At 60.6% G+C, this 226,856-nt stretch carries 203 protein-coding genes and 7 pseudogenes (2 of these 210 cut by a window edge); 95 read left to right on the forward strand and 115 right to left on the reverse strand.

Going from position 1 to position 226,856, the window contains the following annotated elements:
* Positions 1 to 3,730: the 3' portion of an alpha-2-macroglobulin family protein gene (locus tag ACIGEK_RS18315; protein ID WP_397494688.1), read on the forward strand. 1,193 nt of this gene lie to the left of the window's left edge; 3,730 of the gene's 4,923 nt are visible here — the last part of the coding sequence; the start codon falls outside the window, past its left edge; the stop codon is at positions 3,728 to 3,730.
* A gap of 248 nt (positions 3,731 to 3,978) precedes the next feature.
* Here the strand turns inward: ACIGEK_RS18315 and ACIGEK_RS18320 are convergent, their stop codons facing one another.
* Entirely contained in the window at positions 3,979 to 4,272 is a 294-nt protein-coding gene (locus tag ACIGEK_RS18320; protein WP_397494689.1) for a hypothetical protein, read from the reverse strand.
* Positions 4,273 to 4,426: 154 nt separating this feature from the next.
* Complete coding sequence (locus ACIGEK_RS18325) at positions 4,427 to 5,914, reverse strand: M4 family metallopeptidase (RefSeq protein WP_397494690.1); 1,488 nt, start codon at positions 5,912 to 5,914, stop codon at positions 4,427 to 4,429.
* A gap of 396 nt (positions 5,915 to 6,310) precedes the next feature.
* Between ACIGEK_RS18325 and pbpC the strand changes: the two genes are divergently transcribed.
* The 4 genes and pseudogenes from pbpC to ACIGEK_RS18345 all read left to right on the forward strand — a co-directional run bounded on the left by pbpC (position 6,311) and on the right by ACIGEK_RS18345 (position 11,820).
* Positions 6,311 to 8,635: a peptidoglycan glycosyltransferase PbpC gene (gene pbpC / locus ACIGEK_RS18330; protein WP_397494691.1), complete on the forward strand. Its 2,325-nt coding sequence runs from the start codon at positions 6,311 to 6,313 to the stop codon at positions 8,633 to 8,635.
* Between the two features lie 93 nt (positions 8,636 to 8,728).
* Positions 8,729 to 9,757 carry a substrate-binding domain-containing protein gene (locus ACIGEK_RS18335; protein ID WP_397494692.1) on the forward strand — a complete coding sequence of 343 codons (1,029 nt, stop codon included), beginning with the start codon at positions 8,729 to 8,731 and terminating at the stop codon, positions 9,755 to 9,757.
* 176 nt (positions 9,758 to 9,933) lie between these two features.
* Positions 9,934 to 10,950 (forward strand): annotated as a pseudogene (locus ACIGEK_RS18340) (cache domain-containing protein); the annotation flags it as partial.
* A gap of 141 nt (positions 10,951 to 11,091) precedes the next feature.
* Positions 11,092 to 11,820, forward strand: coding sequence for a methyl-accepting chemotaxis protein (locus ACIGEK_RS18345; RefSeq protein ID WP_397494894.1), 729 nt, complete (start codon positions 11,092 to 11,094; stop codon positions 11,818 to 11,820).
* A 33-nt stretch (positions 11,821 to 11,853) separates the two neighbouring features.
* Here the strand turns inward: ACIGEK_RS18345 and ACIGEK_RS18350 are convergent, their stop codons facing one another.
* From ACIGEK_RS18350 to ACIGEK_RS18370, 5 genes are all read right to left on the reverse strand, one after another.
* On the reverse strand, positions 11,854 to 12,975 hold the full coding sequence (locus ACIGEK_RS18350) for a GGDEF domain-containing protein (RefSeq protein WP_397494693.1): 1,122 nt from the start codon (positions 12,973 to 12,975) through the stop codon (positions 11,854 to 11,856).
* Positions 12,976 to 13,124: 149 nt separating this feature from the next.
* Positions 13,125 to 13,976 (reverse strand): universal stress protein, encoded by an 852-nt coding sequence (locus ACIGEK_RS18355; RefSeq protein ID WP_397494694.1) that lies wholly within the window; start codon positions 13,974 to 13,976, stop codon positions 13,125 to 13,127.
* 154 nt (positions 13,977 to 14,130) lie between these two features.
* A complete protein-coding gene (locus ACIGEK_RS18360) occupies positions 14,131 to 15,618 on the reverse strand; it encodes a SulP family inorganic anion transporter (RefSeq protein ID WP_397494695.1) in 1,488 nt (495 codons plus the stop codon).
* A gap of 173 nt (positions 15,619 to 15,791) precedes the next feature.
* Positions 15,792 to 16,241, reverse strand: a complete 450-nt coding sequence (locus tag ACIGEK_RS18365; RefSeq protein WP_397494696.1) for a DMT family transporter — start codon at positions 16,239 to 16,241, stop codon at positions 15,792 to 15,794.
* 156 nt (positions 16,242 to 16,397) lie between these two features.
* Entirely contained in the window at positions 16,398 to 17,270 is an 873-nt protein-coding gene (locus tag ACIGEK_RS18370) for an MBL fold metallo-hydrolase (protein ID WP_397494697.1), read from the reverse strand.
* Positions 17,271 to 17,369: 99 nt separating this feature from the next.
* Here ACIGEK_RS18370 and ACIGEK_RS18375 point away from each other — a divergent pair.
* Positions 17,370 to 18,268, forward strand: a pseudogene (locus ACIGEK_RS18375) (LysR family transcriptional regulator).
* A 6-nt stretch (positions 18,269 to 18,274) separates the two neighbouring features.
* Here ACIGEK_RS18375 and ACIGEK_RS18380 read toward each other — a convergent pair.
* From ACIGEK_RS18380 to ACIGEK_RS18405, 6 genes are all read right to left on the reverse strand, one after another.
* Positions 18,275 to 18,763: a GNAT family N-acetyltransferase gene (locus ACIGEK_RS18380; protein ID WP_397494698.1), complete on the reverse strand. Its 489-nt coding sequence runs from the start codon at positions 18,761 to 18,763 to the stop codon at positions 18,275 to 18,277.
* Positions 18,764 to 18,805: 42 nt separating this feature from the next.
* Positions 18,806 to 19,369, reverse strand: a complete 564-nt coding sequence (locus ACIGEK_RS18385) for a DUF4136 domain-containing protein (protein ID WP_397494699.1) — start codon at positions 19,367 to 19,369, stop codon at positions 18,806 to 18,808.
* Between the two features lie 23 nt (positions 19,370 to 19,392).
* Complete coding sequence (locus tag ACIGEK_RS18390; RefSeq protein ID WP_397494700.1) at positions 19,393 to 19,986, reverse strand: DUF4136 domain-containing protein; 594 nt, start codon at positions 19,984 to 19,986, stop codon at positions 19,393 to 19,395.
* A 29-nt stretch (positions 19,987 to 20,015) separates the two neighbouring features.
* A complete protein-coding gene (locus tag ACIGEK_RS18395; RefSeq protein ID WP_397494701.1) occupies positions 20,016 to 20,765 on the reverse strand; it encodes a methyltransferase in 750 nt (249 codons plus the stop codon).
* Positions 20,762 to 21,076 (reverse strand): nucleotide pyrophosphohydrolase, encoded by a 315-nt coding sequence (locus ACIGEK_RS18400; RefSeq protein WP_397494702.1) that lies wholly within the window; start codon positions 21,074 to 21,076, stop codon positions 20,762 to 20,764. Before ACIGEK_RS18400 ends, ACIGEK_RS18395 begins: the two co-directional genes overlap by 4 nt.
* A gap of 105 nt (positions 21,077 to 21,181) precedes the next feature.
* Positions 21,182 to 22,036, reverse strand: a complete 855-nt coding sequence (locus ACIGEK_RS18405) for a MaoC/PaaZ C-terminal domain-containing protein (RefSeq protein ID WP_397494703.1) — start codon at positions 22,034 to 22,036, stop codon at positions 21,182 to 21,184.
* A gap of 172 nt (positions 22,037 to 22,208) precedes the next feature.
* Here ACIGEK_RS18405 and ACIGEK_RS18410 point away from each other — a divergent pair, with 172 nt between their 5' ends.
* Positions 22,209 to 23,201, forward strand: coding sequence for an AraC family transcriptional regulator (locus tag ACIGEK_RS18410; protein ID WP_397494704.1), 993 nt, complete (start codon positions 22,209 to 22,211; stop codon positions 23,199 to 23,201).
* Positions 23,202 to 23,207: 6 nt separating this feature from the next.
* Here ACIGEK_RS18410 and ACIGEK_RS18415 read toward each other — a convergent pair whose 3' ends face one another.
* The 4 genes from ACIGEK_RS18415 to ACIGEK_RS18430 form a co-directional block, all read right to left on the reverse strand.
* Entirely contained in the window at positions 23,208 to 23,978 is a 771-nt protein-coding gene (locus ACIGEK_RS18415) for a sulfite exporter TauE/SafE family protein (protein ID WP_397494705.1), read from the reverse strand.
* Between the two features lie 82 nt (positions 23,979 to 24,060).
* Positions 24,061 to 24,708, reverse strand: coding sequence for an SAM-dependent methyltransferase (locus ACIGEK_RS18420; RefSeq protein ID WP_397494706.1), 648 nt, complete (start codon positions 24,706 to 24,708; stop codon positions 24,061 to 24,063).
* A gap of 33 nt (positions 24,709 to 24,741) precedes the next feature.
* Positions 24,742 to 26,829: an LTA synthase family protein gene (locus ACIGEK_RS18425; protein WP_397494707.1), complete on the reverse strand. Its 2,088-nt coding sequence runs from the start codon at positions 26,827 to 26,829 to the stop codon at positions 24,742 to 24,744.
* Positions 26,829 to 27,758: a hypothetical protein gene (locus ACIGEK_RS18430; RefSeq protein ID WP_397494708.1), complete on the reverse strand. Its 930-nt coding sequence runs from the start codon at positions 27,756 to 27,758 to the stop codon at positions 26,829 to 26,831. The genes ACIGEK_RS18425 and ACIGEK_RS18430 overlap by 1 nt, the downstream gene beginning before the upstream one ends.
* Before the next feature lie 246 nt (positions 27,759 to 28,004).
* On the opposite strand from ACIGEK_RS18430, the gene ACIGEK_RS18435 reads away from it, so the two are divergent.
* Positions 28,005 to 29,678 (forward strand): phosphoethanolamine transferase, encoded by a 1,674-nt coding sequence (locus tag ACIGEK_RS18435; RefSeq protein ID WP_397494709.1) that lies wholly within the window; start codon positions 28,005 to 28,007, stop codon positions 29,676 to 29,678.
* A 265-nt stretch (positions 29,679 to 29,943) separates the two neighbouring features.
* On the opposite strand, the gene ppa is transcribed toward ACIGEK_RS18435, so the two are convergent.
* Together ppa and ACIGEK_RS18445 are read right to left on the reverse strand one after the other, a co-directional pair.
* Complete coding sequence (ppa, locus tag ACIGEK_RS18440; RefSeq protein WP_298184234.1) at positions 29,944 to 30,471, reverse strand: inorganic diphosphatase; 528 nt, start codon at positions 30,469 to 30,471, stop codon at positions 29,944 to 29,946.
* Between the two features lie 78 nt (positions 30,472 to 30,549).
* Positions 30,550 to 31,392 carry a zinc-dependent peptidase gene (locus ACIGEK_RS18445; RefSeq protein WP_397494710.1) on the reverse strand — a complete coding sequence of 281 codons (843 nt, stop codon included), beginning with the start codon at positions 31,390 to 31,392 and terminating at the stop codon, positions 30,550 to 30,552.
* A 111-nt stretch (positions 31,393 to 31,503) separates the two neighbouring features.
* On the opposite strand from ACIGEK_RS18445, the gene ACIGEK_RS18450 reads away from it, so the two are divergent.
* On the forward strand, positions 31,504 to 33,102 hold the full coding sequence (locus tag ACIGEK_RS18450; RefSeq protein ID WP_397494711.1) for a protein kinase: 1,599 nt from the start codon (positions 31,504 to 31,506) through the stop codon (positions 33,100 to 33,102).
* 48 nt (positions 33,103 to 33,150) lie between these two features.
* Here the strand turns inward: ACIGEK_RS18450 and ACIGEK_RS18455 are convergent, their stop codons facing one another.
* The 5 genes from ACIGEK_RS18455 to ACIGEK_RS18475 all read right to left on the reverse strand — a co-directional run bounded on the left by ACIGEK_RS18455 (position 33,151) and on the right by ACIGEK_RS18475 (position 39,153).
* The gene (locus ACIGEK_RS18455) at positions 33,151 to 33,618 is read right to left on the reverse strand and encodes a GNAT family N-acetyltransferase (RefSeq protein ID WP_397494712.1); all 468 of its coding nucleotides are present in this window, start codon (positions 33,616 to 33,618) and stop codon (positions 33,151 to 33,153) included.
* Positions 33,619 to 33,747: 129 nt separating this feature from the next.
* Positions 33,748 to 34,566 (reverse strand): ethanolamine ammonia-lyase subunit EutC, encoded by an 819-nt coding sequence (gene eutC, locus ACIGEK_RS18460; protein ID WP_397494713.1) that lies wholly within the window; start codon positions 34,564 to 34,566, stop codon positions 33,748 to 33,750.
* 14 nt (positions 34,567 to 34,580) lie between these two features.
* Positions 34,581 to 35,975, reverse strand: a complete 1,395-nt coding sequence (locus ACIGEK_RS18465) for an ethanolamine ammonia-lyase subunit EutB (protein WP_397494714.1) — start codon at positions 35,973 to 35,975, stop codon at positions 34,581 to 34,583.
* A 126-nt stretch (positions 35,976 to 36,101) separates the two neighbouring features.
* A complete protein-coding gene (gene eat, locus ACIGEK_RS18470) occupies positions 36,102 to 37,472 on the reverse strand; it encodes an ethanolamine permease (protein WP_397494715.1) in 1,371 nt (456 codons plus the stop codon).
* 160 nt (positions 37,473 to 37,632) lie between these two features.
* Positions 37,633 to 39,153 (reverse strand): aldehyde dehydrogenase family protein, encoded by a 1,521-nt coding sequence (locus tag ACIGEK_RS18475; RefSeq protein ID WP_397494716.1) that lies wholly within the window; start codon positions 39,151 to 39,153, stop codon positions 37,633 to 37,635.
* A gap of 302 nt (positions 39,154 to 39,455) precedes the next feature.
* Here ACIGEK_RS18475 and ACIGEK_RS18480 point away from each other — a divergent pair, with 302 nt between their 5' ends.
* Entirely contained in the window at positions 39,456 to 41,354 is a 1,899-nt protein-coding gene (locus ACIGEK_RS18480) for a sigma-54-dependent Fis family transcriptional regulator (protein ID WP_397494717.1), read from the forward strand.
* Between the two features lie 83 nt (positions 41,355 to 41,437).
* Here ACIGEK_RS18480 and ACIGEK_RS18485 read toward each other — a convergent pair whose 3' ends face one another.
* From ACIGEK_RS18485 to ACIGEK_RS18500, 4 genes are all read right to left on the reverse strand, one after another.
* Complete coding sequence (locus ACIGEK_RS18485) at positions 41,438 to 42,958, reverse strand: aldehyde dehydrogenase family protein (RefSeq protein WP_397494718.1); 1,521 nt, start codon at positions 42,956 to 42,958, stop codon at positions 41,438 to 41,440.
* 60 nt (positions 42,959 to 43,018) lie between these two features.
* Complete coding sequence (gene phnX, locus ACIGEK_RS18490) at positions 43,019 to 43,846, reverse strand: phosphonoacetaldehyde hydrolase (RefSeq protein WP_397494719.1); 828 nt, start codon at positions 43,844 to 43,846, stop codon at positions 43,019 to 43,021.
* Positions 43,847 to 43,878: 32 nt separating this feature from the next.
* Positions 43,879 to 45,228, reverse strand: a complete 1,350-nt coding sequence (locus ACIGEK_RS18495) for an MFS transporter (RefSeq protein ID WP_397494720.1) — start codon at positions 45,226 to 45,228, stop codon at positions 43,879 to 43,881.
* 219 nt (positions 45,229 to 45,447) lie between these two features.
* Positions 45,448 to 46,617, reverse strand: a complete 1,170-nt coding sequence (locus tag ACIGEK_RS18500; protein ID WP_397494721.1) for a 2-aminoethylphosphonate--pyruvate transaminase — start codon at positions 46,615 to 46,617, stop codon at positions 45,448 to 45,450.
* Positions 46,618 to 46,746: 129 nt separating this feature from the next.
* Between ACIGEK_RS18500 and ACIGEK_RS18505 the strand changes: the two genes are divergently transcribed.
* The 4 genes and pseudogenes from ACIGEK_RS18505 to ACIGEK_RS18520 all read left to right on the forward strand — a co-directional run bounded on the left by ACIGEK_RS18505 (position 46,747) and on the right by ACIGEK_RS18520 (position 50,088).
* Positions 46,747 to 47,622: a LysR substrate-binding domain-containing protein gene (locus tag ACIGEK_RS18505; RefSeq protein WP_397494722.1), complete on the forward strand. Its 876-nt coding sequence runs from the start codon at positions 46,747 to 46,749 to the stop codon at positions 47,620 to 47,622.
* 101 nt (positions 47,623 to 47,723) lie between these two features.
* Positions 47,724 to 49,067 (forward strand): annotated as a pseudogene (gene mpl, locus ACIGEK_RS18510) (UDP-N-acetylmuramate:L-alanyl-gamma-D-glutamyl-meso-diaminopimelate ligase); the annotation flags it as partial.
* A gap of 96 nt (positions 49,068 to 49,163) precedes the next feature.
* Positions 49,164 to 49,796, forward strand: coding sequence for a flavin prenyltransferase UbiX (gene ubiX, locus ACIGEK_RS18515; protein WP_397494723.1), 633 nt, complete (start codon positions 49,164 to 49,166; stop codon positions 49,794 to 49,796).
* Positions 49,789 to 50,088 (forward strand): YceK/YidQ family lipoprotein, encoded by a 300-nt coding sequence (locus ACIGEK_RS18520; RefSeq protein ID WP_397494724.1) that lies wholly within the window; start codon positions 49,789 to 49,791, stop codon positions 50,086 to 50,088. Before ubiX ends, ACIGEK_RS18520 begins: the two co-directional genes overlap by 8 nt.
* Before the next feature lie 6 nt (positions 50,089 to 50,094).
* Here ACIGEK_RS18520 and ACIGEK_RS18525 read toward each other — a convergent pair whose 3' ends face one another.
* The 7 genes from ACIGEK_RS18525 to ACIGEK_RS18555 all read right to left on the reverse strand — a co-directional run bounded on the left by ACIGEK_RS18525 (position 50,095) and on the right by ACIGEK_RS18555 (position 56,785).
* Positions 50,095 to 50,661, reverse strand: coding sequence for an EAL domain-containing protein (locus tag ACIGEK_RS18525; protein WP_397494725.1), 567 nt, complete (start codon positions 50,659 to 50,661; stop codon positions 50,095 to 50,097).
* Positions 50,573 to 52,666 carry a diguanylate cyclase domain-containing protein gene (locus ACIGEK_RS18530; RefSeq protein ID WP_397494726.1) on the reverse strand — a complete coding sequence of 698 codons (2,094 nt, stop codon included), beginning with the start codon at positions 52,664 to 52,666 and terminating at the stop codon, positions 50,573 to 50,575. The genes ACIGEK_RS18525 and ACIGEK_RS18530 overlap by 89 nt, the downstream gene beginning before the upstream one ends.
* A 95-nt stretch (positions 52,667 to 52,761) precedes the next feature.
* Complete coding sequence (locus ACIGEK_RS18535) at positions 52,762 to 53,373, reverse strand: class I SAM-dependent methyltransferase (protein ID WP_397494727.1); 612 nt, start codon at positions 53,371 to 53,373, stop codon at positions 52,762 to 52,764.
* A 15-nt stretch (positions 53,374 to 53,388) separates the two neighbouring features.
* Positions 53,389 to 53,739: a DUF5629 family protein gene (locus tag ACIGEK_RS18540; RefSeq protein ID WP_397494728.1), complete on the reverse strand. Its 351-nt coding sequence runs from the start codon at positions 53,737 to 53,739 to the stop codon at positions 53,389 to 53,391.
* A 19-nt stretch (positions 53,740 to 53,758) separates the two neighbouring features.
* Complete coding sequence (locus ACIGEK_RS18545; RefSeq protein WP_397494729.1) at positions 53,759 to 54,400, reverse strand: oxidoreductase; 642 nt, start codon at positions 54,398 to 54,400, stop codon at positions 53,759 to 53,761.
* Positions 54,401 to 54,461: 61 nt separating this feature from the next.
* Positions 54,462 to 56,189, reverse strand: coding sequence for a C13 family peptidase (locus ACIGEK_RS18550; protein WP_397494730.1), 1,728 nt, complete (start codon positions 56,187 to 56,189; stop codon positions 54,462 to 54,464).
* A 140-nt stretch (positions 56,190 to 56,329) separates the two neighbouring features.
* Positions 56,330 to 56,785 carry a MaoC family dehydratase gene (locus tag ACIGEK_RS18555; protein ID WP_397494731.1) on the reverse strand — a complete coding sequence of 152 codons (456 nt, stop codon included), beginning with the start codon at positions 56,783 to 56,785 and terminating at the stop codon, positions 56,330 to 56,332.
* Positions 56,786 to 57,002: 217 nt separating this feature from the next.
* Between ACIGEK_RS18555 and ACIGEK_RS18560 the strand changes: the two genes are divergently transcribed.
* From ACIGEK_RS18560 to ACIGEK_RS18570, 3 genes are read left to right on the forward strand one after another with little or no spacing between them, the layout of a single operon-like run.
* Positions 57,003 to 57,362: a CidA/LrgA family protein gene (locus tag ACIGEK_RS18560; protein WP_397494732.1), complete on the forward strand. Its 360-nt coding sequence runs from the start codon at positions 57,003 to 57,005 to the stop codon at positions 57,360 to 57,362.
* A gap of 2 nt (positions 57,363 to 57,364) precedes the next feature.
* Complete coding sequence (locus tag ACIGEK_RS18565; protein ID WP_397494895.1) at positions 57,365 to 58,075, forward strand: LrgB family protein; 711 nt, start codon at positions 57,365 to 57,367, stop codon at positions 58,073 to 58,075.
* Between the two features lie 10 nt (positions 58,076 to 58,085).
* Positions 58,086 to 58,673: an LON peptidase substrate-binding domain-containing protein gene (locus ACIGEK_RS18570; RefSeq protein WP_397494733.1), complete on the forward strand. Its 588-nt coding sequence runs from the start codon at positions 58,086 to 58,088 to the stop codon at positions 58,671 to 58,673.
* On the opposite strand, the gene ACIGEK_RS18575 is transcribed toward ACIGEK_RS18570, so the two are convergent.
* Together ACIGEK_RS18575 and ACIGEK_RS18580 are read right to left on the reverse strand one after the other, a co-directional pair.
* The gene (locus tag ACIGEK_RS18575) at positions 58,667 to 59,983 is read right to left on the reverse strand and encodes a bifunctional DedA family/phosphatase PAP2 family protein (RefSeq protein WP_397494734.1); all 1,317 of its coding nucleotides are present in this window, start codon (positions 59,981 to 59,983) and stop codon (positions 58,667 to 58,669) included. The two genes, ACIGEK_RS18570 and ACIGEK_RS18575, sit on opposite strands and share 7 nt — an antisense overlap.
* A complete protein-coding gene (locus ACIGEK_RS18580; protein WP_397494735.1) occupies positions 59,980 to 60,696 on the reverse strand; it encodes a DNA-3-methyladenine glycosylase in 717 nt (238 codons plus the stop codon). Before ACIGEK_RS18580 ends, ACIGEK_RS18575 begins: the two co-directional genes overlap by 4 nt.
* A 108-nt stretch (positions 60,697 to 60,804) precedes the next feature.
* Between ACIGEK_RS18580 and ACIGEK_RS18585 the strand changes: the two genes are divergently transcribed.
* A complete protein-coding gene (locus ACIGEK_RS18585) occupies positions 60,805 to 61,659 on the forward strand; it encodes a class I SAM-dependent methyltransferase (RefSeq protein WP_397494736.1) in 855 nt (284 codons plus the stop codon).
* 103 nt (positions 61,660 to 61,762) lie between these two features.
* Here ACIGEK_RS18585 and ACIGEK_RS18590 read toward each other — a convergent pair whose 3' ends face one another.
* Positions 61,763 to 62,992: an alpha/beta fold hydrolase gene (locus ACIGEK_RS18590; protein WP_397494737.1), complete on the reverse strand. Its 1,230-nt coding sequence runs from the start codon at positions 62,990 to 62,992 to the stop codon at positions 61,763 to 61,765.
* Between the two features lie 329 nt (positions 62,993 to 63,321).
* On the opposite strand from ACIGEK_RS18590, the gene ACIGEK_RS18595 reads away from it, so the two are divergent.
* From ACIGEK_RS18595 to lipB, 11 genes are all read left to right on the forward strand, one after another.
* Positions 63,322 to 64,587 carry a glutamate-5-semialdehyde dehydrogenase gene (locus ACIGEK_RS18595; protein WP_397494738.1) on the forward strand — a complete coding sequence of 422 codons (1,266 nt, stop codon included), beginning with the start codon at positions 63,322 to 63,324 and terminating at the stop codon, positions 64,585 to 64,587.
* Positions 64,588 to 64,600: 13 nt separating this feature from the next.
* Entirely contained in the window at positions 64,601 to 65,260 is a 660-nt protein-coding gene (gene nadD / locus ACIGEK_RS18600; RefSeq protein ID WP_397494739.1) for a nicotinate-nucleotide adenylyltransferase, read from the forward strand.
* 40 nt (positions 65,261 to 65,300) lie between these two features.
* Positions 65,301 to 65,672 carry a ribosome silencing factor gene (gene rsfS / locus ACIGEK_RS18605; RefSeq protein WP_397494896.1) on the forward strand — a complete coding sequence of 124 codons (372 nt, stop codon included), beginning with the start codon at positions 65,301 to 65,303 and terminating at the stop codon, positions 65,670 to 65,672.
* Positions 65,673 to 65,684: 12 nt separating this feature from the next.
* On the forward strand, positions 65,685 to 66,152 hold the full coding sequence (gene rlmH, locus ACIGEK_RS18610; RefSeq protein WP_397494740.1) for a 23S rRNA (pseudouridine(1915)-N(3))-methyltransferase RlmH: 468 nt from the start codon (positions 65,685 to 65,687) through the stop codon (positions 66,150 to 66,152).
* A 13-nt stretch (positions 66,153 to 66,165) separates the two neighbouring features.
* The gene (mrdA, locus tag ACIGEK_RS18615; protein ID WP_397494741.1) at positions 66,166 to 68,055 is read left to right on the forward strand and encodes a penicillin-binding protein 2; all 1,890 of its coding nucleotides are present in this window, start codon (positions 66,166 to 66,168) and stop codon (positions 68,053 to 68,055) included.
* A gap of 38 nt (positions 68,056 to 68,093) precedes the next feature.
* Entirely contained in the window at positions 68,094 to 69,197 is a 1,104-nt protein-coding gene (rodA, locus tag ACIGEK_RS18620; RefSeq protein ID WP_397494897.1) for a rod shape-determining protein RodA, read from the forward strand.
* A gap of 17 nt (positions 69,198 to 69,214) precedes the next feature.
* On the forward strand, positions 69,215 to 70,225 hold the full coding sequence (mltB, locus tag ACIGEK_RS18625) for a lytic murein transglycosylase B (RefSeq protein ID WP_397494898.1): 1,011 nt from the start codon (positions 69,215 to 69,217) through the stop codon (positions 70,223 to 70,225).
* On the forward strand, positions 70,225 to 71,229 hold the full coding sequence (locus tag ACIGEK_RS18630) for a septal ring lytic transglycosylase RlpA family protein (protein WP_397494742.1): 1,005 nt from the start codon (positions 70,225 to 70,227) through the stop codon (positions 71,227 to 71,229). The genes mltB and ACIGEK_RS18630 overlap by 1 nt, the downstream gene beginning before the upstream one ends.
* 122 nt (positions 71,230 to 71,351) lie before the next feature.
* Positions 71,352 to 72,527: a D-alanyl-D-alanine carboxypeptidase family protein gene (locus tag ACIGEK_RS18635; protein ID WP_397494743.1), complete on the forward strand. Its 1,176-nt coding sequence runs from the start codon at positions 71,352 to 71,354 to the stop codon at positions 72,525 to 72,527.
* A gap of 73 nt (positions 72,528 to 72,600) precedes the next feature.
* Positions 72,601 to 72,876, forward strand: a complete 276-nt coding sequence (locus ACIGEK_RS18640) for a DUF493 domain-containing protein (RefSeq protein ID WP_397494744.1) — start codon at positions 72,601 to 72,603, stop codon at positions 72,874 to 72,876.
* On the forward strand, positions 72,876 to 73,529 hold the full coding sequence (gene lipB, locus ACIGEK_RS18645) for a lipoyl(octanoyl) transferase LipB (RefSeq protein ID WP_397494745.1): 654 nt from the start codon (positions 72,876 to 72,878) through the stop codon (positions 73,527 to 73,529). Before ACIGEK_RS18640 ends, lipB begins: the two co-directional genes overlap by 1 nt.
* A 64-nt stretch (positions 73,530 to 73,593) precedes the next feature.
* Here the strand turns inward: lipB and lipA are convergent, their stop codons facing one another.
* The 6 genes from lipA to leuS form a co-directional block, all read right to left on the reverse strand.
* Positions 73,594 to 74,646, reverse strand: a complete 1,053-nt coding sequence (gene lipA, locus ACIGEK_RS18650) for a lipoyl synthase (RefSeq protein ID WP_397494746.1) — start codon at positions 74,644 to 74,646, stop codon at positions 73,594 to 73,596.
* A gap of 158 nt (positions 74,647 to 74,804) precedes the next feature.
* Positions 74,805 to 76,088, reverse strand: a complete 1,284-nt coding sequence (locus ACIGEK_RS18655; protein ID WP_397494747.1) for a lytic murein transglycosylase — start codon at positions 76,086 to 76,088, stop codon at positions 74,805 to 74,807.
* A 72-nt stretch (positions 76,089 to 76,160) separates the two neighbouring features.
* Complete coding sequence (gene arfA, locus ACIGEK_RS18660) at positions 76,161 to 76,319, reverse strand: alternative ribosome rescue factor ArfA (RefSeq protein WP_397494748.1); 159 nt, start codon at positions 76,317 to 76,319, stop codon at positions 76,161 to 76,163.
* A gap of 225 nt (positions 76,320 to 76,544) precedes the next feature.
* Positions 76,545 to 77,579, reverse strand: coding sequence for a DNA polymerase III subunit delta (holA, locus tag ACIGEK_RS18665; protein ID WP_397494749.1), 1,035 nt, complete (start codon positions 77,577 to 77,579; stop codon positions 76,545 to 76,547).
* Positions 77,580 to 77,618: 39 nt separating this feature from the next.
* Entirely contained in the window at positions 77,619 to 78,230 is a 612-nt protein-coding gene (gene lptE, locus ACIGEK_RS18670; RefSeq protein ID WP_397494750.1) for an LPS assembly lipoprotein LptE, read from the reverse strand.
* 71 nt (positions 78,231 to 78,301) lie between these two features.
* Positions 78,302 to 80,914, reverse strand: a complete 2,613-nt coding sequence (gene leuS, locus ACIGEK_RS18675; protein WP_397494751.1) for a leucine--tRNA ligase — start codon at positions 80,912 to 80,914, stop codon at positions 78,302 to 78,304.
* A gap of 207 nt (positions 80,915 to 81,121) precedes the next feature.
* On the opposite strand from leuS, the gene ACIGEK_RS18680 reads away from it, so the two are divergent.
* Both ACIGEK_RS18680 and ACIGEK_RS18685 read left to right on the forward strand, forming a co-directional pair.
* On the forward strand, positions 81,122 to 81,565 hold the full coding sequence (locus tag ACIGEK_RS18680) for a hypothetical protein (RefSeq protein WP_397494752.1): 444 nt from the start codon (positions 81,122 to 81,124) through the stop codon (positions 81,563 to 81,565).
* A 27-nt stretch (positions 81,566 to 81,592) separates the two neighbouring features.
* Positions 81,593 to 82,369, forward strand: a pseudogene (locus tag ACIGEK_RS18685) (YdcF family protein).
* Positions 82,370 to 82,396: 27 nt separating this feature from the next.
* Here the strand turns inward: ACIGEK_RS18685 and ACIGEK_RS18690 are convergent.
* From ACIGEK_RS18690 to ACIGEK_RS18720, 7 genes are all read right to left on the reverse strand, one after another.
* Positions 82,397 to 83,368 (reverse strand): peptide ABC transporter ATP-binding protein, encoded by a 972-nt coding sequence (locus ACIGEK_RS18690; RefSeq protein WP_397494753.1) that lies wholly within the window; start codon positions 83,366 to 83,368, stop codon positions 82,397 to 82,399.
* Positions 83,368 to 84,342, reverse strand: a complete 975-nt coding sequence (locus ACIGEK_RS18695; RefSeq protein WP_397494754.1) for an ABC transporter ATP-binding protein — start codon at positions 84,340 to 84,342, stop codon at positions 83,368 to 83,370. Before ACIGEK_RS18695 ends, ACIGEK_RS18690 begins: the two co-directional genes overlap by 1 nt.
* 10 nt (positions 84,343 to 84,352) lie before the next feature.
* The gene (locus ACIGEK_RS18700; protein WP_397494755.1) at positions 84,353 to 85,255 is read right to left on the reverse strand and encodes an ABC transporter permease subunit; all 903 of its coding nucleotides are present in this window, start codon (positions 85,253 to 85,255) and stop codon (positions 84,353 to 84,355) included.
* A 10-nt stretch (positions 85,256 to 85,265) separates the two neighbouring features.
* Positions 85,266 to 86,276 (reverse strand): ABC transporter permease subunit, encoded by a 1,011-nt coding sequence (locus ACIGEK_RS18705; RefSeq protein ID WP_397494756.1) that lies wholly within the window; start codon positions 86,274 to 86,276, stop codon positions 85,266 to 85,268.
* A 130-nt stretch (positions 86,277 to 86,406) separates the two neighbouring features.
* Complete coding sequence (locus ACIGEK_RS18710) at positions 86,407 to 87,999, reverse strand: ABC transporter substrate-binding protein (protein ID WP_397494757.1); 1,593 nt, start codon at positions 87,997 to 87,999, stop codon at positions 86,407 to 86,409.
* Between the two features lie 212 nt (positions 88,000 to 88,211).
* A complete protein-coding gene (locus ACIGEK_RS18715; RefSeq protein ID WP_397494899.1) occupies positions 88,212 to 89,783 on the reverse strand; it encodes an ABC transporter substrate-binding protein in 1,572 nt (523 codons plus the stop codon).
* A 268-nt stretch (positions 89,784 to 90,051) separates the two neighbouring features.
* Complete coding sequence (locus ACIGEK_RS18720; protein ID WP_397494758.1) at positions 90,052 to 90,615, reverse strand: cupin domain-containing protein; 564 nt, start codon at positions 90,613 to 90,615, stop codon at positions 90,052 to 90,054.
* A gap of 168 nt (positions 90,616 to 90,783) precedes the next feature.
* On the opposite strand from ACIGEK_RS18720, the gene ACIGEK_RS18725 reads away from it, so the two are divergent.
* Complete coding sequence (locus ACIGEK_RS18725; RefSeq protein ID WP_397494759.1) at positions 90,784 to 92,010, forward strand: M24 family metallopeptidase; 1,227 nt, start codon at positions 90,784 to 90,786, stop codon at positions 92,008 to 92,010.
* Positions 92,011 to 92,069: 59 nt separating this feature from the next.
* On the opposite strand, the gene ACIGEK_RS18730 is transcribed toward ACIGEK_RS18725, so the two are convergent.
* The gene (locus ACIGEK_RS18730; RefSeq protein WP_397494760.1) at positions 92,070 to 93,668 is read right to left on the reverse strand and encodes an ABC transporter substrate-binding protein; all 1,599 of its coding nucleotides are present in this window, start codon (positions 93,666 to 93,668) and stop codon (positions 92,070 to 92,072) included.
* A 223-nt stretch (positions 93,669 to 93,891) separates the two neighbouring features.
* Entirely contained in the window at positions 93,892 to 94,602 is a 711-nt protein-coding gene (locus tag ACIGEK_RS18735; RefSeq protein WP_397494761.1) for an SIMPL domain-containing protein, read from the reverse strand.
* 215 nt (positions 94,603 to 94,817) lie between these two features.
* On the opposite strand from ACIGEK_RS18735, the gene ACIGEK_RS18740 reads away from it, so the two are divergent.
* From ACIGEK_RS18740 to ACIGEK_RS18750, 3 genes are all read left to right on the forward strand, one after another.
* A complete protein-coding gene (locus ACIGEK_RS18740; RefSeq protein ID WP_397494762.1) occupies positions 94,818 to 96,071 on the forward strand; it encodes an ATP-binding protein in 1,254 nt (417 codons plus the stop codon).
* A gap of 12 nt (positions 96,072 to 96,083) precedes the next feature.
* Complete coding sequence (locus tag ACIGEK_RS18745; RefSeq protein ID WP_090243369.1) at positions 96,084 to 96,644, forward strand: response regulator transcription factor; 561 nt, start codon at positions 96,084 to 96,086, stop codon at positions 96,642 to 96,644.
* Positions 96,645 to 96,810: 166 nt separating this feature from the next.
* Complete coding sequence (locus tag ACIGEK_RS18750; protein WP_397494763.1) at positions 96,811 to 97,752, forward strand: AEC family transporter; 942 nt, start codon at positions 96,811 to 96,813, stop codon at positions 97,750 to 97,752.
* 54 nt (positions 97,753 to 97,806) lie between these two features.
* Here ACIGEK_RS18750 and ACIGEK_RS18755 read toward each other — a convergent pair whose 3' ends face one another.
* The 6 genes from ACIGEK_RS18755 to gatC form a co-directional block, all read right to left on the reverse strand.
* Positions 97,807 to 98,184 (reverse strand): carboxymuconolactone decarboxylase family protein, encoded by a 378-nt coding sequence (locus ACIGEK_RS18755; protein WP_397494764.1) that lies wholly within the window; start codon positions 98,182 to 98,184, stop codon positions 97,807 to 97,809.
* 3 nt (positions 98,185 to 98,187) lie between these two features.
* The gene (locus tag ACIGEK_RS18760) at positions 98,188 to 99,285 is read right to left on the reverse strand and encodes a calcium/sodium antiporter (RefSeq protein ID WP_397494765.1); all 1,098 of its coding nucleotides are present in this window, start codon (positions 99,283 to 99,285) and stop codon (positions 98,188 to 98,190) included.
* Between the two features lie 100 nt (positions 99,286 to 99,385).
* Entirely contained in the window at positions 99,386 to 99,757 is a 372-nt protein-coding gene (locus ACIGEK_RS18765; protein WP_397494766.1) for a septal ring lytic transglycosylase RlpA family protein, read from the reverse strand.
* Positions 99,758 to 99,828: 71 nt separating this feature from the next.
* On the reverse strand, positions 99,829 to 101,295 hold the full coding sequence (gene gatB, locus ACIGEK_RS18770) for an Asp-tRNA(Asn)/Glu-tRNA(Gln) amidotransferase subunit GatB (RefSeq protein WP_397494900.1): 1,467 nt from the start codon (positions 101,293 to 101,295) through the stop codon (positions 99,829 to 99,831).
* Between the two features lie 106 nt (positions 101,296 to 101,401).
* The gene (gene gatA / locus ACIGEK_RS18775; RefSeq protein ID WP_397494767.1) at positions 101,402 to 102,853 is read right to left on the reverse strand and encodes an Asp-tRNA(Asn)/Glu-tRNA(Gln) amidotransferase subunit GatA; all 1,452 of its coding nucleotides are present in this window, start codon (positions 102,851 to 102,853) and stop codon (positions 101,402 to 101,404) included.
* 15 nt (positions 102,854 to 102,868) lie between these two features.
* Complete coding sequence (gene gatC, locus ACIGEK_RS18780; protein ID WP_397494768.1) at positions 102,869 to 103,156, reverse strand: Asp-tRNA(Asn)/Glu-tRNA(Gln) amidotransferase subunit GatC; 288 nt, start codon at positions 103,154 to 103,156, stop codon at positions 102,869 to 102,871.
* A gap of 266 nt (positions 103,157 to 103,422) precedes the next feature.
* Between gatC and mreB the strand changes: the two genes are divergently transcribed.
* The 8 genes from mreB to tldD all read left to right on the forward strand — a co-directional run bounded on the left by mreB (position 103,423) and on the right by tldD (position 114,438).
* The gene (gene mreB / locus ACIGEK_RS18785) at positions 103,423 to 104,460 is read left to right on the forward strand and encodes a rod shape-determining protein MreB (protein WP_090255536.1); all 1,038 of its coding nucleotides are present in this window, start codon (positions 103,423 to 103,425) and stop codon (positions 104,458 to 104,460) included.
* Positions 104,461 to 104,584: 124 nt separating this feature from the next.
* The gene (gene mreC, locus ACIGEK_RS18790) at positions 104,585 to 105,508 is read left to right on the forward strand and encodes a rod shape-determining protein MreC (RefSeq protein ID WP_397494769.1); all 924 of its coding nucleotides are present in this window, start codon (positions 104,585 to 104,587) and stop codon (positions 105,506 to 105,508) included.
* On the forward strand, positions 105,508 to 105,993 hold the full coding sequence (mreD, locus tag ACIGEK_RS18795) for a rod shape-determining protein MreD (protein ID WP_397494770.1): 486 nt from the start codon (positions 105,508 to 105,510) through the stop codon (positions 105,991 to 105,993). The genes mreC and mreD overlap by 1 nt, the downstream gene beginning before the upstream one ends.
* Positions 105,994 to 106,038: 45 nt before the next feature.
* Positions 106,039 to 106,659: a Maf family protein gene (locus ACIGEK_RS18800; RefSeq protein ID WP_397494771.1), complete on the forward strand. Its 621-nt coding sequence runs from the start codon at positions 106,039 to 106,041 to the stop codon at positions 106,657 to 106,659.
* 62 nt (positions 106,660 to 106,721) lie between these two features.
* Positions 106,722 to 108,179, forward strand: coding sequence for a ribonuclease G (rng, locus tag ACIGEK_RS18805; RefSeq protein WP_397494772.1), 1,458 nt, complete (start codon positions 106,722 to 106,724; stop codon positions 108,177 to 108,179).
* 31 nt (positions 108,180 to 108,210) lie between these two features.
* Positions 108,211 to 112,044 carry a YhdP family protein gene (locus ACIGEK_RS18810; protein ID WP_397494773.1) on the forward strand — a complete coding sequence of 1,278 codons (3,834 nt, stop codon included), beginning with the start codon at positions 108,211 to 108,213 and terminating at the stop codon, positions 112,042 to 112,044.
* A gap of 85 nt (positions 112,045 to 112,129) precedes the next feature.
* Positions 112,130 to 112,978 (forward strand): carbon-nitrogen hydrolase family protein, encoded by an 849-nt coding sequence (locus ACIGEK_RS18815; RefSeq protein WP_397494774.1) that lies wholly within the window; start codon positions 112,130 to 112,132, stop codon positions 112,976 to 112,978.
* 2 nt (positions 112,979 to 112,980) lie between these two features.
* The gene (tldD, locus tag ACIGEK_RS18820; protein ID WP_397494775.1) at positions 112,981 to 114,438 is read left to right on the forward strand and encodes a metalloprotease TldD; all 1,458 of its coding nucleotides are present in this window, start codon (positions 112,981 to 112,983) and stop codon (positions 114,436 to 114,438) included.
* A gap of 48 nt (positions 114,439 to 114,486) precedes the next feature.
* Here tldD and yjgA read toward each other — a convergent pair whose 3' ends face one another.
* Positions 114,487 to 115,005, reverse strand: a complete 519-nt coding sequence (yjgA, locus tag ACIGEK_RS18825) for a ribosome biogenesis factor YjgA (RefSeq protein ID WP_397494776.1) — start codon at positions 115,003 to 115,005, stop codon at positions 114,487 to 114,489.
* Positions 115,006 to 115,108: 103 nt separating this feature from the next.
* On the opposite strand from yjgA, the gene pmbA reads away from it, so the two are divergent.
* A complete protein-coding gene (pmbA, locus tag ACIGEK_RS18830; protein ID WP_397494777.1) occupies positions 115,109 to 116,455 on the forward strand; it encodes a metalloprotease PmbA in 1,347 nt (448 codons plus the stop codon).
* 62 nt (positions 116,456 to 116,517) lie between these two features.
* Here pmbA and ACIGEK_RS18835 read toward each other — a convergent pair whose 3' ends face one another.
* The 10 genes from ACIGEK_RS18835 to ACIGEK_RS18880 all read right to left on the reverse strand — a co-directional run bounded on the left by ACIGEK_RS18835 (position 116,518) and on the right by ACIGEK_RS18880 (position 123,653).
* A complete protein-coding gene (locus ACIGEK_RS18835; protein ID WP_397494778.1) occupies positions 116,518 to 116,790 on the reverse strand; it encodes an HPr family phosphocarrier protein in 273 nt (90 codons plus the stop codon).
* Positions 116,791 to 116,802: 12 nt separating this feature from the next.
* Complete coding sequence (gene rapZ, locus ACIGEK_RS18840) at positions 116,803 to 117,660, reverse strand: RNase adapter RapZ (RefSeq protein ID WP_397494779.1); 858 nt, start codon at positions 117,658 to 117,660, stop codon at positions 116,803 to 116,805.
* A 2-nt stretch (positions 117,661 to 117,662) separates the two neighbouring features.
* Positions 117,663 to 118,136 carry a PTS IIA-like nitrogen regulatory protein PtsN gene (gene ptsN, locus ACIGEK_RS18845; RefSeq protein WP_160016093.1) on the reverse strand — a complete coding sequence of 158 codons (474 nt, stop codon included), beginning with the start codon at positions 118,134 to 118,136 and terminating at the stop codon, positions 117,663 to 117,665.
* Between the two features lie 15 nt (positions 118,137 to 118,151).
* Positions 118,152 to 118,460 (reverse strand): ribosome hibernation-promoting factor, HPF/YfiA family, encoded by a 309-nt coding sequence (gene hpf / locus ACIGEK_RS18850; RefSeq protein ID WP_090255510.1) that lies wholly within the window; start codon positions 118,458 to 118,460, stop codon positions 118,152 to 118,154.
* Between the two features lie 192 nt (positions 118,461 to 118,652).
* The gene (locus tag ACIGEK_RS18855; protein WP_397494780.1) at positions 118,653 to 120,167 is read right to left on the reverse strand and encodes an RNA polymerase factor sigma-54; all 1,515 of its coding nucleotides are present in this window, start codon (positions 120,165 to 120,167) and stop codon (positions 118,653 to 118,655) included.
* Positions 120,168 to 120,305: 138 nt separating this feature from the next.
* On the reverse strand, positions 120,306 to 121,031 hold the full coding sequence (lptB, locus tag ACIGEK_RS18860; protein WP_090255506.1) for an LPS export ABC transporter ATP-binding protein: 726 nt from the start codon (positions 121,029 to 121,031) through the stop codon (positions 120,306 to 120,308).
* Positions 121,032 to 121,033: 2 nt separating this feature from the next.
* A complete protein-coding gene (gene lptA, locus ACIGEK_RS18865; RefSeq protein ID WP_397494781.1) occupies positions 121,034 to 121,576 on the reverse strand; it encodes a lipopolysaccharide transport periplasmic protein LptA in 543 nt (180 codons plus the stop codon).
* Positions 121,563 to 122,132, reverse strand: a complete 570-nt coding sequence (gene lptC / locus ACIGEK_RS18870) for an LPS export ABC transporter periplasmic protein LptC (RefSeq protein ID WP_397494782.1) — start codon at positions 122,130 to 122,132, stop codon at positions 121,563 to 121,565. Before lptC ends, lptA begins: the two co-directional genes overlap by 14 nt.
* A 7-nt stretch (positions 122,133 to 122,139) precedes the next feature.
* Positions 122,140 to 122,679 carry a KdsC family phosphatase gene (locus ACIGEK_RS18875; RefSeq protein ID WP_397494783.1) on the reverse strand — a complete coding sequence of 180 codons (540 nt, stop codon included), beginning with the start codon at positions 122,677 to 122,679 and terminating at the stop codon, positions 122,140 to 122,142.
* On the reverse strand, positions 122,679 to 123,653 hold the full coding sequence (locus ACIGEK_RS18880; RefSeq protein ID WP_397494784.1) for a KpsF/GutQ family sugar-phosphate isomerase: 975 nt from the start codon (positions 123,651 to 123,653) through the stop codon (positions 122,679 to 122,681). Before ACIGEK_RS18880 ends, ACIGEK_RS18875 begins: the two co-directional genes overlap by 1 nt.
* Positions 123,654 to 123,901: 248 nt before the next feature.
* On the opposite strand from ACIGEK_RS18880, the gene ACIGEK_RS18885 reads away from it, so the two are divergent.
* From ACIGEK_RS18885 to hisC, 10 genes are all read left to right on the forward strand, one after another.
* Entirely contained in the window at positions 123,902 to 124,711 is an 810-nt protein-coding gene (locus ACIGEK_RS18885; protein WP_397494785.1) for an ATP-binding cassette domain-containing protein, read from the forward strand.
* Positions 124,711 to 125,508 carry a lipid asymmetry maintenance ABC transporter permease subunit MlaE gene (mlaE, locus tag ACIGEK_RS18890; RefSeq protein ID WP_160016087.1) on the forward strand — a complete coding sequence of 266 codons (798 nt, stop codon included), beginning with the start codon at positions 124,711 to 124,713 and terminating at the stop codon, positions 125,506 to 125,508. Before ACIGEK_RS18885 ends, mlaE begins: the two co-directional genes overlap by 1 nt.
* Positions 125,508 to 125,978, forward strand: a complete 471-nt coding sequence (mlaD, locus tag ACIGEK_RS18895; RefSeq protein ID WP_397494786.1) for an outer membrane lipid asymmetry maintenance protein MlaD — start codon at positions 125,508 to 125,510, stop codon at positions 125,976 to 125,978. The genes mlaE and mlaD overlap by 1 nt, the downstream gene beginning before the upstream one ends.
* Before the next feature lie 14 nt (positions 125,979 to 125,992).
* A complete protein-coding gene (locus tag ACIGEK_RS18900; RefSeq protein WP_397494787.1) occupies positions 125,993 to 126,625 on the forward strand; it encodes a phospholipid-binding protein MlaC in 633 nt (210 codons plus the stop codon).
* Complete coding sequence (locus ACIGEK_RS18905; protein ID WP_397494788.1) at positions 126,622 to 126,930, forward strand: lipid asymmetry maintenance protein MlaB; 309 nt, start codon at positions 126,622 to 126,624, stop codon at positions 126,928 to 126,930. Before ACIGEK_RS18900 ends, ACIGEK_RS18905 begins: the two co-directional genes overlap by 4 nt.
* 121 nt (positions 126,931 to 127,051) lie before the next feature.
* On the forward strand, positions 127,052 to 127,291 hold the full coding sequence (locus ACIGEK_RS18910) for a BolA family protein (protein ID WP_397494789.1): 240 nt from the start codon (positions 127,052 to 127,054) through the stop codon (positions 127,289 to 127,291).
* A 12-nt stretch (positions 127,292 to 127,303) separates the two neighbouring features.
* A complete protein-coding gene (gene murA, locus ACIGEK_RS18915; RefSeq protein ID WP_397494790.1) occupies positions 127,304 to 128,569 on the forward strand; it encodes a UDP-N-acetylglucosamine 1-carboxyvinyltransferase in 1,266 nt (421 codons plus the stop codon).
* A 4-nt stretch (positions 128,570 to 128,573) separates the two neighbouring features.
* Positions 128,574 to 129,209 carry an ATP phosphoribosyltransferase gene (gene hisG, locus ACIGEK_RS18920; protein ID WP_397494791.1) on the forward strand — a complete coding sequence of 212 codons (636 nt, stop codon included), beginning with the start codon at positions 128,574 to 128,576 and terminating at the stop codon, positions 129,207 to 129,209.
* A 121-nt stretch (positions 129,210 to 129,330) separates the two neighbouring features.
* Positions 129,331 to 130,641 carry a histidinol dehydrogenase gene (hisD, locus tag ACIGEK_RS18925; RefSeq protein WP_397494792.1) on the forward strand — a complete coding sequence of 437 codons (1,311 nt, stop codon included), beginning with the start codon at positions 129,331 to 129,333 and terminating at the stop codon, positions 130,639 to 130,641.
* Between the two features lie 60 nt (positions 130,642 to 130,701).
* Positions 130,702 to 131,754, forward strand: coding sequence for a histidinol-phosphate transaminase (hisC, locus tag ACIGEK_RS18930; RefSeq protein WP_397494793.1), 1,053 nt, complete (start codon positions 130,702 to 130,704; stop codon positions 131,752 to 131,754).
* Positions 131,755 to 131,818: 64 nt separating this feature from the next.
* Here the strand turns inward: hisC and ACIGEK_RS18935 are convergent, their stop codons facing one another.
* The 3 genes from ACIGEK_RS18935 to algW form a co-directional block, all read right to left on the reverse strand.
* Positions 131,819 to 132,547 (reverse strand): DUF4198 domain-containing protein, encoded by a 729-nt coding sequence (locus ACIGEK_RS18935; protein ID WP_397494794.1) that lies wholly within the window; start codon positions 132,545 to 132,547, stop codon positions 131,819 to 131,821.
* A gap of 23 nt (positions 132,548 to 132,570) precedes the next feature.
* Positions 132,571 to 134,655, reverse strand: a complete 2,085-nt coding sequence (locus tag ACIGEK_RS18940) for a TonB-dependent siderophore receptor (RefSeq protein ID WP_397494795.1) — start codon at positions 134,653 to 134,655, stop codon at positions 132,571 to 132,573.
* A gap of 96 nt (positions 134,656 to 134,751) precedes the next feature.
* Complete coding sequence (algW, locus tag ACIGEK_RS18945) at positions 134,752 to 135,894, reverse strand: Do family serine endopeptidase AlgW (RefSeq protein WP_397494796.1); 1,143 nt, start codon at positions 135,892 to 135,894, stop codon at positions 134,752 to 134,754.
* Positions 135,895 to 136,004: 110 nt separating this feature from the next.
* Here algW and ACIGEK_RS18950 point away from each other — a divergent pair, with 110 nt between their 5' ends.
* The 3 genes from ACIGEK_RS18950 to cysN all read left to right on the forward strand — a co-directional run bounded on the left by ACIGEK_RS18950 (position 136,005) and on the right by cysN (position 139,725).
* Positions 136,005 to 136,763 carry a Nif3-like dinuclear metal center hexameric protein gene (locus tag ACIGEK_RS18950; RefSeq protein ID WP_397494797.1) on the forward strand — a complete coding sequence of 253 codons (759 nt, stop codon included), beginning with the start codon at positions 136,005 to 136,007 and terminating at the stop codon, positions 136,761 to 136,763.
* Positions 136,764 to 136,904: 141 nt separating this feature from the next.
* Positions 136,905 to 137,822, forward strand: a complete 918-nt coding sequence (gene cysD, locus ACIGEK_RS18955; protein WP_397494798.1) for a sulfate adenylyltransferase subunit CysD — start codon at positions 136,905 to 136,907, stop codon at positions 137,820 to 137,822.
* Position 137,823: 1 nt separating this feature from the next.
* Positions 137,824 to 139,725, forward strand: a complete 1,902-nt coding sequence (gene cysN, locus ACIGEK_RS18960; RefSeq protein WP_397494799.1) for a sulfate adenylyltransferase subunit CysN — start codon at positions 137,824 to 137,826, stop codon at positions 139,723 to 139,725.
* 301 nt (positions 139,726 to 140,026) lie between these two features.
* Here the strand turns inward: cysN and ACIGEK_RS18965 are convergent, their stop codons facing one another.
* Positions 140,027 to 140,464: a YhcB family protein gene (locus ACIGEK_RS18965; protein WP_397494800.1), complete on the reverse strand. Its 438-nt coding sequence runs from the start codon at positions 140,462 to 140,464 to the stop codon at positions 140,027 to 140,029.
* A gap of 152 nt (positions 140,465 to 140,616) precedes the next feature.
* Here ACIGEK_RS18965 and ACIGEK_RS18970 point away from each other — a divergent pair, with 152 nt between their 5' ends.
* From ACIGEK_RS18970 to ACIGEK_RS18985, 4 genes are all read left to right on the forward strand, one after another.
* Positions 140,617 to 141,246, forward strand: coding sequence for an alpha/beta hydrolase (locus ACIGEK_RS18970; protein WP_397494801.1), 630 nt, complete (start codon positions 140,617 to 140,619; stop codon positions 141,244 to 141,246).
* Between the two features lie 28 nt (positions 141,247 to 141,274).
* On the forward strand, positions 141,275 to 142,621 hold the full coding sequence (locus ACIGEK_RS18975) for a tryptophan--tRNA ligase (protein ID WP_397494802.1): 1,347 nt from the start codon (positions 141,275 to 141,277) through the stop codon (positions 142,619 to 142,621).
* 116 nt (positions 142,622 to 142,737) lie between these two features.
* Positions 142,738 to 143,832, forward strand: coding sequence for a cell division protein ZapE (gene zapE, locus ACIGEK_RS18980; protein WP_397494803.1), 1,095 nt, complete (start codon positions 142,738 to 142,740; stop codon positions 143,830 to 143,832).
* A gap of 279 nt (positions 143,833 to 144,111) precedes the next feature.
* Entirely contained in the window at positions 144,112 to 145,452 is a 1,341-nt protein-coding gene (locus ACIGEK_RS18985; protein WP_397494804.1) for a DEAD/DEAH box helicase, read from the forward strand.
* A gap of 2 nt (positions 145,453 to 145,454) precedes the next feature.
* On the opposite strand, the gene ACIGEK_RS18990 is transcribed toward ACIGEK_RS18985, so the two are convergent.
* The 3 genes from ACIGEK_RS18990 to ACIGEK_RS19000 all read right to left on the reverse strand — a co-directional run bounded on the left by ACIGEK_RS18990 (position 145,455) and on the right by ACIGEK_RS19000 (position 148,268).
* Positions 145,455 to 145,928: a PAS domain-containing protein gene (locus ACIGEK_RS18990; RefSeq protein WP_397494805.1), complete on the reverse strand. Its 474-nt coding sequence runs from the start codon at positions 145,926 to 145,928 to the stop codon at positions 145,455 to 145,457.
* Between the two features lie 11 nt (positions 145,929 to 145,939).
* A complete protein-coding gene (locus tag ACIGEK_RS18995) occupies positions 145,940 to 146,941 on the reverse strand; it encodes a response regulator (protein WP_397494806.1) in 1,002 nt (333 codons plus the stop codon).
* An 85-nt stretch (positions 146,942 to 147,026) separates the two neighbouring features.
* A complete protein-coding gene (locus ACIGEK_RS19000; RefSeq protein WP_397494807.1) occupies positions 147,027 to 148,268 on the reverse strand; it encodes a TIGR03862 family flavoprotein in 1,242 nt (413 codons plus the stop codon).
* Between the two features lie 112 nt (positions 148,269 to 148,380).
* Here ACIGEK_RS19000 and ACIGEK_RS19005 point away from each other — a divergent pair, with 112 nt between their 5' ends.
* A complete protein-coding gene (locus ACIGEK_RS19005) occupies positions 148,381 to 149,514 on the forward strand; it encodes an aminotransferase class V-fold PLP-dependent enzyme (RefSeq protein WP_397494808.1) in 1,134 nt (377 codons plus the stop codon).
* A 112-nt stretch (positions 149,515 to 149,626) separates the two neighbouring features.
* Here ACIGEK_RS19005 and ACIGEK_RS19010 read toward each other — a convergent pair whose 3' ends face one another.
* Genes ACIGEK_RS19010 through ACIGEK_RS19020 form a run of 3 tightly spaced genes read right to left on the reverse strand, consistent with a single transcriptional unit; the run spans position 149,627 to position 152,603 of the window.
* On the reverse strand, positions 149,627 to 150,451 hold the full coding sequence (locus ACIGEK_RS19010; protein ID WP_397494809.1) for a class I SAM-dependent methyltransferase: 825 nt from the start codon (positions 150,449 to 150,451) through the stop codon (positions 149,627 to 149,629).
* Between the two features lie 13 nt (positions 150,452 to 150,464).
* Positions 150,465 to 151,625, reverse strand: a complete 1,161-nt coding sequence (gene ampC / locus ACIGEK_RS19015; protein WP_397494810.1) for a class C beta-lactamase — start codon at positions 151,623 to 151,625, stop codon at positions 150,465 to 150,467.
* Positions 151,626 to 151,682: 57 nt separating this feature from the next.
* Positions 151,683 to 152,603, reverse strand: coding sequence for a histone deacetylase (locus ACIGEK_RS19020; RefSeq protein WP_397494811.1), 921 nt, complete (start codon positions 152,601 to 152,603; stop codon positions 151,683 to 151,685).
* 184 nt (positions 152,604 to 152,787) lie between these two features.
* Here ACIGEK_RS19020 and tesB point away from each other — a divergent pair, with 184 nt between their 5' ends.
* Both tesB and ACIGEK_RS19030 read left to right on the forward strand, forming a co-directional pair.
* Positions 152,788 to 153,657, forward strand: coding sequence for an acyl-CoA thioesterase II (gene tesB, locus ACIGEK_RS19025; protein ID WP_397494812.1), 870 nt, complete (start codon positions 152,788 to 152,790; stop codon positions 153,655 to 153,657).
* Positions 153,654 to 154,241, forward strand: coding sequence for an HAD family hydrolase (locus tag ACIGEK_RS19030; RefSeq protein WP_397494813.1), 588 nt, complete (start codon positions 153,654 to 153,656; stop codon positions 154,239 to 154,241). The genes tesB and ACIGEK_RS19030 overlap by 4 nt, the downstream gene beginning before the upstream one ends.
* Positions 154,242 to 154,337: 96 nt before the next feature.
* Here ACIGEK_RS19030 and cueR read toward each other — a convergent pair whose 3' ends face one another.
* Positions 154,338 to 154,736: a Cu(I)-responsive transcriptional regulator gene (gene cueR, locus ACIGEK_RS19035; protein WP_397494814.1), complete on the reverse strand. Its 399-nt coding sequence runs from the start codon at positions 154,734 to 154,736 to the stop codon at positions 154,338 to 154,340.
* Between the two features lie 21 nt (positions 154,737 to 154,757).
* Positions 154,758 to 157,145: a heavy metal translocating P-type ATPase gene (locus tag ACIGEK_RS19040; RefSeq protein ID WP_397494815.1), complete on the reverse strand. Its 2,388-nt coding sequence runs from the start codon at positions 157,143 to 157,145 to the stop codon at positions 154,758 to 154,760.
* A 299-nt stretch (positions 157,146 to 157,444) separates the two neighbouring features.
* Here ACIGEK_RS19040 and ACIGEK_RS19045 point away from each other — a divergent pair, with 299 nt between their 5' ends.
* Positions 157,445 to 157,657 carry a heavy-metal-associated domain-containing protein gene (locus ACIGEK_RS19045; RefSeq protein WP_397494816.1) on the forward strand — a complete coding sequence of 71 codons (213 nt, stop codon included), beginning with the start codon at positions 157,445 to 157,447 and terminating at the stop codon, positions 157,655 to 157,657.
* Here ACIGEK_RS19045 and ACIGEK_RS19050 read toward each other — a convergent pair.
* Positions 157,644 to 158,288, reverse strand: coding sequence for a TetR family transcriptional regulator (locus ACIGEK_RS19050; protein WP_397494817.1), 645 nt, complete (start codon positions 158,286 to 158,288; stop codon positions 157,644 to 157,646). The genes ACIGEK_RS19045 and ACIGEK_RS19050 overlap by 14 nt on opposite strands.
* A 138-nt stretch (positions 158,289 to 158,426) precedes the next feature.
* Here ACIGEK_RS19050 and ACIGEK_RS19055 point away from each other — a divergent pair, with 138 nt between their 5' ends.
* From ACIGEK_RS19055 to ACIGEK_RS19065, 3 genes are all read left to right on the forward strand, one after another.
* Positions 158,427 to 159,566 (forward strand): efflux RND transporter periplasmic adaptor subunit, encoded by a 1,140-nt coding sequence (locus tag ACIGEK_RS19055; RefSeq protein ID WP_397494818.1) that lies wholly within the window; start codon positions 158,427 to 158,429, stop codon positions 159,564 to 159,566.
* Between the two features lie 12 nt (positions 159,567 to 159,578).
* A complete protein-coding gene (locus tag ACIGEK_RS19060) occupies positions 159,579 to 162,707 on the forward strand; it encodes an efflux RND transporter permease subunit (RefSeq protein ID WP_397494819.1) in 3,129 nt (1,042 codons plus the stop codon).
* Positions 162,708 to 162,850: 143 nt separating this feature from the next.
* On the forward strand, positions 162,851 to 164,035 hold the full coding sequence (locus ACIGEK_RS19065) for a multidrug effflux MFS transporter (RefSeq protein ID WP_397494820.1): 1,185 nt from the start codon (positions 162,851 to 162,853) through the stop codon (positions 164,033 to 164,035).
* A 3-nt stretch (positions 164,036 to 164,038) separates the two neighbouring features.
* Here ACIGEK_RS19065 and ACIGEK_RS19070 read toward each other — a convergent pair whose 3' ends face one another.
* The 4 genes from ACIGEK_RS19070 to ACIGEK_RS19085 all read right to left on the reverse strand — a co-directional run bounded on the left by ACIGEK_RS19070 (position 164,039) and on the right by ACIGEK_RS19085 (position 167,649).
* On the reverse strand, positions 164,039 to 164,218 hold the full coding sequence (locus ACIGEK_RS19070) for a hypothetical protein (RefSeq protein ID WP_397494821.1): 180 nt from the start codon (positions 164,216 to 164,218) through the stop codon (positions 164,039 to 164,041).
* A 69-nt stretch (positions 164,219 to 164,287) separates the two neighbouring features.
* On the reverse strand, positions 164,288 to 166,171 hold the full coding sequence (locus tag ACIGEK_RS19075) for a PAS domain S-box protein (RefSeq protein ID WP_397494822.1): 1,884 nt from the start codon (positions 166,169 to 166,171) through the stop codon (positions 164,288 to 164,290).
* 157 nt (positions 166,172 to 166,328) lie between these two features.
* Complete coding sequence (locus ACIGEK_RS19080) at positions 166,329 to 167,345, reverse strand: zinc-binding alcohol dehydrogenase family protein (protein WP_397494823.1); 1,017 nt, start codon at positions 167,343 to 167,345, stop codon at positions 166,329 to 166,331.
* A 10-nt stretch (positions 167,346 to 167,355) separates the two neighbouring features.
* Complete coding sequence (locus tag ACIGEK_RS19085) at positions 167,356 to 167,649, reverse strand: putative quinol monooxygenase (RefSeq protein ID WP_397494824.1); 294 nt, start codon at positions 167,647 to 167,649, stop codon at positions 167,356 to 167,358.
* Positions 167,650 to 167,752: 103 nt separating this feature from the next.
* Between ACIGEK_RS19085 and ACIGEK_RS19090 the strand changes: the two genes are divergently transcribed.
* From ACIGEK_RS19090 to ACIGEK_RS19125, 8 genes are all read left to right on the forward strand, one after another.
* Positions 167,753 to 168,670: a LysR family transcriptional regulator gene (locus ACIGEK_RS19090; RefSeq protein WP_397494825.1), complete on the forward strand. Its 918-nt coding sequence runs from the start codon at positions 167,753 to 167,755 to the stop codon at positions 168,668 to 168,670.
* Positions 168,671 to 168,752: 82 nt separating this feature from the next.
* Entirely contained in the window at positions 168,753 to 169,139 is a 387-nt protein-coding gene (locus ACIGEK_RS19095) for a DUF2946 domain-containing protein (protein WP_397494826.1), read from the forward strand.
* An 87-nt stretch (positions 169,140 to 169,226) separates the two neighbouring features.
* Positions 169,227 to 170,600 carry a PepSY-associated TM helix domain-containing protein gene (locus ACIGEK_RS19100; RefSeq protein WP_397494827.1) on the forward strand — a complete coding sequence of 458 codons (1,374 nt, stop codon included), beginning with the start codon at positions 169,227 to 169,229 and terminating at the stop codon, positions 170,598 to 170,600.
* Between the two features lie 93 nt (positions 170,601 to 170,693).
* Positions 170,694 to 171,158 carry a copper chaperone PCu(A)C gene (locus ACIGEK_RS19105; protein WP_397494828.1) on the forward strand — a complete coding sequence of 155 codons (465 nt, stop codon included), beginning with the start codon at positions 170,694 to 170,696 and terminating at the stop codon, positions 171,156 to 171,158.
* Between the two features lie 118 nt (positions 171,159 to 171,276).
* Positions 171,277 to 171,648, forward strand: coding sequence for a DUF2946 domain-containing protein (locus ACIGEK_RS19110; RefSeq protein ID WP_397494829.1), 372 nt, complete (start codon positions 171,277 to 171,279; stop codon positions 171,646 to 171,648).
* Between the two features lie 81 nt (positions 171,649 to 171,729).
* A complete protein-coding gene (locus ACIGEK_RS19115; RefSeq protein ID WP_397494830.1) occupies positions 171,730 to 173,823 on the forward strand; it encodes a TonB-dependent copper receptor in 2,094 nt (697 codons plus the stop codon).
* 134 nt (positions 173,824 to 173,957) lie between these two features.
* Positions 173,958 to 174,224: a PepSY domain-containing protein gene (locus ACIGEK_RS19120; protein ID WP_397494831.1), complete on the forward strand. Its 267-nt coding sequence runs from the start codon at positions 173,958 to 173,960 to the stop codon at positions 174,222 to 174,224.
* Positions 174,224 to 174,757, forward strand: a complete 534-nt coding sequence (locus ACIGEK_RS19125) for a cytochrome b/b6 domain-containing protein (protein WP_397494832.1) — start codon at positions 174,224 to 174,226, stop codon at positions 174,755 to 174,757. The genes ACIGEK_RS19120 and ACIGEK_RS19125 overlap by 1 nt, the downstream gene beginning before the upstream one ends.
* A 75-nt stretch (positions 174,758 to 174,832) precedes the next feature.
* Here the strand turns inward: ACIGEK_RS19125 and ACIGEK_RS19130 are convergent, their stop codons facing one another.
* The 10 genes from ACIGEK_RS19130 to ACIGEK_RS19175 all read right to left on the reverse strand — a co-directional run bounded on the left by ACIGEK_RS19130 (position 174,833) and on the right by ACIGEK_RS19175 (position 185,304).
* Positions 174,833 to 175,780 (reverse strand): adenosine deaminase, encoded by a 948-nt coding sequence (locus tag ACIGEK_RS19130; RefSeq protein WP_397494833.1) that lies wholly within the window; start codon positions 175,778 to 175,780, stop codon positions 174,833 to 174,835.
* A gap of 162 nt (positions 175,781 to 175,942) precedes the next feature.
* Entirely contained in the window at positions 175,943 to 176,908 is a 966-nt protein-coding gene (locus ACIGEK_RS19135; RefSeq protein ID WP_397494834.1) for a 2-oxoglutarate and iron-dependent oxygenase domain-containing protein, read from the reverse strand.
* A gap of 191 nt (positions 176,909 to 177,099) precedes the next feature.
* Positions 177,100 to 178,182, reverse strand: coding sequence for a BMP family ABC transporter substrate-binding protein (locus tag ACIGEK_RS19140; RefSeq protein WP_397494835.1), 1,083 nt, complete (start codon positions 178,180 to 178,182; stop codon positions 177,100 to 177,102).
* A gap of 178 nt (positions 178,183 to 178,360) precedes the next feature.
* Positions 178,361 to 179,287 carry an ABC transporter permease gene (locus ACIGEK_RS19145; protein ID WP_397494836.1) on the reverse strand — a complete coding sequence of 309 codons (927 nt, stop codon included), beginning with the start codon at positions 179,285 to 179,287 and terminating at the stop codon, positions 178,361 to 178,363.
* 77 nt (positions 179,288 to 179,364) lie between these two features.
* A complete protein-coding gene (locus ACIGEK_RS19150) occupies positions 179,365 to 180,462 on the reverse strand; it encodes an ABC transporter permease (protein WP_397494837.1) in 1,098 nt (365 codons plus the stop codon).
* A gap of 11 nt (positions 180,463 to 180,473) precedes the next feature.
* Entirely contained in the window at positions 180,474 to 182,054 is a 1,581-nt protein-coding gene (locus tag ACIGEK_RS19155) for an ABC transporter ATP-binding protein (protein ID WP_397494901.1), read from the reverse strand.
* Positions 182,055 to 182,325: 271 nt separating this feature from the next.
* A complete protein-coding gene (locus ACIGEK_RS19160; RefSeq protein WP_397494838.1) occupies positions 182,326 to 182,784 on the reverse strand; it encodes an REP-associated tyrosine transposase in 459 nt (152 codons plus the stop codon).
* Positions 182,785 to 182,962: 178 nt separating this feature from the next.
* A complete protein-coding gene (locus tag ACIGEK_RS19165; RefSeq protein ID WP_397494839.1) occupies positions 182,963 to 183,547 on the reverse strand; it encodes an IMPACT family protein in 585 nt (194 codons plus the stop codon).
* Complete coding sequence (locus ACIGEK_RS19170; protein ID WP_397494840.1) at positions 183,547 to 184,218, reverse strand: TetR/AcrR family transcriptional regulator; 672 nt, start codon at positions 184,216 to 184,218, stop codon at positions 183,547 to 183,549. The genes ACIGEK_RS19165 and ACIGEK_RS19170 overlap by 1 nt, the downstream gene beginning before the upstream one ends.
* 168 nt (positions 184,219 to 184,386) lie before the next feature.
* The gene (locus ACIGEK_RS19175) at positions 184,387 to 185,304 is read right to left on the reverse strand and encodes a LysR family transcriptional regulator (protein ID WP_397494841.1); all 918 of its coding nucleotides are present in this window, start codon (positions 185,302 to 185,304) and stop codon (positions 184,387 to 184,389) included.
* 137 nt (positions 185,305 to 185,441) lie between these two features.
* Between ACIGEK_RS19175 and ACIGEK_RS19180 the strand changes: the two genes are divergently transcribed.
* From ACIGEK_RS19180 to ACIGEK_RS19190, 3 genes are all read left to right on the forward strand, one after another.
* The gene (locus ACIGEK_RS19180) at positions 185,442 to 186,788 is read left to right on the forward strand and encodes an aspartate aminotransferase family protein (RefSeq protein ID WP_397494842.1); all 1,347 of its coding nucleotides are present in this window, start codon (positions 185,442 to 185,444) and stop codon (positions 186,786 to 186,788) included.
* Positions 186,789 to 186,944: 156 nt separating this feature from the next.
* Positions 186,945 to 188,441: a CoA-acylating methylmalonate-semialdehyde dehydrogenase gene (locus tag ACIGEK_RS19185; RefSeq protein WP_397494843.1), complete on the forward strand. Its 1,497-nt coding sequence runs from the start codon at positions 186,945 to 186,947 to the stop codon at positions 188,439 to 188,441.
* A gap of 440 nt (positions 188,442 to 188,881) precedes the next feature.
* Positions 188,882 to 189,664, forward strand: a complete 783-nt coding sequence (locus ACIGEK_RS19190) for a gamma-glutamyl-gamma-aminobutyrate hydrolase family protein (RefSeq protein ID WP_397494844.1) — start codon at positions 188,882 to 188,884, stop codon at positions 189,662 to 189,664.
* A 96-nt stretch (positions 189,665 to 189,760) separates the two neighbouring features.
* Here the strand turns inward: ACIGEK_RS19190 and ACIGEK_RS19195 are convergent, their stop codons facing one another.
* Both ACIGEK_RS19195 and ACIGEK_RS19200 read right to left on the reverse strand, forming a co-directional pair.
* Complete coding sequence (locus ACIGEK_RS19195; protein WP_397494902.1) at positions 189,761 to 190,843, reverse strand: type I restriction endonuclease; 1,083 nt, start codon at positions 190,841 to 190,843, stop codon at positions 189,761 to 189,763.
* 977 nt (positions 190,844 to 191,820) lie between these two features.
* Complete coding sequence (locus ACIGEK_RS19200) at positions 191,821 to 192,603, reverse strand: substrate-binding periplasmic protein (protein ID WP_397494845.1); 783 nt, start codon at positions 192,601 to 192,603, stop codon at positions 191,821 to 191,823.
* 595 nt (positions 192,604 to 193,198) lie between these two features.
* On the opposite strand from ACIGEK_RS19200, the gene ACIGEK_RS19205 reads away from it, so the two are divergent.
* From ACIGEK_RS19205 to ACIGEK_RS19225, 5 genes and pseudogenes are all read left to right on the forward strand, one after another.
* On the forward strand, positions 193,199 to 193,972 hold the full coding sequence (locus tag ACIGEK_RS19205) for a hypothetical protein (RefSeq protein WP_397494846.1): 774 nt from the start codon (positions 193,199 to 193,201) through the stop codon (positions 193,970 to 193,972).
* A 438-nt stretch (positions 193,973 to 194,410) separates the two neighbouring features.
* Positions 194,411 to 195,124 (forward strand): DUF4349 domain-containing protein, encoded by a 714-nt coding sequence (locus tag ACIGEK_RS19210; protein ID WP_397494847.1) that lies wholly within the window; start codon positions 194,411 to 194,413, stop codon positions 195,122 to 195,124.
* Positions 195,125 to 195,228: 104 nt separating this feature from the next.
* Positions 195,229 to 195,894, forward strand: coding sequence for a M35 family metallo-endopeptidase (locus ACIGEK_RS19215; RefSeq protein ID WP_397494848.1), 666 nt, complete (start codon positions 195,229 to 195,231; stop codon positions 195,892 to 195,894).
* A gap of 353 nt (positions 195,895 to 196,247) precedes the next feature.
* A pseudogene (locus ACIGEK_RS19220) lies at positions 196,248 to 197,354 on the forward strand (cache and HAMP domain-containing protein); the annotation flags it as partial.
* Positions 197,355 to 197,444: 90 nt separating this feature from the next.
* A complete protein-coding gene (locus ACIGEK_RS19225) occupies positions 197,445 to 198,215 on the forward strand; it encodes a methyl-accepting chemotaxis protein (protein ID WP_397494903.1) in 771 nt (256 codons plus the stop codon).
* Positions 198,216 to 198,276: 61 nt separating this feature from the next.
* On the opposite strand, the gene ACIGEK_RS19230 is transcribed toward ACIGEK_RS19225, so the two are convergent.
* Positions 198,277 to 198,627, reverse strand: coding sequence for a hypothetical protein (locus tag ACIGEK_RS19230; protein ID WP_397494849.1), 351 nt, complete (start codon positions 198,625 to 198,627; stop codon positions 198,277 to 198,279).
* 376 nt (positions 198,628 to 199,003) lie between these two features.
* On the opposite strand from ACIGEK_RS19230, the gene ACIGEK_RS19235 reads away from it, so the two are divergent.
* Both ACIGEK_RS19235 and ACIGEK_RS19240 read left to right on the forward strand, forming a co-directional pair.
* Positions 199,004 to 200,074 (forward strand): hypothetical protein, encoded by a 1,071-nt coding sequence (locus tag ACIGEK_RS19235; RefSeq protein ID WP_397494904.1) that lies wholly within the window; start codon positions 199,004 to 199,006, stop codon positions 200,072 to 200,074.
* A gap of 143 nt (positions 200,075 to 200,217) precedes the next feature.
* A pseudogene (locus ACIGEK_RS19240) lies at positions 200,218 to 200,675 on the forward strand (GNAT family N-acetyltransferase).
* 76 nt (positions 200,676 to 200,751) lie between these two features.
* On the opposite strand, the pseudogene ACIGEK_RS19245 reads toward ACIGEK_RS19240, so the two are convergent.
* From ACIGEK_RS19245 to ACIGEK_RS19255, 3 genes and pseudogenes are all read right to left on the reverse strand, one after another.
* A pseudogene (locus tag ACIGEK_RS19245) lies at positions 200,752 to 201,948 on the reverse strand (FimV family protein); the annotation flags it as partial.
* Positions 201,949 to 202,279: 331 nt separating this feature from the next.
* The gene (locus ACIGEK_RS19250; RefSeq protein WP_397494850.1) at positions 202,280 to 202,861 is read right to left on the reverse strand and encodes a DUF1415 domain-containing protein; all 582 of its coding nucleotides are present in this window, start codon (positions 202,859 to 202,861) and stop codon (positions 202,280 to 202,282) included.
* 79 nt (positions 202,862 to 202,940) lie between these two features.
* On the reverse strand, positions 202,941 to 203,666 hold the full coding sequence (locus ACIGEK_RS19255; protein ID WP_397494851.1) for an endonuclease: 726 nt from the start codon (positions 203,664 to 203,666) through the stop codon (positions 202,941 to 202,943).
* 335 nt (positions 203,667 to 204,001) lie between these two features.
* Between ACIGEK_RS19255 and ACIGEK_RS19260 the strand changes: the two genes are divergently transcribed.
* Positions 204,002 to 204,706, forward strand: coding sequence for a hypothetical protein (locus ACIGEK_RS19260; protein ID WP_397494905.1), 705 nt, complete (start codon positions 204,002 to 204,004; stop codon positions 204,704 to 204,706).
* 231 nt (positions 204,707 to 204,937) lie between these two features.
* Here the strand turns inward: ACIGEK_RS19260 and ACIGEK_RS19265 are convergent, their stop codons facing one another.
* The 11 genes from ACIGEK_RS19265 to ACIGEK_RS19315 form a co-directional block, all read right to left on the reverse strand.
* Positions 204,938 to 205,132 (reverse strand): hypothetical protein, encoded by a 195-nt coding sequence (locus ACIGEK_RS19265; protein ID WP_397494852.1) that lies wholly within the window; start codon positions 205,130 to 205,132, stop codon positions 204,938 to 204,940.
* Positions 205,133 to 205,161: 29 nt separating this feature from the next.
* Positions 205,162 to 205,884, reverse strand: a complete 723-nt coding sequence (locus ACIGEK_RS19270; RefSeq protein WP_397494853.1) for a substrate-binding periplasmic protein — start codon at positions 205,882 to 205,884, stop codon at positions 205,162 to 205,164.
* Positions 205,885 to 206,049: 165 nt separating this feature from the next.
* Positions 206,050 to 206,391, reverse strand: coding sequence for a zinc ribbon domain-containing protein YjdM (locus tag ACIGEK_RS19275; RefSeq protein WP_397494854.1), 342 nt, complete (start codon positions 206,389 to 206,391; stop codon positions 206,050 to 206,052).
* 51 nt (positions 206,392 to 206,442) lie between these two features.
* Positions 206,443 to 206,937, reverse strand: coding sequence for an LEA type 2 family protein (locus tag ACIGEK_RS19280; RefSeq protein ID WP_397494855.1), 495 nt, complete (start codon positions 206,935 to 206,937; stop codon positions 206,443 to 206,445).
* A 151-nt stretch (positions 206,938 to 207,088) separates the two neighbouring features.
* Entirely contained in the window at positions 207,089 to 207,883 is a 795-nt protein-coding gene (locus tag ACIGEK_RS19285; RefSeq protein WP_397494856.1) for an outer membrane protein OmpK, read from the reverse strand.
* Between the two features lie 222 nt (positions 207,884 to 208,105).
* Positions 208,106 to 209,053: a MurR/RpiR family transcriptional regulator gene (locus tag ACIGEK_RS19290; RefSeq protein WP_397494857.1), complete on the reverse strand. Its 948-nt coding sequence runs from the start codon at positions 209,051 to 209,053 to the stop codon at positions 208,106 to 208,108.
* Between the two features lie 131 nt (positions 209,054 to 209,184).
* Entirely contained in the window at positions 209,185 to 209,952 is a 768-nt protein-coding gene (locus ACIGEK_RS19295; RefSeq protein ID WP_397494858.1) for an ABC transporter ATP-binding protein, read from the reverse strand.
* 20 nt (positions 209,953 to 209,972) lie between these two features.
* The gene (locus ACIGEK_RS19300; RefSeq protein ID WP_397494859.1) at positions 209,973 to 211,085 is read right to left on the reverse strand and encodes a succinylglutamate desuccinylase/aspartoacylase family protein; all 1,113 of its coding nucleotides are present in this window, start codon (positions 211,083 to 211,085) and stop codon (positions 209,973 to 209,975) included.
* Between the two features lie 9 nt (positions 211,086 to 211,094).
* Entirely contained in the window at positions 211,095 to 211,790 is a 696-nt protein-coding gene (locus ACIGEK_RS19305; protein WP_397494860.1) for an ABC transporter permease, read from the reverse strand.
* 15 nt (positions 211,791 to 211,805) lie between these two features.
* Positions 211,806 to 212,495, reverse strand: coding sequence for an ABC transporter permease (locus ACIGEK_RS19310; RefSeq protein WP_167147615.1), 690 nt, complete (start codon positions 212,493 to 212,495; stop codon positions 211,806 to 211,808).
* 90 nt (positions 212,496 to 212,585) lie between these two features.
* Positions 212,586 to 213,362: an ABC transporter substrate-binding protein gene (locus tag ACIGEK_RS19315; RefSeq protein ID WP_397494861.1), complete on the reverse strand. Its 777-nt coding sequence runs from the start codon at positions 213,360 to 213,362 to the stop codon at positions 212,586 to 212,588.
* Between the two features lie 509 nt (positions 213,363 to 213,871).
* Between ACIGEK_RS19315 and ACIGEK_RS19320 the strand changes: the two genes are divergently transcribed.
* The 5 genes from ACIGEK_RS19320 (at position 213,872) to ACIGEK_RS19340 (ending at position 219,695) form a co-directional block, all read left to right on the forward strand.
* Entirely contained in the window at positions 213,872 to 215,638 is a 1,767-nt protein-coding gene (locus ACIGEK_RS19320) for a cyanophycinase (RefSeq protein WP_397494862.1), read from the forward strand.
* Between the two features lie 72 nt (positions 215,639 to 215,710).
* Entirely contained in the window at positions 215,711 to 216,034 is a 324-nt protein-coding gene (locus ACIGEK_RS19325; RefSeq protein ID WP_397494863.1) for a hypothetical protein, read from the forward strand.
* 76 nt (positions 216,035 to 216,110) lie between these two features.
* Positions 216,111 to 217,391, forward strand: a complete 1,281-nt coding sequence (locus ACIGEK_RS19330) for an OprD family porin (protein WP_397494864.1) — start codon at positions 216,111 to 216,113, stop codon at positions 217,389 to 217,391.
* A gap of 169 nt (positions 217,392 to 217,560) precedes the next feature.
* On the forward strand, positions 217,561 to 218,325 hold the full coding sequence (locus ACIGEK_RS19335) for a transporter substrate-binding domain-containing protein (protein WP_397494865.1): 765 nt from the start codon (positions 217,561 to 217,563) through the stop codon (positions 218,323 to 218,325).
* 140 nt (positions 218,326 to 218,465) lie between these two features.
* Positions 218,466 to 219,695 carry a cyanophycinase gene (locus ACIGEK_RS19340; protein ID WP_397494866.1) on the forward strand — a complete coding sequence of 410 codons (1,230 nt, stop codon included), beginning with the start codon at positions 218,466 to 218,468 and terminating at the stop codon, positions 219,693 to 219,695.
* A 159-nt stretch (positions 219,696 to 219,854) separates the two neighbouring features.
* Here ACIGEK_RS19340 and ACIGEK_RS19345 read toward each other — a convergent pair whose 3' ends face one another.
* On the reverse strand, positions 219,855 to 220,142 hold the full coding sequence (locus tag ACIGEK_RS19345) for a hypothetical protein (RefSeq protein ID WP_397494867.1): 288 nt from the start codon (positions 220,140 to 220,142) through the stop codon (positions 219,855 to 219,857).
* 551 nt (positions 220,143 to 220,693) lie between these two features.
* On the opposite strand from ACIGEK_RS19345, the gene putA reads away from it, so the two are divergent.
* The 3 genes from putA to ACIGEK_RS19360 all read left to right on the forward strand — a co-directional run.
* Positions 220,694 to 224,635, forward strand: a complete 3,942-nt coding sequence (putA, locus tag ACIGEK_RS19350; RefSeq protein ID WP_397494868.1) for a trifunctional transcriptional regulator/proline dehydrogenase/L-glutamate gamma-semialdehyde dehydrogenase — start codon at positions 220,694 to 220,696, stop codon at positions 224,633 to 224,635.
* A gap of 533 nt (positions 224,636 to 225,168) precedes the next feature.
* On the forward strand, positions 225,169 to 226,686 hold the full coding sequence (gene atpD / locus ACIGEK_RS19355; protein WP_397494869.1) for a F0F1 ATP synthase subunit beta: 1,518 nt from the start codon (positions 225,169 to 225,171) through the stop codon (positions 226,684 to 226,686).
* A protein-coding gene (locus tag ACIGEK_RS19360; RefSeq protein ID WP_397494870.1) for a F0F1 ATP synthase subunit epsilon crosses the window boundary here: on the forward strand, positions 226,667 to 226,856 show its 5' portion. 215 nt of this gene lie beyond the right edge of the window; 190 of the gene's 405 nt are visible here — the first part of the coding sequence; the start codon lies at positions 226,667 to 226,669; its stop codon lies beyond the right edge, outside the window. The genes atpD and ACIGEK_RS19360 overlap by 20 nt, the downstream gene beginning before the upstream one ends.

The raw sequence follows: 226,856 nt of genomic DNA on the forward strand, positions 1-226,856 counted from the left end.
TGGCCTGCTGCGCGATGCCGATGGTCGCGCGGTAAAAGCCCAGCCGGTGAATGTTGAAGTGCGCCGCCCGGACGAACAGGTCAGCCGCAAGTTTGTTTGGCAGGCCGATGACGCTGGCCTGTATCAGTATCAGCTGCAACTGGCTGACGAAGCCCCTACTGGGCGCTGGCAGCTGCTGTTTGAGCTGGGTGATGGCAAGCCGCAATTGTATGAGTTCTCTGTGGAAGACTTCCTGCCAGAACGTATGGCACTGGAAATTAAAGGCAGCGAAGAACCCTATGCCCCAGCGGAAAACGCACAGTTCGAGGTCACCGGCCGCTATCTGTACGGCGCGCCGGCGGCGGGTAATCGCCTCAGCGGTCAGCTCTATGTGCGGCCGCTGCGTGAGGCGGTGGCCAGCCTGCCGGGCTACCAGTTCGGCTCGGTCACTGAAGAAGAACTGAGCGAGGACATCGAGCTAGATGAAACCAGCCTGGACGAGCAGGGCAAGGCCAGCCTGGATATCGAAAGCCGCTGGGCCGATGCCAAGTCGCCGCTGCGTTTGATTCTTCAGGCCAGCCTGCAGGAGTCTGGTGGTCGTGCAATTACCCGACGAGTGATTCAACCCGTATGGCCCGCCGAGCGTCTGCCCGGTGTGCGCGGGCTGTTTGATGGCGAGGAAGTGGATGCCGACAGCCTGGCTGAGTTCGAAGTGCTGGTGGCCGACACCGAGGGCAATAAGCTGGCCGCAGATCAGCTCAGCGTGCGTCTGATTCGTGAGCGCCGTGACTACTTCTGGAACTTCTCCGAGAGCGATGGCTGGAGCCACAACTACACCGAGAAATTCCTCACCCTCAACGAAGAAACCCTCAAAGTCGCGGCTGGCGGCACTGCCAAGATCAGCTTTCCGGTGGAGTGGGGCCCGTACCGCCTTGAAGTGATCGATGCGCAAACTGGCATGCTCAGCAGCCTGCGGTTTTGGGCGGGTTACCGCTGGCAGGACAACGCCGACGGCGGCGCCGTGCGACCGGATCAGGTCAAGCTGGCGCTGGATAAACCGGCTTACGCCGATGGCGAAACCGCCCAGGTAACCGTTACCCCACCGTCTGCGGGCAAGGGCTACCTGATGGTGGAGTCCAGCGAAGGACCGCTGTGGTGGCAAGAGATCGACGTACCTGCCGAGGGTAAGACTTTCGACATTCCGATTGCCAAGGATTGGGCGCGGCATGACCTGTATGTCAGCGCGCTGGTGATTCGCCCCGGCGAGCGCAAGAGCAACGCCACGCCAAAACGCGCGGTCGGCTTGCTGCATCTGCCGCTGGATCGCGCGCCGCGCAAACTTGCACTGAGCCTGACCAGCGCCGAGAAAATGCGCCCCAACCAGCCGCTCAAGGTCAAGGTACAGGCGCGTAATGCCGATGGCAGCATCCCGAAACAGGCGCAGGTGCTGGTGGCCGCGGTGGATGTCGGTATCCTCAATATCACCGAGTACGCCACGCCCGATCCATTCGCCAACTTCTTCGGCCGCAAGGCCTATGGCGCAGACCAGCTGGATATCTACGGGCAACTGATCGAAGCCGGGCAAGGCCGTGTGGCCAAGTTGGCCTTCGGTGGTGACGCCGCGCTGGCCGCTGGCGGCAAACGTCCGGATACCAGCGTGCTGATCGTCGCCCTGCAGAGTGAGCCGCTGAAACTGAATGAGCAGGGTGAAGGCGAAGTCAGCCTGAATATCCCCGATTTCAACGGCGAGCTGCGGCTGATGGCGCAAGCCTGGACTGATGACGCTTATGGTATGAGCGAAGGCAAAACGGTGGTCGCAGCCCCGCTGATCGCCGAGCTGTCGGCCCCGCGTTTCCTCGCCGGTGGTGATGAAACCACTCTGGCCCTGGACCTGAGCAACCTGTCTGGGCGCGAGCAGAAGCTGGATGTGCAACTGAGTGCCGAAGGCCAGCTACGTCTGGCGCAGAACCCAGGGGCAGCAATGGCGCCAATCACCCTGGCCGATGGCCAGCGCACCATCTTGCGCATCCCGGTGACCGCCCTTGGTGGTTATGGCCAGGGCCGCTTTACGGTCAAGGTGAATGGCTTGAGCCTGCCCGGTGAAGAGTTACCGCCGTTCAGCCGTGAGTGGACCCTGGGCATTCGCCCGGCCTACCCGGCGCAGCTGCAGCACTTCCGCGCGGTGCTAAAAGGTGACAGCTGGCTGCTGCCAGCCGATGCTCTGAGCCGTTTCGAAACTGCCGGCCTGGAAGCGCGCCTGGCGATTTCCAGCCGTCCGCCGCTCAACCTTGGCGAGCAGATTCGCGCGCTCAAGGCTTATCCATACGGCTGCCTGGAGCAGACCACCAGCGGCTTGTATCCGTCGTTGTACGCAGATGCCGCCACGCTGAAGCGCCTGGGCGTAAAAGCCGAACCAGACGAGCAGCGCAAACGCTCCATCGAGCTTGGCATCGAGCGCTTGCTGAGCATGCAGCGTTACAACGGCAGCTTCGGCCTGTGGGGCGCGGACAGCGATGAGGAATACTGGTTGACCGCGTATGTCAGTGACTTCCTCCTGCGTGCTCGCGAGCAAGGCTTCGGCGTACCCGAAGAGGCGTTGAAAAAGGCCAACGAGCGTCTGCTGCGCTATTTGCAGGAGCGCCAGCTGATCGAGGTCAACTACAGCGATAACGCCAACCACAGCCGCTTTGCCGTGCAGGCTTACGCCGGTTACGTGTTGGCGCGCAGCCAGCAGGCGCCGCTGGGTGCCTTGCGTAGCCTGTATGAGCGACGCAGTGATGCACTGTCCGGTTTACCGTTGGTGCACCTGGCCGTGGCCCTGCAGAAAATGGGTGATCAGCCACGCTCGGATGAGCTACTGACCGCAGGCCTGGCCCGTGGGCGCGAGAGCAATACCTGGTTGGCGGATTACGGTAGCCCGTTGCGTGATCAGGCGCTGATTCTGTCGCTGCTGGAAGAGCATGATCTGGCGAAAAATCGCCGTGAAGAGCGTCTGTTCAACCTCGCCGATGAAGTGGCCAGCCAGCAGTGGCTGTCGACTCAGGAGCGTAATTCGCTGTACCTGGCCGGGCGTAACCTGCTGAGCAAGCCAGAGCCTAACTGGAGCGCCGACCTGCAAAGCGGCAGCCTGGCCTTTGAACTGAGCAATGCCCAGCCGGGCCTCAAGCTTGATGGCAGTGATCTGGCTGCGCCGCTGAGCATCAGCAATTCCACCGACAAACCGGGCGATACGCCGCTGTATCAGCAACTGACCTTGTCCGGCTACCCAAGCCAGGCGCCTGCGGCGGGAGGTGAAAACCTCAGCATCTACCGCGAATACCTGGGTATGGATGGTCGCAAGCTTGACCTGAGTAACCTGCAAAGCGGCGAGCTGGTGCTGGTGCACCTGGCTGTGGCGGCCAAGCAGCGGGTGCCGGATGCTTTGGTGGTCGATCTGCTGCCCGCGGGCCTGGAGCTGGAAAACCAGAACCTGGCACAAAGCTCGGCCAGTCTGGACGATGCCAGCAGCTCGGTGAAGGAGTGGCGTGAGTCGATGCAGAACGCAGCGATCAAGCACCAGGAGTTCCGTGGTGATCGTTACGTCGCGGCGCTGGATGTAAACGGCTACGACACCACCCACCTGCTGTATCTGGCCCGCGCGGTTACGCCCGGCAGTTACCGCGTGCCGCCACCGCAAGTGGAGTCGATGTACCGCCCGAACTGGCAGGCGCTGGGCGAAAGTCCGGGGCGTTTGGTGGTCAAAGAGCGCTAGAACCTGTCTCGGATCTGCTGCGCGTCGGCGATACTGCGTTAAAAGCGGCCTCGGAATGCTCATTTACAACTCGTAAACTCCGCTTCCTCGGCCATTTTTGCCTTGTCTCGCTCTAGCTCGCGAGACCCGAAACAGGTGCTTCGAACGCACAAGGCCCGCCAAATTGGCGGGCCTTGTTGTTTAGCCAGTGTGCTTACAGCCTGTTTCAACGCCGCAGGGCCGACTCGCAGCAGATCGTAGACGGGTTCTTAGCTGATCAGACCACTGAGCAACCACAACCCCAGCACCAGCCAGATTACCCCGGTAATGAACGAACGGCGGATAAAGGCGTGTGCGGCGAGGTAGAGCAGCCAGAGGCCAGCTATCAGAACCACGATGCTGAGCAATGATGGCGTTACCCCCAAAGCCTTGGACATGCCTGTGATAAAGCTGCTGACCGCCCCACCGAGCATGCCGAAAAAGCCACTCAAGCCTTCGACGATAAAACGGATCACCGAGCCGACCGCCTCGCCCAGAGATTCAAAAAAACCTTCTACACCCATAGTTCTCGTTCCACTCGACTCTGCGTTGATTGCTGCTGCGCGCCAGTGTGCCAGTCATTTGGCTAAATGGCAGCGCTACAGACCATGACCCGTCAGCACCGGAAATAGAAAAGCCCCTGCCTCAGCGAGGCAGGGGCTTGTGGCGTAGCCCGTTTCAGTTAAGCAGGGTTGGACAGCTAACACCCACTGCGGCAAAGGCCGCAATGGCATCGGCAGAGCCATAGCTACGGTTTTGCGCCGACTGGATTACGCCGCAGGCACCGCGGTTGAAGTCGCTGGTTTCCGTCCAATAGAAACGGTTGGCATCGACGAACACTTCAAAAGCCTTGCGGGTATTCCAGCCGATTTTCTGGCTAAGCAAGTAGAACGCGCGGTTATACACCCCGCTTGAGTGGTGTACATCCATACCGTCGCGGTACTGCTCGGCGTGGTCAATGGAGCGGCCGTCACGGCTGGGCTGGTTCATATAGCGCAAAGCGCCGTCACCTTTGAAGATGTCGTAGCCGACCTTCCAGTCATTCTTGCCTTTCATAAAGTATTCGGCCGCTTCGCCAGCCATATCAGAGAATGCTTCATTGATGCCGCCGGACTGGTTGCTGTAGACCAATCCCGAGTGCAACTCGGTAAAGCCATGGCTGACTTCGTGGGCGGAGACGTCCAGTGATACCAGTGGGTAGAAGCGATTGCGACCATCGCCGAAGGTCATTGCCTGACCGTCCCAGAAGGCATTTTCATAGCCGTTGCCGTAATGCACCTTCATATACAGCTTGCGGTTGAGTAATGGGCGTAGGCCGCCGAACCAATTGCCATACATCTGGAACACCACATTACCGAAGTAGTGCGCATCGTTCAGCGGCGAGAAAGCACCGTTGATGCTCTTGAAATCGTTGAATGAGCAGGCGAACTGGAAGGGTGTCGTACTGGTGTTACTCAGGCTGTGGTTGAGGTTGACGGTAATGACATTACCGCTGTCCATCTGGCACTTTTTGTTGACCGACAGATACCCGTAGTCCGTTCCATACAGATAGCGGCCACTTTTCAGGTTCCCGCCTGGTCCAGTTGCCTGGGCGTGGTTGATGCCTTCCCATTGATCGAGTAGCTCGCCGCTGTTGGCTTCGATCATAAAGAACGGACGCGATGGTTTGCTCCCAGGGACAAAGAACGACACCACATACGCCAACTGTGCGCGCTGCTGCGCATCAAGCCGTACGACCAGTTCACTCTGTTCGTTCTCGCTCGGCAGGCCACTGGCTTTCAGGCTTTTGGCCATATCCAGAGCCTGTTTGGCACTCAATGTAGGCGTTGCATCGCGGACCAGGTCGCTGCTGATATTGCTGACCAGGCGGCCACTGCGTAGGGGTTGGCTACCATCGGTAAATTCGGTGATGGCTTCGCCCCATACCCGTATGCCTTTGTAGAACTGTTGATAGCGGACCACCTGGGCACCACCAGGCAGTTGCGCGCTCAAGGTTTCGTTCAGTTCGTCTGGTTGCAGGCCGAGGTCGTCATGGATGTCGCCGGCACCGGCGATGCCGGGGCGAGTCGGCAGAGTTGAGAGATCAATCAGTTCAGCCGCGAAGGTGCAGGCGGGGGAAACAAGTGCTGCGAGTAGCAGGGTTTTCGGGAAAATCTTCCTGTGCATTGACGTAGCTCCATTGGGTAAGCGGAGAGGGTGGCTCCGTGAGTAGCCCGTTGCCTGATGGCGATAACGGTTCTTCACTGTTGTCGGCGCGGCGGGTAGCCAAGCGTTAACAGCGAACCCAAGGTATAGGCGTCAAAAATACGAATATCAAAAAAATGACGCAAAAAGATAACAATGGGCGCAAACAGCTCTAGGGCGGTACTTTTGCTCATATGTTTTGGCGGATATGGCATGTTTGTCATGGTGTCGAGCACTTGCGCGCAAGGTTTCGAGTTGCCACCGGTGGCCAGAAATCTTGGGCGCCGCCGCGTATAGTGCGGCGCTTCAGGGATGTGTGTTGAGAGAGGCGCTATGCGTTCTGGGGCAGGTCGGTTTGTGGCAGCGCGTGCTGGTCTGGTGAGGTCTCTGCGCCGCCCCTGGCTGGCTATTCCACTGTGCCTATTGCTGATTCTGGTGGTGGCCGACCGGCTTTTTCCGCTGCCTTTACCGGGCGATGACCTGGCCCGTGTGGTGTTGGCCGAGGACGGTGCGCCGTTGTGGCGGTTTGCTGACCATGATGGTGTATGGCGTTATCCGGTCAGCCCCAGCGAGGTATCGCCCTATTACCTGGAAGCGCTGTTGACCTATGAGGACCGCTGGTTTTACCAGCACCCCGGGGTTAACCCGCTGGCCCTGGGGCGCGCGGCCTGGCAGAACCTCAGTGGTGGGCGGGTGTTGTCAGGCGGTAGCACGCTGTCGATGCAAGTGGCGCGGTTGCTCGATCCGCATGCGCGCAGTTACAGCGGTAAGCTCAAGCAGCTGTGGCGCACGCTGCAGTTGGAGTGGCATCTGTCCAAGGATGAAATCCTAACCCTGTACCTCAATCGCGCGCCCTTTGGTGGCACGCTGCAAGGTGTGGCGGCCGCCAGCTGGGCTTATCTGGGCAAGTCTCCGCGTCAACTGACTCGCGCCGAAGCGGCGTTGCTCGCGGTGTTGCCGCAGGCGCCCAGCCGCTTGCGCCCGGATCGCCACCCCGAACGGGCTCAGGCGGCGCGGGATAAGGTCTTGCAGCGGTTGGCCAGTTTTGGCGTGTGGCCGCAGTCGGCGATCAACGATGCGCTGGAGGAACCGGTGCTGCTGGCCCCGCGTCAGGAGCCACGTCTGGCTCCGCTACTGGCGCGGCGGCTGAATACGCGCAGCAGCCCGCCGCTGATTCGCACCACCCTCGACGCTGCATTGCAGCGCCGCCTGGAAGACTTGCTGCTGGGTTGGCGTGCGCGCCTGCCGGAGCGCACCTCGGCAGCCATTCTGGTGGTCGAGCAGCCGAGCATGGCGGTGCGCGCTTACCTGGGTTCGGTGGATATCGGCGATACCAAGCGCTTCGGTCATGTCGACATGATCAGCGCGGTGCGCTCACCGGGTTCTACGCTCAAGCCATTTCTCTATGGCATGGCGCTGGATGACGGGCTGATCCATTCCGAGTCGCTGCTGCAGGATGTACCGCGCCGTTACGGCGACTACCGCCCAGGCAACTTCGCAGCGGGCTTCAGTGGTGCGGTATCCGCCAGCGAAGCCCTCGCCACCTCACTCAATCTGCCCGCCGTGCAGCTGCTGGAAACCTACGGGCCGAAGCGCTTTGCCGGTGAGTTGCGCAGTGCGGGTGTACCTCTGCTGTTGCCGCCGTTGGCCGAGCCTAATCTGGCACTGATTCTCGGTGGTGCCGGTAGTCGGTTGGAGGATTTAGTCAGCGGTTACAGCTCCTTTGCCCGTGGCGGCAAGGCCGCGCGCCTGCGCTTTCAGCCACAGGATGCGCTGCATGAGCGGCGTTTGCTGTCGCCTGGCGCGGCGTGGATCGTGCGGCGCATTCTCAGTGGTCAAGCGCGGCCGGATCGCGACCCGCGCGCGCAGCTGGTACAAAGGCCCACTCTGGCCTGGAAAACCGGCACCAGTTACGGCTTTCGCGATGCCTGGGCGATTGGCGTGGCACCGCGCTATTTGATCGGCATCTGGATCGGCCGGCCGGACGGCACCCCGGTGCCGGGGCAGTTCGGCCTGGCCTCGGCTGCGCCATTGCTGCTGCAGGTGCATGATCTGCTGGTCAATCGTGACAGTCAGCGTGGGATTGCCTTACCGATTGACCCACAGCCCGCCAGCGTGGGCGTGGCCGCGATCTGTTGGCCGTTGGGCCAGCCGATGGATAACCGCAATCCAAACTGCCGCCGTCAGCGCTTTGCCTGGACCCTGGATGGCACCACGCCGCCGACCTTGCAAGCGCCGGATCAGCCACTGGGCCTGGGGTTGCAAGAAACCATCTGGGTCAACGCCGCTGGACTGCGCGTCGATGCCAGTTGCGCTGATGCCACGGCGCAGCGCCTGGCCTTGTGGCCCGCGCCTCTGGAACCCTGGTTGCCGCGGCGCGAACGCCGCAGTGCGCGCTTACCGGCGGTTGATCCACAGTGTCCGCCGCGGCACGTGTCGGTCGCCGCGCCGCTGTCGATTGTCGGCGTGCGCGAAGGTGACCGTTTGCGCCGCCCGACGGGCAGCGCAGAACCACTGCGGTTGCGTCTGTCGGCCCTGGGCGGTAGTGGTCGGCGCTGGTGGTTTGTCGATGGCCAGCCAATTGCCGAAACCAGCGCCGATGCGCTGTTCAATCACCCCTTCGCGCGCAATGGGCGATATCAGCTCAGCGTGCTGGATGAAAGCGGGCAGACCGCGCGGGTTGAGTTCAGCCTGTCGGACTAACGCGCGACGCAAGGCTGTTCTGGCCATGAGTGACTACGCTATTAGGTAAGGGGCGGCGCACTCTTGTGCCGACCAGTCGCGCAGGGATAGGCGATGTCGAAAAATTGCTACGCAAGCGTCTTCTGCCTGTGCGGGCTGCTGTTCAGCGCGCTGCTCTTGGCAAATGAGTGGCCCGGCCCGAAGCAGGCGCCGCCCGCACGCAGTGGCATGCAGGTGAGTTTTATTGCGGCGGATTTTCGCAACGGCGGGGTGGTTGGCGTGTACCGCAGCTTTGAGCGTGCGGCCAAGTTGCTGGGCTGGCGGGTGCATGCCGTGGATGGCCGTGGTGATCCGGCGGAGATCAAGCGTCTGGCCGCCGAAGTGTTTGAGCGCAAGCCGGATGGCTTGGTACTGGGTGGCTTCGGGCCGGAGTCGCTGGGCGAGTTGCATGAGCTATTTCAGGACCGTGGGATTGCCTTGGTCGGTTGGCATGCAGGGGATCGTCCGGGGCCAACGGACAAGCTGTTCAGCAATGTCACCAGTGATCCTCTGCAGGTGGCCGACCTGGCTACCGAGTACGCGATGCGTGACGGGCCGATCGGTGTGGTGATTTTTACCGACAGCCAGTTTGCCATCGCTACCGCCAAGACCGAGCGCATGGTGCAACGCCTGGAGGCGTGCACGCAGTGCAAGGTACTGAGCGTCGAAGACCTACCAATTGCCAGTGCCGGCAAGGGCATGGATGAGCGCGTGCGTTCGTTGCAGCGGCGATTCGGCGCAGAGTGGAGCCATACCCTGGCGATCAATGATGTGTACTTCGACCATATCAACGTGCCGCTCAATGCCCTCGGACGTAAGGACATTCGCAACATTTCTGCTGGCGATGGCTCAGCCAAGGCGCTGGGGCGTATCCATTCAGGGTTGTCCCAGCAGGTCGCCACGGTTGCCGAGCCACTGGGTATGCAGGGCTGGCAGCTGGTGGATGAGCTGAACCGAGCCTTTGCCGGCCAGTCGCCGAGCCTGTTTGTAACGCCGCCGTTGTTGATTACTCCGCAAGTGTTGCAGGAGTCGGACGACCTCACTATCGCGCTGGACTTCAGTCACGAAGATGCCTATCTGCGGCTATGGCGGCAGGTGAAGTGAGCGGTTGCCGCTGGCTGGTTAAAGCCGGCAGTCGGTGCTGCCGATAGCGTTATACGTCGCAGAACAATTGAGTTTGTATACAAAATTGTATTCAATCTGTGTTTGCAAATAATAACTAGAAGGTAACCTCCATGGGCTTGTGGAAACGCAGCATCCAGTGGCAGCTGATTCTCAGCATGGGCGCCGCCCTGCTCGCCAGCATTCTGATCGTGGTGGGCGTCTACTCGGCGGTGGTCAATCGTCTGACCGAGCGCTTTCTGGTCGAAGAAGCGTTACCGGCGCGGGTGCTGGCGATTCGTAACGACCTGGAGCGGGTGCTGACCGCGCCGATCACCGCCAACGCCGGGATTGCCGGCAATGTCTTTATTCAGGACTGGCTGGCGGCTGGAGAAGATGAGGGCCAGCGCGATGCCGTGGCGCGTTATCTGGAGGGCGTGCGTGCACAGCAGAACGCCATGACCACCTCGATTGCCGTACTGGACAGCGGCAACTATTTCACCGGTGCGGGCCTGGCCCGGGTGATCAGCCGTGATCAGCCGGAAAACCAGTGGTTCTACAAGCTGGTCGACAGCAGCCGCGATCAGGTGCTGGAAATCGATATCGACAAGGGCACGCGGTTGCCGACTCTGTTTATCAACCAGCGGATCAAACAAGGCGGTAAAACCCTCGGCGTTTCCGGCCTGGGTTTCAGTCTGAAAGCGATGTCGGAAATGATCCGCGACTTTCGCTTTGGTGAGCGTGGGCAGGTTTTTCTGATCGATGCCCAGGGCGATATCAAGGTGCATCCGCAGACCGAACTGAGTGGTAGTGGCCGTTTGGCCGAGCTGTTTGGCAAGGCGCCGGCTGATGAGCTGCTGGGCAGCGGCGGCAAGGCGGTGCGTTTCGAGCGTGACGGTGAAACCTACCTGGCCGTGGCGCAGAAGTTGAGCAGCCTGGACTGGCTGCTGGTCAGCGAGGTGCCGGAGGCGGAAGTCTACGCTGAAGCGCGCCAGGCGCTGTTTATGACCAGCGCCATCGGCGTCGGCGTGGCCTTGTTCTTCCTCGGTCTGGTGGTGCTGTTGGCGCGCGGTCTGGTGCGGCCGATCCGTCAGGTGACTGCAGCGCTGGTGGAAATCGGCGGCGGCGGCGGTGATCTGACCCGGCGTCTGGATGAGTCCCGTGAGGATGAGCTGGGCGATCTGGCCCGGGGCTTCAACCGCTTTATCGGCGGCCAGCGCAGCTTGATCAGCGATGTACTGGCGACCAGCGAGCGCCTGCGCGCCTCGGTCAGCCAGGTGGCGCAGGTGGTGGACAACACCGCCGGGCGCTCCAGCCAGCAGCAGGAAATGACCGATATGGTCGCCACCGCCGTGCATGAGATGGGCCTGACCGTGCAGGAAATTGCGCGTAACGCCAGCAGTGCCGCGCAGTCATCGCAAAGTGCTCGGGACGAGGCGCAAGGCGCGCGCAAAGAGGTGCGCCAATCCATCGGGCATATCGAGAGCATGTCCACTGATATTGGCAATGCCGCCGCCGCAGTCACTGAGTTGGCTGAGCAGGTAGCATCGATCGATCAGGTACTGGCGGTGATCCGCGGAATCTCCGAGCAGACCAATCTGTTGGCGCTTAACGCGGCCATCGAAGCGGCGCGCGCGGGTGAGATGGGCCGTGGTTTTGCCGTGGTGGCTGACGAAGTGCGTACCTTGGCCAGTCGCACGCAAAGCTCGACTGATGAAATCCAGCAGATGATTCAGCGCCTTAAGCAGGGCGCGGAAACAGCCGTGAGCTCCATGCATGCCGGCCAACGTGCCACGGGTACTGGCGTCGAGGCGAGTCAGCGTACGGGGCAGTCGCTCAGCGCGATTACCGAGCAGATTGAACGCATCAGTGACATGAATACCCAAGTGGCCACCGCCACCGAGGAACAGTCATCGGTGACCGAGGAGATCAACCGTAACGTGCAGGGCATCGCCGACCTGGCGCATGCCACCGCCGGTGAGGTGCAGGTGTGTAAAGAGGACTGTCAGACCCTGCGTGGCCTGGCCGATGATCTGGCCAAGCAGATGGGCAGCTTCCGTCTTTAGGTGTTATCCGGCGGCACGTTCGTGTCGCCGCATTCAGGCCAGTTCCAGGCGGTTGCGACCGGCCGCCTTGGCTTGATAGAGCGCATCATCGACGCGCTTGAAGAACGCTTCGGCACTGCCGTCGCGCAGCATGTCATAGCAACCCACACCCAGGCTGGCGGTCAGCGGCAGGGTCGCCCCCGGTACGTTGAAGCCTTCGCGCTCCAGCTCCAAGCGGAACTGCTCGGCCAGCAGGCGTGCCTGTTCCAGCGGGGTGTTGGGCATCAGGATGCCGAACTCTTCACCGCCCAGGCGTAGCAGCGCGTCGCTGTCGCGGCGAAAATTCTGCCGCATGCGTTCGGCAAAATCGCTCAGGCAACTATCGCCACAGGCATGCCCGTACTCGTCATTGATCCGCTTGAAGAAGTCGATATCCAGCAGCACCAGCGACAATGGCTGGCTCTGCCGCTGAGCGTTGGCCACCATCACCGGGAACAGGCTGTTGAACTGATAGCGGTTACCCAGCTGGGTCAGGCTGTCCGTGCGGCTAAGGTGTTCGAGGCGTTCCTGCTGGTCGAGCAGCTGCAGCTCAAGGGCCAGGGTGTTGTGGTATTCGCGGTTGCTGCGGCTCAGCACCAGCAGCAGGTAGCTCAGGTAGAAGCTCAGGGTGATCAGGATGGCGTACTGCTCGCGCCATGCCAGTGCCAGGGTCAGCAGCCCGGGCAGGTAAATCAGCAGCAACGCGAGCACTGCGCGCTTCTTGCGCATGGCGAAGTTGAAGGCCAGGGCAGTACTAAAGGCGATGGTGCTGAGGGTGGCGATGATTGCCGAACTGCTGAATAGCGGGTTTTTCTGCGCCAGGGCGTGAGCCAAACCCCAGCTCAACGCAGTGAGCAGAATCAGACTCCAGTGCAGGTTAAGCCAGCGGTTTAGCGATTCGCGGGTTTGCTCTTGGGGCAGGCGATGCAGCACGCGCAAGGCCAGCAGCAAAGCAAACATGGTAATGCCGAGTACGCCAGGCAGCACCAGTGCGCCTGGGTCATTGCTGAATATCCAGGTGAGTAGCCACGCCAGCAGGTAATAAATACCTCCCAGCGGTGAGCGGATGCGCGTGTCCTGCGCTTCGCGCCAGAGGGCGAAGGCTTGGGCTTGGCGGGGGACTTGGGCTTGAGTCATGGCCTGTGATCACAAAATAACGACTTGGTCGCAGCATAACCCGTTACTTTTGAAAAAGCTGTCAGATTGCTATCGCACTGATTTCGGCTGGCGTTGTGAGGCAGAGAGCAAGCTAGGCGGTCGTAGAACGGCCGCCTAACGCTTGATCCCTAGCGCAGAATCAGCAGCGCAGTATTGCTGGTACGCAGCAGGGTGCTGGTGGTGCTGCCGACCAGAAACTGGCGAATCCGCGAGTGGCCGTAGGCGCCCATGGCGAGCAGGTCGATGCCCTGTTCAAGTTGATAAGCGTGAAGGGTCGGCTCTACCTCACCAGCACGAATCGCCAGGTGCACTTCGCTGGCCGAGCCTTGTACTACACGTTCAGCCGCCTTGAGCTGTTCCCAGGCGTCGCTGGACTCTGCGCCGATCATCACCAAATGGCAGGGCAGACCTTTGAGTAGCGGGCTGGAGGCAATCATCTCCAGGCTCTTGCGCGCCGTAGCGCTGCCGTCATAGGCCAGCATGTAGCTTTGCGGGGCCTTGAACTCGCCGCAGCTGACCAGAATCGGCCGGTGCAGAGTACGGATGACATTTTCCAGATGGCTGCCCACCAGTTGGCTAAGGCTGTCGCTGGTCTTGCCCTGGCGGCCGATCACCAGCAGGCGGATATCGGCCTCCAGCTCGTGCAGGCAATCCACCAGATCACCATGGCGCTGGCGCAGTTGTGCGGGCTCGATGCCATCGGCCTGTACCCGCTCGCGCGCGGCTTCAAGCATCAGACGGCCTTGTTCCATGGCCAGCGTGTGGCGCTGCTGATCCAGGTTGGCCAGCTCTTCGAGCAGGTGTTCGCGACTGCCCAGACCGATAGCGCCGGACAGGTTGGCCTGGACAGGGTACTGAACCTCATCCAGTACGTGCAGCAGGGTCAGTTGCGCACTCAGGCGCTGGCTGGCCCAGGCCGCGTAATCGCACACGGCGCGGCTGGATTGCGAACCATCAATGCATGCCATTACTTGGGTCATTGTTGTTCTCCTTGTTAGAGGGGATTTAGAAACGTCGCGAGCGATGGTCAGGCAAGGCGAAATCAGCCGAAAAGCGGAGTGTACGAGTAGTACATGAGCATTTTGAGGCTGATTTCAACGAGGCACGGCTGAGCGCAGTAGTTTGCAAACCCCTCTAGTGGCCGGACAGCAGGTCAGTGGCGTTGTCCTTATCGTGCACACCGAAGCGGTCGACGATAGTGGCGCTGGCTTCATTAAGACCCAGCACTTCGACTTCGGTGCCTTCGCGGCGCAGCTTGATCACTACCTTGTCCAGCGCGGCCACGGCGGTGATGTCCCAGAAGTGTGCGCGGGACAGGTCGATGGTGATCTTGCTAACGGCTTCCTTGAAATCAAATGAAGCAACGAACTTGTCGGCGGAACTGAAGAACACCTGGCCAACTACCGTGTAAGTACGATGGCTGCCATCGCTGCAAGCGTCGGAGTTGATATAGAGGAAGTGGCCGATCTTATTGGCAAAGAACATGGCCGCCAGCAGCACGCCGACGAACACGCCGTACGCCAGGTTGTGGGTGTAGACGGTCACGGCCACGGTGGCGAGCATCACCAGGTTGGTCGACAGCGGGTAGTTTTTCAGATTACGGATCGAATCCCAGCTGAAGGTACCGATCGACACCATGATCATCACCGCCACCAGTGCGGCCATGGGGATCTGGCTGACCCAGTCGCTGAGGAACACCACCATCAGCAGCAATACGCTACCGGCGACCAGGCAGGACAGGCGGCCGCGACCACCGGATTTCACGTTGATTACCGATTGACCGATCATCGCGCAACCGGCCATGCCACCGAGCAAGCCGGAGGCGATATTGGCGACGCCCTGGCCTTTGCATTCGCGATTTTTATCGCTGTTGGTGTCGGTCAGGTCATCGATGATGGTGGCTGTCATCATCGATTCCAGCAAACCGACCACGGCCAGTGCGGCGGCGTAGGGGAAGATGATGCCCAGGGTTTCCAGGTTCAGCGGCACGTCCGGCCAGAGGAAGATCGGCAGGGTGTCCGGCAGCTCACCCATATCACCAACGGTGCGGATATCCAGGCCGAAATACATGGCCACGGCGGTCATCGACAGGATGCACACCAATGGCGAGGGGAGCAGCTGGCCGAGCTTCGGCACATAGGGGAACAGGTAGATGATGCCCAAGCCTGCGGCGCACATGGCGTAGACGTGCCAGGTGACGTTGGTCAGCTCTGGCAGTTGCGCCATAAAGATCAGAATCGCCAGGGCGTTGACGAAGCCAGTGACCACCGAGCGCGAGACGAAGCGCATCAGGCTGCCGAGCTTGAGGTAACCAGCCGCTATTTGCAGCACGCCGGTCAGCAGCGTGGCAGCCAGCAGGTATTGCAGGCCGTGCTCCTTGACCAGCGTGACCATCACCAGCGCCATGGCGCCGGTGGCCGCGCTGATCATGCCCGGGCGGCCACCGACGAAGGCGATCACCACGGCGATACAGAAGGAGGCATACAGGCCGACTTTGGGGTCGACGCCAGCGATGATCGAGAAGGCGATGGCTTCCGGGATCAGTGCCAGCGCCACCACCAGGCCAGCGAGCACATCGCCACGGATGTTAAAGAACCAGGTGTTTTTCAGGCTTTGCAGCATGGTCAATTCCAAAATCTGGGGCGCAGCGGCAGGCCAATAGGCGTAGCAGCACCGGACGGTTAGTCAGGCACAAGGCTGGTTGGCTATAAGCAGGGCGGACAAGGCGCGGGGTGTAAAAACGACGTGCACTTTAGCACAGCAGGCCAGAGCCGACGACGCGGGGCGCCAGGAGGCTAGCCGCGCCGGATCAGCCAGATGCCTGCGACGATCAGCAGCAGGCCGCCGACTTTGCCCGCTGTAATCGGCGCTTCGCGAAAGCCGGCCCAACCGAAATGGTCGAGGGTCAGGGCCATGCTCAGTTGCCCGGCGATCACCAGGGCCATAAACAGCACCGCGCCAACCTTGGGGCCGGCAAATGCCGCGGTGGCGATAAACATCACCCCCAGCAGGCCGCCGCTCCAGTGCCACCAGGTCAGGCCTTTTAACGCGCCGAGGCTGGGGAATTCACGCTGGGCGAGTACCAGGAGTAGTAATGCCAGGGTGCCGACCGCAAAAGAGACCAGCGACGCGGCCAATACACTCGACACCTGCTTGGCCAGCTGCCCATTTATCCCTGCTTGTAGCGGCAAGCAGGCGCCAGCGACAAAGGGCAGGGCAAGCAACCACCAGATCGGGGCAGGCATGGGCATCTCCACAGCGGGGTAGGGTGCAGAAGTATGCCGTATAAGCTGTCCGTCTCGTCAGCCTGGCAAGGTCAGATAGCCGCTACCCGCAGACGAAAAGGCCTGGCGTTGAGCCAGGCCTTTTCGTCTGCGGCGTGGTGCGTCAGGTGCTGCGGCTTAGGGCCACTGCATTTCGCCCTTGAGCACCTTGGCGCTCAGTTCCAGGCTGCTGGCGTCGAGCAGCTTCGGGTACTTGGCCTGCATCGCTTCGATCAGCGCCTGGCTGTTCGTGGCGTTGGGCAGTGCAGCTTGCAGATCATTGAGGTAGTTGCGGGTAAAGCGCAGGTCATCTAGGTTCAGCTTCGGCTGGCCCATAAAGTGCCCCGGCACCAGGGTTTTCGGCTGCAGCGCTTCTAACTCATCTAGGGATTTCAGCCAGCTCTGACGGGCTTGCGGCGTCTGCGCATCGGCAATCCAGGGGTGGATGTTGGCGTAGGTCAGTACACCGCCGACCACTGCCTTGATACTCGGAATCCACAGGCTGGTGTGCTTAGGGTCATGGCCGATCAGTTGCAGGGTCTGGCCTTCCAGCATCAGGTGGTCGACTTGCAGGGCTTGTGGCACCAGGGTGCGTGCTGGCGCGCTGTCCTTGAGGATCGGGCCCCAGTAGGCCAGCTTCGGTTCGCGGCTTTTTTCGATATAAGCGATGGTCTCTGGCGTGGCCAGCACCTTGGCCTTGGGGAAAGCGCGGGTCAGGGTGTCCAGGCCGAAGTAGAAGTCTGGGTCGCCGTGGCTGATAAAGATGGTAGTGAGGTTCTTACCGCTGGCTTGAATACGTTCGACCAGCTCAAAGGCTTCGCGGGTGGAGAACTGCGCATCGACCAGAATGACATCGCGCTCGCCGCTGATCAGCGTCGAGGTGACCGGAAAGATCGCCTTGTCGCCTGGGTTGTAGACATCCAGGGTCAGCGGTTGGGCAATGGCCGTGGTGGCAAGGGTAAGCAGGCTGGCGCTGGTAAGCAGGCTGCGCAAATGGTTGAGGATCGACATGCTGATCTCCTGTTGAGTAAGTGATGTGATCTTAGTTGCTTTAAATCGATCAAAAAGCCCCTTAATCTGCGCATATTTGTTGCGCTAAATGGGCTAATCATGGACCGGCTAACGGCAACCCGGGTATTTGTCGAAGTGGTGGAGCGTGGCAGCCAGACTGCTGCCGCCGAAGCGCTGGAGATATCGCGGGCAATGGTTTCGCGCTACCTCGGCGAACTGGAAACCTGGGTTGGTGCGCGCTTGCTGCACCGCACCACGCGCAAGCTGAGCCTGACCGGTGCCGGCGAGCAGTTGCTCGGCCAGTGCCGCGAGATGCTGGCCATGGCCGACGCCATGCAGAGCGTTAGCCGCACGGATGAGGCTGCGCCGCGCGGCACCTTGCGCATCGCCTGTAGCCAGTCGCTGGCCCAGGCCTGGCTGGTACATGCGCTGGATGAGTTTATTCGCCTGTATCCGCAGGTCAGTGTCGATCTGCTAGTTGGCAGCCATGCGGTCAATCTGGTGGAAGCGCGTATTGACCTGGCCCTGCGCATCACCAATCAGCTCGACCCTAATCTAATCGCCCGCCAGCTGGCGGTGTGTCGGTCGGTGGTATGCGCTACCCCCGCGTATCTGGCGCAGCACGGCACGCCGCAGCGACCCGAGGACCTCGCGCAGCACAACTGCCTGAGTTACGCCTATTTCGGCCGCAGCATCTGGGAGTTCAGCCGCGCTGGCGAGCCGCATGCCGTGGCGGTCAGCGGCAACCTCAGCGCCAATGAATCCATGGTGCTGCTGGAAGCGGTGCTGGCCGATACCGGCATCAGCCTGCAGCCGCGCTATTCGGTCAGTGCGCACCTGCGCTCCGGGATGCTGGTGCAGTTGTTGCCCGACTACAGCCGCAGCAACTGGGTATTCACGCCCTGTACGGCACGCGCCGGCAGATGCCGCCAGCGCTTAGGGCGTTGCTGGATTTCTTGATCAAGCGGCTGGCGGATGCGCCAGATTGGGATATGTAGTGCGGGTCAGAGTGCTTTGCTGAACTGAATCAGCGCCACACGTTGCCCTGCGGGATCACGTCGTTCGACCACGCCACTGAGGGCATAGCCGAGCTTGGGGTAGAGCAGCAGGCCGGCGCTGTTGGCGTTGAAGCACGACACCTGCATGCGCTTGGCGTGGTAATGCTCGCGGGCCAGCTGCTCCATCACCGCTACCAGATAATGCGCAATGCCGTGGCCACGCGCCCAGGGGGCGACCATCAGATTGCCGAGGGCGCAGTGGTCGTCGTAGTGCCATTGGTAGAAGTTGGCAAAGCCCGCCACCCGGCCATCGAGCAGCACCACGGTGCTGTCGCGGCGTTCCGCCATAGCGGCGGCCAGTTGGCCGACACTCAGTGGCCAGTCAGCCTTGGGGTAACAGAAAAACAGCTCATCGGCATTTTGTGGAAAGCCGACGATCTCGGCCAGGTCAGCCGCCGCAGCGGGGCGATGGCTGAGGTGTGGGGTCGGGCTCATGCAACATCCTTGTTAGGCAGTCGTGCATTCGGAAATGGCGGATTAATGTGGCGGGTACTGACTTAGCACTTCGGCGACCGTGCTGCGAATCGATGCTTCGCGCTCGCTGGGGCTGGGCTGACGGCTACGTAGCACCTGTTCGGCACTGCCGCGCCAGACCAGCTTGCCGTCCTTGCCGTCGAGCAGGTCGATCTGCAGGGTGCCGACCTGATAGTCCAGGGTGCGGGTTTCCACATAACTCGGGCCACCCCAGAAGCCGCCGCCCCACGGGTCGCCCCAGCCTCCGCCAAAGTGGGTGCTGACCTGCTGCTGACGGTTATCGACAATCATCCACACCTGCACTTTGAGATCGCCCGCAGTGTTCGCTGCCGCCGGGCGCAAGCCGCGTTGCTCGAGCTGCTCGCTGACCGCGCTGCGGATACGTTGGCCGGTGAGGTCGCTGTTGATGCGTGGGTCATCGGGTTTGTATTGCACGCCCGGTTCCTGCCAGCTCCAGCTGTGGTAGGCAGCAAAGTCCCGGCTGGGGTCGAAGTCGCGCTCCAGCTGCGGCGTCTGGCAGGCACTGAGGATCAACAGCAGAGGCAGTAACAGCAGTGATGCACGCATGGGTGCTCTCCTTAGTGCAGCGGTCAGCTCGGCGGGTATGCCGCCAGGGTCTGTTGTACCGCGTTGCGCAGTGCGGCGGCACGTTCACTCTGGCTGCCGCTGCTGAGGGTTTCGGCGCTGGCGCTCCAGATCGGCTGGCCATCCTGGCCATCGAACAATTCGATGCGCACCACCATGACTTCTTCGGTATAGCTGCGTACCAGCGGCGCGCTGCCCCACATGCCGTACTCATTGCCATAACGACTATGACCATACTGGCTGCCATAGTGTTCGGTGACCTGGCGCAGACGTTGTTCCAGGCGCAGCTCGGCGCTGACTTTCAGGTCGCTGTTTTTACCAGCGCGATGCGGGCGCAAGCCGCGTTGGTCGAGGGCATTACTCAACGCTTCCTGAACCTGCTCCGAGCTGGCCCAGGCGGTGCCGGCAGGCAGGCGTTGCCAGCTCCAGGTACGGTATTGGCCGTAGTCGCGTGGTTCTGCCGGGTAGGCGCTGAGGTCCAAGTGCTGGGCCGCCTGCACGGGGGCAGGCGGCAGGGGCTTACTTTCGGCGGTATAGGGGTTGTCGCTCTGGCAGCCTGCTAGGGTCGCCAATAGCAGTAGTGCGCCCAGTCTTTTCATTGAATATTCCGCCTCCTGTGAGAGGGTAATCAGCGCGGCCGACAGATCCAGTGCAGGTAGCGGCCCAGGCCGGCAAAGCTGGGGTGACGGCGGTAGGCCAGCTCCATTTCCAGCAGGTCGAGTAGTTCGGCCTTGGCCTGAAACGGCTGCGGCATGTAATCGTGAAATACCCGCACGCCACTCTGGCTTTCGACCTGCCAATTAGCCTCAAGTTGCGCCGCCAGCTCGCGTGGATCAAGCGGCATTTGCGGTGTCAGGCTCTGTTTTTCACCGGCGAACTCGGCTTTGCGCAGTTTGCGGAAGTGGCCCTTGAGTAGGTTGCGGTAGATCAGCGCATCCTTGTTGTAGAACGCCAGCGACAGCCAGCCGCCGGGTGCGCACAGTTGATGCAGCACCGGCAGGATGCTGTGCGGCTCTGCCAGCCACTCCAGTACCGCGTGACAGATCACCAGGTCATAGGGTTGGTCGAGCTGGCCGAGCAAGTCCTGCCAGGGCGCCTGGATAAAGGTGGCTTGTTGTCCTGCGGCAGCAAAGCGCTCGCGGGCGCCATTGAGCATCGGTTCTGCCGGCTCGGTCAGGGTCACCTGATGGCCGCGTTCAGCCAGCCACAGCGACATATGGCCAAGCCCCGCGCCAATATCCAACACGCGCAACGGACGCTCAGGCAGGGCTTCGGCCAGGTCGGCCTGGAGCACGGCCAGGCGAATCGCGCCCTTGGCACCGCCATAGATTTTTTCGGCGAAGCGCGTGGCCAACTCATCAAAGTGCCGATCACTCATTGCGTGTCTCCGAGAAAACGCCGCTCGTTGTCAGCCAGCTTGGCGCGTACCACTTGCTCCATGTCCAGGCCCAGCTCGCCACACAGCAGCACCAGATAGAGGATCACATCGCCGATTTCCTGGCCTGCGTGGGTCAGTTGTTCCGGGGACAGTTGCTGCGACTGGGCCTCGGTCAGCCACTGGAAGATTTCCACCAGCTCGGCCATTTCCACGCTGGCAGCCATGGCCAGGTTCTTCGGGCTGTGGAATTGCCGCCAATCGTTGCGATCACGAATGGCATGCATGCGGGTGGTCAGTTCGGCGAGGTTCATCAGCAGCTCCAGCAAAGAGGAGCATAGCTTCGGGGGTTCATCTGCACTGTGCAAGCGGCTGCCGGGCAGTTAGCGGCAGCCCCCCGCTTTATTTCAGGCGAGATTTCAATCCAGCGGTCGCCAGCTGCCACTCATATGCTGCAGCTCATCCGCGCCAAGCAAGCTGAACTGGCCGCTACTGGCCGGCTCGCTGGCCAGTAATCGCACCTCGGCCGGCAACAGCACCGGTTTCTGAAAGCGCACGCTCACTGTATAGCCAGCAGCAGGCAGGCGCGGGGCCAGTTCGGCCAGGGCGCGGCCCTTGTTCCACAGGCCGTGAGCAATCGCGCGCGGGAAGCCGAACAGCTTGGCCGTGGCGGCAAACATATGGATCGGGTTGTAGTCGCCGGCGATGCGCGCATAACGCCGGCCGATATCCGCCGGGGCGCGCCAGTGCGCCAGAGTGGTCTGTGCACGTGCGGTTTCGGCTTCGCGTTCGGCCGGCGAACCGTCCAGGCGCAAGGCGCGGCAGAGGATGCGACTGTCACCCTCCCAGAGCAGGCCGAGCTGGTCGTGCAGCTGAGTGATCAGGCTGAAGGTCGCGCCTTTGTCATGAGGCTGCAGGTCCTGCACCTGCACGCTGACGGTAAACGGCCCGAGGCCGCCGAGTGGGCGCAGCACGCGGATATGGTTTTCCAGGTGCACCAGGCCGAGCAGCGGGAAGGGGAAGCGCTTGTCGGTGAGTAGCTGCATTTGCAGGGCAAATGCCAGGATGTGGGGGTAGGGCGCAGGCAGCAGATGGTCATCGGCAAAGCCGCAAATCTGCCGATAACGCGCCAGGTGCTTGGGGTCGACTGTGACCTGACAACGCACGCCCAGCTCGGGCAGGCTGCGGCCGGTCACGCGGCGGCGCAGGGCTGCGCGCAGAAACAGGGCGGGTAAGGCAGGCGGGGCGGGCAGGTCGAGCCAGTCGATGGCCATGGGCAAACTCCTCAGAACGGAGGCAGCAGCTTAGTCGGCTAGCGCCGCTGTGCATTGGCCGCCATGCCTGGAAGCGCGTCGGGCCAGTCAATCGCTCGCATTCACGCCTTGAGCGCATGACCTAAAGCTGCCTAAGATGACCGCGCCTCGCAAACAATAAGAATTCCTCGACATGCGTGACCTGACTGACGATGTGGCGCTGATGCGCCCGGTGATCGACGCCTTGCGTGCCAGCGGTACCGACCCCGATCGCGTGCTGGCCCGCGTTGGCTTGCCGCCTGGTGGTCTGCCTGCCGGGCGCTTTCCCCATGCGGCCCAAGCCGTGTTCTGGAAAGCCGCTATCGACGAATGCGGCGAAGAGCATGTCGGCCTCTACCTGGCCCAGCATCTGCCAGCCTTCCACGGGCTGCTGTTGGAGTACCTGTTTCTTTCCAGTGAAACCTTCGGCGAAGGCCTGCGCCATGCCCTGCGTTATGTGCGCCTGCTCTCCGACACCCTGAATGCCAAGCTGGACGTACAAGGCGAGCGTGCGGTGCTGGTGCTTGGGTTGATTCCCGGTACGCCACGACACTTCCCGGAGATGCTCGCCGGTGCGGTGATCCGCTTGTTCGATGCATTGACCGAAGGCGATTTTACTCCCTATGAAGTGCAGTTTATGCATGCCGAGGGTGCGCCAGCCGAGCGCTATGCAGAAGTGTATGGCTGCCCGGCGCAACTGGGCGGCGAGCGCTACGCGCTGGTGTTCAATGCCTCGGTGCTGGACAAGACCTCACGGCATGCCGCACCGGAGCTGCTGCGCATGCACGAGTCGTTGGCACGGCGGCAGCTGGCTGAAGTCGAGCGGCTGGACCTGGTGTGTAAGGTGCGCGAATTGATCGGCGAGTTGCTGGTCGATAGTGGCGCGACTCTTGAGCAGGTCGCCGCGCGGCTGAATATGCCGGCGCGCCGCTTGCGCGAGCGGCTGGCCATGGCCGGGGTGCGTTTCAACGACCTGGTCACCGACTACCGCTGTCGTTTGGCTAAAGACCTGCTGCTCAACACTGACGAACGCATCGAAGTGATCGTCGAGCGCACCGGCTTCTCGGAGCCGAGCACGTTCTATCGCGCCTTCAAGCGCTGGGTCGGTGAAACCCCAGTGGAGTTTCGCAAGCGCGGGAAAAGCTAAGCATTGCTACCGGGCGAAATAGGTCGCCCAGAAGTAATACAGCGTCATGCCGCTGCCCACACTGATCACCAGCAGGCGCAGGAACTTGGCCGGCAAGCGCTGGCCCAGTGCGCCGCCGACATAGCCGCCCACGGTGGCCCCTACCAGCAGAATCACCAGCTCATACCAGCTGACTCGGCCAGCGATGATGAACGTCGCTGTGGCGACGCTGTAGATCACTGCGGAAATCAGGTTTTTCAGCGCGTTGGCGCGGGCCAGCGGGTGGCCTTCGATGGAGAACGCCGCCAGTTGCAGGATGCCCATGCCTGCGCCGAAGTAGCCGCCATAGATCGATACGCCGATATGCGCGCTTAGCGATAGCGGGCCGTGCGGAGGCTGTGCGGCCTCGGCGCGGCGAGCGGCGAGCCAGCGACTAAGCCAGGGGCTGGCGGCAAACAGCGCAGTGGCGACCAGCAGCAACCAGGGAATCAGCTTGGCAAATACCGCATCGCCGCCCACCAGCAACAGCAGGCCACCGAGCAGGCCACCAGCCAGCCCGGCCGCCAGCAACGGCAGCAGATAACGCCCCAGCGGCCGCAACGACTCCCGCGCTGCCCAGGCTCCGGCCAGGCTGGCTGGCCACAGCGCCACGGCATTGGTGGCGTTAGCCGTGACTGGCGGCAGGCCGGCGGCGAGCAAGGCGGGGAAGGAGAAGAACGTGCCGCCGCCGGCCAGGGCATTCATGCCGCCTGCTGCAAAGCCTGCAAGGACCAGCAACAACATATCGGACACAGGCATGGCTATCCCTCGCGCAAAAAGGCTGCAGCATACCCAGGCCGGGAATGTTCGGCCATGTCGATCAAGGTATTAGACGGGCGACTCAGCTGAGTTTGTGCAGGACATAGAGGCGCAGCATGGCCAGGCCGGGAATGAAGTCACGGTGACCGGTGATGTGAAAGCCTGCATCGGTGAACTCGCGCTCGATCTGCGCTCGCGCGTGAAGCTGGCCGTTGCGCCGGGTGAGGGGTGTTTGGCGTGCGGCTTCGAGGTTGCCATCGACCCAGACTGAAATGATCACGCAGTCGCGCGTAACCCGGTTGAATTCGCGCAGCACAAGCATCCTGCGCCGTGGGTCGTCGATTTGATGCAGGCCATACATGGAGAAAATACAGTCCACCGCATTGGCGCCCAGATCAATCGCGAACAGCGAGGTTTGCAGTGGATGCACCCTGCGGCTGAAAACCGCATGCAGCCCTGCCAGTGCTGCTGTCAGTTGCTCGGCATTGGCCTCGGCGGCAATCACTACACGGCTCTCGCTGGTGCTCAGCAGCGGCCATAAACCATCGGCCGCGCAGGGTAGGTCGAGCACCAGGCTCGGCTCGCCGGCCAGTTTCAGCGCACTGTTGATCAGCTGCCCGGTCCGCCACTGAGTCACGCGCCGGGCAATGCTGCTCAGCATGCGCCCGGCAGGCGTCTTGCCCACCTCGATGTGCGGTCGCTGCGGTGTGCTGTGCGGGTGGCTCGACATAGGGCTGTCCGGGTTATCTCGATCACGGCGACGTTATGGGTTGTCTTGTGCGGCGGTCTGGCGCGTGTTGGGTTGCGTATCGCCGACCCCCGCGGTGTTGCTCAACAGGCTTTGCGTAGCGACTTGTAAAAAGGCCTGCAGGCGCGACAGCAGATGATCTTGCAGCGCGGCGTTGTCGGTGGGCTGTATGCCTGCGTTCTCATGCAGCTTGTAGTCATACAAGCGCGGCGCGCCGTCACGGGGCTGTATCAGCAGGTTGCTGCCGGAAACCAGAGCGACGGTCTGGTCGCTGCCGGAGGGCTTGATCACGCCAATGCCCGGATCGGTCGAGTCCAGCGCCAACAGGTCACGGCCCCAGCATTGCTGCTGCACTGGGCCGCCAAGGCGGCCCATGATGGTGGGGACGATGTCCAGTTGGGTGCCGGCAATGTCATTGCGGGTGCCGAATTGTTCTTGAACCCCCGGGGCAATAACCAGCAATGGCACATGGAAGCGATACAGGTCGATGTCGCTGAGCTGCTCGGGGCTGCCAAAACCATGGTCGCCGACGATCACGAACATCGTGTCTTTGAAATAGGGGGCCTTGCGCGCCTTCTCGAAAAACTGGCCCAGGGCCCAATCCGAATAGCGCATGGCCGTGAGGTGTTCGTCGTTGGAGCCGAAACCGCTGACCGGCTCTACCGGCAGTGGGTCGGGCAGGGCGTAAGGCGTGTGGTTGGACAGGGTTTGCAGCAGGGCATAAAACGGCCGCTGGCGATCGAGTTTGCGCAGCTCCTGGTCGGCGCGGTCAAACATATCCTGGTCGGAAACGCCCCAGGTCGGGTCGGAAAACACCGGGTCGACATAGTCGTTGCGGCCAATGAAGTGGCTCATGCCCTGGTTGCCGAAGAAGCCCTTCTGGTTATCCCAGCCAAAGTCGCCGTTATACACATAGAGGTCGTCAAAGCCGCGATCACCCAGCAACTGCGGCAGCCCCGAGAAATCATGTGAGCCTTCCGGGCTTTGCATCAAATACTCGAAGCCGGGCAGGTTGGGGAAGCAGGCCATGGTGGCAAACATGCCTTGATGGGTGTGGGTGCCGTTAGAGAAATAACGGGTAAACAGCAGCCCTTCTTTAGTCAGACGGTCGAAGTTGGGGGTGATGTCGCCGCCCGCACCGAGCGCGCCGACATAATGCCCGGCGAAGCTTTCCATCAGGATTACCACCACATTGCGTACCGGCAACTGCAGGTGTGGTTTTGGTGTGCTGATTCTGCGGATCGCCGCCTCGCCGCTGTCGATCAGCAGATCCTGCGGGGTCAGCAGCATCTGCCGTACCAGGGCTTGCGCTTCGGCGCCGGGCAGACGGGCTTTCCATTGGTTGTCGCGGTGGTCAGACCAGCGCGCTTTGCCGGCATCGATCAGCGTCAGGGTGCCGTTGAGCCCCAGTTGGTTGGCAAATACCGACTCAGTGGTGCTGGCGTCGCCCCAGCGCAGTGGCGGGCCCTGGCGCAGGGTGCCGCGTACTGCGAGTACGGCGAGGAACAGGCAGAGGGTGAGTACGCTGATGCGCCAATACCAGCGCTCGCCTGCCGCTGCGCTGAGACGCGGGTCTGCCGGCGGGGCCAGGCGATGGATGGCTTGCAGGGCTTTGAACAGCAGCCAGCTGGCCAGTGCCCAGGCGACCAGGTAGCGAGCGACCGGAAAGCCATGCCAGAGCATGCTCATGACGGTGGCAGGGTCTTCGCCGAGGTATTGAAACACCAGCGCGTTGAGGCGCTGGTGAAATTCGCGGTAGAAGTCCAGTTCCAGCACGCCGAGGAACAGGGTGAGGCTGGCCACCACGCTGAGCCAGGTCAGCTGCCAGGTGCGCGCCGCCATCAAGCGCCGGCTGCCGATCACCAGAATCAGCGGGGCGAGGGCAAAAGCGACCAAGCGCAGATCAAAGCGTAGACCGTTGCCGAAGGCTTCCAGCAGGTCGTTGGTCGTGGTTTCGCCAATCAGCTCATGGTTATAAACCAGTAACGCCATGCGCAGCAGGCTGTACAGCACGATTAACAGGACACCGCTTAGGGCCGTGAACAGCAGGTGTTGACGCAAGCCGTTGCGGCCTGAGGCAGAGCGAGTAGACGTGGCGGGCATCAATCAGTTTCCTGTGGGTCGCGTTGCAGGCTCAGCACGCGGTTGCGGCCTTGCTCGGCCAATAGATAGTGGCCAGGGCGCGTTTCGATCAGGGTTTGTGCCGAGCGCAGGTGTGACAACACGGTATGCAACCGGCCGTCCGGGGCCAGCCGCAACAGGCGGGCCATGTGTGTGGCATCTTCGGTGATCCACAAGCCCTGGTTGTTGCACAGCAGAAAGCCGGGTTGGTTAAGGCCCGTCAGCACCACGCTGTCATGACCTTCTGCGTGTACCTGAGAAACCGTGCCGCTACTCTTCTCGCTATAGAACAGGCGGCCGTCGGGGCAGGCGGTAATGGCTTCGGCTTGATCCAGGCCGGTGCGCAGTACCACGGTAGTGTCGTTGCTGGGGTCGTAGCGCAACAGGCGGCCATCGCCATGACGGTCTTCGATGGCATAGAGGTAGCGACCATCATTGGCCAGGCCCTCAACATTGCTTCCGGCAAATAGCTCGACGGTGCGCTGCGGTGTCCGCCAGAGCACAGCCTCATCGCCTTGCTCCTGGCTGAACACCACGCCACCGCGGAAGCTGACCATGCCATCTGGCTTGGACAGGCCAGCTTCTACCGGCTCAAGGCTGCCGTCGGCGCTGTAACGCAGAATTCGTCCCTCACCACTTTGCAGTTCCTCGCTGAGCAGGAGGCCGCCTTCGGCATCCAGAGCAATGGCGCTGACTTTCTCGATATCGTTGAGCAGAACCTCATAGCGCCAGCCCGTTTCGGCCACCACAGGGTACAGGTGACGCCAGCCCATGTAGCTGAATGTCGCGAGCAGCGCGACCATCAGTACTTGCGCGACCCGTAGCCAGCCGAGTTTGCCGCGAAGGTTGAGGCCATGCAGCACGCCAGCGTGAGTCGGCAGCGGCTTGTCGAGTAATGAAGAGGGCAGCATGGGCAATATCCATCGGTAGACAGTGCCCGCATCCTAGAAGGTAGGCATTCAATTCCATGTCAAAAGAATGTGAAAAATTCGTGAGTTCTACGCTGCTCACACGTGACTGGGGCGTATCCGCAGGCGGCGGGCTGAGCGCAGAGGCGCGGCACTGATCACTCAACAGTTTTTTCACATCCGCCCGACAGGCATTTCACATCTGCCTGAGTAGATTTGCGGCAGTCTCGTTATCTACCCAGGTGCTTTGTGCGCGAATCAATTCTTAAGCGTGTGGCCGTCAGCCGTAACGTGCTGACCATGCTGGTTGCCTTGTGGCTGATGCTGACCATGAACCTGCCGTTCTGGCATAGCGTCTGGCAGGGCGTGGGCGGCATGAGCAACGACAGCCCGCTGTTCCTGCTGAGCCTGCCGCTGTTTGTCTGGATCTGGCTGTACGTACTGCTCAGCATGCTGGCCTGGGGGCGGCTGACCAAACCGGTGCTGGCCCTGCTGGTGCTAGTGTCGGCCGGAGCCAGCTATTTTATGAACAGTTACGGCATCGTCATCGACTACAACATGCTTACCAACATGCTGCAGACCGATGTGGCAGAAGCCACGGAGCTGTTCAATGGTCGCCTGCTGCTTTGGCTTTTGTTGTTGGGCGTGCTGCCTGCGCTGTTGATCAGTCGTATGCCGACTCGCCCATTAGCGTGGCAGCGAGAACTGGCCGGCAAGCTGGGAAGTATGGCCGTGCTGTTGGGGGTGTTTGCCGTGCTGGTGATGAGCCAATTCCAGCCGTATGCCTCACTGATTCGCAACCACCGCGAAGTGCGCCTGATGCTGGTGCCGTCGAATGTGGTCGGGGCCGTGCATGGCTACCTCAAGCGCGAGCTGGCTGCACCGGTCACGCTGGAAGTGGTTGGCGCCGACGCACATCGCATCAGTGCGGTAGGCGTAACCCATCGGCCGCGGGTAACTGTAGTGGTGGTGGGCGAAACGGCGCGTGCGGCGAACTTCTCGCTCAACGGTTATGCGCGCCCGACTAACCCAGAGTTGGCTGAGCGCGATGTGATCAACTACCCGCAAGCGTCCTCCTGCGGCACCGCCACGGCGGTTTCGGTGCCCTGCATGTTTCAAGACGTCGGCCGGGCGGATTACAAGGAGTCGATGGCCGGCAATCGCGAAGGCATGCTCGACGTATTGCAGCGTGCCGGTGTTGGCGTGCTTTGGCGCGATAATAACTCCGGCTGTAAAGGTGCCTGTGATCGGGTGCCCAGTGAGGATGTCTCGCACCTCAAACTTGCCGAGTTCTGCGCCGATGGCGAGTGCCACGACGAGGCGCTGCTGCACAATTTGCAGACGTATCTGGACGGCCTGACCCGTGACACCGTGGTGGTGCTGCACATGAAGGGCAGCCACGGCCCAGCCTATTACAAACGCTACCCTGCGGCGTTTGAGCGCTTTACCCCGGTGTGCAAAAACGTGCAACTCGATCGCTGCGACACCGCCAGCATCGTCAATGCTTACGACAACAGCCTGCTCTACACCGACCATGTGCTGGCCGCCACCATCGACCTGCTGCACAACAATGCAGCGAGGTTAGACACGGCCATGCTCTATATGTCGGACCACGGCGAGTCCCTCGGTGAGCTCGGCATGTACCTGCATGGCGTGCCCTACGCCATGGCCCCAAGTGAACAGACCCATGTGCCGATGGTGCTGTGGTTCTCCGACGGCATGCAGCGCAGCAGTGGCATCTCAGCCGATTGCCTGCGCCAGCAGGCGGGCCAGCCGGTGTCGCAAGACAACCTGTTCCACTCGGTAATCGGCCTGATGGGTGTACGCACCTCGGTCTATCAGCCGCAGCTGGATATCTTTCGCGGTTGTATGCCCGCCACGGTTGCGGTGCATCTTGGCGATACCCAGCTGAGCGTTGATTAACGTCGCCTCCGGCCGGTCTTTGGCGCTTGACGCCAAGGCTGTCGCCGCACCGAATCAAGTGTCGGCAGTTGTGCGGGTGCCTAGTCGACCAAAACGCTACCCGCCGTGATGGTCGAGACTGTGTTTGATTGCGGATAAATCCGCGCCTTTTGCCGGGCCTCCCAGAGGCATTTAGCACGGCTGGCAACATTCCGTTTTGAGATGGGCTAAATCGTAGGCAATAAAAAAGCCGGCTTGTGGCCGGCTTTTAGGGGGTGGGCGCGACTTATTTTTGGTAAGCAGCGACCGCCTTCATAATCAGACCACGGGCTTCTTCAGCGCCGCCCCAGCCTTCAACCTTGACCCATTTGCCTTTTTCCAGATCTTTGTAGTTCTCGAAGAAGTGCTTGATCTGCTCGATCAGCAGGGGTGGCAGGTCGGTGTATTCCTGTACGTCTTTGTACAGCACGGTCAATTTGTCGTGCGGTACGGCAACCAGCTTGGCGTCGCCGCCAGCTTCGTCGCTCATGTGCAGTACACCAACCGGACGGGCGCGGATAACTGAGCCTGGCGCGACTGGGTATGGGGTCACAACCAGCACGTCGAGGGGGTCACCGTCGTCAGCCAGGGTGTGCGGGATAAAACCGTAGTTGGCCGGGTAGAACATCGGGGTGGCCATGAAGCGGTCGACCATCAGGCAATCGATATCGTGATCGATCTCGTATTTGATCGGCGCGTGGTTGGCCGGGATCTCGATGGCGACATAGATGTCGTTTGGCAGGTCTTTGCCAGCAGGGATCTTGCTGTAGCTCATGGGGCGACTCCCGAGGGGTGGGCCAAAAAAGTGGCGCGATTATAGGCATATTCCCCAGGGGTTGCTACGCCGGGATGCCTAGCCATTGGTCGCGAACCCGCTGTCTTCAGTTCTGACCTGATAGTCCGGGTTACTGGCCTGCAACTGCTGCAGGCGCGCCAGCGGGTCCTGGCGGTAGAACAGCGCCAGCTGCGCGTACACCGCCGGGAAGGCCTCGGTGAGCAGGTCTGGGGCGCTGAAAAAGTATTCGCTGGTAACGGCGAAGAACTTCGCCGGGTTTTCCGCTGCATAAGGGTCGATGGCGGTTTCGCCCTCGGGGTCGGCATCCAGCTCGGCGTTTAGCTGATCGAAGGCGCTTTGCATGGCCTTGGCCCAATCCTGCACAGCCATATTGCTGTGCAGGATTGGGCCAAGGCCGTTGGCGTCGCCATTGAGCATGTCCAGCTTGTGCGCCAACTCGTGGATCACCAGGTTGTAGCCATGCCACTGGCCGCTGGTCTGCACGCCGGGCCAGGCGAGGATTACCGGACCTTGTTGCCAGGCTTCGCCGCTGTGTGCGGCGTCCCATTCGTGCACCACACCGCTGGCGTCGCGGTGGCGCTGCGGGCTGATGAAGTCATCCGGGTAGAGGACGATTTCATGAAAGCCCTGATACCAGTTGAGGTCGGCCAGGTGCAGCAGCGGCAGTTCGGCCTGCACCGCCAGCAACAGGCGTGCATGGCCGTCCAGTTCGACGCCGGGCAGGGCGCTGAGGTGTTTGTGGTGCAAAAACAGCACGGCGCGTTCGCGCAGGCGCTGCTGTTCGGCGTCGTCCAAACCATCGAGGATCGGCAGCTGTTGCAGCACAGCCTGCCATTGCGCGCTGCTGATGGGGTGACGGGCAAGGATGCGCTGGCGACGCCAGGCGCGGAGCGACCACATGGATTCTGCTCGGAAGGTGGAAAGCGCCCACCATAAGCCGGGGGACAATGCTGGGCAAGTCGGCACAAAGGCTGCAATGGCATGCTTATCCGCGACCTGGGAGGGCTGCCAATGTCGATCGAACGCCTGCATCATCCCACCGTCAAACTGCTCTGCGGCCATGGTGTCGACCTGCCCAGCCAGGCCGCACGGGCCCGCGCGACCTGGCTGCCGGGGCGCGAGGGGCGGCCTCCGGTGTTATTGGTGGCGCTGCTCTGGGCGCGTGACTGCACTGATGTAGTGCGCACTTTGGAGGCGTATCTGGATGGCCTGCTGGCCGATTGCTGTTGTACGCCCGGTGGCTGGAGTGAAGCCCAGGCGGCGCGGCAGGTGCTGGCGGCGTTCAATCAGCAGTTGTTTCGCCAGCGCCAGGCCGGACGCAGCGTCGCTCAATTAAATGCCGGTTTGTTGCTGGTGCAGAACGGCGAGGCGCACTTTCTCCAGGCCGGGGCCATTGGTTTGCGGCGTTATCACGGCGACACGGCAACCAGCCTGATTGGCCGTGATGGCTTGCAACTGGGTGCGCAGCCCGAGCTGGCGCTGGTGCAGCATCGGCTGGCCCTCAGCCCTGGCGAGCTATTGCTGTTGGCGCCCCAGCCGCTGCTGGATGTGGCGGATTTACAGGGTTTTCGCGGTGCGGGAGAGGCCCTGCAAAGCGACCCACTGCCGGAGCTGCTTGCGCCGTTACTCCAGGCCCCCGGTGCCGCGGTGCTATTGCTGCCGGACGAAGCCGATAGCGCGCCTGCGCTGGCCCCGCGCAAGCCCTGGCGGGCGGTAGTCAAGCCGCAACCTGGCCTGCAACTGGATGGCTGGGTATTGCTCTCGGCTTGTCCTTACGGCCCGCCTGGGCGGGTGTTTCGCGCCACTGATCCACGTGGGCGTGAGGCGATGCTGTGGTTGGCCGAGCAGGATGCGGATGAAGCCTTCTGGCAGCGCGAGTGGGCGTTGCGGCGCAGCCCGGTGGCCAGCCTGGCGCAGGTGATGTCTTCACATCAGCCGCGCGAGCATGCCTTCTGGTTGTTCGAACCGGCGGGCAAGGGTATGCGCAGCCTGATTGACTGGGTGGCGGCTCATGGCCCGGTGGATGCTTTGACGGTGCTGGCCGTGCTCGAGCAATTGATTGCCGCCGTGCGCGGTCTGCAGCGGCGTGGCATGCAGGGGTTGTGGCTGGCACCGCGCAATATTCTGCTGGATGGCGGCGGCCGACTGCTGTTGCTACCCGAGCATGCCGCGCTGTTGCCTGGAGTGGCGCAGCAGGCATTGCCCGAACAGGCCGTGCCACTGGCCCCTGAGGTGCGTGCCGGGCAGGCCGTGGATGGTCGCGCCGACCAGTTTGCCCTGGCGGCGCTGGCCTACTGGCTGTTCTGCGGGCGCTGGCCTGAGGCGGCGCAGGCAGATGCCGGCTACAACAGCCGCTACGTGCCGCTGGCGCAGTTCAGTGTGCAGGTGCCGGTTGGTTGGGATGGCGTACTGGCGCGGGCCTTGGCGCCCAGGCCGGAAGCGCGCTTTGAGGCATTATCGGAGTTTCAGCATGCCCTGCAGCAACCCTTGCTGCATCAGCCGGCGCCTGCGCGGCGGGCACGACACTATCGGCAGAGCTGGCACCTGGCGGTGCTTGCCCTGTTGATTCTGCAATTGGGGGTGGGCCTGTGGCTGAGCCTGGAAGGCTGAAATAACTGAGCCAGCGGAGCGTTGTGCGTCGCTGGCTCAGGTAAAGGCTTACGGTGCGGTAAAGTCTTCGGTGATTGGCAGGACAAAGCTTTTGAATTCGGTGTCTTCCTTGAAACCGATGGATTCGTAGAGCTTGTGCGCGACCTCGTTATCGACGCTGGAGGCTACGCGCAGGCGCACGGCGTTGGTTTCTTTGGCCATCTGCTTGGCGGTCTGGATCAGGCGGTCGGCCACCAGCTGGCGGCGTGCATCCTGGCAAACATAGATGTCGTTGAGAATCCACACGCGCTTGAGCGACAGCGAGGAGAAGCTCGAATAGAGCTGGCAGAAGCCGAGAATCTTCTCTTCATCGTCGGCCATGGCCAGGTAGATCACCGATTCCTTGCGGCTGATGCGCTTTTCCAGAAAGGTGCGCGAGGAGTCAGGGTAGGGCAGCTGGCCGAAGTGTTCGCGGTAATTAACGAACAGTGGCGTGAGTTGATCCAGATGCTCCAGGGTCGCTTGGACAATGCGCATGGTGAGCCTCTACTTCAGTCATGTGGATGGCTTTGGCAACACAGCAGCGCTGCCTGCGAACGACCCGATGCTGCCTAAAGCTTTTGGAAAGTGCAATCCAAACAAGCGTTTGGTTGTAAGCCATTGGTATTAAAGCTTACCCAGCAGGAAATTCTCGCTTCGCGCCCCGCTGTCTAGAAGCGGTACTTCAGCTTCATCTTTGAGGTTAACCCCTGACAGCTGGCGCCGGCACGCCTCGCGCATCAGGTATAGCAAGCGGTGGCAGGCCATGGCATAGCTCAGGCCTTCGAGGCGGACGTTGGAGATGCAGTTGCGGTAGGCATCGGTCAGGCCGACTTTCGGCGCGTAGGTGAAGTACAGGCCCAGGCTGTCCGGCGAGCTAAGGCCCGGGCGCTCGCCGATCAGGATCACCACCATCTTTGCCCCCAGCAGCTCAGCCACTTCATCGGCTACGGCTACCCGGCCCTGGGTAACCATGACGACAGGCGCCAGGCTCCAGTTTTCGGCCTGTGCCTGTTCGCTTATGCGTTCCAGCATGGGCAGCGCATGCCGGTGGACGGCCAGGGCGGAGAGGCCGTCGGCAACGACAATGGCCAGGTCGTAACCGTCCGGGTTGTTCTCACGATGTTGGCCCAGTAGCTCGGCGGATTCGTGGCTTAAGCGCCGACCCAGGTCCGGGCGTTGCAGGTAGGTGTCGCGGTCCTTGGCGGCGCTGTGCAGCAGCAGGCTCTGCCGATGTTGGTGGGCCAGGCCTGCGGCTAATGCGCCGTGATCGAACGGCAGGTGCACGGCATCGCGGGCCTGGGCGTGGGCAAACTGGAAATCCAGCTGCGCGCGGGTCGGCATGCTGGTGCCGGCGCGACCCAGGGCGATACGCGCTGGGGTCAGGTTGCGCAGTTGCTGCCAGGGATTTTCGCTGGCGCCGCTGAGTGGGCTGTCATCGTACATAAGCGACTCCTCTGCTAACCAAGCTGCGCCAGCGCCTGACGGAACGCCGGCGGCAGGCTGTTGCCCATGCGCGGCCGGCCATCGGCTTGAGTGAAGATACCCATGCGCTGCAGCCAGGCTTCGAACTCGGGGGCCGGCTTCAGCCCCAGGCTCTGCCGAGCATACAGCGCGTCGTGGAAGGAGGTGGTCTGGTAATTGAGCATGACGTCATCGGAGCCGGGGATACCCATGATGAAGTTGATACCGGCCACGCCGAGCAAGGTCAGCAGCACGTCCATGTCGTCCTGATCGGCTTCTGCGTGGTTGGTGTAGCAGATGTCGCAGCCCATCGGCAGGCCCAGCAGCTTGCCGCAGAAGTGGTCTTCCAGGCCGGCGCGGATGATCTGCTTGCCGTTATACAGGTACTCCGGGCCGATAAAACCGACCACGGTATTCACCAGAAACGGCTTGAAATGCCGAGCCACTGCATAGGCGCGGGTTTCGCAGGTTTGCTGGTCGAGGCCATGGTGTGCGCCGGCCGATAGCGCACTGCCTTGGCCGGTTTCAAAGTACATCAGGTTGTCGCCGAGGGTGCCGCGTTTGAGGCTCAGGCCGGCGTCGTAGCCTTCCTGCAGAATCTTCAGGCTGACGCCGAAGCTGGCGTTGGCCGGCTCGGTGCCGGCAATCGACTGAAACACCAGGTCCAGCGGCACGCCACGGTTGATCGCCTCGATCGAGGTGGTGACGTGGGTTAGCACGCAGGCTTGGGTGGGGATTTCATAACGCTGGATGATGCCGTCGAGCATCTTCAGCATTTCGCAGATCGAACTGATGCTGTCGGTGGCCGGGTTGATGCCGATCATTGCGTCGCCATTGCCGTACAGCAGGCCGTCGAGAATGCTCGCGGCGATACCCGAAGGCTCGTCCGTTGGGTGGTTGGGCTGCAGGCGGGTGGACATGCGCCCGCGCAGGCCCACAGTGTTGCGAAAGCGGCTGACCACGCGAATTTTCTGCGCCACTAGGACAAGGTCCTGCACACGCATGATCTTCGACACGGCAGCGGCCATTTCCGGCGTCAGGCCGGGGGCGAGGGCGCGCAGGCTGGTTTCATCTGCGGCATCGCCGAGTAGCCAGTCACGAAAACCACCAACGGTCAGGTGGCTGACGGGGGCGAAGGCGGCGAGGTCATGGCTGTCGATAATCAGCCGCGTGACCTCATCGTCTTCATAGGGAATCAGTGCTTCATCGAGAAAATGCTTGAGCGGAATATCGGCCAGGGCCATCTGTGCCGCGACCCGTTCGCCGGCATTGCTCGCGGCAACCCCCGCTAGAAAATCGCCGGAACGTGCGGGGCTGGCTTTGGCCATGAGATCCCCGAGGCTGTCGAACCAAAAGGTTTCGCCGCCAACGGAATGGGAAAAACGAGCCATGAATAAGGTGCTCCTGAAATTACCGCTTGATCACTACCGGGCAAACCGCACCAGGCTTTCGCATGGAGCGGTCGTATGCACCGTAACAGTGCCTCTGCTTGACGTGGGGTCAGGCAGAAACGCAGCTTATACGCCGGTCAGCATGGCGTCAGCGGGCGCGTCAGAGCGCTGCTGGTGGGTCAGCTGGAAGTAGACGAACCCTGCTGCCATAAAGCCGAGGAAGACCAAGGCAATCAGCATGTTGAACCAGACCATGGCGACCAGGCAGACCACGGCCAGGAACAGTGCGATGCCGGGGACGATCGGGTAGCCAGGGGCGCGGAAGGTGCGCTCCAGGTTGGGTTCAGTCTTACGCAGTTTGAACAGGCTGAGCATGCTCATGATGTACATGACGATGGCGCCGAACACGGCCATGGTGATCATCGCCGCAGTCAGCGTCATGCCTTGCAGGTTGATCAGGCCGTCGCTGTAGATCGCTGCAATGCCGATCACGCCGCCGGCGAGGATGGCGCGGTGCGGGGTTTGGAAGCGGTTGAGCTTGGCCAGGCCAGTCGGCAGGTAGCCTGCGCGCGCCAGGGCAAAGAACTGCCGCGAGTAGCCGAGGATGATGCCGTGGAAGCTGGCCACCAGGCCGAACAGACCGATCCAGACCAGCATGTGCATCCAGGTGGAGTTGTCGCCGACGACTGCTTTCATCGCCTGTGGCAGTGGATCGTTGATGTTCGACAGTTCGCGCCAGTCACCCACGCCGCCCGCCATTACCATCACGCCGATGGCCAGAAATACCAGGGTCAGAATGCCGCTGACATAAGCGCGAGGAATGGTGCGCTTCGGGTCTTTGGCTTCTTCTGCGGCCATTGCCGCGCCTTCAATGGCCAGGAAAAACCAGATGGCAAAAGGGATGGCGGCGAAGATGCCGGCAATCGAGGCAGTGCTGAAGGTGTCGGAGCCAGACCAGCCATTCAGGGCAAAGTTACTGAAGCTGAAGCCCGGCGCAACCACACCCATAAATACCAGCAGCTCACCTACCGCCAGCACGGTCACGATCAGCTCGAACGTCGCGGCAATGCTGACGCCGAGGATGTTCAGGGTCATGAAGATGAAGTAGGCCCCCACTGCCGCATGTTTGGGATCCAACTCCGGAAACTGCACGTTGAGGTAAGCGCCGATAGCCATGGCAATGGCCGGTGGGGCGAAGACAAATTCAATCAAGGTGGCGAGGCCGGCAATCAGCCCACCTTTCTCACCGAAAGCCCTGCGGCTGTAGGCAAACGGGCCGCCAGCATGCGGAATGGCCGTGGTCAGCTCGGTGAAACTGAAGATGAAGCAGGTGTACATGGCCGCGACCATCAGCGCGGTTACCAGAAAGCCCAAGGTACCTGCGCTGCCCCAGCCATAGCTCCAGCCGAAGTATTCGCCGGAAATCACCAGGCCGACGGCTATGCCCCAAAGGTGCAGGGTGCCGAGTGTGGGTTTGAGTTTTGTTGCAGTCGTCATCGCGTTCCCGCCTAAGAGTTGAGCAGACCAAGAGTCTTGCGGATCAAGGCAACGCCCATGCCAGCGCCGCCAAGAGTTGGCAGCGGGCAGGACGTTTTGCGTTTTTAGCTATGTGCAGGGCGTTTTCAGATTGTCGGTCTGAGCCCTGCGCAGTCGCCCCTTAGAAAAAACCCAGCGGGTTGGTGTCGTAGCTCACCAGCAGGTTTTTGGTCTGCTGGTAGTGCTCGAGCGCCACCTTGTGGGTTTCACGGCCGACGCCGGATTTTTTGTAGCCACCGAAGGCGGCATGCGCGGGATACAGGTGGTAGCAGTTGGTCCATACACGACCAGCCTTGATTGCCCGGCCCATGCGGTAGGCGCGGTTGATGTCGCGGGTCCACAAGCCGGCGCCGAGGCCGAACTCGGTGTCGTTAGCAATCGCCAGGGCTTCGGCTTCGTCCTTGAAGGTAGTGACGCTGACCACCGGGCCGAAAATCTCTTCCTGGAATACGCGCATCTTGTTGTGACCCTTGAGCAGGGTCGGCTGGATGTAATAGCCGCCGTCTAAGGTGCCGCTGAGTTTTTCTACGCTGCCGCCGGTAAGCAGTTCGGCGCCTTCCTGCTTGGCGATTTCCAGGTAGCTGAGGATTTTGTCGAACTGCTGCTCGGAGGCTTGCGCGCCGACCATGGTGTCGGTGTCCAGCGGGTCGCCGCGTTTGATCTGCTCAACCTTCTTCATCACTTCCTTCATGAAGGCGGGGTAGATCGACTCCTGCACCAGGGCGCGGGATGGGCAGGTGCACACCTCGCCCTGGTTGAAGAAGGCCAGTACCAAGCCTTCGGCGGCTTTTTCGATAAAGCTTTGTTCGGCCTGCATGATGTCTTCGAAGAAGATGTTCGGCGATTTGCCGCCCAACTCCACGGTGCTCGGGATGATGTTCTCTGCAGCGCATTTGAGGATGTGCGAGCCGACCGGGGTGGAGCCGGTGAAGGCAATCTTGGCAATGCGTTTGCTGGTGGCCAGGGCTTCGCCGGCTTCCTTGCCAAAGCCTTGCACCACGTTGAGTACGCCAGGCGGCAGCAGGTCGCCAATCAGCTCCATCAGCACGCTGATACCCAGCGGCGTTTGTTCGGCTGGTTTGAGCACCACGCAGTTGCCGGCGGCCAAGGCTGGGGCCAGTTTCCAGGCAGCCATCAGCAGCGGGAAGTTCCACGGGATGATCTGCCCGACCACGCCCAGCGGCTCGTGGATGTGATACGCCACGGTGTTGCCGTCGATCTCGGCAGCGCTGCCTTCCTGGGCGCGCAGGCAGCCGGCGAAGTAGCGGAAGTGGTCCGCGGCCAGCGGAATATCGGCATTCAGGGTTTCGCGCACGGCTTTGCCGTTGTCCCAGGTTTCGGTAATGGCCAGCATTTCCAGATTGGCTTCAATACGGTCGGCAATTTTCAACAGGGTCAGCGAGCGCTCCTGCACTGAAGTCTGACCCCAGGCGTCGGCGGCGGCATGGGCGGCGTCCAGCGCCTTGTCGATATCCTCGGCGCTGGAGCGCGGGAACTCGGCAATCGGCAGGCCGTTCACCGGCGAGGTATTGGTGAAGTACTGGCCTTTGACCGGCGCGACAAACTCGCCGCCGATGTAGTTGCCATAACGGGATTTGAACGAAACGAGTGCACCTTCGGTGCCGGGATGGGCGTAACGCATGCTGAATATCTCCTGGTTCTTATGCTTGTTCTGGGATGCAGCGAACGGCGCGCTGTGGCGCTTGTGTAGAGACAGAGCAAGGGCTGGGCCAGGAGTGCGCAATGGCCGTGCTAGAGGGGTTGTGCGGGCAGAGAGGACGTGCTGTGGCGGCACGCCTGTATCAGCCCTGATACAGCCCGGGTGACACTTTGTGCCACCGGCGATACAGCGCGATGACTCACCGGTCAGACCGTCTTGCAATGGCTCGGCGGCTGGTAGATGCTCGCTCATCACGTGCAACTCCACAGCGGAGAACAATAACAATGCACAACCCAGCAAGCCGCCACGCCCAGCAGGTGCTGACCGTGGCTCAAGGGCGCGGACAACTCGCCGGCCCGGCTGCCGATTCCTCGGTGGCGCGCTCCTGGCTGCGCTGCCTGCAGCAGCATCACCTCGACCCGGCGCAGAGCATGCCGCCGGCGGTGATTGAGCACGCGCACATGCTTGAGCGGCGCGAGCAGTTGCAGCAGGTGCTGGAGATTTCCAGTAACGAGATGAACAGCCTGCATCGCCAGCTGGCCGGCTCCGGCCATGCCGTGCTACTCACTGACGCGCGCGGGGTGATCCTCAACTGCGTCACCGAGCAGGCGGAAAAACGCACCTTCGAGCAGGCCGGGCTGTGGCTTGGTGCCGACTGGAGCGAAGCCTGCGAAGGCACCAACGGTATCGGCACCTGTCTGGTCGAACGCCAGCCGCTGACCATCCACCAGAATGAACACTTCCGCAGCCGGCATACCGGGCTGACCTGCTCGGCCAGCCCGGTATTCGATCCGCATGGCGAGTTGCTGGCGGTGCTGGATGTGTCCTCGGCGCGGCATGATGTATCGCGGCAGAGCCAGTTTCACACCATGGCGCTGGTCAACCTGTCGGCCAAGGCCATCGAGGGCTGCCATTTCCTACGCAGCTATGAAGGCGAATGGCTGCTGCGCTTCCACGCCCAGGCCGAATATATCGGCCAGTTCAGCGAAGGGCTGCTGGCCTTCGATGGCGATGGTCGAGTCAGCGCGGTAAACCAGAGCGCGATCAACCTGCTTGGCCTTTCGCGTCGGCAACTGCTCGGCCGCACCTTGATCGAGGTATTTGATTGCCGCCTGGATGACCTGCTCGGTCGCGCCTCGGCGCAGCCCAGCGCCAGTTGGCCGTTGTATACCCAGCGCGGCCAGTTGCTGTTTGCCATGCTGCGCGGCCAACCTCGGCGCAGCGCCCAGGCGCTTGGCACGGCGGCGCTGGCAACCCCTGGGTTGTGTCTGGCTGACCCAGACTTGCAGAGTGATTTCCGTCGCGCGCTGCGGGTTTATGAGCGCGATGTGCCGTTGCTGATCGGCGGAGAAACCGGTACCGGCAAGGAGGCCTTTGCCAAGGCCCTGCATCAGGTCAGCTCGCGCGGCGGCAAGCCGTTTGTCGCGCTGAACTGCGCGGCGATTCCCGAAAGCCTGATCGAGAGTGAGTTGTTCGGCTATCGCGGCGGCAGCTTTACCGGCGCGCGCAAGGAAGGCATGCGCGGCAAGCTGCAGCAGGCCGATGGCGGCACGCTGTTCCTCGATGAAATCGGCGATATGCCGCTGGCGCTGCAGACCCGTTTGCTGCGGGTATTGGAGGAGCGCCGGGTTGAGCCGATTGGCGGCGAGGCCCAGGCCATCGATGTGCGGGTGATCAGCGCCAGCCACCGCGACTTGAACGCGCGAGTGGCCAGCGGCGAGTTTCGTCAGGACCTGTTCTATCGCTTGAATGGCCTGGTGATCGAACTGCCGCCGCTGCGTGAGCGCAGCGATAAGCAGGCGCTGCTGGATTTCCTCCTGGCCGAAGAGGCGCGCGGGCAATCTGCGCGGCTTGATGATGCGGCCCGTGAGGCGCTGCTCGCCTACCCCTGGCCAGGAAATGTGCGCCAGCTGCGCAATGTGCTGCGCACCCTCAGCGCGCTGTGTGAACACGGCGTGATCAGTCACGCCGAACTGCCCGCCGAGATTCGCCATACCCGCCCTACGCTGGCCCTGCTGCCTGCGGCCAAGCCCGATCAGCTGGGCGACGCCGAACGCCAGGCGCTGCTCGCGGTGCTGGAGGCGCAGCACTGGCAGATGAGCCGCAGCGCCGAGCAATTGGGCATCAGCCGCAACACCCTGTACCGCAAGCTGCGCAAGCATGGGATTGCCAGGCGCGGCTAGCCGCATTGGCCAATACGGCGCCACCCTGAACGGCACGCGTTGTCCAGGGCGGCGCGGAGAAGGCCCGAGTTGGCCAGGCACGTTTAGAAAAAGCCCAGCGGGTTGATGTCGTAACTGATCAGCAGGTTTTTCGTTTGCTGATAGTGGTCGAGCATCATCTTGTGGGTCTCGCGACCTACGCCGGACTTCTTGTAACCACCGAAGGCGGCATGCGCCGGGTACAGGTGGTAGCAGTTGGTCCACACACGACCAGCCTTGATCGCCCGGCCCATGCGGTAGGCGCGGTTGATGTCGCGGGTCCACAGGCCGGCGCCGAGGCCGAACTCGGTGTCGTTGGCAATCGCCAGGGCTTCGGCCTCGTCCTTGAAGGTGGTCACGCCGACTACCGGGCCGAATATCTCTTCCTGGAACACGCGCATCTTGTTGTGACCCTTGAGCAGGGTCGGCTGGATGTAATAGCCGTCGGCCAGGTTGCCAGTCAGGTTCTCCGCTGCGCCGCCGGTGAGTAGCTCGGCACCTTCCTGTTGGGCGATTTCCAGGTAACTCAGAATCTTGTCGTACTGCTGCTCGGAGGCCTGAGCACCGACCATGGTTTCGGTATCTAGCGGGTCGCCGCGCTTGATCGCCTTGACCTTCTTCATCACCTCAATCATGAACGGCTCGAAGATCGACTCCTGCACCAGTGCCCGTGATGGGCAGGTGCACACCTCGCCCTGGTTGAAGAAGGCCAGTACCAGGCCTTCGGCGGCCTTTTCGATAAAGGCTGGCTCGGCACTCATGATGTCTTCGAAGAAGACGTTCGGCGATTTGCCGCCCAGCTCCACGGTGCTCGGGATGATGTTCTCAGCGGCGCACTTGAGGATGTGCGAGCCGACCGGGGTGGAGCCGGTAAAGGCGATCTTGGCGATACGTTTGCTGGTGGCCAGGGCTTCGCCCGCCTCCTTGCCAAAACCTTGTACTACGTTGAGCACGCCCGCTGGCAGCAGATCACCGATCAGCTCCATCAGCAGGCTAATCGATAGCGGCGTCTGTTCGGCCGGCTTGAGTACGATGCAGTTGCCTGCCGCCAGCGCTGGAGCGAGTTTCCAGGCGGCCATCAGCAGCGGGAAATTCCACGGGATGATCTGTCCGACCACCCCCAGAGGTTCGTGGAAATGATAGGCAGCGGTGTGTTCGTCGATTTCCGCAGCGGAGCCTTCCTGGGCGCGGATGCAGCCGGCGTAGTAGCGGAAATGATCGGCGGCCAGCGGTACGTCGGCGTTGAGGGTTTCGCGTACGGCTTTACCGTTATCCCAAGTCTCGGCCACGGCCAGCAGTTCGAGGTTGGCCTCGATGCGGTCGGCGATTTCCAGCAGCACCAGGGCACGGCTCTGCACGCTGGTTTTGCCCCAGGCATCGGCAGCGGCATGTGCGGCGTCCAGGGCGAGCTCGATATCGCTGGCATCGGAGCGTGGGAACTCACCTATTACCGAGGCATCAACCGGGCTGCTGTTGGTGAAATAACGGCCGCCCAGCGGCGCGACAAACTCGCCGCCAATAAAATTGCCATAGCGCGGCTTGAGGGTGACGACGGCACCGGGGGTGCCTGGTTTCGCGTAAATCATGATGCTGACCTCTTGTGTTAGGGATGGCCGGCGCGCACGGAGGCTCGCCGGCTGAGGTTGTCAGACGCCTTGCGGTGTTTCCCCGCGCTTCAGGCGGGCATTGATGTCGTCGATCACCGCGGGCAGCTCGTTGATGGTGTCGATCAGGTAGTGCGGGCGTGAGCCTTCGAACAGTTGGGCGATGCGCACGCGCTCCCTGGCCAGTTGCTCGGCAGGCAGGTCCTTGAATTGCGCATAGGTCAGGCCCAGGGCGTTGCCCGAACAGGTCAGCGCCACCGTCCACATGCCGGCGCTGCGTCCTTCGAGAATACCTGGAGTGGTGTCATCGACCTTGACGCAGGCCGCCACGTCGCTGATGCCGAGGGCAATCACGTTGGCCAGTGCCTGGGCCGGGTGCGGGCGGCCGTTGGGTACTTCGTCGGTAGCGACTACATGGTCGGCGACGTAGCCATTGCGCTCGGCCAGTTGCACCACTTTTTCCATGACCACCGCCGGGTAGCCGGAGCAGGAGCCGATCTTCAGACCCTGATTGCGCAGGCCGGTGATGGTCTCGAGCGCACCAGGGATCAGCGCCGAGTGTTCGGCGATCTTGGCGATCTGCAACGGCATAAAGCGTTCATAGATGGCCGTCACGTCATCATCGCTGGGCAGGCGGCCAAAGGCGGCGCGGTAGCGCTCGGCGATTTCCGGCACGTTGCATAGGGTGCGGATATGGTCCCACTTGCCCATGCCCATTGGCCCGCGGGCCTCGGCCAGGGTTACGGGGACGGCGAACTCGGCAAAGGCTTCGACGAAGATCTGCGTCGGCGCGAAGGAGCCGAAGTCGACCACGGTGCCGGCCCAGTCAAGGATCGCTGCTTGCAGCTGCTGAGGTTGTTGATAGTTCATGTCGTGACTCCTGGATGGATTAGGTGGAAAGGTCAGGCTCGGAAGCTTGCGTTGCTTGCGGCGCTATTGGGGTTCTGTGGGTTGCTGGGGGGCGGCGCTAGCTGGTTCGGGCGGCTGTTCCAGTACGGCAGCATCATCACGGTGGCGATCAGGGCCGTGCCGGTGAACAGCAGGAACACGCTTTCGGTATCGAAGTAGCCGGGCAGCAGGCCGCCAAGGATTGCGCCGATTGAGCCGCAACCGTTGACGAAGCCGGCTGCGGTACCGGCGGTGCCCTGGCCGTAGTCGATGGCGGCGGAACCGCTGATCATCGAGTCCGGGCCGTAGAGGCTCAGGCCCATCATGAACAGCAGGCCGACCACGGCCAGTACGCTGCCGCTCTGCATCGCCGGGACGAACAGCGCCAGGCAGACCGCCAGGACCAGCAGGCTGACCACGCAGGCTGGGAAGCGCCGTGCGCCGAACAGTTTGTCCGACATTAGGCCGAGCAGTACCGGGCCAATCAGGCCGGCGACTTCAAAGGAGGTCGGGACGATGGCTGAGGCCACCTTGCCGATCTCCGGCATGCGCTCGTAGACCATTACCGGGCCCCAGAACAGGATCGCGTAACGCGCCGGCTTGAGCAGGAAGTAAGCCAGGCCGAGTACCAGTACCGTGCGGTTTCTCAGGATGGTTTTCAGGCAGCTAGCGAAGCTGGCGTGCTGTCCGTTGCCATCGAGTTGCGGTGTATCGGCGCTTTCGATCGCTGGCAGCCCCACATCTTGTGGCGTGTTGCGCTGCAGCAGAAAGAACAGCACTGCCACTGCGCCGACCACGATGGCGCTGGAGAAAAATGCCGCGCGCCAGTCGCCATAAACCTGGTAGGCCCACCAACCGGCGAAGGGCGAGGCCACCAGGCCGCCGAAGGCGTAGCAGCTGCTCCACAAACCAAGTACCCGGCCGCGTTCGCCAGTGGCGAAGAAACTGCCTAGGTTCTTGCACAATCCTGACCAGCCAGTGGATTGCGCCAGGCCCTGGATCACCATGCAGGTGGCGAAGATGGGGAGGGTGGCAAAGCTGCCCATGATCAACGCCACCACGGCGGAGATCAGCAAACCGCCCAGTACTACCACACGCGGGCCAAAACGGTCGGCGAGGATGCCCCAGGTAAATTGGCCGACGGCATAGGCCCCGAGGTAGAGCGCATCAAGGTTGGCCATGGTGGCCTTTTCCAGGGTGAAGTCGGGGTCATCGGCGATGCCCAGCTTGGCCACGGAGAAGGCCTTGCGGGTGAAATAAAAGGCGGCGTAAGCCAACCAGGTGATGGCAAATATCTGCAGGCGCCACCGCTGTATGGGGTTGCTGCCGAGGTTGAACAGGGAAAAACCATATGTCTGATTCACGGTACTGACCTCTGAGTTGAATGTGCTGGCAGTTCAAGGAATGGCTGCTTTTGTTGTTGTAAAAGCACTTCTGTCGCCGTCTTGGCGGACGGTCTGGATCAGATCAATCGAGGCCCGGGAGCGTGGCGTCCTGCCGGGTTGTCCCGCCTGGCAGGCGGGCAACGGCCGGTCTCGTACTGCAGCTCTGCACCCATGCCGTAGTGGCCTGGGCGCGCTGGTTCAGTTCGCCGGACGGCAATCGTCGACGCCCATCACCGCCAATGCGTCGGCGATGGCGCGCAACAGCTGGCCGACGATGCGTTCGTCGATCTGGCCGATGCAGCCGATGCGGAAACTCTCGGCAATGGTCAACTTGCCGGGGTAGATGACGAACTGGCGGGCTTTGAGCTCGTTGTAGAAACGCGTGAACTCAAAGTTCGGGTGGGTTGGGCTGAAGAAGGTGGTGATGATCGGCGACAGCCAGCGGTCTTCCAGTAGGGTCTGAAAGCCCATAGCGCGCATGCCGGCCACCAGGGTGTCGCGATTCTTTGTGTAGCGCGCCTGGCGTCCAGCCACGCCACCTTCGGCGACGTGTTGCTCCAGCGCTTTGCGGAAGGCCACCACGCTGTGGGTCGGCGGGGTAAAGCGCCATTGGCCGGTGCGCTCCATGTATTGCCACTGCTCCAGCAAGTCCAGGCTCAGTGAATGGGCGCGGCCCTTGGACTGTTCCAGCAATGCACGGCGAATGATCACGAAGCCGAAGCCGGGAATGCCCTCGATGCACTTGTTGGCCGAAGACACCATGACGTCGAATGGGATCTTGTCCACGGTCAGCGGCACCGCGCCGAAGGAGCTCATAGCATCAACGATCAGGTGCTTGCCGTGGGCTTTGACCACGTCGGCGATCTCGCGCAGCGGGTTGAGGATGCCGGAGCTGGTTTCGCAGTGAACCAGGAACACGTCGGTGACGTCGGGGTGGGTTTCCAGCAGCTCGGCGACTTCCTCCGGTTGCGGTGGCAGGTAGTCACCCTTGTCCAGGGCGATGTAATCACGGCCGAGGTAATCGAGAATCTGTGTGGCGCGCTTGCCATAGGCACCGTTCATCAACACCAGGGCTTTGCCGTCGCGGGCGATGGCGGTGGCCAGTGCCGCTTCGACGGCGAAGGTGCCGCTGCCTTGCAGGGGCACGCAAGCGTAGTTGTCGTCATGCACGCCGGCCATTTGCAGCAGGCCTTGGCGAATTTCCGCGGTGACCCGGTTGAAGTCGGTGTCCCACGAACCCCAGTCGCGCAACATGGCCTGCTTGGTGGCCAGCGAGGTGGTCAGCGGGCCTGGGGTCAGCAGATAGGGCTCACCCAGTGCCGGGGCAGTAAGGGCTGGGCGGGCGTTAATGAATTCGGCTTTGCTCATGATCGTCTCCAGTGTGTGCGGTGGCAGCGATGCGCCGCTCTGGAGTCGATAAAAACAACTTGCAGTAAATAAATAAAATCGATTTATAGTATTTCAAAAATAAGCTGAACTTATTTATTGAGGTGTCAGATGGCGGTTTCCAATGCTCAATTGCGGGCCTTTCACGCGGTGGCGCAGCAGGGCAGTTTCACTCGTGCCGCCGAGCGTCTGTGCCTCAGTCAACCGGCGGTTTCCGACCAGGTGCGTAAACTCGAGGAGCTATTCGGGGTGCTGCTGTTTCATCGCACCAAGCGTTCGGTGCAGCTCACCGAGCTGGGTGAGCAGTTACTCGGTATCACCCAGCGACTGTATGCAGTCGCCGCCGAAGCCCAGGAGCTGCTCTCCAGCTCGCGAGCCTTGCAGAGTGGCAGCCTGACCTTGGCGGTCGATTCACCGGTGCATGTGCTGCCGTTTATTGCCGCGTTCAACGAACGTTACCCAGGGATTCGCTTCAATCTGGTGACCGGTAACACCGATGAGGCGCTGGCCAGGCTGTTTGCCTATCAAGCGGACTTTGCCGTGCTTGGCCGCCCGGTGGCGGATGACAACCTGCTCAGTCATGTCCTGAGCAGTGCGCCACTGGTGGCCTTTGTCGGCCTTGAACACCCCTGGGCGGGGCGCGAATCGATCGTTCTGGCGGATCTCGATGACACCCCGCTGGTGCTGCGTGAGCGTGGCTCGATGACCCGGCAGATGATCGAGGACGAACTGCGCCGCGAAGGGTTGCGCGTGCGTTCGGCGCTTGAGGTTGAAGGGCGTGAGGCGGTGTTCGAGATGGTCGCGGCCGGTCTGGGTGTGGGCATTGTTTCGGCGGCGGAGTTCGGCTCCAGCCGGGCGATGCGGGCGTTGCCGATCCTTGACTGTCAGCAGCGCATGACTGAAACCCTGGTGTGCCGGCGCGACCAAGGATCGCGACGGATCATCGCGACTTTTCTTGAAGTTGTGCGGTCGAACAGTGGCGGCTGATCAGCGTGCCAGCGCGCCCGCCTGTAGGGTGCTGTGCTAATCTGCGGCCAGTTTTTATCGCGCCTATTCACAGGTTTTTCAGGACGCTTTCAAGGTAAATCATGCATATCCATATTCTCGGCATCTGCGGCACTTTTATGGGCTCGCTGGCCGTGCTGGCCAAGGAGCTCGGTCACCGCGTGACTGGTTCCGACGCCAACGTTTACCCGCCCATGAGCACCCAGCTGGAAGCTCAGGGCATCGAACTGACCCAGGGCTATGACGCCGCCCAGCTCGATCCTGCACCGGATCTGGTGGTGGTTGGCAATGCCCTGTCGCGCGGCAACCCGGCGGTGGAATACGTACTGAATAAGGGCCTGCCCTATGTCAGTGGCCCGCAATGGTTGGCTGACCACGTGCTGCAAGGCCGTTGGGTGCTGGCTGTAGCCGGCACCCATGGCAAAACCAGCAGTTCGAGCATGTTGGCCTGGGTACTGGAGCATGCCGGCATGAGTCCGGGCTTTTTGATTGGCGGGGTGCCGCAGAACTTCGGCATCTCCGCACGTTTGGGCGGCACCCCGTTCTTCGTGGTCGAGGCCGATGAATACGACAGCGCCTTCTTCGACAAGCGCAGCAAGTTCGTGCACTACCGTCCACGCACTGCGATCCTGAATAACCTGGAGTTCGATCATGCGGACATCTTCCCGGATCTGGCGGCCATCGAGCGGCAGTTCCACCATCTGGTGCGTACCATTCCGGGCGAAGGTCTGATCATTCATCCGACCACCGAGCCGGCGCTCAAACGGGTAATCGAGATGGGCTGCTGGACCCCGGTGCAAACCACCGGCGAGGGCGGCCAGTGGCAGGCGCGTTTGCTTAGCGCCGACGGTTCGCGCTTCGAGGTGAGTTTCGAGGGTAGAACCGCAGGTGTGGTGGATTGGCAGCTGACCGGCCAGCACAACGTCGCCAATGCCCTGGCGGTGCTGGCGGCGGCGCGGCATGTTGGTGTGGTGCCGGAGCTAGGCATCGCTGCACTGTGCGGCTTTATCAACGCCAAGCGGCGCATGGAAACGGTCGCGGAAGTGAATGGCGTGACCATCTTCGATGACTTCGCTCACCATCCGACGGCGATTGCCACCACCCTCGATGGCCTGCGCAAACGCATTGGCGACGCCAAACTGATCGCCATTGTCGAGCCGCGCTCTAATTCGATGAAGCTCGGTGCGCACCGCGATGGTTTGCCCGAATCCGTGGTGCAGGCCGACTCGGTGTACTGGTACGCGCCACCGAACCTGGGTTGGGACTTGGCCGGTACTGTGGCCAGCTCGACCGTACCGACCCAGGTCTGCGATTCCCTGGAAGCGATCATTGCCGGGGTAAAAGCCGAAGCAGCGCCTGGCACTCAGGTGGTGGTGATGAGCAACGGCGGCTTTGGCGGCCTGCATGGCAAGCTGGCGGCCGCGCTATTGGGGCAAGAACTCGGCGAGCATCTTGGCCAAGATCTACCCCTTAGCATGGGTAGTGGCAACGTGGTTCCTGGGCCATGGATCAAAGGAGATTAAATGAGCGGTCCTGAACGCATTACCTTGGCCATGACCGGCGCTTCAGGCGCTCAGTACGGTTTGCGCCTGCTCGACTGCCTAGTGCGGGAAGACCGCGAGGTGCACTTTCTTATTTCCAAGGCTGCGCAGCTGGTAATGGCTACAGAAACGGACGTCAGCCTGCCGAGCAAGCCGCAGGCTATGCAGGCGTTTTTGAATGAGTACACCGGTGCTACGCCGGGGCAGATTCGTGTGTATGGCAAGGAAGACTGGATGGCCCCAGCGGCCTCCGGTTCCGGTGCACCCTCGGCGATGGTGGTGGTGCCGTGCAGCACTGGCACCTTGTCAGCGATTGCCTGCGGCGCCTGCAATAACCTGATCGAACGCGCGGCGGATGTAGTGTTGAAGGAGCGTCGTCAGTTGATTCTGGTGCCGCGTGAGGCTCCGTTTTCCAGCATTCATCTGGAGAACATGCTCAAACTGTCGAACATGGGCGCAACCATCCTGCCGGCTGCGCCGGGCTTCTATCACCAACCGCAGACCATCGATGACCTGATCGACTTTGTCGTGGCGCGCATCCTCAACTGTTTGGGTGTGCCGCAGGACATGCTGCCGCGCTGGGGCGAGCACCATCAGATTACCCCGGATGAATAAGCCACTGGTGCGTTCCACCGTCGCTGTGCTGTTGAGCCTGACCCTCAGCAGTTGCGCTACTGTGAGTACCCTGGATGCGGCCAAACCGGGCGCACCGGTGGTGTATGCCGGCACGCGCCTGGATTGGTATGCGCTGCAAGGGGGCTGCTGCGCCACTGAGCGTTTTGGCGCTGAAGCGCCGGCGTATCCGGCTGTCGATCTGCCGGTCAGCGCGTTGCTCGATACCCTGTTGCTGCCGCTGTCCCTGGCGACGGCCATTGGTCTTAACCTGGGCGTCAGCGGCGGTTTGTGACGGGCCTCAGGCGTCCGGAATACTGGCCTCTTTACCCTGCCAGGTAGTTGCCAATGGCCAGTGCTCTAGATTCTGCGCCGGCCCCGGCTTGGCGAACAGGTAGCCCTGAAAGCGTCGGCAGCCCATGCCTTGCAGGGCGTCATACTGTTCCTGGGTTTCCACCCCTTCGGCGGTTACGGCCAGGTTGAGGTTGGCCCCTAGCGCCAGGATGGTGCGTACGATAGCGGCGTCGCTGGGTTGTTCGAGCAAGTCGCGGACGAACGATTGGTCGATCTTCAGTTGGTCCAACGGCAGTCGCTTGAGGTAGTTCAGCGAGGAGTAGCCCGCGCCGAAATCGTCTAGTGCCAGATGCACCCCGCGCGCTTTCAGTTGGCTCATCTTGCCGATAAGCACTTCCACATCTTCCACCAGCTGGCTTTCGGTCAGTTCCAGTTCCAGGCGCTGCGGGTTCGCGCCGCTTTCGGCGAGGGTCGCGAATACGTCTTCAACAAAGTCGGGGTGGTGGAACTGCCTCGCGCTGACGTTGACCGCCAGGGTTAGCTGCGCCAGCTGTGGATGCGCGGCCCAGGCCACCCAGGGGCAGAATCAGCCCAGTGCTTTCTGCCAGCGGGATAAATTCCCCCGGCGGCACCAGCCCGCGCGTGGGGTGTTGCCAGCGCACCAGGGCTTCTGCACCGATCAGCTGTCCTTGAGCATCTACCTGGGGCTGGTAGTGCAGGATAAAGTCGCGCTGACCGAGGCTCTGGCGCAGGTCGCTTTCCAGGCTGGCGCGTGCGCTGACTTCTGCCTGCATTCGTGGATCGAAGAAGCGCATGCCGTTGCGCCCGGCAGCTTTTGCCTCATACATGGCCATGTCGGCACGTTTGAGCACCTCATCGACCTTGTCGTATTCCGCTGGAAACAACGCAATGCCGATACTGGCCGTACTGGTGTGACTTCTCCCCTTCAGGTTGTAGGGGGAGGCCAATGCGGCAACGATCTTGTTGCCGACCTTTTCGATTTGACGCACTGCCTGCTCAGGCTTGAGGTTTAGCCCTTCAAGCATCAGGACAAATTCGTCCCCGCCCAGGCGCGCCAAGGTGTCCTGGGCGCGGACATGACTATTCAAACGCTCGGCGACTTGCTGCAGCAACAAGTCACCCATGTCGTGACCTAGGGTGTCGTTGAGGTTCTTGAAGTTGTCCAGGTCGATAAACAGCAGTGCGCCCTGTTGCAGTCCGCGCGCATGTTTGGCCAGTGCCTGTTGGAGTCGGTCGACCAGCAGGCGGCGGTTGGGTAGGCCGGTGAGCGGGTCGTAGAAGGCCAGTTGATTGATTTTTTCGAGGTTCTTCTTGTGTTCGGAGATGTCCGTGGAAATCCCACACAGAGCGTAAATTTTGCCGGCGCTGTCGCGTAGCGGCAGCTTAATCGATAGAAAGGTGTGTTCGGTATTGCCATCCAGGCTGCGGTTGATCTCTTCAGTCTGTACGCGTTCGCCAAGTGTGAGTACGCGGCGATCGTTTTCATGCAGGTTGGTGGCCGTATCGATATCGAAAAACTGTTCGTCATTCTTGCCAATGATCTGCTCTAGGGTTTGCCCGAACAGCTCGCAAACCTTGCGGTTGGCGTATTGGTAACGCAGCTGTGCGTCCTTGATATAGATATAGGCTTCGACGCTTTCGAGGATGGTGTTCAGGCGTTGTTCGCTGGCTAATAGGTGACGCGTTTTCTCTCTGACCTGGATGCGCAGCAGTAATGCCCCACCTAGAGCGGCGATCAGCAGCAAAGCCAGGGTCGCCAGCCCCCACCAGATGCTGGTCGGAACCAGCAGTCGTGGCCGCTCGCCGGCCCAGCGTTGCAGGCTCTGGTAATAAATTGAGGACGGAGAGTCTTGCCAATTCAGCAGGTGCTTGTCGATCGCGGTCAGCAGGTCGGCGTTCTGCCCCTTTTGTGTGGCATAGAACAACTGCGCCGGTTGAAACATGATCGAGGAGCTTTGCAGTTGATAGCTGGGCGCATGAAAGTCGCCAAAGCGCTGGTTGGCCACCACAGCGTCGGCTCCTCCACCTGCCACTATTTCGAAGCCCTGTAGCAGGCTCGCTACGCCAATCAGTTGGGCTTTCAGGCCAAAGCTTTTGAGTAACCCTTGCAAATACTCTTCTTGCACCGAACCCTGCAGCACGGCAATGCGCAGGCCTTTTAGCTCGAGTATCGATTTGAGTTGGAGGTCTTCAGTGGTATAGACCTGCGACCAGCTGAATAGCGAAGGGATCTTGTGGAAGTCGAGTAGCTGGGCACGGCTGTCGTTGTAGGCCACATCCGGCATCAGGTCGATTTCACCGCTCTGCGCCAGTTCCAGGCATTCCTGCCATTCGCATGGCCTGGGGCTTAGTTGCCAGTCTTCCTGGCGAGCGATTTCATTCAGCAGTTCACCGAGAATGCCGGAGAGTTTGCCGTCCTGGCCGAGGAGGATTTTCGGTTCGTTGGCGTAAACGCCAACAATCACTTGGCGCGATTGTGCGTTGCTCAGCGTGGCGACCGTGAGGGTGGATGTGATGAGTAGCGCGGTGGCGAGGTGGCGAAATGACAGGCGCTTCATGCGTGGCCAGCTTCCATACGAGAATCCATGAGCTAACGATAGTCAGAATATGGAGTTAGCGCCGGCTGATAATGGCAATTGGCTATTTATGAGCGCTAGTCAGCCCAGCCCTGGTAGATATAAGTCATGGGCCGAGGTCCCTTGAGGTAGCGATTGCTTAGCTCGCCAATCTGAAAGCCACCCGCAGTGATCAGCGCCTTGATATCGCGGTTGAGGTGACAGCCACCGGCAAGCGGCTTCCACAGCGGGGTTAGACGGTTTTGCCAGCGCAGCACGGGCAGCTCGGGTGCCAGGCCGTGCTCGCAGAACAGCAGGCGGCCGCCGGGCTTGAGTACACGGCGCATCTCTTTCAGCGCGGCCACGGCATCGGGGATGGTGCACAGGGTAAAGGTGCAAACGATGCTATCGAAGCTGGCGTCGGCGGCCTGGATTTGCCCCAGTTCCAGGGCAATCATCTCCACCGGGATACTGATCGCGGCGGCGCGTTGCTTGGCCAGTTTCTGCATATCGGCGCTGGGGTCGACGCCGATAATCACGCTGACTTTTTCGGCATCATAGAAGGCCAGGTTAAGGCCGCTGCCAATGCCGATCTCCAGCACCCGGCCATGGGCCTGGGGCACCAGCTGCGAGCGAGTTTTCATCACCGCGCCCATGCCGCAGGCGAAGTCGATCAGATGCGGCAGCAGATAGCGGTCATACAGGCCCAAGAATTTTTCCTCGCGCTACTCAGCGTCGTTGCTGGCGTCGTCTGGCAGGTCGCTGTTGTCACCGCTGACGGCGGCAAAGCACTTGATCAGGTGATTTCCAGCCGTGCCGCTGATGTTCCAAGCGTCGGCTTCACCGTCAAAGCGCGCGGCCACGACCTGGGCCAGGCTGAAGTGCCATTTGCGCAGGGCGCGGCCATCCATGCATTCGATGCTTAGCAGCGGCGCGTCGTCAGCAGGCGGGGTGCCTGCCTGGTGCTGGGCCAATTGTTCCGTGTTGAGGTTGAACTGCCAGGCATGCAGGTCGTCGATTTCCAGCATGTCGGCGTGGCTCAGGGCGCTGATCAGGTCGTGCGGGGTGGTGCTCATAGGTCGATAGCTTCTGTTGTTAGCGGCCGAGTCGGCGCAGTTGGTCTGATTCAATCACTCGGGTACCGGCGTCTTCTTCCAGTGCCAGGCGCCACAGGGCGCGGGCTAGGACGGTGGCTTCGATGCCACGGTACTTGCCCGGCAGCCAGCGCATAAAAGGTGCAGCTAGGCGTTCGCCGAGGCGAAATTCCTGGCGTGCGCCGAGCAGTAGCGAGGGGCGGACGATGGTCAGCTGCGGCCAGTCCTGCGCGCGCAGGGCCTGCTCCATTTCACCTTTGACCTTGTTGTAGAACACCGTGGAATTGGCATCCGCACCTAGCGCGCTGATCACCAGTAGGTGGCGTGCACCGAGGGCGCGGGCGCGTTCGGCGAAGGCAATCACCAGGTCATGGTCTACGCCGCGAAAGGCTTCCTGCGAGCCAGCCTGCTTGATCGTGCTGCCCAGGCAGCAGAAGGCGGTATCGATATTGCCGCTCAGTTGCGGCAGCAGGGCCAGCAGTTCGCCCTGCGGGTTTTCCAGGTGTGCATGCGCGGCCAGCGGGCGGCGGCTGGGGGCCAGCACGCGAGCGACTGTGGGCTCGTTCAGCAAACGGTCCAGCAGGTGCTCGCCGGTCAGTCCGGTGGCGCCTGCGAGAAGGATGTGCTGTGGCGTCAAATACATAGTGTGAAGTTCTCCGCTGATATCAATCAGCTTATCAGGCTGTTGGGTACGCGCATGGCTGTTATGGGTTGACCGCAGATTGCGCTTCAAGTGCATTGCTCAGGGCGCGCTCGGCCTGCTGTTCACGCAGCTTGCGCCACTGTGTGAGTACCGCTTTGGCGGGCCAGATCTGCGGCTCAGAGGGTTCGAAGCCGTCGGTTTTTTCGCGTTCGGCGACACTGGCATGGGCTAGTTTGAAGGCGCGCTGCAGGTCGTCGGTCTGCTGCAGGGCTTCGGCAAACAGGGCGCGGCCGAAGTAGGTGAAGTCGTTTTCCTCCGAGCAACCGAAGGACACCCGATCGGCCCGTGCGGCGGTGATTACCAGGGTTTTTTCATCCTGCAGCTTGGGGATAAAACCGCCGGAGTAGCAGGCCGAAATCACCAGCACCTTGTGCCGATCCTTCAGTGGTTCGAGCAACGCTGCCAGCTCGCTGGCGGGCAGGTCGTCGAGCTGCATGCGCGGCTGGTCGAGGTTCAGTTCATGCTTGGCTGAGCCGTGGCTGGTCAGGTAGATAAAGATCAGATCTTCTTCACCGCTGCGTTCAGCCAGGGCCTGAATGCTGCGGCCCAGGCTGGCACTGGTGGCCAGCGGGCGATCCGTCAGGTGGTCGCGATGGTTGACCAAAGTGATCAGGCCGTGGGCGGCGAAGCGCTCCTGCAGCAGGTTGCCGACATAATCGGCCTCACGCATAAACACGCTTTGCTTGCCGTCACCGGCCAGGGTCAGGGCATACAGCTCGATGGCCGGGGTCGAGGCGGGCAGTTTGGCGATGGCGGCATCGAGCAGCCGGCCTTGTTCCAGCAGGCCGGTGGCCAGTGCGTCGGGTATGGCGTTGCCCTGAGCGTCACGAATCAGCCGGCCGTTCTGCCAGGTGCCGCTTTGCTGGCTGCCATCGGCCAGTGTCAGGCTGCCGATGCCTTGGTATTTGCCGTAGGCAAAGTTGCCTTGATAAACGCTGCCATCGGCCAGGCTCAGACGACCTTCGCCGTGGTAGCTCCAGTCGCTGAACTGGCCGGTGTAATGGCTACCGTCGCTGCCCTTGAATTCGCCTTTGCCAGTCAGGCTGCCATGGGCGAAGCGCCCGCTCCAGACTTCGCCATCAGCGCTCTGATAACGGCCCTTGCCGTGGAACTGGTTGTCGCGGAACTGGCCGCTGTAGAGATCGCCGCCAAGGTTCTTGAAGCTGCCCTGACCATTGAGCTGGCTGTCATCGAATGTACCGATGAACTCATTGCCTTCAGCGTCGGTGAGTACGCCTTGGCCGTCGGGTTCGCCTTTCTTGAACTGGCCCTGGAAGCTGGCGCCGTTGCTCCACTGCAATTTGCCTAGGCCGCTGTACTGGCCCTTGCTGAATTCACCGCGGTATTCCAGCTGGCTGCCTTTCAGGTGGCCTTCGCCGCTGGGCATGCCGTTGGCAAAGCCGCCCTCGTAACGGCTGCCATCGCTGTAGGTGAGGCTGCCCTGGCCATGGAAATCGCCAGCCTGAAATTCGCCGCTGTAAAACTCACCGTGCTTGCTGCGCCATTCGCCGGGGCCGCTGAACTGGCCGTCCTTGAACAGCCCCTGGTAATAACTGCCATCCTTGTAATCCAGGCGGCCTGGGCCTTGCAGCAGGCCATCGACAACCTCGCCACGATAGCGCCCGCCGTCAGGCAGTACGGCATCCGGTGGCAGCAACGGTTCGCCATCGCCGCAGGCGATCAGCAACAGGGCGAGGCTCAGAGGGGCCAGGAGGGCGAGGTGGCGCATGCGGAAAATCCAGGCTGGAAGGTCGTTGCCGAGTATGCCTTATAGCGCCCTGAGTGCCGTGATTGAGCGCACCGGTAGGCACATGAAAATAAGAAAGGCGCACGGGCAGATACCTGTGCGCCCTTGTCCGGCTGCAGTACTTAAACGAAGCAGAGCGTCAGTGGTTCGGCGATATAAGCAGGTTTTTCCGAGCCATCAATCTCCAGCACAACCTTGGCTTTGAGCAGCCATTGGCCGGGGTTCTTTTCGTTGGCATCGGTCAGGGTGACCACCAGACGAACCTTGGAGTTGACCTTCACCGGCTGGATAAAGCGCACGCTGTCCAGGCCATAGTTGACGGCCATCTTCAGCCCTTTAGGCATGATCATGATGCCTTCCATCAGCTTGGGCACCAGTGACAGCGAGAGGAAGCCGTGGGCAATGGTGCTGCCAAATGGGGTGAGTTTGGCTTTTTCTGGGTCGACGTGGATGAACTGGTGATCACCGGTGCATTCGGCGAACTGGTTGATGCGTTCCTGGTCGATGGTCAGCCATTCGGAACGACCGAGTTCTTTACCGATGTAGCTGGGCAATTCGGCGGCGGGTACTGATGTCATGGTTTCTCCTTGAAGACGCAAGTGTTGTTTTTTTTGGGGCGTAAATCCTTCTGCCCTAAGATCATCATGGGTTTGCCGCAGGGTCAAGTGCCTCGTGTACGCGTCGTAACCGTTACGCTATTGCCAGGCAACCGCTGTAAACCGGCCCTTGCCGGGCGCTTCTGCTTATAATGCGCGGCACTGCGTCTGGGATCATACGATTCGGAGATTACCCGTCATGCTGCTTCGTGGCCTTTCCTGGCTGGTGTTGTGCCAGTTGCTCGGCACTGCGCTGAATGTCCTGCTGATTCCGATCCTGCCGGGGCCGATCATCGGCATGCTGCTGCTGTTCGGCTTTCTACTGTTGCGCGGCGAGGTGGGCGAGCCGTTGCAGCAAGCCTCCAGCAGCCTGCTGAAATACCTGCCGCTGCTGCTGGTACCGCCGGCGGTGGGGGTGATGGCCTATGCAGAAGATATCTTTGCCGACTTCTGGGCGATTGCCGGTGCACTGTTGCTGTCGCTGCTGATCTCCATCGTGTTCGCTGGCTGGCTGATGCAGAAACTGATCGACCGCCAGCAACGCCGGGAGGATGCATGAGTCTGGAATGGCATGCCGCCTGGCAGGCATTGACGCACCACCCGCTATTTGGCGTCGGCATCACTCTCGGTGCTTATCAGTTGGCGATTGCCGCTTACGAGAAAACTCGTTTGGTGTTCTTGCAGCCGGTGCTGGTGTCGATGCTCGCGGTGATCGGCATTCTTCTGGCGTGCGGCCTGACCTTTGCCGAATACAAGGACAGCGCCGCCGCGCTGACGCTGTTCCTCGGGCCAACCACTGTGGCGCTGGCGGTGCCGCTGTTCGTCAATCTGCGGCGGATTCGCCAGTTGCTTTGGCCCACCCTGATTACCTTGCTGGTAGCGGGTGTGGTTGCCACGGTGTTGGGCATTACCCTGGCCTGGGCCTTCGGTGCCGAGCAGATCATGCTGATGAGCATGGCGCCGAAATCGGTAACCTCGCCGATAGCCATGCTGGTGGCCAACCAGATTGGCGGGATTGCCGCCCTGGCTGCGGTGTTTGTAATGATCACCGGGATCATTGGCGCCATCATTGGCCCTGCGCTGCTCAAGCGCTTTGGCGTGCATCACCCTGCCGCATTAGGTATGGCTCTGGGCCTGACCGCGCATGCCGTTGGCACCGCACGGGCGTTGCAGGAAGGCGAGGAGTGCGGCGCGTTCTCCGCCCTGGCGATGAGCCTGATGGGCGTATTCACCGCTGTGCTGCTGCCACTGACTATTCTGTTGTGGCTATAAGGAGGCGCCTGTGACCTTACCGCTCTTCCCATTGAATACCGTGCTGTTTCCCGGCTGCATGCTCGATTTGCAGATATTCGAAGCGCGTTATCTGGACATGATCAGCCGCTGCATGAAGCAGGGCCAAGGTTTTGGTGTGGTCTGCATCATTGATGGCGCCGAGGTGGGCGAGGCGGCCGGGCAGTTCTCGGCGATAGGCTGCGAGGCGTTGATTCGTGATTTTCAGCAGCGGCCCAATGGGCTGCTGGGGATTCGCGTCGAGGGTGGTCGGCGTTTTCGCGTGCAGCGCGCTCAGCTGTTGCCGGATCAACTGACTCTGGCCGAAGTCGAGTGGCTGGATGAGCAGCCGGAGCAGCCGCTGGAAGCAGGGCATGCCGACCTGGTGGCGTTGCTCGCTGCGCTGAGTGCTCATCCACTGGTGGCATCGCTGGGCATGCCGAGCGAGCCTGAGGGCCAGGAGGTATTGGCCAATCAGTTGGCCTACCTGTTGCCGCTGGACGCCGAGCAAAAGCTGCAGTTGCTCGAAATTCACGACGTGCAGCTGCGCCTGGAGTTGTTGCAACAGCTGCTGGAGTTGTTGCAGGGCGAGCGTCAGTAACGGTACAGCAGTGCCCCAGAGGACAGCTGCCAGGTGGTGATGCCGCTGAGCAGAGCGATAACTGCCGGTAGTAACAACCACCAGACTTTCCCCGACAACGCCGGCAGTGGCGTGCGCCATTGCACCACAGCCAGGCTCAGTGCGCAGAAACAGGCAGCCAGCATGGCGCCGGCGATGATGTCGCTAGGCCAATGCACCCCCAGGTAAATCCGCGAGCCTGCAATCGCTGCGGCCGGCAGGCTGGCCAGCAATAACCAGGTCAGGCGCATGCGCGGCGGTTGCCCGCGCCCGGCCAGTACCCCAAGCAACAGAAAGAAGGCGAAGGCCGCCGAGCTGTGCCCGCTGGGAAAGCTGAAACTGCCCAGCGGCTCCAGCAGCACGTCGGGGCGGCTGCGAGCGAAAAGCGCCTTCAGCGCGCCGTTGGCCAATGCTGTGCCGAGTAGGGTGCCGATGGCCAGGCATAAGGTTCGCCATTGCCGGGTGGCTAGCAATGCCAGGCACAACAGTACGGCTGCTGCCAGTTGAGTGGTGAAGTCGCCGAGGCGGGTAACCAACACCATCAGGGTGTCCAGCGCTGGGCTGCGATGCTCTTGCACCAAAGTCAGTAGGCCTTGATCGAGCTGGCTCAGGTGCGGCCAGCTGAGCATCAGGCCAATCAACAGGGCCAGGCTTGCCGCCGCAGTCAGCAGGCTGGTGTGCCGTTGACGACGCAGGCTGCCTTGCACGCTAACGCCCACCACCAGTGCAACGCCGGCCCCAATGGCCCCGGCTTGTGTCCAGAAACCTTCTGGCAGCGGCAGGCGCAGCGCTGCACCCGTGGCCCAGCCAGGCAGCATATAGGCGATTGACCACGCGACGCCGGCCAGCAGGCTGACGATAAAAAAGCGCACGAAGGGCATGTCGAACATACCGGCAACCATCGGCAGCATGGGCCGCAGTGGGCCGATAAATCGCCCGACCAGCAAGCTGGCGACGCCGTAACGCACGAAGTAACCGTGGGCGCTGTTCAGCCACTGCGGGTGATTGCGCAGCACAGGCAAGCGGCTGATGTCCTGATGAAAGTAGCGGCCCAAGGCATAGGACAGACAATCACCGAGTAGCCCGCCGAAGAACGCTAGCAGCAGGGTTTCGCCCAGGCCCAGCGCGCCATTGCCAGCCAGGGCTGCTACGGCGAACAGCAGCACGGTGCCTGGCACTAGAAGGCCGACAATCGCCAGGCACTCGCCGCAGGCAAGCAAGAAAATTGCCAGGCCCAGCCATTCGGGGTTGGCGCTCAGCCAGAGGGTCAGGGTGTCGAACCATTGGCTCATCGGTGTTCATCCGTGGGGGTTAGCAAGTGGTAGTCCTGGCCGGCCAACTGGCCGCGCCGTAACGGGTTGCGGGTGCAGTGGCGGGCAAAGGCAGCGTCGACAAAGCGGTAGGGCAAGTGTGCATCGCGGCCATGGGGGATGCCCAGGCGCGCGCATTGCACGATCTGTTGCGGACGCTCGCCGAGGTCTTCGACAAACAGGCGCTGCTCATCGAAAACCTGCGCGTCCCAATCCGGCACTTTCAAGCCCAGGGCTTTGCACAGCAGGGTTTGCCCGGCACAGAGGGTTTCGCGGCGGCGTGGCTTGCCCTGGGCGTCGGGGTTATTCGCCTGCATCTGTGCCAGGGCGTCTGCGCCACTGTATGCGTCCTGCCAGGGGTGGGCGGATTTGATCAGCACCGCATTGCCGGGGCCCTGGGCGCTGAAGTTCAGCGAGTCGCCGCCGCGGGCGTAATACATGTAGATATGCCCGCCATCCATAAACAGTGCGCGGCGTTTGTGGGTGTAGCCGAGGGAGGCGTGGCTGCCTTTCTCGCTCAGGTAGTAGGCCTCAGTCTCGATAATTCGCGCGCTGAGCCAGCGCCCGTCCTGTTTATGGCGGATCACCTTGCCGAGCAGCTCACGGGCTAGCAGGCGTGCGTCGCGGTCGAAGAAGCTGGCCGGCAATGCGCGGCCTTGAGGCCAGGGCAAACTTAGGTTGGGATCGGCTGGCATGCGGTGTTGTGCTTACTCGGCAGGGCATAGGCTGGGGTTGTTGCCGTTTCGGACACTCAGCTGAGCGTCGTTAAGCGGCCCATGATCATAACAATAAGAGTCTGAATCATGTCTGAACGTGCCCGCGTCAGCAGCGCCCATATCAGCCCTAGTGCCCATTACACCGGCTATATCTGGTATCGCCACCAGCTGGCGGATGCAGCCTTTGCCACCGGTTTCGGGCGTTTTGTGCATGGTTTGCTCAGCCCAATCACCTGGGGCGCGCGGGTCGGTTTCGGTCTGGATATCGAGCAATTTCTGCTGCAGCGGCACTTGCAGATCGACGCCCAGCTGACTGCGGCGATTGAGCAGGGTGAGGTGCGTCAGGTGGTGGAGATTGCCTGTGGCCTGTCGCCACGCGGCCGGCGCTTTACCGCACGTTACCCGCAGCTACGTTATATCGAGGCCGATCTGCCGGTGATGGCGGCGCGCAAACGCCTGCTGCTGAATGCCGAAGGTTGGTTGGGTAGCCAGCATCAGGTGCGCGCAGTGGATATCCTCGCCGAGGAGGGCAGCAAAAGCCTGGCGTCGCTGTTCGCCGAGCTTGATCACAGCAAACCGGTGGTGGTGATTACCGAAGGCTTGGTGAATTACTTCGAGCTGGCGCTGATCGAGTCGTTCTGGGCGCGCCTGGCCGATCAGCTGCGCGACTTCCCCCAGGCTACCTACCTAACCGAACTCTACCCGGATCTGCGCGAGCACCCGCGCTATCGCCAGCTGCGCTGGGGCGTCGGCCTGATTGGTCGGCTCACCCGTGGCAACTATCCGCTGCACTACCGCAATGATCAGGCGATTGTGCAGGGCTTTGAGAAGTGTGGCTTCAGCCAGGTTGCAGTGTTCGACCCGAGCTGTACAAGCCAGGCGCTTGGCCTGATGCCGTCGCGCAGTGCTGGGTTAGTGCGGGTGATTGAAGCGCGGGTATAAACGGTCGCGCCAGGACGTAGGGTGTAGCCGGGGCTGAGGTTCGGAGGGGGACGCGGCGCAGGCAAGGTGGGTCGGCTTGAGCTGAACTTGCCGCTGACCCATCCTACGCGCAGGCTGCTGTTGGTAGCGGCTGTGGCTGGAATTGTGTCGCCAGGGCCTGACTGGCCTGCTGGTCGCTGTGCGGGAAGACGAAAGCCAGGCCGTTTGAATCCTGACGCAGGGGTAGCAGGGGCTGGGCGGGTAGGTCTTTGCACAGCAGTTGCCAGCCGCGCATGTCGCGGATAGCTGGCGGATCAGCTTGCAACAGCCCACCAAAGAAACCCAATTCGCTGATATCGACTGCCCATTCGCCGCTCTCGGCATGCTGCAGGTAGGCTTTGCGCTGGCTGGGCGGCAAGCGTGGTTCATGACGTTTTTCCAGCTGCAGAAGTTGCGGGTTGGCCAGCAGGCTGCTGCCTGGGCTGCGGTTTGGCAGGGCTTCGCCGCGCAGGAATGGGGTGTACAGGCTGGCGCAGGCATCACGTTGTTCGAACTGGGCAAGGTGATCAGCGTTGTGGATCAGTGCGCAGCTGGCCTGTTCGCAGGCGGCAGCAAAATGCGCGTGCTCCCATGGCTGGGTGAAGTGGTCATATTCGCCGGCCAGCACCAGAGTCGGGCAGCTGGGGTGCGTATTAAAGCCTTGGAAATCCAGCAGGCGCTGGCTGTTTTGCCGGTAGCGCTCGATATCGGCGGGTGACAGGCGCTGGATCTGCCGCAACAGCGCCTTGCGAAATACCGGAGCCACCCCGGTTTGTTCCAGGCGCAAGGGGTTGAGCAGGCCGGTCAGCGCGCCATGGGCAAAGGCCTCGCAACGGCCTTCGGCCAGCAGTGCCAGACCTTCCTGCAGCAGCAGCCGCGCGCCGGGGCGGCCAAAGGCGGTAATCCCGGCCAGTAACACGCGGGCGCAGCGTGTTGGGTGGCGAGCGGCAAACAGAGCGGCCAGGGCCGAGCCGTAGGACAGGCCAATGGGCATCAGCGGCGGTAGGCCGAGTTCATCGGCGAAGGCGGCGATTAGGTCGGCCAGCTGTTCCAGGCTCAGGTCTGGCACCAGTTGCAGATTGCCGCCCTGGCTGGGCAGGTCGAGCAGAATCACTGGGTGCTCGCCGAGCAGCTCGCTGACCTCGGCAGCAAACGAGCGAAAGCTCTGGAATGCGCCGCCCAGTAGCAACACTGGCGGGCGTGGGTCATGGCTGCGGCAGGCGTAGGCCTGGTAGTGCAGGCGCAGTTCGCCGAGGTGCAGCACCTGCGGAGCTTCGTTGAGTTGTGCGGCGCAGTAGTCGGTACGGTAATGCATGCTGATCCCACCCCGGCGGTCGGCCGCCTGTCTTGCTTTTAATGGCAAGGTAAACATTCGGGCGGTTTTTGTTTACCTAACCTTCGGGCGGCTGATGGCTTGCGATGTCACTGTTTATCCGCGTTGCGGGCAGTGCGGAGTTTGCCAGCGTTACCCCGGGCTGCAGTGAACGCGCTGTATACCCGTCGCTGAAAAACTATCTAGCTTGTCTTGGTGGTCACGCTAACCTTTTGCAACGGCCGAATACCGTCCGCCGCGCAGCGCTGGGCGTGGAGCGGCGCGACCGTTATACTCAGCGACTTTTTTCAACCGCCAGACCTGCCAAGACCATGACTGAGTCCGTGCTCGACTATATGACCCGCCTGGGACAGGCCGCCCGCAGCGCCTCGCGTGTGCTGGCGCGCGCCAGTACCGCGCAGAAGAACCGTGCCCTGCAGGCCGCCGCCGCCGCGCTGGATGCGGCGCGCAGCGATTTGACTGCCGCCAACGAGCTGGACCTTGCCGCCGCGCGCGCGGGTGGCCTGGAACCGGCCATGGTTGACCGTCTGGCGCTGACCCCGGCGGTGATCGACAGCATGATCGAAGGCCTGCGTCAGGTTGCTACCTTGCCGGACCCCATCGGCGAGATCCGCGATATGCGTTACCTGCCGTCGGGTATTCAGGTCGGCAAGATGCGCGTGCCGCTGGGTGTGATCGGCATCATCTATGAGTCGCGGCCGAACGTGACCATCGACGCCGCCAGCCTGTGCCTGAAATCCGGTAACGCCACCATTCTGCGTGGTGGCTCCGAGGCGATTCATTCCAACCAGGCGATTGCTCGTTGCATTCAGCTCGGTCTGGCCGAGGCCGGTTTGCCGGCCAGCGCCGTGCAAGTGGTGGAAACTACGGATCGCGCCGCCGTTGGTGCGTTGATCACCATGCCGGAGTTTGTCGACGTGATAGTGCCGCGTGGTGGCAAGGGCCTGATCGAGCGCATCAGCCGCGACGCCAAGGTGCCTGTGATCAAACACCTGGACGGCGTGTGCCACGTCTACATCGACGTTGCCGCTGATCTCGACAAGGCGATTCGGGTTGCCGATAACGCCAAGACCCAGCGCTACTCGCCGTGCAACGCTATGGAAACCTTGCTGGTGCATAGCGCCGTTGCCGCCAAGGTGTTGCCGCCGCTTACCGCCATTTACCGCGACAAGGGGGTTGAACTGCGTGGCGACGCCGCGACCCGCGCTCTGCTGGGCAGTGACGTGCTGGAAGCCAGCGAAGACGACTGGTTTGCCGAATACAACGCGCCGATCCTGGCGATTCGCATCGTCGACTCGCTTGATGCGGCCATCGAGCACATCAACCATTATGGCTCGCAGCACACCGACGCGATCATCACCGAGAACTTCAGTGATGCGCGGCGTTTCCTCACTGAAGTGGACTCTGCCTCCGTAATGGTCAACGCGTCGACGCGTTTCGCCGATGGTTTTGAATACGGCCTGGGCGCGGAGATCGGTATTTCCACCGACAAGCTGCATGCGCGCGGTCCAGTTGGCCTGGATGGACTGACCAGCGAGAAGTACGTGGTGTTCGGCGACGGGCACATTCGTACCTGATGGGGCGTACCTGATGGCCCGACGCGACGGCGCTCGACGCATCGGCCTGCTTGGCGGCACCTTTAATCCGGTGCATATCGGCCATCTGCGCAGCGCGGTGGAAGTGGCCGATGCGCTGCAGCTGGATGAGTTGCGTCTGATTCCAAGCGCGCGGCCGCCACACCGCAGCGCGCCAGAGGTCAGTGCGCAGGATCGCCTGGCCATGGTCAGGTTGGCGGTAGCCGATGCCGGGGTGTTGCAGGTGGATGATCGCGAGCTGCAGCGCGACAAGCCGTCCTACAGCATTGATACCCTGGAATCGTTGCGCAGTGAGTTGGCAGCGGATGATCAGTTGTTTCTGCTGCTGGGTTGGGATGCCTTTTGCGGTTTACCCAGTTGGCAGCGTTGGGATGAGTTGCTGCAGCACTGCCATATTCTGGTTTTGCAGCGCCCGGATGCCGACAGTGAAGCGCCGGAGGCGCTGCGCAACCTGTTGGCGGCGCGCAGTGTGAATGCCCCGTCGGCCCTGAGTGGGCCGGGTGGGCAAATTGCTTTTATCTGGCAGACACCCCTGGCGGTGTCCGCTACCCAGATCCGTTCGCTATTGGCGAACGGAAAGTCGGCACGTTTTCTGGTGCCTGACGCGGTACTGGCCTATATCCATGCCCACGGACTGTACCGTGGCGCGAATTGAACAAGAGGCAAACGAGTTACTTATGACGAACGCAAAAACAATGCCGAGCGAAGACCTGGTCAAATTGGCCATCAGCGCTCTGGAAGAGATTAAGGCGCAGAACATCACCACTATTGATGTACGCGGCAAGACCAGCATCACCGATTTCATGCTGATCGCCAGCGGTACCTCCAGCCGTCACGTCAAATCGCTGGTCGACAACGTGCTGGAGAAGGTCAAGGAACAGGGCGTGCGCCCGATCGGCACTGAAGGCATGGACACCGGCGAGTGGGCACTGCTCGACCTCGGCGATATCGTGGTTCACGTGATGCTGCCAACTGCCCGCCAGTTCTACGACCTTGAGCGTCTGTGGCAGGGTGCCGAGCAGAGCCGTGCGCAGTTCAGCGCTGAGCCGGGCCCAGAGCAGGAATAAGGACGCGCAGCGGTGCGGATCAAACTGATCGCCGTCGGCTCGCGCATGCCGCGCTGGGTGGAAGAAGGTTGGCAGGAATATGCCAAGCGCATGCCCAGCGAAATGTCCCTGGAGCTGGTGGAAATTCCGCTGACCACGCGCGGCAAGAATGCTGATGTGGCGCGGATGATCCGTCAGGAGGGCGAGGCCATGCTGGCTAAGGTCGCTCCGGGTGAACGGATTGTTACCCTGGAAGTCGAAGGACGACCGTGGAGCACCGAGCAGTTGGCGGTCGAACTCGATAAATGGCGTCTGGATGCGCGCACTGTCAATCTGATGGTCGGCGGCCCGGAAGGGCTTGCGCCTGAGGTGCAGGCGCGCAGTGAGCAGCGCTGGTCGTTGTCGCCGTTGACCTTGCCGCACCCGTTGGTGCGTATTCTGATCGGCGAACAGATGTATCGTGCCTGGACTGTATTGTCCGGCCACCCTTACCACAAGTAACCAGCAGCCACCGATGCCGCAACCAATCCGCCTCAAAGACCACGAGAAAGACGGCCGCCTGATCCGCAAGCGGGCGGTGGTCGGTGCTGTGGTGGTTTTGCTGCTGACCTCGGTGCTTGTGGCGCGCATGTATTACCTGCAGGTGGTGCAGTTCGAACACCACACCACCTTGGCGGAAAACAACCGTATCCACGTGCAGCCGATTCCGCCGAGCCGTGGGCTGATCTATGACCGCAACGGGGTGATCGTCGCCGATAACCGTCCCAGTTTTAGTTTGACCCTGACCCGCGAACGCGCGGGTGACTGGCTGCAGGTGCTCGACGGGATCGTCGACGTGCTGGAGCTGGGCCCGGATGAGCGGGCGTTGTTCGAGCGCCGCGTGCGCCAGGGGCGCCGGCCGTTCGAGCCGGTGCCGGTGCTGTTTGAACTGACGGAAGAGCAGATTGCCCGCGTGGCGATCAATCAGTTCCGTTTGCCAGGGGTGGAAGTCGTCGCGCAGCTGGTACGGCATTACCCGTTGGGTGAGCACTTTGCTCATTCGGTGGGCTATGTCGGGCGGATCAACGAGAAAGAGCTGAAAGAGCTCGATCCGGTGGCTTACAGCGGTACGCACCATATCGGCAAGACCGGTATCGAGCGCTTCTATGAGGATGATCTGCACGGCCAGGTGGGTTACGAGGAAGTCGAAACCAACGCCCGTGGCCGCGTATTACGAGTACTCAAGCGCACCGATCCGACGCCCGGCAAGGACATTGTGCTGAGCCTCGATATTCGCTTGCAGGAGGCTGCCGAAGCCGCCCTGGCAGGCCGGCGTGGCGCTATTGTGGCGATTCAGCCGCAGACCGGTGAAGTGCTGGCGATGGTCAGTCAGCCCAGTTTTGACCCAAACCCATTTGTGACCGGCATCGGTTTTAAGGCCTATGCCGATTTGCGCGACTCTATTGATCGACCGCTTTACAACCGCGTGTTACGTGGCCTCTATCCGCCCGGCTCGACCATCAAGCCAATGGTTGCCGTGTCGGGGCTGGATGCCGGAGTGGTGACGCCGCAGACCCGCGTGCTCGACCCCGGTTTTTACCAGCTGCAGGGCCACAGCCACAAATACCGCAACTGGAACCGCACGGGTGATGGTTGGGTGGATATGGATCTGGCCATCTCCCGTTCCAACGACACTTATTTTTACTCGCTGGCGCACAAGATGGGCATCGACCGCCTGCATGACTACATGAGCCGTTTCGGCCTGGGTCAGCGCGTGTCGCTGGACATGTTTGAAGAAACCGCCGGGCTGATGCCCTCGCGCGAGTGGAAGCGGGCACGTTACCGTCAGGCTTGGTATCCGGGGGAAACGCTGATTCTCGGTATTGGTCAGGGCTACATGCAGACCACGCCATTGCAGCTGGCCCAGGCCGTGACGCTGATGGCGACGCGCGGCAAATGGATTCGTCCGCATTTGGCCAAGACCATTCAGGGGCGCGTCCCCGTAGACCCCAATCCATTACCCGATATCGTGCTGCGTGATCCGAAGTTCTGGGATAACGGGCGGCATGGGATGGAGCAGGTGATGCACGGCCCACGCGGCACCGCGCGCAAGGTAGGTGATGCGGCGCTGTACCGGATGGCGGGCAAGAGCGGCACCGCGCAGGTGGTGGCGATCAAGCAGGGCGAGAAATACGACCGTAGCAAGGTGGCTGAGCGTCATCGCGACCATGCGCTGTTTGTCGCTTTTGCGCCGGCGGATAACCCACAGATTGCCGTGGCGGTGATGGTCGAAAACGGCGAGTCGGGTTCCGGGGTTGCCGCCCCAGTGGTCAAGCAGGTGATCGATGCCTGGCTGCTGGATGAGAATGGCCAGTTGAAGGCCGAATATGCCCCGCCGGCGGCGGCTGAGGTTATCGCGCCATGAGTAATAGTTTCGACCGAAACTTATCCACCGAAGACTTGCTGCGTCGCCGTGCCAGCGTGCTGCAGCGCCTGCACATCGACGGCATTCTGCTGTTGCTGTTGCTGATTCTGGCGACTGGTAGCCTGTTTATTCTGTACTCCGCCAGTGGCAAGAACGTCGACATGCTGATGAAGCAGGCCAGCTCCTTCGGCATTGGCCTGGTCGGCATGTTTATCATTGCCCAGTTCGAGCCGCGGTTTATGGCGCGCTGGATACCCTTGGCCTATGTCGGCGGCGTTGGCTTGCTGGTGGCGGTGGATGTCATGGGGCATAACGCCATGGGCGCCACACGCTGGATCAATATCCCAGGGGTGATTCGCTTTCAGCCCTCGGAGTTTATGAAGATCATCATGCCGGCGACCATTGCCTGGTACCTGTCGAACCGCAGTTTGCCGCCGCGGCTGAAGCATATTTGCATCAGCCTGGCGATGATCATCGTGCCGTTTGTGCTGATTTTGCTGCAGCCCGATTTGGGTACCTCGCTGTTGATCATCGCCTCGGGCGGCTTCGTCTTGTTTATCGCTGGGCTGCAGTGGCGTTGGGTGATCGGTGCGGTAACGGCGGTCGTGCCGATTGCCATCGGTATGTGGTTCTTTGTTATGCGTGATTATCAGAAACAGCGCGTGCTGACTTTCCTCAACCCGGAGAGTGATCCGCTGGGCAGTGGCTGGAACATCATCCAGTCCAAGGCGGCGATTGGTTCGGGCGGGGTACTCGGCAAGGGCTGGTTGCAAGGCACGCAATCGCACCTGGATTTTCTGCCGGAGAGCCACACTGACTTCATCATCGCCGTCCTGGCCGAGGAATTCGGCCTGGTTGGCGTGTGTTTGTTACTGCTGGTGTACATGCTGTTGATCAGTCGCGGCCTGGTGATTACCGTGCAAGCGCAGACGCTGTTCGGTAAGCTTCTCGCCGGCGCGCTGACCATGACCTTCTTCGTTTATGTCTTCGTTAATATCGGTATGGTCAGTGGCCTGCTGCCGGTGGTGGGTGTGCCGCTGCCGTTTATCAGCTATGGCGGCACCTCGTTGATCACCCTGCTGGCGGGGTTTGGAATTTTGATGTCGATCCACACTCATCGTAAGTGGATGACACAGGCTTGATTGGGATTATGAATTCAATGCAAAACGCGCGTGGTTGGATGGTACGTACTGCACCTTGGCTGGCTCTGGTCGGGGTGTGCGGGGTGGTTCAGCCGGCGTCTGCCGGAGACTACCCGCAGTCACCCCAGGTGGCCGAGTTCGTTGCCGAAATGACCCGTGATTATGGCTTTGCTGGTGAGCAACTGGTCGAGCTGTTCGCTCAGGTCGAGCGCAAACAGGCGATTCTGGATGCCATTTCGCGCCCTGCCGAAAAAGCCAAACCGTGGAAGGATTACCGGCCAATCTTTATCAGCGACAAGCGCATCAGCAAAGGTGTCGAGTTCTGGAAGCGGCACGAGGAAACCCTGGCTCGCGCGGAGGCTGAGTACGGCGTGCCGGCTCAGGTGATCGTGGCGATCATTGGGGTGGAAACCTTCTACGGCGGCAATACCGGCAGCTGGCGGGTGATGGATGCGCTGTCGACTCTGGCCTTTGATTACCCAGCGCGTGCGCCATTCTTCCGCAAGGAACTGCGCGAATTCCTCCTGCTGACCCGTGAAGAACAGGTTGCGCCGCTGAGCATGACCGGCTCCTACGCCGGAGCCATGGGCTTGCCGCAGTTTATGCCGAGCAGCTTTCGCGCCTACGCCGTGGATTTCGACGGCGACGGTCATATCAATATCTGGAACAACCCGACCGATGCTATCGGCAGTGTGGCCAGTTATTTCAAGCGCCACCACTGGCAGCCCGGGCAACCGGTGGTCAGCGCCGCCACCATCAAGGGCGCGCAGGCCGAACAAGGCCTGAGCATGGGCCTGGACCCAGAGAAGAATGTCGCTGAGCTGCGTGCGCTGGGCTGGAGCAGTGCCGATCCGCTTGCTGACGACTTACCGGTAACCGCCTTCCGTCTGGAAGGTGCTGCTGGTGCCGAGCACTGGCTGGGCTTGCCTAACTTCTTTGTCATCACCCGCTACAATCGCAGTGTGATGTATGCCATGGCAGTCAATCAGCTGGCTGAGTTGCTGGTGGATGCACGGGGTAAGAACTGATGTCGCGTTTGCCTTTTAAATTGGCTGCCTATGGCAGCTTGGCGCTGCTGCTGGCGAGCTGCTCGTCGACCCGTGCGCCGCAACCGGTTGCGCCAGTGCAGCAGGGTGGCGCGATTTCCGGACCGGGTGATTTCAATCGTCCACACAAAGATGGCGCGCCTTGGTGGGATGTCGACGTGTCGCGGATTCCCGATGCGGTGCCGATGCCGCATTACGGCCCGGTCAAAGCCAGCCCGTATACCGTGTTCGGCAAGCAGTACTACCCGATTCCGGATGCCCGTCGCTATCAGGCTGTTGGCCCCGCATCCTGGTATGGCACCAAGTTTCATGGTCAGGCCACTGCCAACGGTGAAACTTACGATCTGTATGGCATGACGGCTGCTCACAAGACTCTGCCGCTGCCCAGCTATGTGCGCGTGACCAACCTGGACAACGGCAAGAGTGCCATTGTGCGGGTCAACGACCGCGGCCCGTTCTATTCCGATCGGATTATCGACCTGTCCTTCGCAGCGGCGAAGAAGCTTGGTTATGCCGAAAACGGTACTGCGCGGGTCAAGGTTGAAGGCATCGACCCGCACGAGTGGTGGGCTCAGCAGGGCCGTCCAGTGCCAATGGTATTGGCTGCGCCGCAGCAAGTTGCTCAGGCTCAGCCAGTTGCGCAGCCTATGGCGCAAGCGGTGGAACAGTATTCGCCGCCACCGCAGCAGCATGCTGCCGCGGTGCTCCCCGTGCAGATTGACGCAAAAAAAAACGCTTTAGCCGGAGCCTCTGGCCTGTATCTCCAAGTGGGCGCCTTCGCCAATCCGGACGCTGCGGAACTCCTCAGATCGAAGCTGAGCGAGACGGTGGCTGCGCCAGTGTTCGTCAGCTCAGTGGTGCGCAACCAGCAGATATTGCACCGCGTGCGTCTGGGACCTTTGAGCAGCCAGAGCGAGGCTGAGCAGCTGCAGAGCAGCGTGCGCCTGGCCAATCTTGGTGAGCCAACCCTGGTCAAGGCAGACTGACAGGGCACTTCTGGTTCTTCTGCAGGACTAAACAAACAACTCCGGCCAGCCACGGTTGGCCGGAGGGATTAGCAACTTATGCCCACTGGGCCTGTTCGACCATCAGCAATCTAGAGAGACGGATGAATATCACCAGCTTTGCGCAACGCGTTTTCCTGTCACTTTCCCTGCTTAGCGCCCCGGCTGTCTGGGCCAATGAACAAGTAATTCCTTCTGCGCCGCAGTTGGCTGCCAAATCCTATGTGCTGTTGGATGCCGCCAGCGGTAAGGTGCTGGTGGAGAACAACGGTGACCAGCGCCTGCCGCCGGCCAGCCTGACTAAACTGATGACCGCCTACATCGCCACCTTGGAAATTCGCAAGGGCAAGATTGGCACGCAGGATATGGTGCCGGTCAGCGAACACGCCTGGCGTACCGGTGGCGCTGCCTCCGGCGGTTCGACCATGTTCCTGCCGCTGAACAGCCAGGCTAGTGTCGATGACCTGCTGCACGGTGTGATCATTCAGTCCGGCAATGACGCCAGTATCGCCCTGGCCGAGTACATCGCTGGCAGCGAAGATGCCTTCGCCGACATGATGAACGAAACTGCTGCGCGTCTGGGTATGAGCAACAGCCACTTTATGAATGCCACAGGTCTGCCGCACGCGGAGCACTACTCGAGTGCCCATGATATGGCCATCCTGGCTCGCGCCATCATCAATGAAGACCAGGAACACTACGCGATTTACGCGCAGAAAGAGTTTCTCTGGAACAACATCAAGCAGGGCAATCGCAACCTGCTGTTGTGGCGTGACAAGACCGTTGATGGCTTGAAAACCGGTCACACCGCCGAGGCGGGTTACTGCTTGGTGGCTTCTGCTGTACGTGATGGCGCGCGGATGATCACCTCGGTATTCGGTACCGTCAGCGAGTCGGCCCGTGCTGCCGAAACCCAGAAGCTGCTGACCTATGGCTTCCGCTTCTTCGAAACCCGCACCTTCTACAAAAAAGGCCAGGAACTGGCTCAGGCTCAGGTGTGGAAAGGCACTGTGCGTCAGGTCAAAGCCGGCCTTGGCGCTGATCTGAGCTTGACCCTGCCGAAGGGCCAGCTGGAAAAACTGCAAGCAGGCATGATCCTCAACCCGCAGCTCACCGCCCCAATTGCTCAGGGTGATGTGATCGGCAAGGTTGAGGTGAAACTGGGTGAAGAAGTGGTGCACAGCGCCGATCTGATTGCCCTTGAGGCTGTTGAAGAAGGTAGTTTCTTCCGCCGCCTGTGGGATAGCATCAGCCTGTTCTTCTTCGGATTATTCAACTGATAGCGTGACCAGCGCGCCTCTGCTGACCCGCAGGGGCGTTGTTGTTGCCACGGCTTACGAGGCCGTTACTGCCATGACTCAACCAGACGTCAAATCGCACAAAATCGAATTTCCCTGCGCTGACTACCCGATCAAGGTGGTTGGCGACAGTGGTGCCGACTACAAGAGCACGGTGGTCGAGATCCTTAGCCAGCATGCCAAGGTCGATCTCAGCACCCTGGCCGAGCGCCAGAGCAGCAACGGCAAGTACACCACCGTGCAGCTGCATATCGAAGCCACCAGCGAAGATCAGCTACGCGATATCAATAGCGCCCTGCGCGCGACCGGTATCGTGCACATGGTGCTCTGATGAGCTTGCCGCTCGGCTTTCGTGAGCTGGGCCAGGTCGACTATCAGCCTACCTGGCATGCGATGCAGCGCTTTACCGAAACGCGCGATATGGAGACGCCAGACGAAATTTGGCTGCTTGAGCACTCTCCGGTATTTACCCAGGGCCAGGCCGGCAAAGCCGAGCATGTGCTGTTTCCGGGTGATATTCCGGTGGTGCAGGTCGATCGTGGCGGCCAGGTCACCTATCACGGCCCCGGCCAGCTGGTGGCTTACCTGCTGCTTGACGTGCGCCGCAGTGGTATCGGTGTACGTGAGCTAGTCAGCCGGATTGAGCGCAGCCTGATCGATTTGCTTGCCAGCTATGGTGTCAGCGCCAATGCAAAGCCGGATGCCCCGGGTGTGTATGTGAATGGCGCGAAGATCGCCTCGCTAGGCCTGCGTATCCGCAATGGTCGCAGCTTCCATGGCCTGGCGCTGAATGTGGATATGGATCTGCAGCCGTTCCAGCGCATTAACCCCTGTGGTTATGCCGGCATGGCCATGACCCAGTTAGCCGATCAGGTGACGGGGCCGATAGCGCTGTCCGAGGTCAGCGCGCGGTTGCGTGAGCAGCTGGTCAAGCACCTCGACTACGCGCAGCAGCAGACCCTGACTGGCGCAATAGACTGCTAGAACGGGGCAAAAAACAAACGCCTGGCCCCAGGCAAAGCCCAGGGGCAGGCGTTGTGTGGCTCAATCAGTTTAGATTGAGGGCAGGAATCAGGCTGTTATCTAGTTGTTGGCCCGGCACGGGCACCGGAGCGGCCAGGCCCAGGTTGTTCTTCTCGAACACCTTGTCGGCGCGGTAGCTGGAGCGTACCAGCGGGCCGGCGGCGACTTCCATAAAGCCCTTCTGCAGACCAATTTCACGGAAACGATTGAACTCTTCCGGGGTGACCCAGCGCTTGACTGTCAGGTGGTTGCGGGTTGGCTGCAGGTATTGGCCGAGGGTGAGGATATCGACGCCAATGGCGCGCAGGTCATCCATGGTCTGGATAATCTCTTCGTCGGTCTCGCCCAGGCCGAGCATCAGGCTGGTTTTGGTCAGTACGTCCGGATGATGGCGCTTGGCGTGTTCCAGTGTGCATAGGGTCTTCTCGTAGCCGGCACGCGGGTCGCGCACTTCATGGGTCAGGCGTTTGACCGTCTCGACGTTCTGCGCGAACACCTCAAGGCCGGAATCCACCACGCGCTCGATGGCCTGCAGGTCGCCATCGAAGTCCGGAGTCAGGGCCTCGACCACTACGTGCGGTGTGTTTTCCTTGATCGCCCGTACACAGGCTGCATAGTGGCTGGCGCCGCCGTCATCCAGGTCGTCGCGATCCACAGAGGTCAGCACGATATAGCGCAGCGCCATCAACTCCACCGACTTGGCGGTGTTCTGCGGCTCTTCCAGGTCCAGCCAGCCGTTCGGGTTGCCGGTATCTACCGCGCAGAAGCGGCAGGCGCGGGTGCATACCGAACCCATCAGCATGATGGTGGCAGTGCCGTTGGACCAGCATTCACCCATGTTCGGGCAGTGGGACTCCTGGCATACAGTGCTCAGGCGGTGTTCGCTGACGTTGCGCTTGACCGCCTCAAAGCGGCTACCGCCAGGCGCCTTGACTCGTAGCCACTTGGGTTTTGGCTCGAACACCTGAGGCTCACTGGAGGCGCGGCGCTTTTGCCCGTCCTTGATCGCGGTGATGCCTTGGGTGGTACGGAATTTTTCGCCACTGGCGACGGTTTTAGGCGGGGAGGTATCGGACATCGGCAATCTGGGCTCCGCTAGAGGCTCCGTGGACGAGGCGGCTTGTGGCCGCCGCGCAGCTTATCACAGAAGCTGACTGTTCAGTCCGGCGGGCGCCGTGCGGTTCTGGCGTCCACAGAGGAGGGCCGGCGCGCAGCGTTGGTGCGCTGCGCGATTACTTATCTGAGTTGTTGCAGCAGCTCATAGCTGGGGTAGCCATCGGCAGGCTGCCCCCGGGATTGCTGAAAGGCACGTACGGCCTTGCGCGTGTTGGCACCGATGATGCCGTCCGCCGGGCCTGGCTCGTAGCCTTTGCTGGCCAGCAACTCTTGCAGCTCGATGCGCTCGCTGCGTCCCAGTTGGCGGTCGTTGCGCGGCCAGGCGGCTTGCACCCCTGAGTTACCGTCCAGCGCATCACTCAGCAGGCCGATAGCCAGGGCGTAAGCGGTGGAGTTGTTGTACTTGAGGATGCTGCGGAAGTTGTTCAGCAGCAGAAAGGCTGGGCCACGATGGCCGGCAGGTAGAAACAGTGTGGCCTGGCTTTGCTCATTGGCATCAATGTCTCTGACCGGATTGATACCGAGAATGCGCCACTGCGCCAAGCTGCGGCGCACTTCTGGGTCTGCCAGGGCGTAATCGAAGCCCTGCGGCAGGCTCACTTCAAAGCCCCATGGTTGGCCGTTTTCCCAACCTGACGTGTGCAGGTAATGCGCGGCAGAAGCGAGTGCGTCGGGGGTTGACGTCCACAGGTCGCGGCGGCCATCACCATCAAAGTCGACGGCGTGCTGATTGAATGTGGTCGGCATAAATTGGGTTTGCCCCATAGCGCCGGCCCACGAACCGATCAGCCCCTGCGCGGGGGCATCTCCGGCTTGCAGGATCTGCAGCGCGGCCAGCAACTGGCTGCGCCAGAACACCTGGCGGCGGCCATCGTAGGCCAGGGTGGCAAGGGAACGGATGACGTTATGGCTGCCGATATTGCTGCCGTAATTGCTTTCCATGCCCCAGATCGCGATCAGCACTTCATGGTCCACGGCATAGGCGCTGCGGATAGCCTTCAGGGTTGGCCGATGCTGCGCCTTGAGCAGGCGGCCCTGGGCGATACGCGAGACGGAAACAGCGCCGTCGATGTAGTCCCACACCGGGCGAGTGAACTCCGGCTGGCTGTTGTCGGAGATGACGACCCTGGGGTCCAGCGTGATGCCGGCGAATGTGCGGTCGAACAGTTCGGCGTCGATACCGGCGGCGATGGCATCGCTACGCAGCAGCATGCGCCATTCATCGAAGCTGAGTAACGGGGCTGGGCTGCTGGCAATACTGACGGTTGGACTGGCAGGTGCTGTGATGGTCGTGACTGGCGCGGCTGCAAGCGGCTGGGCCGGCGTTTCGGCGCAGGCAGTCAGAAGCAACAGTAAGCAGGCGGTAGCGCTATGGGACAGGCCCCGAAGAAGCAGGTAAGGCATGGTGGTCTCGGCACATTTTGCAGGCCGTAACCTTAGCATGATTGAGGCGGTATGCGGGCTGTGGCGGGCTTTTCAGGCGGCCAGAACGGATGAAGCCTCCCAGTTTTGCTGGGAGGCTTCGCGGCGGTAGCTACCTTTGCCCTTGCTGGGCGTTTCCTGACGTGAGCGAAACAGTGGCTGGGCTATCAGGGATTTGGCCTTGTTGGGGCCGTGTTTGGCTTTCTTCGCCATGACGTTTCCTCGGCAAAAGACCTGCACGTCGCAGGCGGGCGAAGCATGATCCGCGCTCGGTAAAAAGTCCAGAGCCTGGGTGGTTACAGGCCGTTGAGAAACGTTGGCGAGGCAGCTAGCGCAAGGAAAAACAGGCGAGGAAGCGGAATGTACGAGTTGTACATGCGCATTCCGAGCCTGTTTCTAACGCCGCGATGGCAACGCAGGTGGTTTTTCAACTGCCTGCTAGCGGATTAGGCCTAGGCGTTGGCCGCAGATGCTCAGGGTCAGCAGGCTCAGGCCGCTCCAGGGATCTCCGCTCGCCTGGCCTTTGATTTGCGCGTCGATCTGCTGGGCATCCTGCAGCAGTGCGGCCCAGCGGGCGGCGGAGAGGCGTTGCAGGGCTTTGCTGACCAGCGGGCGGCGCTTGTCCCAGACCGGTGGGCGGGCGGAGCTGAAGGCTTTTTCCAGAGGTGTGCCCTGGCTGTATTGTTGGGCGATGGTGGCCAGTAGGCGGACTTCCCGGGCCAGGGCCCAGAGAATCACCGGCGGTTCAACGCCTTCACCGCGCAGCCCTTCGAGCATGCGCAGGGCGTGGGCGGCTTCGCCATTGAGGGCGGCATCGATCAGGCCGAACACATCAAAGCGTGCGCTGTCAGCGACCGAGGCATGCACGGTATCGACGTCGATCTGCGTGCCTTCGGCAAGCAGTTTGAGTTTTTCAATTTCCTGGGCGGCGGCGAGCAGGTTGCCTTCGACGCGCACGGCAATCATGTCCACCGCTTCGGCGCTGGCGCTGAGGCCAGACTGTGCGAGGCGCTGGCGAATCCACTGCGGCAGCTGGTTGGCATCGACCGGCCAAATCTGCACGAACTGCGTCTGCGCGCCCTCGATCAGCGCCTTGCCCCATTTGGTTTTCTGCGCGCTGCCATCGAGTTTTGGCAGGCTGATCAGCAGTACCGTGTCTTCGGCGGGGCGGGCGAGGTATTCGAGCAGCGCTACAGCGCCCTTGTCGCCGGGTTTGCCATTTGGCAGGCGTAGTTCCAGCAGGCGTTTGTCGGCAAACAGCGACAGGCTGGCACCGGCTTGCAGCAGGTTGCCCCAGTCGAAGTTGTTGTCGGCGTTGAACACCTGGCGTTCGCTGAAGCCCTGCTGGCGGGTTGCGGCGCGAATGGCGTCGGTGGCTTCCTGGCAGAGCAGCGGCTCATCGCCACTGACCACATACACCGGGCTCAGGTTGCCCTGCAGGTGTTTGCCGAGTTGTGCGGAATTAAGCTTCATGGCGGCGCAGAGCCGGGCCGCTTGCGCGGCCCGGCGAGCTTACTGGGCGGGAATCGGCAGCTCGATCGGCGACTGCTGCGGTTGCGCAGCCTGTTGCTGGCGAGCGGCTTCCAGTGCGTCGGCTTCGGCTTGGGCCTTGGCTTCTGCGGTTTGCTGCAGTTGGTCCAGTTGCGCAGGGCTGATCTGCTGCAGGCGTTGGATCAGTTGCTGGATCATTTCGCGGTTCATTTCCTGACGGATCTGCGCGGCTTCCTGGTCACCACCAATCAGGTTGTTACTGTCCTGGGTGTAGAAACTCTGGGCTTCTATTTTGTCGCTGATCAACAGCAGGTCTTTGCTGCCACGGATCTCATATTCCAGAGTCTTGGTCAGTTCGTACTCGGCAGTACGGGCCGAGCTGGTAAAGCTGGCAGCACGGCGGTTTTCTTGTTCGTTGCTCAATACCAGACGGTACTGCGCACCTGGGTAGACCTTGACGTCGTTGTTCTGCAACACGTCGCGCACTTCGTTGACGGTTTCGCCATAGGCGTTGCGCGCGCTGAGATCCAGTTCCTTGAGGGCGAACTGTACGTCACCGGTGCCGCGCAGCTGGAAGCCGCAAGCGCTGAGCAGGGTAGCCAGGCCAATTACCAACAGATTCCGTTTGATCATCTTTTATCCCCTTGGCGTGTCTTGCGGCGCGCCGTGTGCGGTCGCGCCGAGCTTAATCAGTTGGCGGCTAGTCAGTTGGCCACAATGTTGACCAGTTTGCCTGGCACCACGATGACCTTACGAATGCTCAGGCCTTCGGTAAAGCGCAGCACGTTCTCGTTGCTGCGGGCGCTGGCTTCGACATCTTCGCGGCTGGCGCTGGCCGGCACTTCAATCTGCCCGCGCAGCTTGCCGTTGACCTGGATCACCAGCGTCAGGCTGTCCTGTACCAGGGCAGATTCATCTACCTGCGGCCAGGATGCATCGATGATCGATTCGTCATGGCCCAGTTCCTGCCACAGCTGATGGCTGATGTGCGGTGTGATCGGTGCCAGCAGCAGGGCCACGGCCTCCATGCCTTCTTGCAGCAGGGCACGGTCCTGAGCTGTTGTTTGTGCCGCTTTCTCCAGCACGTTCATCAGCGTCATCACCTGGGCGATAGCGGTGTTGAATTTGTGGTGCTGGCCAATATCGAAGCTCGACTGTTTGATCGCCAGATGAATGGCTCGGCGCACAGCTTTCTGCTCGTCATCCAGGCTGGCCAGATCGAGTGCGCCGGCGATGCCCTGGTTGACGTGGTTCTGCGCCAGGCGCCAGACGCGACGCAGGAAGCGATTGGCGCCTTCAACACCGGCGTCAGACCATTCGCAGCTCATGTCAGGCGGCGAGGCGAACATCATAAACAGGCGGCAGGTGTCGGCGCCGAACTGATCGATCATCGACTGGGGGTCGACACCGTTGTTCTTCGACTTGGACATCTTCTCGGTGCCGCCGATTTCCACCGGTAAACCATCGCTTTTAAGCTTGGCGCTGATGACCTTGGCTTTGCTGTCACGCTCCAGCTCGACATCGGCTGGGTTGAACCAGTCTTTGCCGCCGTTATCCAGGGTGCGGTAGTAGGTGTCCGCCACCACCATGCCCTGGGTCAGCAGGTTCTTGAATGGCTCATTGGAGCTTACAAGACCTTCGTCACGCATCAGCTTGTGGAAGAAGCGCGCATACAGCAGGTGCAAAATCGCGTGTTCGATACCTCCGATGTACTGGTCCACCGGCAGCCAGTGGTTGGCTGCAGCAGGGTCGACCATGCCACCGGTGTAATGCGGCGAGGCGTAACGCGCGTAATACCAGGACGACTCGACAAAGGTGTCCATGGTGTCGGTTTCGCGCTTGGCCGGTGCGCCGCATTTCGGGCAGCTGCACTCGTAGAATTCTGGCATGCGCGCCAATGGGCTGCCGGCGCCATCGGGCACTACGTCTTCTGGCAGCACAACCGGCAGCTGGTCTTCCGGCACCGGTACGTCGCCACAGTTGTCGCAATGAATGATTGGGATCGGGCAGCCCCAGTAACGCTGACGGCTGATGCCCCAGTCGCGCAGGCGGAACTGGGTCTTGCGCGCGCCATGCTCATTGGCTTCCAGGTCAGCAACGATAGCGTCGAAGGCTGCGCTGAAGTCGAGATTGTCGTACTTGCCCGAGTTGATCGTGGTCAGCCCGGTTTTGTCGCCATACCAGTCTTGCCATTGGCTGGCGTCGTAATCCTTGCCTTCGCCGGTATAGACCTGAGTGATGGGTAGGCCATATTTAGTGGCGAATTCGAAATCGCGCTCATCGTGCGCTGGTACAGCCATGACCGCGCCTTCGCCGTAGCCCCATAGCACGTAGTTGGCGACGAACACTGGCAGCTTGTCGCCGCTCAGTGGGTGAATCACGAACTGGCCGGTGGCTGCGCCTTTCTTTTCCATGGTGGCCATATCGGCCTCGGCCACAGAGCCGGCTTTGCATTCGGCGATAAAGGCGGCGATGGCTGGGTTGCTTTCGGCAGCGCGCTGCGACAGCGGGTGCTCGGCGGCAACGGCGACATAAGTCGCGCCCATCAGGGTGTCGGGGCGGGTGGTGTAGACCTTGAGCTGGCCGTCGATACCGACGCTGGCTCGGTCGTAATCAAACGCTACATCGGCGCCAAAGCTCTTGCCGATCCAGTTGCGCTGCATGGTCTTGACCTGTTCCGGCCAGCCATCCAATTCGTCCAGGCTACTCAGCAGCTCTTCCGCGTAAGCGGTGATCTTGAAGTAGTACATGGGGATTTCGCGCTTTTCGATCAGCGCGCCGGAGCGCCAGCCGCGGCCGTCGATAACCTGCTCGTTGGCCAGTACGGTCTGATCCACCGGGTCCCAGTTGACGCTGCCGTTTTTACGGTAAATCACGCCTTTTTCAAACAGGCGGGTGAACAGCCACTGTTCCCAACGGTAGTAATCCGGCTTACAGGTGGTGACTTCGCGGGTCCAGTCCACAGCCAGACCCAGCGACTTGAGCTGGGTCTTCATGTATTCGATGTTTTCGTAGGTCCACTTGGCCGGTGCGACCTTGTTCTTCATCGCGGCGTTTTCCGCCGGCATGCCGAAAGCGTCCCAGCCCATTGGCTGCAGTACATTCTTGCCCTGCATGCGCTGGTAGCGGGTGATCACGTCACCGATGGTGTAGTTGCGCACATGGCCCATGTGCAGCTTGCCGCTCGGGTAGGGGAACATCGACAGGCAGTAGAAGGTCTCCTTGCCCGGCTGTTCGCTCACTACAAAGGATTTCTGCGCGTCCCAATGGGACTGCGCGGCGGCTTCGATTTCACGGGGCGAGTACTGTTCTTGCATGGTTACCGGCGCTGGGAATAAGGGCTTGCGGAAAACGCCGTAGCATACATGAGCCCCGCTTATTCAGGGAAACCCTGATTGCGCCGCGCGCCAGCCCAGCGGGCCACGCCAGCCAGCCGCGCCGTTTGTCGCGAGGCACTGCCGGTTAAAGCGCGAACGCTAAGCTTGTTATATGGAGCAGCAGCCTGCTTCGGGGCGAGGTGAAGGATGGCGGAGTTTCGGCGTGGTGCAGCGGGGGGCGGGCTCTATGAGCGGCTGCTGCAGCGCCTTGCCATGGCGTTGGATGAGGCAGACAGCGTGAGTGCGTTGTCTGCGCAACCACCGCTGGAGCTGGAGCTGCGCGGCCTGACAGCCGCGGAAATGGAGCTGATTCGCGCCTACCTGGATCGTGACCTGGACTGGCTGCGCGGCTGGCATGCAGCCGCGCAGGAAATGGCGCAGATCGAGCAGCTACCCAGCTCACGCAAGGTCGGCCGCACCGGCCACAAACCCACCGCCGCTCTGCCCGGCAAGATCAAACCGCTGCTCAAACGCCGTTTACAGCTGTGCTGCGCACTGTGCGGCACCCTGGCCGGCTGGCAGTCCGGCAATGGCGTGCAGGCCTGTAAGGCCTGTGGCTCGCAGTTGTTTCGGGCGAGCAATCATCGGTAGGCTTGCGCGCACCCATGGAGGTGCCCAATGCCGATTCGCTACATCCTCAAACAGTTCTTCTTGCCGCCAGGCCTGTTTCTGCTTTTGCTGCTGGCCGCCTGGTGGCTACGTCGGCGTTTCCCACGGTTGGCTGCGGGCTGCCTGGTTGTCAGGCTTGGTGGTATGTGGCTGTTTAGTCTGCCGGTGGTGGTTGAGTGTTCGGCGCGAATGCTGGAAACCGAGCGGGCCTTAAATGAGCGGCAATGGGCTGATTTGGCTCGGCAAGCTGATGTGATTGTGGTTCTGGGTGGCGGGCGTGAGCTGGCTGATCCCGGCTGGGGCGCTGATCAACCCAGCCTGATGGCGTTGGAGCGGGTGCGTTTCGCTGCGCCTCTGGCCAAAGCCTCGGGTTTGCCGCTGCTAACCAGTGGCGGGTTGCACTATGGCGTCCCCCCCAGTGAGGCGGCATTGATGGCCGAAGTGCTGGCGCGCGATTACGACGTGCCGGTGCGTTGGCAGGAGGGCGTGAGTCGCACCACCTAGGAGAATGCGACCCACAGCGCTGAGCTGCTTAAGCAGGAGGGAGTTACTCGCGTGGTACTGGTGACCCAGGCCTGGCATATGCCCAGGTCGCGCTGGAGTTTCGAACAGGTGGGTCTGCAGGTGGTCAGCGCACCGATGGGCTTTCTCTGCACGCCCAATGGCCGCCCTGCCGGTGGCTGGTTGCCGGAAAGCAAGGCGGTCTGGCAGAACGGCTTGCTGCTTAACGAGGCCGTGGGGCTGTTGGCTTATCGGTTGTTCTACCTGGCGCCGGTGCAGGAATAAGCACCGGCTGGCCGGGACCTACATCATTTAGCTATTGATCTGCTCGGCATGGTGGCAAGCCACTTGCCGTGCATCGAGCAGGCGCAGCGCCGGCTGTTCAACCTGGCAGCGTTCGTTGGCATGTGGGCAGCGTTGGTGGAAGGCGCAGCCGCTGGGTGGTGACAGCGGGTTGGGCAACTCGCCACTGATCTTGATCTTCGGTTTGCTCGGATCAGGATGAATGGTCGGCGTCGCTGACAGCAGCGCCTGGGTGTAAGGATGCAGCGGACGGTTATAGATCAGCTCGCTGGGGCCCATCTCCACCGGGCGGCCGAGGTACATCACCAATACATCGTCGGCAACGTGGCGCACCACCGAGAGGTTGTGCGAGATAAATACGTAGCCGGTGTTGAACTGCTCCTGCAGGTCCATAAACAGGTTGAGCACCTGGGCCTGGATCGACACGTCCAGCGCCGAGGTCGGCTCATCCGCCACCAGCACCTTGGGTTGCAGCATCATCGCGCGAGCCAGGGCGATGCGCTGGCGCTGGCCGCCGGAGAACATATGCGGGTAGCGCTGGTAGTGCTCGGGGCGCAGGCCGACCTGTTGCATCATTGCCTGCACCCGCTCACGCCGTTCCTGGCGTGACAGCACGGTATTAATCAGCAGCGGCTCGCCGAGCTGGTCGCCGACCTTTTGCCGTGGATTGAGCGAGGCGTAGGGGTTCTGAAAAACCATCTGCACATCACGGCGCAACTGTTTGCGCTGGGCCTTGTTGGCGCCTGTCACTTCTTGTCCGGCGATCTGCAACGAGCCTGAGCTGGGTTGCTCAATCAGCGTCAGCGCGCGGGCCAAGGTGGATTTGCCGCAGCCGGACTCGCCGACCACTGCCAGGGTTTTGCCAGCCTGCAGTTCAAAGGACACGCCGTTGAGCGCCTGCACCTGAGCGTTGGGCTGGAACAGGCCACGGGATATCTCGTAGTGGCGGGTTAGGTCTCGGGCAGTCAGGACGGCGCTCATCAGGCCACCTCCGCAGTCAGGTTGAGCGGGTAGAAGCAGCGCGCCGCGCCACGTTCATGGGCATCCAGGGTTGGCCGTTGTTCACGGCAGTGGGCCTGGGCGTAGGGGCAGCGTGGTGACAGCAGGCAGCCAGTCGGACGGTCATAGCGGCCGGGAACGATACCGGGCAGGGTGGTCAGGCGACGCTGGCCCTGGCTGTGTTCGGGAATTGCCTTGAGCAGCGCCTCGGTATAGGGGTGGCTAGGGGCGGTGAACAGCTGGGGTACGCTGCCAATCTCCACTGCTTGCCCGGCATACATCACGCAGACTCGTTGCGCGGTCTCGGCGACCACGGCCAGGTCATGGGTGATCAGCACCAGGCCCATGTTCTCTTCGCGTTGCAGGTTGACCAGCAGGTCCATGATCTGCGCCTGAATGGTTACATCGAGCGCTGTGGTCGGTTCGTCAGCGATCAGCAGTTTCGGTTCGGCAGCAATCGCCATGGCAATCGCCACCCGTTGGCTCATGCCACCGGACAGCTGGTGTGGGTAAGCATTAAGGCGGCTGGCGGCGGCGGGGATTTCCACCTTATCGAGCAACTGCAAGGCGCGCTGGCGGGCGGCCTGGCCCTTGAGACCAAGGTGCTGGCGCAGCACTTCCTCGATCTGGAAGCCCACGGTAAAGCTGGGGTTGAGTGCGGTCATCGGGTCCTGAAAGACCATCGACAGGTCCTTGCCGATGATGTGTCGGCGCTGACGGCCTTTGAGGCGCAGCATGTCGGTGCCGTCGAACTGCAGGCTGTCGGCCGTGACGATGCCGGGGGCGTCGATCAGGCCCATCAGCGCCATCATGGTCACCGATTTGCCGGAGCCGGACTCGCCGACAATGGCCAGCACTTCGCCCTTCTCCACACGCAGGTCGAGGCCGTCGACCACCGGAATGGCACTGGCGTCGCCGAAGCGCACGCTGAGGTTCTTGATATCTAATAGGCTCATGCGGGGATCCTCACTGCGCATTCTTGAGTTTTGGGTCGAGTGCATCGCGCAGCCCGTCGCCCATCAGATTGATTGCCAGCACGCTGAGCAGAATGGTCAGGCCGGGAAGACTAACCACCCACCAGGCGCGCTCAATATAGTCGCGCGCCGACGCCAGCATGGTGCCCCACTCGGGGGTAGGCGGTTGCACGCCGAGGCCGAGAAAACCCAGTGCTGCGGCATCGAGAATCGCCGAGGAGAAGCTCAGGGTGGCCTGCACGATCAGTGGCGCCATGCAGTTGGGCAGCACGGTGATAAACATCAGCCGTGGCAGGCTGGCGCCGGCCAGGCGTGCGGCAGTGACGTAATCGCGGTTCAGCTCGCCCATCACTGCGGCGCGGGTCAGGCGCACATAGGACGGCAGCGAGACGATGGCGATGGCGAAGATGGTATTGATCAGCCCTGGGCCGAGGATGGCGACGATGGCCACCGCCAGTAGCAGCGACGGCAGGGCCAGCATGATGTCCATCAGGCGCATGATCGACGGGCCAAGCAGGCGCGGGAAGAACCCGGCAACCAGCCCGAGAAGGATGCCGGGGATCAACGACATCAGGACCGAGGCCAGGCCGATCAGCAGCGACAGCCGCGCGCCATGGATCAGCCGCGACAGCAGGTCGCGGCCGACTTCATCGGTGCCCAGCAGAAATTGCAGCTGGCCACCTTCCAGCCAGGCGGGTGGGGTGAGCAGAAACTCGCGGTATTGCTCGCTGGGGTCGTGCGGGGCGATCCACGGCGCAAACAGCGCGCAGATCACCAGCAGGATCATAAACGCCAGCCCGGCGACTGCGCCCTTGTTGTGGGCGAAGGCCTGCCAGAATTCCTTAAGCGGCGAAGGGTAGAACAAGGTTTGATCGAGTGTGGCTTGCGTAGTCATTGGGCTCTCCTTAGCGCTGATGGCGAATGCGTGGGTTGGCCAGGCCGTAGAGGATGTCCACCACGAAGTTGACCAGAATCACCAGGCAGGCGATCAGCAGAATGCCGTTCTGTACCACCGGGTAGTCACGCGCACCAATCGACTCGATCAGCCATTTACCGATACCCGGCCAGGAGAAGATGGTTTCGGTCAGTACCGCGCCCGCCAGCAGCGCGCCGACCTGCAGGCCGAACACCGTGAGCACCGGGATCAGTGCGTTGCGCAGGCCATGCACAAACACCACGCGGGCCGGCGACAGGCCCTTGGCGCGGGCGGTACGCACATAGTCCTCGCGCAGCACTTCAAGCATCGCCGAGCGGGTCATGCGGGCGATAACCGCCAGCGGGATGGTACCGAGCACGATGGCCGGCAGGATCAGATGGCGTAGGGCGTCGACAAATGCGCCTTCCTCATCCGAGAGCAGGGTGTCGATCAGCATAAAACCGGTGACCGGCGGGATGTCGTAGAGCAGGTCGATGCGCCCGGATACTGGCGTCCAGCCCAGCCACACCGAGAAGAACATGATCAGCAGCAGGCCCCACCAGAAAATCGGCATGGAATAACCGGCGAGCGAGATGCCCATCACCCCATGGTCGAACAATGAGCCCCGTTTCAGTGCAGCAATCACCCCAGCGATCAGCCCCAGGGTGCCGGCGAACAACAGGGCGGCGAGGGACAATTCCAGGGTGGCGGGAAACAGCGTGGTGAATTCATCCCAGACGCCGGTGCGGGTACGCAGCGACTCACCCAGGTCGCCCTGGGCCAGCTTGCCGATGTAGTCGAAATACTGGGCATATAAGGGTTTGTTCAAACCCAGGCGCTCCATGGCCTGGGCATGCATTTCCGGGTCGACTCTGCGTTCGCCCATCATGACTTCCACTGGGTCGCCGGGGATCATGCGGATCAGTGCAAAGGTCAGCAAGGTGACGCCGAAGAAGGTGGGGATCAGCAATCCCAGGCGGCGTGCAATAAAAGCAAACATGGGGTTTTGTTACTCCGCATCAGTGTATTCGCGCCAACGGCTACGTGGGCCGCGGGCATATTGTGTCGATCTGCCACTGGCGCACGGCTGGTGCGCGCCAGTAGCCCTGTTTTGAGTGCTGCTTGCAGAATCAGTGCCGCTTTACCTTGGCGTAATTATTTGAGCCCATGGGGCTGAGGGTAAAACCCTCGATATCACGGCTGATCGCGCTGAATTGCTTGGGGTGGGCCTGGGGAATCCACGGTGCTTGTTGGTGGAAAATCGCCAGTGCCTGGCGGTAGAGCGCAGCGCGCTGCTGCGGTTCGGTGGTTTCCCGGGCCTGGATGATCAGTCGGTCGAATTCTGTATCACACCAGCCTGCCAGGTTCTCGCCACTCTGCGCGGCGGCGCAGGACAGGTTGGGCGTGAGGAAATTGTCCGGGTCGCCGTTGTCGCCGGCCCAGCCCATAAACACCAGGTCATGCTCGCCATTTTTCGCCCGTTTGATCAGCTCGCCCCACTCCATCACGCGGATGTCGGTTTTGATGCCGACCGCTGCCAGGTCGGCCTGCAGCATCTGTGCACCGAGTGATGGGTTGGGGTTGGTGGGGCCGCCGCCTGGGCGGGTCCAGATCGACAGGCTGATGCCATCCGCGTGGCCAGCCTCTGCGAGCAGCTGACGGGCGCGCTGAGGATCATGGGGCCAGCCCTCAAGCTGGCTGTTATAACCGAGCAGTGTCGAAGGGTAGGGTGCTACCGCGATGCTGGCACCCTCGGCACCGAATTGCGCGCCGAGGTAGGCCTGCTTGTCGACCGCTAGGTTGATCGCCTGGCGCACGCGCATATCGTCCAGCGGTTTATGGCGCACGTTGAGGGCTACGTAGGCGGTCAGCAGTGAGTCAAGCTCCAGCACCTTCAGATTGTCATCGGCCCTGAGCGCCGGAATATCGAAGGGGCGTGGATACAGGGCAATGTTGCAGGCTCCGGAGCGCAGTTTCTGGATGCGCACATTGGGATCTGTGGTAATGGCAAACAGCAGCTTTTCCGAAGCCGGTTCGCCATCCCAGTAGTCCGGATGGCTGGTGTAGCGCACTTGAGCATCCTTGGCGTAGCGCTGCAGCACGAATGGCCCTGTGCCGACCGGTTGGCTGTTGAGCAGTTCCTGCTTGCCGGCTTTGAGCAGCTGCTCGGCATACTCGGCGGAATAGATCGAGGTAAAGCCCATGGCTAGATCGGCGAGGAAGGGCGCCTGTGGCTGATTGAGTACAAAGCGCACGCTGTGCTCGTCGAGTTTTTCGATGCGGCCAATCAGCTTGCCGAACTCCATAGCCTCGAAATACGGGAAGCCGCGGTTGGCCTGGGCATGCCAAGGGTGCTTGGGGTCATGCTGGCGCTGGATGCTCCACAGCACATCATCGGCGTTCATCTCGCGGCTGGGGGTAAACCAGGGCGTGCTGTGGAATTTCACCCCTTTGCGCAGGTGAAAGGTGTAGCTCAGTCCGTCCGGGCTGATGTCCCAGCGCTCGGCCAGGGCCGGTTCGATTTCGGTGGTGCCGGGCTTGAAGCGCACCAGGCGATCAAACAGCGCTTCAGACGTCGCATCGGCGGTTACCGCCGTGGTGTATTGCACGATATCGAAGCCTTCCGGCGCTGCCTCGGTGCACACCACCAATGGTTTTGCCTGGACGGCCGCGCAGCCGAAGGCGAGGCTCAAAACAATGCTGGCGCGAAGGGCGAATGTCATCTGTGGGCTCCTGTAACGGCTTTTTATCGGGCAATGAGTGCTTTGCGGACTATCTCTCGGCGGGGCGAAACAGCCCCGGCAACGCCTGGGAAGCACACTTTTGCTAACGTTTTGGCAGCTACGAAACACTCAGCCGGTGGTTGCCGGAGGAGGAATACAGTCGTTTTTATTAGGTGTTCGGCGGGCGCTTAGGCCCGCCGTTGATGCCACTCTCAGCGTGTGTTGCTGACGCCGTAGAAGCTGTTGCGCCCAAAGGGGCTGATCTCGAAGCCTTTTACGCTGTTGCGCATGGGCTGGTAGACCGTTGAGTGCGCGATCGGGGAGATCGGCAGTTGTTGCTGGATGATCTGCTGCGCCTGCTGATAAAGCTCGCTGCGGGCGTCGCGATCGGTAATCGCCTTGGCCTGTTTGACGATTTTGTCGTAGCCGGCATCGCACCACTTGGAAAAGTTGTTGCCATTGACCGAATCGCAGCCGTACAGGGTGCCGAGCCAGTTGTCCGGGTCACCGTTGTCGCCGGTCCAGCCGATCAGCATGGCGTCATGCTCACCGGCATGGGCACGCTTGATGTACTCGCCCCACTCGTAGCTGACGATCTCTGCCTTGATGCCGACCTTGGCCCAGTCGGCCTGGAGCATTTCGGCCATCAGTTTGGCGTTAGGGTTATACGGGCGCTGTACGGGCATGGCCCACAAGGTGATCTTGGTGCCTTCGGCCACGCCAGCCTGTTTGAGCAGGGCCTTGGCTTTTTCGATGTCTTGCGGGATGGCGCTGATGCTTTCGTCATAGGACCACTGGGTCGGCGGCATGGCGTTGACCGCCAGTTGCCCGGCGCCCTGGTAGACCGCGCTGATGATCGCCGGTTTATCGATGGCCATGTCCAGCGCCTGACGCACTTCGACTTTGTCGAATGGCGCGCGGGTCACGTTGTAGGCGATGTAACCCAGGTTGAAGCCAGGCTGGCTGGGCACCTGCAGGTTAGGGGCTTTCTGCAACGCGGCGAGATCCGCTGGGCGTGGGTTCAGGGTGATCTGGCATTCGCCAGCCTTGAGCTTTTGCGCGCGCACCGAGGCGTCGGTATTGATGGCGAAGATCAGGTTGTCGATCTGCACATCTTCAGGCAGCCAGTAGTCTTTGTTGCCCTTGAAGCGAATTTGCGCATCTTTCTGATAGCGGTTGAACACGAAGGGGCCGGTGCCGATTGGCTTCTGGTTGATGTCGGCGGCTTTGCCAGCCTTGAGCAGCTGGTCTGCGTATTCGGCGGAGTGAATGGCGGCGAAGTTCATCGCCAGGTTTTGGATAAAGGCCGCGTCCACATTGTTCAGGGTGAAGCGCACGCTGAGGTCGTCGACTTTCTCCACCTTGGCGATGTTCTTGTCCAGGCCCATGTCGGTGAAGTACGGGAACTCGGTCGGGTAGGCCTTACGGAACGGATGATCCTTGTCGAGCATGCGCTGGAAGGTGAACACCACGTCATCAGCGTTGAAGGTGCGGCTGGGGGTGAAGTAGTCGGTGCTGTGGAATTTCACCCCAGGCCGCAGCTTGAAGGTGTAGCTGAGACCGTCGTCACTGACCTGCCATTCAGTCGCCAGGGCCGGTACGGCCAGGGTGCTGCCGCGCTCGAACTGGGCAAGGCGGTTGAATAGGGTTTCCGAGGCAGCGTCAAAATCGGTGCCGGTGGTGTATTGGCCCGGGTCGAAACCGCCAGGACTGCCTTCGGAGCAGTACACGAGGTTGCTGGCGGATGCGTATGTCGAGCCGAGAAGCAGTCCGGCGACGAGCATGGCCTGGATGGACGTGTGAGTGCGCATGAGTACCTCATTTATTCTTTTTTTGGGCGTCATTGAGGGCCAGCCTCGTGGGCTGTGATCAGCACCGCTGCGTTCCGGCCTGTCGGGTGAAGAGGCCGGCCCAGAGCTGCGGTGGAGCGAAATCGCTCAGCAACCTGTCGCGCTCGAAATTAAGTCATGCTGAAATTGAGGTCAACAAAAATTAAGCGCTACTAACATTGTCTGTTACGACGTTGTGCTAGAGCAGTACCGCTGTACGAGGTCAGGGCGTGCTGTGGTCGTCGAACAGGCTCAGGGTAGTGATAGCCAGCATTTCCGCTACTTCGCTGCCGACATTGGCCAGGCGGTGGGCCTTGCCGGCATCGAAGTGCACCGAGTCGCCGGCGCTCAATGGGTATTGGCGCCCGTCGATGGTGTAGAGAATCTTGCCGGATAATACGTAGGCAAATTCGGCACCTTCATGGGCGATTAGTTCGGATTGATAGCCGACCGGCATGCTCATTTTTACCGCGTTTAGCTGGTTGCCCGGAAAGCTGCTGGACAGCCGTTCGTAGGCCAGTGGCTGGCCTTCGATGGTGTAGCGCACCCGCTCGCCCTGGTGGGAGTCGGGCTCGGGTTGCGGTGGTTGGTCGAACAGCACATTGAGCGGAATATCGAGTGACTTGGCGATGCTGGCCAATGAGGAAATCGAGATGCCAGTAAGGTTGCGCTCGGCCTGGGAGAGAAAGCTGGCGGTAAGCCCCGACTCGCTCGCGACTTCATTCAGGGTCTTCTTCGCGGCCCGCCGATAGCGGCGCAAACGTTCTCCGATGCGATCTGCGGTCATAACCCTGGCTCATGCTGAAAGAGCGCCAGTATACCGTTCGGCGCCGCGCATAAAAGTCGTCGGACAATGCCTGTGAATTTAAGTAGCACTAAAATAATCGTTGCGCTCTATTTAAGTCAGACTTAAATTTCACGCAAGCAAATCACAATCTATGCAAAGGAGCGCGAGATGACCCTCGGTGTCGGAGGTTGTACGCCGCAACAGGCGCTTGCCGGGCTGCACAATATGATGGATGGCGCGCAACCAATCGCGCTTGGTGAATACCAGGCACGGGTGAGTCGCGCCCAGGCGCGGATGCAGGCCGAAGGTATTGCCGCGATGTTTATCAACGCCGGCAGCAATCTGCAGTATTTCACCGGCGTGCGCTGGCATCCCAGTGAACGCATGGTGGGGGCCATTCTCCCGGCTGATGGGCCGCTGGAATATCTCGCCCCGGCGTTCGAGGTCGGGACGATTCGCGATATCCAGGTGCTCGCTGGCGACATCAATACCTGGCAGGAGCACGAAAGCCCCTATCAGTTGCTGCTCGACACCCTGCAGCGGATGGGTATCACGACCGATCCAGAGCAGCCAGTGAAAATCGGCCTCTGTCCGACGCTGGCGTTCTTTATGGTCGACGGCATACGCCGCCTGGCCAGAGGCTACGAGTTTGTCGATGGCGCGGTGGTCAGTGCTTACTGCCGGCAGCGCAAATCAGCGGCGGAACTGGCCCTGATGCAGCGCGCCAAGGACATGACCCTCGAGGTGCAAAAGGCCGTCGCCAGTGTGCTGCACGAAGGCATCAGCACCACGGCGGTCGCCGAGTTTATTCAGCAGGCGCATCGCGCCGTCGGGGCTGCAGGCTCGACGTTCTGCATCGTGCTGTTTGGTCCGGCCAGTGCTTTTCCCCATGGCGTTAAACACGCGCAGACCCTTAAGCAGGGCGATATGGTGCTGATCGACACCGGTTGCCAGGTGCACGGCTACCTGTCGGACATCACCCGCAGCTATGTCTTCGGCGAACCCAGTCAGCGTCAACGTGATTTCTGGAATATCGAGAAGGCCGCGCAGCTGGCTGCATTCGAGGCCGCACAACTCGGTCAGCCCTGTCAGACGGTGGATGCTGCGGCGCGGCGCACCCTGGAAGCGGCGGGCCTGGGCCCTGATTACAAGTTGCCGGGCCTGCCGCACCGCACCGGCCACGGTATCGGCCTGGATATCCATGAGGGGCCGTATCTGGTGCGTGGCGATCTGACGCCGCTGGCAGAGGGCATGTGCTTCAGCAATGAGCCGATGATCTGCGTGCCGGGCGAGTTCGGCGTGCGTCTGGAGGATCACTTCTACATGAGCGCCGATGGGCCGCGCTGGTTCACCGCGCCGAGCCATTCGCTGGATGATCCGTTCGGCCTGGGATAAGTGCTGTTGCAGTAAATAAAACGGCGGCCATTGGCCGCCGTTTTTTATTGCCAGGCTGGTTACTTGACGCCGACGCCGTAGAACGAGTTCAGCGCGAATGGGCTGATTTTGAAGTCCACGACTTTCTTGCTCATCGGCTGGTAGACCGTGGAGTGGGCGATCGGGGTGATCGGTACTTCACGTTTGAGGATTACCTGAGCCTGCTTGTACAGCTCGGTGCGCTCGGCGGTGTCGGTCACGCGCTTGGCGGCCTTGACCAGCTTGTCGTAGTCGGCATCACACCACTTGGAGAAGTTGTTGCCGTCGACTGCGTCGCAGCCGTACAGGGTGCCCAGCCAGTTGTCCGGGTCACCGTTGTCGCCGCTCCAGCCGATCAGCATGGCGTCGTGTTCGCCGGCCTTGGCACGCTTGAGGTATTCGCCCCATTCGTAGCTGACGATCTTGGCCTTGATGCCGACCTTGGCCCAGTCGCTTTGCAGCATTTCGGCCATCAGCTTGGCGTTGGGGTTGTACGGGCGCTGCACGGGCATGGCCCACAGGGTGATTTCGGTGCCTTCCTTGACGCCGGCGGCCTTGAGCAGCTCCTTGGCTTTTTCCGGGTCGTAGGCCGGATCTTTGATGCTGTCGTCATAGGACCACTGGGTCGGCGGCATACCGTTGACCGCCAGTTGGCCAGCGCTCTGGTAGACCGCGTCGATAATCCCTTGTTTGTTCACCGCCATGTCCAGTGCCTGGCGCACTTCGAGTTTATCAAACGGCGGGTGGGTGACGTTGTAAGCGATATAGCCGACGTTGAAACCGGCCTGCTCAGGCATATCCAGACTTGGGTCTTTTTTCAGCGCGTCCAGATCTGCCGGGCGCGGGAACAGGGTGACTTGGCATTCGCCAGCCTTGAGCTTCTGCATACGCACCGAGGCGTCGGTGTTGATGGCGAAGATCAGGTTGTCGATTTTCACCTCATCCGGTTGCCAGTATTCCTTGTTGCCCTTGAAGCGGATCACCGCGTCCTTCTGGTAGCGGCTGAACACGAAAGGGCCGGTGCCGATAGGCTTCTGGTTGATGTCAGCCGCTTTGCCGGCCTTGAGCAGGCTGTCGGCGTATTCGGCGGACTGGATCGAGGCGAAGCTCATCGCCAAGTTCTGGATAAAGGCAGCGTCGACTTCGTTGAGGCTGAACTTGACGGTCATGTCGTCGATTTTTTCGATCTTGGCGATATTCGCGTCCATGCCCATGTCGGTGAAGTAGGGGAATTCCGACGGGTAGGCTTTGCGGAACGGGTGATCCTTGTCGAGCATGCGCTGGAAGGTGAACAGCACGTCATCGGCGTTAAAGGTGCGGCTCGGCTTGAAGTATTCGGTGGTATGGAACTTCACGTTTGGGCGCAGATGGAAGGTGTAGCTCAGACCGTCTTCACTGATGTCCCACTTCTCGGCCAGGCCGGGGATGACTGCGGTGCCGCCACGCTCGAACTGGCTCAGGCGGTTGAACACGGTTTCCGCTGCAGCATCGAAGTCGGTGCCGGTGGTGTACAGGCCAGGGTCGAACCCGGCGGGGCTGCCTTCGGAGCAAAACACCAGATTGCCGGCGGCGCTGGCAAGCGGGGTACTGGCGATCAGCCCAGCGGCGAGTAAAGCCTGAATGACGGCGTTCTTACGCATAGTGACCTCATGGTTATTGTGGTTGTGATCCTGAGGGGCCTCTTATGGAGACCTTGGGAGAAGCTATGCAGGGCGTATGCCGTAGGCAAGTGGCATGTCGCAGAGAGAACAGGAATGACGATGCAACAGTATGTTGGTGTCGCATTTCTATAAAAGTGCGAGAAAAATATGGCAAAGCGCCGCTATCGTCGGATAACGGCGCTGCTTCTGTTTGTAGCAGTTTTTACGGCATCTGCACTTCGATCACCCCGTCAGCGTTAATGCTGACCTGGCTGGTGCCGGCTTCGATATCCGGCGTGGCTGACGCATCCATCATCGCCGCGCCTTTCATCGCTTCCATGCGCATGATCGGCGGCTGGAAGCCTCCGCTGTTCAGGCTCAGGCTAACCAGCTTGTAACCGCTGCCGCCGAGAGCTTCGGTGGCGAGTTGCGCGCGGGCTTTGAAGGCTGCGACGGCGTCCTTGAGCAGGGCGTCTTCGTGAGTTTTGCGGGTGTCTGAGGCGATGCTGAAGTTCATTCCGCCCATTTTCAGGGTTTGCAGCATTTCCCCGGTGAGCTTGGACAGGGCGCTAAAGTCAGCGCTTTCCAGGCGCAACTCGGCGCGTTCACGCCAGGCGGTGATTTTCTGGCCCTTGTCGTCGTAAACCGGGTAGCTGTTACGGCTGCCGGAGGCGACGCTGACGCCTTTGACCTTGCGCGCCTGAGCGATGCTGGCGTTGAGGGTCTTGCTGATTTGTGCGGCGAGAGCGGCTGGGTCGCTGTCCTGGGCTTCGCTGTAGAGGGTGACGTGCATCAGGTCGTGAGCGATTTCCTGATTGACCTCGGCGCGCAGCGCGACCTGGTTGTAGCGCGCTTCTTCGGCCATGGCCGTGGCGCTCAACAGGGTGGTTGCGCTCAGCAGCAGGGCAGTGGCGAGGCGGGACAATGGCAGCATGACGATTCCTTTATGTGATGAGCGCATGGGTTATGCGCGGCTTTCCAGAGGGTAGACGTAGCTATCAGACTGAACGGGTTAAATCCGGTTCCAGAATTTTTCCTGGTTTGTGTGTAGCGCTCTTGCGGCTTCGGCTGCGGCGTGTTGCCGCAGTTAGGCGCACAGAGGCTTGGTTATACTCCTGCGGCTCGCTAAATGAGCATTTTGGAGATTCTATGCTCGCACCTGTGCAGCTACTGTCGGCGAGCCGGCAAAACCTCTGGCGTCTGACCCTGATCCGCATTCTGGTGCTGGCGGCGCAGGCGGGTTCTGTGGGCCTGGCGTACAAGTCCGGTGCGTTGCCGCTGCCCTGGCTGGAACTGAGCGTCACCCTCGGTATTTCCCTGGTGCTGTGTCTGCTCACCGCGCTGCGTCTGCGCGGGCCGTGGCCAGTGACCGAGCAGGAATACGCGGTGCAACTGGGCTGCGACCTGATCATCCACAGCCTGCTGCTGTATTACTCGGGTGGCTCGACCAATCCTTTTGTTTCCTATTACTTGGTGCCGCTGACCATCGCCGCGGCGACCTTGCCCTGGCTCTACACCATCACCTTGTCCGGCCTGGCACTGGGCGGCTACACCTTTCTACTGGTCTGGTCGCATCCGCTGGCGTTGCCGGCGGGGCCACGGGAGAGCCTGCTGATCTACGGCATGTGGCTGAGCTTTGCCCTGGCTGCAGGGCTGATCACCTTTTTCGTAGCGAAGATGGCCGAAGAGCTGCGCCATCAGGAAGAGTTGCGCGCCGAGCGCCGTGAAGAAGGCTTGCGTGACCAGCAGCTGCTCGCCGTGGCGACCCAGGCGGCTGGTGCCGCGCATGAGTTGGGTACACCGCTGGCGACCATGAGCGTGCTGATCAAGGAGCTGCGCCGCGAGCATCAGGAGCCGACCCTGCAAGAGGATCTGGCGGTGCTGCAGGAGCAGGTCAAACTGTGTAAGGAAACCCTGCAGCATCTGGTGCGCGCCGCCGAGGCGGATCGGCGTCAGGCGGTGATCGAGTTGTCCTCGGTGGAATGGCTGGAAACCACCCTCAATCGCTGGCACCTGATGCGCCCCGAAGCCAGTTATCGCTACCAATGCCTGGGTCGCGGTGCGGCTCCACGGATGATGCCGCCGGCCGATCTGACCCAGGCCTTGCTCAACTTGCTGAACAACGCCGCCGACGCCTGCCCGGACAAACTGGATATTCGCCTGGACTGGGATCACCAGTGGCTGCGCTTGAGCATCCGCGACTTCGGCGCCGGCGTACCTCTGGCGATTGCCGAGCAGCTGGGGCGGCCGTTTTTTACCACCAAAGGCAAGGGTTTCGGCCTGGGTTTGTTCCTCAGTCAGGCCAGCGTCACCCGTGCCGGCGGCACGGTTAAACTGTATAACCATGAAGAAGGCGGCACGCTCACCGAGCTGAAGTTGCCGCGCGCCTATGGCCGAGCCTAAGGAAGTATCTGTATGAGCGATGAAGTGCTGTTCGAAGGCGAAGAACAACCGCACCTGCTGCTGGTCGATGATGATCCGACCTTCACCCGCGTCATGGCGCGTGCCATGAGCCGGCGTGGCCTGCGGGTTTCCACCGCCGGCTCGGCCGAAGAAGGCCTAGCCCTGGCCGAACAGGATCTGCCGGATTACGCCGTGGTCGATCTGAAAATGGAAGGTGATTCCGGCCTAGTGCTGCTGCCCAAGCTGCTGGAGCTGGACGCCGAAATGCGTGTGGTGATCCTTACCGGTTATTCGAGCATTGCCACGGCGGTAGAAGCGATCAAACGTGGCGCCTGCAACTACCTGTGCAAGCCAGCCGATGCTGATGACGTACTGGCTGCGCTGCTGACCCAGCATGCCGACCTGGACACCCTGGTGCCGGAAAACCCGATGTCGGTGGATCGCCTGCAGTGGGAGCATATCCAGCGCGTGCTCAGCGAACATGAGGGTAATATCTCCGCCACCGCCCGTGCCCTGGGTATGCACCGGCGCACCCTGCAGCGCAAGTTGCAGAAGCGTCCGGTACGCCGCTGACGATTATTTTTATGGCCTGCCATCCATGGCAGCCACCCTGCGGGCCGTCGCTGCTCGACGTTAAAAAATGTTGGCGGCGTTTTTTCTCGCATGAAAGGCTGCTGAAAGCTTTCTACCAGGCAGCCTTGCTATCATTAGCCCCCTATCTAAGTGGTCAGGGGCTGTCATGCTCGCCGTTGTTCAGCAAACCATCAGCGTTACCGCCCCGGTGTTCTCCATGCTGTTTCTCGGCGTGGCGCTCAAACGTCTGGGGCTTATTGATACGGCCTTTATCAACACCGCGTCTGCGCTGGTGTTTCGCGGCACGCTGCCCACTCTGTTGTTTCTCGGGATTGTAAAAGCCGATCTGAATACTGCGTTGCAGCCGGCGCTGTTGCTGTATTTCGTGCTGGCGACCTTGGGTTGCTTTCTGCTGGCTTGGGGTTGGGCAATCCTGCGCTGCCCTGAGGTGGATCGCGGCATTTACACCCAGGGCGCGTTTCGCGGTAATAACGGCATCATCGGCCTGGCGCTGGCTACTAGCATGTATGGCGATTACGGTCTGTCGGTCGGCGCGGTGCTCGGCGGGGTGGTGATTCTCAGCTACAACATCCTGTCGGCGATTGTGCTGGCCATCTACAGCCCGCAGGCCAAGACCGATGTCTGGAGTCTGAGCAAGAGTATTGCCACCAATCCCTTGATCGTCGGTGTGTTGCTGGCGATTCCATTTGCCGCTTGGCAAATCCCACTGCCGGCTTGGCTGCTGACCTCCGGCGGCTACTTTGCGCAAATGAGCCTGCCGCTGGCGTTGATTTGCATTGGCGGCACCCTAACCCTGGAATCGCTGCGCGAGAGCAGTGGCATGGCTATCAGTTCAAGCCTGATGAAGGTGCTCTGGCTGCCGCTATTGGCGACACTGGGTGCCTGGTTGTGGGGTTTTCGCGATGCTGATCTGGCGATTCTCTTTCTGTACTTTGCCAGCCCTACGGCGGCGGCCAGCTTCGTCATGGCCAAGGCGGTGGGAGGCAATCATCAGTTGGCGGCGGCGATCATCGTGCTAACCACCCTGGCCACGGTGGTGACCACCAACCTGGGGCTATTCGTACTGCAGTGGGCAGGTTGGATTTAGTAATTCTGTGGGCATAAAAAAGCCGGGCATTGCCCGGCTTTTGTTTTGCTGCGTTCAGGCTTGCTGGAAGTCGTCGATCACGTCCTGCGCTGCACGAAAGGCATCAATGGCCGCCGGCACACCGGCATACACCGCGCAATGCAGCAATGTCTCGCGGATCTCCTCCACTGTGCAGCCGTTGTTCAGTGCGCCGCGCACATGGCCCTTGAGCTCCTGCGGGCATTTCAGTGCGGTGAGCGCCGACAGGGTGATCAGGCTGCGGGTCTTGCGATCCAGGCCTTCGCGGGTCCAGACGCCGCCCCAGGCGTGCTCGTTAACGAAGTCCTGCAGCGGTTGGCTGAACTCGGTGGCGTTGCCCAAGGCGCGGTCGACAAAGGCATCGCCCATCACTTCGCGGCGGACTTTCAGGCCCTGTTCATGGCTTTCGCTCATGCTCTAAACCTCCTGGTCGCGTTGTTTATGCCAGGCTCGACCGGCAATGATCACCAAGGTCACGGCGGTCAGCGGCAGGGCGTAGCCGAGCATGGCGTCACCAAAGACTTCGGCGAACGGGCGGCCGGTCGATGACAGTACCAGATAGGCCGTGTAAGCCAGGTAGTAAGCAATGAACAGCAGCCCTTCCCAGCGATTGATACGGTAGCCGGAAAAGAAAATTGGTAGGCAGGCTACGGCCACGGCGATCATCACCGGGAAGTCGAAGGCCAGGGCGTTGGCCGCAACACTGATCGGGTTGGGCGAGACCAGTGAGGCCAGGCCCAGTACGCAGAGCAAGTTGAAGATGTTGCTGCCGACGATATTGCCCACTGCGATATCACGTTCGCCCTTGAAGGCAGCGATGATCGACGTGGCCAACTCCGGCAGCGAGGTGCCGATGGCGATCACGGTCAGGCCGATTACCAGCTCCGACAGTCCGAGCGCGCGGGCCAGGCTGACCGCGCCTTCAACCAAGAAGTTGGAGCCCACAACCAATAGCACTAGGCCGGCAATCAGAAATCCCAGATTGACCGCCCAGGCGTAGGGTTTTGCAGGTTCATCGAGGCCGAACTCTTTGACGAATTCGTCATCCTCGGCGGCGGCTTTATCCTTGCGACTGCTGATGATCAAAAAGGCGGTGTAGCTGATTACACCGGCAAACAGCAGCGCGCCTTCAAGGCGGCTAAGGGCGCCGTCCCAGGCCAGGGCGTAAACCACCAGGCTGGCGCCAATCATGATGGGTACATCTAAGCGGATCAGTTGGCGCGAGACGATCAGTGGTGCGACCAGGGCAGTTGCGCCCAGCACCAGCAGGACGTTGGCAATATTGCTGCCGACTACGTTGCCGATGGCCAGGTCGCCGCTGCCGTTCAATGCAGCCTGGACACTGACGGCGGTTTCCGGCGCGCTGGTGCCAAAGGCCACTACGGTCAGGCCGATGATCAGTGGCGGAATGCCGAATTGGGCTGCCAGTTTGGCCGCGCCGCGTACCAGCACTTCAGCGCCGGCCACCAGCAGCACCAGGCCGGCGATCAGATAAACGAAGGTCATCAGGGTCATTGCAAGGAGCTCCATAAAAGTGGCGCTAGTTTAATCATCGGCTTGCGCGGCGCCAGGGGCTGAACAGGGCTGTCTACGGCTTCTTTGTAAACAGCTGTGTTCAGTCGGCCAGTTGTTCCACGCGCACCGGCACTACACCGTCGCGCAGCATATCCAGCTGTTCGGCTGCTTTTTGCGAAAGGTCGATGATGCGCTTCTTGGCGTAGGGACCGCGGTCGTTGATGCGCACCACCACGCTCTTGTCGTTACGCAGGTTGGTCACCTGTACCCGGCTGCCAAACGGCAGGCTGCGGTGCGCGGCGGTCAGGGCGTTCTGGTCGAAGCGTTCACCGCTGGCGGTCTTGTTGCCGTGGTGGCGCGCGCCGTAATAGGACGCCTGACCTTCGGCGTGGTAACCATGCGGATCGACCTGGCCCTGGCTGGCGCAGGCGCTGAGCAGCAAGCTGGTGATGGCAATCAATAACAGGCGCATGGTGGTTCCTGGCAGTTGGCAGCGGACAAAACAACGCCGGGCTGACCCGGCGTTGTGTATTACCACAAGGCTCAAGCTTCGAGCTTTTTCTTCAGCAGTTCGTTCACCTGGCCTGGGTTGGCCTTGCCTTTCGAGGCCTTCATGGCCTGACCGACGAAGAAGCCGAACATCTTGCCGCGCTTGGCTTCGTCAGCGGCGCGGTACTGTTCAACCTGCTCGGCGTTGGCGGCCAGCACTTCATCGAGCATCGACTCGATGGCGCCGGAGTCGGTGACCTGCTTGAGGCCCTTCTTCTCGATCACTTCATCGGCGCTTGCGCCTTCACCGGCGGCCAGGGCTTCGAAGACCATCTTGGCGATCTTGCCGCTGATGGTGTTGTCCTTGATGCGCAGGATCATCCCGCCCAGCTGCTCGGCGGACACTGGCGACTGCTCGATCTCCAGGTTGTCTTTATTGAGCAGGCTGGACAGCTCGCCCATCACCCAGTTGGCGGCCAGCTTGGCGTCGCCACACACGGCATTTACGGCCTCGAAGTAGTTGGCCAGTTCGCGGCTGGCGGCCAGTACGTCAGCGTCGTAGGTGCTCAGGCCGAACTCGGCCTCGAAACGTGCGCGCTTCTCCACCGGCAGCTCTGGCAGGCTGGCGCGAATCTCGTCGAGGAAGCTTTGCCCAATCACTACCGGCAGTAGGTCCGGGCAGGGGAAGTAACGGTAGTCGTTGGCTTCTTCCTTGCTGCGCATTGACTTGGTCTTGTTGGCTGCTACGTCGTACAGCACTGTCTCTTGCACGATCCTGTTGCCGGACTCAATTTCATCAATCTGCCATTCAATTTCGGTGTTGATCGCACGCTCGATGAACTTGAATGAGTTGACGTTTTTGATCTCGCGTCTCGTGCCGAACTCGGCCTGGCCTTTCGGGCGTACCGAGACGTTGCAGTCGCAACGCAGCGAGCCTTCAGCCATGTTGCCGTCGCAGATGCCCAGGTAGCGCACCAGCGCGTGGATGGCTTTGACATAGGCCACGGCTTCTTTCGCCGAGCGGATGTCTGGCTCGGAGACGATTTCCAGCAGCGGCGTGCCGGCACGGTTGAGGTCGATGCCGCTCATGCCCTGGAAGTCCTCGTGCAGGCTTTTGCCAGCGTCTTCTTCCAAGTGCGCGCGGGTGATGCCGATGCGCTTCTGGCTGCCGTCTTCCAGAGTGATATCAAGAAAGCCCTTGCCGACGATGGGGTGATCCATCTGGCTGGTCTGGTAGCCCTTGGGCAGGTCCGGGTAGAAGTAGTTTTTGCGGGCGAAGATGTTCGTGCTGGCGATTTCAGCGTCGATGGCCAGGCCGAACTTGCAGGCCATGCGCACCGCTTCGGCATTCAGCACCGGCAGGGTGCCGGGCATGCCCAGGTCAACTAGGCTGGCCTGGGTGTTGGGCTCGGCACCAAAAGTGATGGCGCTGGCAGAGAAAATCTTCGATTGGGTGCTGAGCTGGGCGTGAATCTCCAGCCCGATTACGGTTTCCCATTGCATGTCTGTGCTCCTTAGAATCCGCTCAGGACTGGTTGATGCCAGTCAGTGACTTGCTGGCGTTGAGTCGGGCGTGAATTTCCAGGCAGACCACGGTCCACGGTTTCCCATTGCATGCGTGTCGTCCTCAGAATCCAGCCGGAGCTTGTGTGTGCCAGTCAGTAACCTGTTGGTACTGGTGGGCGACGTTGAGCAAGCGGCCTTCCTGGAAGTAAGGGGCGAGCAGTTGCACACCGACCGGTAAGCCATCGACGAAGCCAGCAGGCATCGACAAACCGGGAATGCCGGCGAGGTTGGCGGTGATGGTATAGATATCTTCCAGGTAGGCGGCGACCGGATCGTTGTTCTTCTCGCCGAGCTTCCAGGCCAGGTTTGGCGTGGTTGGGCCGAGGATCACGTCGACTTCGTTGAAGGCGGCGACAAAATCATTCTTGATCAGGCGGCGGATCTTCTGCGCTTTCAGGTAGTACGCGTCGTAGTAGCCGGCGGACAGCGCGTAGGTGCCGACCATGATGCGGCGTTTCACTTCCGCGCCGAAGCCTTCACCGCGCGAGCGCTTGTACAGGTCTTCCAGATTCACTGGGTTTTCGCAGCGATAGCCAAAACGCACGCCGTCGAAGCGCGAGAGGTTGCTGCTGGCTTCGGCCGGGGCGATCACGTAGTAGGCCGGGATGGCGTGCTGCATGTTCGGCAGGCTGATTTCTTTAACCGTGGCGCCGAGCTTCTTCAGTTCTTCGACCACCGACATCACCTTCTCGCCGATACGGGCATCGAGGCCAGCGCCGAAGTATTCCTTCGGCAGGCCGATGCGCAGGCCTGCGAGCGGCTGAGTCAGTGCGGCCAGGTAGTCATCAACCGGCTGATCAACGCTGGTGCTGTCCTTGCTATCGAAGCCGGCCATGGCTTGCAGCATCAGTGCGCAATCTTCAGCGGTGCGCGCCAGCGGGCCGCCTTGGTCGAGGCTGGAGGCGTAAGCGATCATGCCCCAGCGCGAAACGCGACCGTAGGTCGGCTTGATCCCGGTGAGGTTGGTCAGCGCGGCGGGTTGGCGGATCGAGCCGCCGGTGTCGGTGCCGGTGGCCGCGGGCAGCAGGCGGGCAGCCACCGCTGCCGCCGAACCGCCGCTGGAGCCGCCGGGTACGCGGGTGACGTCCCACGGGTTTTTCACCGCGCCGTAGTGGCTGGATTCGTTGGCCGAGCCCATGGCGAATTCGTCCATGTTCAGCTTGCCCAGGGTTACGCTGCCGGCGGCTGCGAGTTTTTCGACCACAGTGGCGTTATACGGAGCCTTGAAACCGGTGAGGATCTTCGAGCCGCAGCTGGTGAGCACGTCTTGGGTACAGAACAGGTCTTTATGACCAATCGGTGCGCCGAGTAAGGCGCCGTTCTCACCGTTGGCGCGGCGTGCGTCAGCGGCTTGCGCCTGCTCAAGCGCCAGTTCTTCGGTGACGGTGATAAAGCTGTTGAGCTGCGGGTCGAGTTGGGCAATGCGCGCCAACAGGTTGCGCGTCAGTTCCTCAGCGGAAAACTGTTTGTCGGCGAGTCCGCGGGCGATCTCGGCCAGGGTAAATTGATGCATGGCTAGGCTTTTCCCTTACTCGATGACTTTCGGAACCAGATACAGGCCGTTTTCCACGGCCGGTGCGATGGCCTGGTAGGCCTCGCGCTGGTTGCGTTCGGTGACCTGGTCGGCGCGTAGGCGCTGGGTGGCTTCCAGCGGGTGAGCCAGCGGTTCGATGTCGTCGGTATTAACCGCCTGCATCTGGTCAACCAGGCCGAGAATGTTGTTCAGGGTCTCAGTGGTACCCGGGATATCGGCTTCATTCAGGCCCAGTCGAGCCAGATGAGCGATTTTCTCCACGTCGGAGCGTTCAAGCGCCATCAGGTTTCTCCCTATATAAAGCAGCGCATTTGCTGGCCGCTTTTGGAAATGTGAACGAGTCGCCATGCACGGGTGTGCAGGGAACAGATAGTGACAGGTGGTGGTCAAAGGCCGCGATGATGGGCCTTAAAGCCCTGAAAAACCGGCAATCTAACATATTGGTGCCTTGCTCAAAATCCCTGCCGTTGTTAGAGTTTGCCGCACTTTTTAGCAGCGCCTTTACCGCGCTTCGCCTTTACCCACGCGTTGCCTAGGGTCCCTATCCCATGTTCAAAAAACTGCGTGGCATGTTTTCCAGCGATCTGTCGATTGACCTGGGCACTGCCAATACCCTGATTTATGTTCGCGAGCGCGGCATCGTCCTGAACGAACCGTCGGTCGTCGCTATCCGTACCCACGGTAACCAGAAGAGCGTGGTGGCGGTCGGAACCGAAGCCAAACGCATGCTCGGCCGTACGCCGGGTAACATTGCCGCCATCCGTCCGATGAAAGACGGTGTGATCGCCGACTTCAGCGTTTGCGAGAAGATGCTGCAGTACTTCATCAACAAAGTTCACGAAAACAGCTTTCTGCAGCCGTCGCCGCGCGTGCTGATCTGCGTGCCGTGCAAATCCACCCAGGTGGAGCGCCGTGCCATTCGTGAGTCGGCCCTCGGTGCCGGTGCTCGTGAAGTGTTCCTGATTGAAGAGCCAATGGCGGCTGCCATCGGTGCTGGCCTGCCGGTTGAAGAGGCCCGTGGTTCGATGGTTGTCGATATCGGTGGTGGTACCACTGAAATCGCCCTGATCTCCCTTAATGGTGTGGTCTACGCCGAATCCGTCCGCGTCGGCGGCGACCGTTTCGACGAAGCGATCATCACCTATGTGCGCCGCAACTACGGTTCGCTGATCGGTGAATCCACCGCTGAGCGCATCAAGCAGGAAATCGGCACCGCTTATGCCGGTGGCGAACTGCGTGAAGTCGACGTACGTGGCCGTAACTTGGCCGAAGGCGTACCGCGTAGCTTTACCCTGAACTCCAACGAAGTGCTCGAAGCGCTGCAGGAATCCCTGGCGACCATCGTCCAGGCGGTGAAAAGCGCGCTGGAGCAATCGCCGCCAGAACTGGCATCCGACATTGCCGAGCGTGGCCTGGTGCTCACCGGTGGTGGTGCGCTGCTGCGTGATCTGGACAAACTGCTGTCGCAGGAAACCGGTCTGCCGGTTATCGTCGCCGAAGACCCGCTGACCTGCGTTGCACGCGGCGGCGGCAAGGCTCTGGAAATGATGGATCGCCACACCATGGACCTGCTGTCCTCGGAATAAGCGCGACCGCTCCAAGTCTTGAGCTGCAAGTCGGGTTATACCTGCTTGCAGCTTTTGTTTTGCTGCCTGACGCTGTGAGGAGCTGCCGATCAAACCGCTATTTGCCAAAGGTCCTTCGCTGGGTGTGCGCCTGCTGGTGTTCACCGTGCTGTCGGCTGCGCTGATGGTGGTCGATGCGCGCTTCACCCTGTTGCAGCCGGTACGTGCGCAGCTGGGGCTGATTGTCGAGCCGGTCTATTGGCTCGGTCGGCTGCCGGTACGCTTGTGGGAGAGTGCGACTCAGGAACTGAGTACGCGCAATGAGCTGACCGCCGAGAATGAAAAGCTCAAGGCTGAACAGCTGATGATGCAGCGTCGCCTGCAGAAACTTGCCGCGCTCACCGAGCAGAACGTGCGTCTGCGCGAGCTGCTCAACTCGGCTGCGCTGGTCGACGACGAAGTGCTGGCCACCGAGCTGATCGGCATTGACCCCAATCCCTTTACCCACCGCATCCTGATCGACAAAGGCGAGAAGGATGGCGTGGTCTTGGGGCAGCCGGTGCTCGATGCTCGTGGCCTGATGGGCCAGGTGGTCGAGGTGATGCCCTACACCTCACGCGTGCTGTTGCTAACGGACACCACCCACAGCATTCCCGTGCAGGTTAATCGCAACGGTCTGCGTGCCATCGCCAGCGGCACCGGTAACCCAGAGCGTCTGGAGTTACGGCATGTCGCCGATACGGCGGATATCAAGGAAGGCGATCTGCTGGTCAGCTCTGGCCTCGGTCAGCGTTTCCCAGCGGGATATCCAGTGGCCATGGTTTCCGAAGTGATCCACGATTCTGGCCAGCCCTTTGCCATTGTCCGTGCGGTGCCCACCGCGATGCTAAACCGCAGCCGCTATATGCTGCTGGTGTTTACCGACCCACGTACGCCGGAGCAGCGCGCCACCGAGTCGGCGCAGGCGCAGGAAGCCCTGGATCGTGAAATTCTGCAGCAGGCGCAACCCGCGCAACCCACGGCCAATGAGGCAGTGGCGCCCGCCAACCCGCCGGAGGCCGCGCAATAATGGCCGCACGATCAAGCAATATCTGGTTTGTCTGGCTGACGTTTGCCCTGGCGCTGCTGCTCAGCGTGTCGAGCATGCCCAAGTTCATGGAACTGGGGCGGCCGTTGTGGCTGGCGCTGTTTCTGACCTACTGGGTGTTGGCGTTGCCGCATCGCGTGGGCATGACCACTGCCTGGGTTATCGGCTTATTGGCGGATGTGCTCAATGGCAGCTTGCTTGGCCAGAATGCGCTGATTCTGACGCTGATTACCTTCCTGGTGCTGACCCTGCGCCAGCGCCTGCGCATGTTTCCTATGTGGCAGCAAAGCACCGTTCTGCTGGTGGTGTTCGGCTTGGCGCAGCTGGTGCAGTTGTGGCTGAACGCGCTGACCGGCAGTCGCCCGCCAACCTTGACCTTTGTCTTGCCGGCGCTGGTCAGTGCCTTGCTCTGGCCCTGGGTCTGCACCCTGTTGCGCGGGCTGCATCAGCGTCTCGGCGTCAATTAAGCAAAGCCGCTCGGCCTTGCGTTTATCCGACAGGGAGAAGTCAGCATGGCCACCCTCTATCTCGCCTCCGGATCGCCGCGCCGCCGCGAACTGCTGACGCAAATTGCTGTGCCCTTCCTCACGCAAATCGCCCCGATTGATGAAAATGCATTGCCAGGTGAATCTCCGATCGCCTATGTAGAACGTCTGGCTCGCGCCAAAGCGCAGGCTGGGCTGGCGGCATTGGCCGAGACAGCTGATGTCGTGGTGCTTGGCGCCGATACCGCCGTGGTGCTTGATGGGCGGATTCTTGGCAAGCCAGTGGATCGTGACGATGCGTTGGCGACTTTGAATGCTCTGTCCGGACGAAGCCATCAGGTGCTGACGGCCGTGGCGCTGGTCAGCCGCGAACGGTTGGAATCACGGGTGGTCACAAGTCAGGTAACCTTCCGCCCATTGAGTCAGGCCGAAATCGAGGCCTACTGGGCCAGTGGCGAGCCGCAGGACAAAGCTGGGTGTTACGGTATTCAGGGCCTGGCGGCAGTGTTTGTCAGTCAGTTGCACGGCAGTTATTCGGCGGTGGTGGGTTTGCCGCTGTGTGAGACTGCTGCGTTGCTCGCAGAATTTGCTATTCCGTGCTGGCAGTTGCTGCCAGATCACAGTCAAGAGGTTGCGGGTCGCGGGTGAGTGACCGCCTTTAATCGGCGCAGTCCCTGGGCTTTCAGCTTTATCTCAGAAGAGATGAGCGCATGAGTGAAGAGATCCTGATAAACATCACGCCGATGGAATCGCGCGTGGCGGTGGTGGAAAACGGCGTACTGCAGGAAGTGCACGTCGAGCGTACGCAGAAGCGTGGCATCGTCGGCAATATCTACAAAGGCAAAGTGGTGCGCGTGCTGCCCGGTATGCAGGCGGCTTTTATCGATATCGGTCTGGAACGTGCGGCGTTTATTCATGCCGCGGAAATTTCCAGTCGCGAAGGCCCTGCGGTGGAAAGCATCAGTGCCCTGGTGCACGAAGGCCAGAGCTTGGTGGTGCAAGTCACCAAGGACCCGATTGGTAGCAAGGGCGCGCGCCTGACCACCCAGCTGTCGATTCCTTCGCGTTACCTGGTGTACATGCCGCGCACCGCCCACGTCGGCATCTCGCTGAAGATCGAGGACGAAGCCGAGCGTGATCGCCTCAAGCAGGTGGTTGCCGATTGTGTGGCTGCTGAAGGCATCGAAGAGACCGGCGGATTTATCCTGCGCACTGCGGCTGACGGAGCTGGGGCCGATGAAATTCTCGCCGACATCCGTTACCTGCGCCGTCTGTGGGAGCAGATCGCCACGCAGATGAAAGTCGGCCCGACGCCATTGGTGATCTATGAGGATTTGTCCCTGGCGCTGCGCACCCTGCGTGATCTGGTCAACCCGAAAATCGAGAAGATCCGCGTCGATTCGCGGGAGACCTTCGGCAAGATTACCCAGTTTGTCGATGAGCTGATGCCGGAAATCGCCGACCGTCTGGAGCACTATCCTGGCGAGCGGCCGATCTTCGATCTATATGGCGTCGAGGATGAAATCCAGAAGGCGCTGGAGCGCAAGGTGCCGCTCAAATCCGGCGGCTACCTGATCATCGATCCGGCCGAGGCCATGAGCACCATCGACGTGAACACCGGCGCGTTCGTCGGCCATCGCACGCTGGAAGAAACCATCTTCAAGACCAATCTGGAAGCCGCCACGGCGATTGCTCGCCAGCTGCGCCTGCGTAATCTCGGCGGGATCATCATCATCGATTTCATCGACATGGAAGATGAGGAGCACCAGCGCCAGGTATTACGTACCTTGGAGAAGCAACTAGAGCGCGACCACGCCAAGACCAACATCATTGGTATCACCGAGCTGGGCCTGGTACAGATGACCCGAAAACGCACCCGCGAAAGCCTTGAGCAGGTGCTGTGCGAGCCGTGCAGTTGCTGCCAGGGGCGCGGCAAGTTGAAAACTGCGGAAACCACCTGCTACGAAATTTTCCGCGAAATTCTTCGTGAGGCGCGTGCCTATCAGCCGGAAGGTTATCGCGTGCTGGCCAATCAGAAAGTGGTTGACCGCCTGCTCGATGAAGAGTCGGGCAATGTCGCCGATCTTGAAGCCTTTATCGGCCGCACCATCAAATTTCAGGTCGAGACCATGTATTCCCAGGAGCAATACGATGTGGTGCTGCTCTGATATGCGCGTTTACCGCTCGGGCATGAACTGAATGCAGGTGTTGGCACGCTGGACTGGCCTGCTGCTGCGCACCACGCTGGGGCTGTGCGCCTTGGCGTTGGTCTTGGCCGCGTTTTACGTCAGCCTTGGCCGCGAGCTGGTGCCGCTGGTCGCTGAATACCGCCTGGAAGCCGAAGACAAGGCCCGTGCAGCGCTGGCCATGCCAGTGCAGATTGGTGCGCTGGAAGGCCTCTGGCAAGGCTTCTCCCCGGTGCTGACTGCGCACGATGTTGCGGTCGGTGAGGGCGCTGGTGCCTTGCAGCTGGATCAGGTACGCGTGGTGCCGGATGTGTTGGCCAGCCTGTTAGCACGTCAGCTGCGCATCGCTCGGCTTGAGCTGGATGGCGTGCAGCTGGTGGTGCAGCAGAGCGAGGACGGTCGTTGGTCGCTCAAGGGCTTGCCGCAACGCAGTGATCGGGCGCCGCTCGACCTGACTCAGGTGCTGACGCAGTCGCAGATGGTCAAGCGCCTGTCGCTGTTTAACAGCCAGGTAACGGTGCAGGCCTTCGATCACCCCGCGCGAACCTTGACCTATGTAAACCTCACGCTGCGCAACGGCAGCGCTCGACAGCGTCTGGACGGCCGTTTGCTGTTGCCCGATGGCCAGCCGCTGGCCCTGCAGTTGCGTACGCGGATCAATGCCAAACGCTGGCAAGAGGCCGAAGCCGAGCTGTACTTGAGCCTGCCGCAGAGCGATTGGGCTGCCTGGGTGCCTGCGAGCCTATTCGCGCAATGGCGGCTTGAGCAGTTGCAGCTGGGTGGTGAGGTCTGGCTGAGTTGGGCTAAGGGCGGCGTGCAGCGTGCTGTTAGCCGTCTACACGTGCCGCAGCTCAGGGCCGGCTACGCCGAGCGCGAGTCGGCGGAGCTGAGTAATCTGGCGCTGAATGCCTATTTCAGCCGTACCGATCTCGGTTTCAAGCTGGTGCTGGATGACCTGGCCTTCAGCCGTGGCGAGCAGCGCTGGGGCGAAGTGCGCCTGGCGCTGACCCAGCAGGCGGAAAGCACAGAAGTGCAAGAGCAATGGCTGCTGAGTGCTGATCACATCGACCTGGCGCCGCTGCAGCCTCTGGTGGCGGGGCTTGCGCCATTGCCGGAGAAAGCTCTGGCACTGCTTGAGCAGCTCAAGCCGCATGGCGCGCTGCGCAATATTCAGCTCGACTACCGGCCGCGCCTGACTGATAGCAAGCGTCTGCAGTTCTCGGCCAATTTGGAGCGCATCGGCTTTGCTGCATGGCACGGCTCGCCTGCCGCAGAGAATGTCAGTGGCAGTGTCAGTGGTGATCTAAACCAGGGTGAGCTGCGGGTTGATAGCGAAGACTTTTCCCTGCACCTCGATACTCTGTTCCCCAAGCCCTGGCACTACCAGAAAGCTAATGCCCTGCTGACCTGGCAGATAGATGATGAGGCCTTCACCCTGCGCAGCCCGTATCTGCAAGTGGTGGGTGAGGAGGGACCGGCTGCCGGCGATTTTCTGATTCGCCTGCGTTTCGATCCGGAGCTGGAAGACTACATGGACCTGCGCGTCGGCCTGCGTAACGGCGATGCGCGCTTTACCGAGAAATACTTGCCGAGCCGCGCGCCGGGCATGAGTGCCGATCTGGATGCCTGGCTGAAAAGTGCCATCCGTGGTGGTGCGGTCGATGAAGGTTATTTCCAGTACCAGGGCTCGTTGAACAAGGGCGCAGATCATGCTGCGCGCAGTATCAGCCTGTTCTTCGCCGTGCATGACGCCGAACTGGCTTTTCAGCCCGGTTGGCCGGCGCTGCGCGAGGGGCGTGGGCGCGTCTTGATCGAGGGTAGCGGCGTGCGCGTCAACCTGGCGACCGGGCGCATCCTCGATAGCCGGGTGAGCAATGCCCAGGCGTTGATCGCGACTTCATTGCCGGGCCAGCCGCCGCGGCTGTTGCTGACCAGCGAGCTGAGCAGCAATGTCGATGACGCCCTGCATATCTTGCAGCAAGCGCCGATTGGCACTGCAGAGACCTTTGCCGGCTGGTCTGGCGCAGGGTCGCTGACTGGCAAGCTCAAGCTCGACCTGCCGTTGCGTAAGGGCTTGGCTCCGGTTGTGGTTGTGGATTTCGCCACTGAAGGCGCGCAGCTCAGTCTGCCCAATCCGCCGTTGCAGTTCAGCCAGCTGCAGGGCGCCTTTCGCTACAACACCGCCAGCGGCCTCAGTGCCCCGGATATCCGTGCCCAGGTGCTCGGCCATGCAGTGCGTGGCAAGGCGCTGGCCGAAGGTGCGCGCGGCAAGGCGCGCAGCCGCATCGAGGCCAGTGGGCAGATCGCCGTCAAGGAGCTAAGTAGCTGGCTGGGCGTGACCCTGCCGCTGCCCGTTAGTGGCAATCTGCCGTATCGCCTCAATCTGACCCTGGACGGCGCCGACAGTCAGCTGCGCGTGAGTTCTAGCCTTAAAGGCGCGACGGTGGCGCTGCCGGCCCCGTTCGGCAAGACCGCTGCCGAGGAGCGTGCGACGCAGTGGCGCATGACCCTGGGTGGTCGTGAGCAACGCTACTGGCTGGATTACGCTGACTTGCTGAGCCTGACCTTTGCCGCGAGCCCGGGTCAGTTCAACCAAGGCCGCGGCGAGATTCGCCTGGCCGATGGCCCTGCGAGCCTGCCGACTAGCCAGGGCCTGCGTATGCGCGGGCGCGTGACGGAACTCGACTGGTCGGCCTGGCAGCAGGTGTTGCGGCCGTATGCCAGCGTGCCAATTGGTGATGCGCAACGGCTGTTCAAGGATGCGCAGCTGCGCATTGGTCGCTTCGCGGGCTTTGGTATCAGCCTGGATACGCTGGAAGTAGCGGTTAAGCGCGATGCCGCAACCTGGGCGGTCAGCCTCGACAGTCCGCAGTTGAAAGGTCAGGTTGGATTACCGGATGCCCGTGAGCTACCGATTGCCCTGACGCTCGATTACTTGCGCTTCCCGGCGGCAGAGAAAAAGGCCGCAGGCGAACCGGTAGTCGATGCGGCTGACGCGCTGGCAAGCGTTGACCCGAGCAGCTTCCCGGCGCTGGATGTGCGCATTGCCGAGGTTTATCAGGGCATCGAACCGCTGGGCAGCTGGTCGCTCAAGGCGCGTCCGGTCAGCGCTGGTGTGCATTTCAATGAGCTGGATCTCAACCTCAAAGGCCTGAAGATTGGCGGTCGCGCCACCTGGCTAAACGCCGCAAGCGGCATGCGTACGAGCTACAAGGGGCGCATGGGTGGCGCCGATCTGGCTGATGTATTGATCGCCTGGGGCTTTGCGCCTACAGCCAGCAGCCGAGATTTCCATATGGATGTCGACGGCGACTGGCCCGGCTCGCCGGCCTGGTTCGGCTTGAAGCGCTTTAGCGGCACGCTGGATGCTTCTCTGCGCAAGGGCCAGTTCTCGGAAGTGGAAGGCCCGGCTTCGGCGCTGCGGGTATTCGGCTTGCTTAACTTCAACTCGATCGGCCGGCGCCTGCGCCTGGACTTCTCCGACCTGCTCGGCAAAGGCCTGAGCTATGACCGAGTCAAGGGGCTACTAGTGGCCGATAACGGCGTGTTTGTTACCCGCGAGCCGATCACCCTTACTGGGCCATCAAGCAACCTGGAACTCAATGGCACCCTGGATATGGCCAATGACCGGATTGATGCCAAGTTGTTGGTGACCTTGCCGGTGACCAACAACCTGCCTCTGGCCGCACTGATAGTCGGTGCGCCGGCCATTGGTGGTGCACTGTTTATCGCCGATAAGCTGCTGGGCGACCGAGTGGCGCGCTTTGCCAGTGTGCAGTACGACGTCAAGGGCTCCTGGCAGAACCCGGATATAAGCTTCGACAAGCCTTTCGAGAAACCCCAGTAAACCCGCACGGCTGATATGCAGCCGTGCAGTCTGCCGGCATGGCTTGTAAGCTGAAGCCTGATACCGATATTGAGATAAGGCAGTCATGACCTTCGCGGTAATTCAAATGGTCAGCCAGGCTGATGTCCTGGCCAATCTGGCGCAGGCTCGGCAGTTGCTTGAGCAGGCCGCCGCGCAAGGTGCGCGGCTGGCGGTGCTGCCGGAAAACTTTGCCGCCATGGGCCGGCGTGACCAGGCCGCGCTAGGGCGTGCCGAAGCGTTGGGCGAGGGGCCGATTCTGCCCTGGTTGCAACAGGCTGCCCGCGACTTGGGGCTGTGGGTTGTCGCCGGCACTTTGCCCCTGCCGCCGGATGGCCAGCCCGAAGCCAAGTCTCACGCCTGCTCCTTGCTGATCGATAATCACGGCGAGCGCGTTGCACGCTATGACAAGCTGCACTTGTTTGACGTGGATGTCAGCGACAGCCACGGCCGTTACCGCGAGTCTGATGATTACGCCTTCGGCAGCCAGGTGGTGGTCGCCGATACCCCGGTTGGGCGCCTAGGCATGACCGTCTGTTATGACCTGCGCTTCCCCGAGCTTTACAGCGCCCTGCGCGCCGCGGGTGCCGAGTTGATCAGTGTGCCGGCAGCCTTTACCGCAGTCACGGGTGCTGCGCATTGGCAGATACTCACCCGCGCGCGGGCCATTGAAACCCAGTGCTATGTGCTGGCCGCCGGGCAAGGCGGTACCCATCCAGGTGGACGCGAGACCTTTGGCCATTCGGCGCTTGTCGACCCTTGGGGGCGCGTGCTCGCGGAACTGCCGCAGGGGCCGGGCGTACTGCTGGCCGAGCGCGATGGGGCAGAGCAAGCGGCGATCCGTCAGCGCATGCCAGTGGTGCGGCATAAACGATTTTTTGCAGCGGCCGAAATGCGGCTGCCAAGTTTGGAGTAGTTATGAACAATTTGTTGGTATCCGTTAGCGAGCATTTGCTCGGGCCGGGCGGTTTGACCATTGAGCATCTGCCTGCAGTCTTGGCTGATCTGGCCGGGCCGGGAATCGATGCGGCCGATCTGTATTTCCAAAGCCAGGTCTCGGAAACCTGGGCGCTGGAGGATGGCATCGTCAAGGAAGGCAGCTTCAACCTCGACCAGGGGGTAGGTGTGCGTGCTCAGTCCGGCGAGAAAACCGGGTTTGCCTACAGCAATGCGATCACCGCCGATGCCCTGAGCCAGGCTGCGCGCGCAGCCCGTTCGATTGCCCGCGCCGGCCAGAATGGCCGCGTGCAAGCGTTCAGCAGTCCGCTGGTCAAGCCGCTGTATGCCCAGGACAACCCGCTGGATGTGCTGGGTCGTGCGGAAAAGGTTGAGTTACTCAAGCGCATCGACGTTGCTACCCGCGCCCTTGATTCACGGATCAAACAAGTTTCGGTCAGCCTGGCCGGGGTTTGGGACCGCATTCTGGTGGCTGCCAACGACGGTAGCCTGGGCGCGGACATCCGACCACTGGTGCGTTTCAACGTCAGCGTGATCGTTGAGCAGAATGGTCGCCGCGAGCGCGGCAGCCATGGCGGCGGCGGACGTACCGATTACCGCTACTTCCTCGAACAGACCAGCAATAACGAAGAACGCGCCATGGGCTATGCCCGTGAAGCGCTACGCCAGGCGCTGGTTAACCTCGAGGCGATTCCGGCACCGGCCGGCACTATGCCGGTGGTGATGGGCGCTGGTTGGTCCGGTGTGCTGCTGCACGAAGCGGTCGGCCATGGTTTGGAAGGCGATTTCAACCGCAAGGGCAGTTCGGCCTACAGCGGCCGTATGGGCGAGCAAGTGGCTTCCAGCCTGTGCACCATCGTCGATGACGGCACCTTGGCCGAACGTCGCGGCTCCCTGAGCATGGACGATGAAGGCACGCAGACCCAGTGCACCACGCTGATCGAAAACGGCGTACTCAAGGGCTATATGCAGGACAAGCTCAACGCTCGCCTAATGGGCGTGGCGTGCACCGGTAACGGTCGCCGTGAGTCCTATGCGCACTTGCCGATGCCGCGCATGACCAATACTTACATGCTGGCTGGCGAGAGTGACCCGGAAGAAATCATTCGTTCGGTGAAGAAAGGCATCTACTGCGCCAACCTTGGCGGCGGCCAGGTGGATATCACCAGCGGCAAGTTCGTGTTTTCCACCAGCGAGGCTTACCTGATCGAGGACGGCAAGATCACCGCCCCGGTCAAAGGCGCAACCTTGATCGGCAATGGCCCGGAAGCCATGAGCAAGGTGTCGATGGTTGGTAACGACCTGGCGCTGGATAGCGGCGTCGGTACCTGCGGCAAGGATGGGCAATCGGTGCCGGTTGGCGTGGGCCAGCCGACGCTGAAGATCGATGCAATTACTGTGGGCGGGACGGGTAGCTAAAAACCATCGATTGGGTTGAGCGTTGCGCAGCCCAATCGATGGAGTGCTTTAGCGTAAACCGCGCTGGGCTTCGTCCAGTTCGCGGATGTATTTGAAGATTTTGCGTGAAGCGGCAGGCGCTTTGTTCTGCGCCAGTTCGTGCTGGCCCTGACGGATCAATTGACGCAGGTGCTGGCGGTCGGCGTCGGGGTATTCGACGACAAATTTTTCCAGGGTGTCGTCGTCGCCGTTGAGCAAGCGGTCGCGCCAGCGCTCCAAGTTGTGGAAGCGTTCGTTGTACTGGCGGGTGGAGGCATCCAGCTGGTCGAGCAGGGTCAGGATGGCTGGGATGTCCTGGTCGCGCATCAAGCGGCCGATAAACTGCACATGGCGCTTCTTCGCGGCATTGGCAGTGTGCTTGGGCGCTTCGGCCAGCGCGCGGCGCAGCTCGTCGGTCAGCGGCAGCTTGTTCTGCAGGTCGAGTTTCAGGGTGGTTAGGCGTTGCCCCAGATCTTGTAGCGCATGAAACTCGCGCTTGACCTGGGTTTTGCTCTTCTCGCCGGAGAAGTCGTCAAGGTATTCAGACATGGTGGCGGTCCAGTGGAAAACGCCGACATGATAGCAGCAAGTTTCCAGCTGTAAGCGTCTGGCCTGTGTGGCCGCGCTTGCCGCTTATCGTTCAGGAGTTCTTATGAGTGCTGTAGACATCGTTGGCCCCGAGGCTGTGCCGCATTTGCAGGCGCAGGTGGAGCAGATTATTGCTGAAGCGAAAAAGCAGGGCGCTAGCGCCTGTGAAGTGGCGGTTTCGGTGGAGCAGGGCTTGTCCACCACGGTGCGTCAGGGTGAAGTGGAAACGGTAGAATTCAACCGCGACCAGGGCTTTGGCATCACCCTGTATGTCGGTCAGCGCAAGGGCTCGGCGAGCACTTCGGCCAGTGGCGAAGCTGCGATTCGCGAAACCGTAGCGGCAGCGCTGGCGATTGCCAAACATGCCTCCGAGGACGAATGCGCCGGTTTAGCTGATGCGGGCTTGATGGCCCGCGAACTGCCGCAGCTGGATCTGTATCACGCCTGGTCGATCACCCCAGAGCAGGCCATCGAACAGGCCTTGAGTTGCGAGGCAGCGGCTTTTGCCGCCGATCAGCGGATCAAGAATGCCGACGGCACTACGTTGAATACCCACCAGGGTTGCCGGGTATATGGCAACAGCCATGGCTTTATCAACGGTTACGCCAGTACACGGCACAGCCTGAGCTGCGTGATGATTGCCGAGCAGGGCGGTCAGATGCAGCGCGATTACTGGTATGACGTCAATCGGCAGGGCGAGTTACTGGCTGATGCCGGGAGCATTGGCCGTCGTGCAGCTGAGCGTGCGGTCAGCCGTTTGGGCGCGCGTCCGGTGCCGACCTGTGAGGTGCCGGTGCTGTTTGCTGCAGAGCTGGCGGGCGGGTTGTTTGGCAGCTTTCTAGCGGCAATTTCGGGTGGCAACCTGTACCGCAAGTCGTCGTTCCTTGAGGGCGCGTTGGGGCAGCAGTTATTCCCTGAATGGTTAACCCTCGATGAGCGGCCGCATATTCCGCGTGCGCTAGGCAGTGCTGCTTTTGATGGTGATGGCTTGGCCACTTATCCCAAATCCTTTGTCGAGCGTGGTGAGCTGCTGTCCTATGTGCTCGGCACCTATTCCGGGCGCAAGCTGGGTATGCCGAGTACCGCCAACTCAGGCGGTGTGCATAACCTGTTTGTCAGCCATGGCGATGAAGACCAAAAAGCATTGCTTAAGCGCATGGGGCGTGGGCTTCTCGTCACCGAACTGATGGGGCAGGGCCTGAATATGGTCACCGGTGATTATTCGCGCGGTGCGAGTGGTTACTGGGTGGAGAACGGTGAAATTCAGTTCCCGGTGCAGGAAGTCACCATCGCCGGCAACTTGCGCGACATGTTCAAGCAGATTGTCGCGGTGGGCAGTGATCTGGAGCTGCGCAGTAATATCCGCACTGGTTCGGTGCTGATCGAGCGCATGACGGTGGCCGGTAGCTAACCTATAGGGCACAAAAAGGGCTGCCCGTTTGTACGGTGCAGCCCTTTTTATTGCCTGCGGTTTTACTCACCTTCGTCGAAGTAATTGTTGATCAAGTCGCTCAGGGCCTGCAGGGCTTCGGCATCCTGTTCGCCTTCGGTATGCAGGTGTATGGCCGTGCCTTTACCGGCGGCGAGCATCATCACCGCCATGATGCTCTTGCCGTCGACCAGGCTCTCCGGCGTGCGGCCTACCTTAACCTGGCAGGGGAAACGCCCGGCGACGCCGACAAACTTGGCAGCCGCGCGGGCGTGCAGGCCAAGCTTGTTGATAATGGTGATTTCGCAGGCGGGCATCGCGGCAATTCCTTAACTGAGGTCGCGGTGGCGAATCTGAACGTTCTTCAGGATGGGTTTGAGGGTTTCACCTAGGCGGTTGGCCAGGTATACCGAGCGATGATGGCCGCCAGTACAACCGATCGCCACCGTGACATAGGCGCGGTTGCTGGCGGCAAAACGTGGCAGCCATTTGGTCAGGTAGGCGAGGATGTCCTGATACATGTCTTCGACATCGGCCTGTGCAGAGAGGTAATCGACTACCGGCTGGTCGAGCCCGGAGAAATCGCGCAAGTCCGGCTTCCAGTAGGGGTTGGGCAGGCAGCGCACATCGAATACCAGGTCGGCATCCACCGGCATACCGCGCTTGAAACCGAAGGATTCCAGCAGAAATGCGGTGCCTGGCTCGGGCTGATTGAGCAGGCGCAGCTTGAGGCTATCGCGCAGCTGATAAAGATTGAGGTGCGTGGTGTCGATCTTCAGGTCGGCCAGGTCAATAATCGGCCCGAGCAGCAGGCTTTCATCGGCGATGGCTTCAGCCAGCGAACGGTTTTCGTTGGTCAGCGGATGGCGTCTGCGGGTTTCCGAGAAGCGCTTGAGCAGGGTTTCTTCGTCGGCATCCAGGTAGATCACATCGCACTTGATATGCCGTGCGCGTACTTCCTCTAGCAGCTCGGGAAAGCGCTTGAGGTGGCTCGGCAGGTTGCGTGCATCAATCGACACCGCGACCTGCGGATGCAGCAGCTCGGTGTGCAGCAGGGCGCGCTCGGCCAGTTCAGGCAGCAGCCCGGCGGGCAGGTTGTCGATGCAGTAGAAGCCGTTGTCCTCAAGCACATCGAGGGCGGTGCTCTTCCCGGAGCCGGAGCGACCGCTAACGATGATCAGGCGCATGCTCAGGCTCGGTTGAGTTGGCTTTGTACGTCCACGACCACCTGATACAGGGCTTCACTGCTTTCGGCTTGACGCAGGCTGGCACGCACATCGCTGCGATCGAGCATGCTGGCGATTTGCCGGAGCAGTTCCAGGTGAGCGTCGGTGGCCGCTTCGGGCACCAGCAGGACAAACAGCAGGTCCACTGGGGCGCCGTCGATGGCGTCGAAGTCTACGGCAGAGTCCAGGCGCAGCAAGGCGCTGATCGGCGCTGTACAACCGGGCAGGCGACAGTGCGGAATGGCAATGCCATTACCGAAACCGGTCGAGCCGAGTTTTTCGCGGGCAATCAGGCTTTCGAAGATGTCTTGGCCGTCCAGGTCAGGCAGCTCGCGCGCCACCAGGTTGGCAATCTGTTCGAGAACACGTTTTTTGCTGCCGCCCGGCACGTTCACCAGGGAACGGCCGGGGGTCAGGATAGTTTCAAGTCGGATCATAGGAGATAGACGATGTCAGCGGGCCATAGCGCCCTGTTGACGTTCGAGCTGTTTTTCCTTGTGTTTGATGAGTTGTCGGTCGAGTTTATCAGTCAGTAGATCGATGGCTGCGTACATGTCTTCATGCTCGGCATTGGCGACAACTTCGCCGCCGGCAATGTGCAGGGTCGCTTCGATTTTCTGTTTGAGCTTCTCGACCTCCATGGTGACTTGCACGTTGGTAATCTTGTCGAAGTGGCGCTCCAATCGGCCGAGTTTTTCGGCGATGTAGTCGCGTAGGGCGTCGGTCACATCCAGCTGGTGTCCACTGATGTTGACTTGCATACCGCTTTCTCCTTGTTGCCGTGTGTAAGAGGCAGGCGAGAGGCCTGCCGCCGGAACACTGTGGCGTGGAAGACTCTACAAAACGAGCCTGGCACGGTCGCTGATTGCTTGCTGGCAGTATGGCTGCTTTTGCGAAAAGGCGAGGCCGGACGTGTTGTGTATCGAGTGATCGTCTTCCTTCTTCGTGCCGCCTTAGATCAATCGTTTGCGCTCACTGGAAGGCGCTATTCCGAGGGATTCACGGTACTTGGCGACCGTGCGGCGAGCGACTTGAATGCCCTGTGCTTCCAGTAAACCAGCGATCTTGCTGTCACTCAACGGCTTTTTCGCATTTTCCGCCGCGACCAGTTTTTTGATGATGGCGCGGATCGCGGTGGACGAGCATTCGCCGCCCTCGGAGGTGCTGACGTGGCTGGAGAAGAAGTATTTCAGCTCGTAAATACCACGTGGCGTGTGCATGAATTTCTGCGTGGTTACCCGCGAGATGGTCGACTCATGCATACCTACAGCTTCGGCAATATCGTGCAGCACCAAAGGCTTCATCGCCTCGTCGCCGTAATCAAGGAAGCCGCGCTGGTGCTCGACGATCTGCGTGGCAACCTTCATCAGGGTTTCGTTGCGGCTCTGCAGGCTTTTGATAAACCAGCGCGCTTCCTGCAGCTGGTTACGCATAAAGGTGTTGTCGGCGCTGGAATCAGCGCGCTTCACAAAGCCGGCGTATTGCGCGTTGACCCGCAGGCGCGGCATCGCTTCTTGGTTCAGCTCTACCAGCCAGCGCTCGTTGTGTTTGCGCACGATCACGTCGGGCACCACGTATTCCGGCTCGCTGGATTCAATTTGCGAGCCGGGGCGCGGGTTGAGGCTCTGGATCAGGTCGATAACCTGACGCAACTCGTCCTCCTTGAGCTTCATGCGGCGCATCAGCTGGCTGTAATCGCGGCTACCGAGCAGGTCGAGGTAGTCGCTGGCCAGGCGCTGGGCTTCGCTCAGCCACGGAGTTTTCGCCGGCAGCTGACGCAGTTGCAGAAGCAGGCATTCGCCCAGGTTGCGTGCGGCGATGCCGGTGGGTTCGAACTGCTGAATGCGGTGGAGTACGGCTTCGACTTCGTCGAGTTCGATGTCCAGTTCCGGGTCGAAGGCCTCGACCACTTCTTCCAGCGTTTCTTCTAGATAGCCCTGCTGGTTGATGCAATCGATCAGGGTGACGCCGATCAGGCGGTCCTTGTCCGACATCGGGGCCAGATTGAGCTGCCAGAGCAGATGACTTTGCAGGCTCTCGCCGCTTGAGGTGCGGGTGGTGAAATCCCACTCGTCATCATCGTTGGTGCTACTGGGCAGGCTGCTGGCGCTGGTCTGGTAGATGTCTTCCCAGGCGGTATCGACGGGCAGCTCATTGGGAATGCGCTCGCCCCAATCGCCTTCCTCCAGGTTGTCCACGGTCTGCGTGGCTTCCTGATAGTTGGTTTCCTGATAGGGCGCTTCGGGCTGTTCGCTGGGGCTGGCACTTTCTGCGCCATCGGCCATGGGGTCCGAATTGTCGAAATCATCGCCATCTTCCTGGCGTTCGAGCATCGGGTTGGACTCCAAGGCCTCCTGGATCTCTTGTTGCAGATCCAGGGTAGACAGTTGGAGCAGGCGGATGGCCTGTTGCAGCTGCGGTGTCATCGTCAGCTGCTGGCCCATTCTCAGGACTAGCGATGGTTTCATTGCAGACCTTATTTACCGGCGTCTGTGCGCAATCCACTACAGGGCGTTTTCAAAAAGCGCCACTAGGAAGCAAATTATATGCCTGACTTTAAGGGTTTTGCCTAGCCTTGGCTGCAGTCGGCTTGAGAAAAGCTGTGGTTACAGCCTGAACTCATGCCCCAGGTAAACTTCTTTCACTGTCTGGTTGGCCAGAATTGCTTCGGCATCACCTTCGGCGATCAGCTGGCCATCGCTGACGATATAGGCCGTTTCGCAGATATCCAGGGTTTCGCGGACGTTGTGGTCGGTGATCAATACACCGATACCCTTGGCCTTGAGGTGATGGATGATCTGCTTGATATCGCCCACGGAAATCGGGTCAACACCGGCGAAGGGTTCGTCGAGCAGGATGAACTTGGGGTTGGTCGCCAGAGCGCGGGCAATTTCCACGCGGCGGCGCTCACCACCAGACAAACTCATGCCGAGGTTGTCGCGGATATGGCTGATATGAAACTCCTGCAGCAGGCCTTCAAGTTCCTTGCGGCGTGCGGCGCCGTCGAGGTCCTTGCGGGTTTCCAGGATGGCCATGATGTTGTCGGCCACGCTGAGCTTGCGGAAGATCGAGGCTTCCTGTGGTAGGTAACCGATGCCGGCACGAGCGCGGCCATGCATGGGCTGATGGCTGACGTCGAGGTCGTCGATCATCACGCGGCCCTGATCAGCCTGCACCAAGCCAACGATCATGTAGAAACAGGTGGTCTTGCCGGCACCGTTGGGGCCGAGCAGTCCGACGATCTGCCCGCTGTCGATGCTCAGGCTGACGTCGCGCACGACCTGACGGCCTTTGTAGCTTTTGGCCAAGTGTTGGGCTTTCAATGTGGCCATTATTACTGCGCCTGCTGGTCGGCTGGTTTGTTCTTCGGCTGGATCACCATGTCGATGCGCGGACGTGGCGCAGTGACGTTGGTGCCTGTGGCTCGGCCGGCGTTGACGATCTGGCGCTGGGTGTCATAGACGATCTTCTCGCCTTCGAAGGTGTTGCCTTCTTGAATCACCTTGGCTTGGTCGATCAATACAACGCGATCATTGGCCATGAAGTATTGGATGGTCAGGCCGTAGGCTTTGACGACCTGCTTGTCGGCAGATGGCAGTTGTTCGTAGTAGGCCGGCTTGCCGACAGAGGTAAACACTTCGACATCGCCCTGGGCATTCTGGGTGATGGTCACGGTGTTGCCCGTGATTTTGAGTGTGCCTTGAGTAATCACAACGTCGCCGCGGTAGACCGCTACGCCTTGTTTGTCATCGAGCTCCGCGCTGTCAGCCTGGATACGGATTGGCTGTTCGCGGTCGGATGGCAGTGCCCAGGCGCTGACACTTCCGAGTGCGGCGCTGAGGCTGAGTAGTAGGGGGAGGGTGTTAACGAGCCTCATGCTGACCTCTTACGTTGGACAGCAGGAGCATCCTGCCGTCATTCATGTACGCTTTCATTCCTTTCGCCGTGGTCACCCCATTGGCCGCATCGATTCTAACGGCTTGCTGAGTCTGCGCATATTCCTTCTCGGGGAATACGGTCAGGCGGCTGGTGGTGAGAATAGTCGGGCGGCCTTTGGCGTCTGTGCGTTCAACGCGCACCTTGTCGATCAGTTCGACCTCAACGCCGCCTGGCGATACTTCGCCGCGCTCGCTACGGATTTTCCAGGGCAGCTCGGTGCCGCGGAAAAGGTTCATGTTTGGGCTGGCCATCAGGGTGATGTCGCTGGCCTTAATGTGCTCGACCTTGTCAGCTGTTAGGTCGTAGTGCAGCTTTCCGTCGGCCTGGTATTGAACGGTGTAGGTGTTGGTGGCGTAAAAGTCGATGGCGTTGTCAGTTTCAGCGCTGGCGGATTGCTGGTTGAAACTTTCCGGGCTGAGGTTCCAGTAGCCAAGCGCTGCCACTAGCAGTGCGACGAAGGCGAACAGGGCAATATTGAATAACTTGCGTGGCATGATTGACCTATAGGTAAGCGGCTTGAGCGGCTTCAAGGGTGCCTTGGGCGTGCATGATCAGTTCGCAGAATTCGCGGGCGGCGCCTTCACCGCCGCGAGCACGGGTAATTCCGTGGGCATGTTGGCGGACAAAGCCGTCGGCGCTGGCGACTGCCATGCCCAGGCCCACGCGGCGGATCACTGGCAGGTCGGGCAGGTCGTCACCCAGGTAAGCGACTTGTGCATAGTCTAGGCCCAGTTCGCCGAGTAGCTCATCGAGTACCACCAGCTTGTCTTCGCGCCCCTGATACAGGTGTTGAATCCCCAGGTTCTGCGCGCGGCGCTCAACCACTGGGGTTTTGCGGCCGCTGATAATAGCGGTGTGTACGCCGGAGTTGATCAGCATCTTGATGCCGTGACCGTCGAGGGTGTTGAAGGTTTTGAACTCGCTGCCGTCGACGAGAAAGTACAGCTTGCCGTCGGTAAGTACGCCATCGACGTCGAAAATCGCCAGTTTGACGCTCTGGGCGCGTTGCAATAGATCGTGATTGATCGGGGCTGTGCTCATCACATCACCCCGGCGCGAAGCAGGTCGTGCATGTTCAGTGCGCCGATTGGCATGTCGTTGTCGTCGATCACCACCAGCGAGCTGATCTTGTGGTCTTCCATGATTTTCAAAGCCTCTGCCGCAAGCATTTCCGCGCGTGCGGTCTTGCCGTTGGCGGTCATTACGTCATCGATAATGGTCTGGCGCACGTCAATGTTGCGATCCAGGGTGCGGCGTAGGTCGCCGTCGGTGAATATTCCGGCCAGGCGGCCATCGTCCTCAGTCACCACGGTCATGCCCAGGCCTTTCTGGGTCATTTCCAGCAGTGCATCACGCAGTGAAGTGCCACGTTTGACGCGTGGCAGGCTGTCGCCGGCGTGCATGACGTTTTCCACCTTGAGCAGCAGGCGTCGGCCCAATGCGCCGCCCGGATGGGAGAACGCAAAGTCTTCGGCGGTAAAACCGCGGGCTTCCAGCAGGGCAATGGCCAGGGCGTCGCCCAGCACCAGGGATACGGTGGTAGATGAGGTTGGGGCCAGATTCAGCGGGCAGGCTTCCTGGGATACGCGGGCGTCCAGGTTGACTTCAGCTGCTTTGGCTAGTGGCGACTCTGGGTTGCCGGTCATGCTGATCAATGTGATGCCGAGGCGTTTGATCAGCGGTAGCAAGGTGACAATTTCTGCGGTAGAGCCCGAGTTGGATAGTGCCAGCACCACATCGTCGCGAGTGATCATGCCCATGTCGCCGTGGCTCGCTTCTGCCGGATGCACAAAGAATGCTGTGGTGCCGGTGCTGGCCAGGGTGGCGGCAATCTTGTTGCCGACGTGGCCGGATTTGCCCATGCCGACTACGACTACGCGGCCTTTGCTGGCGAGAATTAGCTCGCAGGCACGCACAAAATCACCGTTGATCCGCGCTAGCAGATCCTGGATGGCTTCGAGTTCCAGGCGGATGGTGCGCTGCGCTGACTGGATCAGGTCGGTGGACTTGCTCATGACTTCATCTGCGGCGTACGGGCTAAAAGCTGTCGATTATAACGGTAAAGGTGCGCCTGCCCAGTGTTTCCAGTTGTCAGTTGCTTGCAGGAACTGTGCGGCGCTTAATCTTCGGCAATATGTTCAGTCTTGGGTGGGGCATGCCGCGATGGTATAGTTCGCGGCCATTTTCGGTACGTTCGACGAGCCGTAGTGCCCTTTGTTCGGGGCGGTACGTCAGTCAGGCAAGCGTTTAGCAAGGAGTCCAGATGAGCGCCGAGAACCCGTATGCAGTTGAGTTGAAGGGCGTCAGCTTTAAACGCGGCGAGCGGGATATTTTCAAAAACATCGATATTCAGATTCCCCGTGGCAAGGTCACAGGGGTTATGGGCCCGTCTGGCTGTGGCAAAACCACGCTGTTGCGCCTGATCGCCGCTGAACTCAAACCGAGCCAGGGTGAAGTCTGGGTTAATGGCCTAGATTTGCCGACGCTATCGCGCAGTGAACTGTTCGATATGCGTAAGCAGATGGGTGTGCTGTTCCAGAGTGGTGCACTGTTTACCGATCTGGATGTATTCGAGAACGTCGCTTTTCCGCTGCGGGTGCATACCAAGCTGCCGGAAGAGATGATTCGCGACATCGTGCTGATGAAACTGCAGGCGGTGGGCCTGCGCGGTGCTCTGGATTTGATGCCGGATGAGTTGTCGGGCGGCATGAAGCGCCGCGTGGCATTGGCCCGAGCGATTGCCCTGGACCCGCAAATACTGATGTATGACGAGCCTTTCGTCGGTCAGGACCCGATTGCTATGGGTGTTCTGGTGCGTTTGATTCGCCTGCTCAGCGATGCGTTGGGAATCACCAGTATTGTGGTGTCCCATGACCTGGCGGAAACCGCGAGCATTGCCGATTACATCTATATCGTCGGCGATGCCCAGGTATTGGGTCAGGGCACGCCTGACGAGTTGAAAGCATCTGAGGACCCCCGCGTACGCCAATTTATGCAGGGCATTCCCGATGGCCCGGTGCCGTTTCACTTTCCTGCGGCCAATTACCGCAACGATCTTCTGGGGGAGCGCTGATGCGCAAGACATCTGTGCTCGAGCGGGTGCGCCTGTTCGGTCGTGCCGGTATTGATGTGGTGGCCACGCTGGGGCGTTCGGGGCTGTTTTTGCTACGCGCGCTGTTTGGCCGTGGTTCGACGGGCAACAGCTTTCAGCTACTGATCAAGCAACTGTATTCGGTTGGGGTGATGTCCCTGGCCATCATTGTTGTGTCGGGCATCTTTATCGGCATGGTGCTGTCGCTACAGGGTTTCAGCATTTTGGCCAAGTACGGTTCGGAGCAGGCTGTAGGGCAAATGGTGGCCCTGACCTTGCTACGTGAGCTGGGGCCGGTGGTTACTGCCTTGTTGTTTGCGGGGCGTGCAGGGTCGGCGTTGACCGCTGAAATTGGCAATATGAAATCCACCGAGCAGCTGTCGAGTCTGGCAATGATTGGTGTGGATCCCCTCAAATACATTGTCGCGCCGCGGCTGTGGGCCGGTTTTATCTCGATGCCCCTGCTGGCAATGATCTTCAGTGTGGTCGGCATCTGGGGTGGTGCAATGGTTGCCGTCGACTGGCTGGGTGTTTATGAAGGCTCGTTCTGGGCCAATATGCAAAGCAGTGTTTCGTTTCGTGAAGATGTGCTCAATGGTGTGATCAAGAGCGTGGTCTTTGCGTTTGTCGTGACCTGGATCGCCGTGTTCCAGGGTTATGACTGTGAGCCGACTTCGGAAGGGATTAGTCGTGCCACCACGAAAACCGTGGTGTACGCCTCACTCGCCGTATTGGGGCTGGACTTTATTCTGACCGCTTTGATGTTTGGAGATTTCTGATGCAGAACCGCACGCTGGAAATTGGTGTCGGCTTGTTCCTGTTGGCCGGGTTGTTGGCCTTGTTACTGCTGGCCTTGCGCGTCAGTGGCCTGACTGTGGGCAGCAGCGACAATACCTATAAGGTGTATGCGCACTTTGAGAATATCGCCGGTTTGACGGTTAGATCGAAAGTGACTATGGCTGGCGTGACAATCGGCAAGGTCTCCGCGATCGATCTGGACCGCAACAGCTATATGGGGCGTGTGACCATGTTGCTGGACGATGCCGTGGATAATCTGCCAGCAGACTCCACCGCCTCGATTCTGACGGCGGGCCTGCTGGGCGAGAAATATATCGGTATTAGCGTGGGCGGCGAAGAAGAGCTGCTGCGCGATGGCGGCACTATTCATGACACTCAGTCATCGCTGGTGCTGGAAGATCTGATTGGCAAGTTTTTGCTCAATTCAGTCAATAAAGATCAAGCTAATTAATCGGGGTATTGAAAATGGTCAGAACACTGCGTAACGGCCTTTTTATTTGTTTGGCCGCCATGTCATTTTCGCTGCTGGCTGCTCCGGCCGCTCATGAGGTAGTTGAGCAGGCGACCAACACGCTACTGGCGGACCTCAAAACAAACAAAGAACAGTACCGCACCGATCCAAGCGCGTTTTACAGCGCATTGAACAGCATTATTGGTCCGGTAATGGATGCAGATGGCATGTCCCGTGGCGTGATGACCGTGCGCTACTCGCGCCAGGCGTCGCCAGAGCAGATGCAGCGTTTTCAGGAGAACTTCAAGCGCAGCCTGATGCAGTTCTATGGCAATGCCTTGCTGGAATACAACAATCAAGATATCCGTGTATTACCTGTTGCAGGTCAGCAGGATCCAGAGCGTACTCCGGTGAATATGGAAATCAGGGACGGTAATGGCACGGTTTATCCGTTGTCGTACACCATGGTTAACCAGGGCGGTACTTGGAAAATGCGTAACGTGATTATCAACGGCATCAACGTTGGCAAGCTATTCCGTGACCAGTTCTCCCAGGCCATGCAGGACAATCGTAACGATCTGGATAAGGTCATCGACAACTGGACCGAGACCGTCGCAAAAGCCCGCCAAGGGACCGATGCATCGTGAGTCAGGCCAGTATTAGCGAGGCATCCCCCGGCGTCTTCAGTCTGGTCGGTGTGCTCGATTACCTGAGTGCGCCGGCGCTGCGTGAGCAGGGTGCACGCTTGCTCAAGGTCAGTCAGTCGGCTACTTGCGTGCTCGATTGCGACGGCGTGGAGAAATCCAGCAGCGTCGGCCTATCGCTGTTGCTGGCGTTTATGCGTGACGCCAATGCAGCTGGTAAGACCCTGAGCGTGAGCAATCTGCCCAAGGACATGCGTGAGATCGCTGGCGTCTGCGGTTTGCTGGAGATTCTTCCGCTGCAAGCCTGAGCAGGGCTTCGGTCGGCTGGGGATAATGCGGGGTTCGCAGGCGGGGGGCTTTTTTGTATGATGCTCGACCCGCGAGCGTCTGCTCGGCTGTCGTTAATTTATGCATTGATCGAGGTTGAGCATGCAGGCCTTAGAAGTAAAGAGTCTCCTTGAGGCTAAATTGCCGGATACCCAGGTGGAAGTTGAAGGCGAAGGCTGCAACTTTCAGCTGAACCTGATCAGTGACGAATTGGCCGCTCTTGGGCCGGTCAAGCGCCAGCAGCAGATCTACGCTCACCTCAATGCCTGGATCGCCGATGGCAGTATCCACGCCGTGAGTATGAAATTCTTTAGCCGTGCCGATTGGGCCGCGCGCTCCTAAACCGAGAGAATCATGGACAAACTGATTATTACCGGCGGTGTGCGCCTTGATGGCGAAATCCGCATTTCCGGGGCGAAGAACTCTGCCCTGCCGATTCTCGCCGCTACCCTGCTCGGTGATGCGCCTGTCACCATCTGCAACCTGCCACACCTGCATGACATCACCACCATGATCGAGTTGTTCGGTCGCATGGGTATTGAGCCAATCATTGATGAAAAGCTCAGCGTTGAAGTCGACGCGCGGGCGATCAAGACCCTGGTCGCACCCTATGAGCTGGTGAAAACCATGCGCGCTTCGATTCTCGTGCTTGGCCCGATGGTCGCGCGCTTCGGTTATGCCGAAGTGGCTCTGCCGGGTGGCTGTGCCATCGGCTCGCGTCCGGTTGACCTGCACATCCGCGGCCTTGAAGCCATGGGCGCAATCATCGACGTCGAGGCCGGTTACATCAAGGCCAAGGCCCCTGAGGGCGGCCTGCGTGGTGCGCACTTCTTCTTCGATACCGTCAGCGTGACCGGTACCGAAAACATCATGATGGCTGCCACCCTGGCCAAAGGCCGCAGCGTGCTGGAAAACGCCGCGCGTGAGCCGGAAGTGGTCGACCTGGCCAACTGCCTGATCGCCATGGGCGCGAAAATCAGCGGCGCTGGTACCGACACCATCACCATCGATGGCGTTGAGCGTCTGCATGGCGCGCGTTTCAGCGTAATGCCCGACCGTATCGAAACCGGCACCTACCTGGTGGCTGCTGCGGCCACCGGAGGCCGGGTCAAGGTCAAGGATACCGATCCGACCACTCTGGAAGCGGTCTTGTCCAAGCTTCAGGAAGCCGGTGCTGAAGTCACCTGCGGTAATGACTGGATTGAGCTGAATATGCATGGCAAACGGCCTAAAGCCGTAAACCTGCGTACTGCCCCGTACCCGGCGTTCCCAACCGATATGCAGGCTCAGTTCATTGCCCTCAATGCAATTGCTGAGGGCACCGGCACGGTGATCGAAACCGTGTTCGAAAACCGCTTTATGCACGTGCATGAAATGATCCGCATGGGCGCACAAATTCAGGTTGAAGGTAATACCGCCATCGTCTCGGGCGTTGAAACCCTCAAGGGTGCACCCGTTATGGCCACTGACCTGCGTGCGTCGGCCAGCCTGGTGATTTCGGCGCTGGTTGCTCAGGGCGATACCTTGATCGACCGCATCTACCACATCGACCGTGGTTATGAGTGCATCGAAGAGAAGCTGCAGTTGCTGGGGGCGAAGATTCGCCGCGTGCCGGGCTAAGACCATGCTGACTATTGCCCTTTCCAAAGGCCGGATTCTCGATGACACCCTGCCGCTGCTGGCAGCAGCGGGCATCGAACCGACCGAGAACCCGGATAAAAGCCGCAAGCTAATCATTCCCACCACGTTAGATGATGTGCGCCTGTTGATTGTGCGTGCCACCGACGTGCCTACCTATGTCGAACACGGCGCGGCGGACCTCGGCGTTGCCGGCAAAGACGTGCTGATGGAGTACGGTGGTCAGGGTTTGTATGAGCCGCTGGACCTGCGTATTGCCCAGTGCAAACTGATGACCGCTGGCGCCGTGGGTGCGCCTGAGCCGAAAGGTCGGCTGCGGGTGGCGACCAAGTTCGTCAACGTGGCCAAGCGTTATTACGCCGAGCAGGGTCGTCAGGTCGATATCATCAAGCTGTATGGCTCGATGGAGCTGGCGCCGCTGGTGGGCTTGGCTGACAAGATCATCGACGTGGTCGATACCGGCAACACCCTGCGCGCCAATGGCCTGGAAGCCCAGGAGCTGATCGCTACGATCAGCTCGCGCCTGGTGGTGAACAAGGCGTCGATGAAAATTCAGCACGCGCGCATTCAGGCGTTGATCGACACCTTGCGCGATGCGGTCGAAGCGCGACACCCCCGCTGAGTCTTATGGCCGCCGCTGTGCGGCCTAGCCTATCCGCGTTATAGCCAAAATTCTCAGGTGCCCGCGCGGAGTGGTTGTTACTCTACGGGCGCCCGAGCATTTGCCAATTAAGAGGCCCGCTATGACCGCTCCTATCGCTATCCGCCGACTCAATGCCGCTGACCAGGACTTTGCCCAGCATCTGGATCATCTGCTGAGCTGGGAAAGTGTTTCGGATGATGCGGTCAACCATCGCGTGCTGGATATCATCAAAGCCGTGCGTGAGCGTGGCGATGCGGCATTGGTTGAGTTCACCAAGCAGTTTGACGGCCTGGATGTGTCTTCCATGGCTGATCTAATCCTGCCGCGCGAGCGCCTGGAACTGGCCTTGACGCGTATTACCCCCGAGCAGCGCCAGGCCCTCGAAGTGGCGGCCGAGCGCGTGCGCAGCTACCACGAACGGCAGAAACAGGACTCCTGGAGCTACACCGAGGCCGATGGCACGGTGCTGGGCCAGAAAGTCACACCACTCGATCGCGCCGGCCTGTATGTGCCGGGTGGTAAGGCCTCCTATCCGTCCTCGGTGCTGATGAACGCCATCCCGGCCAAGGTCGCCGGCGTGCCGGAAGTGGTGATGGTGGTGCCGACGCCGCGTGGCGAGATCAATGAGATTGTTCTGGCTGCCGCTTGCATTGCCGGCGTCGACCGCGTGTTCACCATCGGTGGCGCTCAGGCTGTCGCCGCGTTGGCCTATGGCACCGAAAGCGTGCCGCCGGTGGACAAGATCGTCGGCCCGGGCAATATCTATGTCGCCACCGCCAAGCGCCACGTATTCGGCAAGGTTGGCATCGACATGATCGCCGGTCCTTCGGAGATTCTGGTGGTGTGTGACGGCCAGACCGACCCGGACTGGATCGCCATGGACCTGTTCTCCCAGGCCGAGCACGACGAAGACGCCCAGTCGATTCTGGTCAGCCCCGATGCGGCCTTCCTTGACCGCGTCGCCGAGAGCATCGCCAAACTGCTGCCGACCTTGGAGCGCGAGACGATTGCCCGCACTTCGCTGGAAGGTCGCGGTGCGCTGATTCTGGTGGCCGATATGGCGCAGGCCATTGAAGTGGCCAATCGCATTGCCCCAGAGCACTTGGAGCTCTCGGTAGAAACCCCCGAGCAGTACTTGCCGCTGATCCGTCACGCGGGCGCGATCTTTATGGGCCGCTACACCGCCGAGGCCCTTGGCGATTACTGCGCAGGCCCCAACCACGTGCTGCCGACCTCCGGCACTGCGCGCTATTCCTCGCCGTTGGGGGTGTATGACTTTCAGAAGCGCTCGTCGATCATTCATTGCTCGGCTGAGGGTGCGTCGGAGCTGGGCAAAGTTGCCAGTGTGCTGGCTCGTGGTGAGTCGCTGACCGCCCACGCCCGCAGCGCCGAATACCGCATCAAGAACTGAGTTTTCAAGGCGCGCCATGCGCGCCTCACCCAAGAATCGAATTCGAGGAGAGAAGGGTAGATGAGCAAATTCTGGAGCCCCTTCGTTAAAGACCTGGTGCCTTATGTGCCGGGTGAGCAGCCAAAACTGGCCAAGCTGGTCAAGCTCAACACCAACGAAAACCCTTATGGCCCGTCGCCCAAGGCCATCGCGGCCATGCAGGCCGAGGTCAATGACAACCTACGCCTGTACCCGGACCCCAATAGCGACCGGCTGAAGCAGGCGGTGGCTGATTACTACGGCGTGCAAACCAGCCAGGTATTTGTCGGCAACGGTTCCGATGAAGTGCTGGCGCATGCCTTCCACGGCCTGTTTCAGCACGGCCAGCCGCTGCTGTTTCCGGATATCAGCTACAGCTTCTATCCAGTCTACTGCGGCCTGTATGGCATCGACTCCGTGCAGGTGCCGCTGGATGAGCAGTTCCAGATTCGTGTGGAAGATTACTCGCGGCCCAACGGCGGCATTATCTTCCCCAATCCCAACGCACCGACCGGCTGCCCCCTGGCGCTGGACGCCATCGAGCGTCTGCTCAAGGCCAACCCGGATACCGTGGTACTGGTCGACGAGGCCTATATCGATTTCGGCGGTGAGACGGCGATCAGTCTGGTCGATAATTACCCGAACCTATTGGTAAGCCAGACGTTGTCCAAGTCGCGCTCTTTGGCTGGGCTGCGGGTTGGGATTGCGGTCGGTCACCCGGACCTGATCGAGGCGCTGGAGCGGATCAAGAACAGCTTCAATTCTTATCCGCTGGATCGCATGGCAATTGCGGGTGCGGCGGCGGCGTTTGAGGACAAAGCGTATTTCCAGCAAACCTGTCAGCAGGTGATCGACAACCGTGAGGTTGTGGTGGCTGGGCTGGAGAAGCTGGGCTTTGCGGTGTTGCCTTCGGCGGCGAACTTTGTCTTTGCCCGTCACCCGGATAAAGATGCAGCGACCCTGGCCGCTGGCCTGCGTGAACAGGGCGTGATCGTGCGTCACTTCAAGCAGCAGCGCATTGCCCAGTTCTTGCGTATCACCATTGGCACGCCGGAGCAGAACCAGGCGCTGCTAGACGCGCTGCATAGTCTGTAATTCGCAGCCATAAAAGCCGGAGCAGTGCTCCGGCTTTTTATTGTCGGTTATTTTTCCGCGCGCGTTATTCGTGGTGCGCTTCGCCGAGAAAGGTCAGCGAGGTGAACAGTCCGCGCGTTTCGATATCCTTGTCCCCCTTGACTGGCAGGCTGATCGAGGCGCTGATGATATTCAGCCCTTCGTTGCGCACCAACACCTGTGCGCGGCCATCGGCGTCGGTGGTGGCACTGACCTGATGCGGCGCCCCGCGGTAGTCGCCTATCAACTCGACCCCTGCAGCAGGCTTGCCATCCACCAGCACACGCACCGCCAGCGGTTTGCCAGGACCGATCTTGAGCGGGTCGACCTCGGGCAGGATTACCATTTTCAGTTGATCCAGCTTCGGCAGCTCTGCGCCTTCCTGATAAATCGCCAGGCTGTATTTGAAAGTGTGCAGCGACTCGGTCGAGTTGGGCACTTTGCCGCGGCCCTGGTTGATCCACTGTTTGTCCGGAGTCAGTGACCAGGCGCCGTTGTCCAGCGCCACGCCGAGCACCGCCGGGGTTTTCAGTGGTTGCAGGCGGGCGTGATCGTCCAGTCGCTGGACGGTGACCGGGATCATTGTGCCGGTGCGGTCATAGGCCCAGGCACCGCTGACTTTCTCGGCCTTGAAGGCGTTGTCTTCCGCGCCATGGCCGTAAACGGTTTCGATATGGCCGCGGCGTTGTTCGGTCCACAGGCCGTGGGCCTGGACTTGCCCGGCGAGCAGGGCGGCGAGTAAAGCAGTGAGGAGGGCGGGTTTGGCAATACGCATACTGGAGTTCCTTGAGTGGTGGGTCAGAGATTGAGGGTCAGGCTGAGGCTGAGGTTGCGCGGGTCGCCGGGCATGACCCAGACGCTGTTGTAGGCGCGCTCGTAGTACTCGCGATCGAACAGGTTGTTAAGGTTCAGGCCGATACTGAGGTCATCGCTGGCCTGGTAGCGCGCGAGCAGGTCGACGGTGCTGTAGGCCGGTAATTCAAAGCTGCTGCCCGCTTGCCCCGAGCGATCCCCTACGTAGTTGAACGCGGCGCCTATGTCCGAACCGCGCAGGTGGCCGTCCTGAAATTGGTAGACGGTGAGCAGGCTGCCGCTGTGGCGGGCAACGCCGAGCAGTTTGCTGCCGGCTGGCAGGCTGTTGTCTTCGGTCACTTCGGCATCGATATAGGCGTAAGCGCCGATAATGCGCACGGCATCGCTGAGCTGGCCGCTGAACTGCATATCCAGGCCCTGACTGCGCGCCTTGCCGGCAGCGATGCTGTCGCCGGGGTTGGTCGGGTCGGCGGTCAGCACGTTTTCCTTGTCGATATGAAACAGCGCGATGGTCGCGCCCAGGCGGCTGTCGAGTAGGTCGAGCTTGAGCCCGGCTTCATAGCCAAGACCCTTCTCCGGTTTGAATACCGTGCCCTGGCTGCTGATGCTGTTGGGCTTGAACGAGGTGGAGACGTTGGCGAACACACCGACCTGCGGTGTCAGCTGATAGAGCAGGCCCGTGCGAGCGGTGGCGACATCCTTGTTCTGCTCATTGCGGACCCGGGTGCTGCGGTTCTGCGCGGTTTGCTCATAGCGCTCGAAGCGCGCGCCGATCAGGCCGCTGAGGTGTTCGCTGAAGCTGATCTGGTCCTGCAGGTTGAGGGCATAGCTTTCGGTGTGTTCGAAGAAGTCGTTGGGATTGACGATGGCCGGCTTGGCCTGGCCGTACTGCGGTTGGTAGATATTTTGGCCGTAGCCCAGGGTGGTCGCGCTTTGCGGGTACTTCTGGCTGTTGCGGTAGTTCTCATACTCCAGGCCAGCGAGGGTCTGGTGCTGCCAGCTGCCTAGGTTGAAGCTGCCGTGCAGCTCGGCCTGGGTAATGCTGTCGTTCCATTCGAAGCTGCGCTGGCGGTAGAAGCGCGTCAGGGTGTCACCGACCAGGCGTGACGGTTCGGAACTGTTGCCTTGCAGGCGGCCCTGCGCGTAGTGGTTGGCCAGGCGCAGCTTCCAGTTGTCATTGAGGTAGCGCTCCAGGCTGACCTGCAGCATCTGGTTGTCGTTTCGCACGCTGCCGTCGTTCGGTTCGCCCATAAAGCTGGAGTTTTTCACCGCGCCCATGCGGTTGTTCACCGCCGGAATACCACGGTCGAATACCGACTCGGTGCGGGTGAATTCGCTCTCGATCAGCAGCAGGGTGTCGGCGTCCAGCTGCCAGCTCAACGAGGGGCTGACGATTTGCCGTTCGCTGCCGCCATGGTCGCGAAAGCTATGGTTGTCCTCGACCGCCAGGTTGACCCGTGACAACAGGGTGGCGTCGTCATTCAGTGGGGTGTTGACGTCCAGGCTGCTGCGGTAGCGATCCCAGCTGCCGGCACTGGCCTTGAGTTGGCTGAAAGCCTCGGCCTGCGGTTTCTTGCTGACGATATTGATCATGCCGCCTGGGTCGCCACGGCCATACAGGCTGGCGGCCGGACCTTTGAGTACCTCGATGCGTTCGATACTGGAGGCGTCCGGCGAGCTGTAGCTGCCACGGTTGATGGCGAAGCCGTTCTTGTACAGCTCGCCGGTGGTGAAGCCGCGCACGCTGTAATTGAGGAAGGTCAGGCCGCCGAAGTTATTCTGCCTGGATACGCCTCCGACAAAGTCCAGGGCGCGGTCGATGCGCGTGGTGCCCAGGTCATCGAGCACCTGCGCGGGCACCACGTTGATGCTCTGGGCGATCTGCGCAATCGGTGTATCGGTGCGTGTGGCACTGGCCGAGCGAGTCGCGCGATAGCCTTGCACTGGGCCGTCCGCCTGTTCCTGGCGCGCGGTTACGGTGGTCGCGGTTAGTTCGACGGGGTTTTCTGCTGCTGCGGCAAAGGCGCTGGGGACCAGCAGACTGGCGAGTAAGGCGTGGGCGGCGCGCAAGGGACAACATCCTTCAAATGAATTTAATGTAATAACGTAACATTAAAATTGAGAGGGGTTATCGCTTGCGCTGCGAAAATTGAAAATGAAGGAGGGTCAGCTGCCGTTGACGGGCGGTCTTACGCCTATTTCTGCGGTCAGTTGCAGTGGTTTGCCGTTGCGCAGGATGTCGATGCTGATCTTCTCGCCCGGCTTGGCGCGAGCCACTTGGTTCATTGAGCTGCGACCATCTCCAGCAGCCTTGCCATCGATACTGAGGATCAGATCGCCGGGCTGTAGGCCTGCCTTCTGTGCTGGCCCGTCACGGTAAATGCCGGCGACGACGATGCCGGGGCGCCCGTCCAGGCCAAAGGACTCTGCCAGTTCCGGGGTCAGCGGTTGTACTTCGATGCCCAGCCAGCCGCGAATCACTTGGCCATGCTCAATAATGGCCTGCATCACATCCATCGCCAGCTTGGTCGGAATGGCGAAGCCAATGCCTTGTGAGCCGCCTGACTTGGAGAAAATCGCCGTGTTGATGCCGACCAGATTGCCGTAGGCGTCGACCAGTGCGCCGCCCGAGTTGCCGGGGTTGATCGCAGCGTCGGTCTGGATAAAGTCCTCGTAGGTGTTAAGGCCCAGTTGGTTGCGCCCGGTGGCGCTGATGATACCCATGGTCACGGTCTGGCCAACGCCGAACGGGTTGCCAATGGCCAGGGTTACGTCGCCAATACGGATATTGTCGGAGCGACCAAGGATGATAAACGGCAGGTCCTGGAGGTCGATCTTCAGCACCGCAAGGTCGGTTTCCGGGTCGCTGCCGATCAGTCGGGCCAAGGTTTCTCGGCCATCCTTCAGGGCCACGACGATCTGATCAGCACCGTCGACCACATGGTTATTGGTCAGCAGGTAGCCTTCCGGGCTCATGATTACCGCCGAGCCGAGGCTGGATTCCATGCGCCGCTGCTTGGGCAGGTTGTCACCGAAGAACTTGCGAAACTGCGGGTCCTCGAACAGCGGATGTGCGGGTTTATTGACGAATTTGGTGGTGTATAGATTGGCCACTGCAGGCGATGCGGTCTTGACCGCATCGGCATAGGACACCGGACCTTCCTGCATGCGGCTATAGAACGGTGCCTGGCGTACGTGCACGTCCTGCCCAGGCAAGCCAACCCATTGCGGGAAATACTGCATGATCAGCAGTGCCGACAGCACGCCGACCAGCAGGGGCCAGCCGAGGAAACGCAGGGACTTGAACATCGATCCAATCCTGAGGGTTGCCGGGGGCAGGTGCGCCCCTTAAGGTGCGCCATTATAGAGAAGCCGCTGAGAATAAAGCAGCGCCTCGCAACTGTTGATAAGGAAACCTTATGGCCATTGCCCTGGCGACCCTGGTGGAAGAAGCCGACCGCTACCTGAATGCCGCGCGCATTAGCGATTACTGTCCCAATGGCCTGCAGGTTGAAGGCCGGCCGCAGGTGCGGCGTATCGTCAGCGGGGTGACCGCCAGCCAGGCGCTGGTCGATGCAGCGGTCGAAGCGCAAGCCGATGTGCTGCTGGTGCACCATGGCTACTTCTGGAAGGGCGAGAATCCCTGCGTCACCGGCATGAAACAGCGGCGCCTTAAAACCCTGTTGGCCAACGACATCAGCCTGTTGGCCTATCACCTGCCGCTCGATGTGCACGCCGAAGTAGGCAATAACGTGCAGCTAGCTGCCCAGCTGGGTATCACGGTGGAGGGGCCGCTGGAACCGGAAAACCCACGCACTGTTGGTCTAGTCGGTTCGCTGTCTGAAGCCATGAGCCCGCACGACTTCGCCCGTCATGTGCATCAGGTGCTCGGTCGTGAGCCCCTGCTGGTTGAGGGTGATGCGATGATTCGTCGAGTTGGCTGGTGCACAGGCGGCGGCCAGGGCTATATCGATCAGGCGATTGCCGCTGGCGTTGATCTGTATCTGACCGGTGAAGCCTCCGAACAGACGTTCCACAGCGCCCGTGAAAATGGCATCAGCTTTATTGCCGCTGGACATCACGCCACCGAGCGTTATGGGGTGCAGGCGTTGGGCGATTACCTGGCGCGGCGCTTTGCCATTGAGCACCAATTTATTGATTGTCCTAACCCCATATAAGGCCTCGATGCGGGCTTTCCTGTAGGTATAAACCTAGATCGTTTCGATCTAACCACTCTCCTGATTAGACGAAGGTGCTGTGCTAGAGTGCGCCTTCGTCCGCGGCCATCGGCCCAAACACATTGCAACGCGTGAGTAGCCATGCTCGATAAACTGACCCACCTGAAACAGCTGGAGGCGGAAAGTATCCACATCATTCGTGAAGTGGCCGCCGAATTCGACAACCCGGTAATGCTCTATTCCATCGGTAAAGACTCCGCCGTGATGCTGCACCTGGCACGCAAGGCGTTCTTCCCTGGCAGGCTGCCGTTCCCGGTGATGCACGTCGATACCCGCTGGAAGTTTCAGGAGATGTACAGCTTCCGCGAGAAGATGGTTAACGAGTACGGTCTGGACCTGATCACCCACACCAACCCCGATGGCGTGGCGCAGGACATGAACCCCTTCACCTACGGCAGTGCCAAGCACACCGACGTGATGAAGACCGAGGGCCTCAAGCAGGCGCTGGACAAGTATGGTTTCGACGCCGCCTTCGGTGGCGCGCGCCGCGATGAAGAGAAGTCCCGCGCCAAAGAACGCGTGTACTCCTTCCGCGACAGCAAGCACCGCTGGGACCCGAAGAATCAGCGTCCCGAGCTGTGGAATGTGTACAACGGCAACGTCAAAAAGGGCGAGTCGATCCGGGTATTCCCGCTGTCCAACTGGACTGAGCTGGATATCTGGCAGTACATCTATTTAGAAAGCATCCCGATCGTGCCGCTGTATTTCGCCGAAGAGCGCGAAGTGATCGAGATGAACGGCGCGCTGATCATGATCGACGACGAGCGCATCCTCGAACACCTCACTCCAGAGCAGAAAGCCAGCATCCATAAAAAGATGGTGCGCTTCCGTACCCTCGGCTGCTACCCGCTGACCGGTGCGGTGGAGTCCACGGCAACCAGCTTGCCGGAGATTATTCAGGAAATGCTGTTGGCCAAAACCTCTGAGCGCCAAGGCCGAGTCATCGACCATGACTCCTCCGGCTCGATGGAAGAGAAGAAACGTCAGGGGTACTTTTAATATGTCGCACCAATCCGATTTGATCAGTGAGGACATCCTCGCCTACCTCGGCCAGCACGAGCGTAAAGAGTTGCTGCGCTTTCTTACCTGCGGCAACGTCGATGACGGCAAAAGCACCCTGATCGGCCGCCTGCTGCATGACTCCAAGATGATCTATGAAGACCATTTGGACGCCATCACCAAAGACTCGAAAAAATCCGGCACCACGGGTGAAGAGGTCGATTTGGCACTGCTGGTCGACGGCCTGCAAGCCGAGCGCGAGCAGGGCATCACCATTGATGTGGCCTACCGTTATTTCAGCACCACCAAGCGCAAGTTCATCATCGCCGACACCCCCGGCCATGAGCAGTACACCCGCAACATGGCCACCGGCGCATCCAACTGTGACCTGGCGATCATTCTGATCGACGCCCGTTACGGTGTGCAGACCCAGACCAAACGCCACAGCTTTATTGCCTCCTTGCTGGGCATCAAGCACATCGTCATTGCGGTCAACAAGATGGACCTCAAAGGCTTCGATCAGGGCGTATTTGAGCAGATCAAGGCCGATTACCTGAAGTTTGTCGAAGGCATTGCCTTCAAACCAAGCTCGATGCACTTCGTGCCGATGTCGGCGCTGAAGGGCGACAACGTGGTCAACAAGAGCGAGCAGTCGCCTTGGTACACCGGCCAGTCGCTGATGGAAATTCTCGAAACCGTGGAAGTGGCAGGCGACCGTAATTTTGACGACCTGCGCTTCCCGGTGCAGTACGTCAATCGGCCGAATCTGAACTTCCGTGGCTTCGCCGGCACCCTGGCCAGCGGCATTGTGCGCAAAGGTGACGAAGTCATCGCGCTGCCGTCGGGCAAGGGCAGCAAGGTCAAATCCATCGTCACCTTTGAAGGTGAGCTGGAGCAGGCCGGTCCAGGTCAGGCGATCACCATCACTCTGGAAGATGAGATCGACGTATCGCGCGGCGACATGCTGGTGCATGGCGACAACCGCCCACAGATCAGTGACAGCTTTGATGCCATGCTGGTGTGGATGGCTGAAGAGCCGATGCTGCCGGGCAAGAAATATGACATCAAGCGCGCTACCAGTTATGTGCCAGGCTCGATTGCCAGCATCGCTCACCGGGTTGATGTAAATACCCTCGAAGAGGGCGCAGCGAGCAGCTTGCAACTCAACGAAATTGGCCAGGTGCGCATTGCCCTGGATGCACCGATTGCGCTGGACGGCTATGCGCACAACCGCACCACTGGTTCCTTTATCATCATCGACCGCCTGACCAACGGCACTGTCGGTGCAGGCATGATCATCGCCGAGCCATTGGGCGCCAAAGGTTCCGTGAGCCACCACGGCGCGCTGGCCCACGTGTCCACCGAGGAGCGTGCCGCACGCTTCGGTCAGCAGCCTGCCACCGTGTTGTTCAGCGGCCTGTCGGGCGCTGGCAAGAGCACCCTGGCCTACGCGGTGGAGCGCAAGCTGTTCGACATGGGCCGTGCGGTGTATGTGCTGGATGGGCAGAATCTGCGTCATGACTTGAACAAGGGCTTGCCGCAGGATCGCGCCGGGCGTACCGAAAACTGGCGCCGCGCCGCTCACGTTGCACGTCAGTTCAACGAAGCTGGCCTGCTGACCCTGGCTGCATTCGTTGCGCCGGATGCCGAAGGCCGTGAGCAGGCCAAGGCGTTGATCGGTGCCGAGCGCTTGATCACCGTCTACGTGCAGGCGTCCCCGCAGGTTTGCGCTGAGCGTGATCCGCAAGGGCTGTATGCCGCCGGTGGTGACAATATCCCAGGCGAGTCCTTCCCATATGACGTGCCGCTGAATGCCGATCTGGTGATCGATACGCAGTCAGTGTCGGTGGAAGAGGGCGTTAAGCAAGTGCTGGCTCTGCTGCGCGAGCGTGGCGCGATCTAAGACCCTGTTTACGATCAGCTGCGCGTCGGCCCTGCGGCGTTAAAAACAGGCTCGGCTGGCCGCGTGCGGCCAGCGCGCTTCAGCGCGACCCGAAGGGCGAGTGAAACGAGTAATGCTCATGTACAAAAGTACACTGGTGTGCGAGCCCACTCCGCTTCCTCGCCTGTTTTTGCCTTGCAGGACTCTAGCTCGCAAGCTCGTAAGCAGGCTCTAAACGAACTTGCTGCCCAATAAAAAGCCCCGCCTAGTGCGGGGCTTTTTATTGGCTGCTTGGTCGCCGAAGCGACCGAGTCAGCGGCTATTACTTGTTCTTCAAGCCGTAGCTAGCATCGAGCATACCCGGTACATCGGCGCTTTTCGGCGCGTAGTCCTTGGGCATTTCATTGTTTTTCGGCGGTGTCAGGCGCTCGCGTTTCTCGCTGGCATCCTCAGTATGCAAGGCTGCAAGCAGGCGCTGGCGGGTTAGCTCGTCGAGGGCCAAGCGGTTGGCACCGTCGGACAGGTGTTCCTGCACGTCCTGATAGCTCTGGGTGAGCTTCTTTACCATGCTGGCGGTGGTATTGAAGTGGCTGACCACCTCACTCTGATAGGTGTCAAAGCGCTCCTGCATTTCGTCCAGCTGGCGCTGGGTGCGGCTTGGGGCTGCATTGGGGGCCAGGCGAGCAATCAGGAAGCCAATGGCAATGCCGGCAACCAGGGTAATGGCGGGTAGCAGCCAGGCGGTGAGCGTCTGTTCCACGAGTCCTTCCTCTCTAAACGGCTTTGCTTTACGTTAACGGCTCGAACCTGCGCTGTATACCGCAATGCAATGCCGAAACGTTTGCGGTGTTGTGTGCGGCGCAGGCTGTCAGCTAGACGAGTCGACCCACTGCGAGGTCACGGAGTTCCCTGTTGCTCACCCGCGAAACCCCTCTGATGATTGCTGGCCCGAGCGGCCAACTCGAAGCCCTGTGGCTGGATGCCCCCGACGCCCGTGGCGTAGCGCTGATCTGTCACCCCAACCCGGTGCAGGGCGGCACCATGCTCAACAAGGTGGTCTCCACCCTGCAGCGCACTGCCCGCGACAGTGGCCTGGCCACGTTGCGCTTTAATTACCGTGGTGTCGGCGCCAGCGCCGGCAGCCACGATATGGCCTGTGGTGAGGTGGATGATGCCGAGGCCGTGGCCAACTGGCTGCGCGCGCAGCACCCCGAGTTACCGCTGACCTTGCTGGGCTTTTCCTTTGGCGGCTTTGTCGCCGCCGCCCTCGGCGCGCGGCTGGAAGCCCAGGGCGTAACGCTCGACAAGCTGTTTATGGTGGCACCGGCAGTGCATCGCCTTACTGAAGAAAGCCCCCCAGCCAGCAATTGCCCGCTGGTCCTGATTCAGCCCGAGGACGACGAAGTGATCGATCCACAAGTGGTTTACCAGTGGTCGGCGGCACTCGGGCGTGCCCATGAGCTGCTGAAAGTGGCAGAATGCGGCCACTTTTTTCACGGCAAGTTAACGGATCTCAAGGATCTGCTGCTGCCGCGTCTCTGAACTGATTGAGCCCCAATAAGCGAACGTTATGACCACTCGTATCCTTACCGGCATCACCACCACCGGCACGCCGCACCTAGGCAACTACGCGGGCGCGATTCGCCCGGCTATCGTTGCCAGCCGCGCTGCCGATGCGGATTCGTTCTACTTTCTGGCCGACTACCACGCGCTGATCAAGTGTGATGAGCCGGCGCGTATCCAACGTTCACGCCTGGAAATCGCCGCTACCTGGCTGGCGCTGGGCCTGGATACCGATAAGGCAACCTTCTACCGTCAGTCGGACATCCCCGAGATTCCCGAGCTGTGCTGGTTGCTCACCTGCGTAGCCGGCAAGGGCCTGCTGAACCGCGCCCACGCCTACAAGGCTTCGGTGGACAAGAACATCGAGCAGGGCGAGGACCCGGACGCAGGGATCACCATGGGCCTGTTCAGCTACCCGGTGCTGATGGCCGCGGACATTCTGATGTTCAACGCGCACAAGGTGCCGGTCGGCCGTGACCAGATTCAGCACGTGGAAATGGCTCGCGATATTGGCCAGCGCTTTAACCACCTGTTCGGCAATGGCAAGGAGCTGTTCACCCTGCCTGAGGCGGTGATCGAGGAAGACGTGGCGACCTTGCCGGGCCTCGACGGGCGCAAGATGAGCAAAAGCTACGACAACACCATTCCGTTGTTCGGTAGTGCCAAGCAGCTCAAGGATGCCGTAGCGCGGGTCGTAACTGACTCCAAACTGCCGGGCGAGCCGAAAGACCCGGACAGCTCGCACCTGTTCACTCTTTATCAGGCTTTTGCTGCACCGACCCAGCAGGCGGACTTCCGTGCTGCGCTGGAGGGCGGTATGGCCTGGGGCGAAGCCAAGCAGGCGCTGTGCAACCTGCTGGAAGCCGAGTTGGGCGAAGCCCGCGAGCGGTATCACGCGCTGATCAGCTCGCCGGCCGACCTGGAAGATATCCTCCTGGCCGGTGCCGCCAAGGCGCGCAAGACGGCCACGCCGTTTCTCGGTGAGCTGCGTGAGGCTGTTGGTCTGCGCTCCTTCCGCAGCCAGGCCGTCAACACGGCGGGTGAGAAGAAGAAAGCTGGCAAGAGCGCACGTTTTGTCAGCTTCCGTGACGACGACGGTAGCTTCCGCTTCCGCCTGCTGGATGCCTCCGGCGAGCAGCTGTTGCTGTCCAAGTCCTTTGCCGATGGCAAAGCGGCAGGCATGGTTAACAAGCGTCTACAGTCCGGCGAAGCACTGGATGTTCGCGAGCAGGACGGTGGCTTCGGCGTCTGGTTGGACGATGAATGCGTGGCGCAAAGCCCGGCATTCCCTGATAGCAGCGCCTGTCAGGCAGCTATTCAGCGTCTGCGTGAGGCTCTCGCGCCAGCGGAGTAACGCGTTGGGCGGTGCATTAATCGGATTTCCGCCCGCCAGCCGTGCTGGCCGATTGCCAATCAACGGGGGCGTCGCTAAAGTAACGCCCCCGTTTTACTTGCCCGGCTAACGAATTTATGACGCCCTTAGAACGCTACCAGGCTGACCTTAAACGCCCTGAATTTTTTCATGACGCCGCCCAGGAAACTGCGGTGCGTCATCTGCAGCGCCTGTATGACGATCTGGTCGCCGCAGACAAAGGCAGCGCAGGCGTGTTCGGCAAGCTGTTCGGCAAGAAGCCGCAGGGGCCGGTCAAGGGCCTGTATTTCTGGGGCGGCGTCGGGCGCGGCAAGACCTACCTGGTCGACACCTTCTTCGATTCGCTGCCGTTCGAGCGCAAGGTGCGCACGCACTTCCACCGCTTTATGAAGCGCGTGCATGAAGAAATGCGCAGCCTCAAGGGCGAGAAGAACCCGCTGACCATTATCGGTAAGCGTTTTGCCGATGAGGCGCGGGTGATCTGCTTTGACGAGTTCTTCGTCAGCGACATTACCGATGCGATGATCCTCGCCACCCTGATGGAAGAGTTGTTCAAGAACGGTGTCAGCCTGGTCGCGACCTCCAATATCGTGCCAGACGGCCTGTACAAGGACGGCCTGCAGCGCGCGCGCTTCCTGCCGGCGATTGCCCTGCTCAAGCAGCACACCGAAATCGTCAACGTCGACAGCGGCATCGACTACCGCCTGCGCGCTCTGGAGCAGGCTGAGCTATTCCACTGGCCGCTGGATGCTGCCGCTGAAGAGAGCCTGCAGAAGAGTTTCTCCAGCCTGCTGCCTGAGCACTGTGTGGTGCAGGAAAACGAGCCGCTAATGGTCGAGAACCGCGCCATCGTTGCGCGCAAGGTCGGTGATGACGTGGGCTGGTTCGACTTCCGCGAGCTGTGCGACGGCCCACGCAGCCAGAACGACTACATCGAGTTGGGCAAGATTTTCCATGCCGTACTGCTGTCCAACGTCGAACAGATGAGCACCGCCAAGGATGATATGGCGCGGCGCTTTATCAACCTGGTGGACGAGTTCTACGACCGTAACGTCAAGCTGATCATCTCCGCCGAAGTAGAGCTGAAAGACCTCTACACCGGCGGTCGCCTGACCTTCGAGTTCCAGCGCACCCTCAGCCGCTTGCTGGAAATGCAATCGCATGAGTTTCTCGCGCGTCCGCACAAGCCCTGAGAACCTGCTGACGATCTGCTGCGCGTCGGCCCTGCTGCGTTAAAAACAGGCTCAGAATGCTCATTTACACCAGTAAACTCCGCTTCCTCGCCTGTTTTTGCCTTGCATGGCTCTAGCTCGCGAGATCGTAAGCAGGTTCTGATCTAGCGTATTTACGTTCGCTGCCAAAGCCCGGATTTATCCGGGCTTTGTATTTGATGGCCTGCTGAAGACAACCGGGCCGTCTGCGCCCAGGCAGGATAAACTCTGCCCCATCGACTTATTTCAGCGGTTAGCCCTATGACGTTTGCCTCCCTCGGCCTGATCGAGCCTCTGCTGCGTACCCTCGACAGCCTCGACTACAAAACCCCCACCGCCGTACAGGCCCAGGCCATTGTGCCGGTCCTGCACGGTCGCGATCTGATGGCCGCTGCGCAAACCGGCACCGGCAAGACCGCCGGCTTTGCCCTGCCTGTGTTACAGCGGCTGATGATGGAAGGCCCAGAGGTGGCGAGCAACTCGGTGCGCGCACTGGTGCTGGTGCCGACCCGCGAGCTGGCTGAGCAGGTGCTGCAGAGCTTTATCACCTACGGCCAGCACCTGCCGCTGCGCAGTTATGCGGTGTATGGCGGGGTCAGCATCAACCCGCAGATGATGAAGCTGCGTAAAGGCGTGGACGTGCTGGTGGCCACCCCCGGCCGCTTGCTCGACCTGTTCCGGCAGAACGCGGTGAAGTTCAATCAGGTGCAAACCCTGGTGCTGGATGAAGCCGACCGCATGCTCGACCTGGGTTTTGCCAACGAGTTGGAGAGCGTGTTCCGCGCACTGCCGAGAAAGCGCCAGACCCTGCTGTTCTCCGCGACCTTCTCCGAAGCGATCCGTAGCATGGCCGGCGAAATGCTCAATGACCCGCTGAGCATCGAGGTCAGCCCGCGCAACGCCGCTGCCAAGTCGGTCAAGCAGTGGCTGATCCCGGTGGACAAGAAGCGCAAGAGCGAGCTGTTTCTGCATCTGTATCAGGCCAAGCGCTGGAGTCAGGCGTTGGTCTTCGTGAAAACTCGCAAGGGTGTTGATGAGCTGGAGGGCGAGTTGCAGCGCCACGGCATCAGTGCCGACTCGATTCACGGTGACAAACCCCAGGCCACGCGCCAGCGCGCCCTGCAGCGCTTCAAGGATGGTGAGGTCAAGGTGCTGGTGGCCACCGATGTGGCGGCCCGTGGTCTGGATATCGACACCATGCCGCTGGTGGTGAATTTTGATCTGCCGATTGTTGCCGAGGATTATGTGCACCGCATCGGTCGTACCGGGCGGGCGGGCTCCACAGGGCAGGCGGTTTCACTGGTCTGCGCCGATGAGGTGCAGTTGCTCTCGGCCATTGAAACCCTGACCCAGCAGGTGCTGCAGCGTATCGACGAGCCGGACTTTATCCCAGATCACCGCGTGCCACAGACGCTGCCCGGTGGCCAGGTGGTGAAAAAGCCGAAGAAAGCCAAGAAGCCGAAAGTGGTCGGCGGCGGCAAGGGCGGTAGCCTGGGGCGCTGGATGGAGGCTGACGAGCCGGCCGCCCCATCGGTCAAAGCCGTGCGCAAGGTGCCGAGCTTTGGTGGTAAAGCAGGTAAGCCGGGTAAATTTACCAAGTAGCTTTAGGTTTGCGGGACGGCTTGCGCGGCAGCTTGGGCTGCTGCCAGCTGCTTCTTGTGGGTCGCAGCTGCGGTCATGTCGTAAATTACTACGCAGATGTGCTCGACCTCACCGGTGGCACCCGCCAGGGGCAGCAGGGTGACGTTCTGGTACATAAAGTCTTCCTGCCCGGTGATCGGCTGGTAGTTCTTGAAGTGCATCAGGTACGGATGCTGCTCCCACAGGCTGAACGCGCGGGTGCCGAGTTGCACCACCGTATCGACCTTACGTTTTAACCAAACCTCGTTGATCTCTGGGAACAGGCTGAACAGGTTTTTGCCGTGCACCTCATCCGGGCCCATGCCGGAGTGGTTTTCCATAAAGCTGTTCCATACCTCGACCTGGTACTGGCGGTCGAGCACGATGACGCCAACGTCGATGCACTGCACGATGTCGAGCAGCCAATGCACTTCTTTAATATCTATCTGTGCGGGCATGGACGTACCGCCTAGTTCATCAGGTAGTTGATCTTGTTGGTCAGGCGTTTGATTGAGTCTTCGGTAAACAGCAGCAACAGGTCGAAGTGAATGTTGTTCGCCTCCAGGCTGTAGCTGACCTCCACCGCCAGGGTTTTCTTCCAGCGGCGCTGATTGAGGTGAATCAGTTGCTCGATGGAGGAATGCTGACCGAGCAGTTGCGGATGTCCCTGAGAAAAACGCACGTCGATCTGTTCGGCAATCCCAGCCAGGCAGGCGCCGATCAGAATGCTGGCCAGATCCAGAAGCATTTCCGAGGTTTCCAGATCATCTTTCGGCTGCCATTTGAGCAGGCGCGCCATGTCGGAAACTTCCGAGTCATGGAACAGCAGCAGCGATTCGCCGGCGATGCCATCACCGATAAAACCTTGGCATACCGCGCTCATGCGCTCGCCATGCATGGCGTCGGTGAGGGTCATGTGCAGTTCGCTGACTTCGAAGATGTTCACCTGCGGCACCGGCAGTTGCACGAACACGCCGAGTGCTTTGGCCAGCAGCGCGGCGGCGCGCCCCATGGCGACGTTAGTGATCTCGCGCAGGGCATCGCGGAAGTTAACCTTTAGCTCATCGAGCAGCGCTGCCTGGGCCACGGCGCCAGGCGTAGCTTTGGGGTCGAACAAGCCGAGTTCGAGCAGGGTGCTGCGCAGAATATCGGGGTCGGCGGGCTTCTTGATAAAGGCCAGTGCACCGAGTTCCTTGACCCGGCGTACGGCTTCATCCTGGACGTCGCCGGAGACCACTACGACCTTGCAGGCCAGACCCTCGGCGCGCATGGCCGCAAGGGTTTCGTAGCCGTCGAGCACTGGCATGGTCAGGTCCAGTAACATCACCTGGCCCAGCCCCTGGCGAAGCGCGGCCAAGGCTTCCTGACCATTGGTGGCCTGGCTGATGGTCACCGGCCATTCGGGCGGCAGGGCGCGAATCAACTGCTTGCGCGCCATGTTCGAGTCGTCGCAGACCACTAGTGGAATCACGGCTAGAGAGTACCTGTGCGCGTGGAAGAACACCGCTCTATGACGGTTTTCCCAAGCATAGTCGCTTGAGGTACGCCGTGTGGGGTTATCTGGTGTGTGGCAGCCACTCGAGCATGCCCTGCGCGGCGCGGCGGCCGCTGGCAAAGCAGGCGGTCAGCAGGTAGCCGCCGGTGGGCGCCTCCCAGTCGAGCATTTCTCCGGCGCAGAAGATGCCAGGCAGCGCCTTGAGCATCAGCTTGTCGTCCAGCTGCTCGAAGGGCACGCCGCCGGCTGTGCTAATGGCTTCATCCAGTGGCCGTGGGCGGATCAGGGTGATCGGCAGGGACTTGATTGCACTGGCTAGCAGCGCCGGATCATTAAACACATCCGCGCTGGCCAGCTCGCGCAGCAAGGCGGTTTTGACCCCGTCGATCCCTGCCTGGCGATGCAGGTGTTTGGCCATCGACTGCGAGCCGCGCGGCTTGCTCAGGGCTGTCTGCAGCTTGGTCAGCGGCGTTTGTGGCAGCAGGTCTAGATGGACGGTGGCGCTGTCGCGCTGGTTAATCGTTTCGCGAATAGCGGCCGACAGGGCATACACCAGGCTGCCTTCGATGCCGCTGGTAGTCAGTACAAACTCGCCCAGGCGGGGCTCTACGCCCGTCAGGCTGAGGCTGACGTTTTTCAGCGGTGCGCCGGCGAACTTGTCACGCAGAAACGGGCTCCAGACGCTGACATCAAAGCCGCAGTTGCTTGCTTGCAAGGGCGCGATCTGCACGCCACGGTTTTGCAGCAGGCTGACCCAAGCGCCATCCGAGCCCAGCCGCGCCCAGCTGCCGCCGCCCAGTGCCAACAGGGTGGCGTCAGTATTAACTGTGCGTTCGCCGGCAGGTGAGGCAATACGCAGCGCGCCTTGCGTATCCCAACCCAGCCAGCGATGTCGGGTATGGATCTGCACCCCCAGCTCGCGCAGGCGCTTAAGCCAGGCGCGCAGCAGCGGTGCGGCTTTCATATCGCTGGGGAATACCCGGCCCGAGGTGCCGACAAAGGTGTCGATCCCCAGCCCATGAATCCAGGCGCGCAGGGCGTCGGCATCGAAATCCTGCAGCAGCTCGGCCACTTCTGCTTGGCGCTGGCCATAGCGGGCGACAAAGGCCGGCTTGGCCTCGGAGTGAGTGATATTCATGCCGCCCACACCAGCCAGGAGGAACTTGCGGCCGACCGAAGGCATACCGTCGTAAAGATCGACCTGCACACCGCCCTGGGACAGAACTTCAGCGGCCATCAGCCCGGCAGGGCCGCCGCCGATAATGGCAACGCGTGGAGCGGGCTTTGGCAAGGCACTGTTCATGGCGGTTTCGGCGTGGGGTGTGGCCGCGCATTCTAACCGAGGCGGCGTCTGCCTTGTCATTTGCCCCGGCTTCGGGCAGGGTCGCAGTCAGAATTTCTGACTGGAGCCCCTTATGTCTGACCTCTACCCCAGCATCGACCCCGACGGCCTGATCGAATACTCGGTGGTCTACACTGACCGCTCCCTCAACCACATGTCGCAGTCGTTTCAGGGCGTGATGAAGGATATTTCCAGCACCCTGAAACAGGTCTACAACGCCCACGCCATGGCCATCGTGCCCGGTAGCGGTACCTATGGCATGGAAGCGGTGGCGCGTCAGCTGGCCACCGGGCAGAAGTGCCTGGTGCTGCGCAATGGCTGGTTCAGTTACCGCTGGACGCAGATTTTCGAGATGGGCCAGATCCCCTCTGAATCGATTGTGCTCAAGGCTCGCCCGGTCGCTGAGGGCAGCCAGGCGGCGTTCTCCCCGCCACGGCTGGTCGATGTGCTGGCAGTAATCGCTGCGGAAAAACCGCAGGTGGTGTTCGCCCCGCATGTGGAAACCTCTTCCGGCATGATTCTGCCAGACGGCTACCTGCGCGCCGTGGCGGATGCTGTGCATGCGGTCGGCGGCCTGTTTGTGCTCGATTGCATCGCTTCCGGCACCCTCTGGGTGGATATGCAGGCCTGTGGTATCGACGTGCTGATCAGCGCACCGCAGAAAGGCTGGAGCGCCTCGCCGTGTTGTGCTCTGGTGATGCTCAGCGAGGCCGCCCAGGCCCGCGTCGAAGCCACCCAGAGCACCAGCTTTGCCTGCGACCTGAAGAAGTGGCTGCAGATCATGCAGGCCTATGAGCAGGGCGGCCACGCCTACCACGCCACCATGCCAAGCGATGCCCTGGCGCGTTTTCGCGATGCCATGCGTGAGGCAGAAGCCATCGGCTTTGCCACCGTACGCAACCAGCAGCAGGAACTTGGCGAGCGTGTGCGTGCCTTGCTGGCCAGCAAAGGCTTTAAAAGCGTTGCCGCGGAAGGCTTCGAGGCTCCAGGCGTAGTGGTGTGCTACACCACCGATGGCAATATCAAGAACGGCAGCAAATTCGCCGCCTTAGGCCTGCAAATCGCGGCCGGCGTACCGCTGCAATGCGACGAACCGGCGGATTTCCAGACCTTCCGCCTGGGGCTGTTCGGCCTGGACAAGCTGGGCAATATCGACCGCACCGTGGCGACTCTGGAGCAGGCGCTGGATAAGGTGCTGGCGGAGTAACCGATGCGCAGGATGGGTCGGGCCGCGCAGGTTGAGCATCGCGCCATCTATGACTCTCCTGGCGTCGCAGCGATACCTGCCGATGGGTATCGCTGCGCTCAACGCCACGGGTTTAGCCGACCTTGACTGCCAGCAGCGTGTAGCTCAACGGCAGTCTTTCCGGCTGGTTGTCCAGCCGCCACTCACCATCCTCGCCCAGGCTCATCTGGCCCGGCAGGGCTTCCCAGGGCAGGCTGGTGTGCTCTTCCAGGGCCGTCAGGCGCATGCCGTGGCGCAGCAGCGCCGTAATGATTTCGCCCAGGCCGTGGTTCCATTCGTGGGTGATGGTGGCCTTAAGCGTGGTGTCGGTTGCTACGTAGGTGTTCTCGTCATCCCAGACCATCGGCTCGCTATGTTCGAAGTACGGTTGGGTGATCTGCAGGGCATGCTGACAGTCTTCGTCGAGTGTCATCAGCACGGGGTGGGCTTCGCGCAGAAATAGGCGTCCGCCTGGCTTGAGTAGGGCCGCGACATTGCGCGCCCAGTCATCAAGCTGCGGCAGCCAGTTCAGTGCGCCAATGCCGGTGTAGACCAGGTCAAACGAGTGCGCGCCGAGCACCTTGGCGGCGTCGTAGACCGAGGCTTCGACAAATTCGATGTGCTCACCGCAGCTGCTCGCCAGTTTTCCGGCTTGCTCCAGCGAGGCGGAGGAAAAGTCCAGCCCCGTCATCTGTGCGCCCAGGCGGGCCAGCGACAGGGTGTCGGTGCCGATATGGCACTGCAGGTGCACCGCGCGCAGGCCGCTGATATCGCCGAGGCGCGGCAGGTCAAAACGCACCACCTCGGATAAGTGCTCGGGTGAGGCGATAAATAGCTGAATCTGGTAATCGGGCGAGGCTGCATGCAAGGCGGCGCGCTCGTTCCAGTTGGCTTTGTTCAGGGCAAACGAGTCATCCATGACGGTATTCCATTCAGTGTGTGGTGGCGTGTTTATCCAGCGCGCTCAGTATGGCGTAGGCGGCCTTGATTCGGGCCGCGTTGGGGTAGTTCTTGTTGGCCAGCATAACCAGGCCGAGGTTCTGGCTGGGGACAAATACGGCGTAGGCGCCGAAGCCGCCGGTTGAGCCGGTTTTATTGAACAGGCTGTCGCTCGGCTCAAACTCGGGTGGTAGCAGGCGCGTGGCGGGTTGTGACTCCAAGGCCATGGCTGGGGAATTGCCAGCTTGCAGGCGCTCCAGGCTGATCGGGTAGGGGTAGCGCTCCCAGCCGAGGCCCTGAGTCATTTCGCCAACGCGGTAATAACCGGCGTGGGTAATGCCGATAGCGTGCTGCAGGTCAGGGTTTAGGCCAGCAGGGCTGATGTTGGCCTGGACAAAACGCAGCATGTCCTTGGCGTTGGTTTTCACCCCGTAGGCTTCGGCGTCGAGCATCCCTGGTGAGACGCGCAGCGGCTGGTTGTCCTTGCTGTAGCCGTAGGCATAGCTCGGCATCTGCGCCGCCGGCACCAGGATATAGCTGTGCGATATGCCTAGTGCGGGGAACAGCGTGCCCTCCATCAGCGCGGGGAACGGCTGGCCCATGCTGCGCGCGGCGAGGTAGCCGAGCAGGCCAATGCTGGGGTTGGAATAGCGTCTGTGAGTGCCGGCAATATGCTCTGGCTGCCACTGGCGGTAATAGGTGAGCATGCTGGCTGGGTCGGTCACGTTGTCGGGGAACTGCAGCGGCAGCCCACCGGCGGTGTAGGTTCCGAGGTTGAGCAGGCTGGTATGCTCCAGCTGGCTGCCGCGCAGCTCGGGCCAGTGTTGGCCGGCGCTGTCCATCAGGGTCAGCTTGCCGGTGGTCTGCGCCAGGGCAGCGAGGGTGGCGGTTAACGGTTTACTCAGCGAGCCGATTTCAAACAGGGTATCGCTGGTCACGGGCTGCTGGTCGTCCAGCCGCGCCACGCCATAGTTGAAGTAGTGTGCCTGACCGTTTTGGCTGATCGCCACGGCCATGCCGGCGATGTCGTATTCCGCCATCACCGGGCGGATGGTGGCGTCCACCAGCGACTGCAGTGTGTCGTCGGCGTGTGCGGCCGTGCCGAATGCCAGTGCGGCCAGCAGGGCCGGCAGTGTTCTGAGTTTTGTGTACATGCTGTGTGATATTCCGTGGTCGTGGAGATGCGCGATGTGACAGCGCATGTAGCTCTTTTATCCCAGCCCGTGCGTTTGCCAGACCTTTGCCGCGCTGTGATGCAGAATGCCGTGGCGCTGGGCCAGGGCCATGCGGTCCTTGTCGTAGCCGCCGCCGATCAGTCCGACCACCGGGATATCGCGGCTCAGACAGTGGTTGAGCACGGCTTCATCACGGGCGGCGATGCCGGCATCCGTCAGGTTAAGGTAGCCGAGGGCATCGTGCTGGTGCACATCGACGCCAGCGTCGTACAACACGATGTCCGGCTGATAGAGCGGCAGCAGGTAGTTGAGGGTGTCGTTGACCACCTTGAGGTAGTCGTCATCGCCCATACCGTTGGGCAGGGGAATATCCCAGTCGCTGGCGGCTTTGCGTGCCGGGTAATTCTTTTCGCAGTGCAGCGACACGGTGATCGCCTCCGGGGTGTTTTCCAGCAGGCGCGCGGTGCCGTCGCCCTGGTGCACGTCGCAGTCGAAGATCAGCACGCGTTGGGCCTTGCCACTGGCCAGCAGGTACTGACTGATCACCGCCAGGTCATTGAAGATGCAGAAGCCGGCCGGATGGTCGTAATGCGCATGGTGGGTACCGCCAGCCAGGTGGCAAGCCAGGCCATGCTGCAGGGCTTGTTCGGCGGCCAGCAGCGAGCCGCCCACGGCGCGAATAGTGCGTTGCGCCAGAGCGGCGCTCCAGGGCAGGCCGAGGCGGCGCTGCTCTTCATAAGCCAGTTCGCCGCTGGCGAAACGCTGGATATAGGCCGGGCAGTGAGCCAGGGCGAGTACGTCCGTTGGGCACAGGTCGGGGCGTAGCAGCTCGGCGTCGGTGCTCAGGCCGCTGCCGACGAGGTGATCGCGTAACAGGCGGAACTTCTCCATGGGGAAGCGGTGGCCGGTCGGGAAGGGCGGGCTGTAATCGTCGTGGTAGACCAGCGGCAGACGCATGGGAGCGTGCTCGAGCGGAGATGCGGCGAGTATGGCGGCATGGCTGCCCAAGCCTCAAGTCTGGCTCCCGATTGGCCAGAATGCTGCCATTATTGTCCGCATCCATCTTTCAGTCGGGCCGACAAGTGTTGGCAAAGTCTTTACCATCTCGCCCCCAGTCAGGTGCGTTTACAGGAGAGCATGCATGAGTCAGGTGTTGAATGAGTTGGTCGCCCTGCTGACCCTGGAAACCATCGAAGAGAATCTGTTTCGTGGCGTCAGCCAGGATCTCGGTTTTCGCCAGTTGTATGGTGGCCAGGTTCTGGGGCAGTGCGTTTCGGCGGCCAGTCAGACGGTAGATACTGCGCGGCATGTGCATTCTATGCACGGCTACTTCCTGCGCCCCGGCGATGCCACGTTGCCAGTGGTTTATCAGGTTGAGCGTGTGCGTGATGGCGGCAGCTTCAGCACGCGGCGGGTCACGGCGATTCAGAAGGGCAAACCGATCTTTACCTGCAGCGCATCGTTCCAGTCCGATGAAGAAGGCTTTCATCACCAGAATCTGATGCCAGAAGTGCCGGGGCCGGAAGAATTGAAATCGGAAACCGAGCTGGCGCGCCTGGTGGTCGATGCCTTGCCGGAGCGCATGCGCGAGCGGGCGGTGAGCGACAAGCCAATCGAAATCCGCCCGGTAACCGTCGGCAATCCCTTTGCGCCCAAACCCAGTGAGCCGGCCAAACATGTGTGGTTTCGCGCTGCGGGCGAGCTGCCGGATGATCCGCAGCTGCACAAATATCTGCTGGGCTACGCCAGCGACTTCAACCTGCTGACCACTTCGATGCTGCCGCACGGCGTATCGGTGTGGCAGAAGTTTATGCAGGTCGCCAGTCTCGACCACTCGCTGTGGTTCCACGGCAATCTGCGTATGGACGACTGGCTGTTGTACAGCATGGACAGCCCCTGGGCCGGTAATGCCCGTGGATTCTCTCGTGGCAGCATCTTCAATCGTCAGGGCCAGCTGGTTGCATCGGTCGCCCAGGAAGGTCTGACCCGCGTGCGTGAGGATTGGAAATGACTTTGCGCAGTGCGAAGCACTGGGTCTTCGATATGGACGGCACCCTGACCCTGGCGGTGCACGACTTCGAGGCCATCAAGCGGGCGCTGGATATTCCCCTTGAGGACGACATCCTCAGCCATTTGGCGGCGCTGCCGGAAGCGCTGGCTGCGGCCAAGCATGCCTGGCTGCTGGAGCACGAGCGCGAACTGGCGCTGACTGCTGAACCGGCGCCTGGGGCGATTGAACTGGTACGCGAGCTGCACGGGCGTGGTTGCCGGCTTGGCATCCTCACCCGCAATGCTCATGAACTGGCGTTGTTGACCCTGCGCGCCATTGGCCTGGATGACTGCTTTGCCGTGCCGGACGTGATCGGCCGCGATGAAGCACCGCCCAAGCCTGACCCGGGCGGCTTGCTGCATTTCGCCAAAACCTGGCAGGTGGCGCCGAGTGAGCTGGTGATGGTCGGCGATTACCGTTTCGACCTGGAATGCGCTCGCGCGGCTGGCGCGCGCAGCGTGCTGGTCAATCTGGCGGAAAATCCCTGGCCGGAGCTGGTTGATCATTTCGCCGTGGATTGTCGGGCGTTGCAGCAGGTGTTGTAGGGTGAGGCGGGGCGCGTAGCTGAAGCTCTTTTCATCCACCACGGGGTCGCTGCTAGTGGATGGGTGAGGCGTGATCCACCCTACGGTTTGCCTGTTTTAATGGCAGCAGCCGGACTCCAGATCCTTGAGGATCGGGCAGTCCGGGCGGTCGTTGCCCTGGCAGTTGTCCATCAAATCCTTGAGCGTGTCGCGCAGGCCGCTGAGTTCGCTGATCTTGCGTTCCAGCTCGCTGATATGCGTGGCGGCGAGGGCTTTCACATCGGCACTGGCGCGCTGGCGGTCCTGCCACAGGGCCAGTAGCTGGCTGACTTCGGCTAGGGAGAAGCCGAGATCGCGCGAGCGTTTGATGAAGGCCAGGCGATGCAGGTCCTGTGGGCTGTACTGACGGTAGCCGCTGTCGGTACGGCCAGCCTCGGGCAGCAGGTCGATGCTTTCGTAGTAGCGGATCATCTTGGCGCTAAGGCCGGTTTTTTTCGCAGCTTGGCCGATATTCATCGTCGTCTCCTGCCCTGCGGCCTATTCGTGGTCTTTGGGTTTCCAGGTTTTTAGCAGTAACGCATTACTCACCACGCTGACGCTGGAAAGCGCCATGGCTGCGCCGGCCAGCATCGGGTTGAGCAGGCCGGCGGCCGCTAACGGAATGCCGACCAGGTTATAGGCGAAGGCCCAGAACAGGTTCTGGCGGATTTTGTTGTAGGTCCGCCGGCTGATATCCAGGGCATCGGCCACCAGCCGTGGGTCGCCGCGCATCAAGGTAATACCGGCCGCGTGCATGGCCACATCGGTACCGCTGCCCATGGCGATGCCGACATCCGCTGCCGCCAGCGCCGGGGCATCGTTGATGCCGTCACCGACCATGGCTACAACGGCGTCCTTCTTCAACTCAGTGATGATCGCCGCTTTGTTTGCTGGCAGCACTTCAGCGTGCGCGGCCTTAATACCCAGTGCCTGTGCCACTGAATTTACGCTGCCTTTGTTGTCGCCACTGATTAGGTGACTGGTGATGCCTTGCGCGCTCAGTGCACTGATGGCCTCTGCCGCACCCTCCTTGAGCGTGTCACCAAAGGCAAACAGGCCCAGTACCTGGGGTTGCGGTGCAAGCTCCATCAGCCAGGACAGGGTGCGGCCTTCAGCCTCCCAAGCCAACGCTTCGGCGATCAGTGTCTGGTTTTGCAGCCAGTGTTCTTCCAATAGGCGCTTATTGCCCAGGGCCAACTGCCGATCGCCAATTTTTCCGGCGATACCGCGTCCGGCCAAGGCTTGGCTGTCGCTGACCTCGGCCAGTGTCAGCTGCTGTTCGGCGCATTGGTCCAGTACCGCCTTGGCCAGGGGATGTTCACTGCCGCGTTGCAGGGCGCCGGCCAGTTGCAGCAATTGCGTGGCGTCGCCGTCGACAGCCTGCATGTGGGCGATGCGTGGCGAGCCGGAGGTCAGCGTGCCGGTCTTATCGAAGGCCACCAGCGTTACTGAATGAGCGACTTCCAAGGCTTCAGCGTCCTTGATCAGAATGCCGTGGCGCGCAGCCACGCCGGTGCCGGCCATGATGGCAGTGGGGGTCGCCAGGCCAAGGGCGCAGGGGCAGGCAATCACCAGTACGGCCACCGCGTTGAGTAGCGCTGTCTCAATACTGGCGCCGAGCAGCAGCCAGGTCACCAGAGTGGCCAGGGCGATCAGCAATACGCTGGGGACGAAAATACGGCTGACTTTATCCACCAGTTTCTGGATCGGCGCCTTGGCCGCCTGGGCATCTTCGACTAGGCGGATGATGCGCGACAACACGGTTTCGGCACCGAGCGCGGTGGTTTCGATCAGTAAGCGGCCTTCACCGTTGATCGCTCCAGCAGTGACGCTGTCACCCGGTTGTTTGGGTTGCGGCAGGCTTTCGCCGCTGATCAGCGCTTCATCGGCATCGCTCTGGCCTTCCTTTACCACGCCATCGACCGGGAAGCGCTCGCCAGGCTTGACCACGATGGTGTCGCCCAACTGCAGCTCAGCCAGCGCTACCCATTGCTCGACGCCGCCCTGCAGGCGCAGGGCGCGTTCCGGACGCAGGGCCTGCAAGGCGCGGATGGCGCTGCTGGTCTGGCGTTTGGCGCGGCTTTCGAGGTATTTGCCGAGCAGAATCAGCGTGATAATTACCGCTGAGGCTTCGAAATACAGATGCGGCATGCTGCCAGTCGGGCTTGCCGCCCATTGATAGAGGCTTAGGCCATAGGCGGCGCTGGTGCCGATGGCCACCAGCTGATCCATATTCCCCGCACGGGCGCGCAGGGCACTCCAGGCTGCGCGGTAGAAACGCGCGCCGAAGATAAATTGCACGGGTGTGGCCAGTGCAAACTGCAGCCACGCCGGCAGCATCCAGTGCAGGCCGAAGGGTTCGACAAGCATGGGGATGACCAGCGGTACTGTCAGCACAATGGCCAGTAGCAGCGCCCAGCGTTCGCGCTGCAGATGCTGCTTAGCCGTTGGCTGGGCCTGGGCTGTATCGTCCAGCAGGCTGGCGCTATAGCCGGCATGACTGACGGCTTGCAGTAGAGTGCTGTGATCAGTGACACGCAGCACCTGCAGCTGCGCCCGTTCGCTGGCCAGGTTGACGCTGACCGAAAGCACCCCCGGTTGCTGCGCCAGGGCACGTTCGATACGCCCTGCACAGCTGGCGCAGGTCATGCCGGAAAGAGCCAGCTCCAGGCGCTCGCTGGGCACCTCATACCCGGCCGCACTGACGGCATTAACCAGTTGTTCCAGGCTGTCGGCAGGCGCTTCGACGCGCGCCTGTTCACTGGCCAGGTTGATGCTGACGCTGGCGACATCGGCCACCTTGGCCAGAGCGCGCTCGACCCGCCCGGCGCAGCTGGCGCAGGTCATGCCGCTGATGGGCAGGTTGAAGGTGGTGAGGCTGGACATGAGAGGTCCTCCATTGAGTTCCAGCACAGGATCAACCTTGCCATGTGGGTAAGGTCAAGCGTTGTTTTATGGCTGCCATCCATGGCCGTCACCCCACGGGCCGTTGTTGCGCGACGTTAAAAATCGCGCCCTGCGATTTTTTATGGCGTTGCACCCTTGGCCGTCACCCTGCGGGTCGTCGCTGCGCGGCGTTGAGAGTAACTTCCGGTGATTTTTTATCCCTTGACCTTACCCTTATGGCAAGGCCAACACTCAGTTATCCGTTTACCATGGCGACTTATTTATATAGGAGGTTGTTTATGCAGGTATCTCAGGTTCACGCATTCCGGGTTGATGGCATGACCTGCCAGCATTGCGTCAAGACCATCACCGAGGCGCTGTTGGCCTGTGACCCGGCGGCTGATGTGAAAGTGAAGTTTCCCGGCGGTGAAGTGCGGGTGAGCAGCAGCGTTCCGGTTGATCAGTTGATGGTCGCCATCGTCGAGCAGGGCTACGGCGTTAGCCTGGCGTAAGCACAGCCGGGTTTGGCCAGTCGCGGATCAGCCCACGAAAGCAGGCGTCGATCATCGGTGCGGTATCGCTGAGCGGGTCGAACAGGTTGGGGTCGCGCGACCAGTCGTAGAACAGACCAATCAGCAGTGCATGCACGGTACGCGCGGCCAGGCGTGGTGTCAGCCCGGCATGCAGGCGCAGGCGCACTGACGGCGTGTTGAATTGCTGCTCGCAGAGCGCGATAAACAGGTTGATAAAGGCTTCTTGGCGCTCTTCGGCCTCGCGCAGTTCTTCGGTGAACTCACACTTGCGCAGCAGAATGGTGAAGATGCGCTTCTTCTGCGGCTCGCGGGCCAGGTTTTCGATGGCTTCAATACACAGCTCACGCAAGGTCTGCAGTGGATCGTGTTCGGGGCAGCCACGCATACGTTCGGCCAGCTGTTCCGGCGGCAGGCGTACCTGATTGAGCATGGCATTGAACAGGTCAGCCTTGTTGGCAAAGTGCCAATACACCGCGCCGCGCGTCACCCCTGCATGCCGGGCGATGTGCTCAAGGCTAGTGTGCGCCACGCCTTTTTCCAGAAACAGCGCTTCGGCGGCCTCTAGGATGGCGCAGCGGGTTCTCTCGGCGTCTTGTTTGGTTCGGCGCATGGCAACAGGCGTATTTCTGGCTAGGCTGAGCACAAAGTGTAATGAACTTAAGGGTAATGTTCTATTTACAAACACTTGTGTATGTATCTAGCATTGCCGGTCTCAAACGTCGCGCCTTGCGTTTTTTCGGAGACACCCATGCTTTTTCCTCGTCGCTTGCCGGTTACTGCCGGTTCCTTGCTGTTGGCTTTTTTGGCCGCTCCGCTGTTTGCCGCCGATGCTCCGCCAGCGCCCGAGGTGGTGGTCGAAACCGTCAAGGCCGAGGCACTGCCGCTGGAGCTTGAATACTCCGCGCGCACTGCCGGTTTCCGTGAAGTGCAGGTGCGGGCCCAGGTCAGTGGCATTCTGCAGGAACGCACCTATCTGGAAGGCAGCCAGGTCAAGAAAGGCCAGGTAATGTTTCGCATCGATCCGCGCACCTATCAGGCCGCGCTGAGCCGTGCCAAGGGTGCTTTGGCGCAGGAACAGGCGCGTTACCGTCAAACTGAGCGTGATCTCAAACGTATCCGCGAGTTGCAGAAAAAGGGCTTTGCCAGCGAAAGCGAGCTGGACAATGCCGTCTCCAACTTCGAGCAGAGCAAGGCGAATATCCAGGCCGCCGAGGCCGAAGTGCAGTCCAAGCAGATCGACCTCGATTACACCACGGTAAAAGCGCCGATCTCCGGCATCACCAGTAAGGAAACTGTCTCCGAAGGCAGCCTGATGGTGGCCGGTGATCCAAGTGCCAGCCTGCTGAGTAACATTACTCAGTTGGATCCGATCTACGTCAACTTCGCCGCCCCTGATTCCGATGTGGAGAGTGTGCGCAGTGGCCTGCAGAACGGCAGCCTGGTGCTGCCGGAAGACGGCAAGATGGGCGTGCAGATTACCCTCGGTGACGGCAGCGTCTATCCGCTGGAAGGCAAGGTGGATTTCACCGACAGCCTGATTGATCGCGGCACCGGCACCGTCAGCGCGCGCGCGGTGGTGCCTAACCCAGAGCAGACGCTATTGCCGGGTCAGTTCGTCCGTGTGCAGGTCAAGGGCCTGAGTATTCCCAACGCCATGACTCTGCCTGAGCGCGCGATTGCCCAAGGCCCTGGCGGCACCTTTGTTTACGTGGTTGATGAAGGCGGCGTGGCGCGGATGCGTCAGGTCACTACCGGGCATACGGCCAAAGGCCGCTGGGTGATTGTTTCCGGCATCAGCGCCGGTGATCGGGTGATCGTCGAGGGCCTGCCGAAGGTGCGCCCGGACACCCCGGTAAAAGTTGCCGCCCCAGCCGCCAGTCAATCTTAAGGAGCGTTCCCGGTGATCTCACGCTTCTTTATCGACCGTCCGGTATTTTCCGCGGTCATCTCGATCATCATCGTGCTCGCGGGCCTCATGGCCATGCGCTCGTTACCGATCGCTCAGTACCCACAGATCCTTCCGCCGCAGGTGTCGGTCAGCGCCAGCTATGCCGGTGCCAGCGCTCAGGTGATTGCCGAGACAGTGGCCGCACCGTTGGAGCAGTCGATCAACGGCGTCGAGGGAATGATCTACCAGCAGTCCAACTCCGGCGGCAACGCCATGAGCCTGTCGGTGTACTTCGAGGTGGGCCGCGATCCTGATCAGGCCACCATCGACGTTAACAACCGCGTCCAGGCTGCCCTGGCCAAACTGCCGGAAGAAGTCCGTCGACAGGGCGTCAAGGTGCAGAAGAAGTCCTCGGACATCCTTCAGGTGGTCACCCTGTACTCGTCGGATGGCTCGCGCGACCCGGTTTATATCAGCAACTACGCGCTGATCAATGTCATCGACGAACTCAAGCGCCTGCCGGGCGTGGGCGATGTCAGCCAGTTCGGCTCGAAAGACTATTCCATGCGCATCTGGCTGCGTCCGGACAAGCTGGCGCAGTACAACCTGACGCCGACCGATGTGGTCAATTCAATCCGTGAGCAAAACTCGCAGTTTGCCGCCGGCAGCTTTGGCCAGCAGCCGCTCAAGCAGGAGCAGGATTTCACCTACACGGTGACCACCCAGGGCCGCTTCACCGACCCGAAAGAGTTTGAAAACGTCATTCTGCGCACCGACGACACTGGCGCCAGTCTGCTGCTCAAGGATGTCGCGCGGATCGAATTGGGCGCACAGGACTATTCGCTGATGACCTCGCTCAACGGTCAGCAGAACGCTGCCTTTGGCGTATACCTGCAGCCAGGCGCTAATGCCCTGGATACCGCCGAAGCGGTCAGCAAAACCCTGGAGCGTCTATCAAAGAACTTCCCCAGCGGCATGACCTACAAGGTGCCATACGACACCACCAAGTTCGTTCGGGTGTCGATTGAGGAGGTGATTCACACCTTCTTCGAGGCCTTGATCCTAGTAGTACTGGTGGTGTTTATCTTCCTGCAGAACTGGCGCGCCACGCTGATCCCGGTGTTGGCGATTCCAGTCTCGCTGGTCGGCACTTTCGCCGGTATGTACATGCTCGGTTTCTCGATCAACCTGCTGACGCTGTTCGGCATGGTGCTGGCCATTGGTATCGTGGTCGACGACGCCATTGTGGTGATCGAGAACGTCGAGCGGGTGATGGCCACCGATAAGATCGGGCCGCGTGAGGCAACCATCAAGGCCATGGAGGAGGTAACCGGGCCGATCATTGCCATCGTCCTGGTGCTCTGTGCGGTATTCGTACCGGTGGGCTTCCTCGGCGGCCTGGCCGGGGAGATGTATAAACAGTTTGCTATCACCATTGCCGTGTCGGTGGTGATCTCCGGCATTGTCGCCCTGACCCTCAGCCCAGCTCTCTGCGCCTTGCTGCTCAAGCCTGGGCACCATGAGCCGGCTGCGCCGTTCCGCGCTTTTAACCGCGTCTTTGACAAGCTGACCAACGGCTATACCGCTGGCGTGCGCTTTTTCCTCAAGCGTTCGGCGGTGGGCCTGTTGCTGTTCGGCGCGATGATTGCGGTGATGGTGCTGCTGTTCAACCGGGTGCCCAGCTCCCTGGTCCCAAACGAAGACCAGGGTTATGTGATCAACGCCTACTTCCTGCCGCCTGCTGCCTCGCTGACCCGCACCGAGAAACTGACCGGTGACGTGACCCAGCAGTTGATGAAGCATCCGGCGGTGCAGGATGTAGTGACCTTCGCCGGCTTTGACGTGCTGACTTTTGGCACCCGCAGCAACGCCGGGGTGTCCTTCGTGCCGCTGAAAGACTGGAGCGAGCGCACCACGCCTGAGCTGGATGCGCGCAACCTGACCGGTGAGTTTATGGGCATGGGAGCGGCGCAGAAAGATGGCGTGGTACTCAGCTTCAACCCGCCACCGATCACCGGTATGAGCACCACCGGCGGTTTCGAAGGCTTTATTCAGGATCGCAGCGGCGGCACCACCGCCGAGCTGGCGGCCAAGGTGCAGGCCTTCCTCGCAGCGGCGGCGAAACGCCCTGAGCTGGCTGGGGTGCAGAGCACCTTCAGTGCCAACGTGCCGCAGTACTTTATCGACCTGGACCGCACCAAGGCGCGTGCTCTGGGTGTGGCGGTGAATGATGTATTCACCGCGATGCAGGCCACGTTCGGTAGCTACTACGTCAACGATTTCAGCCTGTATGGGCGCACCTTCCAGGTCAGCCTGCAGGCTGAAGCGGAGTTCCGCAGCAAGCCTGAAGACCTGTCCCAGGTCTATGTGCGTGCGGGCAGCGGCGAGCTGGTGTCGCTGGCCAGTCTGGTCAAGGTTGAGCGGATTCTCGGCCCGGATACCTACGCACGCTTCAACGTCTATCCGGCAGCGAAGATCCTCGGCGGGCCGGCACCTGGCTACAGCTCTGGGCAGGCCCTGAGCGTAATTCAGGAGGTGGCGGATGAGGTACTCGGTAGCGATTACAGCATCGGCTGGACCGGCTCGGCCTTCCAGGAAGTGGCCTCGCAAGGTTCGGGCAGCAGTGCCTTTATCTTCGGCCTGATCATGGTGTTCCTGATCCTTGCCGCTCAGTACGAGCGTTGGACTCTGCCGCTGGCAGTGGTCACTGCTGTGCCGTTCGCAGTGTTCGGGGCGATTCTCGCGGTGTGGTTGCGCGGCATCGAGAACGACCTGTACTTCCAGGTCGGCCTGGTCACTCTGATCGGTCTGGCGGCGAAGAACGCCATTCTCATTGTCGAGTTCGCAGTGCTCAATCGGCACCAGGGCATGGGCATTTTCGAGTCTGCGCTGGAGGCTTCGCGCCTGCGTTTCCGGCCGATCATCATGACCTCGCTGGCCTTTATTCTCGGTGTTGTGCCGCTGGCGATCAGCACGGGCGCAGGCTCGGCCAGTCGTCACTCGATCGGCACCGGGGTAATCGGCGGGATGATGGCGGCAACCTTCCTGGCGATCTTCCTGATCCCGATGTTCTACCTGCTGGTGGAATCGCTGGCAGAGAAAATCGGCAAAGGCAGGAAAAAGGCCGATACGTCGGCTTGATTCCACGGTACTAGCCTGAGGCGTAGGTTGACTTGCAGCGTGCAGCGCAAGCCAACCTACGCCTTTATGTTTTCAGTTTTTATTTCGCCTCAGACCTTTTGGGCTGGCTGCGGTAAATGCGGCCCTTACTTTTCGGGATATCCATGCCGTTACGTCTTCTGCTGATTCTCGGTGCGCTCAGCGCCTTCGGCCCGCTGGCTATTGATTTTTACCTGCCGAGCTTCCCAACCCTGGCGCGCGCGTTTTCCACCGATGTCGAGCATGTGCAGCTGTCGTTGGCTGCCTACTTTGCTGGCCTGGCCATCGGTCAGCTGGCGTACGGTCCGCTGGCCGACCGTTTTGGCCGGCGCAAACCGCTGCTGGTCGGGGTCATGCTGTTCAGTCTGGCGTCGCTGGCTTGTGCCCTGGCGCCGAGTCTGGAATGGCTGATTACCGCGCGCTTTGTGCAGGCCTTGGGTGGCTGCGCCGGGATGGTGGTGTCACGGGCGGTGGTACGTGACCTGTGTGACCCGATCAGCTCGGCCAAGGTGTTTTCCCAGTTGATGCTGGTAATGGGCCTGGCGCCGATTCTTGCGCCGCTGGGTGGTGGGCTGCTGCTGAGCACGTTGGGCTGGCCGTCGATCTTTATCTGCCTGACGCTGTTCAGCTTTATCTGCCTGCTGGCGGTGGCCCTGTGGCTGCCGGAAACCCTGTCGAAAGACTCGCCGCCTGCGCCTTTGCGCGGAGCGCTAGGGGAGTACAAGCGGTTGTTCACTGACTTGGCGTTTCTTGGTTATGCACTGACCGGTGGTTGTGCGATTGCCGGGATGTTTGCCTACATCGCCGGTTCACCCTTCGTATTTATTGAGCTGTATGGCATCCCCGCCGAGCATTACGGCTGGCTGTTCGGTAGCAATGCCCTGGGCTTTATTCTGGTGGCGCAGCTGAATGCCTGGCTGGTGGCGCGGCACGGGCCGGCGTACTGGCTGGGTAAGACCGTATGGTTCTACCTGGCCTGTGGTCTGGCCCTGTTGCTGGTGGCGCTGGCCAAGCCGCAAGCCTTGTGGCCGCTGCTGATTCCATTGTTCGGCTGCATTGCCAGCTTGGGTATTCTGCTGCCGAACGCCTCGGCCTGCGCCATGGCCGGGCAGGGCAGCCATGCCGGCAGCGCCTCGGCGTTGCTTGGCAGCGTGCAGTTCGTTATCGCCGCGAGTGCCGCTGCGATGGTTGGCGTGCTGCATGACGGCAGTGCCTGGCCGGTTGCCGTGGTGATCTTCGGGTGCGGGGTATTGGCTGTGAGCTTTTCTCTGTTTACCCGCTGGGTAGAGCGCGGCGCGATCCGCGCATAGGGCCTAGCTGGCGGCACGTTGCTGTAGGGTGGGCAGCATATGCGGTGCGCTCAGACGCGCTTGCAGGGTGCTGACGAACTGACGGGCCTCGCTTTCACTGCGGAAGGTGACGCCCTGCTTGCCAAAGCTTACTTTCCAGCCTGAGCCAGCGGCTGTTTTTACCGGTTGGATCAATACGTTCATCGAAGAGCCTCCTATGCAAGAAAGGCCAGTCTAGTCGCTCAATGTGAACTTTCATTGACCTGTAACAAATCAATCACGGCTGGCGTACCGTTGGTCTGATTCGCTCACTTTGGCTGTGGTGGGGTTGGCTCTGAACTGCACGGCCAGCCCGGCCAGTCGGGTGAATTCGGTGACCAGGGCGATATCGGCTGCACTCGGCCGACTGGGCTGTGGGTAGTAGATGCCGAAGGTACCCAGCACCTGGCCGCTGTCATCCTTGAATGGCAGTGACCAGCACGCGTGCAGGCCAGCGGCCAGGGCGACGCTTTTGTAGTTGCGCCAATAGGGGTGCTGGCTGAGGTCCTCGGCAATCACCAACTCGCCACTGGCAGCGGCATGCCCGCATGAGCCGACCTCCGGTGCCGCTTGAATCCCTTCGATGGCTTGGCAGTACGCCTCCGGCAGGCTTGGTGCAGCGCCAACATGCAGGCGCTGTTGCTCATCAAGCAGCATGATCGATACGCGCATCTGCGGTTGCAGGCTTTCCAGGCGCCGGGTGATGCCGGCGAGAATGCTGTGCAGCGGGTGCAGGCCGAGCAACTCGTCGAGTACCGCATTGCGCGCCTGTTGCAGATGCTGCGTTTGATGGCGCTCATGCACGTCATGCAGGCTGCCGTGCAGGCTGTGTTCGGGCAGGCTCAGGTTGAGGTGCAATTCAACGCGGCGTGCTTGGCCGCTGTGGGTCAGCAACTGGCATTCCAGGCGCAGGCTGCCCAGCTTGCCACTGCGCAGTTCTTCCAGGCGTTGACGCAGCGTGGTCTGGCTTAGCTCTGGCATAAAGCGCTGTAACGAACTGCCCAGGCTTTCGTGGATCGTGTAACCGCTGATCTGCTCCCAGGCCGGGTTGAGAAAGCTCAGTTTGTCGTCAGCGTCGGTGATAAAAACTGCATCACCGAGGTGCTCGACCAGCGAACGGTAGCGGCTTTCACTGACCTGCAGTTCGCTGTCCATTTTCTTCTGCTCGGTCAGGTCGATATCGACGCAGTACAACTCCACTTGATCAAGGCTGTTGCGCAACATCAGGTGGCTGGAATAGACCCATACCAGACTGCCGTCCTTGCGCTGCAATTGCACCTCGGCGGCAGGAATTGGCGGGCCACCGAGTTGCCACAGGTTGATCGCGCTGGCCACCTTGCTGCGCACCGGCAGCGGCACGATCAGCTCTTCCAGGCGGCGTCCCATCACTTCATGCACGGCATAGCCATAGAGCAGGGTGCTGGCCTGGTTCCAGTAAATCACTCGGCGCTCGCGGTCATAGCCTTGTACGGCAATTCGTGGGGTCTGCTCGAGTAATTGACGAAAGCGCTGCTCGCTCTCGCGCAGTGCACCCTCGTCGCGTTTCTGCGCACTGATGTTCTGCACGGTGCCGAGGATGCGCCCCTGCTCGTCGGCCTCACCACGCAGCATCAGCCAGGTGGCCTGATGTGGCTGCGGTTGCAGCAGGCGGGCACTCACCATCATGGGATTACGGCCCTCCAGCAAGGCCAGCAGGGCGCGTTGCACGGCAGAGCGTTCGGCAGGGTGTAGCCAGCTGAGCAGCTGTTCGAGGTTGCACTGCTGGTTGTCAGCATTACGGCCGAGCAGGCAGAGGGCCTCTTTGCTCCAGTGGAAACCATTAAGGTATTCCCAACTGCCGAGCCCAGCGTTGCGTTGGGTTTGTTGCAGCAGGCGGCTGTTGTGGGTGAGATCTTCCAGTAATTGGCGCTGCGCCAGGCTGTCACGTTGGTTAAGCAGGAAGATCAGCCCAGTGCTGAGCAGAATAAACAATAGGCCTTTGCCTGTTTGCAACTCGACCATCAACCCACTGTCTTTGACCAGTGCGTGCAGCAGGTAGTCGCTGCCAAAGATCCACAGGGCGCTGAACAGGATATATGCGCCAGCCAGGCGCAGTGAACCTTGAAAATCGGGTCGCATCCCTTACCGCCAGTGGCTAGCCAAGTCGAAAGAACAGAGAGGATGTTGCCTGAAAGAGGCAATGTCTTGAGTCTAGTCGGCCCTTTGTCGAATGCAGGGCGTGCGAAAAAAAAGCTGCCGGCTCACGCAGAACGTGAGCCGGAGTGCCCAGGCTTTTTTAAAACCCTTCGAGAACAATCTTGCCCTTGGCCGTGCCGCTTTCCAGCAGAGTATGAGCGCGGCGCAGATTGGCCGCGTTGATGCTGCCGAAGTGTTCGCCGAGGGTAGTGTGCAGGGTACCGGCATCCACCAGTTCGGCAACCCGTTGCAGCAGGCGATGCTGCTCGATCATGTCGGCGGTCTCGAATAGCGAGCGGGTAAACATCAACTCCCAGTGCAGCGACAGGCTTTTGCGCTTGAGCGGCATGATGTCCAGTGGCTGCTCTGGATCGTCGATCAGCGCCAGACGGCCTTGCGGGGCGAGGGCTTCGACCAGTTGCGCATAGTGCTGATCGGTCTGGGTCAGGCTCGCCACATGGGTGACCTGGTTGATACCGATGCGTTTCAGCTCTTCACTCAGCGGTTGGCGATGGTCGATCACATGATGCGCACCCAGCTGGCGAACCCAGGCTTGGGTCTCGGGGCGGGATGCGGTGCCAATCACTGTCAGGCCAGTGAGTTGACGTGCCAGCTGCACCAAGATGGAACCCACGCCGCCGGCTGCACCGACGATCAGCAGGCTCTGGCCCAGGTCTGCGCTGCCTTGGCTGACTTGCAGTCGCTCAAACAACAACTCCCAGGCGGTGATTGCGGTCAGCGGCAGGGCGGCAGCTTCGGCAAACGCCAGTTTTTCTGGCATACGCCCTACGATGCGTTCATCCACCACATGTAGCTCGCTGTTGGCCCCGGCGCGGTTGATCGCCCCGGCGTAATACACCCGGTCACCAGGCTGGAACAGGCTGACATCGCTGCCCACGGCCTTGACGATACCGCTGGCGTCCCAGCCCAGTACCTTGGCAGCGCCGTCTACAGGGGCGACGTTGCGACGGATCTTGGTGTCTACCGGGTTGACCGAAATGGCCTTGACCTCGACCAGCAGGTCGCGCGGGCCGGGCGTCGGCGCAGGCAGTTCGACATCCAGCAGGGCGTCGACGTGGTCGATGGGCAGAGACTGGTAATAGGCGACAGCTTTCATAGAGTGCTCCTTAGAGAATGCGTTGCATCAGTTGATGATCGACCTGTTCCAGCAGGCTGCCGCAGGTTTCGCCGAAGTGCAGAAAGTGTGCGGTCTGCTGGTGCGCGCGGAGTGCGGCGGCGTCCTGCCACTGCTCAACCATGATGAAGCGGTTGGGCAGCTCCTGATGGCGGTGCAGGTTGTATTGCAGGCAACCGGCTTCGGCTTGGCTGGGCGGCACCAATTGGCGCAAGCCTGCTTCAACAGCCTCGGCCTGGCCGGGGAGGGCAGTGATGGTGGCAATCAGGGTCAGTGGCGTGGTCATGGTGGACTCCGGTTAAGTGCTGGCAATGCTCGGTTATTTGATTGACGAGAAAAACAGTCTGCTACTAGAGTCTCTTTCAATATTTTTTTGATAATGAGCTGCCATGCTGCGTTTTGATGATCTGCAGTTGTTTGTCACCACCGCTGATCTGGGCAATCTCTCGGCGGCAGCGCGACGCCTGAATATTTCCCCGGCAGTGGCCAGCGCCGCGCTCAAGCGTCTGGAACAGCAACTGGAGGCGCGCCTGTTCAGCCGCTCTACCCGCAGCCTGCGGCTGACACCCGAGGGTGAGTTGTTTCTCGGCCATGCACGGTTGGCCCTGCAGAGCCTGGATGACGGCCGTCAGCAGTTGGCTGGCAGCAAGGTCGGCATCAGTGGGCCGTTGCAGCTGTCTGCGCCATCAGACTTCGGCCGCAATACGCTGTTGCCCTGGCTGGATGAGTTTCAGCTGGCGCATCCTCAGGTGCTACTGCGCCTGCTGCTGGGTGATCGTGTGGCGGATCTGTTTCGCGAGCCGGTGGACATTGCCCTGCGCTACGGCGCCCCAGAGGACTCCAGCCTGGTCGCCTTACCCGTTGCCGCCGCTAACCGCCGTGTGCTCTGCGCCGCACCGCAGTACCTGCAGCTGCATGGCGCGCCGCAATCGGTGGATGAGCTGGCCGAGCACAACTGCCTGCTCTACATGCTCGGCGGGCGGCTGCATGACCGCTGGCGTTTCAGTGATGGCAAGCGCGAGCAAGGCATTAGCGTCAAAGGCGACCGGGTCAGTGATGATGCCGATGTGGTGCGGCGTTGGGCGGTCAGTGGTGCCGGGCTGGTGTACAAATCCTGGCTGGATGTGGCCGGCGATGTGCGCGCCGGTCGGCTCCAGGTACTGCTGCCCGAGCTGCGCGGCGAGCCGACACCGCTCAACCTGATCTGCGCGCACCGTGCGCAACTGAGTAAGCCGGTGTTGCTGCTGCGTGAGTTCGTGCAGCTAAGGTGTACAGAGTTGTTGGCGGATGCGCCGTGGCCGAACTAAGATTGCCGCCAGCGCGCTGCGGCAATCCATCGCAGTGCGGCTGTGTCACATGCGCCCCAGAGCAATGCTAGAGTCGCGCCCCATGAAAATGACCCGTACTGACCGTCGCCTGCTGGCCTGGATGCTGTATTTCAGCGTTCTGTTCAGTGCGTTCGCCTGCAGTATTGGTCACGGGCAGATGGCCGGACTTCAGCTCAGTGGATTGAGCAGCCAGTACTGCTCCTTTGAGGGCAACTTCGGTGCCGGTGCCGATCTGGAAGGCTCCGGTGTGGTGGCGCCCAATTCGGCAACCGGCTCCGGTTGCTCCCTGAGTTCCACCTTCAGCGCGATCATCCTGGCGGCGTTCTTCGGTTTGCTAGGTTTGCTGGCACCCAGCCGCGCACCACTGCTGACGTTCTTCTTTACCCCGCGACCTGTTCGCTATCTCTGGCCTTCGGCCAACCCCCGCGCTTCTCCGTCAACTCTGTAGCGACCGGGCATCACGTCCCGGCTGTCGTCGTTGTGCTGCATGTTGTCTCGTGCAGTAACGCTATTGATGAGTTATCGGAGTTGATCCATGAGCCAACGTGCTCCTTCTTTTTATAACCTGGCCTGGCGCTGGCATTTCTATGCCGGGCTGTTCGTGATCCCATTTCTGATCCTGCTGTCGGTCACCGGGATCATCTACCTGTTCAAGCCGCAGCTGGATCAGCTGATGTATGCCGAGCTGCTGCAGGTGACGCCTGCCGAGCAAGCGATCTCGGCCGATCAGCAACTGGCACTGGTGCGCCAGGCGTATCCCGAGGCCAGTATCAGTCAGTACCTGCCGCCGCTGAACACCGAGCGTAGCGCGCAGTTTGTGCTGGAGGTCGATGGCCAGAGCCTCAATGTGTTTGTTGACCCTTACAGCGCCAGGATTCTGGGCAGCCAGGATGCGCAGCTCAACTTGCAGGCCATCGCCCGTCAGCTGCACGGTGATTTGATGGTCGGCACCCTGGGCGACCGCCTGATTGAATTGGCCGCCGGTTGGGGCATCGTGTTGGTGGTCTCCGGTCTGTACCTGTGGTGGCCGCGCGGGCGTTCTGGTGCGGGTGTGCTGTGGCCACGCCTGAGTGCTCGTGGGCGTTTGTTGTGGCGTGATTTGCATGCGGTGACTGGCTTTTGGGGCTCGCTGCTGTTGCTGTTTATGCTGCTCACCGGCATGACCTGGACCGGCTTCTGGGGCGCGCAGTTTGCCGGCGCCTGGAACCACTTCCCGGCGGCGATGTGGGACGACGTACCGCAGTCCGGCAAGCTTACCGGCAGCCTTAACAACAGCAGCCAGCAGACCGTTGCCTGGGCAGTGGAAACCACGCCGCTGCCAGCTTCTGATCCACATGCCGCGCATAACGGCCATGCTGCCTATGAGGCACCAACCGCCCCGGCCAATCTGCTGCAATACGTGGTCGATACGGCTGCCGAGCGCGGCGTGCAACCGGGTTACAGCATCACTCTGCCGAAAGGTGAGACTGGGGTGTACAGCATCGCGCTATTTGCCGCTGACCCACGTAACGACGCCACCCTGCACATCGATCAATACAGCGGTGCGGTGCTCGCCGATGTGCGCTGGAAGGATTACGGCGTGGTGGCTAAAACCGTGGAAACTGGGGTGATGTTGCATGAGGGCAAGCTGTTCGGCCTGGCCAACCAGTTGTTGATGCTTGCGGTCTGCCTGCTGGTGCTGCTGAGTGCGATCAGCGGCCTGATCATGTGGTGGCAGCGCCGCCCGAGCGGCAAGTTTGGCGTACCGCCGCTGCGCCACGACCTGCCGCGCTGGAAAACCGCGATTGTCATCATGGCCCTGCTCGGCGCCGCCTTCCCGCTGGTGGGCGCGTCCTTGTTGCTGATCTGCGCGCTGGATTGGTTGCTGTTGTCACGTATAGCGGGCTTGCGCCCACTGACCAGCGACTGAGTGACTGGATGAACGCAGGCCTGATGTGCCTGCGTTATACACGTACCCATGTATTGCATGCTTGAACTGTTAGCCCACTAATGGAGACACACCATGTTGTTGAAAAAGACCCTGCTGATTGCCGCTTTGCTGAGCCCGAGCCTGTTTGCCAATGCCCACGAATACACGGTCGGTGAGTTGCACATCGCCCACCCCTGGTCGCGGGAAATGCCACCTGTAGCCCCTACGGCGGCGGCTTATTTTGTGGTGCACAACAAGGGCGCCGAGGCGGATCGTCTGCTCAGTGTCAGCACCCCGCACGCCGGTAAAGCGGAGCTGCATGAGCACATGCATGCCGACGGTGTGATGAAAATGCAGCAGGTTGAGAACGTAACCATCCCCGCCGGCGGTGAGGTGAAGTTCGAACCCATGGGCTACCACGTGATGATGTTCAACCTGAAGCAGCAGGCCAAGGACGGCGAGCGTTTCCCGCTGACCCTGACCTTTGAAAACGCCGGTAAGGTTGATGTCGAAGTGGCCGTGCAAAAGGATGCCCCCGCTGACGAGCACGCTCACTGATTTGCATCATTCAGCCCCACTGTGTGGCAGCGGGGTTTTATGGCCACGTCGTTGACGCATCCCTGTCGTGTTTTCTGGCCTTTGGCCCTAGTCGGTGCAGCATTCTTGAGTTGTCGTGATGCCCCATAAGCGCTCCCTAACTGCCCATTACCGCGCGAGCTGGTTGGCCCTGTTGGCCATGCTATTGCTCAGTGTCGGGCCGTTATGGTCGCAGCTCAGTCAGCCTGCCGAGCCTGATTGGCTGACTGAGTTGGCCTGTGGTGAGCACAGCGGTAGTCATGACAGCTCGCTGAGTCATGACGCCCCGTGGGCCAAGTGCGGCTATTGCACGCTGTTGTTGCACAGCCCTGCGACCGGTTGCGCCAGCCCATCACTGGCGTTGGCTGCGACTACTGCAGTGGATCGGCACAGTGCGCCGGTACGCAGTGGCGTGGCGCGCTCGGCCATCTTCCCCGGCTCACGTAGCCGCGCTCCCCCCGTTTATTCCTGATCGTCATCAGCTTATTGCTTGTGTCACTGCCGCTTAGCGGCGCTGGCCATTCTCTGGTTTTGTCTCGATTTTGGAATATCCATGTCTACTCGTTCGCTATTGATAAGTGCTGCACCTTTTCGTCTGGCTCCTCTCTGTGTCGGCTTGCTTTTGGCTGGTCAGGGGCATGCGGCACAAACGCCTGAGCAAACTGCCGAGCTGCAGTTGCCGCCGTTGGTGATTACCGCGGTACAGCAGCGCTCGCCACTGATCGTGGTGGCTTACCCCAAGGATCCGCGCCAGCCGGTGCCGGCCAGTGATGCGGCGGATTACCTGAAGTCTATTCCCGGTTTCTCTGCCGTCCGCAGCGGCGGCAGCAACAGTGATCCGGTGCTACGCGGGATGTTCGGCTCACGTCTGTTGTTGCTTACCGATGGCGGGCAGATGCTCGGAGCCTGCCCGGGGCGGATGGATGCACCGAGCTCCTACATCTCGCCGGAAACCTATGACCTGCTGACCGTCACCAAAGGCCCGCAAAGCGTGATCTGGGGCCCTGGCGCCTCGGCTGGTGTGGTGCGCTTCGACCGCGAGCCGGAGCGTTTTGGTGAGCTGGGCGCGCGCTTGCATGCCAGCGTGCTGGCCGGCTCCAACGGTCGTTTCGACCAGACGCTCGATGGCGCCGTCGGCAGCGAGCAGGGCTACCTGCGCGTGACTGGCAACCGCTCGCATTCGGACGATTACGACAACGGTGATGGCGACACCATCCCCTCGCGCTGGGACAAATGGAACGGCGACGTAGCCCTGGGCTGGACTCCGGATGCCGATACCCTGATCGAACTTACCGCCGGCCGTGGCGATGGCGAGGCACGCTACGGCGGCCGTGGCATGGATGGCACTCAGTTCAAGCGTGAAAGCCTCGGCCTGCGCGTGGAGCGCAGTAACCTAGGTGGTGTGCTGGATAAAGTCGAGGCCAAGGTTTACTACAACTACGCCGACCACATCATGGACAACTTCCGCCTGCGCATGCCGAACCCAGCCAGCATGATGCGTAACCCCATGGCCTCGCAGGTTGACCGCCGCACACTCGGCGCGCGCCTGGCCGCTACCTGGCAGTGGCAGGATGTCGAACTGATCACGGGTATTGATGCCCAGCGCAGCGAACACCGCGCTCGTCGCTCGACCTACAGCATGATGGGCAGCGTGTTCACTGATGCGGACCGTTACCCATGGAACAAAGATGCCGTGATGCACAACTACGGCATTTTCGCCGAGTCCACTTGGCAGTTGGCTGGGCGTAATCGTCTGGTGTCCGGCGCGCGCCTGGACCGTGCCTCGGCCAAGGACTTCCGGCCGAGCTTCAGCAGCATGATGGGTATGGGCATGCCAACGCCTAACCCGACAGCGGGCGAAACCCGTGCCGATACTTTGCCCAGTGGCTTTGTACGCTATGAGCATGACCTGACTGGCTCGCCGACCACCGTCTATGCCGGTATTGGTCATGTGCAGCGCTTCCCGGATTACTGGGAGCTGTTTTCTGCCGGGCTTAACGGCCCTGCAGGATCGGATAACGCCTTCGATGGCATCAAACCGGAGAAGACCACGCAGCTGGACGTCGGTATTCAATATCGCGATAAAGCGCTGCAGGCCTGGGCTTCGGCCTATGTCGGTCAGGTGCGTGACTACATCCTGTTCGACTATCGCGGTATGAGTACTCAGGCCGACAACATCGATGCGCGCATCATGGGGGGAGAGCTGGGCGTGGCGTATAACTTGAATTCCAATTGGAAGGCCGATGCCACTCTGGCTTACGCCTGGGGCAAGAACAGCTCCGATGGCGAAGCGCTGCCGCAGATGCCGCCGCTGGAAGCGCGCCTGGGCCTGACCTACCAGCGTGACAACTGGAGCGCCGGCGCACTGTGGCGCGTAGTCGATGGCCAGGGCCGGGTGGCTGACGGTCGCGGCAACGTGGTGGGCCAGGACCTGGGTGACAGCGCGGGTTTCGGCGTGTTCTCGCTCAACGGGGCCTACCGTGTAACCAAGCAGGTCAAGCTGAGTGCCGGGGTCGACAACCTGTTCGACAAGAACTATGCCGAGCACCTTAACCTCGGTGGTGATGCCGGTTTTGGCTTCCCGGCTGAAACCCGTATCGACGAGCCGGGCCGCACCCTCTGGGCCAAGGTCGACTACGACTTCTGATCCTGACTCGCTGAGCAATTCAGCAAAGGGCTCATCATTTGATGGGCCCTTTGTTTTTCCTAATAGAGCCTTAAGGTTGCCGCGCGACATTAGTCCCCGCAAACACATTCCCCCAGCATCACGAGGACTACATCATGCGCAAATTACTCCTGCTGTCCCTGGTACTTGCCAGCCCGTTGACCTTCGCCGCGACCCAGTGCACCACTGCTGACAAAGCGCAGTGGCAGGATCAAGATGCGTTCCAGGCTGACCTCAAAGCCCAGGGCTATGAAATCAAGAAGTTCAAGGTGACTGGCGGTAACTGCTACGAAATCTACGGCCACAACAAAGATGGCCAGAAGGTCGAAATCTACTTCGATCCGGTCACTGGCAAGGTCATCAAAGGTGGCGTTGAAGACTGATGAACGCACCGACCCTACGCTTGTGGGACCCAGTCGTTAGGCTGTTTCACTGGTCCTTGGCGGGCGCTTTCCTGGCTAATTACTTCTTCACCGAAGAGGGCGAAAACTGGCACCGCTGGTTTGGTTATTACGCTGTAGCCTGGCTGGCGATTCGTTTGCTGTGGGGTTTTGTTGGGTCACCGGCGGCGCGCTGGGCAGACTTTTGGCCGACTCGGGCGCGTTTGACCGAACACCTAAAGGCGCTCGTTAGCGGGCGTGACTACCACCGCATGGGGCATTCCCCACTCGGTGGCCTGGTTATGATCGGCATGATGCTGTTGATGCTTGGCCTGGGCGTGACCGGCTTTCTGATGGAGGAAGTCGATTATTTCTGGGGTGCTGATCTACCGTTGGATATTCATGAATTCTGTGCCAACGCGTTAATGGCCCTGGTGGGGCTGCATACTGCGGCGGCGCTGTTTGAAAGCTATCGACTGAAGGAAAATCTGCCGTTGTCGATGGTGACGGGGAAGCGGCGCAAGCTCGATCCGTGAGTTGCCGAACACGCTCGGCAGTACCGCTTAAAAAATAGCCCGGCTAATGCCGGGCTATTTTTTGCGCTGTGCGCTTTAAACCAGTCGCGCATCCAGGCTGTTCTGCGCCAGGCGCTTGGCCTGCTCCTGGGTCATGCCCAGGCTCTCATGCAGGGCTGCGAAGTTCTCGGTGACGTAACCACCGAAGTAGGCCGGGTCGTCCGAGTTCACCGTGACCTTCACCCCGCGTTCAAGCATTTGCAGGATGTTGTGCTGGCGCATGTCGTCGAACACGCAGAGCTTGGTATTGGACAGCGGACAGACGGTCAGCGGGATCTGCTCATCGATGATGCGTTGCATCAGGCGCTCGTCCTCGATGGCGCGAACACCGTGATCGATGCGCTCGATCTTCAGTAGATCCAGGGCTTCCCAGATGTACTCGGGCGGGCCCTCCTCACCGGCGTGGGCCACGGTTAGGTAACCCTCGCTGCGCGCTTTGTCGAACACCCGCTGGAACTTGCTTGGTGGGTGACCCATCTCGGAACTGTCCAGACCCACGGCAATAAACGCATCACGGAACGGCCTGGCTTGCTCAAGGGTTTTAAACGCTTCTTCCTCGGACAGGTGACGCAGAAAGCTCAAGATCAAGCCGTGGCTGATGCCGAGTTGTTTTTCACCATCCACCAGCGCCTGCTTGATCCCGCGCAGCACCACTTCAAAGGGAATGCCACGGTCGGTGTGGGTCTGCGGGTCGAAGAACGGCTCGGTGTGGATGACGTTCTGTTCCTTGCACTTGAGCAGGTAGGCCCAGGTCAGGTCATAGAAGTCCTGCTCGCTGCGCAGTACGTTGGCGCCCGCGTAGTAGAGGTCGAGAAACTCTTGCAGGTTGTTGAAGGCGTAGGCACTGCGCAGCGCCTCGACGTCGTTCCAAGGCAGAGCAATCTTGTTGCGCTCGGCCAGGGCAAACAGCAGCTCGGGTTCTAGTGAACCTTCCAAGTGCAGATGCAATTCGGCTTTGGGCAGGGCGTTGAGCCAGTCGTACATGGTCAGATCTCGTTATCAGGCGTTGTCGCGATAAAGTTTAACCGTAAGGACAGGATTTCGCCGAATCAGTCTGCGTAGGGCGGACATCGCTTTTTATGTCCGCCAAGCGGTGTTCATGGTGTCGCAGATGGTGGATGAAAAAAGCGTCATCCACCCTATGGTTTAGCTGGTCTGTTCTTCGCGCCGATACGCATAAGTGTCGGCAAAACGCGAGAGCAGGTACTCGGCGCTGGTGACGGACGGGTATTTCGGCGGGTTGGCGGCGTCCGAGCAGTTGGGCAGGCAGCTGATTTCGGTGTCCGGGTGTGGCTCGGCGAAGAACGGCATGGAGTAACGGTCGACACCCAATGGGCTGATCACGCGATGTGGAGTCGAGGTGTAACGGTCATTGCTCCAACGCGCGAGCATGTCGCCGATATTGACCACAAAGCTGCCGGCAATCGGTGGTGCATCAATCCAGTCGCCGTCGCGGGCGCGTACTTGCAGGCCACCGGCGTCATCCTGATAGAGCAGGGTGATGCAGCCGTAATCGGTGTGCTCCCCAGCGCCTTGCTGCTCAGTGCTGCTGGCGGTGTGGCGCGGCGGGTAGTGAATCATGCGCAGCACGCTGATCGGCTCATGAAAGCGTGTGTCAAAAAAGTCGCGGTCGATATTCAGGGCCAAGGTCATGGCGCGTAGCAGGGTGTTGGCCAGCGCCTGCATATCGCTGTAGTGCTGCTCCATCAGTGGCGCCCAGCCGGGCATGTCCGGGTGACGGTTAGACCCGCGCAACGGTTTGCCGGCCAGAACCTCGGGGTGCTCGGCGGCCATATGGAAACCCATGTCGAAGGTCTCCTTCAGATCACTCGGTTTGCTCGGGTCCAGCTGCTCGGTGGCAATCGCACCGTAGCCACGGTGATGGGCGGTCTGGGTAATGTCGATCTTGAGCTTCTCAGCAGCCGGCAAGGCGAAGAAAGTTTTGGCGGCAGTCAGCAGCTCGTTGATACGCGCCGGGCTGATGGGGTGTCCGGTGATATAGAAAAAGCCCCAGTCGCGGCAGGCGCGGTCAATTTGCTCGGCCACGGCGGGCCAGTTGGCTTGATTGTCGCTGTAGAGCGGGGCGATATCGATAATCGGTAGGGTGTGCATAGAGGCTCCGGGTGGGGGCATGCTGCGAGTCTTCTCGTACCCAGGGCAGCGAAAAGGGTGCACCTGTTATGGGGCACCCTTTGATGCGGTTCTGCTACGGGTTAGCAGGGACTGCATCGGTGATTGCTGAAAACTATCGCCGCTAAAACGCCCCCACTCCTGTGGGAGCGACTTCAGCCGCGATTTCCAGCTTACTTCGGCAGTTCAGCCTTTACGTTTTCTACGTAGTAGTTCATCGAAGCCAGCTCGGCGTTAGTTGCCGCGACGCCCGCTGGGATTCTCTCTACGCCGCTCTGGTCCTTGATCGGGCCGGTGAACGGGTGAAAGGCACCGCTCTTGATGTCGGCAATGATCTGCTCGGCTTCGGCCTTCACGTCAGCGGGTACCAGATCGCTGATCGGCAGGCGGATGGTGTCTTCAGCCAAACCACCCCAGAAATCCTGCGGCTTCCACGTACCATCCATTACTGCCTGGGTGGATTTGACGTAGTGCGGGCCCCAGTCGTTGACGATCGAGGTGAGCACGGCTTTCGGCCCGAAGTGCGCCATGTCCGAGGCGTAGCCTACCGAATAGACGCCACGGCGCTCGGCAGTCTGGATCGGTGCAGGGCTGTCGGTGTGCTGGAACACCACGTCCACGCCCTGGTCGATCAGCGCGTTGGCGGCGTCGGATTCCTTGCCCGGATCGAACCAGGAGTTGACCCACACCACTTTGATCTCGCTGCCTGGGTTGTACTTGTCCAGGGCCAGCTGAATGGCGTTGATGTCACGGATCACTTCCGGGATTGGAAAGGAGGCGACATAGCCGATTTTCTTGGTCTTGGTCATCTTCGCCGCGAGGAAACCGCCGACGTAACGGCCTTCATAGGAGCGCGACAGGTAGGTGCCGAGGTTCTTGTCCTGCTTGTAACCGGTGGCGTGCTCAAAGGTGACTTTAGGGAACTGCTTGGCCACTTTCAGCGTTGGGTTCATGTAACCGAAAGAGGTGGTAAAGATCAGGTCGTAACCACCTTTGGCCATGTTGCGGATAACCCGCTCGGCGTCGGCGCCTTCTGGCACGTTTTCTACGTAGCTGGTTTCAACTTTGTCGCCAAGCTGCTTGATCAGCTCTTGGCGACCTTGCTCGTGCTGGTAAGTCCAGCCGTGGTCGCCAATTGGGCCGATATAAACGAAGCCGACTTTCAACGGGTCAGCGGCCGAAGCGCCCAAGGTGGCGCTAAAGCCAAGGGCGGCAACGAGGGTGCGCAGCAGCGGTTTTTTGCTCTTCTCGAACATGGTCGGTGGAACTCCGATGTGTGTGGATACGTTGTTGTTAAACAGCTGCCGGTTGGATTGCAAAAAGCTGACCAACTGGACAATTAGCGCGTAATGCCGCGGTATTACGCAGAACCCCGCCGGAGCGGGGTTCTGCGGTGGTGCGTAAGGTGTTGGCTGTGCTTCTAGATGGTGCGGCTCAGTGCCCCGGCTGCCAGGGCTTACCCAGGGATACCGGGGCAAACAGGCGGGTCTTGAACGCGTCGCGCGAGAGCAGTACCAGCACCAGAATCGTCGCTACATACGGCAGCATCGCCAGCAGGTTGGAGGGGATCGACAGGCCGATACCCTGGGCGACCAAATGGATGATGCTGGCCAGGCCGAACAGGTAGGCGCCTAGCAGCACACGAAATACCCGCCAGCTGGCGAATACCACCAGCGCGAGAGCGATCCAGCCGCGTCCGGCGGTCATGTTTTCTGCCCACATCGGCGTATAGGCCAGCGATAGATAACCGCCCGCCAGCCCTGCCATGGCCCCGCCGAACAGCACCGCCAGGGTGCGCACGCGCAGTACCGGCAGGCCCATGGCGCTGGCTGCGTCGGGGTTTTCGCCAACGGCCTGGATGATCAAACCGATGCGGCTTTTCAGCAGCACCCAGGCCACCAGGCCGAACAGAGCAAAGGACAGGTACACCAGCACGTCCTGGTCGAACAGCATGCGCCCGATCAGCGGGATTTCACTGAGCAGCGGGATGGCGATGGGTTCGAAACCTGTCAGCGGTTTACCCACCCAGGCTGCGCCAACAAATGTCGATAGGCCGACGCCAAAGATGGTCAGCGCCAGCCCGGTGGCCACCTGATTGGCGTTAAAGCCCAAGGCCACCGCGGCGAACAGCATCGACAGCAACATGCCGGCACTCATCGCCAGCAGCACGCCAAGCCACAGGTTGCCGGTGCTTAGGGCGACGATAAAACCGATCACTGCGCCGAACAGCATCATGCCTTCCTGGCCGAGGTTGAGTACGCCGCTCTTCTCGCACACCAGTTCGCCCAAGGCCACCAGCAGCAGCGGCGTACCGGTGCGCACCATGGCGTAGAAAATATTGCTGAGTAGATCGAGATCCATAATTGCAGCCTCAAACTGCGCGCTAAGCGCGGCAGGTAAAAATGATGTCGGTTATCGAGCGTGTGGGCGGTGCGGCATCAGCTCGTCGCTTCTTTGAGTGCTGTGCGCTGAGCCCACTTAACCTTGAGTTTCGGTCGATAAAGAATCAGCACGTCGCAGGCGAGAAGGAAGAACAGCATCATTCCCTGGAACAGCTGGGTGATTGCCTGGGGCAGGTTCATGGTCATCTGCGCGTTCTCTCCGCCCAGATACAGCAGTGCCATCAGCAGGCTGGCAAAGACGATGCCGAGCGGGTTGAGACGGCCGAGAAAGGCCACTGTAATCGCTGCATAGCCATAACCCGGTGAGACCTGCGGCACCAGTTGGCCAATCGGCCCGGCTACTTCGCCGACACCCGCCAGCCCGGCCAGGCCGCCGCTGACCAGCAGGGCGAACCACACCAGGCGTTTTTCACGAAAGCCAACAAAGCCGGCGGCGCGGCGGTCGAGGCCGAGTACCTTGATCTGGAAGCCGAGAAAGCTCTTGTGCAGCAGCACCCACACCGCCACCAGTGCCAGCAAGGCGAAATACAGACCTGCGTGCAAGCGGCCATCTTCGCTGAGCAGCGGCAGGCGGCTGGCATCGCCGAACATCGCCGATTCCGGAAAGTTAAATCCGGCCGGGTCCTTCAGTGGGCCATGTACGAAGAACAGCAACAGGTTCAGGGCGATGTAGTTGAGCATGATGCTGGTGAGGATTTCGTTGGCATTGAACTGCGTGCGTAGCCACGCCGTCAGGCCGCCCCAGGCTGCGCCCGCCGCCATGCCGGTGAGCATCACCCAGACCAGCGCCCAGCGGCTGTCCCAGTCGATGATCTGAATCGCCATGGCGCTACCGGCCAGTGCGCCAAGTAGCAGCTGGCCTTCGGCGCCGATATTCCAGATACGCGCCTGATACGCCACCGCCAGGCCGAGGGCGCAGAGCAGAATCGGTAGTGCCTTGACCAGCAGCTCCGATACGCCGTACCAATCGGCCAAGGGTGCGATCAGCAGGGTGTGCAAGGTTTCTAGCGGGTCATGGCCGAGCAGGGTGAACAGCAGCGCGCCGCTGCACAGGGTCAGCACGGCGGCCAGCAGTGGCGATAACCAGAGCATGGCACGTGATTGCTGACCGCGTGGTTCGAGGGATAACAGCATCTGAAACTCCGTCAGCTCAGGCTGGCAGCAGCGGCTGCCGGCGTGCTTGTGATAGGGGGAAGCGGGGCGAATTCACCAGCCATCCAGCGGCCGACTTCTACCGCTTCGGTTTCTGCGGTAGCGGCCAGGGGCGAGAGCTTGCCGCTGCACAGCGCGCCAATGCGGTCGCTGATCTGGAACAGCTCGTCGAGGTCTTCGGAAATCACCAGAATCGCCGCGCCGGCATCACGCAGGGCAATCAGCGCGCGGTGAATCGCCGCCGCCGCGCCCACGTCCACCCCCCAGGTCGGGTGCGCCGCCACCAGCAGTTTCGGGTTTTGCAGGATTTCGCGGCCGAGGATAAATTTCTGCAGGTTGCCGCCGGACAGGCTGCGCGCGGGCGCATCGGCATCCGGCGTCTTTACCGCAAAGCGCTGGATAATCTCATCGGCCAGTGCTCGTACCTTGCCGCGTTGAATCAGACCTTTGCTCAGCAGGCCATGCTGAAAAGCGGTAAGCAGCGCGTTGTCGCTCAGGCTCATATCCGGCACAGCGCCATGGCCCAGGCGTTCAGCCGGGACAAAGGCCAGGCCCAGCTTGCGCCGCGCGTCCGGGTACAGATCGGCAATCGGCTGTGTATCCAGGCTGATGCGTTCACGCTCGTTGCGCGGCAGGCGGCTTTCCCCGCTGAGCAGGGCCAGCAGTTCGTCCTGACCATTGCCGGCGACCCCGGCGATACCGACGATCTCGCCGCTGCGCACGTCCAGACGGATATGGCTAAGGGTGCAGCCGAACGGATCAGCGTTGCACCAGCTGAGGTCGTCCACCCGCAAACGCGGCAGGCCGCCGCTGGCTTTCGGGTAACTGCTTTCCAGGCCTTCGGCATCGCCAACCATCAGCCGCGCCAGCTGCAGATCGCTGCATTCGGCAGGCACGCAGTGGCCCGACACTTTGCCGCCGCGCAGCACCGTGGCGCTCTGGCATAAGGCGCGCACTTCGCCGAGCTTGTGACTGATAAACAGAATGCTGCAGCCTTCGGCGGCCAGGCGGCGCAGGGTGACGAAAAGCTCGTCGGCCTCCTGTGGCGTGAGCACCGAAGTCGGTTCGTCGAGGATCAGCAGTTTGATGTCCTGCATCAGGCAACGGACGATCTCCACCCGCTGCCGTTCGCCAATGGACAGGCTGTGCACCAAACGGCCCGGCTCCAGGGCCATGCCGTAACGCTGCGAGACCTCACGAATCTTCGGTTCCAGCTGCTTTGGTGTGCCGGCGCTGGCTCCCATGGCTAGGGCGATGTTCTCTGCGACGGTCAGCGTTTCAAACAGCGAGAAATGCTGGAAGACCATGCCCACGCCCAGGCTGCGCGCCATGGCCGGGTCACGCATTGAAAGCAGCTCACCGTGCCAGCGGATTTCGCCGCTGTCGGGCTGGGTAACGCCGTAGATGATCTTCATCAGAGTGCTTTTACCGGCACCGTTTTCGCCCAGCAGCGCATGAATCTCGCCGGCGGCAATCGTCAAATCGATACGGTCGTTGGCTAGGCAGCCGGGGTAGCGCTTGCTGATACCGCTCAGCTGCAAGCGTGGAACAGAGGGGGAACTGGACATGGGCAGTGGCTCAGGAATGACAACTTGCCTGGTTAAAGCAAAAAGCTGGCCAGTGAGTCAGAAAAGCCGCTGTGCGGCGTTGCCTCCAGATCACATGCAACACCATAGTTGCCAAGGGCTCCAGCTTGGTGCGCAGTCCTGCGATTTTGGTGCGTTTTGGCGCATCGCGGGCAAGCCCGCTCCTACATTTGAGCGTGCGCTGATCAGAGATTTTTGGAATGCTGCTGTCCCTGTAGGAGCGGGCTTGCCCGCGATAAATCCTGAGGCGGGCGCACACTCAGAACCACACCGCATCCCATAGCGGGTAGTCGCCAATGCGCTTTACCAGGCCAGCCCGCAGCGGATTGGCGACGATATAACGAGCCGCCGATTGCAGGTCTTCATCTTGGCGCAGCGCGCGGTCGTGGTAACCCGGCTGCCAAATTGGGCCCTGGGTGCCTAGGTGCTGATTGATCTGCCGTGCGCTGTTGCTTTTGATCCGGCGCATCAATTCATCGAGAGAGCCTGTCTGCAGTTGCACAAGCCAATGCAGGTGATCGGGCATTACCACCCAGGCTAGAGACGCAACCTGTTTTTGCTCATGGGCCGTGCGCAATTCCCTGATCAGCAAGCGGGCCGAGATGAAATCATTAAATAGCGGGTGGCGCTGCAGCAGGGTGGTGGTCAGCAGGTAAGTGCGTTCGGGCTCTGAATAGCGACCACGCCGCAGGTTGGAACCATGGGGTTTTGCAGGCATTCCATTGCCTCTTGTGGTGTATCCGAGAGTGATCGCGGGCAAGCCCGCTCCTACAAAAGTGTGCAGCGCCCGGCAATCGTGGTTACGCCGCTCCCCCTGTAGGTGCGGGCTTGCCCGCGATAATTCGTGAAATAGGCTGCAGTCTCACAGGCACAGTGAGAAGCGTAGTGCAGTGGATCTAGCGCGGTAGTAACTCAACCCGCCCACGGCTGATATCCGCCAGCAGCCGTTGCAGCTCGGCAACCCTTGGCGCAGGTACAGCCAGGTGCAATTCGGCGCCGCTGGCGTCGTAGGTTTCGCTTGCCAGCAGGCTGTCCAGTTCGCTCAGGCGCGCCTTGAGCAGCGGAAGTTCGGCGAACAGGCAATGGCAGCGGTAATGCTCGCGGGTGATCAGTTCGCGGCGCGGGGCTGCTTGCAGGCATTTGTTGGCGCTGCCGCCGTAGGCGCGGGCCAGGCCGCCGGTGCCGAGTTGGATGCCGCCGTACCAGCGGATCACCAGCACCGCGACCTGATCCATGTCCTGCGCTTCAATCGCCGCAAGTATTGGCCGGCCGGCGGTGCCGCCGGGTTCGCCATCGTCACTGAAACGATACTGCTGGCCGACCTTCCAGGCCCAGCAGTTATGGCTGGCGCTGGCATCGCTATGCGCGGCGATAAATGCCTGCGCCTCAGCCGCACTGGTAACCGGCGCGGCGAGGGTAAGAAAGCGGCTTTTGCGAATCTCCTCGCGGTACTCGCAAGGGCCGAGCAGGGTCGCGGGCATCAGGCGTCTTTGGCAGGCGGTGTCAGGCCACAGCCCTTGAGGATAATGGCGATCAACTGATCGGCCGCCTCTTCATAATCCGCTTTTACCAGGCGCGAACGACCGGTGACACGGCAGATTTGTGAGGCAAAGTCAGCATAGTGCTGGGTGCTGCTCCACATCAGGAAAATCAGGTGCACCGGGTCGACCGGGTCCATCTTGCCCGCAGCGCTCCAGGCTTCTAATACTGTGGCGCGGCCACGGAACCAGTCCTGGTAATCCTGATTGAGCATGTGCGACAGGTGCTCGCCACCACTGATTACTTCCATGGCATAGATGCGTGAGGCTTTCGGGTGGCGGCGAGAAAATTCCATTTTGCCGCGGATATAGTTGGCCAGCGCTGTGGCCGGGTCGTCGTCCACGGTCAGGTTATTGAAGGTGCTGTCCCATAGCTCAAGAATGTTCACCAGTACCGCCTGGTAAAGCCCCAGCTTGTTGTTGAAGTAGTAATGCAGGTTGGCCTTCGGCAGCCCGACATTCTGCGCGATGGTGTTCATGCTGGTGCCTTTGAAGCCGTGTTTGGCGAACTCTTCTTCGGCAGCCTTGATGATGGCTTCTTCATTTTTCTGACGAATGCGCCCGGCCGGTTTGTTGGTTGGATCGGCTCGGTGCGCAAGTACTTCAACAGTCATGGGCTATTCCGCAGTGGTCAGGTTTTCGGACGACTGCACTGATACCCCAGCGCCGCCGAGGTGACAAGCGCAAGGAGAGGGAAAAGCGCTATATGCGCCATTTAATCGGGCTTTTGCACTGTCTTTGTGCGTGTTCTGCAAGCATTAGCACCAACTTTCAGCGGGCCTTCATGCCTCTGCCAGGGCTTCCAGAAAGCTCTCCAGCACCAAGTGCGGGCGCCGGCCTTTGCGGGTTACCGAGGCCAGGCTGACGTCGTAGTAACGGCTGTCGGGCTTGAGTACGCGCAGGCGGCCTTGCTGCACCCATGCCTGGGCGTAGTGGTCGGGCAGGTAACCGATATAGCGTCCGGTGAGAATCAGAAAGGCCATGCCTTCACGGTCCGAGGCGCTGGCCGTGCAATTGAGCGCCTGGTAGTGGCTCTGCACTTCGGGCGGTAGGCGGAAGGTCGGCGCGATGGCTTCCTGAGCGTTCAGCCGTTCATCTTCGAGCTGCTGATCATCGACATAGAACAACGGGTGGCCGACCGCGCAGTAGAGCAGCGAGCGCTCGTCGTACAGCGCCTGGTATTCCAGACCAGACAGCGCCGTTACCTGCGGCACCACGCCGATATGCAAGCGGCCATCGAGCACGCCTTGTTCCACTTCGCTGGGCGGGGTCATGCGGATATGGATATGCACGTCGGGGCCGCGCTCCTTGAGCCGAGCCAGGGCGTTGGTGATGCGCATGTGTGGAACCGTCACCAGGTTGTCGGTGAGGCCGATATTCAGCTCGCCGCGCAGGTGCTGGTGCAGGCCGTTGACCTCGGTACGAAAGCTTTCCAGTGCGGCCAGCAGCTGCTGGGTGCTCTGGTAGACCTCGCGGCCTTCCTCGGTCAGGGCAAAGCCGGCGCGGCCGCGTTGGCACAGGCGCAAACCGAGGCGTTGTTCGAGGTCGCTCATCTGCTGGCTGATTGCCGAGCGGCCGATGCCCAGCGCGCTTTCCGCAGCGGAAAAGCCGCCGCACTCCACCACGCTGCGAAATAGCTTGAGCAGGCGAATATCAAAATCACTGACCTGGGCCAGCGGATCGGGGCGGCGGGTGCTCATTGCGAATGGCTCATTGTTTAGTGATTGGTTAACTAAAGATAAGAAGAGTCGTGTTTTCCTGACTCTAAGCCCGTGGCACCTTTGCTGGCAACTGCTTCTCTATCTAAGAACACCGCCCTTCCTTGCGAGGCCGCACCATGAACATGCCGCAGACCGAAGTCCCATCCCTGGCCAGCCAGCTCAAGCTGGATGCGCACTGGATGCCGTTTTCCGCCAACCGCAACTTCAAGCGTGACCCACGCCTGATCGTCGGCGCCGACGGTAACTACTTCATCGACGATAAAGGTCGGCGCATTTTCGACAGCCTGTCCGGGCTGTGGACCTGCGGTGCAGGGCATAACCGCAAAGAAATTCAGGAGGCCGTGGCCAAGCAGCTGGGCACCCTCGATTACGCGCCGGGCTTCCAGTACGGCCACCCACTGTCTTACCAACTGGCTGAGAAAATCACCGAGCTGACCCCGGCTGGCCTCGATCACGTGTTCTACACCGACTCCGGCTCCGAGTGCGCTGACACCTCGGTGAAGATGGCCAAGGCCTACTGGCGCCTGAAAGGTCAGCCGAGCAAAACCAAATTTATCGGCCGTGCCCGTGGCTACCATGGTGTGAACATCGCGGGCACCTCGCTGGGCGGCATCGGCGGTAACCGCAAGATGTTCGGCCAGATGATGGACGCCGACCACCTGCCGCACACCCTGCAGTCGCACCTGGCCTTCACCAAAGGCATGGCCGAGACCGGCGGCGTGGAGCTGGCCAACGAGCTGCTGAAACTGATCGAACTGCACGACGCCTCGAACATCGCTGCGGTGATCGTCGAGCCGATGTCGGGTTCCGCTGGTGTGATTGTGCCGCCGACCGGCTATCTGCAGCGTCTGCGTGAGATCTGTACTCAGCACAACATCCTGCTGATCTTCGACGAAGTGATCACCGCTTACGGCCGCATGGGCAAGTGGACCGGTGCCGAATACTTCGGCGTTACCCCGGACATCATGAACACCGCCAAGCAGGTCACCAACGGCGCGATTCCACTGGGCGCAGTGATCGCCTCCAGCGAGATCTACAACACCTTTATGAACCAGGCGATTCCCGAGCACATGGTCGAGTTCGGCCACGGCTACACCTACTCGGGCCACCCGGTTGCTTGTGCCGCCGGCCTGGCAACCCTGGAACTGCTCAAACGCGACAACCTGATCGAGCAATCCGCCGCCCTGGCGCCGATCTTTGAAGAGAAGCTGCACAGCCTCAAAGGCAGCAAGAACGTCATCGACATCCGCAACTGTGGCCTGGCTGGTGCGATCCAGATCAGCCCACGTGATGGCGACCCGGTGATCCGTCCGTTCGAAGCTGGTATGGCCTTGTGGAAGGCTGGCTTCTACGTGCGCTTCGGCGGCGACACCCTGCAGTTTGGGCCAACCTTCAACACCAAGCCTGAGCAGTTGGACTCGGTGTTCAATGCCGTCGGCGATGTGCTGAACAGCCTCGACTAAGGCGTAGGGTGGATGACGCTTCACCCATCCACCAAGTTGCCGCGCCGCAAGGTGGATGAAAACAGCGTCATCCACCCTACGGGAATCCCCCAATTTTCCTGCAGGAGCCAGCCGTTCGGCTTCTGCAAAAACAAGATCCGTTATTAAGGAACTGCCATGACCCTCGTAAACCACCTGATCCACGGCGAAATGACCGCCGGTACTGGCCGCAGCGCCGACGTGTTCAACCCGTCCACCGGTGAAGTCAGCAAGCAAGTTGCCCTGGCCGACCGCGCCACCATGCAGCTGGCCATCGACTCGGCCAAGAGCGCCTTCCCGGCCTGGCGCAACACGCCGCCAGCCAAGCGCGCCCAGGTAATGTTCCGCTTCAAGCAGCTGCTCGAGCAGCACGAAGCAGCTATCTCCAAGCTGATCAGTGAAGAGCACGGCAAGACCCTGGAAGACGCCGCTGGTGAACTCAAGCGCGGCATCGAGAACGTCGAATTTGCCTGCGCCGCCCCGGAAATCCTCAAGGGCGAGTACAGCCGCAATGTTGGACCGAACATCGACGCCTGGAGCGATATGCAGCCTATCGGCGTTGTGGCCGGCATCACCCCGTTCAACTTCCCGGCCATGGTGCCGCTGTGGATGTACCCGCTGGCCATAGTCTGCGGTAACTGCTTTATCTTGAAGCCATCCGAGCGCGACCCAAGCTCCACCCTGTATATCGCTCAATTGCTGCAAGAGGCCGGTCTGCCGAAAGGCGTGCTCAACGTGGTGCACGGTGACAAGGAAGCCGTGGATGCGCTGATCGAAGCGCCGGAAGTCAAAGCCCTGAGCTTTGTCGGCTCGACTCCTATCGCTGAGTACATCTACAGCGAAGGCACCAAGCGCGGTAAGCGCGTACAGGCCCTGGGCGGCGCGAAAAACCACGCCGTATTGATGCCTGATGCTGATCTGGACAACGCCGTCAGCGCACTGATGGGCGCGGCCTACGGTTCCTGCGGCGAGCGCTGCATGGCCATCTCCGTCGCCGTGTGCGTCGGCGACCAGATTGCTGATGCGCTGGTGCAGAAGCTCATTCCTCAGATCAAAGCGCTGAAAATCGGTGCCGGCACCTCCTGCGGCCTGGACATGGGCCCGCTGGTTACCGCTGCGGCGCGTGACAAGGTCAAAGGCTATATCGACGCTGGTGTTGCCCAGGGCGCAAGCCTGGTGGTCGACGGTCGTGATCTGGTGGTGGCCGGTAACGAGAATGGCTACTTCGTCGGCGGCACGCTTTTTGACAGAGTCACACCTGAGATGACCATCTACACCGACGAAATCTTCGGCCCTGTGCTGTGCATCGTCCGCGTCGGCAGCCTGGAACAAGCCATGCAACTGATCAACGACCACGAATACGGCAACGGCACCTGCATCTTCACCCGTGACGGTGAGTCGGCCCGCCTGTTCTGCGACGAGATTGAAGTCGGCATGGTCGGCGTCAACGTACCGCTGCCGGTACCAGTGGCCTACCACAGCTTCGGCGGCTGGAAGCGCTCGCTGTTCGGTGACCTGCACGCCTACGGCCCGGACGGTGTGCGCTTCTACACCCGCAAGAAGGCCATCACCCAGCGCTGGCCGCAACGCGCCAGCCATGAGGCGGCGCAATTCGCCTTCCCGAGTAATGGCTAAGTAACACCCAGGGGGCTGATCGCAGGATCAGCCCCCTTTTTTGATACGCAGAACTACCAGTAGGAGCGGCCGGGCGGCGTTCCGTCATGCCCGCGATCAAGGCCAACGCCAAGTCACCCACAGGCGCAATTATTCTGTAGGAGCGGCCTTGGCCGCGATCGTTGCCAACCGCGAATCGTGGGCAAGGACTAGGCGTCCCCCCGCTCCTACACAAGTAGCACCGTAGGATGGGGCGGGCCGCGCAGGTTGAGCGCAGCGATACCCATCAAGCAGCAGCAGTTTCACGCAACAAACCAGCCGCGCGGGCGCGGCGTTGGTGCAGTGCCCGGCCTGGCCGGTTACGGCACCCCTTGGGTGAGCGGGTTCAGGGTTTCCTGGCCCGCAAGCCCGCTCTCCCAAGGGCAGCCCACTTCAATTATTAATGAAGAGGACTCCTTGCAATGAATAAACCCATGATTGGCCTACCCCTGTGCCGTTGGCAGCTGACCAGCCGTGATATCGGCTGGTTTCACCTGGTGGGCGAGAAGTACATCCACGCCGTTACCGGCTTCGGAGCCTTCCCGCTGATGATCCCGGCGTTTGGCGATGATCTGGACATGGACACGGTGCTGGATAGCGTCAGCGGCATCATGTTCGGCGGCTCGCTCTCCAACGTGCACCCCAGCTTTTATGGCGACGACCATCCCGGTCTCGGTCTGGCCGACAAACCCCGTGATGAAACCGTGCTGCGCCTGCTGCGCGCCTGTATTGATCGCGGCATTCCCTTCCTCGGCATCTGCCGGGGCATGCAGGAAATGAACGTGCTATTTGGCGGCACCCTGCACCGCGAAGTGCACGAGGTTGAAGGGCGTCTTGATCACCGTGAGGTGAAGGATGTACCGGACGACGTGGCCTATGGCCCGATGCACAACGTGGCCCTGACCGAGGGTGGCGTGTTGCATAAGCTGTTCGGCGAGCGGCAGATCAAGGTCAACTCGTTGCACGGTCAGGGGGTTGATCGCCTGGGCGAGGGCTTGCAGGTTGAAGCCGTGGCCGAGGATGGGCAGATCGAGGCGGTCAGCGTGATTGGCGCCAAGGCGTTTGCAGTTGGGGTGCAGTGGCATCCCGAGTATCGCTATTGGGAGAAGGCGGATTACAACGCGCTGCTGGGGGCGTTTCATCAGGCGGCGCGGGAGTATCAGGTGAGGAAGCTTGAGCGCCGCAGTGAGGCTGCGGTGGCCTGAGTCGAGTGGTGATTTAAACAAAAGGCCCATCGATTGATGGGCCTTTTGTTTTGAGAGTTGATGGGTATTGCTGTGCTTAACCCATGCTACGTGCTGCTAGTAGAAGCTTATGGTTGTTTTCAGTTGATCAGCAAAATCATAGATTTCGTCGAGTGAGCTGATGGGGTGGCGCGTTTCGTTCTTTTCTTGGTCGAAAATACCGATATATTTTTGCGTGCGATTGAAGTGCAAGCGGCATATCGGTTTACGATTGTTATCGTCTAGCAATATTCCAAAGTAACTTTGAGTGTCGCGTTGAATGATGCGTTTGGAGTCAACAACGGAACGCACAATAGCTTTGACGATGTGATAGCCCTCAAGCTCTTCTAAGGTGGTCAGAACCTTGTCTTCTGCAGCGTCGTCAATTTGCTCATTTGCAGGATTTGCCGGTGGCGAAGTCGTGGCCGCGTAACTGGGTTGAATGGCTCCGCTCATTGCGGATTTCAGGCGGTCGTTGATTTGGTCGTTCAAGAATTGCGCGACTGCCTTGCGGGTCAACTCTGCAAATTGTTCACGTACTTTTTGAGTGATCATCCCTTCGTAAACACGGGATGCAAAGAATTTTACGAAGTCGTCGTCAGGCTTGGTGAATTGAAGTGCGATTTGTTTTTTTATCTGACTTACATACTTTAACTCGCCCGCAGCGTTGACTATAGATTCAACGTCGAAGGCTGATTTCGTAAGTTTTAAAAGTTCGGGTACTGCGTGCTCGTCGATATCTAATAGATCAAGTTCAAGGAAGGGCTTCTCATCCATTTTGTTTGGGGCGTCAAGGTCAGTGAAGAATTTATAGACTTGACCATTAGTTAGGATTGAGATTCTGGCGTTTGTTACATGGAAGTAGCGGAAGAGCTGTGAGGCATGATTGAGGTTAAGCGGTTCGCCAATTTTCTTACATTCGATCAGTATCTGAACTTCGCCATCTTTTAATATTGCGTAGTCAATTTTTTCACCCTTCTTCGTCCCAATGTCACAGACGAATTCCGGGGTTACTTCTCTTGGGTCGAATACGTCGTAGCCGAGAACGGTGTTTATAAATGGCATGACAAATGCGTTTTTCGTGGCTTCTTCCGTTTTAATTGCACTTGCCTGCTGGCGGATTTTTGCTGAAAGGCTGTTTAACTTCTCGAAGAACTCCATGTTTAGCTCCTTGCTATTGATGCGGTATTTTTCTGTGCGCCTGTAGGATGGATTGAGCGTAGCGATACCCTTCAATAATGGCCATTCGAGATCATCATTCGTTGTGCTGTTCTGCTGCGGTAGCAGTGTCCTCGCCGCCTCTGCGTTGCCCGGGTTATCGGTTCCGCCCTTACGGCGGCTCACTTTTGGCAAACGCCCGGATGGCCGGCCCCGCCAAAAGTAAGCAAAAGGTCTTGCCCCTTGCATCCGGCCCGACTTCGTCGGGTCCCCTCGCTCCATCATTGCTTCAGGGGCACGCTGCGAAGGGCCATCCCTGGCCCATCGCGGCTCTCGCGGCATCCATGCCGCTCAACCCCTTCCACAACGATTCCACTCGGCCTCCTGATGGGGCGTTTGGCGTCGTCTGTGAGATTGGTGTTTTTAGAAGCACAGCAAACTGTAGGAGCGGGCTTGCCCGCGATGCTTCTGCCGTTGCTCTTAGCTCTGCCTTCCACAAATAGCCCAAACAACGCGATCCCCGAATCCCGTCAGGAGGCCGAGTAGAGGTGCTGTGGAGAGGGGCGTTTGGCATGGATGCCAAACGAGGAACGGTGGGCCAGGGATGGCCCACCGTGACGACCCTCGGAACAGCACTGGAGCGAGGGAAGTTGAGCGCAGCGAAACCCGGATGCCGGGCGCGCTTTTTCTTTGGTTACTTTCTGCGCGAGTGAAGAGATACGCAGCGAAGCGTAGTAACAGCCGAAGGCTGGCCCGGAGGGTGAGCGCAGCGAATCAAGTAACTCGCCGTAAGGGCGAAACCAGTACGTAGCGGCAATAGATCTGCGGCGGATGTTCCACATAGCTCCCACGCTCCTGCGTGGTAGCCATCCTGCGACGCTCTGCGTCGCCTACTGGACTCGGATGTACAACTCCCGTTAGTGGACGCTGGGGTGTCGATGGCGGCATTCCCACGCGGAGCGTGGGAATGATCCATTGGGTTACTGCCCCACCTGGGCGTCTTGCGGGACGCGAAAGCCTAGTCGCGCTTTCATGTTCAGTTCCAGTTCCGCCACGCGCCCGCTGACGATGAGTCTGTTTAGTTCTTCTTCAAATATTTTCGACAGGCGTTCGCCGTCGGGATGGTTTTTGGAAAAGCTCAGCCAGAAACCATCGAGGGAGATCATGCCGACGCGTTCGATTTGGGAGCCGAATTTCTCATCGAGAATTCGTAGCTGCCCAGGCAGGGTATTCATGACGATGAAGTCCACCCGGCCCTTGATCAGCATGTTCATCAGGTTGGTATCGGATTGCGCTACAGCGTGTTCAATCTTTGGGTTCTGCATGAAGTCGGTTGGGTAGGTGTAGCCGTTGGTAATACCAACAGTGTGGTTCTCGAGGTCTTTGCTGTTTAACTCGGGTTGAAAGCGGCCACGCAGGGCAAAAATGGCCAGGCCTTCGTGAAACATCGGGGTGGGGTGCCAGTAGAACTTGTTGCGGTTGGCTTCGGTGATGGTGACGTTGAAGCAGGCTACGGTGTGCCCGGTCTCGGCGTAATGCAGGCAGCGCGAGAACGGTACGGTGACAAACTCCACTTCAATATTGCGCCGGGCAAAGATCTCGCGCACCAGTGTGGGGGTAAAGCCATCTGGCTCAGGGCTGTCGGCACGCTTGGCGGAGTAGGGTGCCCAGTCATCTTCGGCGGCAATCAGGATGCGTTCTGCATGGGCCTGTGCGGCCAATATGGATATCAGTGCTGCCAGTGCATATCGCCGTATGCTCATGGTGTGTTCCGTCAGTGTGCAGAGGACTCTGCCGAGTGCTGTGAGTATAGGTCGCCCTACTTGGTTGGACGCTGGTGAGACGGATGGTCATCCTGTGGGCGCTGGGCTTTTGGTGTCCGGCTGTTGGGTGCAGTTGAACGCCTGCGTGGTGAGCACTTAGTCGGATGTCAGGCACGTTGTGGGCGCGCAGACGGGGTGTCCACCCTGTGCCGTTCTGTGGTGCCGTTCGCAATTTTTGTAAACAACCAGCCCCTCGAGTCGGGTCTGTCGCTTGGGGCTTGTAGGCGCTGAAAGTGCTGCGGAGTGCTGCGGAGTGCGGCAGTCGGCGCTGATGCATAAATAGCTTTCACTGAGCTTTCAGGGGAAATACCGTTAGTCGGCTAACTATTTTTCCTGGGCGGCGTCCTATCGGCACGCAGATGAATTAGAATGCGCCCCCGCTGCAGGCGTCGGAATGCACTCTCCCTTCATTCACGCACGCCCATTTTCATAAGAACCGAACAGCGTCCCCTGTCCTCACTCCGCCCCCGCTTGCGTTGTGATCGATGTTCTTTTGATACCCGCCCTGTGTGCGAATTAAGGAAATACCGTGTTTATGAAAGAATTTTTACGTGCGTTGCTACTCGGTAGCAGCCTGTTGCTTAGCGTTGCCAGCTGGGCGCAGATGGCTCCCCTGGAAGCGATGAACATGGCCGGTCTACAGCGCAGCCTGGGGCAGATCGTCGCCAAGGATTACTTGATGATCGGTTCCGATGTGAGGGTCGATGCGGCCTCGCAGCAGCGTGACGAGAGCATTGCGCTGTTTGAAAACCATCACCAGCAGCTGAAAGACTTCGCGCCTACTGATGAGATCCGCGCTTCGCTGGCGAAGGTTGAGGCTATTTGGGTTGAGTACAAGCCCTTAATCACGGCGCAGCCGGATAAAGCCCAGGCCCCGGTTGTGCTGGCCACGGCTGAGAAGCTGGTCAAGGAATGCCAGCTGATGGTCGATCTGTTTGAGAAGCACAACGGCGATGCCGCCTCGCATGCGATCAATCGCAGTGGCTGGAACCGCGTCCTGACCCAGCGCACGGCGATGTTCTACATGGCACGTGCCTGGGGTGTTTCGGCGCCGAATCTGGATGCTGATTTCAATGCGTCCGTGCAGGAATTTAGCGTGATCATGCAGGAGCTTCAGGCCAACAAGGCTCCGAATACTGAGATCGCCGATGCGCTGCGTAAGACCGATGCCAAGTGGCAGTTCACCAGCCGGGCATTTTCCTCCAAGGACTTTGTACCCACCATCGTTGCGGTGAATGCGGATTCGATGTTCCGTCAGCTGAATGAAATGACCCGACTGTATGCAGGTCTGCGTACCGACAGCCTCTGATCGGCAGTAGAGGGCGGCGCCCCGTTTAGAGTCGGGGCGTTGTTCTCGGTAAAGTTTGGGCGCTGGTTGAGATGCATTCGGCCAGTGATGTGACGCTGCTTGCTGCATTGCGAGCGGAACACGCGGGTCTCTTGTCGCAAGCGACCCGACAGACACCCCCCCGACCACTGCACCTTGTATCCGTGGCGCTGCCAATGGCCAATGGCGCTCTGGCTCTAGTCGAGCCGCGACACTAGCCATCAGTCGCCAGCCTCTGAAATCCAATCCATCGCTGCTTTGCATGGGCGCGCTGCCTCGCTGTACCTGGGGATCGGCGCTGAGCGTGTGTGTGGGCTTTCACGGTCATCACAAAACGCCTGTCTAGGGCATGACGGGCCTTTGTCCGGCCCCGTATGATCGCCCGCTTATTTACAGCATCGGCCAGTGAGGGCCTTACGGATGAAGCGATATCTGCGGCAATGGAAGTTTTGGCTGCTGTGCATGCTGCTGGGTAGCGTGCTGGGCTGTGCTTCGCGCGGTGGCGAGTATATGAATGAGGCAGCTACTTCTGCCGAGGCGGCAATGCCGGGCTCGCAGCTGCAAGGCAAGGCAGCAGGTCGCCTGTTGGTCTGGACCGCCAGCTTTACCCTGGAAGTTGTGGATGTCGAGAAGGCCAAGGCGCAGTTAAGCGAGCGCATGCTGGCGCTGGGTGGTTATGTTGAGGAAATCAGCGATTACGGGTACGACAACCAGAGCCTGGTTTTTCGCGTGCCCAAGGATGCGTTTGACGCGGCCATGGGCCGTGTCGAGCAGAGCGGTAAGGTGCTGCGGCGGCACGTTAAAGGTGAGGATGTCACCGAGCAGTACGTGGATGTGGAAACACGCTTGAACAATAACCGGGCACTGCGTGATCGCCTCAAGGACCTACTCGCCAAGGCCAGGGATGTGAAAGACATTCTGCAGATCGAGAGTGAGCTTAATCGCGTGCAGTCGGAGATCGATTCGATGGACGCACGCATGCGCATCCTCAAGGATCAGATCCAGATGTCCACCCTGACGGTTGAGTTACGCAAGCAGGTGCCGGCCAAACCCGCGACGATCTACGGTCCGCTTGGCTATCTGTATAAGGGCGCTGAGTGGTTTGTGACCAAGCTGTTCATCATCCGCGAATAGACTGCGGAAAGGCTTCCTGCTGATTGCGCGGGGTGCAGGGTTTTACAAGGGGTTGCCATCCGCAACTGCGATGGCTGCCCCTAACCTGCACAAGGAAGCTGATCATGCAAATCACCCCCGTCTCATCCTTTATTCCGTTGTCCCTTGCACGCCTGCTGGGCGGGCTGGCGCTGCTGTTGGCGCTGGCGCAGCCGGCCATGGCGGTAAATATCGTCTACGACGGCTCATGCGCAAACGGCCCAGACCGTCTTGCTGTGGCCAATGCGGTGGCGCGCGCCACGACCTGGGCAAATGATGCCTACAACGAGGTGAACAACAACGAGCAGGCACTGCGCAATAACCCGCCTACCGCTTATCGGACCTGGTTCGGTACCTTTGAACAGGACCGCTATCAGCGGGTACGCGGTGTGCTGGATGGCGTGCGCTTCAAGCTCAACTCAGATAGCACCATGACAGCCTATTGCCGAAGAGATACGGATCGAGCTTGCGAAACAGGTGTTGGTGTCGCCGCCACTATTGCGGCCACTTTGCCGCGTGTGCGGAGTGATTTTGAGGTGTGGTTCTGCACTGCTTTCTTTGCGCTGCCTGCCAACGTTGGCCTCGATACTCAGGCCGGAAGCGTGCTGCACGAAATGACCCATTCGATGGGGAATACCGAGGATTATGCCAACGGGCCCTCTGACGCGGGGAACCTGGCCACGCAGGCACCCGCTCGTGCCGTCGATAACGCCGACAACTACGAGTTCTTTGTCGAGCAGCTTTACGATTGAGTGTCGTTACTTGGCGCGCTGTCGTTGTGATTTTGCTGGCCAGGCTGATGGGCTGGCAGACGTTCAAGCCAAAGCCCCGCAGATGCGGGGCTTTGGCTATTGGTATTGCCCCGCCCAAGCTCTTCTGAGTAAGTGGTTCACTCGCTGCGGTCGCCTTGTGCCTGCCGCTTGGCGCTTTAGTCGTCGGTGACATGGCTTGGTTTTAGCTTTTTTAGCAGGGCGCGCGTGCAGTTATTGGCTGTCGGCCTGGCGATGCTGTTGTCGGGCAAGCAGCTGGCGTGGCGGCCAGGCTTAACTATTCTCTACAAGCGCCGATACAGCGTTTCATACAGATAATCAGAAGGCGACTTCGTATGAGCATTAAGTCCAAACTGTTGGTGAGCTTTCTGGTTGCAACCCTTATCCCCGTGCTGGTGGTGGCGCTGCTGACGATTCGTAATGTCACGGAGCAGGCCAAAGAGAATTTCCTGGCATCCAGCAGCCTGGACATGAAGCTGGTGAACAACAGCTTTGCCACTTTTTTTGATTCGGTGGGTTACACCGTTTCGGCCCTGGCGGAATATCCCGCAGTCAAAGATACCGAGGGCGGTCCGCTGACCACCTATTTCGGTGAGGCCCGCAAGCCTGGCCAGGTCGCTACTGCCAACGGTGGTCGTGAAAAGCAGATTTTCGATTACTACTCCAGCATCGGTAAGAACAACCCCACCTTTGGTTACGTTTATATGAGCGATACCAACGGTGGCTATGTGGAGTGGCCGGGCACCGGCGATTACGGTGACTGGGACCCGCGCAAGCGTGAGTGGTACCCCATCGGTCGAGATGCCAACTTCACCCTGGCCCGTCGTGACGGTTATTACTGGGAGCCGGATGACGCGGTGTATGTCTCGGTGCTTAAAGGCTTCAAGGACAACGCCGGGCAGTTTGCCGGGGTAGTGGCGGTGGATGTGTCGCTGAAAGCGCTGACCGATATGGCGCAAAAGGTTCGCTTTGGTGAAACCGGTTTTCTGATGCTGGTAGAAGGCAGTGGCACCTTGCTGGTGGATGGCCTGCAGCCGGACAACAACTTCAAGAAAATTAGCGAGCTGCCCGGCGAGCACTTTGCTGCAATCGGCAAGACCCAAAATGGCTTGGTCGAGGTGGAAATCGACGGGGTCGCCTATATGGCTAACGTGTACACCTCGCCTGAGATGGGCTGGAAGTTTGTCGGCTTCAAGCAGGCCGATGAGATTTACGCGAGCGCCCGTGAGCTGACCTGGATCACCCTGGTGGTCTGTATCGTGCTGGTGCTGGTATTCGGCGTGGCAGGGGTGGTTATCGCTAACCGCATCGTCAACCCGATCAATCTGGTGAAGGACGGGCTGCGCACTATCGCTCAGGGTGAAGGTGACCTGACCCGCCGCCTGGAGCTGATCAGCAAGGATGAAACCGGTGAGCTGGCCAAGTGGTTCAATCAGTTTATCGAGTCGATCCAGGGCATGATCAAGGTGATCAAGGAGAACGCCATCAGCATGGATGGGGTGTCCAGCGATACCAACAAACGCACCACGGCGATGTCCGCCACGCTGCAGCGTCAGTTGAGTTCGGTAGAGCAGATTGTCACGGCGGTGACCGAGATGTCTTCGGCGGCCAATGAAGTGGCCAAGACCTGCGTGCAGACCGCTGATGTGTCGGAGCAGGGGCTGGTGGCTACGCGCAATGGTAAAGAGGTGATTGCCCGCAGTACGTCCGGGGTTAACAAGCTCGGCACCAGCATCCAGAACTCCAGCAAGGTGATTCAGGAGCTGGAGAAGGAAACGGTCAATATCAACAATATCCTTTCGACCATTCAGCAAATCGCCGAGCAGACCAACCTGCTGGCGCTGAACGCAGCTATCGAAGCCGCCCGCGCGGGCGAGCAGGGGCGTGGTTTTGCTGTGGTGGCCGATGAAGTGCGCAACCTGGCCAAACGCACCCAGGACTCTACTGAGCAGATCAACAATATCCTTAACCTGCTGGTTAACCGTATCAAGGAAGTGACGGTGAGCATGGACCAAAGCCTGGTCGAGTCGGGCAAGGCTATCGTGCTGTCTGAAGAGGTTATGGCCGCCTTCGAAAGCATTGAAGGCAAGGTACAGATGATCCGCGACATGACCATGCAGATCGCCACTGCGACCGAGGAGCAGCATCTGGTGACCGAGGAAATCAACCAGAACATCGTCGCCATCAACGATGCAGTGACGCAGATATCTGTGCAGGCAGCCGAGGTGGAAAGCTATGCCCAGGAACAAAGCGGCCTGAGCAGTGAGCTGAAACAGCTGGTGGTGCGCTTCCGTACGGAGTAAGCGAGCCGGCGCGATGCACTGGTGACCCCAAGGAAAAGCCCCGCACTTGCGGGGCTTTTGTTTACCAGCGATAGCCACGGTCGTCGTGGCCGCGGTGTTTGTGGCCATGCCAGCGTTTGTGGCGCGGCCGTTCCTGGACGTAATACACCGGCGCAGGTTGGTAGTAGACCGGCTGACGCTCGTAATACACCCGTTGTGGCGGGTAATAGGCCGGTGGCGGCGGGTAGTACTCGCGCGGTGGTGGGGCATAAACCGGCGCAGGGCGGCTCTGGCTGACGATTACTCCACCAATCACCGCGCCCACCACGGCTCCGGCAATCGCTGCGTCACGGTTGGAGGCCTGCGCTGGAGCCTGGGCAAGCAGCGCCAGGCTGGCCAGCAGGCCGGTGATAAGGGGGATACGTGACAGCATGATCGAAACTCCTCTGCAAACCGGTCTTTCCCGGCTTGTAGTTTCGACACTGGGTGTTGCGCTGCATTGCAGGGTGGAATGTAAAGCCTGTGTAAAACAGGGAGGCGATACGGGCTGGCCAAACGCAGTGCAAACTGGCCAGCCCGCACTGTCTGTTTATGCCCGGCTGGGGAGAGCGGCACTTAAGCAAAAGGCCGTTCAGTTGTGTCGCAGGAGGAAATATTTGGCAGTATCGACAGGCCGGCGGAGCAAAAAACAATTCAATCCGCCGCTTTTGCTTCTGCTCGGCCTGGGGCCGGACGCAGAGACAACCCCCTCATCCAAGGAGTCGCTTATGTTGAGCCGCAAAGGATTTCTGCTTGTCGCAGCCGCTGGGATGTTCGCCTGTCACGCTCAAGCCGCTGATGTCACGGTCAAGCTGGGCAGTACCGAGCGCGTCACCCGGTTGTTTGCCTATCCCAATAACTGCAATGTGATCTGCTATCGCGATTGGACGCTGGAGCAGACCGCCGAGCACTACCTGGGCCAGAGCTTGCAACGCGACGGTTACGACAAGGCCAAGGTAACCGTGCACCGCGAGCAGCAAGACCTCTACGCCAAATTCACCGAGGTGCCCGAGGGGTACGGTAAGCCACTCGAACAGCTGCTGAAGACCGGAGAGCTGGCCTACGCGGGCGCGAAACTGCTTAACAAGGATGGCAAGTGGCAATACAACTGGTCGTTGTTCTTGCCGCTGGGCATGGCGCTGGATAACCGCAAGAGCGTTGAGTTACTGCACTTCCCGCCGGATTACTCGCTAACCCAGGCGCAGGACTATCTAGAGTCGAGTACTACAAACCGCTGGGCTGACCTACTTACCCAGAATGGCATCGGAGCGGCGCAGACACCTGCCTTCCAGACCATCATCGACATCGCCCCCATTGCCGCGCCTGCTAACGCCGGTAGCGCGCTCGAGGGTGTCTACAGCTATTTCAATGCCTATCAGACGCAGATGGTTATGCAGTTGACTGCAGGCGAAGGTGGGCAGGCGCTGCCCATGGTGGCCTTTGGCAGTCCGGTGCGCAGCTGGGTTAAGCAGCAGTATGGGGTTTCTCTCGATGTGCTCGGTCTGGCGCAGATCAGCCCGGCCGCTGGGCAGCAGGTGGCTGTGCTCGGCGCCAACCACCCTAGTTATATCTGGTACGCCGCTGACCCGGAAAATTATGACGGCGATCAGCAGAAAGCCGATGCGGCCGGCATCAAGGTAATGGGGCAGGATCTCAGCGCCGCCTGCTGGCAGGCCAGTATGGGCGAGCAACCCAGTCAGGACGCGAGCCCGGCGCTGAGCGCCTGCAGCGAGAAATGGCAAGTCACGGAAAAGCTGCAAACCTGCGAACTTTTCTACACCTCAGTGCGTAACCTCACTCCCGAAGCTGCGCAGGCCAAGTGCACGCCGGCTAGCAGCTAAGCACCTCGGCCAAAGCTCACCGCTGTGAGCTTTGGCCACAGGCTGCTAGGCAGCACTTTTGCTGCGCTCATTTGATCGGTGTTTGCGGGAGAGCCCGGTAAGCTTAAGGCCCCCAGCAACTGCTAGCCGCTACGGACTTCTTAATGCTCACCCTCGACTGGCTCCGCCATCATCCCGAACACACTGAGCAGTTGGCTGAGTGGCTTTACCAGCAATTTCCTTATGAGTTCAGCGAGCAAAGCTTGCTCGACTGGCAGGCTGAGTTCGCTGCGGGTCAGCACAATGGTGACTGGGAAATGCTGGTTGCCCTTGACCATGACCAACTATTGGGCTGCGCCGGCTTGGCGAAGGATGACTTGCCGCTGCGGCCCGAATTGGGACCTTGGTTGGCATGTGTTTATGTACGCCGCAGGCCCGTGGCCAGGGCTTGGCCGAGCAGTTGGTTGAGCGCATCTGCGCCACTGCCCGTGAGCGCGGCCACGCAAGGCTCTACCTGCACACCCACGACCGCGCGGATTATTACGCCCGGCGCGGTTGGACACTGCAGGAGTGCTTCCAGGCCTGGGGCAACCCTCAACACTTGATGTGTCGCCAGCTTTAGCCGGTTATTGAAAGGCCAACTGCGTTGCCATCACGGCATCTCAATTTGCCCGATACGCCTGCTCGCCCTAAGGAATGGAGGGCGCCTGATTGCCCGTTGTAGCTTCCGCTACGTCAGGCGTTGCAGCTGGAGCCTGACCTTGTGCGGCCAGGTAAGCCTGTAGCTTGGCCATCTGATCGTTTTTCAATTGAACCAGACGCTGCAGTTTGTCGAGTTGGCTCTGCAAGTCGGCAATACGGCTTTTCAGTTCAGCGTTTTCACGATTGGTCGAATCGAGGCTTTCCTGGGCCACCGCCAGTTTATCTAGCAGGGCCTTGTTACCTGCGCTGCCTTTATCGCTGCCGGCGCCGCCTTTGTCGCTGCCATCCGCAACCAGTTTCAGGTTGTCACTGCGTTCAATTTTGGCCGGTGCAACTGCTGCGCTGCTGCGCTTGCTGGCATCCAGCTGACGGGCGCTGGCGGCAATACTGCGACTTTCACGCCAAGCCGCGGTCTGCTGGTTAACCTGAGCGATGGCGGCGCTTTGCGTGCGGCTGTTGATTTGTTGTGCATCGGGTAGACGCAGCACTTGGCCGCTTTTCATGCGGTTGATGTTGTTATCGATAAAGGCCTGCGGATTCAGTTCCTGAATCGCCAGCATGGCCTGATGCACGCTGCCGCCTGCCCGCGCGCGGTTAGCGATATCCCAGAGATTGTCATTGGCGGTGGTTTTGTATTCATTGCCTGCCAGTGTTGTGGCGGTAGCAGTGCTGGTTGTTGCTGGTTGAGTTGCGGCAACCGTTGGGCGTGCGGCGGACGGCTGTTTCAGTGGCGCAGAAGCAGCGGCGGTTGCCGGCGGTTGTACTGCCACGGGGGTAACGCTGTGCGCGGTATAGAGCGGTGGGTCCAGCAGCATGGTGTATTCACGCTGCAAACGACCATTCGGCCAGAGCACTTCCACCAGGAAGTTCAGGTAAGGCTCACGCATCGGCTTGTTGGAGGTCACCCGGATAACGCTTTTGCCATTGGGTTTGAGCACCGGGGTGAATTTCAGGTCAGTCAGGAAGAACTGACGGTCAACGCCGGCCTTGTTGAAGGCTTCAGGGGACGCTAGACGCGGTATCAGTTCATCGGCCGACAGGTCACCGCCCTCGACCAACTCAATCTCTGCCACTAATGGTTGATTGAGCTGTGACTGCAGTGTTACCTCACCCAGCCCTAGCGCGTGCGCCATGCCGGATGACAGCGCCGAAGCCGCTGCGATTGCCAGCACCAGTTTACGAACCCGAGCCATAGCGTTATCCCTTGTTTTATCTGTTTCTCGACCAGCGAGAGGGTCTTGAGCGTTGTTGCCGTCTGCCCGCAGAGGTGAACGCACTCAGCAATCAACTCAGCCAGTATTGGCAGCCTCGAATGAGGTGCGAATTTTATTGATTTGCGCCGATTAATTGTGTTGATCAGCTTGCAAATCTCTAAAGGTTCTCGGCGTGAATGCGGTCAATAGCTGCCATTCGTCGGACGCGCAGCAACTGCGTGCGCGCGGATAGGCATGGGAACCGGGGCTTGAGTTACGCAGGCACGGCTGTAGCGCCGTTAGGGTTTGCTGGCAGTCCCGTGCTTGGGATCTAGCTGTTCTGTGCGTCTTTGCGGCATTGCGCCTGCAGGGCAGCCCAGCCATCTGCGCCGAGATTTTCCAGCGTCTGGATATTGGCTTCGAAGATCGCTTCCGGGTCGGGAAAGGCAGCGACGGCGCGGTCGATGCTGGCTTCGCGGAGGATATGCAGGGTCGGGTAAGGCGAGCGGTTGGTGGCGTTGCTGACATCGCCTACGCCGGTATCGGCAAACTGGAACTGCGGGTGAAAGCTGGCCACTTGCAAGGTGCCGGCATAGCCGAGGTCGTCTAGGGTGTCATCGACCACGGCGAGAAAATCATTGAAGTCGAGAAAGTCGCTAAGGGTTGCGGGGTGGATCAGCAGGGTGGTGTCAGTTTCGCTTGGCTCGCAGTTGGCGAGCGCGTGCAGCTCGTCGATCAAGGCGCTGAGTAGCTCTTCCGGCTCGGCGCTGGCGCACACCACGTAGCGCACTTGCCCTTTGACCTGCACCGCTTTGGCGAATGGGCAGAGGTTCAGGCCGATCACGGCGCGCTCGACCCAGGCGCGGGTTTCGGTAATGGCGTGGGCGGCGCTAGGGATGGCGGTGTTAGGCATAGGGCAATACTCGGGTTGGCGTGGCGTGAAGTTTAGCGTCAATAACGGCGCGCAGGGTTCGCAGGGCGGTTGCCAGCACTTAGCCGCTGTTGCGTTGCGGGTTGCCGGCGCGGCGTAGCGGGCTGCATTGTCTCGGGTCGATGGCGCCGACATAGGGGTTGCCGTGGCCCATCACGCAGCCGACCTGCTGGTTGCGCCAGCGCTCCCATTCGCTGATCGGGTATTGGCGGCTCCAGGCTTCGTAGGTGCGTCGGTCGAGTTTGGACAGACGCAGCTGGTAGCGCTCGGCCATATATAGATAGATGCGTGCCGCGGCCCCGCGAGCGTGGGTCGGTGGCATGGCGGTTTTTGCCTTGAAGTTGACCACCATCGGGCAACTTCCGTATTGCGTGGGCTTGTCGCTGAGCATGCCGAGGGCGTAGTTGGAGCGGTCGCCATTCACTTCGCCGATGCTCGGCACCAGGTTGTGCAGGTCGGCTTCAGCAGCCTTGAAACTGGCGTCGTTGCGCGCGCAGTTCTTGCGGCCGCCGTTTTGCCAGCACTGGCGCTGGTGGCCGATTACCCAAGCCGGTACCACATGCTCCCATTCCAGGCGCTTGGCGCGGTTTAGTTGTTTGCGCGGGCTGTAACCGCAGCTACTGAGGTCGACCCGATTGCCGCTGTAAGCGCAGTGGCAATAGAAGGTATTGGGTCGCTCGGCATACAGCCGCCAGGCGACTTTCTTCGCGGCGCTAAAGGTTTTTGGGGCATCGGCAAAAGCGGGCAGAGCAACTAACAGGCAAAACAGGACAAGCAGACGCGGCATGGGGCACTCGGCAGCCAAAAAGCTGCGGATCATACCGATTTAAACGCTCTAAACCGGGCTTTTTGGCGGTGCACTGATAAACGGTTGGCAATCTTTTACGTGTGATGCGGTCTGTTGGCAGTCAACCTGAGCTTATGCCGCTAGGTGTTTGATTGTGTTCAAAGTCATGTCTTTAAGTAGGAAAACTGGCCAATCTGTATTTTGTTGCTAGCGTTATCCCATCACACCACAGCGGACGACCTCCTCTGATGAGCACTGTGCAGCGTTTAGCATGGCTGAAAACTGGCCCCGCCTGGTCGGGCGGTAATGCTGTGGCGATGCGGCGCGGGACTGTGATGGCGGCGCTACTTGCGGCGTTAATGGCCATCGGTGGCTGTTCAACCCGGCAGGACCATCAAACCATCGTCAGCAACCGCAGCCCGATCAAACCCTCCGAGTTCTTCCAGAGCCATGCCGACCGCATGGCCACCCTGGGCATGCGCAACAACCTCAACAGCCTCTACCGTTTGATGGACAAATTGTACCTGCGCAACCCGCGCGAATGGCGCAAGACCGGCCTGGCTGATGTGGAGTCTGTAAAGCGTGAGGTGCACCACGCCATCGAGCTGGACCAGCCGCTGCCGCAACTTGGCGGGCGTACCGATGTTGCGGCGCTGAGCTATGCCCTTAGCGCCGAATACCAGGGCGACCGCGTGGGGGCGTTTATCTATTCGCTGGCAAGCATGCTGATTACCGCTCACGGTGGACGCACTGAGTATTACCTGAGCGATACGCTGGACCCGCAGTTTATCCATAACGCTGCGCGCAATTTCGAGAAGGCCAGTTGGATGCTAGCCCAGCGCACGGATGCCGGCGGCAAGCCTTGGCTGCTGTCTAACGAGATTTCTGCCGAAGGGCATAACCTCAGCTATGCCGTGGAGTTCGGCAAGATCGTTGCGCGCCTGGATCTGCTTACCGATGTGCTGGATGAGCGCTACCGGCGCATGGGCGTGAGTTATGCCCAGGGATTGTTGTTTATGAACTTCCTGCCGGTGCAGTAAGGACCTATATACGGTCTACTGCGCGTCGGTCCTGCGGCGTTAAAAACAGGCTCGGCTGCTTATGTACAGCTCGTACACTCCGCTTGATTCGCGACGCTCACCCTTCGGGTCAGCCTGCGGCAGTTACTTCGCTTCGCTGCGTTTCTTACCTGTTTTGACCAGCCGATACTGTTACTACGTAGCGCCTTGCAGGGTTCTAGCTCGCAAGACCTTAAACAGCTTCTCCGCCATCTAGTAGCTTTCTTCCAATCGCTTATTGCTCTGCGCGTTAGCCGCTTCGATCTGCTGTTTCAGCTGTTCAGCCTGCTGTTGCAGTTGCGTCGCCTGTTCGGCTTGCAGGCTTGCGGTTGCGGCGGTTTCACCGAGGCCGCAGGCGCTCAGGGTGAGGGCGGTTGATAGCAGCAATAACGGAAGTGCGACGCGCATGGTGGCTCCTGAGTAGAGAGGGTGACGGTTTATTGCCAGCGCTGGTAGATATTATCCAGGGCGCCAGCCTGTCTTAAACGCTCCAGCGCTGCCGAGAACTGTTTGGCACGGGCGCTATCATCCTTGGCAAAGGCCACATAGCGTGGCATTTCCACCAGCGGTCTTGGCAGGATATGCACGTTCTTCTCCGCGCGCTGCTCGCGCACGAAATACATCAGCTGTACCCGATCCCCTACTATTACATTAATGCGCCCGGCCAGCAGCATCGACACCAGTTGCCGCGGGTTCTGTGCGCTGGTGTCGCGTGATAGATCAGCTTTATCAAAGTCCGATTGGTAGGCATAGCCGCGTACCTGGCCAATGATATAGGGCGACAGGTCGTCGAGTTCGGCCCAGTCAGTGAGGGTGGTTTTACGCGAGGTCATAAACACCGTGGAGCCGGTTCGGATCGGCCCGACCAGTTCGTACTGCTGCATGCGCTCAGGGGTGCCGGCGAACTGAAAGGCCATGTCCACTTCGCTGCGATCGATCATGCGCTTGACCCGTTCCCATGGGTACAGGCGCAGGCTGTAGGGAATCTTGGCTTCCTGCATAACGGCCTCGACCAGCTCGACATCCAGGCCGCGCGGCTGATCGTCCTCGATGGTGACAAAGCTGTAGGGCGCAAACTGCTCATCGCCTACCACCTTCCATGGCTCGGCCTGCACAACCAAAGGCAGTAGCAGTATCAGGCACAGTGCAACAATACGCATGAGATCCTCCAGGCGGACGCCTCGAACGAACGATTTGCTCTGTATTGATACTAGCTAATCACTTGACCAGTTGCGCACGTGAGTGACAGGAGAAACCGTCCATAAGCCACTAATAAAAAAGCCCTGATATGCATGTCAGGGCTCTCTTTGTTGCGTTGGCTGCGCTCAGACTTTGCGCACGAACTCGGATTTCAGCTTCATTGCGCCGATGCCGTCGATTTTGCAGTCGATGTCGTGGTCGCCGTCGCATAGGCGGATGCCCTTGACCTTGGTGCCGACCTTGACCACTAGCGATGAGCCTTTGACTTTAAGGTCCTTGATTACGGTGACGGTGTCGCCGTCCTGTAGCACGTTGCCCACCGAATCCTTGATGACCTTGGTGTCATCTGCCGCGTCGCTCGCGCCAGTGGCCGACCATTCGTGGGCGCACTCGGGGCATACCAGCTGGGTGCCGTCTTCGTAGGTGTATTCGGAGTTGCATTTGGGGCAGGGTGGCAGCGTGCTCACGGCGGGGTCCTTGCTGGGTCGAGAAGTAAAGGCCGCATATTGTATAGGGTTTTATCGTGCAGCGCCGGGCGCTGGTAATTGTGGCCAGTTCAGCGTGCCACGATCATTGAAACGCGAGGTACCGAACAGGCCGTTGGCCAGTTTGCCGCGCAGTTCGTAGGGCAAGCCATGGCCGTCCTGATAGCCGGCCATGCCCCAGGCCTGGCGCAATGCGGCGTAGGCGGAAAGGCTGACGGGTACGCGCAGGATACTCTCGCCATAACGTGGCACTTGTCCGCGCTGGTTACTGACGCCACTGAGCAGCGGTTGCTGGTTAACCTGCAGCTCCAGGTCTACGCCGTCGAAATCGATGGGCTGGTCATTGGGGTTCTGTACCCTCAGCTTGATCGCGAAGCGCGCTTCCAAGCCCTCGCCAGGTAGCGGCTCAATACCGACCAGCTCGATGCGTAATGGATCGCGCGGCGTCAGGGTGCTGCATGCGGCCAGGGTGAACAGCAGGCTGACGAGCAGGGCGCGGGCGAGTGTGCGATGAAGGGCGTTGGGCATGCTGGGTTTCCACTGCTGAGTAATCACAGAGTAGAAGACCCTGATACTGGGGCGATTACGCCGCAACTGGAGAAATAAGCCTGGGGAGGGATTCGTGGGGGTATGCCCGCCAGCCTGCAATAGCAGGTGCTGGCGGGTTTACAGCTGAGTATCAGAAGTGCACTTTAACCAGCAGGCAGGCGGTGTTCTGATCAGTCGCACCGACGAAGTTGTCGCTGACAAAACCGCTGTCCTTGATCCCGTACTTGTCCTTCCAGTAGTCGTATTCGATACCGACATACAGCTGCTTCTCGCCCCAGCTCATGGCCTTGCCCAGGTCATATTTGATCTGTGGGTTGAAGTGCAGGTTGGCGTGGTAGCTCTTGTCGTTGTCCACCACCCAATCCATAAAACCGTCGATCACGATATCGGATTTGCCGACCGGGATGGTGTAGCTCCAAACCGGGGTGATCTGCCAGACATTATCGCCGTCGCGTTTACCATCTGTAGTGCGGTTGTAGAAGTTCAGCGAGAAGTAGTCGAAGCCGGGGATCGCCAGATCAAAGCCTGGGCCGATCAGGTAGGACTCGACATCGTCTTCACCGAATTCATAGGTGGCGGCCAGCAGCACATCCTTGATCGGGCCGAATTCCAGCTTGCTGTTGAACAGCTTGCCGAACGACAGGCGCGGCGAGAACTCACCGTAGAAGGTGTGACCGTCGCCTGCGCCGTTGGTGGCGTCGGTGTTGTACTTGATGGTGTCGACGAAGAAGAACAGGTCACCAATACTCCAGCCGCTGGCGTGTTCGAAGGTTATGGTTTGCTGGATTTCCGGGTCGATCTTGTAATCCTGGCCATACAGATAGGACAGGCTGTTGTTCTGCCAATACATCAGGTCGCCTGCGACTGCCTGGCCGCCCGCCAGCAGCCCACCGGCCAAAGCCAGAGAGGAAAGAATACGGTTCATCGAGTGGTGCTCCCCAAGTGCTGAATTATCGTTTTAAACCTGTCTAAGTGGTCAGGCTGTCGGAGCTTCAGCAAGAACAAGGCCAAGTCCTGCATTTGCCTATAGCACGGCAACTAGAGCGCTGCGGGCGCGCACTCTAGTGGTTTCCAGGGGAATGTAAATACGCTGCATGCACTGATAACTGACCGGCTGGACAGATTCAGCCTTAAGTTGGTGCGCCTGCTAGCTTTGTCGCGGCGTGGTGCTGCTGCGGCGCTTGATCGGCTTGCGTGCAGGCTTGTCGCTGCTGGGCACATGCAGGTAGGACATCACGCTTTCGGTCAGCTCGGCGGCCAGCTGCACGGCTTCCTTGTTGCGCGCCATGACGCCGGCGACCAGGCCTTCAATAAGGGCGAGTACCGAGGTGTTCGAGCTGATCAGCACCGGGTGATCAGCTGGGGCAAACAGCGCATGTTTGGCGATGGTGGTCAGCGGCGAGGCCGGCGAGTCGGTAATCGCCAGTACGGTTGCGCCCCGTTCACTGGCAAAACGCGACAGTTGCAGCGTATCGAGGGAATAGCGCGGCAGGGAGATCGACAGCAGCACGTCATGTTCGGTGATGGCCGCCAGACGGTAGGCGGCATTTTCGTTGCCGCCTTCCATGCTCACCGCTGTGGCATCGGCGCAAAACGGCACCAGGTTGGCGGCTGCCAGGCCGGCCATATAGGCGCTGTTGCCGAAGCCGAGGATGTAGATCTTGCGCGCCTGGATCAGGCAACTGACAAAGGCTTCAAAGGTATCTGCGCTGTTATTGGCACCGGCGGTGGCCAAATTGCTGCTGGCGATCTGCACCTGTTCGTGCAAGCCAAAAGCGCCGTCCGGGCGATGCGCCAGTTCGTTGCGCAGCTTGTCCACTGGCGACACCATCTGCTGCAGGGTGCTGACCAGCTCGGCTTTCAGCCCGGTATAACCGCCCAGGTCGATGGCCTTGGCCAGACGGTTGACGGCGGCCGCCGAGGTGGCGGTTTCCACCGCCATTTCCTCGATGGTCAGGGTTGCGGCTTTTAACGGGTGGCGCAGGATAAAGTCGGCCACCTTGCGCAGCGAGGGCTGCAGGTGCGGGGCTATTTCCGCCAGCTTGCGCATTACCGGGGCGGCGTAGACGGTTACGTTCTTGGCAGAAGTCGGCATGGATGGGCTTTCAGCACGTTGAAGGGTTGGGCGTGCGCGCCGGGTCTGGGCGGGCCTGGGTAATAATTCCGGCTGAAGTGTATCCGAAGCCGACCGCGGCTGTGGCAAAGCACGCGGTCGATATGCGCGGCCTATTTCAGACTGCCGGCGAGAAACTGCTGCAATCGTTCGGACTTGGGTTGGGCCAGCACCTCGCGCGGACAGCCGCTTTCCTCGACGCGGCCCTGATGAAGGAACAGCAACTGGTTGGACACTTCGCGGGCAAAGCCCATTTCGTGGGTGACCACCACCATGGTGCGGCCTTCCTCGGCCAGATCCCGCATGACCTTGAGCACCTCGCCGACCAGTTCCGGGTCCAGCGCCGATGTTGGCTCATCAAACAGCATCACCTCAGGCTCCATCGCCAGGGCGCGGGCGATGGCCACGCGCTGTTGCTCACCGCCGCTCATATGTGCCGGGTAGGCATCCTTGCGATGGGCGACGCCGACTTTCGCCAGGTAGTGTTCGGCTTTCTCCCGGGCGTTTTTCTTGTTCATGCCCAGCACATGCACCGGCGCTTCCATCACGTTGTCCAGGGCGCTCATATGCGACCACAGGTTGAAGTGCTGAAACACCATGGCCAGGCGTGAGCGCATGCGCTGCAGCTGCTTACTGTCTATGGCTTTAAGCGCGCCTGTGATGCGGTTGGGTTGCAGCTTCAGTTCTTCGTTATTGAGCAGGATGCGCCCGCTGTGCGGCTGCTCCAGCAGGTTGATGCAGCGCAGGAAGGTGCTTTTGCCCGAGCCGCTGGAGCCGATGATGCTGGTGACATCGCCAGCCTTGGCGGTCAGTGACACGCCCTTGAGCACTTCATGGGTGCCATAGCGTTTGTGCAGGTTGTCGATTTGCAAGGTGTACATGGCAGCGGATTCTCTTGTTGTTAGTCGGTAAGCAGGCGGCCCTGGCGAATCGGGTGAGCGCCTGCGACCTTGGCCAGCCACAGGCCGGGCTGGGCATAGCGCAGGCGTTCGCGGGCGTAGAGGATTCCTGAGGTGGTGGCATGCACCACTGAGTGCTGATCGCTCAGCGGGTCGATAACCTCGAATAGCGGGTCACCGAGCTTTACCCGCGCGCCGAGCGGTTGCAGAAAGCTCACCACACCCGGGTGCGGTGCATAGGCGTACTGCGCGCCGGCAAAGGGTGTGGCTTCGCAACAGGTGAACGGCGCTGTGGGCCAGTCGCCGCTGATCAGGCCCTGATCAGCGAGAAAGCCAAGAATGTCCTCAGTACTGTGCTGCGCCTGAGTGCAGTCGGTGTCGGCCATGCCGCGCAGCTCGATGGTGGTCGCCATACAGGCCAGTGGAATATTGGCATCCGAATAGCGTTCGGCCAGGCGCAGCCAGGGCACGGCGCAGGCTTCATCGAAAGAGTTGCCGCCGCTGTCTTCAGCCAGCAGCACCGCACCGGAACGCAGGCGCGCGGCCAGTGGTTTCAGGCTTGGCCAGTGCTGCGGTAAGGCGTAGAGCAACATGATCGATTCAAAGTCACAGTGCAGGTCGAGTACCAAATCGGCGTCGCAGGCCTGTTGCAGCAGCAGGCGGCGCAGACCTTCCAGCTCCGATCTGGCGGATGGCAGCGCGGCAATGGCCTCGCGCATCAGGCGTCGAATCAGCCTCACGTTGGCTTGCGCGTCGTCGCCCAGGCGGCCTTCAAGTTGCGGCGCGATCAGCTCGGCCAGCGCGGGAAAGTCGCGGTTGAAGTTCTGCCCGCTGGCCAGGTCGAAACGGCCCTGGTGAGTGGCCTGAAACATCTGCCCCAGACCAATCGGGTTGGCCACTGGCACCAGTTCGATAACCCCATTGAGACGGTCCTGTTGTTCCAGTTCGAGTAGGCGCTGTTTGAGTTCCACCGCCACGCGCATACCCGGCAGCTCATCGGCATGCAACGAGGCCTGGATATAAGCTTTGCGCGGGCCGCTGCCAAAACGAAATACCGAGAGCCGGCGTTCTGTTCCCGCTGTGCTCCAGGGCAGCTGGTGCTGAATATGTTCCATGGGTTTCCCTTAGTTCTTGCGCGGGGCCAGGTGGGATAGCCAGCGGCCTTCGGCCAGCTTGAACAGGCGCACCAGGATAAAAGTCAGCACCAGGTAGAACAGCCCGGCGGTGATAAAGGCCTCGAATGGCATGTAGTAGCGCGAGCTGACGGTGCGCGCCGCGCCGGTGATATCGATCAGGGTGACGATCGACGCCAGCGAGGTGGTGTGCAGCATCATGATCACTTCATTGCTGTACTGCGGCAGCGCCCGGCGCAGCGCCGAGGGCAGCAGAATGCGGCGGTAAAGGGTGAACCGTGACATGCCCATGGCCCGCGCTGCTTCGATCTCGCCATGGGGTGTGGCCTTGAGGCTGCCCGCGAGAATTTCCGCGCTGTAGGCGCTGGTGTTGATGGCAAATGCCAGGCAGGCGCAGAAAGTGGCGCTGGAGAAGTACGGCCACAGCACGCTCTCCCGTACCGCCTCGAATTGCGCCAGGCCGTAATAGATCAGGAACAGCTGCACCAGCATTGGCGTGCCGCGAATCACATAGGTGTAGAGCCAGGCTGGGCCGTTAAGCCAGGGCGCGCGTGAAACGCGTAGCAGCGCCAATGGGATGGCCAGCGCCAGACCCAGCGCGAGGGCGATAAACAGTAATTTAAACGTCACCAGTACGCCGCTGCCATAGAGCGGCAGGCTGTCGGCAATCAGTTGGAAATCGAGCACGGTAGAAGGTCTCGCTTAGAGTTCGGCCAGGCGGGCGCCCACGGAGTAGCGTTTTTCCAGCAGGCGCAGGGCCAGCAGGGACACGGTGGTGAGCAACAGGTACAGCGCGGCAACCGCGAGGAAAAAGGTGAAGGGTTCGCGGGTGGCGTCGGCGGCGTTCTTGGCCTTGAACATCATGTCCTGTAGTCCCACCACGGAAATCAGCGCGGTGGCCTTGGTTAGCACCAACCAGTTGTTGGTAAAGCCAGGGATGGCGAAGCGAATCATCTGCGGCACCAGAATCCGCCAGAACACCTGCATGCCGCTCATGCCATAGGCCGCACCGGCTTCGGCCTGCCCCTTGGCGATGGCCATAAAGGCGCCGCGAAAGGTTTCCGAGAGGTAGGCACCGAAGATAAAGCCCATGGTGCAGACCCCGGCGATAAAGGGGTTGATGTCGATGTACTGATCATGGCCGAGCAGCGGGGCTACGCGGTTTACCAGGTCCTGGCCGCCGTAGAAGATCAGCAGAATCAGCACCAGATCAGGGATGCCGCGAATAACTGTGGCGTAGCCTTCGCCGAGCAGTGCCAGCCATTTCAGCGGTGACAGGCGAAACGCTGCGCCAACCAGGCCCAGGGCAATTGCCAGGGTCATGGAAGTCAGGGCCAGACTGAGGGTCAGCCAGGCGCCCTCGAGAATGGTCGAGCCGTAGCCGTGGAGCATGATGGGGTTCCTCACGCAGAGGCCGAATGGCCTGCGCTACAACGAGAAAAAGGTGCCTCGCAGTGGAGGCACCGTGCGCGTTAGCGGTACTTACTTGCCGTAGATATCGAACTCGAAGTACTTGGCCTGCACGTCCTGGTACGTGCCGTTGGCGCGGATGGCGTCAATGGCGGCGCTGATGCGCGCGGCGTTTTCACTGTCGCCTTTGCGTACCGCGATGCCGGCACCGTTACCGAAGTATTTCGGGTCGTTGAAGTCCGGGCCGACCAGGGCGAAACCCTTGCCGGCTGGGGTTTTGATAAAGCCTTCATCGATATTGATGATGTCCGCCAGGGTGGCGTCCAGGCGACCGGAAGCCAGGTCAAGGAAGGCTTCGTTCTGCGAGGCGTAGCGCACTACTTCAATGCCGGCAGCTTCGAACTGGTCCGAGGCAAAACGATCGTAGGTGGAGGCGCGCTGTACGCCGACTTTCTTGCCTTTGAGGTCGACCAGCGGGTCCTTGATTTCGATACCGGCCTTCATCGCTAGCTTGCCGGGGGTGTGGTAGTACTTTTTGCTGAAATCTACCGACTTCAGGCGGTCTTCGGTGATCGACATGGACGACAGCACGGCGTCGACCTTGCGAACTTTCAGCGAGGGGATCAGGCCATCGAATTCCTGTTCGACCCACTCACATTTGACCTTCATTTCTGCGCACAGAGCGTTGCCGATGTCGTAGTCGAAACCGCTGATCTTGCCGTCCGGGGTTTTGAAGGCGAAGGGCGGGTAGGCCGCCTCGATACCGATGCGCAGGCTGTCCTGGCTTGCGACGCTGAAGGTGCTTACGGCGCTGAGCGCCAGAGCGCCGAGAAGTGCGATCTTGTTCATCTTATTGACTCCTTGATGGGGCGGTTTGGGTTTGCGCTGATCGTCATGCCTGGGCCTGTGATCAGCAGGTACTGCCTGTAGCAATCGCCCCGCCAGATGGCGCGGCATACAACCTGAAGCCTTGTGGACTTCTATTCGTTTTGGCCGGGCTAAGTGGACCTGGCCTGAGGTTTTAGTGTGGACATGTGTGACATGTTTGTTTTCATAAAGCTACTTATTAGAAATATTTGTGTCAAATGCGTTCTGTCGGATAAATGGTTCAAGCCGCTCTAGCGCGGCGGATAGCTGCTGGTGAAGATTTTTTTGGCGCTGTTGGAGCGACAAGCTGTCGGCGCTAAAGGGTTGATCGGGTTTTCCTGTTGGTATATAAAATTTCACAAAGCGAGATTGTGAAAATTTAAATTCACAGCCGAAAAGCCAGGGCTGGCGTGGTGTTTACCTGCTGCAGGGAGGCGGATGACGGAGGCGGAAACCAGCTCGCATGACTTCACATAACAAGAGCAATAAGAATGAAAAAGCAGCTCAATACGCGTGTGGCGGTGGCCGCGCTGATCCTTTCCTGTGCAAGCTCTGCAGCCCTGGCTGAAGGCCATTTACTGGCCGTTGGCGGCATGCTGCGCGCGAGCAATTCGCCGGTGTACGCCAAGTTCATCGAACTGGCCGGCGGGGAGAAAGATGCACGCATCGTGATCATGCCAACCGCCAGCGGCAGCCAGAGCTCGAGCAAGCGCTTTATGAGTGAGCTGGTGGCCCTCGGCATCCCGGCCGAGCGCATCAGCATCGTCGGCATCGACAAGAGCAACTACCAGACCACCATGAATGATGCTGCCGTGGTCAAGCCATTGAGCGAGGCGAGCGCAGTGTGGTTTGTCGGTGGTGATCAGGCACGTATTGCCCGCGCGCTGTTCAATGCCGATGGCAGCCCATCGCTGCTGATGCAGGCAGTGCGCAAGGTGTATGACAAAGGTGGCGTGGTCGCCGGTACCAGTGCTGGTGCCAGCATCCTTGGCGCGCAGATGCCCACCGCTTATGGCGTGGTCATGGATACCCTGGACTTCGGCGTGGCCAGCAAGGCCGATCAGCGCGGCGCAGCGGTACTGAAAGGCTCGGGCCTGTTCAGCGGCGGCATCATTGATCAGCACCTTGACCAGATCGAAGAAACCAGCACTGGCCGCGCCGCACGTATGGCGGCCTATCTGGCCGAGCAGAAGTCCACACGCGGCTTTGGCCTGGATACCAATACCGCCATGTGGGTAAACCCCGAAGGCCAGGTGCAGGTGCTGGGCGAGGGTTACCTGACGGTGATGGACGCCAGCCAGGCCGAGAAAACATTCGGTGTGTACGGCACCCAGTTGAGCAATGTTCGTCTGGCCATGCTCGGTAACGGCGATCGCTATGACCTGGCTAGCGGCAAGGTGCAGCCTGCCGAAGGCAAAGCCGCCATTGAAGCCGGCAACGAATACCTGGTGGGCAACCAGCTGATCACCGATCTGTCAGCCGTTTCGGCAATCGGCCGGGCAGTGCTCTATGGCCTGGCGGATAACACTGCGATGCGTCAGGTCGGCCTGATGACCCGCTACAACCCGCTCAACGGCTACCACTACGGTTACCGATTCGAGTTCAGCAAAACCGCTGACTTCAGTGCCCATAGCCAGTTCTACGATTCGCTGACCAACTACAGCGTTGATGGCGTGCGTTTGGATATTCGCCCGGTCAACGCCAACCTCGGCGACCCGGCGAGCAGTGCCCCTAAAGATGCCGGCAACGGCGCGGCGGGCGATGCGATTCGCGCGGTCAGCTTCCGCGGCCTGATGACCCTCAACGGGCAGAGCGCCTTTGAGCCGCAACGGCCGATTACCCGTCTGGAGCTGGCCAACGCCCTGCAGATGACCCTGGCTGCCGAGCCCAAGCTGGATGCACTGCCCAAGCTCAGTGACATCGGCGCCGATGATCCGATGCGCGATCAGCTTAATGCGGTGCTTTCCAATGGCTGGATGACCAGCGCTGATGCCTTTGCCGGCAGTCAGCCGGTCACTCGCAAGGAGTGGGCGCTGGCATGCAAGGCGCTGGTGGAGCGTTATCAGGGCATCAGCCTGGCTAAGACCACCGCGCTAAGCGACCTCGGTGGTGTTGATAAAGCCTTCGCCGAAGCCGCCAGCCTGACGGTAGGCGAGGGCTGGTTGCAGGCCGATAAGGGCCGCTTCAATCCAAATGCACCGGTGACCCGCGCCGAAGTGGCGCAGACGCTGGCCAAGGTCAGTGGCTTGCTCAAGTGATGACCTAAGTCGCTCAGCGCCGCCTTGTCCACGGCGCTGATTCCCTAATTCGAATTCAAGCAAGAGTCCTGTATGCAAATCAGCAGGTTGGAATCGTTCGCCCTGGAAAAGCTGTTGCAGCCCCAGAGCAACCACGCATTAGTCGCCGCGCAGCCCACTTTGCGGGTGCTTGAGCGAGTGCAAACCGCTGCTGGCTTCTACTCGATTATCCAACTGCCGGCGAGCCTGCGGGCGCTTCAGGACAGTGCCGAGCTGGAATGGCCATTCAAGCTCAAGCGGTTGAAAGCAAAAGGTTATTTCGTTTGCTGGGCCGAGTCTGAAACGACTCTGTGCCTGGAGGCTGTGATCAGCAAGGGCGTGTGCCCGCCCGAACTGTCGCTGGAGCAGTTTGCTTAGCGCCAGTGCTGCAAGGAATGCGTCGCTGCCCGCGGCGGATTTTCGAGATGTTCAATAAAAACCAATGGAGTAAGCCATGAAAGTCGTAAAACTGAGCCTGATCGCCCTCGCGGTCGCCGCTGGCTCGCAATTTGCCGTTGCCGGCGATCAACAGGAGTCCAAGGGCTTTATCGAAGACAGCACGTTAAAGCTGATCAATCGCAACCTGTATATGCAGCGCAACTTCGTCAACAGCCAGCGCAATACCCGCGAAGAGTGGGCGCATGGCATGCACCTGAACTACGCCTCCGGCTTTACTCAGGGCACCGTAGGTGTGGGTGTTGATGCCTACGCGTATGGCGGCATCAAACTTGATGGCGGTCGTGGCAGCGTGGGTAACGGCATCCTGCCAGTCGATGGCGAAGGTCGTATCGAAGACAACACCGGTGAAATGGGCGGTGCGCTCAAGGCGCGTATTTCCTCCACCGAGCTGAAGTTCGGCGAACAGCGTCCGACCGCCCCAGTCTTTGCCACCGGCGACTCGCGCCTGCTGCCGGAAACAGCAACAGGTTTCCAGCTGTTCAGCAACGAGATCGACAACCTATCGATTGAGGCGGGGCACTTCACCGCTATCAATCGCCGCAATTCGAGCAATTCTGATGGCGAGCTGACCAGTGAGTACGCTGAAGTTGAAGCACGCAGCGTTGACTTCCTTGGCGCGACTTACAACATCAACGACAACCTCAGTGTGGCGCTCTACGCCAGCGAGGCCGAAGACATCTGGCGTCAGTACTTCGCTAACGTCTACTACACCATTCCACTGGCCGACGATCAGTCGTTGAACTTCGACCTGGTGGCCTACAAGACCGATGACCAGGGTGATGCTCTGGCAGGCGAGCTGGATACCCTGACCTACTCGCTGAAAGCGGCCTACAGCTTTGGCGCGCACAAGCTCAGCCTGGCGTACCAGAAAGTTAATGGTGATGAGTTCTTCGACTACATCGGTGGCGACTCGATCTGGCTGGCCAACTCGGTGCAGTACTCCGACTTCAATGCCCCGAATGAGCGCTCCTTCCAGGCACGTTACGACCTGAATATGGCGACCTTTGGTGTGCCGGGTTTGAGCTTTATGGCGCGCTACATCAAGGGTGACCAGATCGATGGTACCAAGGCTGATCCGAATGGTGCCTTTGCTGGTTGGGCGGGCGACAACGAGAAGCACTGGGAGCGCGACCTGGAAGCCAAGTACGTGGTGCAGTCCGGTGCTGCTAAGGATCTGTCTCTGCGCTTGCGTCAGGCCACCCATCGCTCCACTGCTTTTGACAATGATCTGCAGGACGTACGCCTGATCATCGAATACCCGCTGAGCATTCTGTAAGGCAGTCACCGGCCGCTCATGCTGGTGAAGCGGCCGGTTGTTTATTCAAGGTCAGCTCCCATTGCTCCTTTGGCCTTAAGGCGCCCTGTGCGGCGCCTGTTTTCACGGCTTGGAGCCTGGCCTCTGACCCCAGGCTGTTTATCTGGCAGCGCTTGCAAGGGGCACCGAAATGCTACGAGCAACCCTATTTATGCTGGGCTTGATGCTGCTGAGCAGCGTTCAGGCGCAGCCTCTGCGTATCGCCATGGAAGGGCAGTTCCCGCCCTTCGAGCAAATCGATGCGAGTGGCCAATTACGCGGTTTTAATGTCGATGTTGCCGAGGCCCTGTGCCAGGCCATGACGGCTGATTGTCAGCTGGTCCGGTTTGCCTGGGATGACTTGATTCCGGCGCTTAACGAGCAGCGTGCGGACCTGATTCTGGCGTCTATGTCGATCACCGCGCAGCGTGCCGAGCTGGTGGATTTCACCGCCAAATATGCGCAAACCCCGGCGTTCTTCTTCGCCCGCAAGGGCCTGGTCAATCAGGTGATCATCACCCCAAGGCGTATAGCCGGCAAACGGCTGGGCGTGCAGCGCGACACCACCTATGACCGCTTCCTCACTGATAAATACCAGCAGCACACCGAGGTGCTGCGCTTCGACTCCGCCGAAGGCATGTACCAGGCGCTCGCTGAAGGGCACGTTGAGCTGGTGCTGGATGACGCGGTGTCCGGCTATTTCGGCTTTCTCGACACGGCCCAGGGCCAGGGTTTCGAGCAGGTCGGCAACAAGGTGGTGGCGCCCAAACACTTTGGCAAAGGCCAGGGCATCGCCGTGCGCAAGGGCGACCACGTACTGCGTGAGCGTCTGGATAGAGCGCTCAGCATCATTCTCAGCAACGGCGTCTACAAACGCATCGAGAAGCAGTACTTCAAGCAATTCACGGTGTATTAGCCGGAGGAGTCAGCCACCCAGAGAGCCATGCAGTGTTATCTGCAGCAGTTCCCGTTTTACAACACCCACAACAGCGTGCGCAGAGCGTACATTTCGGAGAACTCGTACCCATGATCAGATCATTTATGCGGTGCAGCGCGTTGCTGCTCGCCCTCATCCCCGTTACAGGTTATAGCGCTGGTCCGCTGATATTGGTTGGCGGTGGGCTCAAGGATGACAACACGGCGATCTATCAGCGCCTTATTCAGTTGGCAGGTGGCAGCGGTCAGGCACGGATTGGCGTGATTACCGCTGCATCAATCCCGGAAAGCGACGACCCGGATGCCGGCACTGCCGACGCCGCGAACTCCAAAGCCAATGGCGAGTTCTATGCCCAGCTGTTGGAGACCTACGGCGCCGCCGATGCGCAGTGGATTCCCATCGACCTGGATCAGATCAGCAATAACAGCAACCCGCAGGTGGTCGCGCAGATCAACAGCATGACCGGGTTCTTTTTCGGCGGTGGCGACCAGTCGCGCCTGACCCAGGCCCTGCAAACTGCGACCCGTGCTGATAGCCCGGCATTGGCGGCCATTCGTGCGCGGCACAACGCTGGTGCGGTATTGGCGGGTACCAGTGCCGGCACTGCGATCATGGTGCAGGGGCCGATGGTCACCGGCGGTGAAAGCTATGACGGCCTGCGTTATGGCGTTTACAGCTCGCCGGGTGGCGATGACCTGTCCTACAACATGCAGGGTGGTTTTGGCTTTTTCAATTACGGTTTGATTGATACCCACTTCAGTGAGCGTGGGCGTCAGGGGCGTATCGTGCGTCTTGCCGATCACACCCAGGTGCCGTTTGCCTTCGGTGTTGATGAAAACACCGCATTGCTGGTGCAGAACAACCCAAGCCTGGGACAGGTGGAAATGGAGGTGGTCGGTGAAAATGGGGTGTTTATTTTCGACCTACGTAATAAGGAGCGCGGCACCGGTAGCAGCTACGCCTTGTATGACGTGCTGGGCAGCTATCTGACAGCGGGCGATCGCTACCGTCCGGTAACCGGTCAGTTTGTCATCGCCAGCGGCAAGACCAGCTTGCGTGGTCGTGAGCGTTACAGCTCGGCGTTGAGTGCGACCACCGATATTTTCAGCAGCCCTAATAACAGTGGCAGTTCTGGTCGCCGTAAGCCACGTGAGTTTGTCAAAGTCAGCGCCGACCTGTTCGACAGCCGGGTGACCAGTACCTTGGGGCGTACCTACGAGACCAATCCACGCTTTCGCGTGGATTTGATCAAAAGCACCCAGTTCGACAGCCACGGCTACCAGGGCATCGTTGGCGGCAAGAACATGCTTTCCTACCTGCGTTTGCTGATGGATTTTCGTCCTAACTAACCTGCTTCAGGCTATTTATGCCGCAAAAATGACTTAGGGTTTTGTTCGCCGAGATCACGCCTGGTGCGGCGTGGTCTCGGTTTACTTTATTTATGAGGCGGAGCTGCCTGTGCTCGCGCGCATGGCCATGGGGACGCGGGGCCGCTTTATGACTCCGGTTCAGTGCTCGTCTGCTGCCGTTTCCAGGCTCTGTAGCACCACCTGCTCAAGCGAGTTACTGAGTTCTGGCTGCGTGCCGGCCAGTTGGCCGAGCAGTTCCCATTGCTGATCCAGCTCGCTGTTAATCGCCAGCATGCGCTCGATCATCTTGTGTGCGGTGGCGTTTACGGCGCTGTCCTGGGTGTTGAGCAGTTCAAACGACATCGCGGTGATGGCGGCAGTCAAATGGGTGAGGGTGCGCGTGGACAGGCTGAGCAACTCGGTCAATTGCGCTTCCTTGGCAGTCATGGTCATCTCCTTGTGAGTCCCGCCCTGAGCTTAACGCGACATTGTGTCGCCCGGCTATCCGCACCATCGCCTGAGTCCTACCGCCGGGCTTCTGCACCCTCTGTCTCTTGTCCAGTGCTCGGTTGCGCCGATCGTCAACGCACTCCGTCGGCCACTGCGCGGATAGTGGTCTGTTGTGCTTTGCTAGTTAAGGCGTGAATAAAAGCCTTAGTGCAACCACGTTGGTGTTTTGGTTGTACCTGTCGTCGGAAGCTGTGTGGTTTTTTAAAACGAGCGTTTTCCTCGTGCTTCGGGTGATTTTAGCTAGAGCCTTGCCAGCACAGGGCTTGCGCCAGAATGTAGTGTGATTTTGTGGTGCTGAGTGCTGCTGAAAACCTTGATTTTGTTTGGTTGCACCTAGTTGCACCTTGCGCCTTCTGAGGTTTAATCTCTCGCCAGATTTTTTGTGACCCGCCACCCTTGGCGGCCACCCCTCGGGGCCGTCGCGGGGCGACGTCCAAAATTGCTCCCGGTGATTATTTGCCGTGCTCCAGCTCATACAGGACAAACCAATGGCTACCACTACCCTTGGCGTAAAGCTCGATGATGCAACCCGTGATCGCCTCAAGCAGGCTGCGCAGTCGATTGACCGCACGCCGCATTGGTTGATCAAACAGGCGATCTTCAATTATCTGGAGCAGATCGAGGGTGGGTTGACCCCGGCTGAGCATTCGGGCCTGGCGGCTGTCGCTGGCGAAGAGTCGGTTGAAAGCCTGACCGAGCAAGGCCTGCAGGTGTTTCTCGATTTCGCCGAAAGCATCCTCCCGCAATCGGTACTGCGGGCGGCGATTACCGGCGCCTACCGCCGTCCGGAAACCGAGGCCGTGCCGATGCTCTTGGAGCAGGCGCGTCTGCCTAAGGACATGGCCGAGGCCAGCAACAAACTGGCTATGAGCATTGCTGAGAAGCTGCGTAGCCAGAAGAACGCCGGCGGCCGTCAGGGCCTGGTGCAGGGGTTGCTGCAAGAATTCTCGCTGTCGTCGCAGGAAGGTGTGGCGCTGATGTGCCTGGCCGAAGCGCTGCTGCGTATTCCGGATAAGGCCACGCGCGACGCGCTGATCCGCGACAAGATCAGCAACGGCAACTGGAGCCAGCACCTGGGCAACAGCCCGTCGATGTTCGTCAACGCTGCTTCCTGGGGCCTGTTGATCACCGGCAAGCTGGTGGCCACGCACAACGAAGCTGGTTTGGTGACTTCGCTTAACCGCATTATCGGCAAAGGCGGAGAGCCGCTGATCCGCAAGGGCGTGGACATGTCCATGCGCCTGATGGGCGAGCAGTTTGTCACCGGTGAAACCATCGCCGAAGCTCTGGCCAATGCCACCACTATGGAAGGCAAGGGATTCCGTTACTCCTACGACATGCTCGGCGAAGCCGCGCTGACCGACGAAGATGCCAAGCGTTACCTGGCGTCCTACGAGCAGGCCATCCATGCCATCGGCAAAGCCTCTCACGGCCGTGGCATCTACGAAGGCCCGGGCATCTCGATCAAGCTTTCGGCGCTGCACCCGCGCTACAGCCGCGTGCAGTACGAGCGCGTGATGGACGAGCTGTACCCGATCCTGCTCGGCCTGACCAAGCTGGCCAAGCACTACGACATCGGCCTGAACATCGACGCCGAAGAAGCCGATCGCCTGGAAATCTCCCTCGATCTGCTTGAGCGCCTGTGCTTCGACCCGGCCCTGACCGGCTGGAACGGTATCGGCTTTGTGATTCAGGCCTACCAGAAGCGCTGCCCGTATGTGATCGACTATGTGATCGATCTGGCCAAGCGCAGCCGTCACCGCCTGATGATCCGCCTGGTGAAAGGCGCGTACTGGGACAGCGAGATCAAGCGTGCCCAAGTCGAAGGCCTGGAAGGCTACCCGGTGTATACCCGCAAGACTTACACCGACGTGTCCTACATCGCCTGTGCGCGCAAGCTGCTGGCCGTACCGGAAGCCATCTACCCGCAGTTCGCCACCCACAACGCCCACTCGTTGTCGGCGATCTACCAACTGGCTGGGCAGAACTACTACCCGGGCCAGTACGAATTCCAGTGCCTGCACGGCATGGGGGAGCCGCTGTATGAGCAAGTGGTGGGCAAGGTTGCCGATGGCAAGCTGAACCGTCCGTGCCGTATTTACGCGCCGGTGGGCAGCCATGAAACCCTGCTGGCTTACCTGGTGCGTCGTCTGTTGGAAAACGGCGCGAACACCTCGTTCGTTAACCGCATCGCCGACCACAGCATCTCGATCAAGGAGCTGGTGCTCGATCCGGTGCAGCAAATTGAACAGATGGCCGCGCAAGAAGGTGGCCTCGGCCTGCCGCACCCGCGCATTGCCCTGCCGCGCGCCCTGTATGGCGATGCGCGCTTGAACTCCGAAGGTATCGACCTGGCCAACGAACACCGCCTGGGTTCGCTGTCCTCGGCGCTGCTGAGCACCGTCAATACCGCTTACAAGGCCATGCCACTGCTCGGCTGCGATACGCCTGAACTGGGTGAGGCGCAGCCGGTACGCAACCCGGCGGATCATCGTGACATCGTCGGGCACGTGCATGAGGCCAGCGAGCAGGATGTAAAAAACGCCGTGCTTTGTGCAGTGTCCAGCGGGCAGATCTGGCAGTCGACCCTGCCGGCCGAGCGTGCCGCCGTACTGGATCGCGCCGCGGACCAGATGGAAGCTGAAATCCAGCAACTGATGGGCCTGCTGGTGCGCGAGTCCGGTAAGACGTTTGCCAACGCCATCGCCGAAGTGCGCGAGGCGGTGGACTTCCTGCGCTACTACGCGGCGCAGGCGCGTAACCACTTCAGCAATGACAGCCATCGCCCACTGGGTCCGGTGGTGTGCATCAGCCCATGGAACTTCCCGCTGGCGATTTTCAGTGGTCAAGTGGCCGCTGCGCTGGCAGCCGGCAACACCGTGCTGGCCAAACCGGCTGAGCAAACGCCGCTGATCGCTGCGCAAGCAGTGCGCATCCTGCTGGAAGCCGGCGTGCCTGCCGGTGCCGTGCAGCTGCTGCCGGGCCGTGGCGAAACCGTGGGTGCCGGCCTGATCGGCAGCGAGCGCGTGCGTGGGGTGATGTTTACCGGTTCCACCGAAGTGGCTGGAATCATCCAGCGCAACCTCGCTGGTCGCCTGGATGCTCAGGGCCGCACCATTCCGCTGATTGCTGAAACCGGTGGCCTCAACAGCATGATCGTAGACTCCTCGGCACTCACCGAACAGGTGGTGGTCGATGTGGTGGCCTCAGCCTTCGACAGCGCCGGTCAGCGTTGCTCGGCGTTGCGCGTGTTGTGTGTGCAGGAAGATGTGGCGGATCGGGTGATCAACATGCTCAAAGGCGCCATGGCTGAGTACAGCATGGGCAACCCGGAGCGCTTGAACACAGACATCGGCCCGGTGATTGATGCCGAAGCCAAGGACAATATCGACCAGCACATCGCAAAAATGCGCGAGAAAGGCCGCAAGATTTTCCAGGCGGCGCGCAGCAATGGTGATGACATCAAGCGCGGCACCTTTGTCACGCCGACGCTAATCGAGCTGGACAGCTTCGATGAAATGACCCGTGAGATCTTCGGCCCGGTACTGCACGTGGTGCGTTATGCCCGTGCGGACCTCGGCAAGCTGCTGCAGCAGATCAACGACAGCGGTTATGGCCTGACCCTGGGCGTGCACACACGCATCGACGAAACCATCGCCCAGGTGGTTAACAGCGCCAAAGTCGGCAACCTCTACGTCAACCGCAACATGGTTGGTGCCGTGGTGGGTGTGCAGCCGTTTGGTGGTGAAGGCCTCTCTGGTACCGGCCCGAAAGCCGGTGGCCCGCTGTACATGTACCGCCTGCTGGCAACCCGTCCGCAGGACGCAGTGGCCAAGCAGCTGCAGCAGGAAAACGGCGACATCACCCGTCCGGCTGCGCAGGCCAAGGTTATCCAGGCGCTGCAGGAATGGGCAGCAACGCATGAGCCGAGCCTGTCCGCGCTGAGCGCGCAGTATGTTGAGCTGGCGCAGAGCGGCACCGTGCAGATGCTTACCGGCCCAACCGGTGAGCGCAACAGCTATAGCTTGCTGCCGCGTGAGCACGTGTTGTGTCTGGCCGATGAGCGTAGCGATCTATTGGCGCAACTGGCTGCCGTGCTGGCTGTGGGTTGCCAGGTACTGTGGCAGGAAAGCACGCTGACTCAGGAGCTGTTTGCCACGCTGCCTAAGGCTGTGCAGCAGCGGATTACCGTGCTCAACCAATGGAGCAGCAGCGAGACGGTGTTCGACGCGATCCTGCACCACGGCGACTCCGACCAGCTGCGTGAAGTCTGCCAACTGGCCGCTCAGCGCCCTGGCGCAATCATCGGTGTGCATGGTTTGCACAAAGGCGAGACGGATATTCCGCTGGAGCGCCTGCTGATCGAACACGCACTGAGCATCAACACCGCAGCGGCCGGCGGCAACGCCAGCCTGATGACCATCGGCTAACCACCTCTAGTCACGCTGCACCGAGCATCCTGCCCCGACCGGTTCGCCGGTTGGGGCAGTTAGCAACACCGGCTTACCGCCACCCCCAGGTACTTTGCCCAAGTGCCTGATGCTGCACTGCAGCGCCCGTCGTACATCCGGCAACGGAGGGTTACCCGCCCGGTACGATGCGTTTCTTCCCTTCTGGCATTTCGATGCGATGCACCGGCTTACCCGGCTGGTGCAGAAACGGAGCTACTCGCTCCGTTTCAAATCGATCGCCCAACCCTCGCCCATGCAATCCAAGCCCAGTTACTGGCTGTCAGCAAGACGACAGTGAACACTGCCTGATAACAACGTCTCAGTTTTTACATGCCTGATCTAGCGGCGTGCTGCCTGGCTGTGTGCGACTTGATCACGCGAGCGCAAGCCTGTGTTCGCTACCGCACTGAGCCCTAGGGCTTTTGCGCGCAGGATGGGAATCTTCCTGGTTGGGTGCGTTTGACCTGCACTTGTCCATGGCCCGAGTACGAAGTTTGATGAGAGGCGCCGCAATGACGGAACGTCGAGTCCAGGTCAATGCGTATGCGGCCGACGTCGGCAGGGTGGTTGCGGTTCGCGGCAGTGTCATCGACATGCGCTTCGATACTGCGCTGCCGGCTGTGCATACCTTGCTGCGAGCCGGCGAAGGCGGGCGGGTGGCGATTGAGGTGCTGGCTCAGCACGACGCCAATCATGTACGCGGTATTGCCCTGACGCCTACTCAAGGGCTGGCGCGCGGCATGCCGGTGCAGAACACCGGCGGGCCATTGCTGGCACCGGTCGGCAAGCCAATCCTCTCGCGCATGTTCGACGTTTTCGGCAACACAATCGACCGTGAGCCTGCGCTTGAGGGCGTGCAATGGCGTTCGGTGCACAGTCAGCCGCCGCCCTTGGTGCGCCGCTCGACGCAATCCGAAATATTCGAAACCGGCATCAAAGCCATCGACGTGCTCACCCCGCTGGAGCGCGGCGGCAAAGCCGGCTTATTCGGTGGGGCGGGCGTCGGCAAGACGGTGCTGCTGACCGAAATGATCCACAACATGGTCGGCCATCAGCAAGGCGTGAGCATCTTTTGCGGCATCGGCGAGCGTTCGCGCGAAGGCGAGGAGCTATACCGCGAGATGCAGGCCGCTGGCGTGCTACCCAATATGGTGATGATTTTCGCGCAGATGAACGAGCCGCCTGGCGCGCGCTTCCGTGTTGGTCATGCGGCGCTGACCATGGCCGAGTATTTCCGCGACGATGAGCACCGCGATGTGCTGCTACTGATCGACAATATTTTTCGCTTTATCCAGGCCGGTTCGGAAGTCTCCGGGTTGATGGGGCGGATGCCGTCGCGCCTGGGTTATCAGCCGACCATGGGCACCGAACTGGCGTCGCTGGAAGAGCGCATCGCCAACACCGACAGCGGCGCGATCACCTCGATCCAGGCGGTGTATGTGCCCGCGGACGATTTCACCGACCCGGCGGCGGTGCACACCTTCTCTCACCTGTCGGCGTCCATCGTGTTGTCGCGCAAGCGCGCCAGTGAAGGGTTGTTTCCGGCCATCGACCCGCTGCAATCCAGCTCGAAGATGGTCACGCCGGGCATTGTCGGCGAACGCCACTATCGGCTGGCGCAGGCCATTCGCCGCACGCTGGCGCAGTACGCCGAACTCAAGGACATCATCGCCATGCTCGGCCTGGAGCAGTTGTCGCCCGACGACCGCAAAGTGGTGGCGCGGGCGCGGCGGATTGAGCGCTTTCTCACTCAGCCGTTCTTCACCACGGAACAGTTCACCAATATGAGCGGCAAGCTGGTCAGCCTGGCCGATGCGCTGGATGGCTGCGAACGCATCCTCGCCGATGAATTCAAGGACCTGCCCGAGAGCGCGCTGTACATGATCGGCGCGGTGGATGAAGCCACAGCCAAGGCCAAGTCGAGCGCTCAAGCCAAGCCCGAGGCAAAACCAGAGCCCGACGCCAAAGCAAAACCCGCAGCGAAGCCAGAGCCCAGCGAGGAGCACGCGCATGCCGTTGATGACGCTTAAGGTGCTGCTGCCATTTGCGGTGTTCGCCGAGGAAACCCGCGTGTCGCGCATGGTTGTGGAGACCGCGCAGGGTTCTTTCGGCCTGCTGCCGCAGCGTCTCGACTGCGTGGCCTCCTTGGTGCCCGGCATCTTCAGTTTCGAGAGTGAGGCGCAGGGTGAGGTGTTCCTCG

It is taken from the genome of Pseudomonas sp. NPDC079086 (assembly GCF_044542155.1).
GTDB lineage: Bacteria > Pseudomonadota > Gammaproteobacteria > Pseudomonadales > Pseudomonadaceae > Aquipseudomonas.

Coding starts and splice junctions, on each gene's coding strand:
- ACIGEK_RS18320 (WP_397494689.1), bottom strand. CDS start 4,272: ATGGGTGTAGAAGGTTTTTTTGAATCTCTGGGCGAGGCGGTCGGCTCG.
- ACIGEK_RS18325 (WP_397494690.1), bottom strand. CDS start 5,914: ATGCACAGGAAGATTTTCCCGAAAACCCTGCTACTCGCAGCACTTGTT.
- ACIGEK_RS18335 (WP_397494692.1), top strand. CDS start 8,729: ATGTCGAAAAATTGCTACGCAAGCGTCTTCTGCCTGTGCGGGCTGCTG.
- ACIGEK_RS18345 (WP_397494894.1), top strand. CDS start 11,092: ATGGTCGCCACCGCCGTGCATGAGATGGGCCTGACCGTGCAGGAAATT.
- ACIGEK_RS18350 (WP_397494693.1), bottom strand. CDS start 12,975: ATGACTCAAGCCCAAGTCCCCCGCCAAGCCCAAGCCTTCGCCCTCTGG.
- ACIGEK_RS18355 (WP_397494694.1), bottom strand. CDS start 13,976: ATGACCCAAGTAATGGCATGCATTGATGGTTCGCAATCCAGCCGCGCC.
- ACIGEK_RS18360 (WP_397494695.1), bottom strand. CDS start 15,618: ATGCTGCAAAGCCTGAAAAACACCTGGTTCTTTAACATCCGTGGCGAT.
- ACIGEK_RS18365 (WP_397494696.1), bottom strand. CDS start 16,241: ATGCCTGCCCCGATCTGGTGGTTGCTTGCCCTGCCCTTTGTCGCTGGC.
- ACIGEK_RS18370 (WP_397494697.1), bottom strand. CDS start 17,270: ATGTCGATCCTCAACCATTTGCGCAGCCTGCTTACCAGCGCCAGCCTG.
- ACIGEK_RS18380 (WP_397494698.1), bottom strand. CDS start 18,763: ATGAGCCCGACCCCACACCTCAGCCATCGCCCCGCTGCGGCGGCTGAC.
- ACIGEK_RS18385 (WP_397494699.1), bottom strand. CDS start 19,369: ATGCGTGCATCACTGCTGTTACTGCCTCTGCTGTTGATCCTCAGTGCC.
- ACIGEK_RS18390 (WP_397494700.1), bottom strand. CDS start 19,986: ATGAAAAGACTGGGCGCACTACTGCTATTGGCGACCCTAGCAGGCTGC.
- ACIGEK_RS18395 (WP_397494701.1), bottom strand. CDS start 20,765: ATGAGTGATCGGCACTTTGATGAGTTGGCCACGCGCTTCGCCGAAAAA.
- ACIGEK_RS18400 (WP_397494702.1), bottom strand. CDS start 21,076: ATGAACCTCGCCGAACTGACCACCCGCATGCATGCCATTCGTGATCGC.
- ACIGEK_RS18405 (WP_397494703.1), bottom strand. CDS start 22,036: ATGGCCATCGACTGGCTCGACCTGCCCGCCCCGCCTGCCTTACCCGCC.
- ACIGEK_RS18410 (WP_397494704.1), top strand. CDS start 22,209: ATGCGTGACCTGACTGACGATGTGGCGCTGATGCGCCCGGTGATCGAC.
- ACIGEK_RS18415 (WP_397494705.1), bottom strand. CDS start 23,978: ATGCCTGTGTCCGATATGTTGTTGCTGGTCCTTGCAGGCTTTGCAGCA.
- ACIGEK_RS18420 (WP_397494706.1), bottom strand. CDS start 24,708: ATGTCGAGCCACCCGCACAGCACACCGCAGCGACCGCACATCGAGGTG.
- ACIGEK_RS18425 (WP_397494707.1), bottom strand. CDS start 26,829: ATGCCCGCCACGTCTACTCGCTCTGCCTCAGGCCGCAACGGCTTGCGT.
- ACIGEK_RS18430 (WP_397494708.1), bottom strand. CDS start 27,758: ATGCTGCCCTCTTCATTACTCGACAAGCCGCTGCCGACTCACGCTGGC.
- ppa (WP_298184234.1), bottom strand. CDS start 30,471: ATGAGCTACAGCAAGATCCCTGCTGGCAAAGACCTGCCAAACGACATC.
- ACIGEK_RS18445 (WP_397494710.1), bottom strand. CDS start 31,392: ATGTGGTCGCTCCGCGCCTGGCGTCGCCAGCGCATCCTTGCCCGTCAC.
- ACIGEK_RS18450 (WP_397494711.1), top strand. CDS start 31,504: ATGTCGATCGAACGCCTGCATCATCCCACCGTCAAACTGCTCTGCGGC.
- ACIGEK_RS18455 (WP_397494712.1), bottom strand. CDS start 33,618: ATGCGCATTGTCCAAGCGACCCTGGAGCATCTGGATCAACTCACGCCA.
- eutC (WP_397494713.1), bottom strand. CDS start 34,566: ATGTACGATGACAGCCCACTCAGCGGCGCCAGCGAAAATCCCTGGCAG.
- ACIGEK_RS18465 (WP_397494714.1), bottom strand. CDS start 35,975: ATGGCTCGTTTTTCCCATTCCGTTGGCGGCGAAACCTTTTGGTTCGAC.
- eat (WP_397494715.1), bottom strand. CDS start 37,472: ATGACGACTGCAACAAAACTCAAACCCACACTCGGCACCCTGCACCTT.
- ACIGEK_RS18475 (WP_397494716.1), bottom strand. CDS start 39,153: ATGCGTTACGCCCATCCCGGCACCGAAGGTGCACTCGTTTCGTTCAAA.
- ACIGEK_RS18480 (WP_397494717.1), top strand. CDS start 39,456: ATGCACAACCCAGCAAGCCGCCACGCCCAGCAGGTGCTGACCGTGGCT.
- ACIGEK_RS18485 (WP_397494718.1), bottom strand. CDS start 42,958: ATGATTTACGCGAAACCAGGCACCCCCGGTGCCGTCGTCACCCTCAAG.
- phnX (WP_397494719.1), bottom strand. CDS start 43,846: ATGAACTATCAACAACCTCAGCAGCTGCAAGCAGCGATCCTTGACTGG.
- ACIGEK_RS18500 (WP_397494721.1), bottom strand. CDS start 46,617: ATGAGCAAAGCCGAATTCATTAACGCCCGCCCAGCCCTTACTGCCCCG.
- ACIGEK_RS18505 (WP_397494722.1), top strand. CDS start 46,747: ATGGCGGTTTCCAATGCTCAATTGCGGGCCTTTCACGCGGTGGCGCAG.
- ubiX (WP_397494723.1), top strand. CDS start 49,164: ATGAGCGGTCCTGAACGCATTACCTTGGCCATGACCGGCGCTTCAGGC.
- ACIGEK_RS18520 (WP_397494724.1), top strand. CDS start 49,789: ATGAATAAGCCACTGGTGCGTTCCACCGTCGCTGTGCTGTTGAGCCTG.
- ACIGEK_RS18530 (WP_397494726.1), bottom strand. CDS start 52,666: ATGAAGCGCCTGTCATTTCGCCACCTCGCCACCGCGCTACTCATCACA.
- ACIGEK_RS18540 (WP_397494728.1), bottom strand. CDS start 53,739: ATGAGCACCACCCCGCACGACCTGATCAGCGCCCTGAGCCACGCCGAC.
- ACIGEK_RS18545 (WP_397494729.1), bottom strand. CDS start 54,400: ATGTATTTGACGCCACAGCACATCCTTCTCGCAGGCGCCACCGGACTG.
- ACIGEK_RS18550 (WP_397494730.1), bottom strand. CDS start 56,189: ATGCGCCACCTCGCCCTCCTGGCCCCTCTGAGCCTCGCCCTGTTGCTG.
- ACIGEK_RS18555 (WP_397494731.1), bottom strand. CDS start 56,785: ATGACATCAGTACCCGCCGCCGAATTGCCCAGCTACATCGGTAAAGAA.
- ACIGEK_RS18560 (WP_397494732.1), top strand. CDS start 57,003: ATGCTGCTTCGTGGCCTTTCCTGGCTGGTGTTGTGCCAGTTGCTCGGC.
- ACIGEK_RS18575 (WP_397494734.1), bottom strand. CDS start 59,983: ATGAGCCAATGGTTCGACACCCTGACCCTCTGGCTGAGCGCCAACCCC.
- ACIGEK_RS18580 (WP_397494735.1), bottom strand. CDS start 60,696: ATGCCAGCCGATCCCAACCTAAGTTTGCCCTGGCCTCAAGGCCGCGCA.
- ACIGEK_RS18585 (WP_397494736.1), top strand. CDS start 60,805: ATGTCTGAACGTGCCCGCGTCAGCAGCGCCCATATCAGCCCTAGTGCC.
- ACIGEK_RS18590 (WP_397494737.1), bottom strand. CDS start 62,992: ATGCATTACCGTACCGACTACTGCGCCGCACAACTCAACGAAGCTCCG.
- ACIGEK_RS18595 (WP_397494738.1), top strand. CDS start 63,322: ATGACTGAGTCCGTGCTCGACTATATGACCCGCCTGGGACAGGCCGCC.
- nadD (WP_397494739.1), top strand. CDS start 64,601: ATGGCCCGACGCGACGGCGCTCGACGCATCGGCCTGCTTGGCGGCACC.
- rsfS (WP_397494896.1), top strand. CDS start 65,301: ATGCCGAGCGAAGACCTGGTCAAATTGGCCATCAGCGCTCTGGAAGAG.
- mrdA (WP_397494741.1), top strand. CDS start 66,166: ATGCCGCAACCAATCCGCCTCAAAGACCACGAGAAAGACGGCCGCCTG.
- mltB (WP_397494898.1), top strand. CDS start 69,215: ATGCAAAACGCGCGTGGTTGGATGGTACGTACTGCACCTTGGCTGGCT.
- ACIGEK_RS18630 (WP_397494742.1), top strand. CDS start 70,225: ATGTCGCGTTTGCCTTTTAAATTGGCTGCCTATGGCAGCTTGGCGCTG.
- ACIGEK_RS18635 (WP_397494743.1), top strand. CDS start 71,352: ATGAATATCACCAGCTTTGCGCAACGCGTTTTCCTGTCACTTTCCCTG.
- ACIGEK_RS18640 (WP_397494744.1), top strand. CDS start 72,601: ATGACTCAACCAGACGTCAAATCGCACAAAATCGAATTTCCCTGCGCT.
- lipB (WP_397494745.1), top strand. CDS start 72,876: ATGAGCTTGCCGCTCGGCTTTCGTGAGCTGGGCCAGGTCGACTATCAG.
- lipA (WP_397494746.1), bottom strand. CDS start 74,646: ATGTCCGATACCTCCCCGCCTAAAACCGTCGCCAGTGGCGAAAAATTC.
- ACIGEK_RS18655 (WP_397494747.1), bottom strand. CDS start 76,088: ATGCCTTACCTGCTTCTTCGGGGCCTGTCCCATAGCGCTACCGCCTGC.
- arfA (WP_397494748.1), bottom strand. CDS start 76,319: ATGGCGAAGAAAGCCAAACACGGCCCCAACAAGGCCAAATCCCTGATA.
- holA (WP_397494749.1), bottom strand. CDS start 77,579: ATGAAGCTTAATTCCGCACAACTCGGCAAACACCTGCAGGGCAACCTG.
- lptE (WP_397494750.1), bottom strand. CDS start 78,230: ATGATCAAACGGAATCTGTTGGTAATTGGCCTGGCTACCCTGCTCAGC.
- leuS (WP_397494751.1), bottom strand. CDS start 80,914: ATGCAAGAACAGTACTCGCCCCGTGAAATCGAAGCCGCCGCGCAGTCC.
- ACIGEK_RS18680 (WP_397494752.1), top strand. CDS start 81,122: ATGGCGGAGTTTCGGCGTGGTGCAGCGGGGGGCGGGCTCTATGAGCGG.
- ACIGEK_RS18690 (WP_397494753.1), bottom strand. CDS start 83,368: ATGAGCGCCGTCCTGACTGCCCGAGACCTAACCCGCCACTACGAGATA.
- ACIGEK_RS18695 (WP_397494754.1), bottom strand. CDS start 84,342: ATGAGCCTATTAGATATCAAGAACCTCAGCGTGCGCTTCGGCGACGCC.
- ACIGEK_RS18700 (WP_397494755.1), bottom strand. CDS start 85,255: ATGACTACGCAAGCCACACTCGATCAAACCTTGTTCTACCCTTCGCCG.
- ACIGEK_RS18705 (WP_397494756.1), bottom strand. CDS start 86,276: ATGTTTGCTTTTATTGCACGCCGCCTGGGATTGCTGATCCCCACCTTC.
- ACIGEK_RS18710 (WP_397494757.1), bottom strand. CDS start 87,999: ATGACATTCGCCCTTCGCGCCAGCATTGTTTTGAGCCTCGCCTTCGGC.
- ACIGEK_RS18715 (WP_397494899.1), bottom strand. CDS start 89,783: ATGCTCGTCGCCGGACTGCTTCTCGGCTCGACATACGCATCCGCCAGC.
- ACIGEK_RS18720 (WP_397494758.1), bottom strand. CDS start 90,615: ATGACCGCAGATCGCATCGGAGAACGTTTGCGCCGCTATCGGCGGGCC.
- ACIGEK_RS18725 (WP_397494759.1), top strand. CDS start 90,784: ATGACCCTCGGTGTCGGAGGTTGTACGCCGCAACAGGCGCTTGCCGGG.
- ACIGEK_RS18730 (WP_397494760.1), bottom strand. CDS start 93,668: ATGCGTAAGAACGCCGTCATTCAGGCTTTACTCGCCGCTGGGCTGATC.
- ACIGEK_RS18735 (WP_397494761.1), bottom strand. CDS start 94,602: ATGCTGCCATTGTCCCGCCTCGCCACTGCCCTGCTGCTGAGCGCAACC.
- ACIGEK_RS18740 (WP_397494762.1), top strand. CDS start 94,818: ATGCTCGCACCTGTGCAGCTACTGTCGGCGAGCCGGCAAAACCTCTGG.
- ACIGEK_RS18745 (WP_090243369.1), top strand. CDS start 96,084: ATGAGCGATGAAGTGCTGTTCGAAGGCGAAGAACAACCGCACCTGCTG.
- ACIGEK_RS18750 (WP_397494763.1), top strand. CDS start 96,811: ATGCTCGCCGTTGTTCAGCAAACCATCAGCGTTACCGCCCCGGTGTTC.
- ACIGEK_RS18755 (WP_397494764.1), bottom strand. CDS start 98,184: ATGAGCGAAAGCCATGAACAGGGCCTGAAAGTCCGCCGCGAAGTGATG.
- ACIGEK_RS18760 (WP_397494765.1), bottom strand. CDS start 99,285: ATGACCCTGATGACCTTCGTTTATCTGATCGCCGGCCTGGTGCTGCTG.
- ACIGEK_RS18765 (WP_397494766.1), bottom strand. CDS start 99,757: ATGCGCCTGTTATTGATTGCCATCACCAGCTTGCTGCTCAGCGCCTGC.
- gatA (WP_397494767.1), bottom strand. CDS start 102,853: ATGCATCAATTTACCCTGGCCGAGATCGCCCGCGGACTCGCCGACAAA.
- gatC (WP_397494768.1), bottom strand. CDS start 103,156: ATGGCGCTTGAACGCTCCGACGTGGAGAAAATCGCTCATCTGGCTCGA.
- mreB (WP_090255536.1), top strand. CDS start 103,423: ATGTTCAAAAAACTGCGTGGCATGTTTTCCAGCGATCTGTCGATTGAC.
- mreD (WP_397494770.1), top strand. CDS start 105,508: ATGGCCGCACGATCAAGCAATATCTGGTTTGTCTGGCTGACGTTTGCC.
- ACIGEK_RS18800 (WP_397494771.1), top strand. CDS start 106,039: ATGGCCACCCTCTATCTCGCCTCCGGATCGCCGCGCCGCCGCGAACTG.
- rng (WP_397494772.1), top strand. CDS start 106,722: ATGAGTGAAGAGATCCTGATAAACATCACGCCGATGGAATCGCGCGTG.
- ACIGEK_RS18810 (WP_397494773.1), top strand. CDS start 108,211: ATGCAGGTGTTGGCACGCTGGACTGGCCTGCTGCTGCGCACCACGCTG.
- ACIGEK_RS18815 (WP_397494774.1), top strand. CDS start 112,130: ATGACCTTCGCGGTAATTCAAATGGTCAGCCAGGCTGATGTCCTGGCC.
- tldD (WP_397494775.1), top strand. CDS start 112,981: ATGAACAATTTGTTGGTATCCGTTAGCGAGCATTTGCTCGGGCCGGGC.
- yjgA (WP_397494776.1), bottom strand. CDS start 115,005: ATGTCTGAATACCTTGACGACTTCTCCGGCGAGAAGAGCAAAACCCAG.
- pmbA (WP_397494777.1), top strand. CDS start 115,109: ATGAGTGCTGTAGACATCGTTGGCCCCGAGGCTGTGCCGCATTTGCAG.
- ACIGEK_RS18835 (WP_397494778.1), bottom strand. CDS start 116,790: ATGCCCGCCTGCGAAATCACCATTATCAACAAGCTTGGCCTGCACGCC.
- rapZ (WP_397494779.1), bottom strand. CDS start 117,660: ATGCGCCTGATCATCGTTAGCGGTCGCTCCGGCTCCGGGAAGAGCACC.
- ptsN (WP_160016093.1), bottom strand. CDS start 118,136: ATGATCCGACTTGAAACTATCCTGACCCCCGGCCGTTCCCTGGTGAAC.
- hpf (WP_090255510.1), bottom strand. CDS start 118,460: ATGCAAGTCAACATCAGTGGACACCAGCTGGATGTGACCGACGCCCTA.
- ACIGEK_RS18855 (WP_397494780.1), bottom strand. CDS start 120,167: ATGAAACCATCGCTAGTCCTGAGAATGGGCCAGCAGCTGACGATGACA.
- lptB (WP_090255506.1), bottom strand. CDS start 121,031: ATGGCCACATTGAAAGCCCAACACTTGGCCAAAAGCTACAAAGGCCGT.
- lptA (WP_397494781.1), bottom strand. CDS start 121,576: ATGAGGCTCGTTAACACCCTCCCCCTACTACTCAGCCTCAGCGCCGCA.
- lptC (WP_397494782.1), bottom strand. CDS start 122,132: ATGCCACGCAAGTTATTCAATATTGCCCTGTTCGCCTTCGTCGCACTG.
- ACIGEK_RS18875 (WP_397494783.1), bottom strand. CDS start 122,679: ATGAGCACAGCCCCGATCAATCACGATCTATTGCAACGCGCCCAGAGC.
- ACIGEK_RS18880 (WP_397494784.1), bottom strand. CDS start 123,653: ATGAGCAAGTCCACCGACCTGATCCAGTCAGCGCAGCGCACCATCCGC.
- ACIGEK_RS18885 (WP_397494785.1), top strand. CDS start 123,902: ATGAGCGCCGAGAACCCGTATGCAGTTGAGTTGAAGGGCGTCAGCTTT.
- mlaE (WP_160016087.1), top strand. CDS start 124,711: ATGCGCAAGACATCTGTGCTCGAGCGGGTGCGCCTGTTCGGTCGTGCC.
- mlaD (WP_397494786.1), top strand. CDS start 125,508: ATGCAGAACCGCACGCTGGAAATTGGTGTCGGCTTGTTCCTGTTGGCC.
- ACIGEK_RS18900 (WP_397494787.1), top strand. CDS start 125,993: ATGGTCAGAACACTGCGTAACGGCCTTTTTATTTGTTTGGCCGCCATG.
- ACIGEK_RS18910 (WP_397494789.1), top strand. CDS start 127,052: ATGCAGGCCTTAGAAGTAAAGAGTCTCCTTGAGGCTAAATTGCCGGAT.
- murA (WP_397494790.1), top strand. CDS start 127,304: ATGGACAAACTGATTATTACCGGCGGTGTGCGCCTTGATGGCGAAATC.
- hisG (WP_397494791.1), top strand. CDS start 128,574: ATGCTGACTATTGCCCTTTCCAAAGGCCGGATTCTCGATGACACCCTG.
- hisD (WP_397494792.1), top strand. CDS start 129,331: ATGACCGCTCCTATCGCTATCCGCCGACTCAATGCCGCTGACCAGGAC.
- hisC (WP_397494793.1), top strand. CDS start 130,702: ATGAGCAAATTCTGGAGCCCCTTCGTTAAAGACCTGGTGCCTTATGTG.
- ACIGEK_RS18935 (WP_397494794.1), bottom strand. CDS start 132,547: ATGCGTATTGCCAAACCCGCCCTCCTCACTGCTTTACTCGCCGCCCTG.
- algW (WP_397494796.1), bottom strand. CDS start 135,894: ATGTTCAAGTCCCTGCGTTTCCTCGGCTGGCCCCTGCTGGTCGGCGTG.
- ACIGEK_RS18950 (WP_397494797.1), top strand. CDS start 136,005: ATGGCCATTGCCCTGGCGACCCTGGTGGAAGAAGCCGACCGCTACCTG.
- cysD (WP_397494798.1), top strand. CDS start 136,905: ATGCTCGATAAACTGACCCACCTGAAACAGCTGGAGGCGGAAAGTATC.
- cysN (WP_397494799.1), top strand. CDS start 137,824: ATGTCGCACCAATCCGATTTGATCAGTGAGGACATCCTCGCCTACCTC.
- ACIGEK_RS18975 (WP_397494802.1), top strand. CDS start 141,275: ATGACCACTCGTATCCTTACCGGCATCACCACCACCGGCACGCCGCAC.
- zapE (WP_397494803.1), top strand. CDS start 142,738: ATGACGCCCTTAGAACGCTACCAGGCTGACCTTAAACGCCCTGAATTT.
- ACIGEK_RS18985 (WP_397494804.1), top strand. CDS start 144,112: ATGACGTTTGCCTCCCTCGGCCTGATCGAGCCTCTGCTGCGTACCCTC.
- ACIGEK_RS18990 (WP_397494805.1), bottom strand. CDS start 145,928: ATGCCCGCACAGATAGATATTAAAGAAGTGCATTGGCTGCTCGACATC.
- ACIGEK_RS19000 (WP_397494807.1), bottom strand. CDS start 148,268: ATGAACAGTGCCTTGCCAAAGCCCGCTCCACGCGTTGCCATTATCGGC.
- ACIGEK_RS19005 (WP_397494808.1), top strand. CDS start 148,381: ATGTCTGACCTCTACCCCAGCATCGACCCCGACGGCCTGATCGAATAC.
- ACIGEK_RS19010 (WP_397494809.1), bottom strand. CDS start 150,451: ATGGATGACTCGTTTGCCCTGAACAAAGCCAACTGGAACGAGCGCGCC.
- ampC (WP_397494810.1), bottom strand. CDS start 151,625: ATGTACACAAAACTCAGAACACTGCCGGCCCTGCTGGCCGCACTGGCA.
- ACIGEK_RS19020 (WP_397494811.1), bottom strand. CDS start 152,603: ATGCGTCTGCCGCTGGTCTACCACGACGATTACAGCCCGCCCTTCCCG.
- tesB (WP_397494812.1), top strand. CDS start 152,788: ATGAGTCAGGTGTTGAATGAGTTGGTCGCCCTGCTGACCCTGGAAACC.
- ACIGEK_RS19030 (WP_397494813.1), top strand. CDS start 153,654: ATGACTTTGCGCAGTGCGAAGCACTGGGTCTTCGATATGGACGGCACC.
- cueR (WP_397494814.1), bottom strand. CDS start 154,736: ATGAATATCGGCCAAGCTGCGAAAAAAACCGGCCTTAGCGCCAAGATG.
- ACIGEK_RS19040 (WP_397494815.1), bottom strand. CDS start 157,145: ATGTCCAGCCTCACCACCTTCAACCTGCCCATCAGCGGCATGACCTGC.
- ACIGEK_RS19045 (WP_397494816.1), top strand. CDS start 157,445: ATGCAGGTATCTCAGGTTCACGCATTCCGGGTTGATGGCATGACCTGC.
- ACIGEK_RS19050 (WP_397494817.1), bottom strand. CDS start 158,288: ATGCGCCGAACCAAACAAGACGCCGAGAGAACCCGCTGCGCCATCCTA.
- ACIGEK_RS19055 (WP_397494818.1), top strand. CDS start 158,427: ATGCTTTTTCCTCGTCGCTTGCCGGTTACTGCCGGTTCCTTGCTGTTG.
- ACIGEK_RS19065 (WP_397494820.1), top strand. CDS start 162,851: ATGCCGTTACGTCTTCTGCTGATTCTCGGTGCGCTCAGCGCCTTCGGC.
- ACIGEK_RS19070 (WP_397494821.1), bottom strand. CDS start 164,218: ATGAACGTATTGATCCAACCGGTAAAAACAGCCGCTGGCTCAGGCTGG.
- ACIGEK_RS19075 (WP_397494822.1), bottom strand. CDS start 166,171: ATGCGACCCGATTTTCAAGGTTCACTGCGCCTGGCTGGCGCATATATC.
- ACIGEK_RS19080 (WP_397494823.1), bottom strand. CDS start 167,345: ATGAAAGCTGTCGCCTATTACCAGTCTCTGCCCATCGACCACGTCGAC.
- ACIGEK_RS19085 (WP_397494824.1), bottom strand. CDS start 167,649: ATGACCACGCCACTGACCCTGATTGCCACCATCACTGCCCTCCCCGGC.
- ACIGEK_RS19090 (WP_397494825.1), top strand. CDS start 167,753: ATGCTGCGTTTTGATGATCTGCAGTTGTTTGTCACCACCGCTGATCTG.
- ACIGEK_RS19095 (WP_397494826.1), top strand. CDS start 168,753: ATGAAAATGACCCGTACTGACCGTCGCCTGCTGGCCTGGATGCTGTAT.
- ACIGEK_RS19100 (WP_397494827.1), top strand. CDS start 169,227: ATGAGCCAACGTGCTCCTTCTTTTTATAACCTGGCCTGGCGCTGGCAT.
- ACIGEK_RS19105 (WP_397494828.1), top strand. CDS start 170,694: ATGTTGTTGAAAAAGACCCTGCTGATTGCCGCTTTGCTGAGCCCGAGC.
- ACIGEK_RS19110 (WP_397494829.1), top strand. CDS start 171,277: ATGCCCCATAAGCGCTCCCTAACTGCCCATTACCGCGCGAGCTGGTTG.
- ACIGEK_RS19115 (WP_397494830.1), top strand. CDS start 171,730: ATGTCTACTCGTTCGCTATTGATAAGTGCTGCACCTTTTCGTCTGGCT.
- ACIGEK_RS19120 (WP_397494831.1), top strand. CDS start 173,958: ATGCGCAAATTACTCCTGCTGTCCCTGGTACTTGCCAGCCCGTTGACC.
- ACIGEK_RS19125 (WP_397494832.1), top strand. CDS start 174,224: ATGAACGCACCGACCCTACGCTTGTGGGACCCAGTCGTTAGGCTGTTT.
- ACIGEK_RS19130 (WP_397494833.1), bottom strand. CDS start 175,780: ATGTACGACTGGCTCAACGCCCTGCCCAAAGCCGAATTGCATCTGCAC.
- ACIGEK_RS19135 (WP_397494834.1), bottom strand. CDS start 176,908: ATGCACACCCTACCGATTATCGATATCGCCCCGCTCTACAGCGACAAT.
- ACIGEK_RS19140 (WP_397494835.1), bottom strand. CDS start 178,182: ATGTTCGAGAAGAGCAAAAAACCGCTGCTGCGCACCCTCGTTGCCGCC.
- ACIGEK_RS19145 (WP_397494836.1), bottom strand. CDS start 179,287: ATGGATCTCGATCTACTCAGCAATATTTTCTACGCCATGGTGCGCACC.
- ACIGEK_RS19150 (WP_397494837.1), bottom strand. CDS start 180,462: ATGCTGTTATCCCTCGAACCACGCGGTCAGCAATCACGTGCCATGCTC.
- ACIGEK_RS19160 (WP_397494838.1), bottom strand. CDS start 182,784: ATGCCTGCAAAACCCCATGGTTCCAACCTGCGGCGTGGTCGCTATTCA.
- ACIGEK_RS19165 (WP_397494839.1), bottom strand. CDS start 183,547: ATGCCCGCGACCCTGCTCGGCCCTTGCGAGTACCGCGAGGAGATTCGC.
- ACIGEK_RS19170 (WP_397494840.1), bottom strand. CDS start 184,218: ATGACTGTTGAAGTACTTGCGCACCGAGCCGATCCAACCAACAAACCG.
- ACIGEK_RS19175 (WP_397494841.1), bottom strand. CDS start 185,304: ATGAGCACCCGCCGCCCCGATCCGCTGGCCCAGGTCAGTGATTTTGAT.
- ACIGEK_RS19180 (WP_397494842.1), top strand. CDS start 185,442: ATGAACATGCCGCAGACCGAAGTCCCATCCCTGGCCAGCCAGCTCAAG.
- ACIGEK_RS19185 (WP_397494843.1), top strand. CDS start 186,945: ATGACCCTCGTAAACCACCTGATCCACGGCGAAATGACCGCCGGTACT.
- ACIGEK_RS19190 (WP_397494844.1), top strand. CDS start 188,882: ATGAATAAACCCATGATTGGCCTACCCCTGTGCCGTTGGCAGCTGACC.
- ACIGEK_RS19195 (WP_397494902.1), bottom strand. CDS start 190,843: ATGGAGTTCTTCGAGAAGTTAAACAGCCTTTCAGCAAAAATCCGCCAG.
- ACIGEK_RS19200 (WP_397494845.1), bottom strand. CDS start 192,603: ATGAGCATACGGCGATATGCACTGGCAGCACTGATATCCATATTGGCC.
- ACIGEK_RS19205 (WP_397494846.1), top strand. CDS start 193,199: ATGAAAGAATTTTTACGTGCGTTGCTACTCGGTAGCAGCCTGTTGCTT.
- ACIGEK_RS19210 (WP_397494847.1), top strand. CDS start 194,411: ATGAAGCGATATCTGCGGCAATGGAAGTTTTGGCTGCTGTGCATGCTG.
- ACIGEK_RS19215 (WP_397494848.1), top strand. CDS start 195,229: ATGCAAATCACCCCCGTCTCATCCTTTATTCCGTTGTCCCTTGCACGC.
- ACIGEK_RS19225 (WP_397494903.1), top strand. CDS start 197,445: ATGTCCGCCACGCTGCAGCGTCAGTTGAGTTCGGTAGAGCAGATTGTC.
- ACIGEK_RS19230 (WP_397494849.1), bottom strand. CDS start 198,627: ATGCTGTCACGTATCCCCCTTATCACCGGCCTGCTGGCCAGCCTGGCG.
- ACIGEK_RS19235 (WP_397494904.1), top strand. CDS start 199,004: ATGTTCGCCTGTCACGCTCAAGCCGCTGATGTCACGGTCAAGCTGGGC.
- ACIGEK_RS19250 (WP_397494850.1), bottom strand. CDS start 202,861: ATGCCTAACACCGCCATCCCTAGCGCCGCCCACGCCATTACCGAAACC.
- ACIGEK_RS19255 (WP_397494851.1), bottom strand. CDS start 203,666: ATGCCGCGTCTGCTTGTCCTGTTTTGCCTGTTAGTTGCTCTGCCCGCT.
- ACIGEK_RS19260 (WP_397494905.1), top strand. CDS start 204,002: ATGGCGGCGCTACTTGCGGCGTTAATGGCCATCGGTGGCTGTTCAACC.
- ACIGEK_RS19265 (WP_397494852.1), bottom strand. CDS start 205,132: ATGCGCGTCGCACTTCCGTTATTGCTGCTATCAACCGCCCTCACCCTG.
- ACIGEK_RS19270 (WP_397494853.1), bottom strand. CDS start 205,884: ATGCGTATTGTTGCACTGTGCCTGATACTGCTACTGCCTTTGGTTGTG.
- ACIGEK_RS19280 (WP_397494855.1), bottom strand. CDS start 206,937: ATGCCCAACGCCCTTCATCGCACACTCGCCCGCGCCCTGCTCGTCAGC.
- ACIGEK_RS19285 (WP_397494856.1), bottom strand. CDS start 207,883: ATGAACCGTATTCTTTCCTCTCTGGCTTTGGCCGGTGGGCTGCTGGCG.
- ACIGEK_RS19290 (WP_397494857.1), bottom strand. CDS start 209,053: ATGCCGACTTCTGCCAAGAACGTAACCGTCTACGCCGCCCCGGTAATG.
- ACIGEK_RS19295 (WP_397494858.1), bottom strand. CDS start 209,952: ATGTACACCTTGCAAATCGACAACCTGCACAAACGCTATGGCACCCAT.
- ACIGEK_RS19300 (WP_397494859.1), bottom strand. CDS start 211,085: ATGGAACATATTCAGCACCAGCTGCCCTGGAGCACAGCGGGAACAGAA.
- ACIGEK_RS19310 (WP_167147615.1), bottom strand. CDS start 212,495: ATGCTCCACGGCTACGGCTCGACCATTCTCGAGGGCGCCTGGCTGACC.
- ACIGEK_RS19315 (WP_397494861.1), bottom strand. CDS start 213,362: ATGAACAAGATCGCACTTCTCGGCGCTCTGGCGCTCAGCGCCGTAAGC.
- ACIGEK_RS19320 (WP_397494862.1), top strand. CDS start 213,872: ATGAAAAAGCAGCTCAATACGCGTGTGGCGGTGGCCGCGCTGATCCTT.
- ACIGEK_RS19325 (WP_397494863.1), top strand. CDS start 215,711: ATGCAAATCAGCAGGTTGGAATCGTTCGCCCTGGAAAAGCTGTTGCAG.
- ACIGEK_RS19330 (WP_397494864.1), top strand. CDS start 216,111: ATGAAAGTCGTAAAACTGAGCCTGATCGCCCTCGCGGTCGCCGCTGGC.
- ACIGEK_RS19335 (WP_397494865.1), top strand. CDS start 217,561: ATGCTACGAGCAACCCTATTTATGCTGGGCTTGATGCTGCTGAGCAGC.
- ACIGEK_RS19345 (WP_397494867.1), bottom strand. CDS start 220,142: ATGACTGCCAAGGAAGCGCAATTGACCGAGTTGCTCAGCCTGTCCACG.
- putA (WP_397494868.1), top strand. CDS start 220,694: ATGGCTACCACTACCCTTGGCGTAAAGCTCGATGATGCAACCCGTGAT.
- atpD (WP_397494869.1), top strand. CDS start 225,169: ATGACGGAACGTCGAGTCCAGGTCAATGCGTATGCGGCCGACGTCGGC.